Origin of the sequence: Pedobacter immunditicola (genome assembly GCF_037482985.1) — a bacterium.
GTDB classification, from domain to species: domain Bacteria; phylum Bacteroidota; class Bacteroidia; order Sphingobacteriales; family Sphingobacteriaceae; genus Pedobacter; species Pedobacter immunditicola.
Map to the genome: position 1 here is coordinate 57,672 of NZ_JBBHKC010000006.1, position 230,686 is coordinate 288,357.

The 230,686-nt window shown below is 40.6% G+C and carries 219 protein-coding genes and 1 tRNA gene (2 of these 220 only partly in view); 165 read left to right on the plus strand and 55 right to left on the minus strand.

Translation table 11 applies throughout. The annotated features are described in order from the left end of the window. The 15 genes from WG905_RS11650 to WG905_RS11720 form a co-directional block, all read left to right on the plus strand. On the plus strand, positions 1 to 205 hold the 3' portion of the coding sequence (locus WG905_RS11650) for a hypothetical protein (protein ID WP_339591896.1). Its footprint begins 74 nt before the window's first position; only the last 205 of its 279 coding nucleotides appear in the window; the start codon falls outside the window, past its left edge; it ends in the stop codon at positions 203 to 205. Between the two features lie 249 nt (positions 206 to 454). Further along, entirely contained in the window at positions 455 to 781 is a 327-nt protein-coding gene (locus WG905_RS11655) for a hypothetical protein (protein WP_339591897.1), read from the plus strand. 23 nt (positions 782 to 804) lie between these two features. Next, entirely contained in the window at positions 805 to 1,629 is an 825-nt protein-coding gene (locus tag WG905_RS11660) for a DUF8464 domain-containing protein (protein WP_339591898.1), read from the plus strand. A 17-nt stretch (positions 1,630 to 1,646) separates the two neighbouring features. Then, entirely contained in the window at positions 1,647 to 2,630 is a 984-nt protein-coding gene (locus WG905_RS11665) for a DUF8464 domain-containing protein (RefSeq protein WP_339591899.1), read from the plus strand. Between the two features lie 713 nt (positions 2,631 to 3,343). Next, entirely contained in the window at positions 3,344 to 3,745 is a 402-nt protein-coding gene (locus tag WG905_RS11670) for a ribbon-helix-helix domain-containing protein (protein WP_339591900.1), read from the plus strand. Positions 3,746 to 3,747: 2 nt separating this feature from the next. Further along, positions 3,748 to 4,902, plus strand: a complete 1,155-nt coding sequence (locus WG905_RS11675) for a relaxase/mobilization nuclease domain-containing protein (RefSeq protein WP_339591901.1) — start codon at positions 3,748 to 3,750, stop codon at positions 4,900 to 4,902. A gap of 19 nt (positions 4,903 to 4,921) precedes the next feature. Beyond that, entirely contained in the window at positions 4,922 to 5,557 is a 636-nt protein-coding gene (locus tag WG905_RS11680; protein WP_339591902.1) for a ParA family protein, read from the plus strand. Beyond that, entirely contained in the window at positions 5,539 to 5,919 is a 381-nt protein-coding gene (locus WG905_RS11685) for a hypothetical protein (protein ID WP_339591903.1), read from the plus strand. Before WG905_RS11680 ends, WG905_RS11685 begins: the two co-directional genes overlap by 19 nt. Next, positions 5,916 to 6,245, plus strand: a complete 330-nt coding sequence (locus WG905_RS11690) for a hypothetical protein (protein ID WP_339591904.1) — start codon at positions 5,916 to 5,918, stop codon at positions 6,243 to 6,245. Before WG905_RS11685 ends, WG905_RS11690 begins: the two co-directional genes overlap by 4 nt. A gap of 7 nt (positions 6,246 to 6,252) precedes the next feature. Continuing rightward, positions 6,253 to 6,573 (plus strand): DUF4134 domain-containing protein, encoded by a 321-nt coding sequence (locus tag WG905_RS11695; protein WP_339591905.1) that lies wholly within the window; start codon positions 6,253 to 6,255, stop codon positions 6,571 to 6,573. 41 nt (positions 6,574 to 6,614) lie between these two features. Then, complete coding sequence (locus WG905_RS11700; RefSeq protein WP_339591906.1) at positions 6,615 to 6,926, plus strand: DUF4134 domain-containing protein; 312 nt, start codon at positions 6,615 to 6,617, stop codon at positions 6,924 to 6,926. Further along, positions 6,926 to 7,234 (plus strand): DUF4133 domain-containing protein, encoded by a 309-nt coding sequence (locus WG905_RS11705; protein ID WP_339591907.1) that lies wholly within the window; start codon positions 6,926 to 6,928, stop codon positions 7,232 to 7,234. Before WG905_RS11700 ends, WG905_RS11705 begins: the two co-directional genes overlap by 1 nt. Position 7,235: 1 nt before the next feature. After that, complete coding sequence (locus tag WG905_RS11710; RefSeq protein ID WP_339592212.1) at positions 7,236 to 9,707, plus strand: TraG family conjugative transposon ATPase; 2,472 nt, start codon at positions 7,236 to 7,238, stop codon at positions 9,705 to 9,707. Further along, positions 9,704 to 10,366: a hypothetical protein gene (locus WG905_RS11715; RefSeq protein ID WP_339591908.1), complete on the plus strand. Its 663-nt coding sequence runs from the start codon at positions 9,704 to 9,706 to the stop codon at positions 10,364 to 10,366. The genes WG905_RS11710 and WG905_RS11715 overlap by 4 nt, the downstream gene beginning before the upstream one ends. Further along, the gene (locus tag WG905_RS11720) at positions 10,363 to 11,013 is read left to right on the plus strand and encodes a hypothetical protein (RefSeq protein ID WP_339591909.1); all 651 of its coding nucleotides are present in this window, start codon (positions 10,363 to 10,365) and stop codon (positions 11,011 to 11,013) included. The genes WG905_RS11715 and WG905_RS11720 overlap by 4 nt, the downstream gene beginning before the upstream one ends. Positions 11,014 to 11,022: 9 nt before the next feature. Here WG905_RS11720 and WG905_RS11725 read toward each other — a convergent pair whose 3' ends face one another. After that, positions 11,023 to 11,337 (minus strand): HigA family addiction module antitoxin, encoded by a 315-nt coding sequence (locus WG905_RS11725; RefSeq protein ID WP_339591910.1) that lies wholly within the window; start codon positions 11,335 to 11,337, stop codon positions 11,023 to 11,025. Between the two features lie 10 nt (positions 11,338 to 11,347). Further along, complete coding sequence (locus tag WG905_RS11730) at positions 11,348 to 11,626, minus strand: type II toxin-antitoxin system RelE/ParE family toxin (protein ID WP_339591911.1); 279 nt, start codon at positions 11,624 to 11,626, stop codon at positions 11,348 to 11,350. A 59-nt stretch (positions 11,627 to 11,685) separates the two neighbouring features. Between WG905_RS11730 and WG905_RS11735 the strand changes: the two genes are divergently transcribed. The 35 genes from WG905_RS11735 (at position 11,686) to WG905_RS11895 (ending at position 46,161) form a co-directional block, all read left to right on the plus strand. Then, a complete protein-coding gene (locus WG905_RS11735) occupies positions 11,686 to 12,351 on the plus strand; it encodes a hypothetical protein (RefSeq protein ID WP_339591912.1) in 666 nt (221 codons plus the stop codon). A 3-nt stretch (positions 12,352 to 12,354) separates the two neighbouring features. Then, on the plus strand, positions 12,355 to 13,134 hold the full coding sequence (locus WG905_RS11740; protein WP_339591913.1) for a hypothetical protein: 780 nt from the start codon (positions 12,355 to 12,357) through the stop codon (positions 13,132 to 13,134). Between the two features lie 5 nt (positions 13,135 to 13,139). After that, positions 13,140 to 14,291 carry a TraJ family protein gene (locus tag WG905_RS11745; protein WP_339591914.1) on the plus strand — a complete coding sequence of 384 codons (1,152 nt, stop codon included), beginning with the start codon at positions 13,140 to 13,142 and terminating at the stop codon, positions 14,289 to 14,291. Next, positions 14,291 to 14,911 (plus strand): conjugative transposon protein TraK, encoded by a 621-nt coding sequence (traK, locus tag WG905_RS11750; RefSeq protein WP_339591915.1) that lies wholly within the window; start codon positions 14,291 to 14,293, stop codon positions 14,909 to 14,911. Before WG905_RS11745 ends, traK begins: the two co-directional genes overlap by 1 nt. Next, a complete protein-coding gene (locus tag WG905_RS11755; RefSeq protein WP_339591916.1) occupies positions 14,889 to 15,314 on the plus strand; it encodes a hypothetical protein in 426 nt (141 codons plus the stop codon). The genes traK and WG905_RS11755 overlap by 23 nt, the downstream gene beginning before the upstream one ends. 2 nt (positions 15,315 to 15,316) lie before the next feature. Then, entirely contained in the window at positions 15,317 to 16,537 is a 1,221-nt protein-coding gene (gene traM / locus WG905_RS11760; RefSeq protein WP_339591917.1) for a conjugative transposon protein TraM, read from the plus strand. A gap of 12 nt (positions 16,538 to 16,549) precedes the next feature. Continuing rightward, positions 16,550 to 17,392 (plus strand): conjugative transposon protein TraN, encoded by an 843-nt coding sequence (gene traN, locus WG905_RS11765; RefSeq protein ID WP_339591918.1) that lies wholly within the window; start codon positions 16,550 to 16,552, stop codon positions 17,390 to 17,392. 9 nt (positions 17,393 to 17,401) lie between these two features. After that, positions 17,402 to 19,441 (plus strand): TraM recognition domain-containing protein, encoded by a 2,040-nt coding sequence (locus tag WG905_RS11770; protein ID WP_339591919.1) that lies wholly within the window; start codon positions 17,402 to 17,404, stop codon positions 19,439 to 19,441. Between the two features lie 52 nt (positions 19,442 to 19,493). Continuing rightward, on the plus strand, positions 19,494 to 19,922 hold the full coding sequence (locus tag WG905_RS11775; protein ID WP_339591920.1) for a hypothetical protein: 429 nt from the start codon (positions 19,494 to 19,496) through the stop codon (positions 19,920 to 19,922). Then, positions 19,900 to 20,403, plus strand: a complete 504-nt coding sequence (locus WG905_RS11780; protein ID WP_339591921.1) for a M23 family metallopeptidase — start codon at positions 19,900 to 19,902, stop codon at positions 20,401 to 20,403. The genes WG905_RS11775 and WG905_RS11780 overlap by 23 nt, the downstream gene beginning before the upstream one ends. Before the next feature lie 35 nt (positions 20,404 to 20,438). After that, the gene (locus tag WG905_RS11785) at positions 20,439 to 20,600 is read left to right on the plus strand and encodes a hypothetical protein (RefSeq protein WP_339591922.1); all 162 of its coding nucleotides are present in this window, start codon (positions 20,439 to 20,441) and stop codon (positions 20,598 to 20,600) included. Next, positions 20,563 to 21,813: an ArdC family protein gene (locus tag WG905_RS11790; RefSeq protein ID WP_339591923.1), complete on the plus strand. Its 1,251-nt coding sequence runs from the start codon at positions 20,563 to 20,565 to the stop codon at positions 21,811 to 21,813. Before WG905_RS11785 ends, WG905_RS11790 begins: the two co-directional genes overlap by 38 nt. 27 nt (positions 21,814 to 21,840) lie before the next feature. Continuing rightward, positions 21,841 to 22,647, plus strand: coding sequence for a DUF4099 domain-containing protein (locus WG905_RS11795; RefSeq protein ID WP_339591924.1), 807 nt, complete (start codon positions 21,841 to 21,843; stop codon positions 22,645 to 22,647). After that, positions 22,647 to 23,285: a hypothetical protein gene (locus WG905_RS11800; protein WP_339591925.1), complete on the plus strand. Its 639-nt coding sequence runs from the start codon at positions 22,647 to 22,649 to the stop codon at positions 23,283 to 23,285. The genes WG905_RS11795 and WG905_RS11800 overlap by 1 nt, the downstream gene beginning before the upstream one ends. Before the next feature lie 108 nt (positions 23,286 to 23,393). Continuing rightward, positions 23,394 to 23,726 (plus strand): hypothetical protein, encoded by a 333-nt coding sequence (locus WG905_RS11805; RefSeq protein WP_339591926.1) that lies wholly within the window; start codon positions 23,394 to 23,396, stop codon positions 23,724 to 23,726. Positions 23,727 to 23,984: 258 nt separating this feature from the next. Next, complete coding sequence (locus WG905_RS11810) at positions 23,985 to 26,663, plus strand: PD-(D/E)XK nuclease domain-containing protein (protein ID WP_339591927.1); 2,679 nt, start codon at positions 23,985 to 23,987, stop codon at positions 26,661 to 26,663. Then, a complete protein-coding gene (locus WG905_RS11815) occupies positions 26,660 to 27,703 on the plus strand; it encodes a nucleoid-associated protein (RefSeq protein WP_339591928.1) in 1,044 nt (347 codons plus the stop codon). The genes WG905_RS11810 and WG905_RS11815 overlap by 4 nt, the downstream gene beginning before the upstream one ends. 207 nt (positions 27,704 to 27,910) lie before the next feature. Beyond that, positions 27,911 to 29,356 (plus strand): SEFIR domain-containing protein, encoded by a 1,446-nt coding sequence (locus WG905_RS11820; RefSeq protein WP_339591929.1) that lies wholly within the window; start codon positions 27,911 to 27,913, stop codon positions 29,354 to 29,356. 136 nt (positions 29,357 to 29,492) lie between these two features. Continuing rightward, a complete protein-coding gene (locus WG905_RS11825; RefSeq protein ID WP_339591930.1) occupies positions 29,493 to 29,852 on the plus strand; it encodes a hypothetical protein in 360 nt (119 codons plus the stop codon). A 29-nt stretch (positions 29,853 to 29,881) separates the two neighbouring features. After that, a complete protein-coding gene (locus tag WG905_RS19530) occupies positions 29,882 to 30,109 on the plus strand; it encodes a putative phage abortive infection protein (RefSeq protein WP_431844515.1) in 228 nt (75 codons plus the stop codon). A gap of 978 nt (positions 30,110 to 31,087) precedes the next feature. Continuing rightward, on the plus strand, positions 31,088 to 31,390 hold the full coding sequence (locus tag WG905_RS19535; protein ID WP_431844516.1) for a DUF6660 family protein: 303 nt from the start codon (positions 31,088 to 31,090) through the stop codon (positions 31,388 to 31,390). A 60-nt stretch (positions 31,391 to 31,450) separates the two neighbouring features. After that, positions 31,451 to 35,827 (plus strand): CusA/CzcA family heavy metal efflux RND transporter, encoded by a 4,377-nt coding sequence (locus WG905_RS11830; protein WP_339591931.1) that lies wholly within the window; start codon positions 31,451 to 31,453, stop codon positions 35,825 to 35,827. Continuing rightward, positions 35,827 to 37,059 (plus strand): efflux RND transporter periplasmic adaptor subunit, encoded by a 1,233-nt coding sequence (locus tag WG905_RS11835; protein WP_339591932.1) that lies wholly within the window; start codon positions 35,827 to 35,829, stop codon positions 37,057 to 37,059. The genes WG905_RS11830 and WG905_RS11835 overlap by 1 nt, the downstream gene beginning before the upstream one ends. A 33-nt stretch (positions 37,060 to 37,092) precedes the next feature. Beyond that, positions 37,093 to 37,509: a Fur family transcriptional regulator gene (locus WG905_RS11840; RefSeq protein WP_339591933.1), complete on the plus strand. Its 417-nt coding sequence runs from the start codon at positions 37,093 to 37,095 to the stop codon at positions 37,507 to 37,509. Between the two features lie 56 nt (positions 37,510 to 37,565). Next, entirely contained in the window at positions 37,566 to 39,536 is a 1,971-nt protein-coding gene (locus WG905_RS11845) for a heavy metal translocating P-type ATPase (RefSeq protein WP_339591934.1), read from the plus strand. A 196-nt stretch (positions 39,537 to 39,732) separates the two neighbouring features. After that, positions 39,733 to 40,065 (plus strand): YnfA family protein, encoded by a 333-nt coding sequence (locus tag WG905_RS11850; RefSeq protein ID WP_339591935.1) that lies wholly within the window; start codon positions 39,733 to 39,735, stop codon positions 40,063 to 40,065. A gap of 189 nt (positions 40,066 to 40,254) precedes the next feature. Beyond that, positions 40,255 to 40,584 carry an ArsR/SmtB family transcription factor gene (locus tag WG905_RS11855; protein ID WP_339591936.1) on the plus strand — a complete coding sequence of 110 codons (330 nt, stop codon included), beginning with the start codon at positions 40,255 to 40,257 and terminating at the stop codon, positions 40,582 to 40,584. A gap of 61 nt (positions 40,585 to 40,645) precedes the next feature. Beyond that, the gene (locus tag WG905_RS11860) at positions 40,646 to 41,110 is read left to right on the plus strand and encodes a DUF6428 family protein (RefSeq protein ID WP_339591937.1); all 465 of its coding nucleotides are present in this window, start codon (positions 40,646 to 40,648) and stop codon (positions 41,108 to 41,110) included. Positions 41,111 to 41,120: 10 nt separating this feature from the next. Continuing rightward, positions 41,121 to 41,624, plus strand: coding sequence for a GNAT family N-acetyltransferase (locus WG905_RS11865; protein ID WP_339591938.1), 504 nt, complete (start codon positions 41,121 to 41,123; stop codon positions 41,622 to 41,624). 28 nt (positions 41,625 to 41,652) lie between these two features. After that, complete coding sequence (locus tag WG905_RS11870; RefSeq protein WP_339591939.1) at positions 41,653 to 42,501, plus strand: universal stress protein; 849 nt, start codon at positions 41,653 to 41,655, stop codon at positions 42,499 to 42,501. Positions 42,502 to 42,503: 2 nt separating this feature from the next. Then, the gene (gene arsB / locus WG905_RS11875; RefSeq protein WP_339591940.1) at positions 42,504 to 43,580 is read left to right on the plus strand and encodes an ACR3 family arsenite efflux transporter; all 1,077 of its coding nucleotides are present in this window, start codon (positions 42,504 to 42,506) and stop codon (positions 43,578 to 43,580) included. Between the two features lie 5 nt (positions 43,581 to 43,585). Further along, positions 43,586 to 44,155, plus strand: coding sequence for a hypothetical protein (locus WG905_RS11880; RefSeq protein WP_339591941.1), 570 nt, complete (start codon positions 43,586 to 43,588; stop codon positions 44,153 to 44,155). Between the two features lie 47 nt (positions 44,156 to 44,202). Next, a complete protein-coding gene (locus tag WG905_RS11885; protein ID WP_339591942.1) occupies positions 44,203 to 44,973 on the plus strand; it encodes a metallophosphoesterase family protein in 771 nt (256 codons plus the stop codon). 3 nt (positions 44,974 to 44,976) lie between these two features. Beyond that, a complete protein-coding gene (locus tag WG905_RS11890) occupies positions 44,977 to 45,210 on the plus strand; it encodes a metallophosphoesterase family protein (protein WP_339591943.1) in 234 nt (77 codons plus the stop codon). Positions 45,211 to 45,477: 267 nt separating this feature from the next. Further along, positions 45,478 to 46,161, plus strand: coding sequence for a cytochrome c biogenesis protein CcdA (locus WG905_RS11895; protein ID WP_339591944.1), 684 nt, complete (start codon positions 45,478 to 45,480; stop codon positions 46,159 to 46,161). Positions 46,162 to 46,551: 390 nt separating this feature from the next. Here the strand turns inward: WG905_RS11895 and WG905_RS11900 are convergent, their stop codons facing one another. From WG905_RS11900 to WG905_RS11935, 8 genes are all read right to left on the minus strand, one after another. Next, complete coding sequence (locus WG905_RS11900) at positions 46,552 to 46,767, minus strand: GDCCVxC domain-containing (seleno)protein (RefSeq protein ID WP_339591945.1); 216 nt, start codon at positions 46,765 to 46,767, stop codon at positions 46,552 to 46,554. A 1-nt stretch (position 46,768) separates the two neighbouring features. Then, on the minus strand, positions 46,769 to 47,371 hold the full coding sequence (merTP, locus tag WG905_RS11905) for a mercuric transport protein MerTP (RefSeq protein ID WP_339591946.1): 603 nt from the start codon (positions 47,369 to 47,371) through the stop codon (positions 46,769 to 46,771). Next, a complete protein-coding gene (locus WG905_RS11910; protein ID WP_339591947.1) occupies positions 47,368 to 47,748 on the minus strand; it encodes an ArsR/SmtB family transcription factor in 381 nt (126 codons plus the stop codon). The genes merTP and WG905_RS11910 overlap by 4 nt, the downstream gene beginning before the upstream one ends. Before the next feature lie 363 nt (positions 47,749 to 48,111). Then, a complete protein-coding gene (locus WG905_RS11915; RefSeq protein WP_339591948.1) occupies positions 48,112 to 49,287 on the minus strand; it encodes a TolC family protein in 1,176 nt (391 codons plus the stop codon). Further along, positions 49,284 to 52,394 (minus strand): efflux RND transporter permease subunit, encoded by a 3,111-nt coding sequence (locus WG905_RS11920; RefSeq protein ID WP_339591949.1) that lies wholly within the window; start codon positions 52,392 to 52,394, stop codon positions 49,284 to 49,286. The genes WG905_RS11915 and WG905_RS11920 overlap by 4 nt, the downstream gene beginning before the upstream one ends. Before the next feature lie 12 nt (positions 52,395 to 52,406). Further along, positions 52,407 to 53,885, minus strand: coding sequence for an efflux RND transporter periplasmic adaptor subunit (locus tag WG905_RS11925; RefSeq protein WP_339591950.1), 1,479 nt, complete (start codon positions 53,883 to 53,885; stop codon positions 52,407 to 52,409). A gap of 54 nt (positions 53,886 to 53,939) precedes the next feature. Next, on the minus strand, positions 53,940 to 54,161 hold the full coding sequence (locus tag WG905_RS11930; protein ID WP_339591951.1) for a hypothetical protein: 222 nt from the start codon (positions 54,159 to 54,161) through the stop codon (positions 53,940 to 53,942). Positions 54,162 to 54,195: 34 nt separating this feature from the next. Continuing rightward, complete coding sequence (locus tag WG905_RS11935) at positions 54,196 to 54,627, minus strand: hypothetical protein (RefSeq protein ID WP_339591952.1); 432 nt, start codon at positions 54,625 to 54,627, stop codon at positions 54,196 to 54,198. A 289-nt stretch (positions 54,628 to 54,916) separates the two neighbouring features. On the opposite strand from WG905_RS11935, the gene WG905_RS11940 reads away from it, so the two are divergent. From WG905_RS11940 to WG905_RS12155, 44 genes are all read left to right on the plus strand, one after another. After that, complete coding sequence (locus tag WG905_RS11940; RefSeq protein WP_339591953.1) at positions 54,917 to 55,315, plus strand: HYC_CC_PP family protein; 399 nt, start codon at positions 54,917 to 54,919, stop codon at positions 55,313 to 55,315. A 258-nt stretch (positions 55,316 to 55,573) separates the two neighbouring features. Further along, the gene (locus WG905_RS11945) at positions 55,574 to 56,872 is read left to right on the plus strand and encodes an efflux RND transporter permease subunit (RefSeq protein ID WP_339591954.1); all 1,299 of its coding nucleotides are present in this window, start codon (positions 55,574 to 55,576) and stop codon (positions 56,870 to 56,872) included. Beyond that, positions 56,869 to 58,806 carry an efflux RND transporter permease subunit gene (locus WG905_RS11950; protein ID WP_339591955.1) on the plus strand — a complete coding sequence of 646 codons (1,938 nt, stop codon included), beginning with the start codon at positions 56,869 to 56,871 and terminating at the stop codon, positions 58,804 to 58,806. Before WG905_RS11945 ends, WG905_RS11950 begins: the two co-directional genes overlap by 4 nt. After that, a complete protein-coding gene (locus tag WG905_RS11955; RefSeq protein WP_339591956.1) occupies positions 58,790 to 60,040 on the plus strand; it encodes a TolC family protein in 1,251 nt (416 codons plus the stop codon). The genes WG905_RS11950 and WG905_RS11955 overlap by 17 nt, the downstream gene beginning before the upstream one ends. Further along, positions 60,018 to 61,235 (plus strand): efflux RND transporter periplasmic adaptor subunit, encoded by a 1,218-nt coding sequence (locus tag WG905_RS11960; protein WP_339591957.1) that lies wholly within the window; start codon positions 60,018 to 60,020, stop codon positions 61,233 to 61,235. The genes WG905_RS11955 and WG905_RS11960 overlap by 23 nt, the downstream gene beginning before the upstream one ends. A 4-nt stretch (positions 61,236 to 61,239) precedes the next feature. Then, on the plus strand, positions 61,240 to 62,460 hold the full coding sequence (locus tag WG905_RS11965; RefSeq protein WP_339591958.1) for an efflux RND transporter periplasmic adaptor subunit: 1,221 nt from the start codon (positions 61,240 to 61,242) through the stop codon (positions 62,458 to 62,460). A 121-nt stretch (positions 62,461 to 62,581) separates the two neighbouring features. After that, the gene (locus WG905_RS11970) at positions 62,582 to 63,154 is read left to right on the plus strand and encodes a DUF3347 domain-containing protein (protein WP_339591959.1); all 573 of its coding nucleotides are present in this window, start codon (positions 62,582 to 62,584) and stop codon (positions 63,152 to 63,154) included. Positions 63,155 to 63,365: 211 nt separating this feature from the next. Then, entirely contained in the window at positions 63,366 to 65,609 is a 2,244-nt protein-coding gene (locus tag WG905_RS11975) for a heavy metal translocating P-type ATPase (protein WP_339591960.1), read from the plus strand. A gap of 6 nt (positions 65,610 to 65,615) precedes the next feature. Further along, positions 65,616 to 65,828 carry a heavy-metal-associated domain-containing protein gene (locus WG905_RS11980; RefSeq protein ID WP_339591961.1) on the plus strand — a complete coding sequence of 71 codons (213 nt, stop codon included), beginning with the start codon at positions 65,616 to 65,618 and terminating at the stop codon, positions 65,826 to 65,828. A gap of 108 nt (positions 65,829 to 65,936) precedes the next feature. Then, the gene (locus tag WG905_RS11985) at positions 65,937 to 66,356 is read left to right on the plus strand and encodes an HYC_CC_PP family protein (protein WP_339591962.1); all 420 of its coding nucleotides are present in this window, start codon (positions 65,937 to 65,939) and stop codon (positions 66,354 to 66,356) included. Between the two features lie 313 nt (positions 66,357 to 66,669). After that, a complete protein-coding gene (locus tag WG905_RS11990) occupies positions 66,670 to 67,287 on the plus strand; it encodes a DUF305 domain-containing protein (protein WP_339591963.1) in 618 nt (205 codons plus the stop codon). A 25-nt stretch (positions 67,288 to 67,312) separates the two neighbouring features. Further along, complete coding sequence (locus WG905_RS11995; protein WP_339591964.1) at positions 67,313 to 67,657, plus strand: four-helix bundle copper-binding protein; 345 nt, start codon at positions 67,313 to 67,315, stop codon at positions 67,655 to 67,657. A gap of 89 nt (positions 67,658 to 67,746) precedes the next feature. Next, positions 67,747 to 68,091: a four-helix bundle copper-binding protein gene (locus WG905_RS12000; protein WP_339591965.1), complete on the plus strand. Its 345-nt coding sequence runs from the start codon at positions 67,747 to 67,749 to the stop codon at positions 68,089 to 68,091. Between the two features lie 143 nt (positions 68,092 to 68,234). Further along, entirely contained in the window at positions 68,235 to 68,657 is a 423-nt protein-coding gene (locus WG905_RS12005; protein WP_339591966.1) for an HYC_CC_PP family protein, read from the plus strand. Positions 68,658 to 68,735: 78 nt separating this feature from the next. Then, positions 68,736 to 69,224 (plus strand): DUF3347 domain-containing protein, encoded by a 489-nt coding sequence (locus tag WG905_RS12010; protein WP_339591967.1) that lies wholly within the window; start codon positions 68,736 to 68,738, stop codon positions 69,222 to 69,224. A 63-nt stretch (positions 69,225 to 69,287) separates the two neighbouring features. Continuing rightward, positions 69,288 to 69,863: a DUF3347 domain-containing protein gene (locus tag WG905_RS12015; RefSeq protein WP_339591968.1), complete on the plus strand. Its 576-nt coding sequence runs from the start codon at positions 69,288 to 69,290 to the stop codon at positions 69,861 to 69,863. A 7-nt stretch (positions 69,864 to 69,870) separates the two neighbouring features. Then, complete coding sequence (locus tag WG905_RS12020; protein WP_339591969.1) at positions 69,871 to 70,332, plus strand: heme-binding domain-containing protein; 462 nt, start codon at positions 69,871 to 69,873, stop codon at positions 70,330 to 70,332. 187 nt (positions 70,333 to 70,519) lie between these two features. Beyond that, on the plus strand, positions 70,520 to 73,375 hold the full coding sequence (locus WG905_RS12025) for a multicopper oxidase domain-containing protein (protein WP_339591970.1): 2,856 nt from the start codon (positions 70,520 to 70,522) through the stop codon (positions 73,373 to 73,375). Positions 73,376 to 73,399: 24 nt separating this feature from the next. Then, positions 73,400 to 73,843, plus strand: coding sequence for a YybH family protein (locus tag WG905_RS12030; RefSeq protein WP_339591971.1), 444 nt, complete (start codon positions 73,400 to 73,402; stop codon positions 73,841 to 73,843). Between the two features lie 178 nt (positions 73,844 to 74,021). Continuing rightward, positions 74,022 to 74,867 (plus strand): prolipoprotein diacylglyceryl transferase, encoded by an 846-nt coding sequence (lgt, locus tag WG905_RS12035; protein WP_339591972.1) that lies wholly within the window; start codon positions 74,022 to 74,024, stop codon positions 74,865 to 74,867. A gap of 13 nt (positions 74,868 to 74,880) precedes the next feature. Next, positions 74,881 to 75,174 (plus strand): DUF6122 family protein, encoded by a 294-nt coding sequence (locus WG905_RS12040; RefSeq protein ID WP_339591973.1) that lies wholly within the window; start codon positions 74,881 to 74,883, stop codon positions 75,172 to 75,174. Between the two features lie 92 nt (positions 75,175 to 75,266). After that, positions 75,267 to 75,437: a hypothetical protein gene (locus WG905_RS12045; protein WP_339591974.1), complete on the plus strand. Its 171-nt coding sequence runs from the start codon at positions 75,267 to 75,269 to the stop codon at positions 75,435 to 75,437. A 621-nt stretch (positions 75,438 to 76,058) separates the two neighbouring features. Then, positions 76,059 to 76,553 carry an SRPBCC family protein gene (locus WG905_RS12050; RefSeq protein ID WP_339591975.1) on the plus strand — a complete coding sequence of 165 codons (495 nt, stop codon included), beginning with the start codon at positions 76,059 to 76,061 and terminating at the stop codon, positions 76,551 to 76,553. After that, complete coding sequence (locus tag WG905_RS12055) at positions 76,550 to 77,821, plus strand: family 1 glycosylhydrolase (RefSeq protein WP_339591976.1); 1,272 nt, start codon at positions 76,550 to 76,552, stop codon at positions 77,819 to 77,821. The genes WG905_RS12050 and WG905_RS12055 overlap by 4 nt, the downstream gene beginning before the upstream one ends. A gap of 174 nt (positions 77,822 to 77,995) precedes the next feature. Next, positions 77,996 to 78,343 (plus strand): DUF6799 domain-containing protein, encoded by a 348-nt coding sequence (locus WG905_RS12060; RefSeq protein ID WP_339591977.1) that lies wholly within the window; start codon positions 77,996 to 77,998, stop codon positions 78,341 to 78,343. 442 nt (positions 78,344 to 78,785) lie between these two features. After that, positions 78,786 to 79,889 (plus strand): hypothetical protein, encoded by a 1,104-nt coding sequence (locus WG905_RS12065; protein WP_339591978.1) that lies wholly within the window; start codon positions 78,786 to 78,788, stop codon positions 79,887 to 79,889. A gap of 27 nt (positions 79,890 to 79,916) precedes the next feature. Beyond that, complete coding sequence (locus WG905_RS12070; RefSeq protein ID WP_339591979.1) at positions 79,917 to 81,884, plus strand: 2Fe-2S iron-sulfur cluster-binding protein; 1,968 nt, start codon at positions 79,917 to 79,919, stop codon at positions 81,882 to 81,884. Between the two features lie 19 nt (positions 81,885 to 81,903). After that, complete coding sequence (locus WG905_RS12075; RefSeq protein WP_339591980.1) at positions 81,904 to 82,659, plus strand: hypothetical protein; 756 nt, start codon at positions 81,904 to 81,906, stop codon at positions 82,657 to 82,659. Next, positions 82,656 to 83,426 (plus strand): cytochrome c3 family protein, encoded by a 771-nt coding sequence (locus tag WG905_RS12080; RefSeq protein WP_339591981.1) that lies wholly within the window; start codon positions 82,656 to 82,658, stop codon positions 83,424 to 83,426. The genes WG905_RS12075 and WG905_RS12080 overlap by 4 nt, the downstream gene beginning before the upstream one ends. A 294-nt stretch (positions 83,427 to 83,720) precedes the next feature. Continuing rightward, positions 83,721 to 85,826, plus strand: coding sequence for a heavy metal translocating P-type ATPase (locus tag WG905_RS12085; RefSeq protein ID WP_339591982.1), 2,106 nt, complete (start codon positions 83,721 to 83,723; stop codon positions 85,824 to 85,826). A 133-nt stretch (positions 85,827 to 85,959) separates the two neighbouring features. Beyond that, positions 85,960 to 86,181 (plus strand): hypothetical protein, encoded by a 222-nt coding sequence (locus WG905_RS12090; protein WP_339591983.1) that lies wholly within the window; start codon positions 85,960 to 85,962, stop codon positions 86,179 to 86,181. Beyond that, the gene (locus WG905_RS12095) at positions 86,168 to 86,446 is read left to right on the plus strand and encodes a DUF5676 family membrane protein (protein WP_339591984.1); all 279 of its coding nucleotides are present in this window, start codon (positions 86,168 to 86,170) and stop codon (positions 86,444 to 86,446) included. The genes WG905_RS12090 and WG905_RS12095 overlap by 14 nt, the downstream gene beginning before the upstream one ends. A 2-nt stretch (positions 86,447 to 86,448) precedes the next feature. Further along, entirely contained in the window at positions 86,449 to 87,480 is a 1,032-nt protein-coding gene (locus WG905_RS12100; RefSeq protein ID WP_339591985.1) for a type II glyceraldehyde-3-phosphate dehydrogenase, read from the plus strand. Between the two features lie 126 nt (positions 87,481 to 87,606). Further along, the gene (locus WG905_RS12105) at positions 87,607 to 88,278 is read left to right on the plus strand and encodes a hypothetical protein (RefSeq protein ID WP_339591986.1); all 672 of its coding nucleotides are present in this window, start codon (positions 87,607 to 87,609) and stop codon (positions 88,276 to 88,278) included. 207 nt (positions 88,279 to 88,485) lie between these two features. Continuing rightward, positions 88,486 to 89,328 (plus strand): ATP cone domain-containing protein, encoded by an 843-nt coding sequence (locus WG905_RS12110; RefSeq protein WP_339591987.1) that lies wholly within the window; start codon positions 88,486 to 88,488, stop codon positions 89,326 to 89,328. 161 nt (positions 89,329 to 89,489) lie between these two features. Next, the gene (locus WG905_RS12115) at positions 89,490 to 89,936 is read left to right on the plus strand and encodes a 5-fold beta-flower protein (RefSeq protein WP_339591988.1); all 447 of its coding nucleotides are present in this window, start codon (positions 89,490 to 89,492) and stop codon (positions 89,934 to 89,936) included. A 213-nt stretch (positions 89,937 to 90,149) separates the two neighbouring features. Then, positions 90,150 to 91,190, plus strand: coding sequence for a glycoside hydrolase family 130 protein (locus WG905_RS12120; RefSeq protein WP_339591989.1), 1,041 nt, complete (start codon positions 90,150 to 90,152; stop codon positions 91,188 to 91,190). A gap of 212 nt (positions 91,191 to 91,402) precedes the next feature. Continuing rightward, complete coding sequence (locus tag WG905_RS12125; RefSeq protein WP_339591990.1) at positions 91,403 to 92,683, plus strand: efflux RND transporter permease subunit; 1,281 nt, start codon at positions 91,403 to 91,405, stop codon at positions 92,681 to 92,683. Position 92,684: 1 nt separating this feature from the next. Continuing rightward, positions 92,685 to 94,631, plus strand: a complete 1,947-nt coding sequence (locus WG905_RS12130; RefSeq protein ID WP_339591991.1) for an efflux RND transporter permease subunit — start codon at positions 92,685 to 92,687, stop codon at positions 94,629 to 94,631. Positions 94,632 to 94,645: 14 nt separating this feature from the next. Beyond that, positions 94,646 to 95,902, plus strand: a complete 1,257-nt coding sequence (locus WG905_RS12135) for a TolC family protein (protein WP_339591992.1) — start codon at positions 94,646 to 94,648, stop codon at positions 95,900 to 95,902. Positions 95,903 to 95,907: 5 nt separating this feature from the next. Further along, positions 95,908 to 97,179 (plus strand): efflux RND transporter periplasmic adaptor subunit, encoded by a 1,272-nt coding sequence (locus WG905_RS12140; protein WP_339591993.1) that lies wholly within the window; start codon positions 95,908 to 95,910, stop codon positions 97,177 to 97,179. Between the two features lie 3 nt (positions 97,180 to 97,182). Continuing rightward, entirely contained in the window at positions 97,183 to 98,334 is a 1,152-nt protein-coding gene (locus tag WG905_RS12145) for an efflux RND transporter periplasmic adaptor subunit (RefSeq protein WP_339591994.1), read from the plus strand. Between the two features lie 45 nt (positions 98,335 to 98,379). Beyond that, positions 98,380 to 101,061, plus strand: a complete 2,682-nt coding sequence (locus WG905_RS12150) for a cation-translocating P-type ATPase (protein ID WP_339591995.1) — start codon at positions 98,380 to 98,382, stop codon at positions 101,059 to 101,061. 181 nt (positions 101,062 to 101,242) lie between these two features. Continuing rightward, positions 101,243 to 101,306 (plus strand) — tRNA-Met (locus tag WG905_RS12155). Positions 101,307 to 101,382: 76 nt separating this feature from the next. Here WG905_RS12155 and WG905_RS12160 read toward each other — a convergent pair. Next, entirely contained in the window at positions 101,383 to 101,931 is a 549-nt protein-coding gene (locus WG905_RS12160) for a hypothetical protein (RefSeq protein WP_339591996.1), read from the minus strand. 491 nt (positions 101,932 to 102,422) lie between these two features. Between WG905_RS12160 and WG905_RS12165 the strand changes: the two genes are divergently transcribed. The 3 genes from WG905_RS12165 (at position 102,423) to chrA (ending at position 104,618) form a co-directional block, all read left to right on the plus strand. Beyond that, positions 102,423 to 102,923: a hypothetical protein gene (locus WG905_RS12165; protein WP_339591997.1), complete on the plus strand. Its 501-nt coding sequence runs from the start codon at positions 102,423 to 102,425 to the stop codon at positions 102,921 to 102,923. A 154-nt stretch (positions 102,924 to 103,077) separates the two neighbouring features. Further along, a complete protein-coding gene (locus WG905_RS12170) occupies positions 103,078 to 103,515 on the plus strand; it encodes a DoxX family protein (RefSeq protein WP_339591998.1) in 438 nt (145 codons plus the stop codon). Next, a complete protein-coding gene (gene chrA, locus WG905_RS12175) occupies positions 103,491 to 104,618 on the plus strand; it encodes a chromate efflux transporter (RefSeq protein WP_339591999.1) in 1,128 nt (375 codons plus the stop codon). The genes WG905_RS12170 and chrA overlap by 25 nt, the downstream gene beginning before the upstream one ends. A 328-nt stretch (positions 104,619 to 104,946) precedes the next feature. Here the strand turns inward: chrA and WG905_RS12180 are convergent, their stop codons facing one another. After that, on the minus strand, positions 104,947 to 105,306 hold the full coding sequence (locus tag WG905_RS12180) for a hypothetical protein (RefSeq protein WP_339592000.1): 360 nt from the start codon (positions 105,304 to 105,306) through the stop codon (positions 104,947 to 104,949). Between the two features lie 466 nt (positions 105,307 to 105,772). Between WG905_RS12180 and WG905_RS12185 the strand changes: the two genes are divergently transcribed. Then, positions 105,773 to 106,132 (plus strand): hypothetical protein, encoded by a 360-nt coding sequence (locus WG905_RS12185; RefSeq protein ID WP_339592001.1) that lies wholly within the window; start codon positions 105,773 to 105,775, stop codon positions 106,130 to 106,132. Positions 106,133 to 106,271: 139 nt separating this feature from the next. On the opposite strand, the gene WG905_RS12190 is transcribed toward WG905_RS12185, so the two are convergent. Together WG905_RS12190 and WG905_RS12195 are read right to left on the minus strand one after the other, a co-directional pair. Continuing rightward, on the minus strand, positions 106,272 to 107,135 hold the full coding sequence (locus WG905_RS12190; protein ID WP_339592002.1) for a universal stress protein: 864 nt from the start codon (positions 107,133 to 107,135) through the stop codon (positions 106,272 to 106,274). A gap of 197 nt (positions 107,136 to 107,332) precedes the next feature. After that, positions 107,333 to 108,385 carry a response regulator gene (locus WG905_RS12195; RefSeq protein WP_339592003.1) on the minus strand — a complete coding sequence of 351 codons (1,053 nt, stop codon included), beginning with the start codon at positions 108,383 to 108,385 and terminating at the stop codon, positions 107,333 to 107,335. Between the two features lie 248 nt (positions 108,386 to 108,633). Between WG905_RS12195 and WG905_RS12200 the strand changes: the two genes are divergently transcribed. The 8 genes from WG905_RS12200 to WG905_RS12235 all read left to right on the plus strand — a co-directional run bounded on the left by WG905_RS12200 (position 108,634) and on the right by WG905_RS12235 (position 115,139). Next, complete coding sequence (locus tag WG905_RS12200; RefSeq protein WP_339592004.1) at positions 108,634 to 109,677, plus strand: baeRF3 domain-containing protein; 1,044 nt, start codon at positions 108,634 to 108,636, stop codon at positions 109,675 to 109,677. A gap of 46 nt (positions 109,678 to 109,723) precedes the next feature. After that, positions 109,724 to 110,119, plus strand: coding sequence for a hypothetical protein (locus WG905_RS12205; protein WP_339592005.1), 396 nt, complete (start codon positions 109,724 to 109,726; stop codon positions 110,117 to 110,119). Positions 110,120 to 110,138: 19 nt separating this feature from the next. Further along, positions 110,139 to 111,224: an efflux RND transporter periplasmic adaptor subunit gene (locus tag WG905_RS12210; RefSeq protein ID WP_339592006.1), complete on the plus strand. Its 1,086-nt coding sequence runs from the start codon at positions 110,139 to 110,141 to the stop codon at positions 111,222 to 111,224. Continuing rightward, the gene (locus WG905_RS12215) at positions 111,221 to 112,480 is read left to right on the plus strand and encodes an ABC transporter permease (RefSeq protein WP_339592007.1); all 1,260 of its coding nucleotides are present in this window, start codon (positions 111,221 to 111,223) and stop codon (positions 112,478 to 112,480) included. The genes WG905_RS12210 and WG905_RS12215 overlap by 4 nt, the downstream gene beginning before the upstream one ends. After that, on the plus strand, positions 112,458 to 113,171 hold the full coding sequence (locus WG905_RS12220; RefSeq protein WP_339592008.1) for an ABC transporter ATP-binding protein: 714 nt from the start codon (positions 112,458 to 112,460) through the stop codon (positions 113,169 to 113,171). Before WG905_RS12215 ends, WG905_RS12220 begins: the two co-directional genes overlap by 23 nt. Before the next feature lie 118 nt (positions 113,172 to 113,289). After that, on the plus strand, positions 113,290 to 113,742 hold the full coding sequence (locus tag WG905_RS12225) for a hypothetical protein (protein ID WP_339592009.1): 453 nt from the start codon (positions 113,290 to 113,292) through the stop codon (positions 113,740 to 113,742). A 60-nt stretch (positions 113,743 to 113,802) separates the two neighbouring features. After that, complete coding sequence (locus WG905_RS12230; protein WP_339592010.1) at positions 113,803 to 114,879, plus strand: aminotransferase class V-fold PLP-dependent enzyme; 1,077 nt, start codon at positions 113,803 to 113,805, stop codon at positions 114,877 to 114,879. A 104-nt stretch (positions 114,880 to 114,983) separates the two neighbouring features. Further along, on the plus strand, positions 114,984 to 115,139 hold the full coding sequence (locus tag WG905_RS12235) for a hypothetical protein (protein WP_339592011.1): 156 nt from the start codon (positions 114,984 to 114,986) through the stop codon (positions 115,137 to 115,139). Positions 115,140 to 115,149: 10 nt separating this feature from the next. On the opposite strand, the gene WG905_RS12240 is transcribed toward WG905_RS12235, so the two are convergent. Then, positions 115,150 to 116,352: a porin gene (locus WG905_RS12240; RefSeq protein ID WP_339592012.1), complete on the minus strand. Its 1,203-nt coding sequence runs from the start codon at positions 116,350 to 116,352 to the stop codon at positions 115,150 to 115,152. Between the two features lie 249 nt (positions 116,353 to 116,601). On the opposite strand from WG905_RS12240, the gene WG905_RS12245 reads away from it, so the two are divergent. Together WG905_RS12245 and WG905_RS12250 are read left to right on the plus strand one after the other, a co-directional pair. After that, positions 116,602 to 117,648 (plus strand): sialidase family protein, encoded by a 1,047-nt coding sequence (locus WG905_RS12245; protein WP_339592013.1) that lies wholly within the window; start codon positions 116,602 to 116,604, stop codon positions 117,646 to 117,648. A gap of 400 nt (positions 117,649 to 118,048) precedes the next feature. Then, positions 118,049 to 119,251: a Gfo/Idh/MocA family protein gene (locus WG905_RS12250; protein WP_339592014.1), complete on the plus strand. Its 1,203-nt coding sequence runs from the start codon at positions 118,049 to 118,051 to the stop codon at positions 119,249 to 119,251. Between the two features lie 37 nt (positions 119,252 to 119,288). Here WG905_RS12250 and WG905_RS12255 read toward each other — a convergent pair whose 3' ends face one another. The 3 genes from WG905_RS12255 to WG905_RS12265 form a co-directional block, all read right to left on the minus strand. Next, positions 119,289 to 119,720, minus strand: coding sequence for a hypothetical protein (locus WG905_RS12255; RefSeq protein ID WP_339592015.1), 432 nt, complete (start codon positions 119,718 to 119,720; stop codon positions 119,289 to 119,291). Between the two features lie 133 nt (positions 119,721 to 119,853). Next, positions 119,854 to 121,344 carry an aldehyde dehydrogenase family protein gene (locus WG905_RS12260; protein ID WP_339592016.1) on the minus strand — a complete coding sequence of 497 codons (1,491 nt, stop codon included), beginning with the start codon at positions 121,342 to 121,344 and terminating at the stop codon, positions 119,854 to 119,856. A gap of 108 nt (positions 121,345 to 121,452) precedes the next feature. After that, on the minus strand, positions 121,453 to 122,304 hold the full coding sequence (locus WG905_RS12265) for a helix-turn-helix domain-containing protein (RefSeq protein ID WP_339592017.1): 852 nt from the start codon (positions 122,302 to 122,304) through the stop codon (positions 121,453 to 121,455). A gap of 282 nt (positions 122,305 to 122,586) precedes the next feature. Here WG905_RS12265 and WG905_RS12270 point away from each other — a divergent pair, with 282 nt between their 5' ends. Beyond that, positions 122,587 to 124,452 carry a glycoside hydrolase family 2 protein gene (locus WG905_RS12270; RefSeq protein WP_339592018.1) on the plus strand — a complete coding sequence of 622 codons (1,866 nt, stop codon included), beginning with the start codon at positions 122,587 to 122,589 and terminating at the stop codon, positions 124,450 to 124,452. A 245-nt stretch (positions 124,453 to 124,697) separates the two neighbouring features. Next, on the plus strand, positions 124,698 to 125,462 hold the full coding sequence (locus WG905_RS12275; RefSeq protein WP_339592019.1) for a tetratricopeptide repeat protein: 765 nt from the start codon (positions 124,698 to 124,700) through the stop codon (positions 125,460 to 125,462). Here the strand turns inward: WG905_RS12275 and WG905_RS12280 are convergent. Both WG905_RS12280 and WG905_RS12285 read right to left on the minus strand, forming a co-directional pair. Beyond that, complete coding sequence (locus tag WG905_RS12280; protein ID WP_339592020.1) at positions 125,452 to 127,614, minus strand: S9 family peptidase; 2,163 nt, start codon at positions 127,612 to 127,614, stop codon at positions 125,452 to 125,454. The two genes, WG905_RS12275 and WG905_RS12280, sit on opposite strands and share 11 nt — an antisense overlap. Before the next feature lie 209 nt (positions 127,615 to 127,823). Beyond that, positions 127,824 to 128,324 carry a DinB family protein gene (locus WG905_RS12285; protein WP_339592021.1) on the minus strand — a complete coding sequence of 167 codons (501 nt, stop codon included), beginning with the start codon at positions 128,322 to 128,324 and terminating at the stop codon, positions 127,824 to 127,826. A 264-nt stretch (positions 128,325 to 128,588) separates the two neighbouring features. Here WG905_RS12285 and WG905_RS12290 point away from each other — a divergent pair, with 264 nt between their 5' ends. Beyond that, entirely contained in the window at positions 128,589 to 129,407 is an 819-nt protein-coding gene (locus WG905_RS12290) for a universal stress protein (protein ID WP_339592022.1), read from the plus strand. A gap of 14 nt (positions 129,408 to 129,421) precedes the next feature. Here WG905_RS12290 and WG905_RS12295 read toward each other — a convergent pair whose 3' ends face one another. Next, the gene (locus WG905_RS12295) at positions 129,422 to 131,266 is read right to left on the minus strand and encodes a glycoside hydrolase family 2 protein (protein ID WP_339592023.1); all 1,845 of its coding nucleotides are present in this window, start codon (positions 131,264 to 131,266) and stop codon (positions 129,422 to 129,424) included. Positions 131,267 to 131,579: 313 nt separating this feature from the next. On the opposite strand from WG905_RS12295, the gene WG905_RS12300 reads away from it, so the two are divergent. Both WG905_RS12300 and WG905_RS12305 read left to right on the plus strand, forming a co-directional pair. Beyond that, positions 131,580 to 132,119, plus strand: a complete 540-nt coding sequence (locus WG905_RS12300) for a DUF4142 domain-containing protein (RefSeq protein ID WP_339592024.1) — start codon at positions 131,580 to 131,582, stop codon at positions 132,117 to 132,119. 89 nt (positions 132,120 to 132,208) lie between these two features. Beyond that, positions 132,209 to 133,219, plus strand: coding sequence for a Gfo/Idh/MocA family protein (locus WG905_RS12305; RefSeq protein ID WP_339592025.1), 1,011 nt, complete (start codon positions 132,209 to 132,211; stop codon positions 133,217 to 133,219). Here the strand turns inward: WG905_RS12305 and WG905_RS12310 are convergent. Together WG905_RS12310 and WG905_RS12315 are read right to left on the minus strand one after the other, a co-directional pair. Continuing rightward, complete coding sequence (locus tag WG905_RS12310) at positions 133,179 to 133,805, minus strand: gluconate 2-dehydrogenase subunit 3 family protein (RefSeq protein WP_339592026.1); 627 nt, start codon at positions 133,803 to 133,805, stop codon at positions 133,179 to 133,181. The two genes, WG905_RS12305 and WG905_RS12310, sit on opposite strands and share 41 nt — an antisense overlap. A gap of 15 nt (positions 133,806 to 133,820) precedes the next feature. Further along, positions 133,821 to 135,560 carry a GMC oxidoreductase gene (locus WG905_RS12315; protein ID WP_339592027.1) on the minus strand — a complete coding sequence of 580 codons (1,740 nt, stop codon included), beginning with the start codon at positions 135,558 to 135,560 and terminating at the stop codon, positions 133,821 to 133,823. A 174-nt stretch (positions 135,561 to 135,734) separates the two neighbouring features. On the opposite strand from WG905_RS12315, the gene WG905_RS12320 reads away from it, so the two are divergent. Continuing rightward, on the plus strand, positions 135,735 to 136,907 hold the full coding sequence (locus WG905_RS12320) for an aldose epimerase family protein (protein WP_339592028.1): 1,173 nt from the start codon (positions 135,735 to 135,737) through the stop codon (positions 136,905 to 136,907). A 19-nt stretch (positions 136,908 to 136,926) separates the two neighbouring features. Here WG905_RS12320 and WG905_RS12325 read toward each other — a convergent pair whose 3' ends face one another. After that, entirely contained in the window at positions 136,927 to 137,100 is a 174-nt protein-coding gene (locus WG905_RS12325; protein ID WP_339592029.1) for a quinol oxidase subunit 4, read from the minus strand. Positions 137,101 to 137,206: 106 nt separating this feature from the next. After that, positions 137,207 to 137,899, minus strand: a complete 693-nt coding sequence (locus WG905_RS12330) for a type 1 glutamine amidotransferase domain-containing protein (protein ID WP_339592030.1) — start codon at positions 137,897 to 137,899, stop codon at positions 137,207 to 137,209. A gap of 207 nt (positions 137,900 to 138,106) precedes the next feature. Here WG905_RS12330 and WG905_RS12335 point away from each other — a divergent pair, with 207 nt between their 5' ends. The 4 genes from WG905_RS12335 to WG905_RS12350 all read left to right on the plus strand — a co-directional run bounded on the left by WG905_RS12335 (position 138,107) and on the right by WG905_RS12350 (position 141,075). After that, positions 138,107 to 138,868: an NYN domain-containing protein gene (locus tag WG905_RS12335; RefSeq protein ID WP_339592031.1), complete on the plus strand. Its 762-nt coding sequence runs from the start codon at positions 138,107 to 138,109 to the stop codon at positions 138,866 to 138,868. 83 nt (positions 138,869 to 138,951) lie between these two features. Next, positions 138,952 to 139,539 carry a YceI family protein gene (locus WG905_RS12340; RefSeq protein ID WP_339592032.1) on the plus strand — a complete coding sequence of 196 codons (588 nt, stop codon included), beginning with the start codon at positions 138,952 to 138,954 and terminating at the stop codon, positions 139,537 to 139,539. A 61-nt stretch (positions 139,540 to 139,600) separates the two neighbouring features. Continuing rightward, complete coding sequence (locus WG905_RS12345; protein WP_339592033.1) at positions 139,601 to 140,173, plus strand: NADPH-dependent FMN reductase; 573 nt, start codon at positions 139,601 to 139,603, stop codon at positions 140,171 to 140,173. 47 nt (positions 140,174 to 140,220) lie between these two features. Beyond that, on the plus strand, positions 140,221 to 141,075 hold the full coding sequence (locus tag WG905_RS12350) for a pirin family protein (RefSeq protein ID WP_339592034.1): 855 nt from the start codon (positions 140,221 to 140,223) through the stop codon (positions 141,073 to 141,075). A 5-nt stretch (positions 141,076 to 141,080) separates the two neighbouring features. Here the strand turns inward: WG905_RS12350 and WG905_RS12355 are convergent, their stop codons facing one another. Continuing rightward, positions 141,081 to 141,866, minus strand: a complete 786-nt coding sequence (locus WG905_RS12355) for a helix-turn-helix domain-containing protein (RefSeq protein WP_339592035.1) — start codon at positions 141,864 to 141,866, stop codon at positions 141,081 to 141,083. Positions 141,867 to 141,980: 114 nt separating this feature from the next. Between WG905_RS12355 and WG905_RS12360 the strand changes: the two genes are divergently transcribed. The 6 genes from WG905_RS12360 (at position 141,981) to WG905_RS12385 (ending at position 148,506) form a co-directional block, all read left to right on the plus strand. Next, the gene (locus WG905_RS12360) at positions 141,981 to 143,483 is read left to right on the plus strand and encodes an aldehyde dehydrogenase family protein (RefSeq protein ID WP_339592036.1); all 1,503 of its coding nucleotides are present in this window, start codon (positions 141,981 to 141,983) and stop codon (positions 143,481 to 143,483) included. An 85-nt stretch (positions 143,484 to 143,568) separates the two neighbouring features. Beyond that, complete coding sequence (locus WG905_RS12365; protein ID WP_339592037.1) at positions 143,569 to 144,570, plus strand: SDR family NAD(P)-dependent oxidoreductase; 1,002 nt, start codon at positions 143,569 to 143,571, stop codon at positions 144,568 to 144,570. Between the two features lie 185 nt (positions 144,571 to 144,755). Continuing rightward, on the plus strand, positions 144,756 to 145,106 hold the full coding sequence (locus WG905_RS12370; RefSeq protein WP_339592038.1) for a DUF779 domain-containing protein: 351 nt from the start codon (positions 144,756 to 144,758) through the stop codon (positions 145,104 to 145,106). 74 nt (positions 145,107 to 145,180) lie between these two features. Then, a complete protein-coding gene (locus tag WG905_RS12375) occupies positions 145,181 to 146,635 on the plus strand; it encodes a phytoene desaturase family protein (protein ID WP_339592039.1) in 1,455 nt (484 codons plus the stop codon). A gap of 76 nt (positions 146,636 to 146,711) precedes the next feature. Further along, positions 146,712 to 147,971 carry a YeiH family protein gene (locus WG905_RS12380; protein ID WP_339592040.1) on the plus strand — a complete coding sequence of 420 codons (1,260 nt, stop codon included), beginning with the start codon at positions 146,712 to 146,714 and terminating at the stop codon, positions 147,969 to 147,971. Positions 147,972 to 148,203: 232 nt separating this feature from the next. Next, positions 148,204 to 148,506, plus strand: a complete 303-nt coding sequence (locus WG905_RS12385; protein WP_339592041.1) for a hypothetical protein — start codon at positions 148,204 to 148,206, stop codon at positions 148,504 to 148,506. 208 nt (positions 148,507 to 148,714) lie between these two features. Here the strand turns inward: WG905_RS12385 and WG905_RS12390 are convergent, their stop codons facing one another. Beyond that, entirely contained in the window at positions 148,715 to 149,005 is a 291-nt protein-coding gene (locus WG905_RS12390; protein WP_339592042.1) for a hypothetical protein, read from the minus strand. A 253-nt stretch (positions 149,006 to 149,258) separates the two neighbouring features. Between WG905_RS12390 and WG905_RS12395 the strand changes: the two genes are divergently transcribed. From WG905_RS12395 to WG905_RS12420, 6 genes are all read left to right on the plus strand, one after another. Next, positions 149,259 to 150,287, plus strand: coding sequence for a helix-turn-helix transcriptional regulator (locus WG905_RS12395; RefSeq protein WP_339592043.1), 1,029 nt, complete (start codon positions 149,259 to 149,261; stop codon positions 150,285 to 150,287). A 137-nt stretch (positions 150,288 to 150,424) separates the two neighbouring features. Further along, complete coding sequence (locus WG905_RS12400; protein WP_339592044.1) at positions 150,425 to 151,528, plus strand: serine hydrolase domain-containing protein; 1,104 nt, start codon at positions 150,425 to 150,427, stop codon at positions 151,526 to 151,528. A gap of 56 nt (positions 151,529 to 151,584) precedes the next feature. After that, positions 151,585 to 152,388, plus strand: coding sequence for an endonuclease/exonuclease/phosphatase family protein (locus WG905_RS12405; RefSeq protein ID WP_339592045.1), 804 nt, complete (start codon positions 151,585 to 151,587; stop codon positions 152,386 to 152,388). A 46-nt stretch (positions 152,389 to 152,434) separates the two neighbouring features. Next, complete coding sequence (locus WG905_RS12410; protein ID WP_339592046.1) at positions 152,435 to 153,427, plus strand: TonB family protein; 993 nt, start codon at positions 152,435 to 152,437, stop codon at positions 153,425 to 153,427. After that, complete coding sequence (locus tag WG905_RS12415; protein ID WP_339592047.1) at positions 153,427 to 156,168, plus strand: M14 family metallopeptidase; 2,742 nt, start codon at positions 153,427 to 153,429, stop codon at positions 156,166 to 156,168. The genes WG905_RS12410 and WG905_RS12415 overlap by 1 nt, the downstream gene beginning before the upstream one ends. 396 nt (positions 156,169 to 156,564) lie before the next feature. Next, complete coding sequence (locus WG905_RS12420) at positions 156,565 to 157,164, plus strand: GIN domain-containing protein (RefSeq protein ID WP_339592048.1); 600 nt, start codon at positions 156,565 to 156,567, stop codon at positions 157,162 to 157,164. 248 nt (positions 157,165 to 157,412) lie between these two features. On the opposite strand, the gene WG905_RS12425 is transcribed toward WG905_RS12420, so the two are convergent. Genes WG905_RS12425 through WG905_RS12445 form a run of 5 tightly spaced genes read right to left on the minus strand, consistent with a single transcriptional unit; the run spans position 157,413 to position 164,075 of the window. Further along, positions 157,413 to 157,784 carry a response regulator gene (locus WG905_RS12425; RefSeq protein WP_339592049.1) on the minus strand — a complete coding sequence of 124 codons (372 nt, stop codon included), beginning with the start codon at positions 157,782 to 157,784 and terminating at the stop codon, positions 157,413 to 157,415. 7 nt (positions 157,785 to 157,791) lie between these two features. Then, positions 157,792 to 158,886, minus strand: a complete 1,095-nt coding sequence (locus WG905_RS12430) for an ATP-binding protein (protein WP_339592050.1) — start codon at positions 158,884 to 158,886, stop codon at positions 157,792 to 157,794. Between the two features lie 9 nt (positions 158,887 to 158,895). Beyond that, positions 158,896 to 161,040: a sensor histidine kinase gene (locus tag WG905_RS12435; RefSeq protein WP_339592051.1), complete on the minus strand. Its 2,145-nt coding sequence runs from the start codon at positions 161,038 to 161,040 to the stop codon at positions 158,896 to 158,898. Then, positions 161,037 to 161,738, minus strand: a complete 702-nt coding sequence (locus WG905_RS12440; protein WP_339592052.1) for a hypothetical protein — start codon at positions 161,736 to 161,738, stop codon at positions 161,037 to 161,039. Before WG905_RS12440 ends, WG905_RS12435 begins: the two co-directional genes overlap by 4 nt. Further along, entirely contained in the window at positions 161,739 to 164,075 is a 2,337-nt protein-coding gene (locus WG905_RS12445) for an Rv1355c family protein (protein ID WP_339592053.1), read from the minus strand. A 284-nt stretch (positions 164,076 to 164,359) separates the two neighbouring features. Between WG905_RS12445 and WG905_RS12450 the strand changes: the two genes are divergently transcribed. Beyond that, positions 164,360 to 164,827, plus strand: a complete 468-nt coding sequence (locus WG905_RS12450; RefSeq protein WP_339592054.1) for a response regulator — start codon at positions 164,360 to 164,362, stop codon at positions 164,825 to 164,827. A 41-nt stretch (positions 164,828 to 164,868) separates the two neighbouring features. Here WG905_RS12450 and rpoN read toward each other — a convergent pair whose 3' ends face one another. Then, a complete protein-coding gene (gene rpoN / locus WG905_RS12455; RefSeq protein WP_339592213.1) occupies positions 164,869 to 166,329 on the minus strand; it encodes an RNA polymerase factor sigma-54 in 1,461 nt (486 codons plus the stop codon). A gap of 176 nt (positions 166,330 to 166,505) precedes the next feature. On the opposite strand from rpoN, the gene mscL reads away from it, so the two are divergent. The 8 genes from mscL to tsaB all read left to right on the plus strand — a co-directional run bounded on the left by mscL (position 166,506) and on the right by tsaB (position 171,342). Continuing rightward, positions 166,506 to 166,949: a large conductance mechanosensitive channel protein MscL gene (mscL, locus tag WG905_RS12460; RefSeq protein WP_339592055.1), complete on the plus strand. Its 444-nt coding sequence runs from the start codon at positions 166,506 to 166,508 to the stop codon at positions 166,947 to 166,949. A 187-nt stretch (positions 166,950 to 167,136) separates the two neighbouring features. After that, positions 167,137 to 167,895: a LiaF transmembrane domain-containing protein gene (locus WG905_RS12465; RefSeq protein ID WP_339592056.1), complete on the plus strand. Its 759-nt coding sequence runs from the start codon at positions 167,137 to 167,139 to the stop codon at positions 167,893 to 167,895. Positions 167,896 to 168,021: 126 nt separating this feature from the next. After that, the gene (locus tag WG905_RS12470; RefSeq protein WP_339592057.1) at positions 168,022 to 168,966 is read left to right on the plus strand and encodes a sensor histidine kinase; all 945 of its coding nucleotides are present in this window, start codon (positions 168,022 to 168,024) and stop codon (positions 168,964 to 168,966) included. Next, on the plus strand, positions 168,944 to 169,681 hold the full coding sequence (locus tag WG905_RS12475) for a LytR/AlgR family response regulator transcription factor (protein WP_339592058.1): 738 nt from the start codon (positions 168,944 to 168,946) through the stop codon (positions 169,679 to 169,681). Before WG905_RS12470 ends, WG905_RS12475 begins: the two co-directional genes overlap by 23 nt. Before the next feature lie 108 nt (positions 169,682 to 169,789). Further along, positions 169,790 to 169,948 (plus strand): 50S ribosomal protein L34, encoded by a 159-nt coding sequence (gene rpmH, locus WG905_RS12480; protein ID WP_083251894.1) that lies wholly within the window; start codon positions 169,790 to 169,792, stop codon positions 169,946 to 169,948. A gap of 63 nt (positions 169,949 to 170,011) precedes the next feature. Beyond that, complete coding sequence (locus WG905_RS12485) at positions 170,012 to 170,407, plus strand: ribonuclease P protein component (RefSeq protein ID WP_339592059.1); 396 nt, start codon at positions 170,012 to 170,014, stop codon at positions 170,405 to 170,407. Beyond that, positions 170,394 to 170,624 (plus strand): membrane protein insertion efficiency factor YidD, encoded by a 231-nt coding sequence (gene yidD, locus WG905_RS12490; protein WP_339592060.1) that lies wholly within the window; start codon positions 170,394 to 170,396, stop codon positions 170,622 to 170,624. Before WG905_RS12485 ends, yidD begins: the two co-directional genes overlap by 14 nt. A gap of 25 nt (positions 170,625 to 170,649) precedes the next feature. Further along, positions 170,650 to 171,342 carry a tRNA (adenosine(37)-N6)-threonylcarbamoyltransferase complex dimerization subunit type 1 TsaB gene (gene tsaB, locus WG905_RS12495; protein WP_339592061.1) on the plus strand — a complete coding sequence of 231 codons (693 nt, stop codon included), beginning with the start codon at positions 170,650 to 170,652 and terminating at the stop codon, positions 171,340 to 171,342. Between the two features lie 78 nt (positions 171,343 to 171,420). Here tsaB and WG905_RS12500 read toward each other — a convergent pair whose 3' ends face one another. Then, a complete protein-coding gene (locus WG905_RS12500; protein WP_339592062.1) occupies positions 171,421 to 173,013 on the minus strand; it encodes a hypothetical protein in 1,593 nt (530 codons plus the stop codon). Positions 173,014 to 173,105: 92 nt separating this feature from the next. Between WG905_RS12500 and WG905_RS12505 the strand changes: the two genes are divergently transcribed. From WG905_RS12505 to WG905_RS12515, 3 genes are all read left to right on the plus strand, one after another. Next, entirely contained in the window at positions 173,106 to 173,492 is a 387-nt protein-coding gene (locus WG905_RS12505; protein WP_339592063.1) for a DUF423 domain-containing protein, read from the plus strand. Then, positions 173,492 to 175,990 carry a replication restart helicase PriA gene (gene priA / locus WG905_RS12510; RefSeq protein ID WP_339592064.1) on the plus strand — a complete coding sequence of 833 codons (2,499 nt, stop codon included), beginning with the start codon at positions 173,492 to 173,494 and terminating at the stop codon, positions 175,988 to 175,990. Before WG905_RS12505 ends, priA begins: the two co-directional genes overlap by 1 nt. Positions 175,991 to 176,099: 109 nt before the next feature. After that, entirely contained in the window at positions 176,100 to 176,756 is a 657-nt protein-coding gene (locus tag WG905_RS12515) for a protein-L-isoaspartate(D-aspartate) O-methyltransferase (protein WP_339592065.1), read from the plus strand. On the opposite strand, the gene smpB is transcribed toward WG905_RS12515, so the two are convergent. The 3 genes from smpB to WG905_RS12530 form a co-directional block, all read right to left on the minus strand. Next, entirely contained in the window at positions 176,757 to 177,206 is a 450-nt protein-coding gene (gene smpB, locus WG905_RS12520; RefSeq protein ID WP_339592066.1) for an SsrA-binding protein SmpB, read from the minus strand. Between the two features lie 240 nt (positions 177,207 to 177,446). Beyond that, positions 177,447 to 179,309: an Nramp family divalent metal transporter gene (locus tag WG905_RS12525; RefSeq protein ID WP_339592067.1), complete on the minus strand. Its 1,863-nt coding sequence runs from the start codon at positions 179,307 to 179,309 to the stop codon at positions 177,447 to 177,449. Between the two features lie 14 nt (positions 179,310 to 179,323). Then, on the minus strand, positions 179,324 to 179,983 hold the full coding sequence (locus WG905_RS12530; RefSeq protein ID WP_339592068.1) for a metal-dependent transcriptional regulator: 660 nt from the start codon (positions 179,981 to 179,983) through the stop codon (positions 179,324 to 179,326). A gap of 227 nt (positions 179,984 to 180,210) precedes the next feature. Here WG905_RS12530 and WG905_RS12535 point away from each other — a divergent pair, with 227 nt between their 5' ends. Further along, positions 180,211 to 180,681, plus strand: a complete 471-nt coding sequence (locus WG905_RS12535) for an Lrp/AsnC family transcriptional regulator (RefSeq protein ID WP_339592069.1) — start codon at positions 180,211 to 180,213, stop codon at positions 180,679 to 180,681. Here the strand turns inward: WG905_RS12535 and ung are convergent. Continuing rightward, positions 180,678 to 181,358 carry a uracil-DNA glycosylase gene (gene ung / locus WG905_RS12540; RefSeq protein WP_339592070.1) on the minus strand — a complete coding sequence of 227 codons (681 nt, stop codon included), beginning with the start codon at positions 181,356 to 181,358 and terminating at the stop codon, positions 180,678 to 180,680. The genes WG905_RS12535 and ung overlap by 4 nt on opposite strands. Before the next feature lie 7 nt (positions 181,359 to 181,365). Then, positions 181,366 to 181,710, minus strand: a complete 345-nt coding sequence (locus WG905_RS12545) for a thioredoxin family protein (protein WP_339592071.1) — start codon at positions 181,708 to 181,710, stop codon at positions 181,366 to 181,368. A 123-nt stretch (positions 181,711 to 181,833) separates the two neighbouring features. Here WG905_RS12545 and WG905_RS12550 point away from each other — a divergent pair, with 123 nt between their 5' ends. Next, entirely contained in the window at positions 181,834 to 182,373 is a 540-nt protein-coding gene (locus WG905_RS12550; RefSeq protein WP_339592072.1) for a DUF2892 domain-containing protein, read from the plus strand. A gap of 47 nt (positions 182,374 to 182,420) precedes the next feature. Here WG905_RS12550 and WG905_RS12555 read toward each other — a convergent pair whose 3' ends face one another. From WG905_RS12555 to WG905_RS12580, 6 genes are all read right to left on the minus strand, one after another. Next, positions 182,421 to 182,630: a hypothetical protein gene (locus WG905_RS12555; RefSeq protein WP_339592073.1), complete on the minus strand. Its 210-nt coding sequence runs from the start codon at positions 182,628 to 182,630 to the stop codon at positions 182,421 to 182,423. An 86-nt stretch (positions 182,631 to 182,716) separates the two neighbouring features. Then, positions 182,717 to 184,438 (minus strand): lysine--tRNA ligase, encoded by a 1,722-nt coding sequence (gene lysS / locus WG905_RS12560; RefSeq protein ID WP_339592074.1) that lies wholly within the window; start codon positions 184,436 to 184,438, stop codon positions 182,717 to 182,719. Between the two features lie 78 nt (positions 184,439 to 184,516). After that, on the minus strand, positions 184,517 to 186,430 hold the full coding sequence (locus WG905_RS12565) for an AMP-dependent synthetase/ligase (protein WP_339592075.1): 1,914 nt from the start codon (positions 186,428 to 186,430) through the stop codon (positions 184,517 to 184,519). Positions 186,431 to 186,530: 100 nt separating this feature from the next. Beyond that, positions 186,531 to 186,857 (minus strand): HesB/IscA family protein, encoded by a 327-nt coding sequence (locus tag WG905_RS12570; RefSeq protein WP_339592076.1) that lies wholly within the window; start codon positions 186,855 to 186,857, stop codon positions 186,531 to 186,533. 33 nt (positions 186,858 to 186,890) lie between these two features. After that, entirely contained in the window at positions 186,891 to 187,304 is a 414-nt protein-coding gene (gene iscU / locus WG905_RS12575; RefSeq protein WP_339592077.1) for a Fe-S cluster assembly scaffold IscU, read from the minus strand. Positions 187,305 to 187,370: 66 nt separating this feature from the next. Next, the gene (locus WG905_RS12580) at positions 187,371 to 188,582 is read right to left on the minus strand and encodes an IscS subfamily cysteine desulfurase (protein ID WP_339592078.1); all 1,212 of its coding nucleotides are present in this window, start codon (positions 188,580 to 188,582) and stop codon (positions 187,371 to 187,373) included. A 120-nt stretch (positions 188,583 to 188,702) separates the two neighbouring features. On the opposite strand from WG905_RS12580, the gene mce reads away from it, so the two are divergent. The 13 genes from mce to WG905_RS12645 all read left to right on the plus strand — a co-directional run bounded on the left by mce (position 188,703) and on the right by WG905_RS12645 (position 201,633). Beyond that, entirely contained in the window at positions 188,703 to 189,104 is a 402-nt protein-coding gene (mce, locus tag WG905_RS12585; protein WP_339592079.1) for a methylmalonyl-CoA epimerase, read from the plus strand. A 48-nt stretch (positions 189,105 to 189,152) separates the two neighbouring features. Continuing rightward, entirely contained in the window at positions 189,153 to 190,172 is a 1,020-nt protein-coding gene (locus WG905_RS12590; RefSeq protein ID WP_339592080.1) for an alpha/beta fold hydrolase, read from the plus strand. Positions 190,173 to 190,535: 363 nt separating this feature from the next. Continuing rightward, positions 190,536 to 191,396 (plus strand): alpha/beta fold hydrolase, encoded by an 861-nt coding sequence (locus tag WG905_RS12595; protein ID WP_339592081.1) that lies wholly within the window; start codon positions 190,536 to 190,538, stop codon positions 191,394 to 191,396. 83 nt (positions 191,397 to 191,479) lie between these two features. After that, the gene (locus tag WG905_RS12600) at positions 191,480 to 191,884 is read left to right on the plus strand and encodes a hypothetical protein (RefSeq protein WP_339592082.1); all 405 of its coding nucleotides are present in this window, start codon (positions 191,480 to 191,482) and stop codon (positions 191,882 to 191,884) included. An 18-nt stretch (positions 191,885 to 191,902) separates the two neighbouring features. Continuing rightward, positions 191,903 to 192,553, plus strand: coding sequence for a hypothetical protein (locus WG905_RS12605; RefSeq protein ID WP_339592083.1), 651 nt, complete (start codon positions 191,903 to 191,905; stop codon positions 192,551 to 192,553). A gap of 148 nt (positions 192,554 to 192,701) precedes the next feature. Continuing rightward, a complete protein-coding gene (locus WG905_RS12610; protein WP_339592084.1) occupies positions 192,702 to 193,943 on the plus strand; it encodes a S41 family peptidase in 1,242 nt (413 codons plus the stop codon). A 165-nt stretch (positions 193,944 to 194,108) separates the two neighbouring features. Continuing rightward, a complete protein-coding gene (locus tag WG905_RS12615) occupies positions 194,109 to 196,529 on the plus strand; it encodes a TonB-dependent siderophore receptor (RefSeq protein ID WP_339592085.1) in 2,421 nt (806 codons plus the stop codon). Positions 196,530 to 196,690: 161 nt separating this feature from the next. Further along, on the plus strand, positions 196,691 to 196,939 hold the full coding sequence (locus WG905_RS12620) for a type B 50S ribosomal protein L31 (RefSeq protein ID WP_196858660.1): 249 nt from the start codon (positions 196,691 to 196,693) through the stop codon (positions 196,937 to 196,939). A gap of 156 nt (positions 196,940 to 197,095) precedes the next feature. Beyond that, a complete protein-coding gene (locus tag WG905_RS12625) occupies positions 197,096 to 198,271 on the plus strand; it encodes a GlmU family protein (protein WP_339592086.1) in 1,176 nt (391 codons plus the stop codon). A 29-nt stretch (positions 198,272 to 198,300) separates the two neighbouring features. Next, a complete protein-coding gene (tpiA, locus tag WG905_RS12630) occupies positions 198,301 to 199,062 on the plus strand; it encodes a triose-phosphate isomerase (protein WP_339592087.1) in 762 nt (253 codons plus the stop codon). After that, positions 199,062 to 199,898 carry a 50S ribosomal protein L11 methyltransferase gene (gene prmA / locus WG905_RS12635; RefSeq protein WP_339592088.1) on the plus strand — a complete coding sequence of 279 codons (837 nt, stop codon included), beginning with the start codon at positions 199,062 to 199,064 and terminating at the stop codon, positions 199,896 to 199,898. Before tpiA ends, prmA begins: the two co-directional genes overlap by 1 nt. Before the next feature lie 18 nt (positions 199,899 to 199,916). Next, on the plus strand, positions 199,917 to 201,269 hold the full coding sequence (locus WG905_RS12640) for a UDP-N-acetylmuramate--L-alanine ligase (RefSeq protein ID WP_339592089.1): 1,353 nt from the start codon (positions 199,917 to 199,919) through the stop codon (positions 201,267 to 201,269). A gap of 34 nt (positions 201,270 to 201,303) precedes the next feature. Continuing rightward, positions 201,304 to 201,633 carry a helix-turn-helix domain-containing protein gene (locus tag WG905_RS12645; protein WP_339592090.1) on the plus strand — a complete coding sequence of 110 codons (330 nt, stop codon included), beginning with the start codon at positions 201,304 to 201,306 and terminating at the stop codon, positions 201,631 to 201,633. 5 nt (positions 201,634 to 201,638) lie between these two features. Here the strand turns inward: WG905_RS12645 and WG905_RS12650 are convergent, their stop codons facing one another. From WG905_RS12650 to WG905_RS12675, 6 genes are all read right to left on the minus strand, one after another. Then, positions 201,639 to 202,757, minus strand: coding sequence for a GNAT family N-acetyltransferase (locus WG905_RS12650; RefSeq protein ID WP_339592091.1), 1,119 nt, complete (start codon positions 202,755 to 202,757; stop codon positions 201,639 to 201,641). 64 nt (positions 202,758 to 202,821) lie between these two features. Then, a complete protein-coding gene (locus tag WG905_RS12655) occupies positions 202,822 to 203,022 on the minus strand; it encodes a hypothetical protein (protein ID WP_339592092.1) in 201 nt (66 codons plus the stop codon). A gap of 143 nt (positions 203,023 to 203,165) precedes the next feature. After that, positions 203,166 to 203,774, minus strand: coding sequence for an alpha-ketoglutarate-dependent dioxygenase AlkB family protein (locus WG905_RS12660; RefSeq protein WP_339592093.1), 609 nt, complete (start codon positions 203,772 to 203,774; stop codon positions 203,166 to 203,168). 355 nt (positions 203,775 to 204,129) lie between these two features. Continuing rightward, entirely contained in the window at positions 204,130 to 207,084 is a 2,955-nt protein-coding gene (locus tag WG905_RS12665) for a ligand-binding sensor domain-containing protein (protein WP_339592094.1), read from the minus strand. Beyond that, positions 207,074 to 207,865, minus strand: coding sequence for a LytR/AlgR family response regulator transcription factor (locus WG905_RS12670; RefSeq protein ID WP_339592095.1), 792 nt, complete (start codon positions 207,863 to 207,865; stop codon positions 207,074 to 207,076). Before WG905_RS12670 ends, WG905_RS12665 begins: the two co-directional genes overlap by 11 nt. A gap of 20 nt (positions 207,866 to 207,885) precedes the next feature. Continuing rightward, positions 207,886 to 209,010 carry a CofH family radical SAM protein gene (locus WG905_RS12675; RefSeq protein ID WP_339592096.1) on the minus strand — a complete coding sequence of 375 codons (1,125 nt, stop codon included), beginning with the start codon at positions 209,008 to 209,010 and terminating at the stop codon, positions 207,886 to 207,888. A gap of 66 nt (positions 209,011 to 209,076) precedes the next feature. Between WG905_RS12675 and WG905_RS12680 the strand changes: the two genes are divergently transcribed. Further along, a complete protein-coding gene (locus WG905_RS12680) occupies positions 209,077 to 210,321 on the plus strand; it encodes a M16 family metallopeptidase (protein WP_339592097.1) in 1,245 nt (414 codons plus the stop codon). Further along, positions 210,314 to 211,588 carry a M16 family metallopeptidase gene (locus WG905_RS12685; RefSeq protein ID WP_339592098.1) on the plus strand — a complete coding sequence of 425 codons (1,275 nt, stop codon included), beginning with the start codon at positions 210,314 to 210,316 and terminating at the stop codon, positions 211,586 to 211,588. Before WG905_RS12680 ends, WG905_RS12685 begins: the two co-directional genes overlap by 8 nt. Positions 211,589 to 211,603: 15 nt before the next feature. Here WG905_RS12685 and WG905_RS12690 read toward each other — a convergent pair whose 3' ends face one another. The 3 genes from WG905_RS12690 to WG905_RS12700 all read right to left on the minus strand — a co-directional run bounded on the left by WG905_RS12690 (position 211,604) and on the right by WG905_RS12700 (position 217,438). After that, positions 211,604 to 213,496, minus strand: a complete 1,893-nt coding sequence (locus WG905_RS12690; RefSeq protein ID WP_339592099.1) for a DUF3858 domain-containing protein — start codon at positions 213,494 to 213,496, stop codon at positions 211,604 to 211,606. Between the two features lies 1 nt (position 213,497). Beyond that, entirely contained in the window at positions 213,498 to 215,522 is a 2,025-nt protein-coding gene (locus tag WG905_RS12695) for a DUF3858 domain-containing protein (RefSeq protein ID WP_339592100.1), read from the minus strand. 62 nt (positions 215,523 to 215,584) lie between these two features. Beyond that, positions 215,585 to 217,438 carry an outer membrane protein assembly factor BamB family protein gene (locus tag WG905_RS12700; protein ID WP_339592101.1) on the minus strand — a complete coding sequence of 618 codons (1,854 nt, stop codon included), beginning with the start codon at positions 217,436 to 217,438 and terminating at the stop codon, positions 215,585 to 215,587. A gap of 67 nt (positions 217,439 to 217,505) precedes the next feature. On the opposite strand from WG905_RS12700, the gene WG905_RS12705 reads away from it, so the two are divergent. The 6 genes from WG905_RS12705 (at position 217,506) to WG905_RS12730 (ending at position 230,439) form a co-directional block, all read left to right on the plus strand. Then, positions 217,506 to 218,000, plus strand: coding sequence for a GNAT family N-acetyltransferase (locus tag WG905_RS12705; protein WP_339592102.1), 495 nt, complete (start codon positions 217,506 to 217,508; stop codon positions 217,998 to 218,000). A 144-nt stretch (positions 218,001 to 218,144) separates the two neighbouring features. Beyond that, positions 218,145 to 220,892 carry an alpha-d-galacturonidase gene (locus WG905_RS12710; RefSeq protein WP_339592103.1) on the plus strand — a complete coding sequence of 916 codons (2,748 nt, stop codon included), beginning with the start codon at positions 218,145 to 218,147 and terminating at the stop codon, positions 220,890 to 220,892. 1 nt (position 220,893) lies between these two features. Continuing rightward, positions 220,894 to 222,444, plus strand: coding sequence for an MGH1-like glycoside hydrolase domain-containing protein (locus WG905_RS12715; protein WP_339592104.1), 1,551 nt, complete (start codon positions 220,894 to 220,896; stop codon positions 222,442 to 222,444). Positions 222,445 to 222,482: 38 nt separating this feature from the next. Next, positions 222,483 to 224,078, plus strand: coding sequence for a glycoside hydrolase family 28 protein (locus tag WG905_RS12720; RefSeq protein ID WP_339592105.1), 1,596 nt, complete (start codon positions 222,483 to 222,485; stop codon positions 224,076 to 224,078). Positions 224,079 to 224,095: 17 nt separating this feature from the next. After that, positions 224,096 to 226,909, plus strand: coding sequence for a glycoside hydrolase family 95 protein (locus WG905_RS12725; protein ID WP_339592106.1), 2,814 nt, complete (start codon positions 224,096 to 224,098; stop codon positions 226,907 to 226,909). Beyond that, the gene (locus WG905_RS12730; RefSeq protein ID WP_339592107.1) at positions 226,906 to 230,439 is read left to right on the plus strand and encodes a malectin domain-containing carbohydrate-binding protein; all 3,534 of its coding nucleotides are present in this window, start codon (positions 226,906 to 226,908) and stop codon (positions 230,437 to 230,439) included. The genes WG905_RS12725 and WG905_RS12730 overlap by 4 nt, the downstream gene beginning before the upstream one ends. A gap of 18 nt (positions 230,440 to 230,457) precedes the next feature. On the opposite strand, the gene WG905_RS12735 is transcribed toward WG905_RS12730, so the two are convergent. Further along, on the minus strand, positions 230,458 to 230,686 hold the 3' portion of the coding sequence (locus tag WG905_RS12735) for an AraC family transcriptional regulator (protein ID WP_339592108.1). Its footprint extends 644 nt past the window's final position; only the last 229 of its 873 coding nucleotides appear in the window; its start codon lies beyond the right edge, outside the window; its stop codon occupies positions 230,458 to 230,460.

Below are 230,686 nucleotides of genomic sequence, written 5' to 3' on the forward strand. Positions count from 1 at the left end.
CAGGCAGTTACAGGATCAGATCACCAAAGCGCAAGCCTACCGCCTGTATGGCCGGGGCAACGTGGACCGCTGGATCAGCGAAGGCTTAATCAGCCCTACCACACGCAAAGGCAAAATTTCCCGAAAATATTTGGACCGGACAAAACTGGAAGCTGTTGCAGCATCCAGCAACCGGATTACCTACCTGCCTGCGGCAGAAAGGTAAAATATATCGTTTCCATCAGGTCTTTGACGTATGGGGATGAGGCATTATCCTGTGAGGAGCAGGAAATTTTGCGAAGGTGAGGTTAGTATCGCGCCAGGTTCAGGCTGCTTATGCAGTCCTGTTCCGGTAAGATCGAGTACCAACAACTGAAAGCGCATTGGCAGGCGAAAGCCCGTATCGTAGGATACGACGCAGGTAGTCCCGAAATAATAAACCGGCAAAAGCGGATTGCACCGGGTTCGTTACCCGTTGCCGGTTCTGAAAACTACACTTGTTTTTCTACCCCTTAGCATTTTTACCATGAACATATTATTGACCAGCCACCAGCTCGGCCTGCTCTTAAGGGATGCCGCAGAAATGGGGGCGAAGTTAGCCCTTGCAAAGACCGGTAAGATCAGGCCGTACCTGAACAAGTCGGAAGCGTTCCGCCTTTACGGCCGGAAAAATATCGAAGACTGGATTGAATGGGGCTTGATTACATCCCGCAAGGACGGCGACCACTCGGCTACCTGGCGAATTGATCGCATAGAGGCCGAAGCCATTCAAAAATCCCTGGACGCTATCCTCCATTTCTAAAATTACTGCTAATAAATACGACTATGATAACAACATTCTTAAATGCCGTTTCCATTAAGGAACAGGTGCCATTAAGCACTCTCTTGTCGCGGCTGGGCTACCAGCCTGCCAAAAGCTCAGGCGATGAACAGTTATACCTCAACGTATTAAGGGATGCCGAAACCAGGCCAACCTTTGCCATCAATACCCAGCTGGATATGTGGTTTGACCGCTTTACAAAAAAAAGCGGTGACATCATTGATTTTGGAATGGCGTACTGGCCTGACCTCACTTCAGATCAGGTGCTGGAAAAGATCACCCAGCTTTGTACCAGCTCACAGGAAATTTCTGTCAGGAGTACCGATCACCGGGCGGGGAGAAAAAGAAGGGCGATCAAAATTCCCTATTATCATATCGCAGAAACCCGGCCGCTGGGCTGCAACCCTGAGATCACAACTTACCTGCAATCTCAGGGCCTCTGGGAGATTTCGGTCGGGCAGCTTAAAGAGGTCTATTATTATGTTGTCGATGAAAAGCACAGGCGTAAGGATTTTTTTGCTGCTGGTTGGCAAAATGAGAATGGCGGCTGGGAAGTCAAAGGCCGGAACTTTTCAGGATGCCTGGGCCGGAAAGGGATGTCCTTTATACCCGGTGATGAAAAGAAACTGGTCTTGTTTGAGGAATATATCGCTTACCTCAGCTGGAAATATGAACATCGGGCTTCAAATGCCAGCATCCTGGTCATGAACTCCCCCGAATTTTTGCCGGCAGCCAAAAGCAGGGCCACAAAATTCCGTGATGTGGCTGTTTTCTTAAGTAAAGACCTGGATGGACAGCTTCTGACCGCCGTAGAAAGAATCAATTCTTAACAAATTTTCATTTTGCTATGTCAGAATATGTAGATGTATCCAGCCTTGAAGATATTTCCATTGTGGACTTCCTGGCCCGCCTTGGCCACCATCCGGTCAGAAAGACCGGAAAAGAGCATTTTTACCATAGTATGCTGCGTGAAACTAAAAAGGAAACCCCATCATTTACGGTATGGGATACCGGTGGAAGGTGGCTGGACCGTGGTGGTGCCGGTGAAACCAATATTAAAGGAGGTGGTATTGTTCAGCTTGGAATGGCTTATTGGCCGCGCCTGTCATTTATAGAGGTGCTGCACAAAATCAAGGAGGTGAACAACCTGGATACCGCGCTGATCCCTGAATACGTGCCGCCGAAAAAGTATCCTGCTGAACGGGAGGAATCGGGCTTTAAATTTGAACTCGTGAAGACCCGGCCGCTGGGCTCTAACTTCATACTGACCCAGTACCTGGAATCCAGGGGCATTCTGGATATGGCAAAAGGCCACCTTAGCGAAATTTATTACCGCCACCGGAATAAACCGGACGACCAGCGTAATTTTTATGCTATAGGCTGGCAGAACGAGCACCAGAACTGGGAATTTTCCAATGCCAAAGGGTTTAAAAGCAGTACCGGTGCAAAAGGGATTTCCGTTATTTCCGGACACCCCGATCATACCGTCCTGTTCGAGGGCTACATGGATTATTTGAGCTGGCTGAAAGAAAATCGCCCTTCAGTATTACCGACTGCTATCGTGTTAAATTCCATTGTCTTTTTAGATCAGGCTATTGATCGGATCAGGAACGTACCTCGGGTTGATGTTTATTTCGATCATGATGATCCCGGCCGCAGAGCTACTCGGCAAGTATTGAAAGAAGTTCCTCAAGCAGTTGATCGTTCTTATGAGTATCTGGGCTATAAAGATTATAACGACAAATTAATGCAGGAAATGAGCCAGCAGAAACTCGCCGTATCTGATCCGTCACAGGAAACGCAAAATTATCATGCCGGCCCAAAACGATAGCTTCCACATCCTGCAGTTCAGTTATTCATCTATATAGCTATAAACTATCAGCTTAACGGATAGCTGTTTAATCAACTAAGTATTTATGCTTATATATAATGATATGGATATTCATTTATATTTACTGGCAACATACAATATATATCTGTTTATTCCTCTATATGGATAGCTGTATGCATAGCTAAACTACTATCCCTTTATAAATATGTCTGTTTATTTACTTATCTGTATATACGGTTAGTTATATAATCAGCTAATCGAATTTACGGATAGCTGTTTAAGCAGGCATATAGCTATCCTGATATTTACCTACGAGGATATTCATTAGGTGTCTAACTCAAATATAATAACACAGTGTAATACCTATAATATAGCTATCGCTGCGAAATTCAGGGCATTTATCCCATTTTTTACCCAAACGGCATAAGCACCTTTTTTGTTTTGTATTCTGCAAGTTGTGTTTTTGTCCGTACAGCCCGCCTCCGGCTGGTCTGACCGACAAAAACAGACTTGCCTCAGACATGCCTAACCCCGCTGGGGAAAGGCAAGACTGAGGAAGAAAAAAGGTCGCAACTCCCTTTTTTTCGGTAACGCGGTCAAACCACCGCCTTATAAAGCAGACCCGAAATTTTCCGGATTACGGCGATGCCATTGTTTTACAAGTCGCTCCTGGAAGTCTATCTTTCAACTGGTACCCTTAAATTCATCTGCTTATGCCAAACAGCCATCCTTCCAAAAACCGGTTTTCCGCCCCGAAAATACGCCGCTTTGAATTAAGGCTTAGTGAGCCAGAGTTGCAGCAGTTCCAGGAACTGGAAAAGTTCCTGGGTATCAGCCGGGCCGATATTGTGCGTATTCGGGTATTGAAAAACTCAGCTAAAATGCTGGTGAACGCTAAAGAGCTGATGAAACAGCTGGACGGTATCGGTGCTGAACTCGGCAGGTCTGGCAACAATATCAATCAGCTGGCAAAGCATGCCAACATACTCTACAAACAGGGCTTGCGGAACCAAAGTGTGGCCACTGAATTTAACAGCTTGCTGGGCCGGTATATTTCCGTGCAGCAGGAACTGGAAAAAATCATCCGGCAGATCATCCGCTTAATGAAGGGCTAGCCATGATTGTAAAGATATTGCCAAAGTCCGCCACATTTAAAGGTGTTCAATATAATACCAATAAAATAGAAAACGATAAAGGCGAGCTAATGAAGGTCGAGAATTTCGGCGTTTTGCAGGCCCTGGAACATTTGAAACCAAAGGATTACATCAATTACCTGGAAGCCCGTTCAGCGACAAGTGCCCGGACCAAATATCCGCAGTTCCATGCCGTGATCTCCTGTAAAGGAAAATCACACAGCAAAGAGCAGCTCACCGAAATAGCTGCCCAATGGCTTAAAGGTATGGGTTACGGAGAGCAGCCTTACTTAATGGTATTCCATAAGGACACAGGCAATAACCATATTCATATCGTATCGACCCGCGTGGATGAAAATGGTCAAAAGATCAATGACAGCTATGAAAAGATACGTGCCTACCAGGTATTGAATCAGGTTATGGGCATAGACGAAAAAAAGCAGGTCATCAAAGACCTGGATAAGGCGCTTAGCTATAATTTTTCAACCCGTGCCCAGTTTATGATGATCCTGGAATCACAGGGCTATACTCTGAAACTTACGGATGGGCAATACCAGGTTTTCAGGTACGGCAAGCAGCAAGGCAGCGTTGATACGGCCGAAGTTGACTCCCGAATCACCTTTTATAAGAAAGATATTGACCGTCTGGCACAGCTCCGTGCCATTACAGAAAAATACCGGGTAAGCCATAACCCTGCCATCATCCCAATAACAGTGCCTCTGCCCGGAGGGAAGGCAGCCAAACCTACCGGTTATACTTCGGAGCTGGCCGAACTGCTGGCCTCAAAATTCGGTGTACAGGTGCTCTTTCATGGCAACGCAGGGATGCCGCCTTATGGCTATACCCTGATAGACCATGCGCAAAAGACTGTTTATAAAGGCGGTGAGCTCATGCCGATTACAGAATTTATCAAGCCACCCCTCGGCCATCTGCCTGAACTTGAACAGCCCATTGGCGACAGTCTGAGGCCAACTCCCATTATAAGCCAGGCCGTTTTAGAAGCAGAGGAACAGTGGGAAACCATATCTACCGCATGGATGCCGGAGATCAACCTGGATATCGCCGATGACATAGACGATGAGGCCATACTCGGCCGCAACCGGCAGCGCAAGCGCAAAACCAGGACCAATACCCGATAAAAATTAAAAATCTACTATTATGGTTATACTCATTGGAAACCAAAAAGGCGGTGCCGGAAAAAGCACGCTTACCCTGCTTTTTGCCAATTACCTGACCCAGGTCAAAAAGCGAAAGGTCACCGTCCTGGATATGGACTATCAGCAGTCTCTGGCCTCGAAGGCTGAAAAAGCAAAGATCCTGGAAAACGAACCGCTTTATGAAGTGGTACCGGCCGACTTGAAACATTTTCCGTCACTGCACAGCGCACTTAGTAGCAGGTCGGGTGAGATCATACTGATCGATCTTCCGGGCAAGATGGATGATGACGGCCTGCTGCCGCTGTTCGCCGCTGCCGACATCGTGCTTTGCCCGTTTGCCTATGATGAATTTTCCGTGGATTCAACCCTGCTGTTTGCAATGGTGCTGCGAAAGATCAACGATAAGGCCCCGTTCATCTTTATTCCCAACCGCATCAAGAATACTGTCAAATATGAAACCAGGACAGAAATAGAAAAGGTGATGCAGCGTTTCGGGATGATCGCCCCCGGTCTGACTGATAGGGTGGACTTCCAGCGAATCAGCACCTTCCAGACACCGCTGATCCTGTATCCGGTTGTGCTGCCGTTGCTCGATCTGATTTACAGCCAGTACCTGGAATGGGAGGAACAAAAATGAACGAGATTAAATCACTGGCCGACGAACTAAGGGAGACTATTAAAAAAGACAGCCATGCGGGACAGGACAACCCGGCTGAAATATCACCGGTTAGAAAAAATATGGTATCAAGATCAGGTAAAAGACCAGCGGACGCCTCACTCGAAACCCTATTTGAAAGTATCCTGGCCTTTGAACTAGCCGGCAGGGAAAAACTGCTGATCCGCCTGGATGATCGTACGGTATTCCTGTTGAAGCAGCTGAAAGTCGCCAAAGCCATTGATATGAACAAGCTGATTGCCTACAGTCTGCAACATTTTCTACGTCAGCACCCTGAACTTATCCAATACATTAAAGAAAACATTAAAACCATAGAATTATGAACTGGACACAATTTTTACACAGCCTGGCTGCTGTTTATTCCCTGTATTACCTGCTCAATGTTTCTTTTGACCTGCTGAGGTCAAGGGGACAACCCACCGAGGACGGAAACCAGGATGAACTGGTCTTTTCTGAAGATCAGCAACCCCGGCAAGTCTATACCGACCAGCCAACGGCCGGCGCATCACAAAGCCCGGATACGGAGCCTAAAAGCAGGCAGGCCATTTCTTCCGGCCCCTTGCAAACAACGGGCGGGGTAAGCCTGAAACAGCTTTTTTCCCTGGCTCAGTCCGATCTGATCGAGTACACCAAAGCTATTCCTTATTAAGGTATCGATGAAATTCAAGCACCATCTTTTAAAGACAACTCTGGTTGTCTTTTTTTTTGCCCTGCCTTTTTTCGGCATGGCCCAGTCGCCGCCGGGCATCGGTGAATTTTACCAGGCCAGTGGTGAAATGAACCGCTGGTATTTTAGCCTTTCGGACATGGTGCTCGTGCTCGGTGCCATCAGCGGCATACTGGGCGGCCTGCGCGTGTATGCCAACTGGCAGTCCGGAAAACATCATATAGATGCCCAGATCATGGGCTGGTTCTTTTCCTGCGTGTTCCTTTCGGTCATCGGAGCGGTGCTCAAAGCCTTGTTCGCGGTCTATTAAACAGCCATTTCAATTTTTATTCACTTTTAATTTTTTAATCCATGACAGTAAAAACCAAAAAACTGTTTGCAATTGCTGCGCTTTCCATGCTGGCAGCTCAATCTTCATTTGCCCAGGGCGGTGGTTCTACCGGCATCAATGCCGCCACTTCTTCACTGACCAGTTATGTAGATCCCGTGTCTACGCTAATCCTGGCCATTGGAGCCGTGGTTGGTCTGATCGGTGGAGTCCGTGTGTATATCAAATGGAACTCTGGAGATCAGGATATTAACAAAGAGTTAATGTCATGGGGCGGTTCCTGCCTATTCCTGGTGCTGGTATCCGTGGTCATTAAAGCATTTTTCGGCGTATAATGACCGCTAAGTATCCAATTTATAAGGGGCTTCAAAAGCCCCTTATTTACCGCGGATTCAGAGGGAAATTCATTTACTGGGGCATCGGTTCCCTTGCCGGCGGACTGATCCTTGGTGGCCTGATCGGGGCACTCACCAGCATGTATCTGGGCGGTTTCCTGACCATTGCCTTGATCTCGGCCGGGCTCGGCTATACCTTTTTCCGCCAAAAGGACGGCCTGCATGCTAAAACCAGAAACACCGGGGTCATTATCCATCCAGTTCATTTAAAGATTAACCATGCAGCGAGAAAGAAAAACAGCATTTAAAATGCCCTACGCCGGGATCGACACCCATAACGGCCTGCACATACTGTACGGGGAGAAAGGTGATTTCTCTATGATCCTGCACATTGACAACCCGGTGCTGCAATACGGCGCCGACCCGGATGCCTATTCCGGCTATCAAAGTCTGCTGCTGAACATTATCAAAATATTGGGTGAAGGGCATATTATACAGAAGCAGGATGTATTTATCCGCAAGAAATATAAGGCTGTTCCTGCCGGGGAATTTCTACAGCAGAAATACCACGCACACTTTGAAGGTCGGGAATACACCGATATTAAAACCTATCTGGCCATCACCCGCCAGGTCAAACGAGGCGCTTTTTACACGTTTGACAAAAAGGTACTGGCCGATTTTTTCCAGAACATGGCCAAACTTTCCGACTTGCTGGCTAGCGCCGGACTTAACCCGCGTTTCCTGAACGAGGCTGAGATCAACCGCTATGTAAGCAAGGTGCTCAGCATGGAATTTGCTTCACCCTATATCGCGCTTAATAATATGCGCTGCGGGGATCAGCAGCTAAATATGGGTAACCTTGCTATCCAATGCATCAGCATGGTCAATACCGACTCCGTGGATCTGCCGGAAAAAGTAGGCGCTTATACCGAAAAACAGGACAACAAGGGCATGCGGGATTTTCCCGTAGATAATCTTTCCTTTCTGCACCAGGTTCCCGGGTACCGTGTCATCATCTATAACCAGCTGCTGGAAATACCGAACCAGCAGATGACACTCAATAAACTGGAACTTAAACGCAAGCGCCATTCTGGGGTGCCCGATCCGGCCAACTTGATCTGCGTGGAGGATATAGACCTATTACTAGTCGATGTAGCCAGGGACAATCAGTTACTGGTCAATGCCCATTATTCCATGATCGTCTGCGCGGAAGAAAAACAAATTGGAAAAGCGGTCAATTACATTGAGGCCGCACTTTTCCAACAGGGTATTATTCCCTCGCGCAATGCCTACAACCAGCTGGAACTGTTCCGCTGCGCCCTGCCAGGCAACGGCGTAGAGCTCAAAAAATACGACTGGTTTCTGACCACGGCCGATGCCGCGCTCTGCTTATTTTTTAAGGAGGCCTTATTAAAAGATGAACAGTCTGGTTTCTTGATCAGGTTCACCGACCGTCAAGGCATCCCGGTTGGGATTGACCCTGCAGATCTGCCCATGCGTAGTAACCGGATCAACAATCGCAATAAATTTGTGCTTGGCCCATCAGGCTCTGGCAAAAGTTTTTTTATGAATGCCCTGATTGAGCAGTATATGCTCTATAATATGGATGTGGTGATCGTGGATACCGGACATTCCTATTCAGGTATGAGTGATTATTTCAATGGCAAGTACATTACCTGGTCGGATAACAAACCAATCACTATGAATCCTTTTGCGATTTCTGAAGGTGAATATAATATTGAAAAAAAGGACTTCCTTGTTACCTTGATCAGCCTTTTATGGAAGGGCGCCGAAGGAACTGTAAGCGCCGTGGAGCGTGATGTGATTTCCAATGTCATCTCAGCCTACTACGGCCAGTACTTTAGCAGTAACGACGGAAAGGAAAACAAGATTCTGCAACTGGATTTTAATTCCTTTTATGAGTTTGCTATGGAAAAGGTACCTCAGATAAAAAGCGAAGAAAGGATACCTTTTGACCTGGACGAATTCAGATATGTGCTAAAGAAATTTTACCGTAACGGTGAATTTGAAAGCATCCTCAACGAACCTGCGGACACATCCCTTTTTTCTGAACGGTTTATTGTATTTGAAATTGATGCGGTGAAAGAGAACCGGATCCTGTTTCCCATTGTGACGCTGATTATTATGGATGTGTTCATCCAGAAGATGAGGCACCGCAAGGACCAGCGGAAAGCCCTGATCATCGAAGAAGCGTGGAAGGCTATCGCATCCCCGCTGATGGCCTCATACATTCTTTATCTGTACAAGACAGTCAGGAAATTCTGGGGCGAGGCCATCGTGGTCACCCAGGAACTGGGGGACATACTCGGCAATGCCGTGGTCAAGGATAGTATCCTTAATAATTCGGATACCATTTGTCTGCTCGACCAGAGTAAGTTCAAGGAGAATTATAAAGAGATCGCCAAACTCCTGGCCGTCACCGAAACCGAGCAGAAGAAGATATTTACCATCAACAAGCTGGACAACACCGATAACAGGGGGCGTTTTAAAGAGGTCTATATCCGTCGCGGCGCTTCGGGAGAGGTATACGGAGTAGAAGTTTCCATTTTTCAGTATCTGGCCTACACCACTGAAAAGCCGGAAAAAAGCGCAGTGGAGATTTATACGAACGCCTACGGGACTTACCAGACCGCACTGGAAGCCTTTGTCTCGGATCTTGAGAAAAGTGGCCTGTCCCTGGATACATTTGTCCGCAAGATCAACCGTGATGGGCTACCTGAACCAGGTTCCACTGAATTTTTTAAACCCGATTTTGTATGAAACGACTACTTTTATTAGCAGGACTATGCCTGGCAGGCTGCCCTGTTTTTGCCCAGATTTATGTGGACCCTACCACGGCGGGCGCGATGGCCTTCCATTCCGGCGTTATCAACGGGCAGCTCAATAAAACCAATGATAACCTGACATTGATCCAGCGGGGGCAGCTGGCCGTTACCGGGCAGCTGGTCATCGTGAACGATTTGCAGCAGCAGATCTACCGTGGTCTGAGCGAGGTGTCCGGTGCCGTCCGTTCCTTGCTGGCCATCCAGGATATTGCCGAGATCAGCGTGGATATTGTAACTGATGTAAACAAGGCTGTTTCGCTAGCCCAAAGTAATCCAGCACTGTTGCTGTTTGCCGAAGGGGGCGCCCGGGAGTTCAAGCGCAGGGGAACGGCCCTGGCCGCAGAAGTCAGCTCCTTTGTATTGCAAGGAGGCGTAAATAACCTGATGGATTCAGGCGAACGTGCCAAACTGCTGAACCGGATCAGGACCGAGCTTATGATCCTGCGTGGTGTGGCCTACGGTATGCAGCGCACGATGTTTTGGGCAAAACAGCGGGGCATCCTAAATTCCCTGAACCCATATGCGGGCTATATCAATATTGATATGCAGATCGCTGATGATATTATCAGAAACGCCAAATACTTGAAACAATGAAAGGAACGATCACCCTGATTTGCCTGCTTTTTGGGCTGCTGCAAAATGCCTTTTGCCAGCTGAATGTGCAACTGATCCACCAACTGGTAGCCGAAAGCAAAAGTGAACACAGCAGGCAGGACCAGGCAAAGAATAAACAGGCGGTTACCTCTGCCAATGAAGAGGTCAACAAAACACAAATGAGCAAACTGAAAACAAAGTACAGGGAATTGCAACGCCGTTTTCATACCGTAGGACTGGCCATTGATGCCGCCCAGATCGGACTGGAAGCCAGCCCTGTTATTTCGGAGATCATCCGGCAGCAAGATATCATTTACCAGCTGGCCAGTGATAATCCCGTTTTGATCGCACTTGCTTTTCAGACGGAAAAAGATCTGGCCGACCGGGCAAGGATGCTGGCGAATTATATCGCAGGCCTGGCCCTGAGCATCGGCGACATTAACCAGATGAAGGCCAGTGACCGTAAGATCCTATTTTTACATGCTTTAACGGAGCTCCGTCTGATCGAAGGTGCTAGTAAAGGACTGGTCCTTTCCATGGTGCAGGCGAATTATAAACGTTCACTAAACCCGTTTGCAGATTTTGTGAACCAAGATAAACAGCTTATCGATGACATAATACGGAATGCCGCCATCCTAAAAAACTGAAATTTTTTCTTAAAGAACAGCCGCCTTCCAAAAAACCCGGATGGACTTGGTATCTACCTTTTTTCTTGCCTGGAACAGGTTGTAATTATCCTGCACCTGCAACCAAAATTCAGGAGTTGTATTGCTGAAACCTGTCGCCAGTTTGATCGCCATTTCCGGTGTAACAGACTGCTTCCCATTAATGATAGCAGATAATGTTTTCCGGGTCGTGCCCAAACCTTTTGCGACTTCTTCCACACTTAACTTATTCCCGGTTTCTTCCGTGATTCCATCAATAGTTTCCCTGATTAATTCTCCGGGATGCGCTGGACTGAACATTGCCATAATTGTTTAATTAATGATAATCAATATAATCTACTTCCTGAGTATTTTCATTTTCAACTTTGAAAATAATCCTGTAATTCTTGTCAACCTTTACCGACCAAAAGTTTCTCAGGTCACCTTTCAGCTGATGAAGGCCATACCCCGGTACATTCAGTTCTTCAGGGGATTTAGCTGCATCAAGACGGGTTAAGATCAGCCTGATCTTGCTTACGTGCTGCGGTTGAAGTTTTGAAGCATCTCCCTTTTCGTAAAAGAGCTTAAGTCCTTTGTGTCTAAAGCTAACAATCATTTACAAATGTAACATGAAACGTGTCAGGTTACAAATGTTTAATCAATTAAAACATTTATATGAAAAAAAGTCTGATACTATCCTTGCTGTTTTTTAAGCTTTTAAACGTTTACTCCCAGACCATTATTTTCGATCCGGGCCATTTTGCAATTGTTAATGAAAACGGCGCAGTTCGCCTGGCAGCTGAAAATTCCCATAACAATTACCTGAACACCATCAGCAACCGGCTGGACGATATTAACCTGAATATCAGCTCCGTCGTCATGGTGCAAACTCTGATTCATAATTCGCTTACCCAGGTCAACCAGGCGCTGAAAAGCGGGATTGCTGCTGCCCAAGTCGCGCATATCAGTGCCGAGATCATCCGGGAAAGTAATGCTATGATCGTTATGGCAGGAACAGAACCGTACCTGCTGCTGTTCGCAGAAGACGTGGCCCGGCAGATGAAAACCCGTGGAATCAACCTGGTTAGTGAAGTATCCGCCTTTGTGTTTAAAGAAGGCAGTAATGTGCTGATGGATTACCAGAAAAGGGATGCTTTGTTGCGCAAGGTCATCTTAGAGCTGAAGGTCATGCGGGCACTGTGTTACAGCATGGGCAGGTCCATGTACTGGGCCAAAATGAACGGCATACTAAAAACGGCCAATCCTTATAGGGATTTCATCAACCAGGATATTCGTCTGGCCGGTGACATCATTCGCAATTATCAACTTTTAAAAGAATAACCGATGAAGAACTATTTTTTAACAACGTTATTGTCCCTGTTGATCGTCCAGGCCCTTGCCCAGCGGGTGATCCGTGACAGACATATTGTCAACCAGCAGGAACGCATGGTCTTTAAGCAATGGGATAAAAAGAAGTTTACCCCGACCAAGGGCTTTCTGGGTCTCAATCCTAACTACTGGCTCACCTGGGCCTGGCACCCGGACTATCCCAAAAAAGACCTGCGCCCATTGGGGCCCGCCGGCCCGCAGACCCAGAGACTTGCTTTTGTAGCCGCCATGCAGAACACTGAAAATGCTTATAAACTCCACGCGGATACATTAAGGAATACCGCAGTAACTGAAGCGGTCAATTATTCCGCTGTTTTTTCTGCCGGCGATCCATTGTGGCTGCTTTATTACCGGCACGAATTTGAACCGCTTTTAAACCAGCAGGACGCCGCCTTATTAACGGATATTCCTGTTAAGGAAAAGGATTACCTAATGCGCACAGGCGTCTATGACTGGTACCGTGAAGAATCCGCCGGCCTTCGGGAACGCCTAGACGGCGCCATGAATGCGACGCTGGATCGCGGATCACGCATACTGGCCTATCACCGGCTGTTTTTAGAGTACCGCAGGCTGAACACTTCCTGGGAAGCAAAGAAACAGTATGCCCGAAAATTCCTTTCCCTGAACGAATCCGCAAACAAAATGAAGACCAGGGAGCAGCCCATGGTGCAAAGGGATGGCTACCGCACCGATCAGCAGATTGCCGATGCCATTCTGAGCAAATCCAAACTCTAAATCACATGATGAACATAAACAATTTACTTACCGGCACCGCCGGTTTAGAGAACGTGCTCTTTATGCAATCAGGAACTGGAGACGTCCCGGATTCCTTTAAAAAGACCTTTAACTTTTTGCAGGGCAACGGGGTATACGAGGAAGGTATGATGCACTTTTTAAAGGCGATGAAAAGTACCATCTGGACACACTACGATGCCTTTATAGCCGATGCTCAGGCGCTATCAGCCATATTCATGCTCATTTTTTTTGCTATTAAATCCTATGAGATGATGTCGGGGGATAAAAAAATGGAGATCATGCCGCTCCTAAGACCGTTCGGCCTGGTCATGGTCATTCTCTGGTGGTCTACCTTTACCAGGGTAGTTGCCTATCCGACCGACCTGATCGCAAACAAGACCGAGCTCATGTTTAACGACAGCCAGATCCAGGTCAATAACCTGCGCCTGGAACGCGCTCAGCTCATGGTACAGGTCGCCGACCAGTTGCTTACCGTACAGGCGCAGACCGAGACGGCCAAACAGGAAGCGGATACCTGGTACGAAAATGCCTGGGAATCGGTTAAGTCGACGGTCAAGGAGGGGTTTTCCGAAGTCTGGAACCCGATAGTGGAGCTGCGTAACCGCATGCAGGTCGGCCTGCAGCTGCTGGCAAGCTCTATTTTGGAAACTCTGGCCCTGTGGATACTGCGTACCTGTGTGTACATCATCTTTATTATCCAGATCCTTTTTTCAACGATATTAATTATCCTGGGGCCATTCTCGGTTGCTATCAGCATCCTGCCGGCATTTCGTGACAGTTTCAGTACATGGATCGCCCGGTTCATTGCGGTTAATCTGTATACGGGCATCAGTTTCCTGGTTCTTTACGTGGCCTCACTATTCCAGCATTATGCAATGGAAGCAGAGATCAGCCGCTATAGGGAGCTGGTCGGTGCCTCCGGCGAAAGCCTCGAAAAACTGGGCTGGTTCGCCGGGAATGGCCTGCTCTCTTTTGGTATCGTAATCGTAACCTTTCTGATCGGTGGACTAACCATGCTGACCGTTCCGAGCATCAGCACCTGGATAGTGTCCACTTCCGGTATTAGCTCTGCTGCTTCAACAATGGGCCGAGGCGCTTCCAATATGTCCAGGATGTTTACCAAAATGATGAAATAATGATTATCAAAAACATAGAGGCCAAAGTTCGCCTTGCCACTTTTTTATCCGCAAGCAGTTTTATTGCGGCGGTCGTTATTGTCTTGATCGTTTCCTTTTTCGCCTACCGGCAGGTTGCCGATGCACGCAAAAGTGTGTACGTCCTGGATGCGAACAGCGTACCGCTGCTGGCCAGCCAAACGAACCTGCAAATGAACCGGGCTGCTGAATACCGTTCACACGTTAACCTGTTTCATAGCCTGTTTTTTTCGCTGACACCTGATGACAAATACATCGAATACCAGATGAAAAGGGCTATGTACCTGGTCGATGAAAGCGGAGCGCTTCAATATAATAACCTCAAAGAAAAAGGATTTTTTAATTCGATCCTTTCTTCCAGCGCGGTGCTGACCTTACAAACCGATTCCATTTTGATTGATGAGGGGCGCAAGTATTTCCGCTATTACGGCCGGCAGAAGATAGACCGCCGGAGCTCCACCATCATTCGCTCCCTGGTGACCGAAGGCTTTCTGAAAGACCTGGAAATCAGGTCTGATAACAATCCCCATGCGGTGCTCATTACCCGCTGGAAAACATTGGCAAACAAAGACCTTGAAAATGTACAGAAAAACTCATTTTAAACCCCGCCCTGATCTTTTTCAGGAACTCAGGAAAGAGTTCTCGACTTATTTTTTTCGCCTGAGTGCGCTCTGGAAGCGCGCTAGCGCCAAGTATCCCTGGCAGATTTTTATCCTGATGCTGGCCAGCATCCTGCTTTCGGGCGTACTTGCCTTTACGGTCATGAGAGTGCAAAAAGCTGAACCGCTGCCATCCCTTTCCAGTTCCAGCGCTGATGTAACCCAGGGTTTCGGCCAGATCATTGGCGCCGGGCAGGCCCTAAAAAAAGTACTCGACCTGCAAAACCAGATCAATACGGTGCTGCACAAGGACAGCCTGACCGCGATCGACAGCCTACTAGTCAAAAATGCGATCCGGCAGCTGGAAATCATCCATCACGAGCTTAATGCTAAATCAACTGAATAATTATGAAGATCAATTTCAAGCAACCACGTTACATGCTGCCGCTGATCCTGCTGCCTTTTTTATGCCTGTTCTTTTACGCATGGAAAAGCAGTTTTGGCAAGGAGGCACCTCTACAGCAAGAAGGGAATACGCTACAGGAAGATGTGGCAGACGTTTCCGAAAACGTTAAAAATAAGGGCCTGGAAGATAAACTTGACGCCTACCGGAAGCAGTACAAAGATGCGGATGGGTATACAGCGGTAGGTGAAATCGGCGAAGAACAAGCAAGTATGCATAAAGTGCCTGACCTGTACAACCAGGTGGAAAAGCGCATGTTGGATTCCATCGACCGGCAACTGAAACGGAAGTATGACGCCACGGCCGCAGAACCACGCAGGCTGCATCCTACATTTCCAGATGCCGGCCCTAAACCACGACCCGCAAGCAATTACGATCCAGACCGCGATCTGGCAACCGCACTTTCCAAATTAAAGCAGCAACCATACGCCGGTAACGCTTCAGGTTCGTCGGGCAACAGCGGACACACTGATCCGATGAAGATCTTTAGGGAACAAATGGCTCTGATAGACAGTATGGGCAAGGCCAATGACCCTGACTACAAAGCGGAACAGGTCAGGGAAAAAGCATTGGCCCTGGCCGAACAGGAACTAAAGAGCCATAAAAAACTCAGCGTTTCTAAAACTTCTGCCACCGCCGCACTTTTCAATACCATTTCAGCAGATCGTGAGGACAGTTTTATCCGCGCCATCGTAGACCAGGACGTCACCGGATATGCCGGTTCGCGTCTGCGTATCCGTTTGTTGGATGATATGAGCGCAGGCCGTTTCCTTGTTAAGAAGGGCACTTACCTGTATGCCCAGATCACCGGCTTTAGCGGCCAGCGGGTCAACCTTTCGGTCAGTTCCATTTTTCAGCATAATTATATCCTGCCCGTCCGACTTGAAATTTATGACAATGACGGCTTGCCGGGGCTTTATGTGCCCGCATCCGCCTTCAGGGAACTTTCTAAAGGTCTTGGTAGCGATGCCAGCCAGGGCATGACCATTCAGCAGCAGGCCGAAAATAATAATCAGCTGGTCATGAGTATGCTTCAAAAGATGTTCCAGTCAACCACTACAGCCGTAAGCAAGCTGATCCGCAGTAACAAGGCGAAATTGAAGTACAATACCCAGGTCTATCTCATTGATCCCGAAGAACTCAAAAACAATCAGAACAAGTATTAACCCGTATACATTATGAAGAAATCAATTGTTTTTTTTATGGCCTTCTTATGGTTGGCCCAAGCACTTTATGCGCAAGGCCCGGCAGGAATATATCGGAAAGACCTGCCCGATGTTATAGTCAGCCGGGATATTTCCTTGCATTTTATTTCACCAGAACCCATCCAGTATGTGGATATATCCACTCATGCCATTGCAGGAGATCTGCCCTTGAAAAATGTGCTGCGTTTAAAGGTTCTGCCCGATTCCGTTGGTCACTTTCAAGGATCAGGCAGCGGAGCAGGTATTGTGACCATTGTCGGGGAAAGTTTTATTGCTCAATATAACCTGCGGTATATGAACGGCCAGTCATTCACCAATCCTTCGCAGGTCAATATCCTGCCCGAACATATCCGACCGCTGGATGTTCCAGGCATTTCCCTTACGTCCAAAGAAATGCAGGATCTTGCCATGCGGATCTTACGTAAACCGGCCGGTAAGAATTTGCGCAAGGCTAAAGCTTTTAATTTGCAGGTCAGTCTAAACCATGTATATACAGCAGGAGATCACATTTTTCTGGACATCACCTATTTTAACCACAGCAACCTGCCTTACCTTATCGATGAACAGCGCTTTAAAATAGAAGATAAAAAGATCAACAAAGCGACCAATGTGCAATCCGTTGAAATTAAGCCGGTCTGGCAGATCTATCCGAACAGGTCCTTCAAAAAGCAATACCGCAATATCTATGTACTGAAAAAGGCCACCTTTCCCGGCAATAAGGTACTGAACATCGAACTGACCGAAAAACAGATCTCCGGAAGGGTGCTGATCCTGCAACTTAAATATGGCGATATATTAAAAGCTGATAGCCTTTAAATATCCAGTATGGAAGAAACTAAAGAACAGCAGAGCCTGCACCGGTTCCTGCAATTTGGTATCTATTTGTCCGTCCTGATTGAAATTTTCCTGTTTTTCTATGCCGAAATGCTGATGGCCCAGGATTATACGGACAAATACAGCCTGCGCTTATTTGCTGTCAAACTAGCCAGGATACCATTTTATAACCAGCTCCTTTATAGCAAACTATTCACCCTGCTGCTGATTTGCCTGGTTTCCGTAGGTACGCTCAGCCGAAAAAAGAAGGACCTCAATCCCAAAAACCAGATCGTTTATCCGCTATGTGCCGGACTATTAATCTTCTTTACCGGTATCTGGTTCCAGGGCAGGCAACAGCCTTCGGTCTGGATGGGGGCCGGCTGGTATGACCTGGCTTACGTTTTCAGTGCCATTCTTGGAACCCTTCTGATCCATGTCGCAATGGACAACGTATCTAAAATGATCAGTTCCAGGCTGGGCAAGGACAAATGGAATGTAGAGGGTGAATCCTTTATGCAGGCAACAAAAAGAATTGATACACCCAGCTCGGTAAACATTCCAATGCAGTTTTACTATAAAGGCAAGGTACGGGACGGCTGGCTTAATATAACGAATATTTACCGTGCCGTGCTCAATATTGGCGTACCCGGTTCGGGCAAAACTTTTGGGTTAATTAATCCGGCCATCCGCCAACTGATTGCCAAAGGATTTTGCGCTTGTGTTTATGATTACAAGTATCCTGATCTGGGCCAGATCACCTATTACCACTACCTGGTGGCTAAACAGCATGGCCAGTGCAAGGAACACCGTTTTCATGTGGTCAACCTAAACCAGGTGGAGAAAAGCCGACGGATTAATCCCTGGCGCAGCGATTACATGGAAACGCTGGCAGAAGCTTCTGAAAGTGCAGAAGGTCTGGTTGAGGCATTAAAAAAGGGCGATAAGTCCGGCGGCAGCGATCAGTTTTTTACCCAGTCCGCGATTAACTTTTTAGCAGCCTGCATTTACTTTTTCAGTAAATACGAAAACGGGAAGTATTCCAGCTTTCCGCACGTCCTTTCGTTCTTGAATTGTTCTTACGAGGAAATCTTTAGTACCCTTTTTTCAGAACCTGAATTGGCTTCGCTGCTTTCACCATTCCGGAGCGCTTACCAGGCCAAAGCCTTTGATCAGCTGGAAGGACAGGTAGGTACGCTGAAAATATTTATCAGCCGGCTGGCTACTAAAGAAACCTTTTGGGTATTCAGTGGAGACGATTTCAATCTGAAAATCTCAGATAAGGACAGCCCCGGTATCCTGGTACTGGCCAATGACCCCAACACCCAAAATATCAATTCCGCCTGTTATTCGATTGTGCTCAACCGCATCACCAAACTGATGAACCGCAAGGGCAACCTGCCATCGGTACTGATCATTGATGAAGTGCCGACGCTCTATATTCACAAGATTGAAAACCTGATTGCCGTGGCCCGGTCAAACCGTGTCGGCGTCATCCTGGGTTTACAGGAGCTACCTCAGTTCCGGCAGCAATATGGTAAGGATACCGCCGCCACTATCACCTCAGTAGTGGGCAATGTACTTGCCGGTTCGGTCCGTAACAAGGAAACCCTCGACTGGTTGGAAAGGCTTTTTGGAAAAGTAAAACAGGAAAGCGAGAGCCTGAGCATCGACCGGAACAAAACGTCGGTATCCCTAAGCGAAAAACTTGAACCACTGATACCTGCCGGAAAGATCGCTGCGCTAAGGGCCGGAGAAATGGTCGGTATACTTGCCGCGGAGGCTGTAACCGATTATACCGGGAAATTTGAGCCCTCGGCGGTGAACTGCCGGATCAACCTGGATATGGAGGCCATCAAAAAAGAAGAACAAGGCTTCCGGCCCCTTCCTGTTTATTACGATTTCCAAGGCAAAAAGGAGGAAATCCTTCGACAGAACTTTCATCGGATCAATCTGGAAGTGCAGCAGCTGGTAAAACTGTTTAGACACGCGCAGCCATCCGCTGCCACACTCCAGCCTAACGGGATGATGAAGCAGACCTTCAAAAAGTAAGCGAAATCCCTCAAGAAAAGACAATTTATTTTTTCACCTAAAATTTAACATTATGGAAGAATTAACTGGCAACCTGGTTATGGTACACCCTAAATTAACTAGTGATCCCGTGCAGCGCCAGGGACAGTTAGGGGTCATTACCAGTGCAGACCTGGCAAAGGACGAAATTTATGTAGGCTTTGGGAGCAGCCCGCTTGGCCTGTATTCCTCCGATGCATTACTGGTATTAAAACCCAACAATGAACTATATGAGGATATACTCACCCATATTAAGGAAATGAATACGCCGGACTTTAAAACGCTGATGGAAATTACCCTACTTCAGGAAAAGGACTCGGTAAACTTACTTCGAGAGGCAATGGAACTGGCAGCCACTAATGAAAGGACACTGGAATATAGTACGGTAACCTTAAAGAATAGTCTCCGCCTGGACAGGCAAGAAAACCAGGCACAACAGCATGCAGCGGGTAGTAGCCGCTAAACTCCGGTTGATGAACCGGCATTTTAACGGTGCGTATATTTTGTCCCTGCTGCTGCTTTCCATCAATACCCTGGGGCAACATAGGATGAATGTTAGCCTGCCTTTACCGCAGTTACGTGTCAATTCATCGTTCGGTAAGAGAATTCATCCCATTACCAGGCAGCCTGATCTGCACAAGGGTGTTGACCTTGCCGCCAGCTGCGATCCTGTTTTCAGTATTATGGACGGTACGATAAGCGACACTGGATTCAATTTCAAGCTGGGCAACTACATCCGTATAACGCACGGCGAATTTCAAAGTATTTACGGCCATCTTTCACAAATCCTTGTCGCGTCAGGCCAGCCGGTAACAGCAGGAGAGCCGATAGGTATTACCGGGGCAACTGGCAGGGTTACCGGTGAACACCTGCATTTCAGCATCCGGTTCAAGGACAAGTTCATCAATCCGCTTCATTTTTTAAGGTCGCTGCTATTGCCATAGCGGCCACCGTCACCTATCAATTAATTATTTTATTTATGGAACCACATTCAAGATCACTGGAAGATAAATTAAATACGCTTGCAGCCGGCCAGGCCATCGGCCTCACTGCCACAGAAGCAGCCGTTTACGGGGTGGATTACGCTGATGCACTGCCCGAAGATGACTACCTTCAGGAGGAGGCAGATCATGGCGAATGATAAAGTAAAGGCCCTGCACGTACAGGTCGCCGAAAAACTCATTGAACAGCTTAAAGCAGGAACAGCTCCCTGGCAAAAACCTTGGAACAGCGATAGCCTGCCGGCTTTCGAACTCCCTTATAATGCCGTTACCGGAAACCGTTATAAAGGCATCAATACCTTTTCTTTATTGCTCAACGGCTATGAAGACCCACGGTGGATGACTTTTAACCAGGCATCGGCCAACGACTGGCAAGTCAAAAAAGGCGAAAAGGCTTCGCTGATCCAGTTCGTCAAGACCACCGATCTGGTAGCCAAACGGGATGAAAGCGGTAAGCCGGTAATGAACGAGGAAGGCAAACCTGTTAAGGTTTCTGTAAAACTGAACCACCCCATAATTACCACCGCCTGGGTGTTCAATGCTGCACAGGTAAATGGTGTCCCGGCTTTGCAAAATCAGGATATCAAGGCACTGGGCTGGGACCCGGTAGACCGGGCAGAAAAACTGATTGCAGGCTCCGGCGCTGACATTAAGCACCTGGTCGGGGACCGCGCCTTTTACAGTCCATCGGGTGATAAGATCACCATGCCCCTTAAAGAACAGTTTGATGCGCCGGATAAATATTACGCTACCCTGCTGCATGAATTGGGGCACTGGACCGGGCATAAGGATCGGCTGGACCGTAGTATCATGAACAAATTCGGTACTGAGGCCTACGCTCGGGAGGAACTGCGTGCTGAGATCGCTTCGATGCTGATCGGACAGGAATTGCGGATCGGCCATGATCCGGGCCAGCATACGGCTTACGTGGACAGCTGGATCAAGGTTTTGCAGGATACGCCGTTTGAAATCCATGCCGCTGCCGCCGATGCCGAAAAGATATTCAATTACCTCACCGGACTGGAACAAAAAAGGGAGATCAAGGCGGCGGTGCAGCCTGTAGCCGAAGCTGAGCCCCCGACATATGTTACAGGATCCAAATACCTGTCAACAGGAGATGAAATAGCCTATAACAATACTGTGTACAAAGTGCAGGGCCATTTAAAACAAGGCCGGCTACGTATGGAAGATCTGGGCACCGGTCAAAACTTTGTCCTCTCCAAAAATGACGTGCTATACGGTTCCCTGCTCCATGCCAAACACCACCCGGAGCAACAGAGCATAGCTGCCGAAACACAGATACCCGTTTCCCAGGAAACAGAAACCGTGGCCGCTTACGGCATCAGACGCTAAAGAATTACGACTTACAACCTGTTAATTATGGAAACATTGATTAAGGAAAACGAGTTGCCAGTAAAAGAACTCGAAAAGCTCGGCCTGTACCAGGACGGCCAAATGAATTTGAGCAGTGAAGACCTTGATGCACTGCTAGCGGGGCGAAGAACGGATATGCGCAGCATGGTTCATTTAAAAATGGATGGGTTTTCAATCCGGCAACTCGATGCCAAACTTTCCCTCAGCCGCAATGAAGACGGCACCGTCGCACTAAACCTGCACCCGATTTATAAAGAAGTTAAACCGCATCCTTTGCTCAGCGAGGAAGAAGCCAAGGAACTCCAGGCAGGCAAACTGCAATCGGTAAAGAAAGTGTATGAACAGGCCGACAAAAAACTTGCGCAGCTTATCATCGAATTTGACGAGCAGACAAGGGAATTTGTAGCTTATCATCCCGATCAGGTCGAAGTGCCTGTAAAAGTTAACGGGGAAACGTTATCGGAAAAGCAAAAAAAAGTATTCCAGAGCGGAGAACTGGTAGAACTGGGTGACGGTACCCGTATTCAACATAGCGCAACTGATAGTAAGGGGATCAGATCAGATACCAAAAGACTGATTGTCTCCGTACTGTTGGACGGAGGCATCTCTTACTTGCTTTTCCGCGGCGTCCGTAACCTTGCCGGCCATAAGGATGTTCAAAAGGAAGGATATACCAAAGGGTATAACCAGGCTCTGGCTGATAGTATGGTAGGCAAGCCTAAAAGAGAAACGGAGATGACCGTTGGTGAGGATATCGATTATTCAAGAAACTCACAGCAGAGTAGGGGGTACGGTCGCACTGCATCCCGCTGATGTTTCCTTTAACCGATCCGGGCCCGCTAAGGCTTAATCCCATTGTAAAGGACTTTTTTTGGAAGTGGATACGAATTCAGGATGAAGTTTTTCAGTTTCCTTACCGAGATCATCGGGAGGAATCGGCAAGAGAATACTGGTCACCTGGCATGCACCTGGTTTCTGTAACTTCGGGTATATGGCTCGTGAATGAGGGATTTCCTGCGCAGGTCAGGCATTTGTATTTAAGCAACTCCGCCGCAGATATTCTTTGCTTCTGTCAGCTCAGGCCGGAGTGGCTAAGGATTCCCGGCAATGTGGCCTTTGCAGCTTTGGGCCTGCTGGCCTCTGCTAGCCAAGTGAGTTTTCTTACAGAAAGCTTTGCCAACGCCAAAATGCATACGCTTTTTGATGCAGGCCTTACCGGCCGGGTGACAGATTGTAAGGTTGCATTGTGGCTGGCCGGGAAAGATGCCGCTTTCAAAGTCGAAGATGACGTGGTGTTGATCAGTTACCGCAGGCATAAATTCAGTATTCCCGCTGCTGTCTTTTCCCTGCACCGATTTGAGAAAACGGTTGCCTTGCGCAGTAATATCCGTACGCATAAACCGAAAGGCGATTTTGGTTCATATCACGAGTTTTTTGTAAACACCCATTAGCTCAATTATCAAGCAGCACCCTGGTTCTGACAGACCAGGGTGCTTTGCTATGCGCAAAATTTAGGCCGGACAAATCAATATAACAAACAAAAAACAACAAAAATTACGATGAACATTAAACTAAAAGACATCAAGTATTACGAGTCCTTTAGTGAAAAAACACAGGCTTTCACTGTCAACCTGTACATCGAAGGCAAACCTGCGGGAATTGCTAAAAGCGATAGCCCCGGTGGTGTGACCTATCACCTGGGCGACAGTAGAAGGGACAGGAACTCACATAGCAGGCACAGACATATACCAAGGCCCTGCCTGATAAACTATCCCAAAGACGAATACATGGAGGCGTTTTCTATACTCATAAACCTTGAACACTACATTGATGATCTGCTTAACGATTACCTGCGCAAAAAGACATGGAGAAAATCCAAAGAAGGTAATTAAGGATATAGAGAAGGGTATCGTATTTGGCAAGACTAATGATAATGAATGGATTGTACATCTTTCAGTGTTCCACTAAAGATGTCTTGGCTCATCCCAAAGGCCCGGAAATGCCTTTGATTACCATAGATATCAACTATGATTTTTTATTACACTTTAGTTGGCCGGACCGGTCTTGTATGATTAAACTATTGGATGGTGTAATTAGTACGTTTATGTCATAAAAAGAAATTATATTAGTCCGATATGTAATTTAACATTATGGGAGGTAACGCTGGAATCAGAGGATATCTGATTCAAACAATAATTTGTGTTCTGGACGCATTAGAAAAAGATAATGAATGGACATCTGTGACCTTAGAGCCTTTAGATGGATCGGAAAAAGTTGATATAAAATGGAAATACCGTGAAGACGTAATAAAAGTTTGCCAGGTTAAGTCTTCTGAAAATATTATACGGTATTCCGCTGCTAAAAAGTGGTGCGAGGAACTTATTACTACAACATCTGATGCAACAGAACATGAATTGATCGTTGTTGGTCATCCAGATCAAAAACTATTAGATGCCGAAAGTATAGACAAAGTCAAGATTGTCGGTTTTAAAAGCCTTGATACAGATAGTCTTATCAATGAAGCCTCTGCTAAAATTGACTCTTACTACGAAAAAAAGGGGAAGCCCAAAATTTCTTCAAAAGTAAGAGAGATTCTGGTAAAGTCCCTAACGTTACACTTAGGTACAAGTTCCATTATGGGGACTGAAATAACCAGGGGCGATTTTGATAAGTCGTTACTGGAATGGATAAGTGCTATCGAGAAACAGATCGATACTAATCCTCTGGCAATTTTAGCAGCACCTGAGCAAAATGAGATAGTCCCTTTAAATCATAGGATTGCAAAGAAAATCATTGAACTTATAGGCTGGACAAACTTTAATGAAAATTTGTCGGTGGATGTTTACAATCAGCGTACCGAGCAGAACGATACTTATGAAGTAGATTTTTTTGGTGACTTTGAGAGTAAGCTAAAAGAAGGTGTTGATGATGTTATTTTGGTTACCTCCATTCACGACCTTGAATATCCTAACACTTCAAAAGCAGAGGTAACTAAATACTTATATGGTTCCGATGCCGTATTTAATGATTTAAAACAACAGAAAAAAATACCTGTTGCCCGAAATGCGAATTCAGAATATCACAATGTCTTGTTTTGGCTAACTACAGACAATTCTGAATTGCAAACTGATTTTATTCATCATGCAAAGGAAAATTATAAAAAGGAATTATTGCAAGATGATGTGAATTATTATCTTGTAGATAACAACAAGGCTAATTTCTTGATCAGCACCTTAGTTTCTGCAAAAAACTATAGAGACGACCTCACAGTCAAATTTCTCTATCCAATCACCGAAGCAAATCAAAATCCTGGGCATATAGGTAAACGGGGTACTAAGCTTCCTGCTCAATATATCAACAGTGCAGTGATCCCTATTATAAAGGAAAGTGCATCTAAGATTAGCATTTTAATTTTTTGCTCCGATCCATTTGAATCAGAAACACTCAGGAAGCTCATTTGGCTTACCATACGGCTTACCAGTGGGTTGGGTAATGAATATCTGATTTATTTCCCTGATTATTATGAAGTGAAACATAAGAATTTGGCAGTAGAGGTCATTCGTTCATTTAATGATGAGATATTAGAAGATAAAATAAAGATTCGGCAATATAACAGGATAGATGCAGAAGCATTAGACAGCATTAGTCATCCGAGTGCCGGATTGGTAAAAAATGAATCCTATGATGAAGGTAATGAAAATGCTAAACCTAAACATTTAAATGAAGCTTTTATAAACATCCTACCTTATGGTGATATTATAAAACCATTTTTAAAGACAGATGCAATCACGGCGACTGATATGAAAATATTCCTAGCAAAAAAGGGTATTTTCGTCAAAGGAGCTGATCGGAATAAATTGGTTGATCTGATGTCCACTCTTCTTTTTAGTCCTAAAGAGCTGGAAAATTTTAAATCGCTTATCGACGTTAAAGACAGACCGCTTAACACTACCAATGAGATTTTTCAGATTAAGGAAAATGACACCCTGGAAAATGTCTTTAAAAAAATCAATCCAAATCTGGACAACGTAACTGAAAATCTTAATACAAAACTGTTATCACAACCAGTATTTAAAGCCAATCCGAAAAACAACAATGAGTTTATATTGGATGTGCGGACTGAAAGAAAAGATCCAACCAGCCAGATTTCTGTAAATACCGTTTGGGGCCGGATCGAAATAGTTTGCACCAAAGAGGATGATAAAATAATCATCAACAGAATCAATACTGTATCGAAAGAAGATAAGCTTATTGCAAACCGCATAATGAAAAGTCTTGAATCTGAACTTAAACAGGCTGATTTTATCCAGGAAGAAACAGTACGGGTGATGTTTACAAGTTTTCAGAATAACACAGATCGAGTGAATTTTCTTTTAAGTTATACCGATATGTCCACTTCGTCAATATTCAGGGAGCCAGAAATTAAGTCAATCAAATTCACTTTCGATGATAGAGAGGAAGTTCCCGAAGCATTCAAGGATAAGAAAGATAAAGACCTGATTACTTACTTCAGTGGCAGAAACCTTGCCGGATTAAATGAGATTTCAGATGCGGATTTTAAGAAAATATTATTGCTTGAAGAGATTTACGTTACCTATAAGTTCGATTATCTAAATATAAAAAACGGATATTACAGCGTGAAATTTAATTTTTCCGATGCTATTAGGAACAAACCGGAAAAGGACGGTGTGTTCAAATCCGAGCCAAATCTATTTATGTCGAACAAAGTCAAAGAGCTAAGTAATGTTGACCATCTTAAAAAAGAATTGATGAAGGAAATTGAACGAATCAAATTAGAAAAGCTTAAACAATTTAATATTATAGAATGATAGATTTTACAAGTGTAGAATTACCAAAAATTTCAACACACCAAGTTGGAAATAAACTGAGAGATGAGGGTATAAAGATTTCCTCAGATGAAGTCTATATTGATAATGGAGATACCAAAGCCCTATTGTTGAAATATTTTTTGTCCCCCTTTACCGGGAATGAAACATTTAATTTTCATAACCCTACTGAGCTAGGTTTAAATGCTATTTACACATTTAGCAAAAGGATTTTTGATGATCCTAGTCAATTTCAGCAAAACTCAATTGAAATTGCAAAGCATCTTTACGAAGCATCTACACACCCGAAAGTAAGCGGTGGCGAATTAAGCGTTTGCTTGCTAAATAATTGTGTTTTAAATGGGGTTAGTGGCAATGCCATTGGCTTATTCAAATCCGAAGTTAAAGATGTGTTTCTAAAATTTGAGCCGACGACTAACAGCAATTTCAGAATAAAGCATGAAAATGGGGTAAATATTGGTAAGTTGGATAAAGGTTGCATAATATTTAATGCTGAAATGGAAACAGGATTTCAGGTCTTTATAATTGATTCAAATAAGGCAAATGATACACAGTATTGGAAAGAAGATTTTTTAAGCATCAGGCCAAGTTCTGATAACTATCACCAGACTAAAAGCTTTCTATCAATCACTAAAGATTATGTTACTAAACAACTTGCAGAAGAATTTGAGGTAAGTAAAGCTGATCAGATCGATTTACTGAACCGCTCTGTAGATTACTTTAAAACACATGAAACTTTTGACAAGGAAACTTTTGAAAATGAGGTTTTCACTCATCCAGAAATGATAAAATCATTTAGGAGCTATGATGAACAATTCAGAAGTGCCAGTGAAATGGAGTTATCTGATAATTTTGAAATATCTTCCCATGCAGTTAAAAAGCAGGCTAGAGTTTTCAAAAAGATTTTAAAGCTTGATAAGAACTTTGACATTTATATTCACGGCAGTAAGGATTTGATTGAGAAAGGTGTTGAAAATGATGGAAGGAAATTTTATAAAATATATTATACCGAAGAGGTTTAGATGTGAATAAGTGTGAAATTATACAGCAACTAATTAGGCTGATTTGATGCAGAAGTTAACGGCTTTCTAAAATGGCTATATTTAAATTAGGTTCGACGATAATCCGGCTTTGTTTTTTCAACCTTGCCCAAGGGACTTGGCACAACATGTTTCCTTTGCCTATCTTTATTAAAACTTAAAACTATCATCAATTTCAATGAACGTTTAATGAACGACTTTTATGATATAGCTCCGGAAGCGCATCAACCGGACAATTATTTTCAGTTAAAACACCTTGGCCCAAAGCAACATGTGGCGACATTTGGCATACCCAAACGCAATGATTATGGTGAGCGATCATATAGCAACCACACAATCAAACGTGATACCGTTGTCGGAGATTATGACAGGTTGTTTGCCAATATGATCTACAAAACCAATCCACCCTATGATGTTGAGCTGCTTTTGAATCATCACTATAATAAAATTATTGAAACAAATCCTAATGGACACAAGGTGTTTTTAAGACACATTAAATATGTGGTCTTACCTCTATTGGAGAAGCACAAACGACACAAAGTCTACGTTGACCTGATAAATGAATGGGTTGATGAAAAAAGAGAGTCCCAAAGTCTACTGAATAAAGTAGTAAATTTGGATATGGATCAAGTGAAGTCAGAAACCGTTTCAAATGACCACACCTTAAAAACAATTATAAATATGGATGATGCGTTTATTTCCTACAGTTGGGATAATGAAGAACACGAACAAAAGGTTTTAGAATTTACTGAACACCTTCGTAAGAAGGGTTATGATGCAAAAATTGACAAAATGATTAGCCAACAGGAAACTGCTACCAATTTCGTTAAGATGATGCATGTTGCGATGTTGAACCACCAAAAGATAATTGTTGTACTCTCCGAAGGATACAAAAAAAAGGCAGAGACTTTTACTGGTGGTGTTGGAGAAGAATACCAGTTGCTGTTATCCGATATTTCAAAAAATCCAAAAAAATATATTCTGGTTAGTTTTCAGGGGCGTTTTGAAGATATTATTCCATTTGGTTTACAGGGACGAGACATCATAGACCTTTCACTTCCTAATGGGCTCGAAGCATTATACCATAAACTGTCTGGAAAAGACAAATATGTTTTTTCTGAGGTTGCTGCTGAAAAACCGAATCTTGAAAGTGTTCAGATTGATGATTTTAAAGCTATTGATCCAACAAAAGTAATTAGTATCGAAAACCCCTCTGTGAAAATGGATAACTCGGGCAGCACGGGTGGCCTATATAGGGAAATTGAATTCAAAGTTGTATTTGGATTCAAGAACATTTTTGGCAAATCTATTGAAGGATTTGCTTATGAAATTAAAATCAAACAGGAACTTATCACAAAATCTTATTATGAAACTGTTCAGGATGGATATTATGTCATTAGCGGAAGTGTTTCTTCAAAACTGTTTCCAAATGCAACAGCAAAAACCGATTCAATAGATGTCAAAGTAATGGCTCATTCCATTAGCCAAATATTTGGTACTGTTGTGACCGTTTCGGTTCATACCGACTTCGGAACACATACAAGAGAGTTCCAGGTTATGGAGCTGTTTAAAGTCAGGCCGCCAAGTCAAAGTTGGGGCGATCCTACACCGTTATCACGTGATCTTTTCTTATAGTTGACATAAACTTATATAGCAATCATTTAAACAATTGTCTTTCGTTATATAGATAGTTCTTATTTTAGCTTTATTAGGACTGGGCTTAATCATTACATTCTCCTTAAATCCTCATTACAATGATGGCAGTGGAGTATTGGATGCTGATTTACCAAGTAAATATGGAAGTCTGGTGGGTGGGCTAATTGGTCCCTTATTTTCCCTGGCTGGATTTTTCTTGTTATATGAAACCATCATTGCACAAAAAAGAAGCTTTGAATCACAGCAATTAGAGACAAAATTCATTGAATTAATACGTTATCACCGAGAAAATGTTTCTTCAATGGAACACAGAGTTCCAGGGGAAACGGACACGTACGTTAGAGGGGCGGCGGGGTTTATTGAAATACACAGACAATTTAACAAAATCTATGCGATCCTAAAGCCACTTGTTGCGAATGAATCATCAATAGCGGAAGGTGACAAAGAAAAAGTAAGTATTGTGCTTATTCGCTAATATTTAATGGCGTCAGCCTGCAATCACAAATGACTGTTAAAGAAATTCTTAAGAATTACGGTGAGAAATTTGTGCAATCAATTATTAACAGCGTTTATTCTAAAAAGGCGAAGTATAACGGAAAACTCGTTTATTTCGCAGGGCATCAAGTTCGATTAGGACATTATTATAGACATCTATTTCAGACGGTTAAATTTATCGATAAAAGTTCTTTTTTGACACCTAAACAAAAATATGAATATGTAAAAACACTTTGAGCTCAATTAACCCAATATGAGCTGTCCATCTTTTTTATTTATTCTTCATCAATTGGTAAAGAATGGGAAAACAGTTATAAAACCAATTATAAATTTATTAAAATTCTTCCCACGAATTTTATTGCTGAAATTAATCCTAAAAACTACTATGACAAGTTTAAATATGAATGGGAAAAGAGACTAGTAGTTGAAAGTTGAACTTACCGAGCCAAGGCTGATTTATAGTAAATAAAATGAAATAGCATGACGATTTATGAGTTGCTTATTGATGATGGCATATATAATACTAACCGTTCAGCCTTTTACTTACAACTTGATTTCTCCAATAAACCGTAACAAATACGTAACGGAGCAAAATTTTGCAGTTTCAAAAAAAGCGATTAAATTGCCTCTGTAAGTCAGAAGTGAAGATTTTTGTCCCATATAGGACGGCCAGCCTAGAAGACTCACAAACTATGGTTGCGGTTTTCAACATTGGCAGCGGAAAGAGACGCAAGTTCGTTAAAATGATTTCAAGAGGGGAGGGATTTTAACAAACCTTAAAGGTGAAATCGTTAATTATTTGTAAACTGTAGTTGAAATTGATTCTTCAAACAATTGCCCAGTTTAGGCAGCCTCCCTCAAAGTTTCTCTAAATTCTTCTTCGTAATCTATCAAGATTTGTACTTGGCCTAGGAGGAGGAGATCTGGCTAGTATTATTCAAGCAAAGAAAGGAGTACCCAAAAGTATTGTATAGGCGAATCGCCTATGTGGTTACAAATTATATTATGGGATAAAGAAAAAGAAATGAAATTCATAATGCTGGTTTATCTCAGATACAGCAGTGTGGCCTCTTCCAGTTCATGCCTTCCCGGACACCGGGGTGTATAACATGCCTTTTTAACTATTAGGGGTCTGCCCATATGTTGTTGCTAAATATTGCAATTGGATTGCATGTAAAAGTATCGTAGGTTTGTCAACGTTATTATCTTTGCAATATGAAAATCTTTACACTTATCTTATCAATGTACGTAATGCTGCTTACCAGCGTGGCGTGTGCTGATGAATATAGATTTTCACAGAATGAAAATTTGGCAATAACCTCCTATGATATACATGTGGAATTTTGTGGAGATCAATGCTCTCCATTTTGTTCATGTGCTTGTTGTGTGGGTTTCACAAACTCTGCTCGCATAGTTGTTCAGCCGGTTACCAAACATGTTGTCAAAACTCCTTTCTTTTATTTGGATAAACACTTCCAGGCATCTAAACATTCTTTCCTCCAACCGCCTAGGGCTTAAGTAAACACATTACGTGCTTGCCATTGCAAGCCATCTTCTTGTTTACTTTATTCAAAATTTATGTTAGATAAAATTATTCTTTATTCTATTCGGAATAAGATAGTTATCGGCGTGGGTGTATTGCTTCTAGTTATTGTGGGGATATATTCAGCCGTTAAACTGCCTATTGATGCTGTTCCGGATATTACAAATAACCAGGTGCAGGTAATTACGCAAGCGCCTAATCTTGGGGCTCAGGAGGTTGAGCAGATTATTACAACTCCAATTGAACAATCATTAAGTAATATTGCCAATGTGGTGGAACAACGCTCTATTTCACGATCTGGAATATCTGTAATTACCGTTGTCTTTACAGATGGTACAGACATCTACTGGGCAAGGCAGCAAGTTTCGGAGCGCCTTAAGGAAGTAGAGTCGCAAATTCCTGAAGGGATGGGAGAAACTGCTTTAGGGCCGATAAGTACTGGTCTTGGAGAAATTTATCATTACGTTGTTCATACCAAGCCGGGGTATGAAGACAAATTTACTGCTACCGATTTACGAACTATACAGGACTGGATCATTCGCAGACAACTTACAAGTACTAAAGGTCTTGCCGAGGTAAGTGCCTGGGGCGGCTATGTAAAACAGTACGAAGTTGCTGTTGACAATGATAAACTGAACGCTTTTAAATTGTCCGTTACGGATATTTTTAATGCGCTGAAAAAAAACAACGCAAACACTGGTGGTTCTTATATAGAGCAACAGAACAGCGCGTATTTTATCAGGGGATTAGGGCAGGTAAAAACCCTTACCGATATAGAGAAAATTGTCATTACAAATACCAATGGTATTCCTGTACTAATCCGTGATGTTGCTAAAGTTCAATTTGGGAGTGCTACCCGTTATGGAGCGGTGACAAGAAACGGCGAGGGAGAAGTGGTAGCGGGAATCACTTTAATGCTTAAAGGTGAAAACTTCAACGAAGTGATCAATAATGTTAAAGAGCGAATGACGCAAATTCAGAAGTCATTGCCTGAAGGAGTAGTGATTGAACCTTTTATTGATCGTACTGAACTTGTTGGCCGCGCGATGGGAACGGTAAAGACTAACTTGATTGAGGGCGGGTTAATTGTCGTATTTATTCTGGTTTTACTTTTGGGAAATCTACGCGCTGGGCTTGTTGTCGCGTCAGTAATTCCTTTAAGCATGTTATTTGCGCTAGCCATGATGCGCCTGTTTGGCGTATCAGGAAATCTAATGAGCCTCGGGGCGATTGATTTCGGGTTAATTGTAGATGGTGCTGTAATTATTGTGGAGAGTATTGTTCATCGTATCACCACAGGTAATTCTCATATTAAGGGAATAAAGAAGCTCAACCAGAATCAAATGGACGAGGAAGTGTATACTGCTTCTTCAAAAATCAGGACCAGTGCCGCCTTTGGAGAAATTATTATCCTGATCGTCTATCTCCCCTTATTTACATTGGTGGGTATTGAAGGTAAAACTTTTATACCTATGGCACAGACCGTAGCGTTCGCTATACTTGGCGCTTTTATACTTTCCCTTACCTATGTGCCTATGGCCAGTGCTTTATTCTTAAGTAAGAAAACCCAGCATAAAAGCAATTTCTCAGACAGGATTATGGATTTCTTCCACCGGATTTATCAGCCCGTACTGGAGGCGACATTAAAAATGAAGCGCACTGTCGTCTTGATCTCCATAGGGATCTTAGCGGTTAGCATTTGGATTTTTAGCACTATGGGTGGAGAGTTTATCCCAACCCTGGAAGAAGGTGATTTAGCTGTTGAAATTAGCATGATACAGGGTACCTCTTTAAGTGAAGCCATTGAAACCTTTAGTAAGGCAGAAAAAATTTTAAAAGAAAAGTTTCCGGAGATAAAACAGGCTGTCACACGAATTGGTAGTGCAGAAATCCCCACAGATCCGATGCCCATGGAACGGGGAGATATGATGCTTTCGATGAAACCTGTAGAGGAATGGACAAGTGGAAAAAACCGGGCAGAAATTTCTGAAAAAATCGAGGATGCGTTAGCCATTATTCCAGGGATTAATGTCGAAGTAACCCAACCCATGCAAATGCGCTTTAATGAGTTAATGACTGGAATAAGGCAGGACGTGGCTATTAAAGTTTTTGGTGATGATATTGAAGTCCTTTCTGAAAAAGCTGGTGAAATTGCCGGATTAATAAAAGGAGTTGATGGGGTAAGTGAGCCTATAGTCGAAAAAGTTAACGGCTTACCACAAATTCTTGTTACTTATAACAGGGATATGATTGCCCAATACGGCCTTTCAATTGAAGATATCAATTTGGTACTACAAACTGCGTTTGCAGGCAATGTAGCGGGCGTTGTTTTTGAAGGAGATCAACGCTTTGAATTAGTTGTAAGGCTTCAGCGAGATCTCCGTCAGGATATAAAGAACATTGAGAATTTGTTCATTTCTATCCCTTCAGGTAATCAGGTTCCGCTAAGCCAGGTTGCAAAAATAGAGATCAAGGATGCTCCTGCGCAGATCTCTCATGAAGATGGCCGAAGGAGAATTTATGTTGGATTCAATGTAAGGGGAAGGGATGTCGAAAGCGTTGTTGAAGAAATAGAGCAAAGAATTCAAAGTCAATTGAAGTTGCCATCGGGATATTACACTACTTATGGAGGCCAATTTGAGAATTTAAATCAGGCGAAGGACAGACTTGCCATTGCTGTACCGGCGGCACTTCTACTTATTTTAGCCCTGCTGTATTTCACTTTTCGCTCCCTAAAGGAAACATTAATCGTATTTACGGCTATTCCCTTATCTGCTATTGGCGGCATACTTGCCTTAAACCTTAGGGGAATGCCATTTAGTATCTCGGCAGGCGTTGGCTTTATCGCCTTATTTGGTGTTGCCGTATTAAACGGAATCGTTTTAATCGGTTACTTTAATCAGTTAAAAGCTGAAGGGATAAGTGATATTTACGAAAGAGTTAGAAAAGGTACTTATGTTAGGCTCCGGCCAGTTATCATGACAGCAGCGGTTGCCTCCCTGGGTTTTCTGCCCATGGCGATTTCGAATTCAGCAGGAGCAGAGGTTCAAAAGCCCCTAGCAACTGTAGTTATTGGCGGATTGATTACTGCAACCCTGCTTACTTTGGTGATACTTCCAGCCTTATATGTATTGGTGTTTGAAAAAAAAGAAAGGAAATTAAATATGAATATCAAGCCAGGCAAATTATCAATCTTTCTATTGGTTTGTTTCTTTAGTCTTGCAGCAACTAGCTTATTTGGTCAAACGCCAAAAACGTTACAGCAAACCATTGAAATGGGACTTGCAAATAATCCTGGTTTAAAAGGAGGAAATCTGGCTATCGATCAGGCGCAGGCATTACAAAAAACGGCCTTTGATGCTGATAAAACTCAATTTAACTTAGCTCAGGACCCAACAGCAGGTGGAAGTAACGAAAATAGTTTAGGAGTGACTCAAACTTTTGCTTTTCCTTCCGTATATTCCGCTAATTCACATGTGCTTTCAGGGCAACGAAAACTCGCAGAGCGAACTTACGGTGTTTCCAAAATTACCTTGATAAGAGATATCAGCCTTGCCTATTATGAACTTGCTTATAGTCAGAAAAAGATTCTTTTATTAAAATCTTTAGATAGCATTTATAGCAATTTTGACCAACAGGCCGAACTGAGATATAAGGCAGGAGAAACATCTTATTTGGAAAAGCTTGCTGCGCAGACCCGACAAAAAGAAATCAGGATGCAGCAGCGGCAGGCAAATTCAGCACTTTTAATTAATCAAGCCGAAATACAAAAGCTTACCGGTACGAGCGAAAAAATAGTCGCCATTGAAGAATTAAAAGCAATAGTGCAGCCGTCGTCACTAATAGACTCTTTAACGGCTAATCCATTCTTATTGCAGCAACAGCAACAAATTGATTTAACAAATGATCGTATTTTGCTTGAACGAAGAAAGCTTCTGCCGGACATTACGATTGGTTATTCGCATCAATTTTTAATCAAAGGGTTCAATCCTGCAAATATTAACCGGGATTATTTTCCGGGTACACGGATCGCAGGCCTACAATTAGGTATAGGAATTCCATTAATTGGTGGGGCGCAAAAGGCCCGGATAAAAGCTGCGAATATTGAAAAACAAATTGAAGAGGCTAACCTTGTCAATCTTCAAAACACGCTACATAGCGATTACATCAAACAAGCTAATGAAATATTAAGGCAATATGAAGCGCTGCAATTTTACGAATCCTCAGCTTTAAATGAGGCTTCTGAAATGCTCCGTATCTCACAATTTGCCTATGAAAAAGGTGAAATCGGATATGTAGAGCATTTGCAAAATATAACGCAGGCCATAAACATTCGTATGGGTCATTTAGAAACTTTACGCCAGTATAACCATGCAATTGTTCAACAAAACTATTTAAAAGGAAACTTATAATGAATTTAGGAATCAACAGATATAAAAGTCGCATCCACTTACTTTTTTTACTCCCATTAGTGGTTTTCGCTTCATGCACTAATAGTAGCGCCCCTAACGAGGCCGAAGAAGAACATGAGGAAGGCGCACCGGAATTGGCCCTTTCAAAAGCCCAGATGGATGCAGTGGGCATTACGTTAGGAAAGATTGAATTAAAAAATTTGAAGGATGTGGTCAAAGCGAATGGGCAGTTGGAAGTTCCACCTCAAAACAAGGCCCAGGTACATCCGCTAATAGGTGGAGTAATTAGTAAAATCTTTGTTTTAGAGGGCAATTATGTTCGTAAGGGACAAACCCTAGTTACTTTGGAAAATCCGGATGTTGTACAGGTGCAGCAGGATTACCTTGCATCAAAAAGCAACCTTTCTTTTGCAACAAAGGAATACGAAAGACAAAAGGAATTAATGGCTGCCAAAGCAGGGACTGGTAAAGTATATCAACAGGCAGAAGCTAATTACTTCACCGAGCAATCCAGATTTAAAGCTTTGCAAAGTCAGCTTAAGCAAATCGGTATCAGCGTTGAATCATTAGACAAGGGTTCCCTGGTTACTAAAATAGCTGTACGGGCTCCAATTAACGGTGTAGTGGGACATATTCAAACCACCACAGGCAGTTATGCGGACACATCAAGCCCGCTGATGACCATCACTGACAATAGCCAGATTCACTGTGACTTGCTTGTTTATGAAAAAGACCTTTTTAAAGTAAAGAAGGGGCAAAAGGTTGATTTTATTTTAACGAACCAAAATAATCAACAAATTTCAGGCACTATATATGGCATCAATAAAACTTTTGAGAATGAAAGTAAAGCTGTTATCACTCACGCAAAAATCGACAACAGTTCGAATAAAAATCTAATTCCTGGCATGTATGTCTCTGCGCTTATTAATGTAGGGAACCAAACAACTAATGCTGTTCCAGTAGGAGCAGTTATAAATGGCGAAGGTAAAAGCTATATTTTTATAATTGATCATACGCCAGAAAAAGAGCAGCATCACAAAGAGGCTGAAAGTGAAAGGGAAGCTGGCGAACATTATCGTTTTAAAAAGATTGAAGTAGTAACAGGGGTATCTGACTTGGGCTATATAGAAATTAAACCATTAACGGAAATACCCAAGGATGCCGTAATTATCACAAAAGGAGCCTTTTATATCCAATCAATGGCCGCCGGAGGTGGAGGAGATCATCACTAATTAGGAATTGTTTTATATATCTATCAAATAAACATGGACACAGATATAGAAAAAAGGCTAAAAGCCAAAGGAATACAACCCACTGCTATGCGTATGCTGATTTTGGATTATTTTCTAAAGCAGCCATCTGCAATTACCTTGGCAGATGTAGAAACGGGCTTAGCCCCTTCAGACAGGATAACCATATACAGAACACTGAAGACTTTTGAAGAGAAAGGGATAATCCATTCCATTGAAGACGGAACCGGAGCAACCAAGTATGCCCTTTGTAAAGAAGATTGTAACATTGAAGGTCACCACGACCTTCATGTGCATTTCTACTGTCATTATTGCAAGGAAACCATATGCCTGCCTAGAACCCTGATTCCAGAAGTTAAGCTTCCTGATGGATTTTTATCGGAGGAACTGAATCTACTGGTAAAAGGAAAATGCCCAAAATGCTCACAATAAACTTTGCAATATTATTGCATGGATTATACTGCTAACTTTATAAAAAGAGAAAAGGGATGCAAGAAAATAAAAACATACAGCTGCAGGAGCTTAAAGAGATTGAGCCTGGCCAGCAAGAGGACTTGCAAGTTGATGTGCAAGTGCCGGCAAATAGCGAAAAAGAAGAAAATACTATTGTTGCGCATTGGGATTTGCTACTTGCCTTACTGCTTCTGGTCATAGAATTAGTTATGGAGTTTGGCTTCAATTACAAGCTTAACAATACTACAAGTTTTATCGTTAATTCGATTGCTTATATTCTTGCTGGAAGAGGTGTGTTGAACCTCGCCTATAGGAAGACAATACGGGGAGATATCTTCAATGAGTTTGTGTTAATGAGTGTGGCTACACTCGGCGCTTTTTATATTGGTGAATATAGTGAAGGTGTAGCGGTAATGGTTTTTTATCAAATTGGTGAATGGTTCCAGGATGCCGCTGTAAACCGTGCCAAACGGAACATTAAGGCCTTGCTAGATATCAGACCGGATACTGTGACTGTGTTAAGAAATGGTATAACACAGACGGTAAATCCATCAAGTGTTAATTTGGGTGAAACTATACAAATCAAACCCGGAGAAAAGGTTGCTCTTGATGGAGTTTTAAGGTCTAATTCTGCGTCTTTTAATACATCTGCTTTAACCGGAGAAAGTAAACCAGATACAAAGTATAAAGATGAGCCAATATTAGCAGGGATGGTTAATCTAAATACGGTTGCTGAGGTTCAGGTAAGTGCGCTGTTTAAGGACAGTAAGCTCAGTAAGATCTTAGAAATGGTACAGGATGCCACTGCACGTAAATCAAAAACACAGCTTTTTATTTCAAGATTTGCAAAGGTTTATACCCCTATTGTGTTTTTCCTGGCGTTAGCTTTAGTTCTCCTTCCATACTTTTTTGTAAATGATTATATTTTCAATGAGTGGCTTTACAGAGGTTTGGTATTCCTAGTCATAAGTTGTCCATGCGCCTTAGTGGTATCCATTCCTTTAGGGTATTTTGGAGGAATTGGCCTTGCTTCCAGAAATGGTATCCTTTTCAAAGGTGGGAACTTTCTTGATGTAATGACCAAAGTCAATACCGTTGTTATGGACAAAACGGGCACGCTAACTAAAGGCGTGTTTAAAGTCCAAAAGGTAGTAACCAATGAAATTGACGAAAAGGAGTTGATAAGAATCACCGCTGCGCTGGAAAAAAACTCCACTCATCCTGTTGGTAAGGCGGTCGTCGATTACGCCGGAGAACTTCTGGGTAAGACAACCGCTAGTGAAGTTGAAGAGATCCCCGGTCATGGCTTGAAGGGTATTGTTGAGGGAAAGAAAGTTCTTGCAGGTAATCTTAAGTTACTAAAGAAGTTTAATATAGCTTATCCTAAAGAGATTGAAAATATTGCGTACACCATTATTGTAGTAGCTATTAATAATGCCTATGTAGGGTATATTACCATCGCTGATGAGATTAAATCTGATGCAGCGAGGGCAATAAAAGAAATGCACAGCCTTAACATCAAGATTGTAATGTTGTCGGGCGATAAACAAGCTGTGGTGGACGAAGTGGCCAAAGAATTAGGTATTGATGCAGCTTATGGCGACTTACTTCCTGACGGTAAAGTTGATAAAGTACAGGCTTTAAAGGATCAGGGATTACATATCGCTTTCGTGGGTGATGGGGTGAATGATGCTCCGGTAATTGCTTTGGCTGATGTTGGGATAGCTATGGGTGGACTTGGTAGTGATGCTACTATCGAAACGGCAGATGTTGTCATTCAAAATGACCAGCCATCTAAAATTGTTTCTGCCATTAAAGTAGGGAGGATTACAAGGACTATCGTATGGCAAAATATAACAATGGCTATGGTGGTTAAGATTGCAGTATTGGCATTAGGTGCGGGTGGCATGGCTAACCTCTGGGAAGCTGTGATTGCAGATGTCGGAGTTGCTTTACTGGCCATCTTAAATGCGGTACGTATACAACGTATTAATTTGAATAAATAATTTTCAAAATACTTTGGGTATGACCACTCGGCAGACAACCACAATGAGCTGTAAATTCAAAAGTTTAGAACTACTGCAAAGAAAAGGCAACCGCAATGCCTTGAAGGCGAATAAAGCCTTAATCTTACTTCTACAAAAGTAATAGGCTGTACAAGAGCATGCTAAAGCGAAAATACAATAGAGGATCAGAAATTATATGGGAATTATTAAATCGGGATCGATATTTATTCTTGCAGGACTATGTGAGATAGGTGGGGGCTATTTAGTTTGGCTGTGGCTCAAAGAAGGCAAACCCCTTTGGTATGGATTAATAGGTGGAATTATTTTGGCTCTTTATGGTGTTGTGGCTACTTGGCAAACCGCTAATTTTGGGCGGGTATATGCTACTTATGGCGGTGTATTCATTGTTCTGGCATTATTATGGGCATGGAAAGTGGATGGGTTCAAACCTGATAAATATGATATTATTGGAGCTTCTATAGCGTTAATAGGCGCTTGTATTATTATTTATATGCCTCGAAATACCTAAGAAAGTCATGACTTTTTTACTCCAGGTTTAATTAGCAAGTACCTGCAACAGCGTATTTTATACGACGGCAATCATTTAATGCCGAATTTTATTGGGTATACTAATTTTTACTATTACAAAGACGCTATAAGTGAACAAATTTTCAGATAATATTTTAATTCTTGATTAACTATCGTAATATTGCAATATATGGGGCTTACAAAAACCGAAATGTTTACAGCTGAACAGAATCAGCTCGCACAATTGTTAAAAGCGATGGCTCATCCTGCGCGTATTGCTATTCTGCAAAGAATTCTTATTTCTAACACTTGTATCTGTGGTGATCTTGTGGAAGAATTGGGACTTGCCCAGGCTACCATATCGCAGCATCTTAAAGAATTAAAAAACGCCGGAATCATACAGGGTACTATTGAGGGAGTAAGCGTTTGCTACTGCATCAATCCTGTAACCTGGAAGTTGCTGGAAACAGAAATAGGTGCATTCCTTGGGTCGTATAAAGCAGGGGCGATCTGCTGTTAGCATTTTTTGCTTAGATCAATCGTTTAATTGCAATGTAACAAAACTTAAAATAATAAAAATCATGAGACTATCAGAAATAAAAAGCCATTTGGCACAAGCAGAAAGTGTAAACTTTCAATTAGAAGACGGCACACTGGTTCCTGAACATTTCCATGTGACCGAAGTTGGCATTATAACAAAAGACTTTATTGACTGCGGCGGCACTGTTCGCCATGAAAAAGTAGCTAATTTTCAACTTTGGGATGCTAATGATTACGAACATCGTTTAAAAGCAGGAAAGTTGCTAAACATCATATCACTTTCAGAACAAGTATTGGGAATGGAAGATTTAGAGATTGAAGTGGAGTATCAGGCGGAAACCATTGGTAAATATGATCTGGGTTATGATGGGGCAAATTTTCTTTTAATATCTAAAAAGACTGCTTGTCTTGCCATGGACAAATGTGGTGTGCCTGCTGAAAAACCAAAAATACAGTTGGTAAATTTAGCCACTTCTGCTTGTACTCCGGGTGGCGGTTGTTGTTAATTTTGCTTTGATGCAGATCGTTGAAATGTTGCCCAGTTATTGGGATGATGTCAAGTTAATCTATCAGCAAGGAATAGCCACAAAACAGGCGACCTTTCAAACTGAGGCGCCAAGTTGGGAAGAATGGGACAAAAGCCATATACCCGCTTTTCGATATATTGCGATCATAAATGATACCATTGCTGGCTGGGCAGCCCTGACACCTGTTTCCAGCAGATGTGTTTATGCGGGTGTCGCTGAAGTCAGCGTATATATTCATGAAGATTACAGGGGTAAAGGAGTTGGGAAATCCTTGCTTCAAAAGTTAATAACGGAAACAGAAAAAGCAAATATTTGGACACTTCAAGCAGGCATATTCCCTGAAAATCTGTCAAGCATAACCTTGCATGAAAAATTAGGATTTCGACAAGTTGGATACAGGGAAAAAATCGGAAAAATGGACGGGGTTTGGAGAGATACCATTTTGTTAGAAAGACGAAGTAAAATAGCTGGACAAGATTATTATAAGTCATAATTCACCGGTATACTAATTTCATCATCTTATGAAAACGATACTCATGCTAACGGATTTCTCGGAGACTGCAAACCACGCAGTTTCTTACCTGTCTTCCATTGTAGGACAATTGGGAACAGAACAAATCATTTTGTACCACTCTGTTCATGTCGGGCATCCGGATATGATCATGGTCACTGATGTTTTAGTGCCAGTTCCAAGCGAGCGTTATAAGCTTTATAAAGTGGCAAGAGTGGAGCTCGAGAGTATCAAAACCAGGTTAGACCTTTCAATTGCAAAGAATTTGTCTGTGGAAATCATAACAGACGATCGGCCTGTGACAAAGGCTGTTGAGGAAATCGTTAGTCTTCAACATGTTGATTTGGTTGTGCTTGGATTACGCGGGACACATGATGAGGGCAAAAATAGTGTAGGCAGAATTCCTGCACATTTAATGACCAGGCACGATTTTCCTTTACTTATTATTCCGTCATTAGCTCCTCTTGGTCAGGTGAATAGCATCATGCTAGCTTGTGAATTGAAAGATATTTCAGATAGGTTGCCAGCTGTTCAGTTGACAGCCATCGTTAAGGCGTTCCATGCGTCCTTTTACGTTGTTCACGTAGATCGACAAGAAATTACTGATTCGAATGGGCTGCTGAAAGAACAAAGCGATTTACATCGTCTTTTAGCTGAACTTCAGCCGGAATTTCATGACGTCCAAAATAAAGATGTGGTTTCAGGGCTGTTGGAATTTGCTGATCAGTATCAAATTGATTTAATGGTTGCCATCCCTAAACATAGAGGCCTTTTGGAAAGGCTTTTCCATGAAAGTGCCACTAAAAAACTAGCTATAAAAGCTACCAAGCCATTATTACTACTTCATAAAAATAACTAGAAATGTCAGCAACAAATTGCGCACCCGTCATTGAAAGAAAAAAGTTAAGCTTTCTAGACCGTTACCTCACCCTTTGGATCTTCCTGGCTATGGCTATCGGAGTATCCATCGGTTTTTTTATTCCCTCTTCTTCAGGTTTCATCAACTCGTTTTCCAGTGGAACGACGAATATTCCATTGGCAATAGGGTTAATTTTGATGATGTACCCGCCACTTGCTAAAGTTAAGTATGAGCACATGGGTAAAGTATTTAAAGATACTAAGGTATTAGGTGTATCATTAGTATTGAACTGGGTAATTGGCCCGCTACTGATGTTTTTCCTTGCCATTACCTTTTTACGGGACTATCCTGAATATATGGTTGGGTTGATCCTGATCGGCTTGGCCAGATGTATTGCGATGGTTGTGGTCTGGAATGAACTTGCCGAAGGAAATCGTGAATATGCCGCAGGATTAATTGCGCTTAATAGTATTTTTCAAGTGTTGTTATACAGTGTGTTTGCCTATGTTTTTATTACTGTTCTTCCACCGTATTTCGGTCTTCAAGGTTTAGCTGTTAATATCACTATTGCTGAAATTGCTAAAAGTGTCGGTATCTATTTAGGGATTCCCTTTGCCATGGGTGTGATCAGCAGGTATGCTTTAATTGCACTTAAAGGAGAAGAATGGTTTCAAAACAAATTTATACCACTGATCTCGCCAATTACTTTAATAGCATTGCTCTTTACCATAGTCGTAATGTTTTCTCTGAAAGGAGAACTGATCGTTCAAATACCTATGGACGTGGTAAGGATAGCCGTTCCGCTTGTAATCTATTTCTCTATCATGTTTGTAGTTAGTTTTTTTGCAGGGCGTTATTTTGGAGCTGATTACTCCAAGAGCACTTCGATCGCCTTTACTGCTACGGGAAACAACTTTGAATTGGCTATAGCTGTTGCCATTGGTGTATTTGGCATCAACTCCGGGCAGGCCTTCGCGGGGGTGATCGGACCTCTGGTTGAAGTTCCGGCATTGATTGCTCTGGTAAACCTTGCTTTCTGGTTCAAAAAAAAATATTATAAAACAGCACCAGCTGTTTAATCGTTATGGAAATCGCTTTTATCACAGCAACGGCCTTATTAGTAGTATTCGTTATACTGGCACTGTTTGATGGATTATATCTGCACCTCATTCGGTACAAACTTCATGTGCACAAGGAAAGCAGGAATGAACATATTTCTCATACCATTCGGGCAATCCTGTTTCCTATTATTCTTTATGTATTATATCTGGGGAGTTCTGATACAGCATTCTATTTAGGAATGGGGGTTGTAGTAATAGATATTTTGGTTTTAGGTGCAGATGCTTACATGGAAAAAGACAGTCGCGCTTTTATGGGTGGGCTGCCAAGATGGGAATATATACTGCATCTTATAGTCAATGGCTTTCATTTTGCATCAATAGCAGTGTTTATTGTAATCAAAGTACATCTGAATGAAAAAGGAGTTCAACTGGTTCATGAATTTCAAGATGTTAAACAATACCACTTGTTTATAACGATTGTTCAACAATTAATTCCCGGCGGAATCTTGATGGGCTTACTACATTTTGCCCTATTATCTCCCAAGCCCGCACTGTACTATTATCGTATCTCCAGGAAACTGAAATGCTGTTGATTTAAACCTAGGAAACACCAATATAAAAAGACTAAAAAACAAACAATATGAAAATTGCTCTATTCTCAGACATCCATGCCAATCTCCCGGCTCTGGAAGCTTTTTTTAAAGATGTGGAAACACGAAATACAGATGCCATTTATTGCCTGGGCGATTTAGTGGGATATAACATCTGGCCAAACGAAGTAATTGACGAAATCCGCAGACGTGGTATTCCCACCATTGCAGGAAATTATGACTGGGGCATTGGCAGATCAAGTGATGATTGCGGATGTGCCTATAAAACCGACGAAGAAAAGGCTATGGGCAAAGTTTCTATTTCCTACACCAATGAAATCGTTAAAGATGAGCAGCGTGCTTATTTAAGGACCCTTCCTGCCCACATCAGATTGGAATACCAGTTGAACCACGACAAACGTAACATCCTTTTTGTCCATGGTAGTCCGCGTAAAGTGAACGAATATTTATTTGAAGACCGTGACGAGAAAAGTATGCTTCGTATCATGGAGCAGGCTGATGCTGACATTATGTGTTTCGGGCATACCCATCAGCCTTATCACCGTATTTTAAATTCGGGTATAGATGGGAATGATCATTACCGTCATGCCATCAACATCGGATCTGTAGGCAAACCCAAGGATAAAGACCCAAGGGGAGGCTATGTGATTTTGACTATGAATCCTGATAGCACAGTAACCGAGAAAGACAGCATTAAAGTGGAGTTCATCCGCTTTGAATATGATATAGAAAAAGCGGCAAAAGCTGTTGAAGACAGTACTTTACCTAATGGATACGCTGATATGCTACGCAACGGATAGCATATGAAGATCGGACTATTTTCAGATATACACGCCAATCTTCCTGCCTTTGAGGCAATGTTGCAGGACATGGATAGCCAGAATCCGGATGCTGTTTATTGTCTTGGTGATTTGGTTGGTTATCACATTTACCCAAACGAAGTTATTAAAGAGATTCGTACTCGTGGTATAGCCACGCTCAAAGGCAACCATGATGAGAAGGTTGAGAAAGTTAACCACAACCGCAGAGAACCTTAAGGAGCCAGGCATGAAGCATGCGTATCATTGGAGCTACTCTTTTATCATTTGCTTCTTTATCTAAGAATAGGTATAGTTAAATGACGTTTCTAAATTAGAAAGACTGATAAAAGGAGGCAAAGTTGCCTTAAAAAAGCAAAAGGTAGAATAAAGAGATTTAGTCCCGGTCTATCTTTTAAGGCCTACCATTAAAAGAAAAGCCCCCCCTTGGGGGCTTTTTCGAGTTAGGTATAAGGCCGGCGAGCCCGTAGAAGATAAAAGAGACTAATGTCACTCGAACAGTTTTTTCAAAATTTTGGAGCTAGTCTATCAGAGGGTACTTTATGGTCCCCCTTAATCGTGCTAGTTGCCGGAATAATTGCTAGCGGGGTATGTCCTTGCACGTTACCTGTGGGCTTAGGAATGGCAGGCATTGTCAGTAGCAGCCCAGAGGAAAGCACATCAAAAAAAGGCATGCGAATAGCGATTGCCTTTTTTCTGAGAATTGTTGTAAATCTTACATTTCTTTGCGCTTTGCCCGGCAGGTTAGGAATAATTATTACTGAGTCCTTTGGAAGTTATTGGGCTTTGGCAATAGCTGTCATTTCTCTCGCAGCTGCTACCCTTGCTTTTTATGGCCCTCGTATGAAGGTTAGTCAGCTTTCCGCTATTCGTAGATTGGGACTTAGCGGGGCTTTTGCTTACGGGTTTATTTTTAGCTTAGGTACCTCAGCTGATCCTTTGCTACTGTTGCTAACAATGGCCGCTGTTCAAACAAACCCACTCTTTGGTTTATTATTGGCATTTCTATTTGGAATTGGAAGGGGACTACCCTTTCTGGTAGTAGGATTTTTTGCCGGATCGATTGCTAAGCTGAATCAGTTAACTTGGCTGCGCAAGAGCATTCAGGTATTTAGCGACTTTGCCCTCCTTTTTGTAAGTTTTTACTATGCACGGTTTTTTTTACTTTAATAGAATGAGGCATGTACTCAGCTTCAATGAAATATTCCAGATGAAACACAACAGTATATGTCATTATATCGATTATAGCAAGGTTACTGAAGGCAATAAATCCACAAGATACTTTTATTTCAAAAGTAGAAGCGCTTTCACATTTATATCCAGGAATCAACGTAGCCGATATGGGCTTCCCTGCCGACTGGAAGGAAAATCCTGCCTGGAAATAATCAAGTATAAGCATCTATTGACGCTACAGATAGTTCCTCAAAAAAACCAGCGATACTCATTGTTTTTAGCCTTATTATAGGCCTGGAAGTGGATGGGTTTAACCTGATAGAAATGATATTATTGTCGCCCGCATTGCTTTAATAGGTGCCTATATCAATATTTAGATGCTACGTATTAATTACAACAACTATTTCCTTCCTGAATAGGTGGACATGGGACAGTACCATAACTGCAAAAAACACAACAATCGCCTAAATGAGGTTTTAATTGCGTTTTACAGCTCTCGCATTCATAAAAGTACTGGCAAGCATCTGTTGGCATTACTTCTTCTTTTTTATGTCCGCATGAAGGACAGGTAATGGTAGAATTGAATTGAATATCTTTAGCCATCTTATTTTATTTTAAAGCCTGTTACTTGGTAACCTGTTCTGTTTATTTGTGATTTTAAACTATCTACTGAAACTTTTTTAGGGTCATAATTCACCCTCGTTTCAGCTTTTTCATAAGAGGTTGAGCTTTTTGCTACACCAAAAACCTTAGAAAGTGCCCCGTCAATGTGTGCGGTACAACTAATACAAGTCATCCCTGTAACCGAAAAATTGACTGATTTTAGATTACTTTGCTGTTGGACACTAGTAGATCTTGCAGGCGTCTCATATAAAGCAGATGCATAATAAGGAAAAGCAAGTAATAGTCCTGAAAACAAAGTAATTACGAGCAATGCTTTTGTAGATTTCATAAAAGAATTTCGCTCACACCTACAGTTCTCTTCCTCCTTTGATTTTCTAGATAATTGCTGATACCAGGCAAAAGCAAGAACGATCACCGTGATTGCGATTAAGTAAGGGCGAGCAGGTTCTACCCACGAAAAGGATGAGGCTATACCAAAAGTTCCTGTAATAAGAGCGAGTATGGGAGTGATACAACATAAAGATGCTGCAAATGCAGACAACAATCCTACGCCGAATAATCCTGACCTTTCTTTTGTTTTCATATTTGTACTGTTTGGTGATTAGAAGCTGTTATATGTATAAATAAAGGTTTCAATAATTCCATATGCCTAGGCTCTAGGGAATAAAAAATGGTTTGAGCCACTTTGCGAGCTTTAATAATTCCTCCATCCTTCATTTTACGTAAATGCTGAGAAATAGCAGGAATGCTCATACTTAAAATATCCGCCAAATCACAAGGGCATAATTCAAACTCTATTTCCAAAAGAAAGAGAATTTTAAGCCTTACTTCATTTCCTGCAAGAGCCAGAATGCTACTTAAGTCAGTAAAAGAGGGCTCATTAGCCTGCAAAAGCTCTCTACAGCCTTTTATCTGGTTGGAATCGGCTAATACCCGTATACAGGTTTCCTGATTTTTCATACAGCAAAGATATTGAATTGTTGTAATTTAAGCAAATACTTAAATACTACTTCTGTACCTTCCCAATAAAGAATTTATTATCAATAAGCGGTCCTTTCACACTTCCACTTTTTTAAAATGGACATTAATTAAAAACGGCCGTGGCTGTTGCAAAAGGAGATTATTTTCCTTAGTATAGCCCTCACAGCTCGCTTTGTGTAGCTTTTAGGGAAACCCTGAGATACTCTTCGTCATAAACTATCCTGGTGATTTTTCTGCATGGTATGTTTGGTACACAGCTGGATTCTTAATAAAAACCTTTCTGGTGATCCAAATAACAATCGCTATTCAGGCAGTTTAGCGCTCGAATAGCGATTGTTGTGGTTAAAGACTAAATTTAAGCAGTCTGGCAATGGCTTGTTGCTGCTGTAGACCATACTCCAGGTAAGCGTCCCGTGTTTTATATAAAGACAGGATCTCGTTGTAATACTGAATGACTGAAATCTCACCAAACTCTAGCGCCTTAGCCAATAACTGTTCAGATTTAAGCTGATCCAGCAAGGTCTTGTACTCCTTAAGAAGATAAGTAGCTTCTTCATATTGCTTATAGTAAACACTGTTTTCTTGTCTATGTTCTAACCTATGACCAATCAGGCGATTTTCGGCAGTGAGCTGTTCCAGTTTTTTCTGTTTCACCGTATTTTTCCTTTCCCACAAAGGAATACTTAAACCCAGATGAATTCCCTTGTACTTCTGGCCTAAAATAGACTGACTGCGATAGCCCGCTTGAAAACCGGGTAAGGTAAGCGCCTTGTTTAAACTGGTTTCCTTAGCTGCAATAGCCTGCTGTGTTTCATACACCTTAAGCAGGGGATCATTTGATTCAATTAAACTGTCAAGTTCTTCAAAATCGGGTAGTGGCTGAGTTACCGGATAGTCCAATGTATTGACTTCAAGCAATGTTCCCCCCGTATAATTCACAAACAATTGCTTCAATTGTTCTTGCTGCTGCTCACTACGCTTTAATTGTGTTTTGGTTTCTAAAATCAATAACTTCAATTTATTGAAATCAAGAATATTCCCATCGCCCGCATCCATTCTCTTTTGATAGGCAAAATGAATTTTTTCTACCGCTTTTACTCTTTCAGCGTAATTATCCGTTAGCTGATTTAAGTAAATCCATCGGAGAAAATCGAGCTTTACATTCAACAGCAATTCCTGCTGTTTTGCTTGTGCAATATGGTCAGCCTGTTTGATTTTTTCATTGGAAGCCTGCTTTTTGTAGGTGTAACTGCTCGGGAAGTCCAACCGCTGGATGATGGATAAATCTTGTTGATTTCCTGCACCTTTAGGCGTACCAAAAAGTACTTCATACTCAGCTGCCGGGTTTTGAGGTGTCAAACCAGTTTTGTAAGCCATTTTACTGACATCAGCTTCACCTTGATATACTTTCAGTGCTTTATTTTGTTTTCTAGCCAGGTTCAATACAGAATCCAGGTCTTGTGCTTTTGCAGCGGTGGTCCCTAACAGCAAAAGCAAAATGTATTTTAATTGTTTCATGCTATGCTTTCATTTAAGGTTTTGGATTTTCTTTTCTTCATTAGACTATTGTATACAATAGGCACAATGAACAGGTTTAACAGTGTAGAGCTGACCAAACCACCCAAAATGACGTGAGCCATTGGACTTTGAATCTCATTACCAGCAAGGTCGCTTGCCATAGCCAGCGGTATCAAAGCCAGCCCTGCAGTTAGTCCGGTCATCAAGATCGGACTCAAGCGGTCTATTGATCCTTTGATCACAATGTCAAGATCATAATAGCCTTTCTCCTCTTGCAGGTGCCTGTAATGTGAAACCAGTAAGATTCCATTTCTTGTCGCAATACCAAACAAAGTGATAAAACCAATAATTACCGGGATACTGACGATGCTACCGTTCAGCCAGACACTTACTATCCCGCCAATTAATGCCAAAGGCAAATTGAGCAAAATGATTAATGATAGTGCTGAATCTTTAAACTCATGGTACAGGACCAAAAAGATGGCCAACAAAGCAAAGATGGAAGTGAATAGTAAGGTTTGAGAAGCCTCAGCTTCTGACTCGAACTGCCCGCCATATTCTACTCTATAACTTGACGGGAGCTTAACGACTTTCATTTTCTCCTGTATCTCCTCAACGACTGAACGCTGATCTCTGCCTGAAACGTTGGCTGATACCACCAGTTTACGCTGTGCGTTTTCACGGTTAATGGTACTAGGTCCTTTGGTAGAAACAATGTCTGCTACCGTTCCCAAAGCCACTTTAGAACCGTCAGCTGCATCAATCAGCAAATTTTTCAGGTCTTCAATTTTACTTCGGGCAGATTCTTCATACCTCAGTACCAAATCAAAGCGTTTTCCTTGTTCATAAATATCACCGATTTTTTCTCCGCCGATGGATACTTCCACAAAACGGCTAAAATCTTCAAGACTGATCCCTTTAGCCGCAAGCAGGTCTCTTTTGGGTTTGATTTGAACCTGTGGAATCTGGATTTGCTGTTCCACAGAAATATCTACCAGACCCGGAATGCCTTCTATAGTGCTCTTGGTTTCATTACCAAGGCGATAAAGCTCCGCCAGATCTTCACCAAAAATTTTGATGGCAATATTTGCCCTGGTACCAGATAGCATATGATCTATCCGGTGACCGATGGGTTGACCGATTGTAATATTGGCCCCGGTAACGCCAGCCAGTTTTCCCCTGACTTCATCCATAAATTCTGCCCGTGAACGCTCTTCTAGGGTGAACGGTGCATCAATTTCAGACGCATTAACTCCCTGTGCATGTTCATCAAGTTCAGCCCTGCCGGTACGACGGGTAGTGGTTTTCACTTCGGGGATACTGAGCATAACCCGCTCAACCTGCTGGCCTATTTTATTGCTTTCCTCAAGGGAAATACCAGGCATAGACACTGCACTGATCACCAAAGAACCTTCGTTAAACTCTGGCAAAAAACTGCGTCCAAAAGTACTGAACAATAATAAGGAACCGATAAACAAACCTATGACTGCTGCTACCAACCATTTCCGGTAGGTGATTGCCTTTTGCAATGCGCCAAAGTACGAATGGTTCAGGCGTTTGACTAACCACGATTCTTTTTCTTGCTTCAATAAGGTTTTATCAGAGGTCAACAGGTAACTGCACAATACTGGCGTTAAGGTTATTGCCACAATTAGAGAGGCAAACAGTGCCACCACGAAGGCTATGCCCAGGGGTACTAATAATCGTCCTTCCATTCCCGTTAAAAAGAACAAAGGGGTAAAGGCTATGATGATAATAAAAGTCGCATGGATAATGGAAGAACGAATCTCAGTTGAGGCGTTGTAAATAACGGTAAGCTTATTTTCACGCTGATCGGGTGGAAGGTGTGCATTTTCCTTAAGCCGCTTGAGCACATTTTCTACATCAATGATAGCATCATCAACCAAATCTCCAATTGCGATGGCCATTCCACCTAAACTCATCGTATTAATGGTTAGGCCCATTAATTGCAGAACAATAATGGCTACAAGCAAAGATAACGGTATAGCTAACAAAGAAATAGCAGTTGCGCGCCAATTCATCAGGAAGATAGAAAGGATGATCACAACGAAAATTGAACCTTCTATTAACGTTTTCTGTATATTGCTAATAGAGGCATCAATAAAATCGGCCTGGCGGAATATCTTCGTGTTTACGACTACATCCTTTGGCAAGCTGGTCTTTAGCTGTCCAATGGTAAGATCAATTTTCTCTGTTAGTTCAAGCGTATTGGTATTGGGCTGCTTCATTACAGTCATGATCACCGAAGGTTCGGCATTCAGGGAGCCATCACCTAATTTAACTGCAGAACCGATAGTCACAGTGGCTACATCGGAAATTTTTACAGGTTTCTGGTTTACGGTTTTGATTAAGGTATTACCTATATCTTCGGGCTTATTGCTTCGTAAAATTCCCTTAACCAGGTATTCATTTCCATATTGGTTGATCAGTCCACCTGAAACATTTTGTCCTATTGCAGTTGTTGCTTTGAAAAGATCATTCATGGTGATGCCATACGCTTTGAGCATTGCAGGCTTTGCAAGGATCTGGTATTGTTTAAAATCACCTCCGATAACCACAACCTGGGAAACACCGCCAGTTGCCAATAGAACCGGACGGATGTTCCAGTCTGCAATAGTTCGCAACTCCATTAAACTGGTTTGTTTGGCCGTGATACTGATGAGCATGATTTCTCCCATAATGGAAGTATTGGGTGCCAAAACTGGCTGACTTACTCCTTGAGGGAATTTACCCGATAAGGTGGCTAACTTTTCCGCAACAATTTGACGGGCGCGGTAAATATCCGTGCCCCAATCAAACTCCACCCAAACGATGGAGATTCCTGCTGAGGCTGAAGACCTGACCCGTCTCACATCTGTTGATCCGTTTACAGTGGATTCAATAGGAAAACTGACTAATTGTTCTACCTCTTCCGGCGCTAGTCCGTGAGCTTCAGTAATGATTGCTACAGTAGGTGCGGTGAGGTCAGGGAAGACATCGACTTCCATTTTTACGGCAATATAGCTACCGCCGATCAGCAACAATACCGAGGCTAATAGAACCACAAGGCGATTCCCTAAAGCGAATTTAATAATATGATTTAGCATGATCTTTTAGATTTAATGTTCATGACCATGCGCCGGAGCAGAACCCTGGCTTGATGCAAGTTTCAAATAATAAGCGCCCTTAGTTACCAGGATATCACCATCCTTTAAACCGTTAGTTACCTCTACCATTTTACCGTTGCTTTGCCCGATTTGAATGCCGCGCCTTTCAAAATGCTCGCCATCATTTTGTACATACACAAAGTAGTTTCCCTGGTCTTCCATGATAGCTGTTTCGGGCACTTGTAATGCAGCGACACCGGAGCTTGATAAAAGAAAGGCCTCAACCGGAATGCCTGGAACGAACTCCCCACGGTTATCTAGTGAAAATACAACAGGAATTAATCCTGACGCTGACACTGAACGCCCATAGGACAGCAATTTTCCGTTTAAGGTGCTTAGCTCATAAAGCTGATCACCTATTTTAAAATTGGCAGATTTAATTTTACTTAACTGACTTGCATAAGCCGCTGGAACTTCTGCCGTTAACTGAATTTTTTTACTAGCTGAAACAGAAGCCAATTGTTGGCCCATTTGTACAAAGTCACCTTCCTTAACTAACAATTCTGTTAAATATCCGGATGTCGTTGGTTTAAGCATTACACCATTTCCCGAAAAGTTTCGGGACAGCTTTTGGTAATTCAATTGTTGTAGCTGGTAGTTATTTAAAGCAATTTGATAGTCTTTTTCCGAAATGATTTGATCAGGACGCAACAATTTCGCACGTTCATAATCGGCCTTAGCTTTATCCAGACTCAGCTTGGCCTCCCTAACTGCAGTATTTAAATTGTCACCCGTTATATTTCCTGCGGTTATAGAGAATAGCGTTTGTCCGGAGCGGACAGGGCTGCCAGTAGTCGATACTGAAAGAAACTTTACTACGCCTGCTGCAGGAGCAACAATACTTTCCTGGTCACCCACAGCCGCAGTAATGGTAGCCGGAGCTTTAATCACACCAGAAAAACTGCCTGAACCAATTTTTGTTACTCCAAAATCCAGTTTCCAGCTTTGTTCTTTTAAAAAAGCAATTTCATTGGCTGAAGTGGCTGGCGACTGGTGCTGTTTTTTAAACTCTTCGTAACTGGCAAATACTGTAGCGGGTACTTTAAACTGGTGCATAGTTCCATTAAGATTGATGTCAAATGTTAATACACCTTTTCCGAGCGTTTTCGGGCTAAGTGATATTTTGTAAATCCCGGGGACAGTAGCTGAGTCAAGAATTTTTCTAATACCGCTTTCACCAACTACAAGGCTAGTGGTGACTTTTGCATTCTTAACCGGTTTGTAGTCAGAAAGCGTCGTTAAGTGGATGGTAAAACTCGAGGCAGAATCCTTAATAAACGGGTCGTATTCTGCAAATATTTCTACCTGTTCATCCAGATCTGTAAGAGACAATTTGATGTTTTCTGCTTCAACAGCAGTATTTTCAGCGCTTTGCTGACAGCCAGCGAGCAGAAAAGCTGCACTGATTAATAATATATATATTCTTTTCATGGCCTTATTAAATGGTTTAACGATTACAAGCATTTTGCTTGCAATCGTTAATTGTTAATGCGTGTGCGGTTTGCTTTCGTCGTGCACAGCTGTTGAATCGGTTTTTGCAGAGTCAACTTTGAATTCTTCCTGTTTTGTGGTGTCAGTCACAGTCGAGGCGTGTTCCTCATGCACAGTTCCATCTTCATGTTCATGTGTTCCTTCAGAAGGTTTGTTACTGCATGAGACAGCAAATAATCCAACGGCAACAGCCATTGCAAGCATGGTTTTTTTCATGTTTGTAAATTTTAGAAAATAAAAAAGGATATAATTAGGCCATTACAGGCGGGCCACGCCTGTTTTTAAAAAGAATAAGGTGCTTGGTTGGTTTATCCTCTGGAGGAGAATAAATAGGAAGTATCAGGATGTAATCCTCTAAAGAAAGACTTTGCAATCTATTGAATCCTGGAAGGATAATAGGAATGATTTTACAAACATCTGTTTTTAATTGATTGCTCGATTGTATCGGGCTTTCTGTGTTTCCATGATTGATAAGGGAAAGTAATTCATCAAACCATTTCTTTTTTTTCTGTTCTGTTGGAAATGTAGAACTGTGATGATGGTGATGAGCATTGTGATGCTCATGATGATATGAAGCAATAAACCCCTGCTCGTGGTGATGGTGCGGAAACAACTGATGCCCCAGGTGCAGTGAAAATGCACCAATAAGCAGGAACAGCAGAAATTGTTTTTTCAGCATCATGGTGCAATATTAAAATTAAATTTTGGCATGATAAGAATAAAACTAAGGCATTGTCAATTATAAATTAATAATTACATTCGATACATATTAAGCCGCCTAAAAATAAATGTTAGTAGTTAAGCCTGTAGTTACCACCATATACATTATAGGAAGAAATATAACAAAAATTTTTTAATTGACCTCCAAATTTAAGCTGCATTCCTAAGTAATAAGCCATTATACAGGCCTTTCGAATAATATTTGTAACATTACAAAACAATTACAATCTTTTTTTTAGTTTTGTGCCCTGATGAAAAGGATACTATTGATTTTTCTTGCTGTATTTTACTTTGGGATATCCCAGGGGGCAATAGTATATTTTCATTACTGCATGGGAGAGTTAGTCCAAATGGGCATGACAGAATCCAAACCGTCTTTGTGTGAGTTTTGCGGCATGGACTCAAAAGAGTCAAGAGAGAAAACCTGTTGCAAACAAGAATCCAAGCTATTACAGGTAGACAACGTTCAGAAAATGGCCGCGAGTCATTTTCAATTTGAGCAAGCGCCGGTTATTGTTCTGAAAAATATAATTTGGGAGGCAAGAAATATTGCTGTTCCAATAGAATTGGGTAAAGCATCTTTAAGCAATGCACCCCCACAGGAGCAGGATGTCCCCGTCTTTATCCGTAACTGTACTTACAGAATCTGATCCCCTTCCTCTATACACTTTCGTGTACAAGTTATAGCATCGCTATAGCTTAAATTATGAATTATTCATTTATATTCTAGTAATTCTGTCTTTCAATTTACTGCTGTATTAGCATTCTCTATGTTCTTAGTTCCACCACATACACAATCATTTTTTCTTGTGGGGATTGGTAAGAATAGGGAAACCAGCTGTTAATTGCGATTGATCAGGATCAATAACATTCCGATACTAATTTAGTCATCGGCTGAACACAAACACATGGTACACAAATTAATAGAATGGTCACTTAAGAATAGGTGGATCGTACTGATGCTTGCTACAGGTATCTTTATCTGGGGCATCTTTGCCATCAAGAAGAACCCTATTGATGCGATCCCTGACCTGTCAGAAAATCAGGTCATCGTTTTTACAGAATGGATGGGCAGGTCTCCCCAGTTAATTGAAGACCAGGTAACTTATCCACTGGTTACTAATTTACAGGGTATTCCTAAAATTAAATACGTTCGGGGCTCTTCTATGTTTGGGATGAGCTTTATCTACGTCATTTTTGAAGATGATGTAGACGTTTACTGGGCAAGGGAGCGCGTGCTAGAGCGTTTAAGCACCATAACACGCTCTTTGCCAGAAGGTGTTTCGCCACAACTAGGCCCTGACGGGACAGGTGTAGGCCATATTTTATGGTATACCCTTGATGCACCAAGTATGGATCTGGGTGAACAGCGGGCCATTCAGGACTGGTACGTGAAATTCGCTTTACAGAATGTACCTGGCGTGAGTGAGATTGCCTCCTTTGGGGGATTTCAGAAGCAATACCAGATTGCGATAGATCCAAATAAATTACTTTATTACAAATTAACTGTGCCGGAGGTCATTGCGGCGGTGCGTGCCAATAACAATGAATCCGGAGGAAGAAAATTTGAAATGAGTGACATTGGTTATATCATAAAAACCTCTGGTTATCTGAAATCCCAGGAGGAGATCGCAAATATCCCTATAAAAAATCAAAAAGGGACACCGATCAAGGTGGCAGATGTAGCGGCCGTACAAATGACTGGGGAAACCAGGCTTGGTATTTTTGACCAGGATGGTGAAGGAGAACGGGTTGGTGGCATTGTGGTGATGCGCTATGGAGAAAATGCCGCTGAAGTCATTGAAGGGGTTAAAGCCAAAATGAAAGAAGTTTCTAAAGGCTTGCCTGAAGGGGTAAAATTTGATATTGTTTACGACAGAGGCGAACTGATCCAGGAATCTGTAGATTCCATTACAACCACCATTATTGAAGAAATGATTGTGGTATCCCTGGTTGTTATCGTCTTTTTATTTCACTGGCGCAGCGCCGTGAGTATCATTATCCAGATCCCGATAACCATCGCTGCCAGCTTTATATTATTAAATGCATTCGATATCTCCTCCAATATCATGTCTCTTACCGGAATTGCGCTTGCCATTGGGGTAATCGTTGATAACGGAATTGTGATGAGTGAAAATGCCTATAAACACTTGTCTGAACGCTATGAAATATGGCAAAAAGAACAACAAAAAACAAATGAGCTATGAGAACCTGGTTTAAAAATTTATTCAAAAAAAGTCCGGACTGGATTTCCGAAGAGGAAAGACTGAAGGTTATAGAAAAGTCCAGCAAACAGGTGTCCAGAGGGGTGTTTTTTGCCACTGTGATTATCATTACTTCTTTTCTTCCGGTGTTTATGCTTACCGGACAAGAAGGGAAAATGTTCCATCCGCTTGCCTACACGAAGACCTTCATTATGATTGTAGATGCCTTATTGGTATTAACCTTAGCACCGGTATTGATTTCCTTTTTTATGAAGGGAAAGTTCAAGCCAGACCATGCCAACCCGGTAAACAGGTTTCTGGAAAAATATTATGAACCTGTAATCAGAGGGGTATTGAATTGGCGTAAAACAACGATAGCTATTAATATCATCGCTTTATTAATCACCATTCCGCTGCTCAAAAACTTGGGCACTGAGTTTATGCCACCCCTGGATGAACAAAGTATTCTCTTTATGCCCGTGACGCTGCCGGATGTTTCAAATAATGAAGCCAAGCGCATTTTGCAGATCCAGGATAAGATCATTAAATCTGTGCCAGAAGTGGATAAAGTTTTAGGTAAGGCAGGCCGTGCCAGTACGGCCACCGATAATTCGCCAATCTCTATGATTGAGACTATAATCATGCTCAAACCAAAAGCACAGTGGCGCGAGGGCTTAACTAAAAAGGATATTATTAATGAGCTGGATAAAAAACTGCAGATTCCTGGTGTTGTAAATGGCTGGACGCAACCGATCATTAATCGTATTAATATGTTAGCTACCGGGATCCGTACTGATGTGGGCGTAAAAATATACGGTCAGAACCTAGATACCATCGCTTCGGTTTCCGAAAGGGTAAAAAAGGCCTTGGAAGGTACAAGCGGTGTGACAGACCTTTATGTAGATCCCATTACCGGGGGCAAATACTTGTCTGTTGATGTGAAGCGGGAAGAATTGTCTCGTTATGGTTTAACCGTAGATCAAGTTAACCAAACTGTCGAATCCGCTTTGGGTGGCGCTACAATTGGTAATACCATTGAAGGAAGACAGCGTTTTTCAATCAGTGTTCGCTTAGGGCAAGAGTTTAGAAACAGCGTAGAAAGCATTAAACGCATTCCGCTGCAATCTTCAACCATGGGAGAAATTCCTTTGTCTGCCGTAGCCGATATCCGCTTTGAGGATGGGCCTCCGATGATTAATTCTGAAAATGCCTTGTTACGAGGTGCGGTGATGTTTAATGTGCGCGACAGGGACTTGGGAAGTACAGTAAATGAAGCTATTGAAAAATTAAACAAAACCAACGGCATTTTACCTGAAGGCTATTTTCTGGAGTGGAGCGGCCAATACGAGAACATGATCCGTGGTCAGCAAACCTTATTGTGGATTGCCCCAATTGTACTGGTGATCATTTTCTTTTCGCTGTATTTCGCTTTTCACTCAATCAGAGAAGCGTTCTTAAGCCTGATCACTGTTCCATTTGCCCTCATTGGCGGTGCTTATATCATCTATTTTTGGGGGGTCAGTTTATCTGTTGGCGTGGCTGTAGGTTTTATTGCTCTTTTTGGGATTGCGGTGGAGACAGGTATTGTGATGGTCATTTACTTAAATGATGCCATGGATCAGTTGATTAAAGTCAAAGGCAATTCGGCTGAAACGATTAGCAAAGAAGATCTTCGGGAGTATGTGGTAAAAGGCGCGGCTAAACGTCTTCGTCCAAAACTGATGACAGTTTGCGTGTCCCTGTTTGGCTTGATCCCGGTGTTATGGGCAACCGGAGTGGGTATTGATGTCATGCAACCTATAGTACTTCCTATGATTGGCGGCGTACTGACTTCATCTACACATATTCTACTGGTGACGCCACTCATCTTTTTAATGTCAAAAGAATATGAATTAAAGAAATATGGAAAATTGGAGGTGCATGATGCTCAACATTAAAAAGTGGGTGCTGCTACTGGCCATTTTGCCAGTACAGCTATTTGCTCAGCAAAATACAGTGTCTTTGGACACGGTTTTAACACGAATAGAAAATAATAATTTGTTGCTGCAGACCTATGCGCTAAAAGCAGAAAGTTATAAACATAAGGCCAAAGCCAGTACGGCATGGATGGCACCCATGGTGGGCGTGGGAACTTTTATGACCCCTTACCCGGGCCAGCAGTTGATGGAAAACGGCGATAAAGGTTCGCTCATGCTGCAGCTGGAGCAGGACATTCCAAACATGGGAAAACTTAATGCGCAAAAACGCTATGTGGAATCCAAAGGCGATGTTGAACTGGCGGGACGTGCTGTTGCATTGAATGAGCTAAAAGCGCAGGCAAAATCGCTGTATTACACTTGGATAGTAGCTACTGAGCGCATCCGGGTGTTGAAGGAGAACGACAAGATCATGCAAATGATGAAAAAGATCGAGCAGATCCGTTATCCCTATAATCAGTCGCAATTGTCAGGGGTTTTCCGGGCAAATGCCAAAATTGAAGAAAACCAGAACATGATCAGGATGCAGCAAGGGGATATTTCCAAAGCAAAGGCCTGGCTCAACAGCCTGATGAACCTTCCGGGAAATCAGGATTTGGAGATTGATTCAACCTATGTGCCGCAGTATTCAGCAGAAGCTACAATTGACACCATGTTGCTTGCTGGCCAGCGAAAAGACATCCTTCAAATGGAAGAAAACATCCGTTCTATGAAGCTAGGTGTTGATGCCATGAAAGCGCAAAGCAAACCGGATTTTAAAATCCGGTTTGACCACATGGCTCCTTTAAGTAAGATGATGCCTAATTCCTATAGCGTGATGGGGATGATCAGTATTCCAATAGCACCATGGTCTTCAAAAATGTATAAATCTGAGGTCAAGGCGATGGATTATGAAATACAGGCCATGGAGAAGGAACGCGCAGGTATGTTGCAGGAAAGTCAGGGAATGTTAACCGGGATGCATTATGAAATATTGTCCATGAAGAAAAGGATCACTGCCATGGAACAGACGATCATTCCTGCGCTGAAAAAGACACTGGATGCAGACTTTGTCAATTACCAGGAAAATAAATTACAACTACCGGCAGTCATTAATTCCTGGGAAGCGCTGACCATGATGCAAATTGGCGTGCTGGATGAAAAAACAAAATTGTATAAAATGATCGTTGATTATGAAAAAGAATTATATCGTTAGGCTGTTATTGTTTTTAACGATCGGGGTGGCTGGGGCTGCCTGTCAAAATAAAGATAAGGAACAGGGTTCAGGCGCGCAGAAACATGCCCAAAGGGATACCAGTTTAAATTACTTACTGAAACCTGCTAATGAGCAGATTATTGCGCGTATTCCTTTAATCCGTGCCAGGCAAGGCTCAAGTATCTTCATTCGCGAGGTACAAGGCCGCGTGGCCTATGATACCCGTAACCAGATCAATCTGGCCAGCCGCGTTTCAGGTCGCATTGAAAAACTGTACATCAAGTACAATTATCAGCCGGTAAAAAAGGGGCAGCTGCTCATGGAAGTTTATTCTCCTGATCTTGCGGCAGCCCAGCGGGAACTGCTGTTGATTCATGGTTCTGGAAATCAGGATGGAATGCTGGAACCTGCAAAGCAAAGATTAATGCTTCTGGGTATGAATCAGGCACAAATTGGTAAAGTATTACGTACAGGTCAAATTTCTTATAGAATTCCAGTCTACAGTAATGCTACAGGTTTCATTTTGGAGAAACAGGCTGCAGCCATTACTGCTGAAGCGCCAGCCTCGATGCCTTCCGCTACGGCTAGTACAGGAATGGATGATATGGCTTCGGGTGGTGGTGGAAATGGGGCGGCCAGCCAAACTGCGGCAAGCCCAGTAAGTTCAGCGGTTTTGCTTCGCGAGGGCCAATACCTGAGTGCCGGACAGAATATATTTACCATTTACCGTACTGGTGACCTGGTCGCAGAATTTTCTTTAACCCCGGATGTTGCCGCTAAGGTAGATAAACAAGCCAAGGTGCTCATCCAAAGGACTGCTAATAAGGAACAAACGTTATCTGGTAAAATCGGATTAATTCAGCCGGTTTTTAATGCCGGTGAAAATTTTGTCCTGGCAAGGGTTTACCTTCAAAAAAGTGGACTGCAACCCGGAGAACTGGTCACAGGTCAAATTCCGTTTGTAGCTGAAAAGGGATTATGGTTACCAAAGGAGGCGGTGGTTTCAATCGGGAACCAATCGGTCGTCTTTAAAAAAGAAGGACGGGTATTTATTCCGAAGACAGTTAAGACCGGCATTACCCAAAATAACCAGATACAGGTTTTTGAAGAGCTTAGCGGATGGGATCTTGCTAAAAACGCGTATTATTTAATTGACAGTGAAAGTTTCATCAAAACAGCAAAACAGGGAGAGTAACACCATGGAAAGAAAAGAATTTATAAAAAGCCTGACTATAGGCTTATTCACCCCTGCATTGTTTCTTGCGGCCTGTAGCGATGATAAAAATAAAGGCGACAAGAATGCAACTACCAAATCACAAACCTTTACTTGTCCGATGCACCCTCAGGTGGTACAGGATAAAATGGGCACATGCCCTGTCTGTGGAATGGATTTAGTGCCTTTCGAAAAAAACTCAGCTGAGGCTGCCTTGCACCTTGACGAAAACCAAAGAGCACTAGCCAATGTCACCACAATGGCTGTAGGATTGAAGGGTTTTAATACTTATAAGCAATTGAACGGAAGACTGGTTGTTAACCCCGAAAAAACGGAGTACATTTCAAGCCGGGTAGCAGGCCGGCTAGATCGCCTGTATGTGCGCCAAACAGGCGAGAAGATTAGCAAAGGACAACCCTTATATCAAATCTACTCCGAGCAGTTGGCATCCTTACAACAGGAATATCTGCTGGCATTGGAACAGGCCGCACAATTCCCTGGTGACAAAACCTTCGGACAAATATTAAAATCTTCCAGGCAAAAATTGAGCCTGTACGGACAATCGGAAGGTCAAATCAATGCAATCAAAAAAAGCAAAAAGACTAGTCCGAATATCACCTTTATGGCCCCTGAAAATGGTACTGTTGCAGAATTATCAGTTACTGAAGGGCAATACGTTAGTGAGGGAGGTCCATTAATGCGCCTTGAAGGCTATCAGTCTTTATGGGTTGAAGCGGATATTTATCCTTCAGAAGCTGGGAGCATCAAGGAAGGTCAACAGGTCAAAGTTGTGATTCCAGGTTGGGAAGATCAGCCCCAACTGGTGACCATTAAGTTTATGAACCCTGCTTTACAGGCAGGTGGTCAACTGATACAACTAAGGGGGGCGATGCCCAATCCCAATAATCAATGGCAACCAGGTCAGCAGGCTAATGTATTTGTGCCTACTGAAAGCAAGGGAGATGTGATCAACCTTCCGCTGGATGCAGTGGTCCGTAATGGAAAAGGTGCACATGTCTGGATTGAAAAAGAAAAAGACAAGTTTGAGCCCCAGATTGTAAAAACCGGGATGGAAAGTTTTGATACAGTAGAAATCAAAGAAGGCCTGAAAGCAGGTGACCAGGTGGTTATCACCGGTGCTTACCTGCTTTACAGTGAGTACATCCTTAAAAAAGGAAAAGATCCGATGGCAAGTGCAAAAATGTAAAACAATAATTAAATATATAAACAATTAAACCACCATAAGCCTGCAGCTTATAAACAGCAAAGCATGTAGGCTTATGATAGCTTCATCACCATTAAAAAATAAATTATAAATAATGAAAATCATGAAAAGAACACTGAAAACTGTGTTAGCATTAAGCTTTGTAGTCCTATTAGCTGCTTGTGGCAGTAACCAACAACCAAAAGATAGTCATGAGGGTCATGACCATGGCGCGGCCACCCCAGCCGAAGCTTCCGCACCCGCCGTCGCTACAGGTTCTATGGCTTCTATGGCTTCCTTAAAGGACAGTAACCTGAACGCAGTATATCAGCAGTACCAGAATTTAACGAAAGTATTAACCGAAGGAGATGCAACAGCAGCAAAAGTGTCATCTTTAGCGCTTGAAGCCGGAGCTAAAGAGATTAAAGGAGGCGCTACTTTAGCTACTACAGCTGCACAAATTACTGGTGCCCAGGATATCGAAGCTCAAAGAACGCTGTATGCATCCTTAAGTGATGAGTTTATCTCATTGGTAAAAGAAAGTGGCCTTGAAAGCGGTGAACTGTATGTGGCACATTGCCCGATGGCACTTAATGATAAAGGTGCATCATGGGTAAGCAATTCTAAAGAAATCCGTAACCCATATTTCGGCGAAAGCATGTTGACTTGCGGTTCTGTGAAAGAAACATTAAAATAACATTTCCTACTGGAAGTGAAAAATACAATAAGATATAAGCCTGGAAAACCAGGCTTATATCTTATTTTTCCAAGTGTAAGTTGTGTAGCACTTTGTCTTAATTGTTATAATAAGATATCTTTTTTGCAAAATCATATAACATTTTCCCGGAATTCTGTAAGAAAACTCTTTTATGCGTGGCTTACCTTTGTATATAAGAATACAAAAGAAAATGACTCCATTAGAAAATATAGAAACTCTTTCCTTACCAGTTTTGGGTATGACCTGTGCGGGATGCGCAGTCAGTGTTGAAAGTATGATCGGTTCCCAGCCGGGAGTTGATAAAGCTGAGGTAAACTATGCCACCCAATCGGTTAAAGTTTTCTTTCATCCTGATCAGGTACAGCCCACAGCTTTTCAAAAAGCAGTACAATCTATCGGCTATGACCTGATATTAGATATTGAACACGGCAAGGAAAAGCAGGAAGCGGTGCAACGTAATAATTATGAAACATTAAAAAAACGGGTCATCGCAGCAGGGGCATTAACCCTTCCGGTAGTTGCCATAGGCATGTTCTTTATGGATATTCCTTATGCCAATTATTATATGCTGGCCTTAACAACGCCTGTACTATTCGTGTTTGGTAAGAATTTTTTCATCAATGCCTTTAAACAGGCTCGTCATGGCCGTGCCAATATGGACACCCTGGTTGCTTTAAGTACGGGTATTGCTTATCTGTTTAGTGTGTTTAATACTTTTTATCCTGAGTTTTGGCATAACCGTGGCTTACATCCGCATGTTTATTTTGAAGCGGCTGCAGTAGTGATCGTTTTTATCATGCTCGGAAAATTATTGGAAGAAAGCGCTAAATCAAACACCTCCTCTGCCATTAAAAAGCTGATCGGTTTACAGCCTAAGACTGTTTTAGTTGTTACTGATAAAGGGGAAAAAGAAATCTCCCTTTCAGATGTTCATATTGGCGATCAAATTTTGGTGCGTTCTGGTGAAAAGATCCCCGTTGATGGTGAGGTTTACCAGGGAAGCTCTTACGTCGATGAAAGTATGATCTCGGGAGAACCGGTGGCAGTAGCCAAAAATAAGGGAGACAAGGTTTTTGCAGGAACGATCAATCAAAAAGGCAGTTTTCGTTTTTATGCTGAAAAAGTGGGCGGAGAAACCATGCTTGCACAAATCATAAAAATGGTACAGGAGGCCCAGGGTTCTAAAGCCCCGGTACAAAAGTTAGTCGATAAGATAGCAGGAATATTTGTTCCGATAGTTATCGGAATTGCTTTATTTACCTTATTGATATGGGTCTTGGTTGGCGGACAGAATGCTTTCACGCAAGGAATGCTTGCTATGGTAACTGTGCTTGTGATTGCCTGCCCGTGTGCATTGGGTTTAGCTACCCCTACAGCAATTATGGTAGGTATCGGAAAGGGAGCAGAAAGCGGAATTCTGATCAAAGATGCAGAGGCTTTGGAACTGGGTTATAAAGTAAATGCCGTGGTCCTGGATAAAACCGGAACCCTTACCCAAGGTAAACCCGAAGTAACAGAGCTAATTTGGCAGGAAGGATTAAAACAAGATAAAGAAACCCTTACTAAGGTGTTTTTTTCTTTAGAACAGCAATCCGAACACCCTCTTGCGGAAGCTATTGTACGTTATTTGAAACCCGAAAACACAGGTTCAGTAGAAGTAAGTAAGTTTGAAAGTTTGACTGGGAAAGGCGTGAAAGCTGTTTTTGAAGGACAAACTTATTGGGCTGGAAGTCACAAGATTTTAAAAGATCAGCATATTTCCCTAACTGAAGCTTTGCAACAAGAGGTAAATGCCCTACAGCAACAGGCCAAAACAGTGATTTATTTTGCTGATCAAACCCAGGTACTTGCCATCGTGGCTATCGCTGACCAAATCAAAGAAAGTTCTGCAAGGGCAGTTAATGAATTAATGAACCAGGGCATAGACGTATACATGCTCACCGGAGATAATCACCAAACCGCTGCTGCCATTGCAGCTCTAGCAGGCATAACTGAATTTAGAGCAGAAGTTCTTCCTTCGGATAAAGCAGAATTCGTTAAGCGGCTACAAGCACAGGGCAAAGTAGTTGCCATGATAGGGGATGGCATCAATGACAGCCAGGCTTTAGCTCAGGCAGATGTTTCAATTGCGATGGGAAAAGGGTCAGATATTGCAATTGATGTCGCTAAAATTACGCTTGTCTCCTCTGATCTGATGCAGGTGCCAAAAGCCCTGCGTTTATCAAAGCTTACTGTCCGCACAATACGACAAAACCTTTTCTGGGCATTCATTTATAATATTATCGGTATCCCACTGGCCGCCGGTATATTATACCCAATGAACGGGTTTCTATTAAACCCGATGATTGCGGGGGCGGCTATGGCACTAAGCTCGGTATCGGTAGTTAGCAACAGTCTTCGCCTTAAATTTTCTCAATTAATTCATAATAACTAACAAATCATGGAAACATTAAAATTCAAAACCAATATTAAATGCGGTGGATGTATCGCTGCCGTAACCCCTCACTTGAATAAACTTTCAGATATTCAAAAGTGGGAAGTAGACACCCAAAGCCCGGATAAGGTATTAACCATCGAAGGAAAACAGGGAATAGATGATCAGGAAATAATTAACGTTCTTGAAAATGCAGGTTATAAAGCAGAAAAATTTTAACTGATCATAAACCTTTCAAAAAAGCATCAGGTCGGAAATTGACCTGATGCTTTTTGTTTTGGAATTTCCAAAACAAAATCGCAAATTTATAGTTAGGCTAGTTAACTAATGATGAAAAGAACCTGGGCCATAAGTTTTGCAGCATTCTACCTTTTGTTATCAACAGGTATGTATGTCTGTATTTTGCATTGTGCAGGTGAATACTTTTTTAAGCCCGTGGAAATTGTTGCCACTAACAATTCCGATAATTCTAACAAGGTTAGGCCTGCTGAACATGAACCCTGTTCTAAAGACAAAAATTGTGAATGTTGTAAAGAGCACGGTGAATATAACATTACCGAAAACGTGCAAACAGGAGGGAGTCTATGGTTTTCTCAAATTGCCATAGTAAACATTCCCCTCGCTTTTAACGATCTTTTAGTCCAATACAGCGAAGTAAAATCTACTAACTGGCCCCAAGCCAATGCGCCACCACCTGGCAAGCAAAAAATCCCCCTTTATATTTCCAATTGTACCATTCTGATCTGATCAAGCCAGACTATTTTTTAGTCTCAAGGACCCCCTATGTCCTATTATTTCATTTAGCTTGATCACCCATGTTTCTACACTTAAAAAATGTGGCTTTTAACCGTTGCAATACTGTTATGCGCCACCAACAACAACTGAAAAATTTACTGGTTTTTACCCCCTCTTCATAGCGGATATTGTCGTCATTGACTCTTTGAAATGTGAAATAAGTGAAATTACACCTTACTTAAAACTTAGGCTTCAAGTAAATAAATATCACAGACTTACACAGGTCGAAGTTTAGGTTCTAATAATTAATTTTAAACTTAAAACTATGAAAAACAAACTAAAAATCCTGGCACTTGTCGGCCTGTTGATATTTACCCAGGCTTGCAGCAAAGATGATGATAAGATCACTATTCAGGAACATGACAAAAACCAAATGATGACCATCATGCATCAGATGATGGATAAAATGAATGCTATGCAAATGACAAAAGACCCGGATAATGATTTTGCTATGATGATGATGATGCATCACCAAGGGGCTATTGAAATGGCCCAGGCAGAGTTAAAGGATGGAAAAGATGCGACCATTAAGGGAATGGCTCAAATGGTAATCACCGCCCAGACCGAAGAAATTGAACAACTTGAATCATTTCTACAAGGCCATGATCCCCATTTAAATGTTCCTGAATTTGGCGCCAAAATGATGATGGGAATGGAAAAAATGGGACGAAATGCTGACTTGCAAATTATCAATGGAAACACAGACCACGATTTTGCTATACTCCTGATAACGCATCACCAAAGTGCTATTGAAATGGCTCAGATGGAGTTGGATTATGGCACCCATGAGGAATTGAAAACGATGGCCTCCAAGATGATTGAGGATCAGGAAAAGGAAATTCAAGACTTACAGGAGTGGTTATTAGCAAATAACAATAAATAAGGTTTAACAATTTAAAAAAGAAATTATGTCACATCAAAGATTTCAAGAGTGTATCCAGGCTTGCGTAGCCTGCGCGGTAGCATGTAGCCACTGCGCTATAGAATGTTTAAAAGAGCAGGATGTAAAAATGCTTTCCCGCTGCATCCAGTTAGACCTGGAATGTGCGGCGATCTGCCGTTCTGCAGCAGAAGTAATGAGCTTGGGCAGTACTTACAGCGAAGCTTTATGCCGTATATGCGCTGATGTCTGTAACGCTTGCGCAGAGGAATGCGAAAAGCATGCTGAAATGGGTATGGAGCATTGTAGGGTATGTGCAGAGGCTTGCCGTGCATGTGCCAAGGCGTGTGAGCAAATGGCGACAGCTGCGTAATCAATCTGTCTGTTTTTACATGATAAGACATCATCAAAGTGCGATTTCAAATAACAATAAATAAGGTTTAACAACTTAAAATAATGATTATGTCACCTCAAAGATTTCAGGATTCTATCCAGGCTTGCGTAGCCTGCGTGGTAGCATGTAGCCACTGCGCTACAGAATGTTTAAAAGAGCAAGATGTAAGACTGCTTTCCCGCTTCATCCAGTTAGACCTCGAATGTGAGGCGATTTTCCGTTCTGCAGCAGAAGTAATGAGTTTGGGCGGAACTGGCAGCGAAGCTTTATGCCGTGTATGTGCTGATTTTTGTAACAATTGTGCTGAGGAATGCGGAAAGCACGCCGAAATGGGTACGGAGTATTGCAGAATGTGTGCAGAGGCTTGCCGTTCATGCGCCGAATCTTGTGAGCAAATGTCGATAGCTGCTTAATCAGTCTGATAGATTCTTACCTGCTAAAAATTGTGTAGGTAAGAATTTTGTATGTTTTTTACAAATTTTGGAAGTTTAAACAAAGAGTATGATTATCTTTGTTCATAGAACACGATTGGAAAATTAAAGTGTATTTATAATAAATGAAATTCTGCACCTCGATACAGTTTAAAGCAACCTTATTAACTTTTGTATTTCTTTTGAATACCATTGTAGGGTTTGCCTGTGCAGTAGGGGCAGAAAGAGGATTAAGCAGTGAACACTCCCATGAGCATGAGGAAAGTCACGTTCACCAACAGGCAGCTGAAGATCATCACTCCTCTGAAGATCACAAAGATAAGTGCTGTAAGGATGAGGTCGCTAAATTCATTAAAGCTGATAAGATAGACCTGCGGAACTTTGATTATAGCCTGTTGTCTTTATCCTTTTTCGTCTTACCTATTACAGTATTTCACATAGGTGATTTAAGTACCTTTCCAATAAACACTCCAAATGCGTATTTCGTCCGGCATTGCCGTTCACCGATACAAGATATACGTATTGCCATACAAAGTTTTCAGATTTGATTGAATGTTATTGCGTTTTTGCATGGCAATGATAATGCTATGCATTAAATTCTAGTATAAACATTAAAATCAAATAAAATGAAAAAGATATTTTTCTTTGTTGCTATCCTGGCAACTGCTTTTGCGCAAAACAGTGTTGCTCAGGAAAATGCAACCCAGGCACAAGCTCAACTTTCATCGCTGCTTAATTCCTACTACGATATCAAAGATGCTTTGGTATCAGGAAATGCAACCAAAGCCTCAATAAGTGCGGAACAATTTGTAAAAAATGCGAACGGCATTGATTACAAGGTAATCAAAGAAGGAAACATCCATGCTTTACTTAAAGATGCGGGCGCCATTTCAAATACCAAGGACATCAAAACACAGCGTGAACAGTTTGCTACGCTTTCTACCAACATGGTCACACTTGCTAAAGGGATCAAGCTAGGATCTGAACCCATTTATGAAGTCTTTTGCCCCATGAAAAAGGCTTCATGGCTTAGTGCCAGTAAGGCAATTAAAAACCCTTACTATGGCAGCGATATGCTCACTTGCGGCAAAGTGGTGGAAACTATTAATCAATAATTTATTATTAACGGCTAATTCAAGGGTAAACCCCCTTGCTTTTGGCATTTTAACTTAAAAAAGATGAAAATATTATTTATAACAGCAGTTGCTCTGATGACATTATCAGCCTGCAATAACAACGACAATCAGTCTAAAGAAGCTACGGCTACTACAGAAGAAAATGCTCAAACAACATTACCGGCAGCTAGCACAGAAACAAAAGGTAATACTTCTATAAACGAAGTGATTACTATTTATTTGGAACTCAAAAATGCATTGGCCAATGACAATAGTAAAGAGGCAGCCACTGCAGGGGAGAAGTTGCATAAGGCTCTGGGAAAAGCTGATATCGCTTCGTTTTCTGCCGAGCAAAAAACGGTCTTCGATGAAGTTAGTGAGGATGCGATAGAACATTCGGAACATATAGCTGCTAATGGCACTAATATAGTGCATCAAAGGGAACATTTTGAAATCCTGAGTAAGGATTTGTATGACTTGGTAAAGGTGTTTGGCAGCAGTCAAACCTTGTATCAAACCCACTGCCCTATGTATAATAAAAACAAAGGAGCTAATTGGTTAAGCGAAACAAAAGAAATCAAAAATCCTTATTACGGCGCTAAAATGTCATCTTGTGGCGAAGTGAAAGAAGAAATCTAACAATAATATGAGCCGGATAAAGAAAGTATTGTTAGTTATACTGATTGTATTTATCGGCATTCAATTGATACAGCCTGCCCGCAACGAAAGCGGGCAGGAATTGTCAACCGATATTTCTAAAACAGTTTCGATTCCTTCAAATGTTGGAGCGCTATTGAAGACTGCCTGTTATGATTGCCATAGCAACAACACCAATTATCCCTGGTATGCAAAGATTCAACCAGGGGAATGGTGGTTGGCGAGTCACATTAAAAATGGGAAAAAAGAGCTCAACTTTAGTGAATTTGGCGCTTATTCAAGCAGGCGGCAGCAGAGTAAATTAAAATCTATTGCAAGTCAGGTTGAAGATGGAAAAATGCCGTTAGCTTCTTATGAATTTCTACACAAAAACGCCAGACTAACTAATGAACAAAAGGGGTTAATTATTCATTGGGCGCTTCAAACAAAAGACAAGTTAGAGAACCAATAAAACTGTGCTGCATATAACAGTTCCAAACTAAAATATAATGTGATGAAAAGATTAAAGAAAGTTCTGCTTATCATCCTCAGGGCAATTTTCATTCGCAATAAAAAATGTTGTCAATAATCTTAGAACAAATAGGTCATAGGTCTTAAAACAACTTATGATGGTTTCTTACAGAATAAAAAATATACTGATGAAAAAATTGACATTGATAGCTGTATTCATTATTTGCTATACAGCATCCGCACAGGCTATGCTCGAAATGAAAATGCCGGAGCAAAAAAAAGAAACAAGCAAACAGACGCAAAAGGTAATATACACTTGTGTAATGCATCCTGAAGTAAAAATGGACAAACCTGGTAAGTGTCCAAAATGTGGGATGACATTGGTGGTTCAAAAGAAAAAAAGCGTTCAGCCCAAAAAAGCTGCCCCGGCAAAAAAAAGTCCGCCCGCAAAGATGGGCGATATGCGCGACATGAAAATGCCCCCTCAAAAGCAGGCTACGGATAAGCCCGCTCAGGCGTTAACCTACACCTGCCCCATGCATCCGGAAATACATGCTTCTAAACCAGGTAACTGCCCAAAATGCGGAATGAAATTAGTAAAGGAAAAGCCTAAAGTAACTCCTCAAAATCATACTGAAATGCAGATGCCCATGAAAGACACAACGGAAAAGGCGGAAAATATGGAAGGTATGCAAATGGACGGAATGAACATGGGCGATAACAATGCAACAATGGCCAATATAAAAATGGCAAAGGCAAACTTAGGGCCTATAAAAACAATTGCCAGCAACAGGCCGCCCCGTACCGTTCGCTACGATCTGTACATTGCCGATACCACGGTGACTTATGGAAAAAAATCAAAACGGGCCATTGCCGTAAACGGGCAGATACCCATGCCTACATTAACCTTTACCCAGGGCGATACGGCGGAAATTTATGTACACAATAATTTAAAGGAAAAAACGTCCCTGCACTGGCATGGCTTGTTTTTACCAAACAGGATGGACGGTGTGCCTTATCTGACCCAGATGCCTATCGAGCCTGGAGCTACCTACTTTTACAAATTCCCCATCATACAACACGGCACACACTGGTACCACAGCCATTCCGGGCTTCAGGAACAAATCGGCATGTATGGTGCCTTTGTTATGAATAAAAGAAAAGAATGGGACATTCCTACCATCCCTATAGTGTTAAGCGAATGGACGGATATGAAGCCTGAGGAAGTGCATCGCAGCCTGAAAAACGCCAACGATTGGTTTGCAATACAAAAAGGCACTACGCAAAGTTATTCGGAGGCAATCAAAGCCGGGCATTTTAAAACTAAAATAATCAATGAATGGAAACGCATGACCGCCATGGACGTGAGCGACGTTTATTATGATACCTTTCTGATAAACGGCAAAAACCAGAATGAACAGCCACAGTTTAAAGCAGGCGATAAGGTAAGACTGCGAATAGCAAATGCCGGTGCATCGGATTATTTCTGGCTGAAGTATGCAGGCGGTAAAATAACGGTTGTGGCAACCGATGGAAATGATGTGGAACCGGTGGAAGTGGACCGGTTAATCATTGCGGTATCCGAAACTTATGATGTGGTGGTAACTATTCCAGAAAACAAGAGCTATGAATTTCTGGTAACCCCCGAAGACCGGACAAAATCAGCTTCTTTATGGCTGGGAAGAGGAGAGAAAGTATCTGCAGGGAAGATGCCCAAGCTGAAATATTTTGCGGGGATGAAAATGATGAACGAGATGATGGATATGCAGGGTAACCTGATCGAAATGGAAGGCATGAACATGCAGAACCAGGTCATGGATATGAACACAGTGATGTACCCTGAAATAACAGGTGAGGAAAATGGTATGGACATGAAGAAAGATTCCAGCCAAGAAAAATCGGATATGAAAGGTCACGATATGCAGGGCATGGAAAAAATGAAGAAAGATAGAATGGCTAAAAAGACTGAAATGAAGGGGCATGATATGGCTCCCTCTCCTTCGGAGAGGGAGGGGGGTGAGCCCGCTGATATCGTAACCCTCAACTACAATATGCTCCGTGACCCTAAGAAAACAACGTTACCGGAAGGCCCCTGGAGAGAATTGAAGTTCGATCTGACCGGCAACATGAACCGCTATGTGTGGAGCCTGGATAATAAAGTGGTTTCCGAGAGTGATAGAATAATGATAAAAAAGGGCGAAAATTTACGGATTATTATGTTCAATAACAGCATGATGCGTCACCCTATGCACCTTCATGGACATGATTTCAGAGTTTTGAACGAACATGGTGAAAACGCCCCGATGAAAAACGTCCTTGACATCATGCCGATGGAGCGGGACACTATCGAATTTGCTGCTACAGAAGCTGGAGGCGATTGGTTTTTCCACTGCCACATCCTCTACCACATGATGAGCGGTATGGGCAGAGTGTTTAGTTACGACAATACTCTGATTGACAAAACCGATATTACCGACACGAAAGTAGCTAAGCGGGGATTAAATTCCGATGACCGGCAATTCCACCCAATGGCCACTGTAGGACTGGAAAGCAATGGCAGTGATGGAGAGTTTATGCTGGCCAATACCCGCTACCGTTTTTCTACAGAATGGCGTTTGGGTTTAAAGGCACATCATGGTGCCGAGAGCGAAACTTATTTTGGAAGGTATATAGGTAAAATGCAATGGTTGTTTCCGTTCATCGGGTTCGATTACCATTATAACGGCGTGAGGAACAATCGCGATAAAAATCTGTTCGGGCAATTGAGCAACCAAAAAAACAGGCAAGTCTTTGTCGCAGGTGTTCAGTACACCTTGCCCATGCTGGTGTTAGCGGAAGCAAGAGTAGATAGCAAGGGGAAATTTCGGGTTCAATTGACACGGGAAGATATACCTGTTACACCCCGGCTAAGGCTCAATTTAATGGGTAATACCGATAAAGAGTATATGGCCGGATTGAGGTATGTCGTCACCAAATACTTTGGTTTCTCTACCCATTACGACAGCGATATGGGTTATGGCGGGGGAATTACAGTAACCTATTAAAAAAACTCACAATCATTAAAAACCATGAAAAAAATAACTTCATTTCTATTTATTCTGTTTCTATCGGGTATCGCACTTGCGCAAAGTAAAGATGTTGAAGCGGTACGCTCTGTCCTCAAATCATACAAGAGCGCCGTTGAGAAATTAGATACTACCGGAACAATGAAACTATTTACCTCTGATTCTAAAATTTATGAATCAGGGGGTAACGAAGGAACTTATGCGCATTACTTAGAGCATCATCTTGCTCCTGAATTAAAGGAATTCAAAGCGTTTACTTTTAGTGATTACAAGGCGGAGGTGCAGGTTGACGGCAATTATGCTTTTGCTACCGAGACTTATGACTATACGATAACCGTTGCCAAAAATAATATGGAAATAAAGCGTAAGGGTATAGCTACTTCGGTATTGAGAAAAGTTAATGGCGAATGGAAAATTATGATCAGCCACAGCTCGTCACGGAAATAAAACCTTTTAAAAACAAAATTATGGAACATCAGCATCAACGAAGTAATTCATCCAGGATGGAAGACAAAATCCTACACGGCACAGAGGGGCACGGCAAAGCCTATCAAAAGTTGCATGCTATGATCGTGCTATCGTTTATCTCAATGTACCTACTTATGGATCTGTTACTCTTTGAACTATGTATTTAGGTCTTTTACAAATTTACTGGGATATAAATCCCGAGATTTTCAGGATTGGTGGTTTTGGGTTAAGATATTATTCTCTATTTTTTGGGTTGGCATTTTATTTAAGTTATCTCATACTGGCAAAAATTTATATAAAGGAGAATGTTTCAATTGATCTATTAAATAAGCTTACTGTTTATGTGTTTCTTGGAACTTTGATTGGTGCCAGGCTGGGACAAGTATTATTCTACGAATTAGGATATTATAAGAATCATGTACTTGAAATAATATTACCCTTTCGGATTGATGCAGATACTGGTTTCGAATTTACCGGTTATCAAGGACTGGCCAGTCATGGGGGAGCAATCGGAATCCTTACAGGTGTTTTTTTTTATTGTAGAAAATACAAACAGTCTTTCTTGGGGATATCTGATAAGTTAGCGATTGTTGTTCCATTAGCAGGTTTTTTTATACGCCTGGGAAATCTGTTCAATTCGGAGATAATTGGCAGGCCTTTTAATGGTGATTGGGCCTTTGTTTTTGTAAGAATAGATAAATTACCACGACATCCCTCGCAACTATATGAAGCAATAATCTATTTGATCATTTTCTTCGTTTTATGGACTATTTATAGCACCAGAAATCAACAACGGAATAAAGGTTTTCTTTTTGGACTTTTCCTGATTCTTGTTTTTACTGGCCGTTTCTTTATTGAATTTTTTAAAGAAAATCAGGAGGCTTTTGAAAAGACAATGCCCTTGAATATGGGTCAGCTTTTAAGCATACCACTTATCCTATTGGGATTATATTGCATTTTGAGAACGTCAGCAGCACCATACTTGGGTACTAAGAAAAATTAATTTAGCTTCATAAATGGTTCATATTACACTCCATTTCATAGTACCTGCGTTAATAGCTTTCCTGTTATATAGAGAGATAGCGATTAAAGCCTGGCTTATAATGATTGCAACGATGGTTGTTGATTTAGACCATTTGCTAGCCGTCCCGATTTACGACCCCAATCGCTGCAGTATTGGATTTCACCCTTTACATTCTTACGTTGCCATAGGCATTTATTTTGTATTGTTATTCTTTCCCAAACTTCGCATAATAGCTATAGGCTTAATCATTCACATGGCGCTTGATTTTATTGATTGCTATGTTTGATTATAGTTCTCCGTTTCGGGGAAACTGCCCAGCTAGATAAGTGGAGTATTTATTAAGAAAAGGCTTTCAAAGATTTTAAACGTAACGAAACAATGATTCATCATGTAGCATCTATTGGACTTGAAAGCAATGGTAGTGATGCCACATTTTTGCTGGCAGGTAACCGGTTTGAAGTACAGGGATTGTGGCACCTTGGTCTAAAACCTGAAAAAGGGTATGAAGCTGAAATAAATTTAGGCTGCTATATGGGGAAAATGCAATGACTTTTCCTTATGTAGGATTGGATTATCATTATAAAAAGGGTACACGATAGGCTATGGTGCCGGTGTATCCTTAAACTATTAATATGAATGTTTATTGAGTATACTGTAAATAAATCAAATAATTGCCTTAAAAGAGCTGAGGTGTTTGTTTTTCACCAATGTCAGCATGATGAAAACCAGGGTAAATGTGATGGGTATCATTATTCAACATGTTTAAAATCAGTGCTTTTCAAAGTTAAATATTGTATTTTTGGTAAATCAACCACAGAAATAATGAAAACAAAACATCTTTAATTTTCTTTAATATCAGTTCTTATAATGTTACTGTTAATGTGTATAGTCAAACTAAACGAGATACCACTAAGTCAAAGTTGATATTTATAAATAAAAATGGCGAAATGCATGATCATGGGTGAAATACACCAGGCCTTGCAGATGAGATCCTATAGATCATTCCCTTAGTACAGTTCATAAAGACTATATATAACTGCCTGTGCCGTCCACTGTTATTTCTTAACACAGCGAAAAAGGAATAGTGTTTTGAAATCTGTACGCCGTCGACTTCTTCCTTCTTTCAGTTTTAGGATTAACCCAAAGCGCCACACTTAACTCTTACCAGTTATGAAAACAAGAACAGCTTCCAGACACACCATCATCGCCGCTCCTGCAGACAAGGTGTTTGACTACATGGATCAATTGGATAAAACGGGAATGCATATGATGAAGAGTTCAACTATGATGATGGGGAGTAAATTAGCTTTGGTTCAGGTTTCTGAGAACAGTAGTGGCCTTAACTCAAGCTACAGATGGCATGGAAGTGTGATGGGATGGAATACAGACTTCACCGTGCGGGTTACCAAATGGATCCGGTATAAAGAAAAGGTCTGGGAAACGATTGGTGAGGCAAAAATGATCATTATGTCCTGGTACCGGATGAAATTGTTAGTTATGAGACAGAACCAGGCAAGCGAAGTAGAACTCAGTATAGATTACAAACTACCTAGGTCCGGCTTTTACCGAGTGTTAGGATACATTTTTGCACCCATATATAGCCATTGGTGTCTTAAGAATATGCTAAATGATAGCAAAAAACAGTTGGAAAGGGGCATCTGTTGAAACTCTACTCCTCGCCGCTGGAGCATAATAGTGGCTATAAACACACTAACGTTGAAAACGAGGTAATGGAAAACAACTTTATGTTTTGTACCGGTATTGAAAATAGCTATCCAACTATTCAATTGCCAGATGGAAAGATCAAGAGAGTTGATGAAATGGAAAAGACAGGCCATTACCATAGGTGGCAGGAGGATTTCCTGTTAGTTAAAGAAATGGGTATCGACTTTCTCCGCTATGGCCCTCCTTATTATAAGACACATTGTGGCCCTGGTAGATATGATTGGAACTTCACGGATGAAAGTTTTAGATACCTAAGACAGTTAAAAATCACACCAATTGTTGACCTATGTCACTTTGGAGTGCCAGACTGGCTCGAGAACTTTCAGAACCCGGACTGGCCTTCATATTTTGCAGAATATGCCAAAGCCATTGCTAATCGATTTCCGTATATTGAACTTTATACTCCTATCAACGAAATATTTATAGCAGCCACTTATTCAGCGCTAAATGGTTGGTGGAATGAAAGGATGGCTACCGAGGAAGCATTTGTTACCGCCCTTAAAAATCTTTGCAAAGCAAATGTGCTGGCTATGAAGGCGATTTTGAAAGTTCAGCCGAAAGCTACGTTTATCCAAAGTGAGTCTTCGGAATATTTTCATGCAGAACATCCCTGTTGCCTTGGGTACGTGCGGTTTCTAAATGAAAAAAGGTTCTTGTCTCTTGACTTAACTTATGGATTTCCCGTCAGTGTAGATATTTACGAATACTTGCTGGAAAATGGAATGACTAAACAGGAGTATTCGTGGTTTAGGAATAATGATGTAACCGGTAAGTGTATTATGGGGAATGATTATTATGCAACGAATGAACATTTGGTTCATATGGACTTTTCGGTAACTCCGGCGGGAGAAATCTTCGGCTATTACGTAATCACCCATCAATATTTTAGTCGGTATCGTCTTCCTGTTATGCACACCGAAACCAATATTGCCGAGCCGTATGCTGATGGATGGCTAAAAAAGGAATGGGCAAATGCTTACCGCCTAAAGCAGGATGGAGTTCCCCTTGTTGGATTTACCTGGTATAGCCTACTTGATCAGATGGATTGGGATTCGGCCTTAACACAGGATTCTGGCAACGTAAATCCCCTAGGGCTTTTTGATCTAAATAGAAAAATAAGACCTGTGGGAGTAACCTATAAAAATCTGATATGTGGCTGGAAGGATATGTTGAGAAAAGAGAGTTATGGACCACATATTAACTATTAAATATTCTTCTATTTTTCTGAAACAAAATGCAGGTTTCGACATTTATATATTAAAATATTTGATATAGAAATTATAAATGAAGCAAGGATAATTTTTTTTAAAAAAAGACATGTAAACGAGTCTTCTCTTACCCGGTAACCACAGCTTAGCTATGGAAGCCACAAAATTTTAATTATGAAAAAAATATCGATTTTGATGACAGCCCTTGCAATTAGTACGGCTGTGTTCGCCCAGGATCATAAAATGGACGATAAAATGAAAATGGACAAAAAGGAACATCAGATGGACATGAAAAAAGACCATCTAATGATGATGCATGGCAAGATGCAAATGATGAAGAATGGTAAGTCAATGCCGATGGAAAAAGACATGACGCTAAGCAATGGCACTGTGGTGAGGACTGACGGAATGTGTAAAATGAAAGATGGTAAAACAATGACCATGAAAGATGGCGATATGGTGGACATGAATGGAAAGATGAGTAAGATGCCTAAGAAGAAAATGGGTAAAATGAAAATGTAACGGCTGTGTAAAGCCAGGGGACACCATTGCAACTGTTGGCGCTGATCCCATAGTATAGCCGATTTACTTACTGCGCAATTCTATTATCCTGCAAAAATTTATATGATTGATGTGGCCGGAAGTCATCTCCAGTTGGCTAAACAATTTGGCGCAGCAGATACCTCAATTCTGCAATTCAAGATGAACTAAAAAGAGTAATATCAGAAACAAAGATGGCGTGGATGTATCCATCTAAGCGGTTGGTCTCCCCGTACTTCTAATATTTGTCAGAACATTGTTCGCCCTTGAACTCATAATATTTATGATCACGAATCACGTAACCTGGAAATAAAGAAGACTTAACGCGGACTTTCCGGTGAAGTTAAAGATATGCACAGCTTTAAACTGGATGAAATTATGTCTCTCTTACACCATTTATAATAATTCTTAACTTTAATAGGATATGGAAAAGCCAAGAAAAGGATCAAAGACAGGGCGTATACCAGTCTTTGATCCAAGCTTCAAAACTGCTGTAGTCAGGGTATATTCATCTGGTGAGTACAGCAAAACACAGATTAGTAAAAACCACAGTCTTTTGAGATATAGGATGAATTATATCGTTGATTGGCATCAAGCACATTTTCAGGATTCCAGCATGCCAGGTTTGGTTGGCAAAAGCTGGTTAATTGATACAATTAATATGCTTAAAAGGAAAATGGTTTTTATGAACTCTAAAATTAAGGTACTCAGCATTATTGTAGTTACTTCTTATTTTTTCGCTGCCTGCAATGGCAATAGCAATTCTGATACTGCTAAAACAACCGACTCTACAGTGCAAGTAAATTCGCAAAGGGATGACGACAGTAATGGTGAAGACAAAGTTTACCAGGGAATGGAAATGGTAAAAACCGGCAACGATATGATAAATAAAGGCGAAAGGAGTAATGACCGAAGAATGATTAATAATGGCGTAGCAATAATGGACAATGGAATGGAGATGATAAAAACCGGAAAAGAGATGATGGCTAATCGTAATGAAAATATGCACCGTTCAATGGATGATGATAATAGTACGAAGAAAAGCACAGACAGCATCCCCAATAAAGATATGGATATGCAGGATTACGGGATGAACATGATTCACCAGGGAATGGATGTGGCCAAATCAGGCAAAACAATTACGGAAAAAAGCCAAAAAAACAATGACAAAGCCATGATGCAAACAGGTATGGATATGATGGATAAAGGAATGGCGATGATAAAGATGGGAAAGGAAATAATGGGAAATGATGAAGCAGCAATGGCAGATAAAAGTATGAAGGACGACATGGAGATGATGGACAAGGGGATGGATATGGCGAGCATGGGAAAAGATACGGTAGCCAAAGCGATGGTTCCTGATAAACCCATGTTGGGTGATAAAATGATGGATAAGGGAATGGATATGATGGACATGGGTATGGATATGATGGATATGGGCGCAGGCAAAATGAAAGCCGATAAGATGAAAAAAGATAAAAAAACAATGCCAAAAAACGACTCGCCGATGATGGATGATGATATGTAAGACTTTAAAAGGCCAAAATTTTTTAAAATGAAATTATACGGTATTAGAATTTCGTTTCTTGTTATAGCCGCAATTTTAATTGCCGCTGCTCATTCTGCTATTGCTCAAACTCCTGATGAACATGCAAGCCACCATCCACAGCAAACACCTATAATATCAGACACCACTACAGCAATGAAGCCCGGTGCAATGACGAAAGATACAACCATTGGCGGTATGGGAGGAAAGAAATCTGGGGGCATGGGCGATATGATGAAAGAGATGGGCAACATGATGGGCAAGCCTACCAATAATGAAATGTATCCCACACTGATGCAGGTTACTGATTTAACCCCTGAAAAACGCAATGAAATAAACCTTTTAGCTAATAAGCTAATAAATGAAGGTAATGCAATACTAGCTAACGGTTTAAAGCAACTTTCCGACGCTAACCGACGGCGAAATATGGAAGACATGCAGAATGCTAATGAACAAATTCGCCGGGGACAGATAATGTTGGAAAGCGGTTTGGATGGCCGTCAGGCATTGGCCGAAAAGGACCCACGCCTTACCGCCTTACAATGGTTCAACCGGGAGATGAATCTTACCGCTATCGAAAATGAAAAGAAACACAGTTTTATGGGTCTATCCTGGTTCCATTACATGACCATGTTTTTGCTCACCGCATTCGCGATTGTTATGATTTGGATGTATTTCCATAAAATGAAACGTGCCAATGCACTCATTGAAAAATTAACAGGTAACACAAACGAAAATGTACCAGCCCCCGGAGATGCTAAAGCAGGAACACCACCGCCAGCAGCCGATGCTGAAAACGCTTCCGTCAAAGTCACTGCCCCGGCTGCTAATAGGGCCGGAGTAGCATCTGTAGTAAACCCTGATATTGCACCATCAAAACCAAATTCATGGACGGGCACTTTACTTGTGGCTGAAATTTTTGATGAAACACCAAATGTAAAAACCTTTCGCCTCACCGACCCGGAGGGAGGCAAAATTCCGTTTACTTATTTGCCCGGCCAATTTCTTACGGTAACAATTAATCCAACAGGCGTTCCTGTAAAGCGTTCGTATACCATTGCTTCGTCACCTACTCATCGGGATTATTGTGAAATCACTGTTAAGCACGAAGAGAAAGGAACTGTTTCGCATTATATGCATACGGAAGTACATGTTGGGGAGCTGATGCAGTTTACTGCTCCATCCGGGAAATTCACTTTTACTGAAACACATGCCAAGAGTGCCGTATTTATTGGTGGTGGCGTAGGGTTAACGCCGTTGATGAGTGCTATACGATACCTCACTGACCGTTCATGGAAAGGGGAAATTTATTTTTTCTTTAGTTGTAAAGATGAGAGTAGTATTATTTTCCGGGAAGAAATATTATACCTGCAAAAAAGATATTCAAACTTACACGTCTTTTTTGTGCTTAGTCAACAACAAGGCGAGGCCAATGTCGATTTTATCCCCGGTTATATCACGAAAGAGATAATAACTGAACGGGTACCGGATATTCTGTCCCGAATGATTCACATTTGCGGGCCAAAGCCGATGATGGATGCCGTAAAGCTAATGCTGGATGAGTTAAAAGTACCGAAGGAAAATGTAATGGTAGAAGTATTTGCAGGTCCGCCTTCGCCTGCTGCAAGGGCTCCTACGGCGGTACCATCTAATGAACTGGTAAAACCATCCGAGGGTAATGAAGCTAGAAAATTTACGAAATCTGAAGAAGATCAGGCTGGTGTTGTCACTTTTGTTAAATCAAACAAAACCGCTATGCTTACGCCTGATAAATCGGTGCTGGAAGCATCGGAAGAAGTGGGGGTAAATATTGATTATTCATGCAGGGTGGGAACTTGCGGAGTTTGTATAACAAAACTCATTTCAGGTAAGGTAACAATGGCTGTTGAAGATGCTTTAACTGAAGATGACAAGGCACAAAATATGATATTGGCCTGCCAGGCAAAAGCAACAGAAGCTATATCAGTTGACGCATGATTATAAAAAACAATAATTCTTGAAACAGGAACGCAACATAATTAGTGGAATGCTTATACTGCAACTTATTTTGTGGTTAGGCTTTTTAGTGCATCGTTCCCCACGGTTTGCCGGAAGCCTTACGGGGGTTATATTAGCAATTACCGCTGCTCTGCTGATGATTGTACCGCCGGTTTTATATTCTTTAACTAAACGTGTAAAATATTTTAAAGAAAAAGTAGGGAACCGTATTTCAATTGGCACGCTGTTAAGCTGGCATGTTTATACAGGTATCATCGGTGCTATACTTGCTATACTGCACACCGGCCACCGTTTTGAAAGCAACCTTGGGGTATGGCTCACTGCAATGATGATGCTCACGGTATTAAGCGGTTTTGTAGGCCGGTATTATCTTAGTTTTTCATCAAAAGAAATTAAAGAAAAAAAAATCGAATTAAACCTGCTGGCTACACAATACAACCAATTGATTGGCGAGATTTCAAAGCAACCAAAACTTGATACAACGTATATTATTTCAAATAATTTTATAAGCCGTGCCTTTAATAGTTTTGTAGGAAAAAAAGCTGTAGGTGCCAAATCTGCGAGATCGCTCCGTGCCATGCAATTGGCAGAATCCATCGCCGACCTTGAATATGCTGTCAAGACACATGAATTATTAAAACGTCGCACAGCAAGTTGGCTCAAAGTTCATATTGCCACCTCCTGTACATTTTATCTTTTACTCATACTACACATCTGGTCGGCAATTTATTTTGGGTTGAGATATTTAAAATGAAAAAATTTACCGTTATACTAATTCTCGTTTCGTTTGTGCTAATTTTCGCACATTACGGCAGTTTTGATTTTGCAAATAAAAATGACTGGCAAACGCAGACTGCACCGGGAAAATTATCTGCAGCCCATGCAATGCTTGCTTCCAATTGTGCCTCATGCCACACGGCTGCAAAAGGTGCAGATGACGCGAAATGTATTAGTTGTCATGCCGACAATAAGTTACTATTAGAGCGACAGCCCACTGCCTTTCATGGTATGATTGGCAACTGTTCCTCTTGCCATATAGAACACCAGGGCGTTGATGCAAATTTGCGGGTGATGGATCATGAGGCGTTGGCAAGTATCGCGGCAGGATTTATCGGCGATGGAAAAGATGCTTTCCAGTTAGAAAAATCCTTGATGCCTGCTGACCATCCACACGTTTCAGCCCAGGTAGCTAAACTTAACTGTGTCAGTTGCCACGGCACAAAAGACAAACACTTTGGGTTGATGGGGAGTAACTGTGCTTCCTGTCACGGCGCCACACAATGGACAATTCCGGAGTTTCAGCATCCATCAGTTCTTTCCATTAGTTGTGCTCAATGCCACCAGGCGCCACCAAGCCATTATATGATGCACTTTGAAATGGTCTCTAAAAAAATAGCCGCCCGAAGCAATGAAAACGGCAACGGTTGTTGTGATGGTGTAGTTGTCAGTCAATGCTATTCCTGTCATAAAACAACTTCGTGGAACGACATCCAAGGCCGGGGTTTTTATAAACATCATTAAAAAAATTGATAAAGCTGCAATGGGCGCTCCTTTTGTCATAAGGCTGCAGGTTTGATAAGAGAGAAAAAAGAGTAATTCTCAAAACCATTACTTCAAATAATGGATAACTTCTATATGCATTACATGAGGATGCTCGTTTGAATAAGGAGGATCCGCAATTGTTAGTTGATTACTTTAATTCATTAGCGGATAACAATTAAAATTACAATATTTGTTGAACAGGCGGAACCTTTGTGTGGTTCGTATGTTTAAAATCGCCACAAACACAATAATAATATAATCTTAAATCGTTGTATGAAAAAATACACCTGTCCAATGCATTCCCAGATACTTAAAGATGAGCCTGGAAAATGCCCATTATGCGGAATGGCTTTAGTTCCTTTTGGAAAAGCCAGTAAACATGATCATACACACCATGACCATGATGAACATCAGCATTCGGCACAACAACACGATAAACATGAAGGTCATCATACCCATGATTTCCTGAAAAGGTTCTGGATCAGTTTAATTATCACTATACCTATTCTTGCGCTTTCTCACATGATCCAGGACTGGTTGGGGTTCAGTTTAAATTTTATTGGAGACAAATACTTGCTGTTTGCCCTTGGGACTTCAATTTATCTGTACGGAGGAATGCCTTTCTTAAAGGGGATGGTTGGGGAAATTAGGGCGAAAGCTATCGGGATGATGACCTTGGTAGCCATAGCTATTTCAGTGGCCTATTTTTATTCTACGGCAGTTGTATTTGGCCTGCAGGGAATGGATTTCTTTTGGGAATTAGCAACGCTGATCGTAATTATGTTACTCGGACACTGGCTGGAAATGCGTTCGCAAATGGCTGCGTCCAAGGCCCTTCAGACATTGGTAGCACTTTTACCAAATGAAGTAACGGTAGAAAGAGGTGGTGAGGCCGCTAGGATAAAGCTGGATGAATTGACTAACAACGATATTGTCATTATAAAACCCGGTGAGAAGATACCAGCCGATGGAGAGGTCATTGAAGGGCTTTCCTATGTAAACGAAAGTATGCTGACAGGGGAAAGTGTTCCGGTAAAAAAGGAAACAAAATCAAAGGTTATAGCCGGAGCTATAAACGGAGATGGAGCGCTGAAAATAAAAGCGACAGGAGTCGGTAAAGACAGTTATTTAAACAAGGTTATCAACCTCGTACAAGATGCACAAGCTGCTAAATCAAACACGCAAAACCTTGCAGATAAAGTTGCCAAATGGCTTACTTTTATTGCAATAGGAGTCGGGGTCGCTACATTCACTTATTGGTATAACACAAATGGAGACTTAGCATTTGCATTGGAAAGAATGGTTACTGTTATGGTTACCGCTTGCCCCCATGCCTTGGGAGTAGCAATTCCCTTAGTAGTTGCTATTTCAACGACGTTGTCGGCAACCAATGGATTGCTTATTCGGAATCGGACCGCATTTGAGACCACCCGGAATTTAACAACCGTTATTTTCGATAAAACCGGCACATTAACCGAGGGTTCCCATGCAGTGCAAAGAGTTATTGCTTTAGACAGCTTCTCCGAAGATGAGATCATCCAATTTGCAGCCGCTATACAGCAACATTCTGAGCATCACATTGCGAAAGGCTTGATGAAACTTCTTAAAGAAAAGAGGCTTCAATTATGGAAATCCGTTAATTTCCAATATATGCAGGGAATTGGCGTAACAGGTAAGGTGAACGGAAAAGACGTAGTAGCAGCAGGTCCCAATTATTTTACAGTAAACAATATTGAAAAACCGGCCGTCCCTTCGGAAATCGATCAGGATACTGAAACTATAAATTATGTATTTATTGACGGCAAGGTAATAGGTATTATCACCCTCGCTGATAGAATAAGGGAAGGTTCTCAGGAGGCCATAAATGAACTTAAAGAGATGGGAATAAAATCATTCCTTTTAACGGGCGATAATGAAAAAATAGCTGCATCGGTCTCCAATAAATTAGGCATGTCCGGATTTTTGGCCAATGTCCTGCCACATAACAAGCAAGAAAAAATAAAGGAATATCAAGCGAAGGGTGAAATTGTTGCCATGACAGGCGATGGCGTAAATGATGCCCCTGCGTTGGCGCAGGCTGATGTCGGTATTGCCGTCGGCTCTGGAACGGACGTGGCAGCTGAAACAGCAGATATTATTCTGGTAAACAGTGACCCAAGGGATGTGGTAAAATTGATAGATTTTGGAAAGCGAACCTATCGTAAAATGATACAAAATCTGGTATGGGCAGTAGGTTATAATATAGTTGCGATTCCGTTGGCTGCAGGTATATTGTATCCAAATTTTGTGTTAAACCCAGCGATGGGGGCAGTCCTGATGAGTGTCAGTACCATCGTCGTTGCTTTGAATGCAACCTTACTGAAGCTGCATAGGAAATAGGATACCAAATTCATACCTCAAATTGAAAATCAGGACCTGAAATAGTGTAAACAAAGGATAGATTAAGGCGGAGACCCTAAATCTCTGTTTATTACCGTGTTGCACCCTAAATCGAAACTTTAAACTAAAAATTATGAAACATTTTTTATGGATGATTATTGGATGTATCCTTCCACTGTTATTGATTTTTTTGGCTCCCGCATTAGGGCTGAGCTCAAAAACTTCAATGTTTATTTTCATTGTATTCATGTTTGCCTGCCATTTATTGATGCCGATGCACTTTCATGGCAATCACACAAAAAAGCAACAAAATTCAGAAACTACTAAAGCAGAACAAAAACATGCACACCATTAATGTTAAAAGATTTGGCCTTGCAACAGGGCTTACTGCAACCCTGCTTTACGCTGGTTGTATTTTGGTAATGGCCACCGTGGGTCATAGTGGCACAGTAACATTTTTCAACAGCATATTTCATGGGATAGATACCACATCGCTTATCCGGATGAATGTGCCTTTTTGGGAAGTTTGTATGGGTATTATCCAAGTTTTTATTATCGGCTGGCTAGTGGGAGCCTGCATTGCAGCTATTTATAACATCACTTCAAAAACCAAATTATAGTTATGAAGAAAATCAAAGTAGCCATCAATGGATATGGCGTTATAGGCAAACGGGTAGCAGATGCGGTAACGCTTCAGGATGACATGGAGTTAATTGGTGTTTGTGATGTTGTTACTGACTGGCGCATCAAAATGGCAGTAAGTAAAAATTATCCTGTTTATGGCTTTGACCAAACTGTCAGTAACAAAATGAAAGAAGCTGGTATTCCAGTAGTGGGCATTTTGAATAATATGTTGCAGGCCGCGGATATTGTAATAGACTGTACGCCAAAAAAAATTGCGGAGCTAAACATTCCGAAATACAGGTTGATGGGTATAAAATTTATTGTACACGGAGGAGAAAAACATGAAACCACCGGACACTCTTTTAGCGCTGAAAACAATTATGAAACTGCCATCGGACGTGAAAGCACCCGTGTAGTTTCGTGCAATACGACTTCTATCGTGCGTACGCTTACGGCATTAAAAAATGCCGGACTGCTAAAGAAAGCTAGAGGCACATTGCTTAGGAGGGCAACCGACTCATGGGAAAGTCATTTAAATGGAATAATGAATACGCTGGTTCCCGAAAAAAACATCCCCAGCCACCAGGGGCCGGATGCACAAACTATTGATCCTTCCCTTGATGTAATTACCGTCGCAATTAAAGTACCCCAAACCCTAAGCCATCTTCATTACTGGAATGTGCAGCTTACCCGGCAGGCATCAAAAGAGGAAGTATTGCAGGCATTTGCGAATTCCACCAGAATAGCTATGATTAATTACAGCGATGGCCTGCCCGCCAACAATACGGTGAAGGAACTGATGCTGGAAATGGGTCGTCCGTACGGCGATATGTATGAAGTAGCAGTATGGAAAGATATGCTGAAGGTACAGGGCGATGAACTGTTTTATGCCTACATAGTGGACAATCAGGCAATTGTAATCCCAGAAACCATCGACGCTATCCGTGCATTGACGGGAATAGAACCAGACGCTGAAAAATCAATAATAAAGACGAACGCAAGCCTTGGCATAAAACAAAGTTTTTATTAGCCGGTACAAACTTGTTGGAATGGCAGATAAAGAAAATATAAGTGAATTGATTTTGGTGCAACAAGCCCTATCAAGGAAGTAAAAATTATTAAGCCTTTCTATCGGGCTTAAAAGAAAAAACGATATATGAATAAATTAAATTACGGCATATTATTTTTCACTCTGCTTCTAATTCCTTTTGTGTCAATGAAAGCTCAGGACAATGCAATGTTGATTGAGCAAATAGAAGGCAAAAAGATAACAAGAGAGAGCTTTGACAACAAAGGAAAACTTATAGGGAAGCAAATATTTACCGCCGGAAAAATGACCAAAAGGGAGGGGACTTTCTTTATAAATATCAAAACAGAACTTTATGACGAAGCACAGAAGTTAGAAGAAACTTTCACGACCGATTACGAGTGCCGCCCGGGAGAAGCCGATGTGCTTTTATCGGTCTTTGCAATCAATCCCAAAAAGAGGAAGGTCAGGGTCTCTGTAAAATCCGGGGATTTTAAAAAGTTATATGCTTTAACGGCTGATAATATGGTACGCAATATGAGCCTGACGATGTATGTGGAAACAGGCATTCTTAATTTCCTTGGGTCAAAAAACAATGTAGATGTCACCAATCGAGTGCTAACAAAAGAAAATAACAACCTGAAGATTACAGAAAAAATTTCCATTAAAGCTTATCTGATGGGCCTACGGGTAAGGACAATTAACTATAACGTAACAGAATATTTATCAATTACAGGCTTACTGCAAAAGCAAGTCTTTAGACAATCGAACGGTGATTATTTTACTGTTACCTATAAATAAAATCAACTTGAAATGGCAAATGAAGAAATATCAAACTTGAGAGAAAGTACTGGCATATCCAAATACCTATGACCAAGTATTATATGAAAGGTGACCATTCGCTGAAGGGATTTAATTAATCAATGCGGTCGAAAGTGTTTATTTGGACGGTAAATTACAATAGCGTGAAGTATCAATTAATTAATTGAAATTGTAAAGCATAGAAACATGAAACATGCAATCAACATAGTGAAGTATTCTGGCAACGTGGTAGCTTTTGATGTCAATAAGCTTATTAATTCCTTAAGACGTTCCCAAGCATGTGAAGAATTGATTCAGCAAATAGTAGCGAAAGTTGAAAATCAATTATATGATGGTATTTCCACCAAAAAAATTTATCAAATGGCGTTCAAGATGCTTAAGGGTAAATCAAGGGTGAGTGCTTCAAAGTACAACCTCAAAAAAGCCTTGATGGAATTGGGACCATCCGGTTTTCCTTTTGAAAAATTGGTAGGTAAATTATTGGCCCACGAAGGGTTTGTAACAAAAGTTGGTGTAATCGTAAAAGGTGTTTGTGTGCAACACGAAGTGGATGTAATAGCCCAGAAGGATAATTATCATTATATGATAGAATGCAAATACCACAGTGATCAGGGAAGGTTTTGTAATGTAAAGATTCCCTTATATATCCAATCAAGATTTTTGGATATAGAAAAACAATGGGTACAATTAAAAGGCCACGAGACTAAACTTCATAAAGGAGGTGTGTACACCAATACCCGATTTACAAGTGATGCCATTCAATATGGAGAATGTGTTGGACTATTGTTGACAAGTTGGGATTATCCAAGTGGAAATGGTTTAAAAGATAGAATAGACAAATCCGGGCTACATCCGTTAACCGCTTTAACTACACTCACAAAAGCTGAAAAAACAAAGTTACTGGATGAAGGCATTGTGCTTTGCAAAGAACTTCATGGAAACCCGGGTTTATTAGAGAAAATAGGGATCCCAAAAGCAAGACATCAAAATATTCTCGAAGATTCAGAACAATTATGCGAAACTTTTTAAATAAGTAAAAGTGTTATTCACTATGCAGACAAGAGCTTGAAGCCGAGGGAACGGTATTTAAAACTAGGATAAATGTGAGGAATATCATTTTTTAACGTGTTTAAAGTCAGTGATTTTTGGATATCAAATAGCGTATTTTTGGTGAAGTAATTACAGAAATCATGAGAAAAAAACATCTTTTATTTTCTTTATTGTCGGTTCTTATAATATTTACTGTTAATGTGTATAGTCAAACTAAACCTGACACCATTAAATCAACGCCAATTTTTATTAACAAAAAGGGCGAAATTCATGATCATGGGTGGAATAAATTAGGCTTTATCACCAAAGATAATATTGTTAAAAATAATAAAGGAAAGACAATCTATTTTATTGATGGTAAGGGTAACGTAATTGACGCAGATGGAAAAAATTTGGGTAAAGCTCGAAAGAACGGCAACTATTACAATATTAAAGGCGAAAATGTAATTACTGTAAAAGATATCAATGCTGAAAAATGCGAAATACTAGACCCAAAAGGTCATTTTCTTGGTACTGTTCATAAAAACTATAAATTACACGCCTGTGCTGCCCACTGTTATTTTTTAACACAGCAAAAAAAAGAATAGGGATTTAAAATCTACGCCGCCGACCTGCGATATGGTGCATCAATAATTTTTGGGATTAAGAAAAGCAAACGAAAACATACTGATGCTGATTCTGTTCAAATCTTAAGTGACTAATAAATAGGTAACTCAAAAAAAACATAACAATAAGTTAAAAACGTTTCTGATTTAAAGTGATTATTTTTTTTGGTATTTCATCTTTTGAAAATCCCGATTATGATTAAAGTAGAAAAATGTGGTATTATTCTAAGTCCTACAAAAAGGGAATTTGAAAATAATGGAGTATTAAACCCTGGCATTTATCAGAAAGGAAATGTTGTACACCTTTTCTATCGGGCAGTACAAGATGGGAATTATTCTACAATTGGATATGCCAAAATTGATGGGCCACTTAAAATCGTAGAAAGATATGAACAACCTTGTATCACCCGCGATTTCGATTATGAGAAGCATGGTGTTGAAGATGCAAGAATAGTGAAAATTGAAGACACTTATTATTTAACATACACCGCTTACGATGGCATCAACGCAAGGGGGGCACTTGCTACATCAAAAGACTTGTTACATTTTGAAAAACATGGAATAATTACTCCACAAGTAAATTACCCCGATTACGAATGTTTTGTGATCTGCTGTAATGGTAGCAAACTAAATCCAAAATACCATTATTATTATAACCTTTTTGCACAAATAGGTGTAGTAGCAGACGAATTCAGGTTCCTTAGGGATAAAGATGTAGTGTTATTCCCAAGAAAGATAAATGGAAAATTTGTCATGTTGCATCGGATATGGCCAGGTATCCAAATAGTTTATTTTCAAGATTGGAAAGATTTGAATAAATCATTTTGGGAAAATTATCTTAAAAACCTGACAGATTATATTGTTCTTGATCCAAAAAGCATTTATGAGGTAAAATATATCGGAGCGGGCGGCCCACCTATTGAAACTGACGACGGTTGGATTTTGATTTATCATGGCGTACAAGAAACTATAACCGGAAAAACTTACCATGTCATGGCAGCTTTGTTACAAATAGATAAACCGGAAATTGAATTGTCAAGATTGCTTCATCCCCTTTTTTCTCCAACTGAAGACTGGGAAAAGGGAGGGGTGGTTAATGATATTGTTTTCCCAACTGGCCATGCCTTGTTTGGAAATGATCTTTACATATACTACGGGGCAGCAGACAAACATATAGCAGTAGCAAAATTGGATATAAACGAATTGCTTTTTGAATTAAAAAAGCAATCCAAATGAAATTTTTTAAAACTGGAAAGAGAATTCTAGTGATCAGCCCATGCCCGTTTTTTGAGTCCGGATAGCGGACTTTATCCAACTACATTATATAATTCTGTTCAAAATATTGTTTGGAGAGTTATCACATCATTCAATATAAATAACCTGTCTGAATGAAGACTTATCATTGATGTCTATTAAAAAGTTTTATCTAAAAAAAATCACTTTCTGCGATGATTGAAAAAATTATTGACTGGTCCATAAATAACCGTTTTTTTGTTTGGTTAGGCATTGTTATGATCAGCATAGGGGGGGGGTATTCCATCATGAATATGCCTGTGGATGCCATACCTGATCTTTCCGAAAATCAAGTGATTATCTACACAGAATATATGGGACGAAATCCCACCATCATGGAAGATCAGATCACTTATCCGCTGGTATCAAACCTTCAAGGAATTCCAAAGATAAAATCTATTCGTGCGGCTTCTATGTTTGGTATGAGTTTCATTTTTGTAGTATTTGATGATGGGGTAGATGACTATTGGGCGCGTACAAGGGTATTAGAGCGACTGAATTATGCGCAACGATTTTTGCCACAAGGAGTTACCCCAACATTAGGTCCCGATGGAACAGGACTTGGTCATGTTTTTTGGTATACGCTTGAAGGTGATGGTTACAATCTAGGTGAGCTAAGAGCATTACAAGACTGGTATGTAAAATTTGCCTTACAAAATGTGGAAGGAGTAAGCGAAGTAGCCACATTTGGTGGATTCCAGAAGCTTTATCAGGTTACTATTGACCCACACAAATTAATTTATTATGGTATTCCTCTGATGGACATTACAAAGGCTGTTGCTGCAAATAACCGTGATGTTGGAGGTAGTCTGTTTGAAATGAATTCTACTGGTTACTTGATACGTGGTCAAGGCTATATTACAGGGCTGGAGGATATTAAGGATATCTCAGTTGGTACTTACAAATCTATTCCCGTATTTCTTAGTGATGTTGCAGAGGTGCAGATGTCACCGGATTTGCGTTTAGGAATAGTAGAAGAAAATGGCGAAGGTGAGGTTGTGGGTGGTATCGTAGTGCTACGATTTGGAGAAAATGCTAAAGATGTAATTGAACGGACGAAGGAAAAGATAAAGGAGGTTGAAAAAGGGTTGCCCCTTGGAGTGAAATTTAAAACAGCTTATGATCGAAGTGATCTAATTCTTGCGGCAATTAGTACGCTAACAGCATCGCTCTGGCAAATGATATTGATCGTATCGGTAGTTGTAATCATTTTCTTATTCAGTATCCGCAGTGGGCTAATTGCCATTGCCTGCATCCTCTTGTCAGTTCTTATCGGTTTTATTCTGATGCAACTATTTGGTGTGACTTCCAACATCATGTCACTTGGAGGAATCGCCCTAGCAATCGGTGATGTGGTAGATCCCGGAATTGTAATGGCTGAAAATGCCTATAGATCTTTAACAAACCGAGTATTAAAAAACCAAGGAACGAATTAATATGTCATTAGATAAACCAAAAAAGGAAATAGAACGCATCGGCAATACAGATGAAATTTCAGAAGAAGAGCGTGTTAAAATTATTAAAGAATCTTCTAAAATGATAGGACGTTCTGTCTTTTTCTCTGTTCTAATTATGATAATTTCATTTGCGCCAATTTTATTCCTCACCGGTCAAGAAAAAAAGATGTTTTCTCCCCTTGTGTTAACCAAAACATTTTCGCTGATCGGCGCTGCAATTCTTGCAATTACCGTCGCCCCAATGTTAACACGTACCTTTATGAAGGGAAAGCTTATACCTGAAAGTCGAAATCCGGTATCGAACTTTTTTGTCACTCTTTACAAACCTGTTGCAAGGTTTTGCCTTAACTGGCGCAAAACGGTTCTTGCGGCTTGCCTTGCACTATTGATTGGTAGTATTCCATTGGTCACCAACCTGGGAACAGAGTTTATGCCCCCACTAGATGAGGGCTCATTATTGCTCATGCCCGTTACATTACCTGATGTTTCCAACTCTGAAGCAAAAAGAATCCTACAATTGCAGGATAAGATCATCAAAGGTTTTCCTGAGGTAGAAAATGTATTGGGTAAAGCCGGGCGTGCCAACACGGCTACAGATAACTCACCTATCAGTATGATTGAGACCATGATTATTTTAAAGCCAAAAAAATTGTGGAGGAAAGGCTTGACTAAAGAAAAACTGATTGCTGAAATGAATGAGAAAATTCAGATACCCGGAGTTGTTATAGGATGGACCCAGCCTATCATCAACCGGATTAATATGTTGTCTACTGGCATTCGTACTGATGTAGGGATTAAAGTGTATGGCAAAAATCTGGATAGTATATACAAAATTGGCCGACAACTAGAAAACACCATTAAAGGTATTGAAGGTTTGGAGGATTTATATGTAGAGCAGCTTACCGGTGGTAAGTATTTGGACATTAAAATAAGGAGACGTGACATAGCACGCTATAAATTGAATGTCGATGATGTAAATATGGTAATTGAGAGTGCATTAGGTGGGATGGTGCTGACTACTACAGTAGAAGGCAGAGAGCGTTTTAATGTTAACCTGCGCTTAGCACAGGAATATCGGAATGACATTGATGAAATAAAAAGAATTCCGGTTCAAACAATGAATTATGGTGTAGTTCCGCTTTCGGCGGTGGCTGATATAAAAGTTACAGAAGGACCACCCATGATTAATTCAGAAAATGCCATGTTAAGAGGCACTGTGTTATTTAATGTTCGCGGAAGAGATATGGGAAGTGTCGTAAATGAAGCAAAGAAACGGGTTGATGAGGCTTTTAAAAAGCTTCCACAAGGTTATTATGTAGAATGGAGTGGTCAGTACGAAAACCAGGTTAGGGCAAATCAACGCCTAAGTATAATTATTCCTATAGTATTATTGATTATCGCCTTTATTCTCTTCATCACTTTTAACTCTTACAAGGCAGTGCTAATGGTTTTTGTCAGCGTTCCTGTAGCGCTTATAGGAGGAGTTTACTCTTTATATTTTTACAATGTAAACTTTTCAGTCGCTGTTGCTGTAGGTTTCATTGCGCTTTTCGGTGTTGCAGTAAGTACCGGCGTTTTAATGATTTCCTATATGAACGACACTGTTAAAAAACTGGCTGAGGAACATGGAAATAATTCGAAAACCATCAGCCCTTCTATGCTAAAAGAGGCTATTCTTTTTGGCGCTACACAAAGGGTACGGCCACTGCTGATGACCGTATTGGCGAACATCCTGGGTTTGATCCCGGTGCTGGCTTCAACCGGAACAGGAAGTGATGTAATGAAGCCCATTACTATTCCTTTTGTGTTCGGGCTAATAACTGCCACCCTTTTTGTGTTGATCGTACTGCCTGTTATCTATAACCTGATAAGGGAATGGGAATTAAAAAAGCACGGGAAAATGGAAGTGCTGGAAATTGGTGAATAATACGCGATATAATCATGAAAAAAATTACATCAATACTATTTGGCCTATTATTAATAGCCAGTTCAACCACAGCCCAGGATACTGCTCGTCTTTCTCTGCCGGATGTTTTCAAGGAGATTGATAAATCATACCCCTTTCTGCGCCTTTATGAAAATAGGATCAGTAGTATTAAAGCGCTTGCAGATGGCGCCAAAAGCTGGATGCCGCCAACAGTATCTGTTGCAATTGATAAGTTTCCCTATCAATTGGGGATGATCAAAGAAAGTTCACCCATGAACCAAGCCGGTATTATGTTTTCGATTGAACAAATGATACCAAATCCTTCTAAGTTAAAGGCAAAAAGAGAGTACATCTTGTCACAGCAGAAAATAGCTAGAAATGATGCTAATTGGGAAAAAAATGTTCTGCATTATGCAGCAAAGCTTTACTATTACCGTCGATATACTGCTGAAAAAAAATTGAAACTAGTCGGTGACTACGGAGATCTACTACAAATGCTAATCAAAACGGCAAGAGAAAAGTATGTATACAACCAGTCTGATTTGCCTACTATTTTTAAGGCAGAAGCCTCATATAGTGAATTGAAAAATATGGAAACCATGCTGCTTTCACAAATTGCTGAATCTAATATTGGGGTTAACACATTGATGAATAGGGATGTGGATATGCCTTTTTTAATTGATACGGCTTTTCAGCCGACAGACTATAAAGCTGATTTTTTGAATGCTTCCGATACTTCATTTCTCAATCGTAGTGATATTCTTGCAATGGGAAGCAAGATAGGCTCCATGAGAAGCAATCAACGTTTGGCCGCTACCAGCTCAAAACCGGATTTTGGTATCCAGATCAGTCATGGGCAAATGTTTGGCATGCCCAATCAATTTTCAATTATGGGAATGATCACCTTTCCAATAGTTCCCTGGTCATCTCGAATGTACAAATCTGAAGTACGTTCTATGAACTTTGATATTGAGGCTATGGAGAACGAACGGGCTACCATGCGGTTGATGACTAAGCAAATGATCCGCGAAAGAATTACAATGTTACACTATGAGCACCAACAGCTGAAAAATTTAGATACAAGTATCATACCTGCCTACCGGAAAAATCTGGAAAGTAATCTGATTGCCTATCGTCAAAACACCGGAACTTTTTTTGTGTTGCTAGATGCCTGGAACATGCTTTTGATGAAAGAAATTGAGCGAGTAGAAAAACTTGGGCAGGTACTCGCCCTTCATGCAGAATACGAATACCAAAGAGAGGAGAAATAAAAGCCATGAAAAAAAATAATCTGGGTTTCAGTAATGAATTAACCGCATGCTGTCTAGTCTTTTTTACAATGCTGTTGCTGGCTTCCTGTAGTTCGGGTTCCAATGAACAGGAACATCCGGGAAACCATGCAGATGAAAAAGATGCACCTATTGATAAGGTTCTAAAGACGTCACAGGGAAACGATTCGACTAACGAAACATTTTGGAATAGTTTACCCCCGAATCATATTGTTATTTCAAAACAAGCGACAGTAGTAGTAGGAGACAACAGCCAGCAATATACACTTAACGGAAATGGGTATATAACATTTGACCTGAGCCGAAACCGTAAGGTGCCTGTGCGTATCGGGGGACGAATTGAACGACTTTATACAAAGTACAATTATCAGTATGTCAAAAAAGGGGAGAAAATTCTGGACTTATACAGTCCAGAATTAAACACTTATGTTTCAGAGTACCTTTATTTAAAGCGAAGAACCAGTGACTCTGTAATGATAGATAAGGCCATACAAAAGTTATTGTTACTCGGATTATCCAGGGCCCAAATTTTAAAGATTAATCAAAGCGAGACAGTGCCATATACTATTTCTATTTACAGTCCTTTCGAAGGATATGTATTATTTAACCCATCGGCTGCAGGAAGTAGCATGGGTAATCAAAGTACTTCAGGCGCAATGCCGGATGAAATGAATGGTTCGGCCTCCGGTTCCTATATGGAGATCCCTGGGACCACTTTGCCTGATAATACCATAAGAGAAGGTATGTATGTTAGCAAAGGACAGACCCTATTTTGGATTAACGATTTCCAGCAGGCCTGGGGCATCCTTGCTTTTTCGCATAAAAACGAAAAGAAATTAGAACCGGGATTAACTGTGTTAGTGAAAAGTGAATTGTTTTCAGACCAAATATTACGTTCTGTCATCTCAACTATTGAGCCGGTTTACAGCAGCGAACAAAAATTTACCCAGGTAAGGCTACATCTGCCTAATACAGGTAATATGTTGAAACAAAATTCTCTTATTACAGGAACGGTGACTGTTAGTGCACAATCGATTATAGTACCAGCCAACAGTGTGTATTTTCTAGGTAATACAGCTATTGTTTGGGTACAAAAAGCCATTACCAAAGAAGGTAGCAATGTATTTCAGGCAAGATCGATAGAAATTGGCAGTCGGAATACCCAAAATATTGAAGTGTTAAAAGGTTTAAACCGGGGAGATATTATAGCAAAAGATGCGGGATATTTAGCTGATAGTGAAAGCATAATTCAATACTAAATCATGAAAATTAAATATTTATTTTTTGTAGCATTAGGGAGTATAGTAATGACATTGATGCAGTCATGCACTTCAAAAAAGAATGAAGATCCTGTGCAGCATGCAGAAACCCATGATAAGCTCGATTCTACTATTAAAGAAGAGGATAATGAGGAAATAATACTACTTACCCCTCGCGATGAACAGCATGCTAATCTACATATCGATACGATAAGAATAAAGGTAATGGCCCAATTTTCAACGGTATTGGGAACAGCGAATTTTGATCAACAAAAAATTAGTGTTATTACCTCTCGAATCCCCGGAAGGCTGGATGAATTATTTGTACGAAATCCACAGCAATATGTGAAGAAAGGTCAGCCCCTTTATGCGATTTATAGTGAAGAGCTTCAGGCTTATAAAGAAGAATTAATCACCGCCCATCAAGCCAGAGCAGAATCATCTGGATTGGAAGCGTCTTTTGATACACTTATTGCAGCGGCAAGAAGAAAGTTGATGTTATTGGGGCTAACGAATGTTCAAATTGCACAATTAGAAAAAAATAAATTAGCATCCCCATTAATTAACTTTTACAGTCCGGTTTCTGGAACCCTAACAGAGCTGGATGTAAGTGAAGGGCAATATGTTGAAGAAGGAACGGCATTGTTCCGTATAGCAGATATATCGCAATTATGGATAGAGGCCCAAATGTACCCCAGTGAATTAAGATGGCTTAATAGCAAAACGACCTTTATGGCGGAGTTTGACACTTTCCCTGGCGAGATGTTTAAAGTTGTTCCAGTATTTGACAACCCTGCTTTAGAAGCAGATAGTAAAATAAGCTTAGTTAGATTTAAAGTTGATAATTCTTCACTTAAATTAAAACCTGGAATGATGGCCTATATAAATATAAGGAGAGGAGAAAAAAAGACATTAGTAATTCCAAAGAGTTCGATCGTAGTGGGTGAAATGATCACAGCTTGGGTTAAGACAGGAAATGGAAAATTCGAGAATCGAATTATAAAATTGGGAATCCAGAATAAAAAAGAAGTTGAAGTCCTTAGCGGTTTAAAAGAAGGAGAACTGATCGTTACCAATGGGGCCTATCTACTTAATAGTGCGTTAGTATTGAAAAAGGGTAGCGGAATGTCTCCGATGGAAGGAATGGAGATGTAAGCTGTTAAAAGAAAACGTGTAAGAAGCATAAGTATATAGACACGCTTGAATAAGAAAACCAACACCATAAAAATGGAGCCTGCTAGTGTTAATTTAGATTTTTATGCAACTTCTGTTGACGAAGCTGTGACGCTATTAAATAGTAATTTGAACCAAGGTTTATCTGAAGAAGAAGCAAAAGAAAGATTTGGTCACTTTGGTCCGAATGCTATAGCTGAAGCAAAGTCAATTACTTCTTTTGAGATTTTGGTTAATCAATTTAAAAGTCCTATCGTTTTCCTGTTGCTTTTTGCAGCAGCATTATCTTTTTGGTTTAAAGAATGGCTAGATGGAATTGCCATAATTATTGTTCTTTTCATCAATGCCGCGATTGGTTTTTATATGGAAATTAATGCCAGGAAGTCGATGCTAGCATTGAAAAATCTTTCATATGTACCTGCAAAAGTTCTAAGAAACAAAAAGCTAAGCGAAATCAATTCTGAAAATATTGTGCCTGGAGATATCCTATTCGTCGAAGCGGGCGATATGATAACTGCAGATGGCAGGATTTGCCAATCCACACAATTGTTGATTGACGAGTCAGCCTTGACCGGGGAATCGGTTCCGGTCGAAAAAAACATAGTTGTTCTACCTGCCCAAACAGTACTTGCAGACCGTGTTAACATGGCATTTAAAGGTACTTTTGTTGCTAAAGGAAATGCTTATATACTTGTTAGTGCAACCGGTAAACAAACAGAATTAGGAAAGATTGCAACCATGATCTATACTTCGGAGCAGGCAGCAACACCTTTAGAAAGAAAACTGGAAGATTTCAGTAAAAAACTGATTAAAATAACGGTTGCATTGGTGGTTATAATATTTATTGCAGGGTTAATTAACGGACAACATGTAATTAAAATGCTGGAAACTGCTGTTGCTTTAGCTGTAGCAGCCATTCCCGAAGGTTTACCCATTGTGGCAACAATGTGTCTGGCTCAAGGTATGCTAAAAATGTCACGCTACAATGTTATCGTAAAAAAGCTTTCAGCCGTTGAAACTTTGGGAGGCACTAATGTCATCTGTACCGATAAAACTGGCACTCTTACGCAGAACAAAATGAAAGTGGTGTGTGTGAATACCTTTTCAGGCACATTTAAAGATAATATGTCTTTTCCTAGCAAGGGGACAGCTTTAAATCTTATTTTTAATGGTGCCGTTTTATGCAACACAGCCGACATCCAATTACCTGGGGTAGATGGTAAAGAAATAGGTGATCCTTTGGAAATAGCCTTGTTAAAGTTTGCTCAGGACAACGGGAAAGATATTAATAAAATCCGCAATGAGTTTCCAAAGAAAGGCGAAGAGCCATTTTCAAGCGAAACTAAGCTTATGGCTACATTACATGAACATGACGGTAAGTTCCTTGTTTTCGCAAAAGGAGCTGCAGAGGAATTATTGCTTAAGTGCACCATGATTTTTGAAGATGAAATTGTTCCCCTGAATAGCTTGAAGAAAGACCATTGGATGAGTATAGTCGAAGAATTCGCCGCATCCGGTCACAGGATGATTGCCATGGCTTATCGCGAAACTGCTAAGGTCCCACTTTTATTATATGACAACCTAGTTTTACTTGGGTTTGTAGGCATGATAGATCCGCCAAGGCCTGAGGTGTTTTCAGCAATTAACGATTGTAAAACAGCCGGGATTAAAGTAGTAATGATTACCGGCGATCACCCCTCTACCGCCCATTATATAGGTGCTCAACTAGGTGTTTCAAAGGAAGGAGAAGTACCAGTGATTGGAAAGGATATGAAAGACTATGAGAATTTAACTGAAGATGATAAGCAGCATTGGATAAATACCTCGGTATTTGCACGGGTTAATCCAAAGCATAAGTTAGACCTGGTAAAAGTTTTTCAAGAGAAAGGGTATGTCGTCGGAATGACAGGTGATGGAGTTAACGATGCTCCAGCTTTGAAAAAATCTGATATTGGTATTTCTATGGGTCTACGGGGAACACAGGTGGCTCAGGAAGTTTCAGATATGGTTTTAAAAGACGATTCCTTTTCGTCTATTGTAATTGCAATCAAACAAGGACGTGCTATTTTTGAAAACATTAGGAAATTTGTCACCTTTCTTCTTTCTTGTAACCTTAGCGAGTTGGTAGTCATTGCATCTGCGGCTGTCATGAACCTTCACTTCCAATTACTGCCTTTGCAAATACTTTTTATAAATCTAATTACAGATGTGTTGCCTGCTCTTGCTTTAGGCGTAACCAAAGCAAGTTCTGAAATCATGCAATTGCCCCCCCGGAAGTCAACAGAGCCTATTATTAACAATGACAGGTGGAAACTTATTTTCTTCTACGCTTCAGTTATAGCTGTTGCCAGTTTATCAGCCGTTTTTATAAATCATTATGCCTATCATAAAGGTGAGCCGTGGGATATTGTGATGTGTAACAATATCCTTTTCTTTACAATTATCTTTTCCCAGCTTTTCCATGTATTTAATATGGGTACGGGTCACTTTTTTAACAATGAGGTTATCAAAAATAAATATGTTTGGTATTCGCTGATAATAAGCATTCTCATTGTGATTGTAATGATACAAATTACTTATGTTCGAGAGGCTTTGAACATCATCCCCATGACAATAACCGAATGGACCCTAATTCTTTCTGCCTCCGTTTCTTCTGTCATGATTATTCAGCTAGGGAAACGTTCAAAGTTATTTCAAAAATATAAATGACAGTGGTAAAGTTTTAAATGGTGTACAGAGGAGATTGTGTTTATATATTCTAATTTGTGGGATCCCTATTTTCAGAAGCGATAAAAAACCGTTACAAATACGTAACGGAGCAAAATTTTGAGGTTTCAAAAAAAGTGATTAAATTGCTTTTGTAAGTCAGAAACGAGGATTTTTGCCCCATATAAAACGGTCAGACTAGAAGACTCATAATCTTTTGGTCGCTGGTTCGAGCCCAGCTGGGCCCACAAAAGCGAGCAAACACTTAAATAAGTCGTTTGCCCGCTTTTTTTACTCCCCATTTACCTTGACGCTCCCCGAAGTTTATTCTGACATCACCCTGCCTGCTGCCTTAGTTTTTCTCATAATAAATACGATACCAGATGTTCCACCAGAACCTGAATAGCTATAGTTATAATCAAGGGTCTGAACAAGTTCAAACTGGCTTTCAACCATATAGTTCAAAACTGCTGCATATGATTTCTTGTTTGTTAGCTTTTCAGAGTATTCCTTACCAGCTTTTAATTGTTCAGGGGTGTCTCCGAAATCGACATCTACCTTTAGCTTTTTAGAAAATAACTTACCCTCGATCAAGATATAAACGTAAGTGTAAGTCTTATCCTGTGTTTGGATTTCTGTTTTAGTTCTTCGGACGGTTTGCGAAAAACTTGATACGGAGAGTACTGTGATAAACGCTAGTGTTAGAATTATTCGCATACTAAATTCTTTCATCTGCCCTGCCGCAATCGTCTTGACCAGCGACCTCTTTATAGGAACAACCATTAGCGTTCCTATGAAGGGGTTTGTGGTTTGCCCTTTGAGATTATCATATACTGAGTTAAGTGTTTCTTTTACCATGGCGTTAACTTTCATAATGTGAAGATATAAAAAAGAGCAAATGTTCAGATTAATTGCCATATTATTGATGAAACGCAAATCGGTCAAGAATTGATTCGAGAAACGCCCAGTTGGGCGCACAAAGTCAAACACCACCTCAAAAGTAATTTTAAGGTGGTGTTATTCGTTTTTAGGAGCCGACCTCTGTTGGCAATACGCCCAATTGCTTCGTCTTTTGGGCAGGATTTACATAATTTTTGTTAAACTTAACGTGAAACCGTTACAAATACAATACAGAAATTTTGCGGTGCTAATTGAAAAAATTACGCAATTGTTAGTGCAAAGGGTATTCGTATTGCAAAATCATGCTCAAGGAAGTATTTGTTTTATTATATCTTGGCCTCAAGTTAGGAGGGGCTCTTGGACGACCTTCGATGTGACCAGGAATTATCCTGCGTTCAACATTAATTTAAAAGGCGGAATCAAACCTTACGAAATTATACATTGAATTTTAAATTTCCACAAGCATGAAAAACTTGATTATGTTAATCTCACTTGTATTTTTTCTTTGCTCATGTAAAAATCCAGGAAATGAAATCGCTTCCGAGAATTACATAGAATTAAGTGATGACCTCAAGAGGGTTGTAAGTAGATATATCGATTATCAACCCTGTAATGATTGTATGTATGAAATTTATTTCGATAAAATCGAACCTCATTACCATCAAGTAATTCTTTATAAGGGCGATAATTCGCTTACTGTTGACGAACATCAAAGGAGTGGAAGGTCTCCAATATTATACACTACGATAATTGGGAAGAAAATATACTTATTTACGGGAGGGGAACGGTATTTTAGGTCTTCAAAGAAAGTAATGAAGACCAAAAAAATATTGGGCAGTGCGAGTAAATCTTTCGATGTATGGGTTTTATCTGACAGTTTGAATGAACGAAGGATAGACACATTTGAACATGTTTATCCTTTCTTACCATTGCCAGCGAAACGTGAATTCCCCACTCCATTTTAACCTATTGTATATTGGCGTGGGATAGTTTTATGGAAGTGTAAATAAACATTAAGTTAATATTAATTCACCCGATTTCAGTTATATAAGGTGGGCAATAGGCGATTTTTTCAATAACCCCATATTATAGGGCATAATATCTCTTAATTTTGAAGTTATGATACAAAAACTTATTCAAATTGATAATGCAGGGGCTACTATCATCATCCGGACAATGGTAGGTTTTGTATTTCTATCTGAAGGTATTCAAAAATTTCTCTTTGCCGGCAAATTGGGAGCTGGCCGTTTTTCGAAAATAGGATTATCAAATCCTGAATTTTTAGGGCCGTTTGTTGGTAGCTTTGAAATCGCTTGCGGTATACTAGTTTTAATTGGTCTTTTAACCAGGATTTCCGCTCTTCCTTTACTGATCATCATGTTAGTCGCTATGGCTACCACCAAAACGCAGTTGTACATAGATAAGGGCTTCTGGTCAATGCTCCATGACAGCCGAACAGATTGGGCTATGTTCTTAGGTAGTATATTCTTAATTGTGAAAGGCGGGGGAAGATGGTCTCTGGATAAAAGTTTATGGAAGCAAAACAACAGCCATTAAAAGAGCTGGCAATACTATTTTTTAAATTAGGTTGCATTGGTTTCGGTGGCCCTGCAGTCCATATCGCCATGATGGAAGAGGAAGTAGTGAGAAAGCGTAAATGGTTCTCCACTGAATATTTCCTTGATCTTGTAAGTGCTACTAATTTGATACCAGGGCCTAATTCAACAGAAATGACCATGCATATTGGTCATGAAAGGGCTGGATGGAAAGGGTTAATAATAGCAGGTGTATGTTTTATCCTGCCTGCAGTAATTATTACCGCTGTATTTGCATGGGCTTATCAGCAATATGGTAAACTTCCTCAGGTAACCCCCTTTATCTACGGCATCAAACCAGCAATCATCGCTGTGATTGTTTCCATGATGATCTCATTAGGAAAGAAAACGTTAAAAACAGTTCAATTGGCTATGATTGGGGTTATTTCAGCAGCATTCGCTATATACGGGCTGAATGAAATATATATTCTTTTTGGTGGAGGTTTGATTGGTACCTTGACACATTTTGCAAAGTCACCCCCACAATCATTAAAAAGCATTACCCCAGTTGCGTTATTGCAGATAGGTGTATTGTCAGTTGATAAATTTGATTGGAAGCTTTTTTTGATTTTCCTTAAAATTGGTTCGATCCTATATGGAAGTGGATATGTATTGTTTGCCTTTCTAGATACAGAATTAGTTAAAACAGGCTTATTAAGTAAACAGGAATTGATTGATGCTATTGCCGTAGGCCAATTTACGCCTGGCCCTGTTTTTTCCGCTGCTACCTTCATTGGTTGGCAGATTGCTGGTTTGCCTGGTGCAATCGCAGCAACAATAGGGATATTCCTTCCATCATTTTTATTTGTTTCCTTTTTTAACCCATTGATACCTAAACTGCGGAAATCAAAAATGATGTCAGTCTTTTTAGATAACGTCAATGTTATTTCTATCGCTATCATTTTAGCCATTTGTATAGAAATGGCCCAAACATCAATAACAGACTGGAGAACAATTTTAATCGCAATTCTGGGATTTGCAGTTACCATAAAATTCAAAAGTCTAAATAGCGCTTTTGTTGTAATAGGGGGAGCCTTGCTTGGCTCTTTTTTATGGCTTATATAGACACAGAAAGGGCAATCCGTCAAATGATCCGGTGGTTTTTTTCAATTGCTAATGGATTAGCTGTGTTTATTTATTAACCCTGCTTATAATATTTTAAAACCCTCAATGCTCTTAATGTATTCCAGCTTCTTTTTCATATTTGACTTTGGCAAATTGGAAGTAGTCGACCAACCCTGCTGGTATTCCAAGGTGTCAAGTCTAGCTAAATAGTAATGAATGATGAAGTCATACGCCTAAGGTTCCTTAAGGTATACATAGGCAGCTTTCTTGATGAGTTCTGCATGCTCAACCGCAGCTTATAAATATTATAGATCGTAAAATCCTCCGTTTACTTGGCTTTTGCCTTACTTTTCACAAAAAGACTTTTAATAGGACAACTTCTTGTCATTGCAGTAACCGCAAAGTAAACGATGAATGGCGCAATGAAATACATTGTTTTCATATTTAAATACCAGTCAATTGAAACACTGACAATAGGAATGAATATTACCAATACACTCCTCACCAGTGCATCAATAGCGGTGACATTCTGTACCTCATCCTTATCGAATAAGGTAAATTTAGATTTTGCTTTTCCAGTCTTTTTGAGCAGGGGATCTGATTTTTTTAGTAGAGTTTCAGGTTCGGTTGCAGGGGTTTCACTTAAAATCGTCGTCTCAACATTGTCTTCAAATTGTTCTATTTTCATTTTCAAATATTTTAAAGTAATAATCTATTTTGGCTGCGGACATTCCATTCCAGGTGATTAATAATAATATCACTAAGTTCGGCATAATCATGTCGGTAAAAATGTATTAAACAGTTGAAAGCATGTCAATAATGGTTAAAAGAATCTAATTGCGGAAAAACGCAGGGAAGGGCAGTGGTTAAAGTATTACATGGCTAATTTGTAAACCATACCAGCCCAGCCAGGTCTACAATGGAAAGACAATCAGTGATTTGTATTTGTGTTGAGCGAAGTTTGCTTTTAACCTGAGCAATTTTTTATTCATAATTTTACAATTTACTGCCTTAACTTGCCTCAACAATTTCGTTATTTACAGATTATTTGGTAGAAGACGATACCTAACCACTGAGTTTGCATATTCAGCTTAATGGTTTATAATAGTTTTATACGAATACAAACACCTCATAAGAATAATAAAATGAATAAAATGTTAATGATAGGGCTAGTGGCCTTAGTGTTCTCGTCATGCCAGTCTGACTCAGGGAAAAAGGAAGTCGCACTTACACCAACTCTAAATGGAGCATCTAGTGAGCAAACACCTTCCGCACAAAGACCAGCAAATAATCCTGCACACGGTCAGCCATTCCATGATTGTGCATTACCTGTAGGTGCAGCATTTGCAGCTGAAAATCCAGCAGCGCAACCCGCAGCTTTGCCAGCTCCGGTAAATTTGCAACCAGAAGTTCAGCAACAAGCTGCACCTGCAACAAAAGAAGTGAAGCTTAATCCAGCTCACGGTGCTCCAGGGCATAAATGTGAGCTGCCTGTTGGTGCGCCTTTAAGTTAACATAAAGATAGTGTACGTTAGAAGACACATCATTTTTTGGCTGCTGGTTCGAGCTGTCACAAAAAAACCGCCTTACAAAGAAATTTGGAGACGGTTTTTTTGTTTTTTACGACAAATAACTAGTTGATGGTTTATTATCCTACAATAACTTTGACGGAAGCACCAGTAATGGAATGTTTTGATTCGATATTGCCGTTTTTGTGACACTTTTATAAATAAGCCTGCCAAAGAAATTACGTTGGTGATGCATCATGGCCAGGACATCTGAATTGTTTTCTTCACTATAATCTGTTAAGCGCTCTATAACATCTTTTCCGCTGACAATTTTATAACTTAAGTGCGGGTAATTAAACTTGTCTGCAAGTTCTGTAAATTCTGACGCTCTACGCTCCATTAATTTTTTATCTTCGTCAAATTGTCGGATATGAACAATTTCCAGCCGAAAATTAAGACGCTCACCAAGATGAAACAGGTAATTTAAAGAACTCATTTCTTCAAGATTGAAATCAGATGCGTAAGTGATTTTATCTATTTCATTCAAAGTAATTCCTTTTGGTATAATTAAAATGGGTCGCTCACATTCATTAATTACTGACTGGGTATCACTCCCCATTAATAAATGTTCAATGCTGTTGCTTGATTTTGAACCCATCACCACCATTTCAACTTCATTTTCCTGGATAAAATGTTTAACACTTGAACCCAAATTTCCTTCAGAAATATGTATTTGAATTGTTGGTTTATGCAGTTTGGTATCAAGTCCTTTAATTTCGGTATGAAGCCAATCTGATAATTTGTTCAACTTTTCTTTTGTATCCTGCTCCCAAAGGGTAATTCCCTCGTCGATCCAGGGTGTTCCTGCATAAACATCGGTAACTGGTATTAAAAGATAAGTGCTGAACAGAACGAGATTGGCAGGAAGTTTAGCGCCTAACATGATGCAAGATGCTGCTACATTATTGACGGGATTTTCAGGATCAATCAATATTAATATCTTTTTCATGGCTCTCCGTTTATTAATTTATCGCATGCATATTTTCTATTAAATTAGATCAAAATAATGTGAATTATAATGTTGATTGTCAGGTGTCTGTGTGATGTTTGTCATGATCTTGATTTGCAAGAAAAGCAGCCGTTGAATTATGAAAAATGCTCATTGTACACTCGTATTTTAGAGGTGGCAAACTGTAGAAAAACGAATCAATTCTTCATTTTTATGAGCTTTTCAGTATTCAACAGTTTAATCAAATCACCATTTTTTTCAAGGATCCCTTCGCATTTAAAATCCGTTAACGTCCTGCTCACTGTTTCAACTGCCATGCCGGCAATTGCTGCAAGTTCTTCTCTGGAAATAACAATTTCATGGACATCCTGTGATTTTTTACTCAAACGTAATAAAATACTTGCAAGGCGTTTCCTAACAGATTGGTAGGCGAGTTCAAGCATTTGTTCCTCCTTCTCCTGAATATGATTAGATAAGATTCTGATAAACGCGGAGCTTATATCAGGATGTTGATTTAACAGATTAATAATTTGATCTTTAGGTAGCAGGTATACTGAAGTATTTTCAATGGCCTCAGCAGTTTCAGTAAAATCGTCGTCGAGCAAAAGTGTATTCAGGTTGATGTAATCGTTTGCTTGATATAGGCCGGTGATCAGCTGTCGGCCATCTTCAGCTGTTTTAATCGTTTTTATGCTCCCTTCTGCTATCAGGTACAAACCGGCCGGAGTGTCACCTTCATAATATAGAATTTGTTTTTTTTTAATCCGTTTAATTTTATAACCTTTAACTAGTTCTTTTAATTCCAGGATCCCTTTATTTGTTCCTGCAAAAAGCTGTTTCTGGTTTTCCAAGGCAGGACTTTGATAAGACCTTTGGCGCAGGTGCTTATTAATCCTTGTTTCAATGGCATGTAGCAAATCAATATTGTCGAATGGTTTTGTGAGGTAATCGTCAGCACCCATTTCCATCCCCTTTCTAAAATCTATCATGTCGTTCTTTCCGGTAAGAAAGATAAAAGGGATATCGGCAGTGTTGTCATTCTTATTTAACAAATACAAGACACCATATCCGTCTATCTCGGGTATCATGATGTCACATAAAATTAAGTCCGGTTGATGCTTGACTGCGAGATTAAACCCTGATTTTCCATTGTCGGCTTGAAGAACGCTATAACCAGAGAGTTCAAGAATCTCCATACAGCTTTCTCGAATATCAATATTGTCTTCAATTATAAGAATAGTTTTCATCATTATATGATTTTCTTTAAGGGCGATTAAAGGCAATTTTTGACAACTATTTCAGTAGATGACTATAACATATTGAAAACCAATAATGTTTAATGAGCTTAAAAAGTATTCCTTCAATACCATAAATGGTTGGTTTACAACAGATTTAATTGCGATGATTAAGATCATGACGCTTGCTGATAGCGGTCATTTGAAAGTCCGGTGGAAGTGTTGAAATTCATTAATTGGATTCCTATTAAAAATCTAACATCATGAACAGGTTTTTAACACCAGAGATTAAAGAAATTATTGAAACGGTTCACTGCCGTCCTTCAATTTCTCTGATCATGCCTTTTGTAGCGAAGATAAACTTGGAAACTGAGTTGAGTCAGTCATTTAAAATTGCGGTCGATAAAGTGGAACGTGAGCTTAAAAACAATTATGCGGAAGAGATCTCCCAGCTCTTGATTCGGAAATTGAATGCAACTATAGATAAAGTTGATAAAAAAATTCCAAAAAAGGGGGTAGCTATTTATGTCTCTTCTGTATTTGAAAAAATGGTCTATCTGGATGTTATAGTCCAGGAACGTATTGTCATTGATGAATCGTTTGCAATCCGTGATCTTATTTACAGTAAGAAACAATGTCCCAAATATCTGTTGCTTTTATTGAGCGCAAAACGCTTTAGTATTTATATCGGTAACCTAAATCAACTTACTAAAATTGGAGCAAGCATTCCAGAATCCATTTATGCTTATATAAATGAATGGCCCGAAAAGGTAGCCAATTTCACCGATTCAAATGATCGCAAGCAGATTGTAATGCAAAAATTTTTACAGCATATCGATACAGATCTTGGTAGAGTCATTCAAGAATACCAATTACCAGTCTTTCTGATGGGAACAGAAAAATTATTAGGTCATTTTAAAAAAATAAGCAAACACATTGATGCTATTGCAGGGTACATCAATGGTAATTACGATAAAATGAGTTTTGCGGATTTGGAAGAAATATTAAAATCTAATCTGGAAGCATGGCAAGGTGAAAAAGATAAAATAGCAGTTAACATCCTGGATACTGCCGAAGGAAGAAACAAATTGGTTAAAGGAATAGAACCCGTATTAGCGGCTGTAACAAATAATATGGGCAAGAAGGTATTTGTTGAAAGTAGTTTTGTTGATGATAATGGAGTGTCTTATAAAAGGGATGCTGTTGATAAAATCATAGAAAAAGTGATGGTAAACGGTGGCGATGTTGATTTTGTCGACGCTGAGCGTTTAAAGAACTATGAACACATCGCGCTGGTTACCTATTAATTGAACACTTGGACATTATTTACCACCTTAAATTTAAGTATTTGCCATGAAAACACCTGTAAAATTATCGTCTAAATCCAGCCAGTATTATGTGATAGCCGAACGGTGGGCTTCTGATCTGGATTTTTTCAAGGTAGAAAGTGACTTTTTTCACCATTTGTTAAATAAGTATGTGAACAGTTCAGCTTCAACTACTTATTTTGAAAAACTAAAGAAGTTGGGCGGGGAATTAAAAGTCCTTGAGGAAGAAAGGCAGAAAATTGAAATATTAGTGGGTGAACTGCTCAGCCAGATTGCATTAGTGGCTAACGATAGAATTCCTGAAAATCTGAAAAAAATTGATACGAGCCGTACTACGCTTGAATTGTTAATGGTTGAAATTACCAAAAAGTATAGGGAACTGAAACGGGAACTGTTTAATACGGTGGAGAATATAAATTGACTAATGTGGATGAATAAAAATGCAGACGCCTGATTATTGTTTACTCGGTCTCTTTTTAACGCTTTGGTCCTGCGCTGAAAGGATGGAGCGTACTTCTCCTGTGATAAAGCCGATAACCGAATCAGTGTACGCTTCGGGGATTATTAAAAGCGCGGGACAGTATCAGGTGTTTTCTACGGTAAGTGGCCTGGTCCAGGAAATTTACGTGCAGGATGGAGATACTGTGGTTAAAGATAGCCCCATTTTAAAACTTTCTGCGCAAACCGCAGAGCTGAACCAGCAGAGTGCTCGTCTTGACCGGCAGTATAATCTAGAGAAAGCTATGGGTGAATCTTTAAGGGATTTGGAGATCCAGATCGCCTTGGCAAAAAGTAAGATGGAAAATGATGCATTGCTATTGGAACGGCAAAAAGATATGTGGAAGAATTCAGTTGGTTCATTAAATGACCTCGAACAACGCGAACTTACCAGTAAGAACTCGACTACAACCTATAACTCCCTTCTGCTGAGGTATAAAGACCTTAAAAAACAGCTTAAATATAACCTGGATCGGAGTTTAAAGAACTTAGAAATTACCAGTGCAGTGGCAAATGAATACCTCATTAAAAGTAAAATAAATGGCAGGGTCTATGATCTGCTTAAAGAACCTGGAGAATTGGTTACCCCACAGACCCTTATTGCGATCATAGGGGATGCACATGATTTTTTTGCCGAGCTACAGGTAGATGAAAATGATATCACCCGCATCAAATTAGGGCAGGAGGTGTTGATTACAATGGACAGCTATAAGGGAAGTATATTTAAAGCTACAGTTTATAAAATTGATCCTTTAATGAGTGAAACATCAAGGTCTTTTACTGTTGAGGCTATGTTTGTGTTGCAGCCGGCTGTACTTTACCCAAATTTGACAGCGGAGGCCAACATTGTCATCCAGACCAAGAAAAAGGCCCTAACAATCCCCAGGGATTTCCTTATCGACGACAAATATGTACTGATGCAAAATTATAAAATGAAAGAAGTAGTGTGTGGTTTGAAGGACTTTCAGGAAGTAGAGGTGTTAAGTGGACTGAAAGCCGATGATGTGATTTTAAAACCAGCAGAATGAACTTAGGTCTTATTTTCGATATTGCAAAATTGCTGCTGCTGGCTCGCTGGAGACAAACACTGGTAGCCGCTATCGGTGTAACCTTCGGAATTACGATGTTTATTGCATTGCTGGGTTTCATGAATGGCTTAAATGATCTTTTGGATAGTTTGGTCGTAAACAGGGTGCCACATGTCAGGCTGTATAATGAAATTAAAGTAAGTCCTGAACAGCCTGTAAATCTGGCTTTTAAAGACGGAGATCAGCATAATTTCATCTCATCAGTCAAGGCTGCTCACACAAGAGAAGATATTTATAACAATGCGTCGATAATGGCAAAAGTAAATAATGATCCCAGGGTACTGGGTGCTACCCCAAGATTGATTACACAGGTGTTCTTTAAATCCGGGACCATTAATATATCGGGCATTATCAATGGAATTGAAGCCGAAAAAGAGATCCGTTTATTTCATTTCAATCAATACGTTATAAATGGTAATCCTATGGATCTCAAGCAGAGCGCTAACAATATTGTTTTGGGCAAAGGACTTGCAGATCAGCTTTTGATTGAGGTTGGAGATGTGGTACATGTCACAACACCAGCAGGCAATCAATTCCCGTTAAAGGTTATCGGTTTTTACCAATCGGGCATAAATGATATTGATAAAGTTCATAGTTATGCTTCAGTATTTACAGTTCAGAAACTGATGGCAAAAGCAAGCAACTACATTACCGATATTCAAATCAAATTAAAGGACATTGATCAGGCTCCGCTGGTTGCCAAAGAATATGCGAGTCTTTTCCATGTTGATGCTGAGGATATTCAGAAAGCAAACTCCGAGTTTGAAACAGGAAATTATGTGCGCAGTTTGATTTCGTATGCAGTGGGCGTTACCCTATTAACAGTAGCTGGTTTCGGTATATTTAATATTTTGAATATGATGATTTACGAGAAAATGGATACCATTGCCATCCTTAAAGCAGTAGGTTTCTCCGGAAAAGACGTGAACAGGATTTTTTTGATCATTGCACTTTTCATAGGCATTGCCGGGGGTTTTGCGGGCCTGTTATTTGGGTTTTTATTGTCTTTGGTGATTGATCAGGTTCCATTCCGGACCACTACTTTCCCTACCGTGACTACCTATCCTGTCAACTATAATTTAATATTCTATGGCATTGCTGTTTGTTTTTCTCTGGTCACTACTTACTTTGCCGGATGGTTTCCTGCCAGAAAAGCAAGGAATGTTGATCCTGTTGTCATTATTAGAGGGAAATGATATGGATAGGGTGATTTTGGAATGCAGGGCCATCAACAAGAGTTTTTACGATCCGGTAGAGGTCCATGTGTTAAAAAACATTTCACTTAAGGTCAACGAAGGAGAGTTTATTTCTATCGTAGGAAGATCAGGCTGTGGTAAGTCTACCTTATTGTATATTTTGTCTACGATGGATACAGATTACCGGGGCGAGTTGTTGATCAATAATGAATTAGTCACTCATCAAACTGAAGCTGCACTTGCAAGTATCAGAAACCAGAAAATTGGTTTTGTATTTCAATTCCATTACCTGATCAATGAGTTTTCCGTATTGCGGAATGTGATGCTGCCAGCATTGAAACTAGCGAAGTTTAGTAAAGAGGAAATTGAATTTCGGGCAATGGAAAAGCTTAAATTAGTTGGAGTGGATCACCTGGCCTTTAAAGGTGCCAATTTAATATCCGGTGGTGAAAAACAACGGGTGGCTATTGCGAGGGCGATGGTCAATGATCCGGCAATTATTATGGGGGATGAGCCCACCGGAAACCTGGATAGCCGGAACGCACAATTGGTATTTGATATCTTTAAAGAGCTTGCAGAATCTTATCGTCAAACATTGCTGATCGTAACCCACAACCAGAGCTTTGCTGAGCACTCGGGACGAATCATCGAAATAGATGACGGGCAGATTGTTACAAAGGACATGTTTTGATAGATAATTTCGCATAAAGATGATGCGTGTCATTTTTTTAAATAACTATTACAGTTAACTTAACTAAATATCTGGAACCAGGATTAAAACCAAATATCTTCCCTTAACTTAAGAAATCATGGATTTAACGCACCTTCACCTCTTGACCACCCATTTACCCATTTTTGGCGCATTTTTGGGAGCCATTGTATTGGCTTATGGTCTTTATGCCAATAGTCATCACACCAAACTAGCGGCTTACTTAGTCCTCATCGTAGCCAGCATTGGCGGCGGAATTGCTTATCTGACAGGGGAGCCGGCGGAAGAGACGATGGAGCTGATTCAAGGGATTTCAGAAACGATGATTGAAGCTCATGAGGAATCTGCTCAATTGGCTATTATCACATTAGCCATCCTGGGTCTATGCTCCCTTGCTGCTTTTGCCTTCGATGGTAAATTGATCGCTTATAGAAGAACTATTGCTTTTGTCATTTTAATCGTCTCTCTGATATGCTTTGGATTTGTGGCAAGAACAGGTTACCTGGGCGGTCAGATCAGGCACACGGAAATTGAAAGCAATGTTGTCAAATAACTTTAGCAATTTTTTAAAATGATTGGATGACATTTTATGGGGCTAGCTTATATTTGCTTCATGAACTTCTCAAAAGAATTCCCTGTTCTGGCAAATTGCACCTATCTGAATACCGCTAACTCTGGCGTTTTATCGCAATCAGTACTCAACTGGAGGAGAGCACATGACGAAAAATTTATGCAAGCCGGAAGCCAGTTCCGTGCGCATCAGGTCGAATTTCTGCAGGGCATCAGGCAACAACTGGCAAGGTTTTTTAAGGGCAATTTAGATAACACCTTCCTGGTGCCGAATTTCTCCTTTGGCTTTAACACCTTTCTGGATGGCTTAGCTGCATCACATCGGTTTTTGCTGGTCAGAAGTGATTACCCATCAGTAAACTATCCTGTTGAAAGCAGGGGGTTCAGCTGCGGATATGTGGAGCAGAACGAGCTCCTGGAGGAGAATATTCTTGAAAAGGTGAAGACATTTAAGCCGACAGTACTGGCTTTAAGCCTTGTTCAATATACCAGCGGTATCAAGATCGACTTTGGCTTTATAAAAAAGTTAAAGGCCGATTACCCTGATCTAGTGATCATTGCAGACGGCACTCAATATTGCGGCACAGAAGACTTTAATTTTGAAGCTTCGGGACTGGATGCCCTGATCAGCAGCGGTTATAAATGGATGCTTGGTGGTTATGGAAATGGATTTGTGATGATCAATGATCGTGTAGCGGAATTTTTATACCAGGAAAGGAGGCGGTACCACTTACCCAAAGAACCTTTTTTAAAGGGTAAAACGCAGTTATCACTTTGCTTTGAACCTGGGCACCTCGATACGCTTAACTTTGGTACACTCGGGCAGTCTATGTTGTATTTGGAAAACCTCGGATTTGAATATATAGAAAATTGCATCAAAAGCATCAGTGAGGCTGCCAAAAATGCCTTTACGGAAAGAGGCTTGTTGTCAGGCGATGTGATCAGGCAGGCACAGCTTTCATCCATATTCAACATCAAGTCTGATGAAAAGCTGGCTAGAAGATTGCAGAAGGCTAGTATCATCTGCGTTCCGCGGGGTAAAGGACTGCGGGTATCCTTTCACTTTTATAATAGCGAACAAGATTTGCAGGAATTATTAAACGTAATTGATCATTTATAATGTGTTATCATACTTCCAGCACAAGTACAGCAAACGGGCTGAAGAAAAAGTTTAAACTAGCCATCGTCGACGAAACTAAGCGTACCACCACATAAAAAAAAAGGATGCCTTTAATCATTGAAGAGAAAAACCTTAAAACATGGATAGATGGGGATATGTCCGCCTACCCGGTTTCAAAAATACTCAGCGCGAAAAACGTAAATAGTGATATCCCGGAAATCACTAAACCGCTTGAAATATATCAGCCAAAGCTATTCTGACAACACTAGCTTAAAGTTTTACCTGCAGCTGCACCCTAAACCGGGCATTATCAGGTTGATTGTCGAAATTATTCAAAGTGGCATCGGCCTGTACTTTAAAGTTATGGCCTGCCATGTATTTTGATACTCCGAACGTGTACTGTTTTTCATCAATCAGGCCAGTAACGGTTGTCGGATTAAAATTGGTAAAACGACCGGCTATTTCCCAGTTATTTATAAACAGATAACCTGCCTGAACATTAAAGGCATTCCCGGTGATAAAAGTTTCTTCTACCCCGCCTAACCTGTTAGCGAGCACCACCGGACCATCTGGTGCTTTTTTATTGGCATACTCTGCCATGGCGGAGAAAGCTTTATACTTAAACATGGCATCAACAAAAAAGCTCCGTAAGTCACGTTGCTGACTCAAAAAATTCTCTGTCTGGCCCTGCGCCCTGGAAGCTCCATCGTTATAGTCAAAGGTTCCGGCAAGCGCAAGTTTCGGCGTTTGTTCCCGCTCGATATCGCTGCCAGCATAATCGCCACCGTTTTCAAATTCCCCAAAAGGCAATATTTCCAAACGTGCGGTATAATCATAGCCACCTGCATTATCTATTGTTATGTTTCGACCTTCGCCCATGCTTACAGATCCGGTTTCCCGTACGACAACGCTACCAATCTGGTGTTGGTTATGAATTTGCAGACCAATATCACGGTCTAGGTTAAACTGCGAATCTAAGATACTGCGGTCTACAAACTGCATTTTACTCGAAGACATCATTCGCTCGCGGTTACCCGGCAATTTCGTTTGCCCCGCCCAAAGTTCCAGGTTTGATATGATATTCCATTGAACCACTGCGTCCATTAAAATATTGTTGGCAGAACTGTCATCTTCCAGGGCCTCGCTGTCTGTTTCTTCATCGCTGAAGCCCAGTTGAAGCTCATACTTTAGTCTTGGAGAGTATGCAAAGCCTTCAAATTTCAGTCGCGCGCGGCGGATCATTATCCTGTCATCCCAATTTCCTGAAGCAGGATTGTCTTCGCCCTGGTAACGTACTTGAATAGTGGGGCTGAATTTAATGCTGAAGGATGAATCCGCAGCAACGTATGCTATGCCCTTCCCTAACTTTGAACTAGGCTCATTTTGTGCATTTGCAACATCTGCGCGTAAAAATACTACTGCAGTTACAATGAAGATGAGACAACAAGAGGTGGAACTTTTCTGGTTAGTCATAACCCAAAATTTTAACAATTACCCAGTGCTTTTATAGGAAGCGGTCAAAAGGAACATAAAGTATAATAAAAAAAAAAAGGCCTGGTGAAATTTAGAACAGCTATACATAAATAAAGTTCGGAAAATTTGATACATTTTATCGATGAAAGGATAGGATTGAATTCGTTCTATCCTAAGCTTATCATGCTATTTTTCAGTTGTAAGCTTGAAATGGTTTTTAAATTAGGGTGTAAAATAAAATTAAAACATATGATGTTAACTTTGAAATCAACTTTTGTTCTACTATTTGCAGCACTATCGGGAAATATGGTGAATGCGCAGTCTGAATGGAAAAAAGTGAAAGAGGAAATCGTTTTCCAGACCCCGCCGTTTAATAATTGCCACGCTTCAACTATGGTGGAAACTAAATCAGGAGCGCTTTTGCTTGCCTGTTTCGGCGGTAGCCAGGAAGGCAAAAAAGACGTTTCTATCTGGTTAACCTCGTTAAATAATGGAGGAAAACGGACAACAAGAATGGTGGCTGATGGGAATGTGAATGATAAGCTGCGATACCCTACATGGAATCCGGTTCTTTTTGAGGAATCAAAAGGAAGGTTGTTTTTGTTTTACAAGGTTGGTCCAAATCCAAGGGAATGGTGGGGGGTGTATAAAACCTCTAATGATCATGGCAAATCGTGGTCACCACCTGTTACTTTACCCAAAGGAATTTTAGGACCTATCAAAAACAAGCCAGTTCAGCTCTCAGAGGGGGTGATTTTATCTCCTTCAAGTATTGAGGAAGATAATGGTAGATGGAAGGCTCATATCGAAAAATCACTGGATGGAGGAACAACCTGGAGTAAAATTCCGCTGGATACCAATAAGAAGTTTGATATCATTCAGCCAAGTATTCTGGAATATGCTAAGGGAAGTCTTCAAATACTCTGTAGAAGTAAACAGGGCGAGATCGTTCAGGCATGGTCTTATGATAGGGGAAACACCTGGACGAAACCATCAGGAACCAAGTTACTGAATCCGAATTCTGGAACAGATGCAATAACTTTAAAAAGTGGAAAACAGCTCCTCGTTTACAATCCTGATGTGCCCGGAAAAGAATGGTTTGAGGGTCGAGGTAAACTAAGAGTTGCCTGTTCAATGGATGGCAAAAATTGGAAGGATATTGCTGTTCTGGAAAATGGGACAACCGAGGAATTCAGTTATCCGGCAATCATCCAAACCCGGGATGGCCTAATCCATATCAGTTACACCTTTAATAGAAAAAACATCAAACACGTAGTTTTACATGAAGGGAGTTAGTGTAGTATCTGTTGTGTAACAAGTAATAAAGAATCACTTTTTCTGCTCCTTGAGCGGAAGTAGCAGCTGGCTTTAACTGGCCGTTCTTTTAGTGATAGGTGATGGAATGCTAAAAGATGAGGCATGTATACGCAGGTAGGTCGCAGACCTGACTTAGGTTTATCGTATAACTTACCCATTGTTTAGCTTTGAATTAGTGTTGGGCAAACTTTCAGCTATCCTTTTATTGTGCAACATCCCATTCCTTGTATTCCTTCCGAATTTTCACATTTTCCTCTCATTATTCCTATTAAAATCACATATTAGCTAAAGCTAAATATAATTACTTGTCAGGGGAATCATTTTCCGTTCATGGAGTGAATCGTAGGACACAAACATTGCCATACTAGCATCAAACACAATGATCAGAAGAAATTTTATTAAAAAAGCCGGAATCACTACCGCCTCATTGCTTTTACACAATTCCATATTAAATGCCACTACACCGCTTTTTGCAGCGAAGAAATTAAACGTTGCCATCATTGGCTGCGGCGACCGTGGAAAAGGCTTAATGTATGTGCTTAAAGAACTTTCTGGCCAATTTCAAATAAAAGCGATCTGTGATGTGCTTGATTTCCGCCTGGAAGCAGCAAGAAAAGTAGAGCCTTCGGCCTTAGCGACAAAAGATTATCGAAAAGTGCTGGATAACAAGAATATTGACGCGGTGATTATTGCCGTACCTCTACACCTGCATTTTCAGATTGCCAAGGATGCTTTGCAGGCAGGTAAGCATATCTACCTGGAAAAAACGATGACTTATAACCTTGACCAGGCAACTGAATTAGTAAAGCTGGTTAAAGCAAAACCAAATCTTACCTTCCAGGTTGGTCATCAATATCGTTACACCCCCCTTTATTATAAAGTCAAGGACATGATCAACAATGGTCACCTGGGTAAGGTAACGCAGATTGATTGTCGCTGGGACAGAAATGGCACCTGGCGCCGGGCAGTACCTGAGCCTGCTCTCGAAAGACAAATCAATTGGCGCATGTACAAAGAATTTTCCGGTGGTTTGCCTGCAGAGTTGTTATCTCACCAGATAGATTTTGTGAACTGGGCATTTGATACCCATGTAGATGAGGTTTTCGCTACTGGGGGTGTTGATTTTTATAAAGATGGCCGCGAAACTTTTGATAACGTACAAGCGGTATTGCGCTATCAAAAGGATGGTATGATCGGGAACTTTGGCGCAACCTGTGCCAATAGTCATGACGGCTATTTATTCAAATTCAAAGGCTCCAAAGGGTCAATTTCCTTATTGGTGAATGACGCAGTATACTATCCTGAAAAACAAACTTTAAAAGACTTGAAAACAGTCGATGGCGTTACCGGTGCAACAAAAATTACCTGGAATAAGGACGGTGGCATCCCCATACTGGCAGGGCCATTAAAAGATGGATCCTGGTATGCACTCACTGATTTCCATAAATGTATCAGTGAAAAGCTGCAGCCTGCCTCCGATGTGTTTACCGGCGCTAAAACAGCCATCACCGTTCATATGATCAATGAATCCCTGTATAATAACACGATTGAAAAATGGAAACCTGGTTATGACCTAACCTAAGCGATAGTTTTTCATCGCTTTAATCCACCTCATCAGGTTAAAACTCAGAAGTCGTTAAAATGAGCTGTGAACTGGGGTATTGAATACTTGCATTGTCTTCCGCGGTCACAAAAAACCTGATCGGCTTAAATGGCGTCGATGTATTCAAGGTCGCTTTCCTTGCACTGGAAAAATAGCTTGTCTCACTGATCAGCTGACCTATATTTTTGATGCCATCGTTTTTGGTTTCCATCCAAACCACATAAGTCTTTTTTGGGGGACTCAGTCTTGCCGGATCCGCAAGGTTAGTTACTGTCATCTCAATGCGGTTATTCTTGTTATCATCCTTGCTCAAACTTACTGATGCATTAGCCCCGGGAACTACTGTGGAGTTCTGGAAACGGACAGTTTTTGAGCAGGAGATTAAGGCTAAGGCCATCGTTAAAACTAAGATGCCTTGAAGAAAAGGTCTTTTGATCGAGTGTCTCATAGTTTTTGCTGCTTTTAAAGGGCAGGTATCAATTACAAAACCTTTAGTACTTCATTTTGTTTGCGTGGACTTATCTTTAACATTAATTGGGTAGGTGTGTATGCTGGGAAAGGTATAGTAAACAGGAATTTAGCTATTCCTGATTAAAAGAAATATGTTTGTATTCCAGAAAGTCTTCCAATGCAGCTTCACCATTTAACCGCCCGATTCCACTTTTTTTATAGCCACCTTCCTCAAACTGAGGGAAAACTTGTGCATAAGTATTAATCCAGATCGTACCGGCTTGTATTTCTTTAGCCACCCACCATGACCGGTTAAAATCACGGGTCCAAATGCTTGCTGCAAGACCGTAGTCACTGTCGTTGGCTAAAACGATGGCTTCTGCTTCATCTTTAAAGATTTGTAATGTGGCAACCGGGCCGAAAATCTCCTGCTGCACAATAGGAAGTTTTGAATCTGTAACCTCAAGCAAAGTGGGGCTGTAAAAGGTGCCCTCGTTATACGCAGCTTCGGTTAAGGGGCCGCCACGAACAATGATTTTTGCACCTGCAGCTATGGCTTCTTCTACCATTTGGTTTACCCGGTCGCAACCCGATTTATTTATCAATGGCCCCATTTCGCTCTGCGGGTTAGACGGAGGACCCACTTTTATCGCAGCCAGTCGTTTACCAAGCATCATTCTTAAACTTTCGGCGATGTTACTTTGCACAAGTATGCGGCTTCCTGCCATACAAAATTGTCCGCTAAAAATCGTGATACCGCTTACAATAGCATCAATGGCTTTTTCCATATCTGCATCACCGAAAACTAACATTGGGGTTTTGCCGCCCAGTTCAAGGTTCAATCGTTTCAATTGTGTTGCTCCAGCAGCTAAAATGGCTTTTCCCGTCGCTGTGCTTCCGGTAAAGCTGATGACAGGTACATCAGGAGATTGAACCAGGTATTTTGCCACCTCAGCGCCACTTTCCGTAATGATATTGATCACCCCTTTAGGCAGGTGTGCTACCTCTGAAAACATTCCTGCCAGCATTGAATTAGTTTGCGCAGCAAGTCCGGGCATTTTGATTACAGTCGTCGTTCCCGCCGCCAGCGCCGGGGCAAGTGCACGCAGCAAAAGTGCCAGGGGCGCATTAAAAGGGATGATAAGGCCAGCTACACCCACAGCTTCACGAAGGGTAAAGGAAAAGCTCCCGAGCATAACTTCCCCGGAACGTCCTGCTGTAAATGTTTTGCCTGCCCAATAACGGAGAAATGCAGGCGCTGCCTGAACTTCCATGCCTGCTTCAGCAGCGATCTTTCCCCCTTCGGTGCCTAAAATCTGGATAAAGTCACTGCTTCGGTTTTCAATTCGATCTGCCATGTTAAGCAAAACTTTAGCACGTAAGGCATGGTCGTTTTTCCAGGGTGTTTCCCGGAAGCTCTTTAAAGCAGCGGCAATTGCCATTTTTGCTTCTTCAAGTCCACCATCGGCATACCTTCCTATGGTTTCACCAGTCGCAGGATTAAAACTTAACTGGTGATTTCCCGAATCAACCCAGTCACCGTTAATCCAGTTGAGTGCAGGCGGGTTTGTCACGCTATTGCTTACTTTGTTAACTTCAAATTCCTTTTCAATTGTCTTCATGATTCCAAATGTTAAACCAAACATTGTTGATTGTATCAACTCACGACAGGTTGATGAGTCAAAATTCTGAAGTATTTTAATAGAAATGGTGGTAAAAAAAGGACGTTTTTAAATTAGCGAGGGACAACGGCTCACATAAATATCCTGAGTTAAATTAAGAACCGATTCAGGTGCGTTTTTTTCTGCTGTATGAAATTCGGCAGGCGTTAAACCGGTAAAGTCCTTGAAATCTTTTACCAGATGCTGGTAATCATAAAAGGCGCAATCAATGGCAATACTAAACCAGTCTTTTTTGGGAAACTGGTTTTTCATGTTGATGGCTTTATTGAAGCGGATAATTCTCAAAAAGGTTTTTGGATTAATGCCTGTTCTTTCCTGAAAATTTCTTTTAAACTGTTTAGTGCATAAGCAGCTTTCGCCTGCAAGCCAGTCAATCATTGACATTTTTATAGCTTGGAGCATCAATCTGCTCACCGGATCCACTCGGGTGAAATCCTTTTTGGCAGCTGAGATCAGGTTTTGAGTAAAGTGTTCGATGATGCGCAGGAGTTCTGAATAATCTTTCGCTTCCTGCAGCTGTTCCAATGTAAACTGTATCTCTTTCGGAAATATACTTTTGGCATCTACATGTTGATCGGTTAAATGAGAAGGAGATATTCCCGTTAAACAAAAAATGGCAGTGGGCTGAAATACAATTTGAAGGTCTATGAAATTACTACCTGTAAATTGTTTAACCATATTGGTCCGTTGGCCGCTGAAAAGGATGGATGGTTGTTCCAATATTTCGGTGCCAGGTTGTTGTATGGCAAAAGAATCACGTAAAAAGAAGTGAAGGCAGCTTTCAGGTTTTGGAGGGTAACATTTGAATGGGATAGGCGCTTTATTTTCAAATTCGAAATGAACGATCCTGTAGCATTGTACAAAATCCCTCACCGCCAGACCAGGTTGAAAGTCACACAACAGCATTATTAACCCTCTTTTAATTACTTTAAGTTACAGTTTTTAGGGCTTTATTGCAAGATTAAAATAGGGAAATGTTTAGGCTTTGATCTCAAATTTAAATGATCTTCTAGCAAACGCATATGATCCAGATGACCTAAATAACGTTTCCGAAAATCATTAATGGTTTGAAAGTAAATCATTGATTGATGAGTCGGTATAATGGAGACAAATTTATTACCTTGAGGTCAGGTGATGTCATTACGGCTCATGATAGCTCATAACCAAATTAAACCAAATTAAATGATGAAACAACGTTTAAACTTTTTAACGGGTTTGATACCTGTCACGTTAATTTTACTGCTTAGTTTTACTTCTTTAAACGCTCAGCAAAAGCAGTGGTCTTATGTTAAAGATAGAATTGTTACGCCCTGGGCGGACAAAGTAGATCCTAAAGCACCACTGCCGGAATATCCTCGTCCTCAATTGGTTCGTGAAAACAACTGGAAAAACCTGAATGGTCTATGGAGTTATGCGATTGTTAAAAAAGGAGAAACGGAGCCTTCAAAATATAACGGTGATATCCTGGTGCCTTTTGCTGTAGAATCGGCCCTATCTGGCGTGGGTAAAACGGTAGGTGCCGACAGTGTTTTATGGTATAAAAATACCATTACCATTCCTACATCAATGAGGAATAAGGAAGTGCTGCTTCACTTTGGGGCGGTCGACTGGCAGGCGGAAGTTTTCGTCAACGGCAAAAGTGCTGGTAAACATGAAGGTGGTTTTGATCCTTTTACTTTTAACATCACTTCACTGCTTAAAAAAGGAGCTGCACAGGAAATAAAAGTGCGCGTTTGGGATCCTACAGATAAGGGCCCTCAGCCCAGAGGTAAACAAGTAGTGAAACCTGAGGGGATCTGGTATACACCTGTAACCGGGATCTGGCAAACGGTATGGATGGAAGCAGTTCCAAAAACTTATATTGAGGCAACGAAACATACACCTGATATTGATGCACATACCATCACCATCAGTGCAGCCGTAAAACATGCTCAAAGCGGCGATCAGCTAAAAATTGAAGTGCTGGATGGCAAAACCGTGATTGCCACGAAACTGGTTGACCCTGCGGCCACAGCAGTGATTTCTTTAAAAGACGAGAAATTATGGTCCCCTGATAGCCCTTTTTTATACGATCTTAAATTCAGCTTAGTCAGAAAAGGTAAAACTTTGGATGCTGTAAACAGCTATTTCGCCATGCGGAAAATTTCTATGGCGCCGGATGCTGCAGGTATCCAAAGGATGATGCTTAACAATAAATTCCTTTTTCAATACGGTCCTTTAGATCAGGGCTGGTGGCCTGATGGTTTATATACGCCGCCTACAGAAGAAGCGATGGTTTACGATATTGACGAGCTTAAAAAAATGGGCTTCAACATGATCCGTAAGCACATCAAAGTTGAGCCTGCCCGTTACTATAATTATTGCGATAAAAATGGTATGCTGGTTTGGCAGGATATGCCAAGCGGCGACCTGGGTAACAATTGGGAAACGCGTCCGGGAGTGCTTGATCGCGGTACTGAAAAAGACAGAACTCCAGAATCTGAAAGTTATTTCAGGAAAGAATGGGATGCCATTATGAACACCTTACACAACTTCCCATCTATTGTGGTATGGGTGCCGTTTAATGAGGCCTGGGGTCAGTTCAAAACAGTAGAAATCACAGAATGGACGATGAAAAAAGATCCGTCTAGATTGGTGAACAGCGCCAGTGGTGGTAATTTTTTCACAACAGGACATATGATAGATCTTCATAATTACCCGCATCCGGCGATGCCAAGGCCAGAGGTTTTTGGTCCGAAACTATTGCTTGTTCTGGGCGAGTTTGGCGGTTTGGGTTTACCCGTTAACGGTCACACCTGGCAGCAAAAAGACAACTGGGGCTACCAGTCTTTTAAAACTGCCGATGAACTTTTCGATAAATATTCATCCTATACCAACAGGCTGCAAGAGTTCATTCGCCTGGGTTTATCTGCAGCAGTTTATACGCAGACAACGGATGTGGAAGGGGAGGTTAACGGCTTTATGACTTACGACAGGAAAGTAATTAAAGTGCCTGTTGAAAAATTGAAAGCGGTAAATGATAGGTTGTACCTGGTGCCTGCACCATAGATTAGGTAAAATAAATCAATTGTGGCCCCAGGTAATCAATGTTTTTTGATTACCTGGGGCCACTCTTTTTAAGGCTTTGGAAGGGTTTACGATCATTAAAATAATTTTGGTTATATATATTATCTATTAGAATACTCAATTAAATATAATATCTAATAATTACTATTTATATTAAACAAATTGATTAAATTTATTATGCATTTATGGAATAGTAGAAAATTATTTTAATATTAAAATAAAAGGTTATGAAAAAGCTTTTATTATTATTGGTTTCTTTGTGCTGTAGCATACAGGTCCTTAAAGCACAAACTGTGGAAGAAGAGCGGCTTAAAAAGATAGTCCGCTTAGAAACGGAATCTTTTTTCAAAGGAGATACCGCTACCTGGAAGTCTCTCTTTATTCAGGACGACAAAACAATCCGTACCCAATCCGGAATTGGCTATTATATCAGCAATATAGGATGGAATAGTTTTGCCCCCACCTCCCTCGACTGGATTAAAGAACAAGGAAAGGCTTTACAGTTTACGATAGTAGATCATTCCAATTATATCATCAGACGCACCAATGACATGGCCTGGATTTCATTTAACCAGACGCTGACAGATCCCTCTAATGATTCCCTGGTGATCTCGGCTACGAGGGAATTTCGGACGCTGGTGAAAGAGAATTATCAGTGGAAAATCAGTTCCATTATTACTTTTGATACCTTGTCTTATAATTCTACAGACCCCCGGGTGGTTGAGGCTTTGTTTAATACCACTGGTCGTCATTTTCTAAATGAAAAGAAGATAGACCAGGCCTTGGAAATATTCAAGTTCAATGTAAAAATGTATCCTAATGTTTCGAATGCCTATTACAGCTTGGCTGAGGCTTATGAGATTTCGGGCAATAAAAAGCTTGCCATTGTCAATTATGAAAGAGCGGTTCAACTCGATCCTAAAAATGAAAATGGCAAGGCTAAACTTATGGAGTTGAAAAAAACGGCTGCAAAGGGAAAAGCTATTCGCTAATCCCCTCTAAGGCAAATAAAAAGGAGTAGTTCAATGCAATGTCCTTCAGGTAGTCAAACCTGCCTGAAGCACCGCCATGTCCAAAATCCATATCCGTTTTTAATAATAATACATTGTTGTCCGTCTTCGTAGCTCTTAATCTCGCTACCCACTTGGCAGGCTCAAAATACTGAACCTGACTATCATGCAGTCCGGTAGTGACCAGCATATTCGGATAAGCTTTTGCCGTTACATTTTCGTACGGTGAATAGCTTTTCATATATTCATATGCCGCTTTTTGTTTGGGATTTCCCCATTCATCAAACTCATTAGTGGTAAGAGGGATACTTTCGTCCAGCATGGTGTTTACCACATCTACAAAAGGAACATGAGCGAGTACGCCATTCCAAAGGTCTGGAGCAAGGTTCACAACGGCACCCATCAACAATCCGCCAGCACTTCCTCCCTGTGCATACAGATGACCTTTACTGGTGTATTTTTGCTCTGTAAGGTGCTCGCCACAGGTGATAAAATCTGTGAAAGTGTTCATCTTTTTAAGGAGCTTTCCATCTTCATACCATTGACGGCCCATTTCCTGTCCGCCACGGATATGAGCAATCGCATACACAAACCCCCTGTTTAGCAAGCTTAAAGTATTGCTTGAAAATGAAGGATCTATAGTTGACCCGTAAGAGCCGTATCCATATAACAATAACGGCGCGCTGCCATCTTTTTTGAAGCCATTTTTATAAACCAGTGAGATTGGAATCTTCGTGCCATCTTTCGCCGTGGCAAATAAACGCTCTGTGGTATATTCTTTTTTGTCGTAGCCGCCTAAGATTTCCTGTTGCTTCATGAGCTTTTTGTCCTTTGTCTCCATATTATAATCATAGGTAGAAGAAGGCGTAGTTAATGACGTATAAATATAGCGCAGGTTTTTAGTGTTGTATTCAGGGTTGGCACCTGTTTGTGCACGGTAGGATGGTTCTTCGAAAGCCACATAATGTTCAGTTCCGTTGTTATTTTTGATGCGCAATTGGGTAAGACCATCTTTACGTTCAGTGATGCTTACAAATTTTTTAAACTCTTCTACACTTTCCAGTAGCACATCCTTGCGGTGTGGAATGACATCTTTCCAGTTTTCTTTTCCTGGTTTATCCAAGGGGCACTCCATTAGCCTGAAGTTTTTAGCATTCCAGTTGGTTAAAATCAGGAACTTATCATCAAGGGCATACATTTCGTACAGCACTTCTTTCATTCGAGGCTGAAGGATACGGAAGGGCTTATCAGGTTGATCAGCTTCCAGTACCCTCGTTTCGGATGAAAGCGTTGCACCCGAATAAATGAAAATATATTTGCCTGATTTACTTTTGCTGACCCCGATATAATTGGTGTTATCTTTTTCATGATAAACTACCGCATCTTGTTTAGCATCTGTACCCAGTTTGTGTTTCTTTATTTTCTCGCTGAGTAACGTAACTTCATTTTTAGCAGTGTAAAACAGGGTTTTATTGTCGGCCGCCCACACCGGATCTGCCTGGGTGTTGGGTATCGCATCTTTGAGCAGCTCACCAGTTTCCAAGTTTTTGACATGGATGGTGTATTGTCTGCGGGAAACTTTATCTACACCGAAAGCCAGGAGTTTATTATCGGGACTAACTTTTACGCCTGAAACGGAGAAATAGGGAAGGCCTTTGGCCATTTCATCAACATCCAATAGCACTTCTTCTTTAGCATCCAGACTGCCTTTCTTTCTGCAATATTTAAAGTACTGTTTACCATCTTCAGTCCTGGTGTAATAATAATAGCCATTATTCAAGACAGGCACTGATTCATCTTTTTCCTTAATTCTGCCTTTCAGCTCTTTGAACAAATTTTCCTGAAAGCTTTTGGTACCGCTCATCATCGTGTCGAGGTACTTGTTTTCTGCATCCAGGTATGTTATAACTTCCGAGCTATCCTTTCCTTTTTTGAAGTAGTCAATCATCCAATAATAATTGTCAACAACCGTGTCTCCATGCAATGTCCTGGTAATCGGTTTCATCGCTGCTACAGGTGGCTTAGCATCGGGCCATTTATAGGTATCCATATTCTTTTCTGTGTTTTTGCAGGCTATTAATGTGCTGAACAGCACCAGCATAGGGAGTAATTTGCTTTTTAAGTTTGTTGTCATCTATGTTTATTTGCTGTAAGGGAAATTCCGGGATACTTTTCTAATCAGTGATTTCATACTGTGCTTTTGTCAATAAACTGCATGAAATGATTAAAAATAGGAGTAGCGTTTTCTTCATAAACTAAATAATTTGTTCAAGTATAATAAAACTTTTAGAAAGTATATAATGCTTTAATCCTAATTGACTACTCCTATTTTTAGCTGAGATTTTATTCGTATTTCATTGCTTCGTAATTTAACAACCTGCGCCATAAGCCAAGCTGACCGATGCAATAAGATTCCCTATCGAGACAGGCCGTTATGGTATCCAGAAATGTTAAATTCTCTCCGGGCATTTTAAAAGGGTCGGGGCCATTCAGCTGTTCGGGGCCAGCGGTTAATATCGCATTTCTTAAGGCCGGACTAATGTTGTCCCAGTCGGTTTTAAATTCAGCCAGGGTAGGATAAGTCGTGTTGTCTTGTATACCCTTAAAATCTTTAAAAAGGTCAAGGCTTTGTTGCTCAGGGTTGATATGGAAGAATTGAGCAAGCGAATATCTTCCATAAACCAAGCTCCCCGCAATCCAGGCCATGTGATTTGCCCTGGTATTTAAACGGTTTTGCGCATCTTCCTCAGTGATAGACTCAAGGACATTTTTAAAAAGTTTGGTGTGCCAGTCATACATGTTCAACAAGGTATGGATGGCTGTTTTTTCCAATGTTGTTTCCATTTTTTCTAAGATTAATGGTTACCAATGATGATACATTTCCATATAAATATACAAGTTGAAATTCAATTTCGGACAGTTCAAATACGCTAAACTTTATACTGTTTGGCACCACCCAAAGTTGTAATAAACGGTCGGGCATATACAAAATCAGCTTCGGTTGTCCGTTTTTGCTGTTCAGGCAATTTTAGCCGGGAAGCGCTGGTTAATACTTGTATATTTGAGGAGGAAGTTTTGAGTTTAAACTTGATTATAAAACAGTATCAAATGAAAGCCATCATTGTAGCGACAGATTTTTCGAAAGAAGCAGAGAATTCCCTTGAGTATGCTTGTGAGTTTGCTAATAAAATTAACGCAAAAATTGTTCTTTTTAATTCCTTTAGTTTGCCGGTAAGTGCTTCGAATGCCTTGTTGTCTGCAGCATCTTTCCAGGAGTTACTTGATCATAACACGACTATGCTTCATAAAAAGGCACGGAGTTTTTCAGCAACTTTTGGTACAGAAATTATTATCGAAACCGGATTTATGGATTTTTCCAGAGCGCTTGATGGCCTGTTTGAAAAGCATAAAGCTGTCCTGCTCATCATGGGCATGGCCCCGAAATCGATAGAGCAGGATTTGTTTGGAAATTCTACTACAGCAATGATCATGAAATTAAAGTATCCGGTATTGGCTGTACCGTACCAAACAAAATTTGAGGGCATCAAGAAGATCTTGTTTGCTTATGATGAGGTGGAAAATAAAGCGTTATTTGAGAAAATTAAAGACCTCGCTGTAGCCCTTGGTGCCGAAATAGAAGTTTTTCATGTTGCTAAACACGTCGAGCAGTTGATAGGTGAAATTAATGCGACTGATGCCACTCCAATGATAGCTGAAGTGTTGAAAGATGTTCCTCATTACTTTAAAAATGTGGAATCTGATAAAGTGGTTAAAGTAATTGAAGAGGAAGTGATCAATATGAATGCTGACTTACTCATAATGGTTCCGCAAAAATATGGCTTCCTCGAATCCATTATCCACCGTAGTAAAACACGGGTAATGGCATCCAACAACAAAGTTCCATTGCTTTCGATCCCTATTTTTTAGAATATTCTATGTTGCTATTCTTCGTTAAATAATCCTTCAGGTACTTTTAATTCACCAGTATTGAAGTCAATGATTCCGTTGCGTTCATCCTCAATATTGGTGGCCTGGGTATAAACATCACCTGCAAAACCGCGGCTTCTTAATTCCTTTTTATAGAGTTTGATCTGTTTGGCTCTTTCTTCATCGTCATTTGGTCCGCCATAATCTGCAAAACCAAAACCGCCCCATTCACTCACTAAAAGTGGGTTCTGATTCCTGTAAAAAAAAGGATCACCCACAATCATCGGAAAGGCCGCTACATCGTTCATCTGTCCATTTTCCAGTTTGTCCAGCAGTTCAGCCCACCGCGTTAAGTCGGGTGTGTATAAATGTGCAGTGAGTAAATCAGATTTTAACCTTCCTTCATAAGAGATATGATGCCAGCCATCATTGTCCACGACAAGAAATTGAGGATGTGCAATTTTCATGTAGTGGAACATCCTAATGATATATTCCCTGGTTCTAATATTAGTGGCGATATCCTGGGCACCCCAGTCTTCGTTGTATAAACTCCAGATGATGATTGAGGGATGGGTACCCATCAGGGCAAGCATTCTTAACAACTCCTGTTTATGGTTGTTACGGCTTCTATCTGTGGATCTGTGCGGACTAGGCACTTCGACCCACAAGAGTAAGCCCAGTTTGTCTGCAAGGTTATATATCCTGGGGTCAACACCTGCAATATGGATGCGCACTAAATTGCAGCCCAACTTTTTCATGGCGTGCATGTGTTGTTTAATTTCCTCATAATTAGCTATACCTGGCTGGTACAATATGCCATTCAGGTAAATTCGTTTATTGTTGAGGTAAATGGACGGGCCTTTGGCCTCAATTTTTCTTAATCCAAAATAGGCCTCAATTTCAGCAATGTAACCGTTAGCGTCGATCAACTGTGCAACCAGACGATACCTATGCGGAGTTTCGGGTGACCAGTGGATTGCATCTGGTATTTTCATGACTAATCTTTGATCCCTTTGACCGATTTCTAGTAACAATTTATATTCATCAACAGCAATCGGTTCTTCAGATGGTAGTTCCTTACTATAAATCTTATTATAAACTTTTAGCCTGATGGTGTAATGACCGGGGTTATGGATGCGGGTTGTCAAATGAAAACGCACCAGATTTTCTTCTATCAGGCTAATTACGCCAATGCGTGACCGCAAACGGTTTCTCTCCACCGTTTCCAACCATATACTGCGCACGCCACCGGTATAAGTTTGGTACCAGATTCCTCCTCTTTTATAAACTGCAGATTCCTGCTTTCCCCTCGCCGTATCAGCATCCATCGTTCCTGCTATACGCACTGTTAACCTGTTGTTTTCGACGAGTATGGCTTCATCTAACTCATAAGAAAAGGATGTGTTTCCACCTACGTGCACATCCTGCCCTTCTATGGTTTTTAGTGGTATCCCATTTAACCACACCTTCGTACTGTAACCACATGCACCGAACGTTAACTGAAACTGCAGGTGGGCGCATTTTTCATCGCCTGAAAGTTTTGGTAACGGAAATTCTCTCTCATACCACACAATAACTTTATCGTGCCATAACTTTTCATCCGGATAACTTTTCGACATGTGGTTTTCAACACTTCCTGGCCAATGTGCTTGTGCATTATATTGATGTGAAATATACCAGCGTTCATTGATTCCTTTATTCTCCGGATCCAGAGAAAAGTTCCAGATGCCATCCAGGAGTAAAAACGAATTGGGACGGATAACGGCACGCGGCAGGGGGTTAATGTATCCTTCTTCTTTGTCTTCTTGTTTTTTGGACTTTGTTAAACTATAGTTCGGATGGTTGACGTCTACACTCATGGTCTATGTGCTTGATTTTCATTGGTGTATAATTTGTTTTTTAACGGCGATGAAGCTATCATAAGCTTATTCATTGCTGTTTGTAAGCCGTAAGCTTATGATGGTTTCAAAAGTTCGATACTTGAAAACAATAACGTCTGGCTTTGGTTTTTCATTACTATATTATTTGTTTTCATAGGTGTTGAAGCGATCATCAGCGTATTTTACGCGATGAAAACGATGTTTTTATCCTGTAAATACGGTAAAAATTACCCGAACATAAAATCATCTCTATTGGTTTTTGTAAGCATGTATTTAATAAAATCTAAAGTTTATGAAAAATCTAAATCTATGCAGCGCACTACTGTTGTTTTTAAGTGTATCGCTGTTTCTGCAGTCCTGCGATGATGATGATGAGGTGGATTATAAAATGGACAACCAGGTGTTCGTTAACCAGGCCTCCAGCAGCAATAACTTTGAAATCGCTGCCGGAAATCTTGCCCAGACGAAAGGTGAGAGTGAGTTCGTGAAGCAATATGGTCAACACATGGTGTCGGACCATACTGTTGTCGGGGCTGAAATGGCAGCTCTGGCCACCCGAAAAGGATGGGTGGTTCCAGCACCAACGGATTTACAGTCTAAAGAAGAGGCACTGTTAAATACCCTGGACAGCGTCACCAATGAAACGTTTGATATGCAATTTGCCGAAATTATGATCGCTTCTCATCAGGATGCTGTGTCGTTGTTTGAGGAAGCTTCAGGTAGGGAAGGGGTGCGTGATGCAGAGCTAAGAGGTTTTGCCGGGAATAAATTGCCCGCTTTGAGAACTCACCTTGAAGAAGCAAGAACTTTGCAAACCCAACTGCAGGAATGATAAGGTGTAATAGATTTTGTATATTATTTCTTAATTTCATTTTTTAAATAAATAAATCCAATAGCGCCTACACCTTAAACAATTAACAAATGCCTGATACCATTAAATGGGGAATGATCGGTTGCGGAAATGTGACTGAAGTAAAAAGCGGACCAGCCTTCAACAAAGTACCCCATTCGATTTTATGGGCAGTGACAAGCCGGAGCCCGGAGAAGGCTGCAGATTATGCAAGGAGGCACCTGGTGCCAAAATGTTATGCCAGTGCAGAAGAACTTCTGGCAGATCCTGAAATTAATGCGGTTTACATTGCTACGCCACCGGATTCTCATGAATTTTATGCTATTGCCGCTATGAAAGCGGGCAAATCAGTTTATGTAGAAAAACCAATGGCTGTGGGTGCCGCCGCCTCAAAGAGAATGCTTGATGCTGCGCAACGCTATGGTGTAAAATTAACGGTAGCACATTACCGGAGAGAACAGCCGGTGTTCAGGAAAATCAAATCGCTGATTGACGAAAAAGCCATCGGAACTATTAAATTCATTACGCTGAATTATTTTCAACCAGCGCTTTCCGAAAAAGAAATGACTGAGCCTAAGAACCAATGGCGGGTCAATCCTGAGATTGCCGGAGGTGGTCTTTTTCATGATATTGCACCACATCAATTGGATATGATGCTTCATTTGTTTGGTCCGGTGGATGGGATCGCCGGAACTGCCCTGCAGCAAGCTGATCAATATGCTGCTGATGATATGGTTGCCGGCATTTTAAGGTTTGAAAATAAGGCTGTATTTACAGGTGCATGGTGCTTTTCAGCACCTCCAGTAGTCAGGAAAGACATTTGTGAAATAACAGGCACTGCGGGCCGGCTCTCTTTTTCATTTTTCGGGCAGCCGGTGATTGAAATAACTACTGGCGATACTACGCAGACCATCCGCTTTGATACGCTGCCACATGTGCAGCAACCCATGATCGAAGCTACTGTAAAGTATTTTTTAAATCAAAAACCCAATCCCTGCAGTGCAGAAATTGGGTTTCAGGTAATGAATATCATTGATAACTTTACACGTTCTCCAAGCCATATTGCTTCAGTACCTCTGTAGGTACTCCCGTCCACTTGTTTGGCGTGTTACCTACATAACCTAAGTCTTTTACCCCAATTTCACTGGTAAAAAAACCCGAAGCCGTAAGGTCTCTCATTTTATTAAAGAAGGCGACACCAGGTTCCATGCCTGGCTTCACCTTATTTGGATAGGCGATATCATCAATGATTTCAATCTGCTCCTTGGCTGAAGCATCTTTAAAGCTTTTTTTAAACCGGTTGAAACTATGAAGATCCAACCATTTTAAACCTCCACGCATAGGAACCTGGTGGGAAGGGATGTCTTTTACAATAAATTCTATAAAATCAGGTACTTTGGCATCTGAGGCGCTGCCCGATTGACCATCTTTGGGAATAATAATGTCTGCCAGTATGGTGATGGTGGCCATCTCATGGTCATTGAAAAATTTTGCCGCATGCAGACTTTTGTCACGTTCCACTTCAAACTTTTCTCTGCCAGCCTCAGGAACACCATCTTCTTTTACAGCTGTTTCATTTTTATCGGTGTCCGGTTTACAAGCCTGCAACAATACGCCGGTACTGATGGCGGTTAAACCAAGGGCCTTAAGCGATTCTCTTCTGTTCATGTCTATTCGGTTTAATTAGCTTAAGTTTAATTTTTTCTTTTGTGCAAGAATATATTCTGCTGTACGCATCGACAAGGCTAAAATAGTCCAAGTCGCATTTTTATCACCCTGCTGAACAAAAGGAGCTGCATCTACCACAAATAGATTTTTACAATCGTGCGCCTGGCAATATTTATTTAAAGCAGAGTTTTTCGGGTCATCACCCATCCTAACCGTACCCACTTCGTGGATGATCTTTCCTGGTGCTTCAAGTCCGTAATTGTTTTCAGCTCCATGAACCTTTGAAGTAACGATGCCACCCATGGCATGAAACAACTCCTGGAAGGTTTCCTGCATGTGTCTCGCCTGGTTAATTTCCTCTTTTGCCCACTTATAATGAAAACGTAACACTGGAATACCATATTTATCGACTACATCATTGTCAATTTCGCAATAATTAGTTTCTCTGGCAATAGCTGTACCCCGACCCGCCATTCCAATACCGGTACCGAAGAATCGTCTGTAATCATCTTTCAATCCGGCGCCATAACCTCCGGCTTCCTTCATATTACCATCTTTACCTGCTACCTTTCCGTTTCTGTTTTGGATGCCACCTCCAAAGCCATAAGAAGGCATTCCCATGCCACCTCCATATTCTATATGGTAACCCCTTGGGAAATCGAGGTTTTTATTGTCGAGCCACCATGGAGAATAAATATGTACACTACCCACGCCATCTTCATTATAACGTTTGCGATCCAATAGCTGTGGCAAGAAACCACTTAAGCTAGCACCAGTGGAGTCATGCAGGTATTTACCAACCACATTGCTGTTGTTAGCCAATCCGTTGGGATGGGCTGCAGATTTGGAATTGAGTAATAAGCGTGCAGATTCACAGGCGCTTGCACCAAGGATGACAACTTTACCACGGACCTGGTGTTCTTCAAGAGAATTTTTGTCAACGTAGGAGACCCCTGTTGCCAGGCCTGCTTTATCGGTTAAAACCTCTCTTACCATGGCATTGGTGATTACCGTTAAGTTACCTGTTTTTACTGCAGGAATTACCAGGCAGGAAGAGGCAGAGAAATCACCATACACTTTACAGCCTCTGCCACATTGCCCGCAATAGAAACACGGAGAACGGTCTTTATTGCCGGGTAAAGCTTCCGTAAGCACAGAACCCCTGCCAGGGATCACTTTTACGCCGGTTTTCTTCGCCGCTTTGGTGATAAACACTTCGTTTAGCCTGGGTTTCGGTGGTGCCATGAAAATGCCGTCAGGCTCATTTTCTATACCTTCAACAGTGCCATAGATACCTATTAGCCGGTCGACCTTATCGTAAAAAGGCTTTAGGTCCTGATAAGTGATTGGCCAGTCGTCGGTTAAACCATCCTTGCATTTAAAATCATCCGGGCCCATTCTTAGGGAAATACGACCCCAGTGATTTGTTCTTCCACCGAGCATCCGGGAACGGAACCATGCAAATTCAGTCCCAGCCTTTTGGGTGTAAGGCTCTCCATCAAGTTCCCAACCACCATAAGAGGCATCAAAATCACCAAAAGGGCGCACTGTACTGGCACCACGTCTGGGAGATTCCCATGGCCACTTGAGTTGATGGGCATCGACACGAGGGTCGAAATAAGCACCGGCCTCCAGCATCAACACCTTTTGACCCGCATTTGCCAGAACATAACCTGCCATACCACCTCCGGCACCCGAGCCTACAATGATGGCGTCATATTCTATATCTGAATTTTTTATTTGGAATTCGTTCATGTGATAAAACGGTTTATATAATATTTGCTAATGTAATTTACTATAAATAATAAATTACCGCTACTTTTTATTTAAATTGTTACTCAATAGTTCGCCCGATAAAAATTAGCGGCGACGGTATCAGCTAACCAAGATAGAAATCAAAATCAATTAATCACCATAATGATGATGGATATGCAATTAAAACGTGTACTCACCCCTTTCCTTTTTAACGGTTTAATACTTTTTGCCGCTTGTAATTCTTCAACGAAGCAAAGTAATGGTAAAGATAGTCTGCAACACGCAAGTGTTCCTGCAAACCTTAGTGCCAAAGCCTTTGAAAAGACAATTGACGGAAAGCAGGTGCAGCTGTATACCTTAACAAATAAAAATGGCGCAAAAGCAATGATCACCAACTATGGCGGCCGCCTGGTAAGTCTTCTTGTGCCCGACAGAAACCAGCAGTTAACTGATGTGGTCGCTGGTTTTAGTGATGTGCAAGGTTACCAGAAGTCTACTGAACCTTATTTTGGTGCAACCATCGGACGCTTTGGTAACCGGATTGCAAAAGGTAAATTCTCACTGGATGGAAAAAGCTATCAATTGTTCACCAACAATGGAAGTAATACGCTTCATGGTGGCAAGAAAGGCTTTCAGGATGTGGTTTGGGATGGGAAGAAAATTAACGAACAAACGTTGGAACTGTCTTATTTATCTAAAGACATGGAAGAAGGATTTCCTGGAAATCTACAGGTTAAAGTTGTTTATACTTTGGAAGATGATTACAGTTTGAAAATTACCTATGATGCCACAGTTGATGAAAATACGGTTGTAAATTTAACAAACCATGCCTTTTTTAACCTGAACGGTGCGGGCAGCGGTACAATTTTAAACCACCTGGTAAAAATTAATGCCAGTAGTTACACGCCGGTAGACAGCACCTTGATTCCTACGGGCAAAATAGAGCCGGTAAATGGAACGCCATTTGATTTTACAACTCCGAAAACCATAGGTGAACATATTGAGCGAGATGATGAACAATTGAAGTTCGGTAAAGGTTATGACCATAATTTTGTGCTCAACAAACATGCTGAGGATGAACCGGTAGCTATAGTGGCCGGCGATAAAACCGGTGTGGTGATGGAAGTTTTTACCGATCAGCCAGGTTTGCAGTTTTATAGCGGCAATTTTATGCAGGGTAAAAATAAGATGAAAGGAAACCGGACGGATGATTTCAGGACGGCCTTTGCGCTGGAAACACAACATTTCCCGGACTCGCCAAACCAACCCTCATTTCCTTCCACCGTATTAAAAGCGGGAGATACTTATCATACAGAAACGATATACAAATTTTCCGTAAAACCGTAAGGTAAGGTATGGTAAGAGGTTAATTTCTCTTCTTTTGCTGTCCAGGGGCAAAGGGTTTAGCAGATTTGGATCCTGTAGCTTTTTTTATTTGTCCGGGAGGTACTTTTCCGCTGTTACCTGCTGTTCTGGTCATGTAGCATGAACTGGTCATCATGACCAATGCCATTAATAGTATAGTATAAGTTCTCTTCATTAGGGTATATTTAATTCTAAGGGTATAAATTTAGTTAAAAGTATTCAAACCATCATGGCATCATGATGGTTTGAACGCTTATTGCTAATAACGTGCCAGCTTCTGCTTACTTCTCAATTGTTCCGTTTAATACTTTCAGCAGTTCTTCCGCAGCTTCTTCAGAGGAGCCTGGATTTTGACCAGTAATTAACAGACCATCTTTAATTACATAAGAGTGCCAGTCGGGTCCCTTACTATAAACGGCGCCTGATTTTTTCATTTCGTCTTCCAGTGAAAAGGGTACCACATCTGTTAATTTTACAGCCTCTTCTTCAGTGTTTGAAAAGCCTGTAATTAGTTTTCCTTTTGTCAAAGGATCACCATTTTCAGCTTTAACATTAATTAGTGCGCCAGGTGCATGGCACACCATGGTGACTGGTTTTCGCTGCTTGATAAATGCTTGTATCAATTGAATGGAATCGGTGTCAGTGGCCAGGTCCCATAGCGGCCCATGACCACCGGGATAAAATACGGCATCAAAAGCGCCGGCATCCACTTCGCTTAGTTGTACGGTTTGAGCCAGTTTTTCTTTCAAAGCCTGGTCATTGTCAAAACGCTGGGTAGCTGCTGTCTGGGCCTCCGGCGCCGTACTTTTTGGATCTATGGGCGGCTGTCCTCCTTTTGGGGATGCAATGGTGATTTCAACACCGGCATCAGCCAGTAAATAATAGGGCGCTGCAAATTCTTCTACCCAGAATCCCGTTTTTTCGCCGGTATCGCCAAGTTCACTATGCGAGGTTAAAACAAATAATACTTTCATGTGATTGTGGTTTGATTTTTAATAGTGATAAAGCCATCATAAGCTTATATTAATTCACCGCTTTATGTTGTTTGTTTAAAACAATGGGCTGCGCTGAAGGTTTCAATTATTCTGAAGCGGTCCGCCTTTTAAACTTGTACAACAGGTTTTAACTTTTACTTGTGTTATTTTGAACTGTACAACAGGTTCTTTACTTTTACTTGAATTATGGAAACTTCAAAAGATTTAAAGCTGGCTGTATTGATCGATGCAGACAATGTGCCTTATGCAAATGTGAAAGAGATGTTTGAAGAGATCGCTAAATACGGAACTCCGACTTTTAAAAGAATCTATGCGGACTGGACCAAACCAACAGTGTCGGGGTGGAAGAAGGTGCTTTTGGAGAATGCCATTACCCCAATTCAGCAATACAGTTATTCCACAGGTAAAAACGCTACGGATAGCGCACTCATCATTGATGCCATGGATATTTTATACACCGGCAAGGTCGATGGCTTTTGCATTGTTTCCAGCGACAGCGATTTTACCAGACTTGCCACGCGCCTCAGGGAAGCCGGAATGAAAGTCATTGGTATTGGGGAAAAGAAAACCTTGATCCCTTTTATTACGGCATGTGATAAATTTATTTACATGGAGATTTTAAAGTCCGATTCTGAAATTGAAGAAGAGGAGGATGTTAAAAAACCTTCCAGAAATAAACCGAAACAAGAAAAGAAGCCGCTTAACAAGATTGACCCTAAAGTGATCAGGTTGTTTACCGACAGTATTTCTGACCTGGCCGATGAAAATGGCTGGGCATTTTTAGGTGAACTAGGGAATTTACTGTTGAAAAAGAAACCTGACTTCGATCCCAGAAACTATGGCTTTACAAAAATGCTTCCCTTGTTAAAAAGTATTAACCGTTTTGAGATTGATGAGCGGGATACCGGTAAAAATAATATTAAACACATTTACGTGCGCAGGAAGTAAAGAATTCATTTTGATCTGATGGTATGGAACCTTAACTTTAATTAACAGAATTGTTTATTTAAAGGTTCTTTACATCCAATCAAATGAAAAAATCATTCGCATTCGTGATCGTTGCTTTAGCAACGAGCACATTATTTTCGCAATCAACAATTGCACAAACTACCTGGAATGCAGACCCGATGCATTCAAAATTAGCCTTCAGTACCACTCACCTCGGTATTTCTGATATTGATGGCTCGTTCAACAAGTTTACAGCTTCGGCCAAAACTAACAAGGCCGATTTTAGCGATGCTGTGTTTGACCTTTCTGTTGATGTTAGTACCATCAATACCTTGGTAGAAATGAGAGACAAGCATTTAAGAAGTGCCGACTTTTTTGAAGTTGAAAAGTTTCCGACGATGACTTACAAAAGTAATGGCATTAAGAAGATTGGAGAAAATAAGTACCAGCTTACAGGCGATCTTACCCTTCATGGGGTTACAAAGCCAGTTACCATGGATCTTTGGTACAGGGGAACAATTGTTAACCCTCAAACAAAAGCAAATACGGCTGGTTTCCAGTTAACAGGTACGATTAAACGTTCTGACTTCGGTATAGGACCTAAGTTTGCTCCGCCGATGATCAGCGATGAAGTGAAGATCAAAGCTGACGGAGAATTTAAACAAAAATAGCCGAACAAAATCTCATTTTTTAAGTTTGTATAGTATATTAATTAAGATCACTAATTTATATATGTACAAGCTTAAAATCATTTCTTCTTCTGTTCGTCCTGGTCGGAAAGGCCCGGTTGTTGCAGACTGGATCGCCGAGCAGGCCAGACAAAACGGTAATTTTGATGTTGAAATAGTAGATCTGGGCGAAGTTAATCTTCCTATGATGAATGAACCAAATCATCCGTCGTTAAGAAAGTATGAACATGAGCACACCAAACAATGGAGTGCTAAAATTGCTGATGCGGAGGCATTTATTTTTGTGACTGCAGAATATGACTTTAATTATCCTGCACCGTTAAGAAATGCGTTGGAATACCTCTACCAGGAATGGGGCTATAAAGCTGCAGGACTGGTGAGCTACGGTGGTATTTCCGGTGGTACCCGTGCCGCCAATAGTTTGAAGGCAGATTTATCTACCTTTAAAATTGTTCCCCTGTACGAGGCGGTTAACTTCCCTTTTTTTCAGCAGTATATCAACGACCAAAATGTATTTATGGGAAATGATAGTGCTGTAAAATCGGCTGGTAATATGTTGAAAGAACTTGTCAGGTGGACAAAGGGCTTAAAAAGTATAAGAGAAGATCAGGGCTGATTCCTGAAACAGAAATCCCTTGATCAATTGCTAAATAATAAATAATTATGAGAGTTATTAAGCGTATTCACAGTGCAGTAAGTGCTCCTATATCAGATTTAATAACCTATAGGGCTTTACCAACAAAATCTATCGAGCACATTGACCCATTTTTATTTCTTAACCACCACGGTTTCCAGGTATATCCTGAACACAACCGGGGTTTGCCATTCGGGCCACATCCGCACCGTGGTTTTGAAACAGTCACCTTTATCCTACAAGGTGATCTGGCCCATAAGGATAACAGTGGCGCTGAAAGCGTAATTAATGCCGGGGGCGTTCAATGGATGACTGCAGGAAAGGGTTTAATTCATGCAGAAGTGTCTTCCAAAACATTCATGGAAAAGGGCGGTAACCTGGAGATCCTGCAGCTGTGGGTAAACCTGCCTTCAAAACACAAAATGACAACACCTGCTTATAAGGGCATGCAAAAGAATGAAATCCCTACTTTTGAACTGGATGAGGGTAAGGTGACCCTGAACTTAGTGTCCGGAACATGGAATGGCATGAAAGGGGCCTTCCAAACCCTTACCGACATCACCTTGGGTACACTCGTTATGCGTAAAGGTGGTGTTTACCAAACTTCGATTTCGCCCGACAGGAATATTTTCTTTTATGTGGTTAAAGGTACAGTGAAAGTGAATGGACAGGAAGCAAGCATGCACGACCTGGTGGAGTTTAATGCGGAAGGTAAATTGTTGCAAATTGAAGCCATTGAAGACAGCTTTCTATTGCTCGGCCATGCTGTACCATTTAAGGAACCCATTTTAGCTCATGGTCCTTTTGTGATGAATACCATGGAGGAAATCCACCAGGCATATGATGATTATAATAAAGGCTTGTTTGGTGTTTGGAAGGTATAAAAAGCTTAATGATTAAAGATTTCTTCTTTAATTGTTTTCTTAAAACCCTGAGGGGTTTCTCCAGTCATTTTTTTGAAGAAACGGCTGAAATAGGAGTGTTCTTCGAAACCTAACTTATTGGCGATTTCTTTAACACTTAGTTTTCCAATATAGATTTCATGCTTCGCTTCTATAATCAGCCGTTCCTGGATGATCTGGTTGATCGTCTTGTTTAACTTTTGTTTTAAAATCTGGTTCAGCCGTTTAGCGGTGATATTTAGTTTTTCCGCATAAAAATCCACTCCTTTCTCCGTGTCATAATGCCCTTCTAAGATCAGGAAAAACTGATAGATTCTTTTCTCATTCAGGTCGGGATGGGTAAATTCCTGTTCATTCGACTGTATCAGCTTTAACAGGAAGCCTTTTAATAAGGTAGCCAGGAGCAAAAAATGCTGATCTTCTTTATGGTATTCCTTTAACAGCACTTCATAGATCCCTTGCAGGATTTCCATTGCTTCCTGGTTTACGTTTACAGTAGAAAATTCTCCTTCCCTGTTAAAAAGCTTAAAAACATCCAGTGAAAACTCATTGAGGTTATAATTCAGCATGGTCAGGTTAAAGGCAATTAACACTCCTTTTTCGTCAAACTTATTTAAACGGTAAGCTCTGAATGGCGGGATCAGGTACATGGTCTTTTCGTTGTTTATCCAAAGGATCTCAAAATATTCTTCCCGCTTCGGGCTCCTGAGGTAATTCTTAGGGCAGTTTCGAAGTTCGGTAATATATAAAGCATTTTTTTTCTTGATTTCCATTTTGTCCCAGCTTACTAGCCTTATGTGTATCGTTATAATGGCCTATCTATCTAACTTTGTAATCAGTTGCAATGCACAATTGCAGCATATATTATTAATTTAAATATAAGAATTATGAGTATAGTTAAAAAGCCATCTTTCAAAGCGAAGTACGATAATTTTATTGGAGGAAAATTTGTCCCACCTGTAAAAGGAGAATATTTTGACAACATATCACCAATTGACGGTAAGGTATTTGCGCAAGCAGCAAAATCTACCAAAGAAGATATAGAACTGGCATTGGATGCCGCACACCAGGCATTACCTGCCTGGAGCAAGACTTCTGCTAAAGATAGAAGTAATTTGTTGTTGAAAATTGCACAGACCATAGAGGATAATGCAGAGTACCTGGCTACCGTTGAAACTATTGATAATGGTAAGCCGATCAGAGAAAACCGTGCCGCTGATATCCCTTTAATCATTGATCACTTCCGTTATTTCGCGGGTGTAATCCGTGCTGAAGAAGGAAGTATTGCCGAGCATGATGAACACACGGTGAGTATTGTTCTTCATGAACCTATTGGTGTTGTCGGACAAATTATTCCGTGGAATTTCCCGTTGCTTATGGCAACCTGGAAAATTGCACCGGCATTGGCTGCAGGAAACTGTACCATTGTTAAACCTGCAGAACAAACACCCGTAAGTATTATCATCCTGATGGAATTAATCCAGGATATTTTGCCTGCAGGGGTATTAAACGTAGTTAACGGCTTTGGTGCAGAGGCTGGAAAAGCTTTGGCAACTTCCCCAAGGATCAATAAGCTTTCCTTTACAGGTTCTACAGCAACCGGCCGATTGATTATGCAATATGCAACGGAAAACGTTATTCCTTCTACGATGGAACTGGGTGGTAAATCTCCAAACATTTTCTTCCCTTCCATTTTAGATGCTGATGATGAGTTCTTTGATAAGGCTTTAGAAGGTGCTGTCATGTTCGCCCTCAACTCAGGAGAAATTTGTACCGCACCGACCAGAATTCTGGTTCACGAAAGTATATCGGATGAATTTACAGCAAGGGTAATTGAGCGTGTAAAAGCCATCAAATCTGGTAACCCACTGGATCCCGAAACAATGATTGGCGCACAGGTATCAAAAGCACAATATGACAAGATCCTTAACTACATCAAAATTGGTGTGGAAGAAGGCGCAGAAGTGCTGGTTGGCGGTGCTTTACAAACGCACGATGGTGACACAAAAGGCGGCTATTACATTCAGCCAACTATTTTAAAGGGCCACAATAAAATGCGTGTGTTCCAGGAAGAGATATTCGGACCGGTAGTTTGTTTAACCACTTTTAAAACGACTGAAGAAGCTATCGAAATAGCCAACGACACTATTTATGGCTTAGGTGCCGGGGTATGGACCCGTGATGCACATGAATTGTACCAGGTGCCAAGGGCAATTAAAGCCGGTCGTGTATGGGTAAATCAATACCACACTTATCCTGCTCACGCTCCGTTTGGTGGGTACAAACAATCTGGCTTTGGCAGGGAAAACCATAAAATGATGCTGGATCACTATCGTCAAACCAAGAACATGTTAATCTCCTACGATAAGAAAAAGCAGGGTTTCTTTTAGGTGTTATCTCTAAGTGTATAGTAATCACAAATTTCAAATTAAATAGAGATCTCTCAAATCTCTTTTAAACATAAACTTTAATACAATGGGAACTTCAAGAAGAAAATTCTTATCAAATGCCTCGATTTCAACATTAGGCGTCCTGACTGCTTCTTCAGCTATGGGTACATTAATTCCACAAGACAGTAAAGCAGCGACTATAATCGCAGATCCAATAGGAGCGGAAAATAAAAATACGGGTAATGCAGTACCAAGGCGACTGGCCGTAATCACCGGCGCCGCGAGAGGAATGGGGCGTGCTTTTAGCGTTACGTTAGCTAAAAATGGTATCGACATTTTTGGGATTGACATTTTAGGGGGAGTAACCCCCGGGTTAGATTATAAACTCGCTACAGCAGCGGATATTTTGGAAACCAAAAAGTTGGTGGAAGCACAAGGTGCAAAATTTTCCTATGCAAAGGCTGATGTTAGAAACCTGTCTGAGCTTGAAAAAATAGCCACACAGTTAAAAGCCAGCCACGGCTCTGTCGATATCATCGTGGCTAATGCCGGAATCCAGCAACTTAGTGCTTTTATGGAATCGACAACAGAAAACTGGAACGATATGCTAGATGTGAACGTATTGGGTGTGGCACATACCTTAAAAGCATTCCTGCCACTCATGATCCCTAAGAAGACTGGGAAAGTCGTTGTCGTATCTTCAACGCAAGGTATGCGTGGTATGTGGAATGGCGCAGCCTATTCCGCTTCAAAATGGGCGGTTATAGGCCTTGTGAAATCTGTTGCGATGGAAATGGGCGTGCATCGTATCAACGTGAATGCTGTTGTCCCAGGGTTGATCGACACCCCAATGTTCCGCAATCAGAAGCGTTGGCAGATAGCGATGGGGGGTGGTTATGAAAATAAAGAGGTTTCTGAAGAATTACTCAGTAAGACGCTTTCAGGAAAAGATACTTTGGGATTGCCATGGCTGACTCCTGAACATGTTGCTCCAGTAGTTGGGTTTTTAACCTCATCCGGGGCAGATGCGGTAACAGGTGCTGTTTATGATGCAGCTAGTGGAACTAGCACATCGTATAGCTCATAATTTAATTTTTTAAAACAAATAGCGTCTTAAACGTTGAAATAAGGGATTTTTTTACTTCAGAGTTTACCTTTGAAGTAAAAAAATCCCTTTCTCCATGGTAAATATAACGTCGATAAGGATTGAACGAAATTTATACACCATCGCTCATGGTAGCTTCATCACCGTTAAAAACAATTTATATACCGATGAAAAAGATTATTGCAACAGAAAAAGCAACCGCTGTGATCACGCAGCTTAAAGAAAAGAAAGGGGAACTGATGTTTTACATGAGTGGGGGATGCTGTGAAGGTTCTCAGCCCATGTGTTATGAAAAAGGGGAGTTCTACACAGGCTCAAACGCTGTTTTGTTTGGAGAAGTAGAAGGTTGTGAATTTTACCTCAGTGCAGATCAACATTCATATTACCAATATTCACAAATTATCCTGGATGCTGAACCCGGAATGGGAGGCGGTTTCTCCTTAGAAAGCCTGTTGGGTATGTGTTTTACCATCAGTTCAAAACTTATTGAAGCAGAAAAAAGCACATCATCACAGTAAAAATAGAACAAATAGCATGTAGAAGCTGGAAAATAGATGGTTTAATAATACATTTATGAAGTATTGAATCAGAAATGGATAAAAAAGATTATGATGCCATTGTGGTAGGTTCCGGACCCAACGGACTTTCAGCCGCCATCGCCATACAGCAGCAGGGCTTATCTGTATTGCTGTTAGAAGGCAAGAAAGAAATAGGCGGTGGCCTGCGCTCAGCAGAAATTACTTTGCCAGGCTTTGTCCACGATATCTGTTCAGCGGTTCACCCGATGGCGGCGGCTTCCCCGTTTTTCAAAACCTTGCCGCTAGCTGCCCACGGACTTGAGTATATTTATCCGGAAATTGCTGCGGCACATCCTTTTGATGACGGCACAGCAGCTATCCTCACCAAATCAGTTCAGGAAACAGCAGCTTCATTGGGTGCCGACCAATATGCCTATCTGAATTTCATGCTGCCGATTTTACAAGACTGGCCAAAAATAAGTCAGGATATACTAGGCCCTCTTTTAAGTATACCTGCACATCCTTTAGCGATGGCAAAATTTGGTATGAAAGCAATGACTTCTGCCTTATCGCTTGCCAACAGGTTCAGTACTAAAGAGGGGAAGGGCTTGTGGGCGGGCATGGCGGCACATTCCATGCAGCCGCTTTCCAATATGACCACCTCAGCCATTGGGATGGTACTCCTCGCAGCGGGACATATCGAAGGATGGCCAATACCAAAGGGAGGTTCCCAGCAAATTGCCAATGCCCTGGCTTCCTATTTCACCTCCCTCGGCGGAGAAATTCAAACTGACTTTTATGTTAAATCGCTCAAGGATCTCCCTTCAGCACGTGCGGTGTTGTTTGATGTGACTCCGCGACAGCTGCTGCAGATTGCCGGGCACCGTTTTTCCTCCATCTATAAATGGCAACTGGAGAAATACCGTTATGGAATGGGTGTATTTAAAATAGACTGGGCATTGGATGCCCCTGTGCCATTTACCGCCGCACAAGCAAGAAATGCGGGAACGGTACACCTGGGTAATTCCCTTGAAGAAATAGCTTCCGGTGAATATGCTTCCTCCATAGGGGCAGTGCCTGAAAAGCCTTTTGTATTGTTAGCTCAGCAAAGTTTGTTCGATGCTACCCGTGCTCCCGCAGGTAAACATTCCGCCTGGGCCTATTGTCATGTGCCTCATGGTTCTAAAGCGGATATGACCGATATCATCGAAAAACAGGTAGAGCGTTTTGCACCAGGTTTTAAACAGCGCATATTAGCGAAACATACTTTTAATCCGGCACAAATGGAAGCTTATAATCCAAATTACATAGGAGGTGATATCAACGGCGGAATCATTGATATTGGCCAGATTTTTAACAGGCCTGCCCTCGGACTTTCACCTTATGGGACGTCAGCAAAAGGTCTTTACATCTGTTCAGCCTCAACGCCGCCAGGTGGTGGTGTTCATGGTATGTGTGGTTATCATGCTGCAAAAAAAGCCCTTTCAGAAGTTTTTAATTTAAATATATCACCTTTAAGCACGCTTTGATATATTTACCTTTCTATTAATTTAATGCTAATCTTTCTATTAATTTAACTATTTTAAACAACCTCTTTATTCGAACATGTCATCAACCACGACTAAACTTACCCTGCACGAAGACTGGACTGTAGTCATCTTAGGTTTTACTACTATTCTTTTGGCCATTGTAGGCTTCATCGTTTTTATACCTGCTTTTAACTGGAGCAACAGCACTGATTTATATGCCAATGTATTCGCGACAGGAAACCTCCAAGCTGTAGGTTTGCAATTTTTGCTGGTGCTGCTCATCGCCGGTTTAGGTGCCCTGCTTACCGGAAAGCCCTTAAAGCATTTTATCATCGTTTTCCCGGTGGTGTATGTCATTACACTCTTTGCTTTATTATTGGCAGGGAATTCACAAATTAAAAACCTGAACCTGGAAGCCGTCATCTTTAGTCTTTCCCTTGGCCTGCTCATTGGTAACCTTTTTAAATTACCCGATTGGTTCCGTGCAACGCTGGCAACAGAATTGTACGTAAAAATAGGCCTGATTTTATTAGGTACCAGCATTATCTTTGCGGATGTGCTTAAAGCGGGTTCCTTAGGCTTGCTTCAGGCCCTCATTGTTGTGCTTTCTGTCTGGTATTTCGCTTTCTGGCTGTGCCGTAAGCTAAAAGTTGATGATGAGCTGACCATGATGATCTCCAGTGCAGTTTCCATCTGCGGGGTTTCAGCTGCAATTGCTACTTCAGGGGCGATCAAAGGAGATGCAAAAAAGCTTTCTACGGTTATTTCCATGGTGCTGATTACCGCCATTCCGATGATGATCTTTATGCCTTACATTGCCAATTATTTCAACTTCCCACAAGAAGTGACAGGTGCATGGCTGGGGGGCAGTATTGATACCACAGGTGCAGTGGTAGCTTCTGGGTCCCTGGTAGGGGAAACCGCCTTGAAGATCAGTACGATTGTTAAATTTTCCCAAAATGTGCTTTTAGGTATCGCCGCTTTTGCGATTTCTATTTACTGGACGTATACCAATCACCCGAATGGTGCGGATAAGGATAAAAAGCCAACATTGGGTATCATTTGGGAGCGTTTCCCCAAATTTGTATTGGGTTTTGTCGCCGCTTCTTTACTGTTCTCTTTTGTTTTATCTCCCGAAGTTACTGCCGGTGCAAAAAGCGGTCTGAAAAGCCTGCAGGGACTATGGTTTGCTTTAGCGTTTACGAGTATTGGTTTGGAAACCCGATTTTCGGAGCTTTTTAACAAGGACTCGAAAAAGCCACTTTATGCATTTCTAATTGCACAAGGATTTAATATCATCGTGACGTTGATTATCGCCTTTTTATTATTTGGATAATTTTTAGGGTTATGAGCAGCTCTCTTGACGTATTACTGATTATTTAAGAGTAATTAACATAGTGTGTGAATAAATAAATTAAAAGTATTGGTTTTAATGCTTTAGATTCAATTTTAATCACGGATGGAATTAATTGTTAACCTTTAAATAATACATTTTAAAATATAGAAGCGACAGTAATACAGGGAAGCCGAAAACTGTATAGAGTAGGCCCTAAAATAACCAGATAATTATGGAAATTTCAGAAGTACAACAATTAGGTAGTTATTACCGGGTATTTGATGCCCGAGGGAAAAAAGTCTCTGAATTAGGTAAATCTAATGGTGCATTACGTGGAATTGGTTCAGGATTTTTTGTTGTAGAAAAAGGGAGCTATTATATTACCTATGATGCAAAATGCAGGAAAATAGCCGAGGTAGGCGCATTCGAGGGTGAATTCCGAAATACATCGGGTGCGACGTTTAGTTTGAAAAATGGAAATAGCATCATTTCCTATGATGTGCGCTGCAGAAAGGTGGCTGAGCGAACGGCTTAAGCTACCCTGTTTTAATCTTCAGGCCGCTCTTTTGAGTCGGCCATCTTGACTATTTTGGGTATATAAATGCCCAAAACCCATGGCCCTTCTCCATATGAGCGAGCGCATTTTTAGCGATGTTTTCTTTCCGGTAAATGGGGAAAGAAGGAATATAACTCATGCTTGTAACTGCTGCATGTTAAACGTACAGCAGTTACAAGGTGTTTGCTTAGTTATTGACGACAGACAAGGTGGCCAGGATGAGCTTCTCCATCGCTGTGAACCTTTTCTTGTGTTGGAAAGAAGTGCTGATGACTGGCAATTTTTCCTTTACGACCGTTATCTTCTTGAGATTGGTTACCGTATCAAAAGGGACTATTAAACTTCGCCCCATGTCTGTAATCAAAATGATCCAGTGTTGTCCATGATGCCTGTAAGTCCTGCCCATGATTTCCCGATCCCTGTAAAGACCCGTGACCCATATCGCATTGATGAATTTTTTCTTCGGTTGTGCTCCCATAATAGTTTTTTATATGATACAATAGAAAAGTAAGTTACTGGGTGGATGTATATGGGCTCATTGCAATGTCAAACCGTTACACTGGTAACGGTTTGCTGTTCATTGCCGGGGGAGCGCTTAATGATCTGGGAAATTGCTTTTCCATACATTAAGTATATTTTTAATATAATTGTTAACTCATTGTTTTCACAATTATATTTAAAATTTTCCTTAGAGTTGCAAATGATTTTTTGCACTTTGCCATTAAATGGCAATGATGAAACAATTAGATCGGTTGAAGTATATTTATCTGGAACTTAACGTTGCTCCGCAAACCATTGAATCTCTGCAAGGTAGCTTAAAAAGTTTAGCCATTTCAGTTAGCAAAAGGCAATTATACCGTGATTTAAATGATGTTGGTATTTATTTTCTAAAGGATAGTGAACGTTTAGAGCAAAGAAATTTAGAACATAATAGGAAAGTCTGGCTTATCAATAAGTATACCGATGCAACACCCATAGACAATTTTGACATAGATACCTATCTGCTTGGAAAAGCAACCCTACCCATTGGAATTTCCAAAGGCCGGTTAGCATCTATTCAGAAGATCCAATCCTTGTTAGCCAGTCATTTAAGTAACAGTAAAATTGAACATAATGCCAACTGGGATGGTAACACACTGATGGGCACCAATTTTCATGAAATTACTTATGGAGAGGATTTTCAGGTTAAATTAAATGAATTCATCTGGGCAAGCTCTAACCGGCGAAGCATGGAAATCATTTCCTACGGCGGTGATTCGATATCCTTAAATCAATTACTGCAATTTCCCTTCAAATTTAATCCTGTTAAAATTATTTACCATAGGGGTTGTTTTTTTGTTGCCGGAACAATTGCCGCCACCAGGCAGTGTATCGTTTTTGATATTTATCAAATCCTTAGTCACAGGTTAACCAATGATAAATTCCCTGTTAAAGAACACTTGGCGATAGTTGAGGATAACCTGGAAAACCGGTTCGGACTGACGAACAATTCAGATGAAAAAAATTACATGGTTGTGCTTGAATTTAATGCCGTTAGGGGGAACTACATCCGGCACTTTTTCTGGCACCATTCTCAGAAATTCGAAGAATTACCAGGCGGAGACTGGAAACTCACACTACGTTGTGGCATCAACAGGGAATTGTTAGGCTGGATATATCAGTGGATGGCAGATGTGAAGATACTTGAGCCCAGGTTATTAAAAGATATTTATGCGCAGCAATTAAAACTGATCCGGAAAGCGCAGCAGCATGATAGATAGTCTCAATCAGTGTGCAATCATTGAGAAATCTCCACAATCTTGATGCACAATTTCTTTTTTCGCATTGCTTCAAAATGAAATATAATTAGCTTTAAACTATTAGAAAGATTTTGTCATGTCCATTAACCCACAATCACATGCCGAAAAAAATTACTTTATTTCTGTTATTAAGCTTTTTTATTTCTGTCAGCTGTACTAAAGAAACCAAAGAAAAGCAAGTCACAGCAGTGAACGAAGCACCGTTTCAGGCCATTTTAGATCAAAAGAGCAAATCTTACCAGACAAAGAGGTCAGGGAAGGAATATGGCTTCGGATTGTATATCAAAGGGGAGCACCTGGATTTATATGTTTCAGCAGGTCTGCCGGATGGGAATCCAGAAAATATTCATTTCCGGGGTGGCAGTTCCACCAAATCATTTATTTCGGCCGCTATCTTCAAACTTCAGCAATCAGGAAAACTTCATATTGATGACCGCCTTGTTGATTTAATTCCAGGCACCAACGAACCTTACTTGCCTAATACACCGTCATATGCGGTTCCTTATAAAGATTTGATTACCATCAGACAATTGCTCAACCACAGGGCCGGGATTTTCGATGTGACCAATACGCCGATTTTATCTACCGTTGATGCGCCATACGCAGGAGAGAATTATGTAAATTACCTGCAGGGGGTAAAAGGTCAGCTGCACACTTTTACTTTTGAGGAAATGATTTCGGTGGTGGCAAAGCACAAACTAAGTTATTTTGTGCCCAATACAGCCTTTCATTATTCAAATACGGGTTACAACCTGCTAGCGGTGATCATCAGGCGGGTATCGGGGGCACCACTTCACCAGTTTCTGCAGGAAGAATTTCATGCCCTTGGCATGAAAGATACTTTTTTCCCTCCATATAGTCTTGATAATGTTGCTTCTGCGATGTCGGAAGGCAATATTGTGACTACGCCAAAGGATTTAAGTACTTGGGCTTTCCATTTATACGCTTCCAAAAAAGTAGTCAATAAGCAGCACCTGAAAGAAATGATCGCAAACATACCAACAAATGAGCAGCATGTAATTTATGGATCTGGAGGTGCCGTTCCGGCATACATCAGCACCATGCATTATCATCAGCCTACTAAAAAGACCTATCTGGTTTTCAGTACTTTCTATAACGATGATGATTTTAAACAACAGGCGGATGATATGGATGCCATCATCAGCGCTGCGATAAAGGAAGTGGAAATGAAGTCCCTTTAGCCGATTGCCGATTATAATTTCTAATTTCGGCAATCTGACTAAAACACCAACCCATTTTGAGAAAATTATTGCTGTTCCTGCTGGTAATCGCCAGTTTCCATTGTTATGCACAAAAAGTTTCCGTTTGTTCCTGGAATATTAAAGACTTCGGTAAATCCAAAAGCAATGAAACCATTGAAATCATTGCGAAAACATTGAAATCATTTGATATCATCGCTATCCAGGAGGTCGTTGCAGGCTACGGTGGTCCGCAGGCTGTAGCAAAGCTGGCAGATGAGTTGAACAGAACCGGCGCGAAATGGGATTATGTCATCAGCAATGCCACATCAGGTTCGGCCTACAAATCTGAACGCTATGCTTTTATCTGGAAAACAAGTAAGGTTAAAAAAGTAGGAACGCCATGGCTCGAAAATAAATATGGCCTGCTCATCGATAGAGAACCCTTTTACTGCCGGTTTAAGGTCGCCAACAAAACTTTCACCCTGGTATCTTATCATGCCATCACCAAATCCAAACAGCCCGAAACAGAAATAAAGTATTTTAAATTCCTGCCGGCCTTGTATCCAATGGATAACCTCATTTTTTGCGGCGATTTTAACATTCCTCAATCGCATTCTGTGTTCTTCCCTTTACGCAAAATGGGCTATATTCCTTCGATGGTCAATCAAAAAACTTCTTTGCGACAAAAGTGCATCAATAACGATTGTCTGGCCTCAGAATACGACAATTTCTTCTTTAATCCCTCCAGCGTTAACCTGATCAGTGCCGGGATACTCCATTTTTATAAACAGTTTGATAATCTAAAGGTGGCAAGAACAGTATCTGATCATGTACCCGTGTTTTTTAACTTTTCGTTGTAACAATGAAGACAATATTCTACCTTGCAGTAAAAAAACATGCTCTCTTATGTATAAATACCTGCTGTTACTTTATATTTCAAGTATCGGTTTAACTGCTGCTGCACAACGACAAAACACTTACTTTTTTAATAAAAATAATGGACTGGTAAAGGAAAAGGATAGTGCTTTCTATGTACGTATTGTTCAGGAGCCTGCTCCGGAAAATCCTCAGGTTTATATTGTCAATGAATTCTATGTGTTGGATGGTGCTAAAAAGAGCACTGGATTTTCCAGTAAAACCGAACCCATATCATACGAAGGTAAATATGTATCCTATTTCCAAAATGGGAATAAGAGAAGCATCATAAATTTCAAGAATGGAGAGCGGGTGGATACATTGACCTACTTTTATCCGAATGGTCATATTTTTTACCAATTTGTACATCACTATAATCCCTCATCAAAGGAAACCCTCATTTATGTCAAAAGCGTTAAGGATTCAACCGGAAAAGATCTTGTAGTTGAAGGTAACGGAAAAGCGATCTTCTATGATGAGCAGTTTGATGTCATTACCGGCAGGGGGAATATAAAGAATGGTGCTTATGATGGAATTTGGACAGGTTATTTGCCTGACGAGAAATTGTCTTATAAAGATACTTATGTGGAGGGCCAACTCATTTCTGGCGAAAGTAAGGACGAGCAAAATAAGATTTATCTTTATACCAACATAAAAATTCTTCCAGAGTTTAAAGGTGGGATGAATGCATTTTATGAATTCCTTAATAAAAATCTAACTTATCCAAGATCTATGCTTGAGATGGGTATTTCGGGGAAAGTGGTCTTACAATTTACTGTAAAAACTGACGGAAAACTAAGTGATATAAAAGTTGTGAATAATGCGGAGCAAAATTTTGCAATAGAGGCTTTAAGAACTTTAAAACTATCGCCCGATTGGACGCCTGCTCAAGTAAGAGGTAAACTGGTTGATATGCTTTTTAATCTTCCTATAGTTTTTAACGTGCCGGAAGAAAAGCCTAAGCGTAAGAAAGGTCGTAATTGATGATGATGCACATAAAAACAATAAGCTTTGCGTTAGTTTTTCTTGTTGCAATGGGCGTTCATCCCATTGCTGCCCAGGTAATTCCAACACCAAAAGAACATTTCGGTTTCGATATTGGAGCTGATTACAGCCTCGCCAATTATACGCAGGCGGAGGCCTATTTTAAAAAACTGGCAAAAATCTCTGACCGGGTATTGCTGCGGGAAATTGGCAAAACAGAGGAAGGACGAAGCCAGTATATAATGGTCATTTCTGCTCCTGCCAATCTTAAAAAAATTGACCGCTTTAAAGAGATCTCACAGAAACTGGCAAGGGCAGAAAATCTGACTGACGCTGTGGCAGCTAAACTAGCTAAAGATGGTAAACCCGTGGTATGGATTGACGGTGGTTTACATGCCAATGAAACGGTTGCAACCCAGCAGCTGATCGAACTTTATTATCAATTGCTGAGCAGGAAAGATACAGAAACCATGCGCATTCTTGATGATGTGATCATTCTGCTGTCGCAGGTAAATCCCGACGGACAAGAGCTGATGTCGGATTGGTACATGAAGGATAAGGATCCTGCAAAACGCAATATGAATATTCCCCGCTTGTACCAGAAGTATATTGGTCATGATAACAACCGTGATTTCTACATGAACAACATGAAAGAAAGCACCAACATCTCCAGACAACAATATATCGAGTGGATGCCACAAATTGTCTATAACCATCACCAGACTTCTCCGGCAGGTGCAGTGGTGGCGGGCCCTCCGTACCGTGACCCCTTTAATTTTGTTTATGACCCACTATTGATCACCGGTATTGATGGTGTTGCCGCTTCCATGATCAACAGACTGAATGCAGAAGGCAAACCGGGCTATACCAGGTTGTCTGGTTCTGTCTATTCCACCTGGTGGAACGGGGGATTAAGGACAACGCCATACTTTCATAACATGATTGGCATCCTCACCGAAATTACCGGGAACCCGGCACCATCTGAAATCCCATTGGTACCGGAAAGACTGGTGCCTGATAATGCAACACCTTTTCCTGTAACGCCGCAGAAATGGAACTTCCGAAAGTCAATCGATTACTCCATTTCCTTGAGCTACGGCATACTTGACTATGCCAGTCGCCAGGGCGACCAGCTCTTGTATAATATCTATGTGATGGGAAGAAATGCCATTCAGAAAGGTAATCAGGATACCTGGACTTTGTCGCCGAAACATATCGCCAATATTCAGACTGCTTTTGATAACGATAAGCAAGCAGGACTGCTTAAAGACAGCACCGGAAGAAATGTAACCGTTATTCCTATGAAATACTATGATGCGGTTTTGAAAAATCGAGCTCACCTTGATGCCAGGGCCTATATCATTCCTGCCGATCAGGCTGATTTTCCAACGGCTGTGAAATTTATCAACGCCTTGATAAAATCAGGAATCTTAGTGCACCAGGCTACTGCAGACTTTGATGTGGAAGGGAAATCATACCCTGCAGGGTCTTATGTGGTGAAAACCAACCAGGCTTTCAGGCCACATGTGATGGATATGTTTGAGCCACAGGACCATCCCAATGATTTCCAGTATCCGGGTGGGCCGCCTGTGCGGCCTTATGATGCCGCAGGATGGACATTGGCTTTTCAGATGGGTGTTGCTTTCGACAGGATCGTTAAGGGTTTTGAAGGGCCATTTGAAGCCATCGGCTACGGTCAATTACAAATCCCGCCGGCGAAAAATGTAGCCTCCTCTGCTACTGGTTATTTATTAAATACCACGGTAAATAATTCTTTCATTGTGGTAAACGACCTGTTAAAGGCTGGAATTAATGTGCAGCGGTTAACAAAAGCTATTGGTGATCTACCTGCTGGCTCGTTTTATATCCCCGCCAAAGGCAGGGCGATTTTGCAAATGGCAGGGCTTGAATTTGGAACAGATGCCATGGCAACAAGTTCCTCACCTAAGGAGATGGTTAAAATTGCGCCGCGACGGATTGCTTTATTTGACCGGTATGGTGGTTCCATGCCATCTGGCTGGGTAAGGTGGATCATGGAGCAGTATCATTTCAATTTCCAGGTCATTTATCCGCAGGATATTGATAAAGGTAACCTGAATTCAAAATTTGATGTGATTTTGCTGATCAATGACGGCATTCCTGCTGTTGGGGTGAAGCCTTCCGTGCAAAGTAGAGAGCCTAAGGTAGAAGAAATTCCTGAAGCCTACCGTGCCTGGCTGGGCAGCATTACACCAGATAAATCCATCCCTGCGCTAAAGGCTTTTATGGAAAAAGGTGGGACTGTGGTAACTACCGGCAGCAATACCAACCTAGCTTATCATTTAAACCTACCTGTGAAGAATGCCCTGCAAGAAGTAAAAGCAGATGGTAAAGAAGGGGCGCTTTCACCTGATAAATTCTATATTCCGGGGAGTATATTAAAAGTACAAATAGACACCAATCAAGCGACTAACTATGGTATGCCGGCTGTAGTGGATATGGTTTTTAATAATAGTCCGGTTTTTATTTTAACAGCTGGATCAACAGCACAAAAGATTGTTCCATTGGCCTGGTTTGACCAGCATGATACCTTGAGAAGTGGGTGGGCATGGGGACAAAGCTACCTTAAAAATGGTGTTGCCGCATTTGCTGCTCCTGTTGGCAAAGGTAAGCTTTATGCCTTTGGACCAGAAATAACCTTCCGGGCACAGGCACATGGTACATTTAAAATGTTATTTAATGAATTGTATTTGAGCAAATAGTCATTTGCAGTGCTGCTGAATTTCTGCTTTCCTATCGAGGCTGTGTCAACATTTGATGCAGCCTTATTTTTTTGGCTGATCTCCATTAAACAATAAGCTATATACTGATGAAAATGGAAGTATATTTCATCTACCTTGCATCTACCCTATATCTACGTTTTCACAGGAAAAGGTAGATCCAACGTAGATCCATGGTAGATCCACCCTAGATCCATTATCAATTTACAACATGCAGTCCATTGTTCCTGCTTTAATTAATCCTGGTAGTATAACAATATTGACAGTTGGTCGATATTTTGTTTACCCTGGTATAAAACCCCGTTTCTGGCTGAAACGAATTTGAAACGGAGTCGTCTTATATCCAAAGAATTAAAAAAGAAATTAAAACTTAAGGATATGAAAACTTCAATCAAAACAGTATTCGCAGCCGCATTAACAGCGATATTTTTATCAACAACAGCATTTACCACTTTTGCTACTGACACCCCTAAGAAGGCTACCGTTAAAGCCAGTGCCATGAAAGTTAATATGGTGGTGGTAACCGGAGATGTTGATGTATACTTGATCCATTCAGATAAGGAAGATATTAGAGTTGTTCCATTCGGCGATAACGAAGCCAATGTTTCCTTCAAAAAACGTGGTGCCAAATTGTTTATCAGCAGTCCTGAAGCGGAGCGTGCCACCATTTATGTTTACCTGAAAGATTTGAAAAGAATTGATGTCTCCAATACAGCAATGGTAAAAACCCAAGGCGATTTTAACCTGGAAGCATTGCAGATCTTTTTAAAGGATCGTGCCAAGGCAAATGTCAATGTAAACACCAAGAGTTTGTATACTGTGATTAAAGATGAGTCCGATTTGAAACTGACTGGTGAATCAGCAGTGCATATCCTGGAAAAAGCGGAGTATGCCACTTTAAAAACACACAAATTTAATGCTGGCAAAACAGAAGCAAAAACATTAAAGCCAGGGTATGCGGCTATGAAGAAAAAATAATAAAGAACCTACGAAAATAAGTGGCCGCCTCCTAACTAGTTTACGAGGCGGTTTTTATTTGGTGTCTGGCTTTTCTATGACTTCTTCAATTAATATTTCATGAAATGACACAAAAAAACCGTCTCTCAGTTTTACCCAGGAGACGGTCTGTATTTTTATGAGGTATTTTATACCTGTTTTTATTGTTGATATACAGGGTTTTGCAGCATTGTCTTACCTCTGTTTGCGGTTGAAGATGATTAAAGTTTTTAGCCCAAAGTTTCCTTTAACTCCGCAGGATTCAGTGGCTTTTTAAGCATTTTCATCACAAAACGATTGGCCTCAGCTCTTTTGATATCGCCAAAGTCGAGCGTTGAGGAAAGTATAATCACAGCACAATGGTTTGTAATTACACTGGGAAAGTTTTTGAAAATCTCCAGAAAACCAAAACCATCCATATCAGGCATTTGAATGTCGAGTAAGATGAGATCTGGAAGCTTATCTGATTCATAGATATGCTTTTTCAAATAGGACAAACCTTTCTCGGCAGACAAGCAGGTGATGATCTCGCTATCTTTAAAATGTAGTGAGAGAATCTTTGTGTTAATTTTAAGATCAATTTCACTATCATCAATAAGCATTATTTTATTAAGCTTGGTGGTCCGGCTGAGCATTTGGTATGATAATTTTAAATGTGGTGCCCTCTAAATTATTTGAACTTACAGATATTTTTCCTTCAATTTTTGTGAGGGCTTCCTTCACAATAAATAAACCTAATCCACTTCCATGGTGATTTTTTCCTTTGAAAAATTGGGCAAATATTTTTTCAAGATGTTCATCAAGGATTCCAATTCCATTATCCTGCACAAGAATTTCAGCCACTTCCGTATTAACTACTACTTTGATGGCCACTCTTTTGTCTGGTTCGTTAACCTTTTGATAATTGATTGCGTTAGAAATGAGGTTGCCTAAAATAACTTCTATTCTAAAGGCATCGCCTATAAAAGCCGTCGGCTGATCAATGTCAACGGTGAAATTCGTATCCTTATCGGTATAAGCGTATAAGGTGATGAGCTCTGCTATAAGTTCCGAGAAATTTACAGCGGTCTGGTCGGTTGCAGTTTTATTATTTTTATAATATTGAAGTGTTTTTTGGATGTAATAGTCAAGTTTGTTAGAGCAGGTTTCAATCAACCCCCAGTACTCACCGCTGGAATGAAATAAATCTTCCATCTTCACCAGGTTAACGATACCGATAACAGAAACCAGGGGTGCCCTTAATTCATGTGAAATGCTATAAATAAAGCGATTCAACTCATCATTGGTCTTTTCAAGTTCGGCGACCTTCTTACGCAGGTCGATTTTTCCCTTGTAAGCATCATATGCATTTTTTATGCTGTTATGGAGCTCAAGTTCATTCCATGGTTTGGTGATGTAGCGATAAATATGACCATCGTTAATGGCATCTGCAAGGGCCTCAATGTCTGTATAACCGGTGAGCAGTATCCTGGTAGGGTCAGGATAAGTATCAACTATACTCCGGAAAAATTCGACGCCTGTTATTCCAGGCATTCTTTGATCTGCAATGATTACATGTACGGCAATATTTTCCAGAATTTTTAAGCCTTCAACAGCAGAGATTGCAGTATATATTTCATACTGTCTCCTGAATCCGGCTTTAAATGCATGTAAATTATGTTCTTCATCATCGATGTAAAGAATTTTTACCGTTGCAGCATTCATATTAAGGGGTTAATTTGTGTTTATAGGCAAGGTAATAATAAATTCTGTACCCTCATTTAAATTTGTTAAAACATCAATAGTTCCCTGGTGATTTTCTATAATTCTGAATACAATAGACAAGCCCAGGCCGGTACCTTCACCTACATCTTTTGTGGTAAAGAAAGGCTCAAAGATCTTTTGCTTCACATCTTCAGGCATGCCCGTGCCGGAGTCTTTGATGCTGATTTTTACATGGTGATCTTCCTGCCAAGTTTTAACCGTTAAAAACTCCTCTTCATTAGGTTGAGGTTTAGATTTTATAGCTTGTACCGCATTGGTAATCAAGTTCATAAATACCTGGTTCATCTTACCGGGTAAGCATTCTACTTCAGGAATGTTCTCATAATCCTTAATTACCTTCAGGTGAGAAGGGAAGGTGCTTCTGATCAGTACCAGGGTAGAGTTTAAACCTTCATTTAGATCTACAGGTTTGGTGTCGCTTTCATCCAGGCGGCTGAAGTTTTTTAGGCTTCTGATGATTTCAGCGGTTCTTCGGGCACCATCGCCAATTCCCGCAAGCAGGGATTTAATCTCTTCACGCACAAAGTTGATATCAATACGTCTTTTGAAGGCCTCTATTGCACTTAATTGTTGCTCCATATCCCCATTGCGATCCACGTTTTCATACATGGTGATCACTTCGTTAAGTTCGTTGATATCAAGCTCCAGGGGTTTAATGTTAGAGGTCACAAAATTGATAGGATTGTTGATCTCATGTGCAATGCCTGCCGTCAGTTGTCCTAAACCAGCCATTTTTTCTGCATCGACCAATTGTGACTGTGTTTCCTTTAAATTGATTAAGGCACTGTTCAGTGTTTCGTTAGCGGCTTCCAAAGCTTCAGTACGTTCTTTAACTTTGATTTCCAGCAGCACATTCTGCTCCCGTACAAGCCGTTCATTTTCTTTCGAGATGCTTAAAGCTTCGGCCTGCGAATCTTCTTTTTCTTTTTTGAAAATATTGATTTTATCTGCCAGGGCAAATGACAATAATACGGCTTCCAGACCTGAGCCTATTAAAATGGCATTATTGATGATAAATGTCGGCGGCAATACCCCTACATCTTTTAAAATAAAAATAAATACGCCTAAAAGGAAGCAAGACCATGAGATGGTAAAATACAATGCAGGACGGTAGTTTTTACGGTAAACAAGGAAACCTGTGGTAACGACCAGCAATGAGGCAATGATCGTTAAAACCTGGAGCATCATTTGTGCCTCCATAGGGTACCCGCAGATACTGATCAATAGGCCGATGACATAACAAATGATGACGGCATTCAGAATTGGTGAGAACCCTTTTAAAAAATGTTTGACATGCAAAAATTCTTTGGTGAAAAGGATGGAGGTAATTCCCACAAAAACAATGGAAAAAACAATTCCTTGGTTATTTAACCAAACATTGTCGCCCCAGAAAAACAAAAATGAATAACCCTTTAATGAAGTTTGAGTAAAGCCGACACTGAGGATATAGATGACATAAAAAAAATAACTCTGGTCCCGGACCGTGAAATAGATAAAGATGTTATAAACAAACATCGTTAAGATCAGCCCCAAATATAAACTAAAAACTACATTTCCAAGCTCAATGGAGTCAACAGTAGCTGCTAAACCGCCGATGTATACAGGTAGCGTCATCGGATTAGCGGAATTTATTCTCAAATAGTAAGTAACGGTATCTGTTGCCGCTGGAGGCAACTTAAAGATCACATTTTGGTGCTGTACATCGCGTTTGTAAAGTGCTGTACCCTGCCCGGAAAATTTTCGAATATAGCCACTATCTGTGGGTGAGTAAAGTATAACCTCATCAAATGTGGGGTTTTTAATTTCCAGGTAGGCATCCTCTTTCGACTTTGGCTTCAAAAGCTGGAGCTTTATCCACACTTTTGAATCAGTAAGGCCTACATTGGCGACTTTTTCTTTATTAGCCTCAAAATCGTTCTTAGCAATAATTGCGGCTAAAGACATTTTACCGGTTAGATCTTCATAAATGAATACCTTATTGCTAATGTTCTGTTGTTTTTTGTCCTTTAGGTTAACTTCTACCTGGGCGTTCGCATTCGTAAAATAAGCAGCGAAAAAGATGGTGATTAAAAGAAAGCGTTTTATTAATTTCACAAGCTAACGAGGTTAGATACTTTTAATTCATAGGTTATTTCTATATCGCCTCGGGGGCTGCTTTCTTTTCTTACCTGGTTAGGATTGTCAATTAAATCAAATACCAATTCGCGGATAGGAGGGTCTGCCTTTTCCAGGGTTCTGAGGTTATCTACAATAACCGCCGTGGCAATTAAATCCAGCTTAGGGTAGTAAAACTGGCCGTTGTTGCCCAGTTGAATGTTAATGTCAAAGCCGGTTTTTTTTCCTCCCCGCACTGTTGCAGGTGCACATAATGCAAACAGGCTATGTAAGTTGAGCGAATAAGCCAGGGCCACTGCTGCTCTGATTAGAAAAATACTCCCAACACCAAAACCTGCAATTTCCTTGGAATTCCAAAGTCCGCAAAGCTCACCTGTTTTTAACTTCTTTCTTTCCTCCAATTGCTTGAAGATGTTTACATCAAGCTTGCCAATTGCATCCTCAATAGGGAGGGGCAATAAATCATCAGCAATTTGGATACGCGCACCACCAAGTGCCCGACCATCTTCCAAAGATTCCACAATAATTACATAAGTATTTTCGTGAGTTACCCATTCATGCTTCGCAGAAGTAATCATGGTAATGCCGAAAATTTCTAAAACTTTTCTGTGGCCGTCAATGAACTTAAGGCAAGATGCCTCATCATCGGTAGCTTTAAATGCCCTGAACCGTACCATCTAATTATTATTGGACTTAAATATTTGATCAATTGACAGGCGTTCAGAGGGGTTAGTCTGCTGCTGCTCTGCATAAAATAACCTGCATAAAAATACAGGGACCTCATCTACATTTACCGCTGAAAAGCAGTCATTAAATACAGCATTTAATTGCTCGAACTTTTCCTTTAAATAAGGCTCAGTGTCTAGGCCCTTGCCATATTTTAATACATTAAAGTGTAATATACTTGCTGTCATAGGGTGTAAAGATAGATGATTTAAATTCGCGGTGATCCACATGCGTTCTGCCGCTTTTCCTCCTTCAATAAAGTCATGAGCAGTATATCCCGGCATGGTGATCAAGCCGATTGCCGAAGCAGCTAAACCTGATTTATAAGATAAGCGCTCCAGTCCTTTACCTTTTTTCCATTTTTTAATGAGGTTTAATACTTTTGGATCTTTAGCGATACGCATACCTACGGCCTCACCGGGGGTAAGTTCAAAAGATTCTAAATCTAAACCATCTCCTGTAGCAATGCTTTGCTCCCTCGTCCAGCGAAGTTCCATGTTAAACAATTCATGGTGTCCGGTAGGGGTATAGAGGCGCAATTTATCAGCCTCACCCATAATCTGGGCAATTTTGCTGATATCCTCCTCGTCTTGGAGGTAGTAAAATTTAGCACCTTCAATAGCTGTTGTGGCTTGCTGTAATTTGATCAGCTCATTTTTAGGAATGGCTTTTTTAACTTTCGGAATATTCCTGCTGGTATGCCTGATGCCTGTAAATGCTGCTAAAGGATCTTTTACTTCCGATCCTGTGGCCTGACTAAATTGAAGGATAGCAATCAATGTCGGGATTTCCGGGTCAGGGAATGTTTGTTCATGCAGGATCAGGTTGAGTGTCTGTGCTTTCAATCTTAAAGCTTCCAATGTTACGCCGAAGGCCAGAAGTGCTACACTGTTTTCCTGATTTGCAAATGAAAAGGAACGCTCGGTGTCATGGAACAAGAACAGTGAACCTTGGTCAAGATACCATTTCCAAGGCTGATTATTTCCTGCGGAGGACGATCTTTGTGCGGTAGTCATTAGTTCAGCTAACTGTTCTTCAGATAAAACTGCGGCTGCACTTATTTTTGAATAGTTTGTTTTCACTACAGCAGCAGCAATTTCGTCAAAGCTGATTCCTTTTTCAATTACTGGCGGCACGATATGATCTGATTCCTTTTTCGGGTCGGCAATCAGTTCTTCGATGTCAACAAAGAATCTACCGGAAACATGTAACTCGTCAAGAAGTATCCTGCGCGATAAGTCGGCCGTGATGCCACCTCCATAAGTTACTGCACTGGCGAGTTGTGGCCAGGAAGTGATGGTTTGCTGTATTTCGAGCATGGATGCCTTCATGCGTGTCGACAAGGTTTCTACGCCTGCGATTGGCAAAATATAAGGCACCTTTTCTTCATTTGTTTTTAAATATTTAACTTTTGAAATATCAAGGTGTTCAATGTTTCCATGTAATATAGGGCGTTCGGGCTCGAGGTCAAAACGTTCAATATCAATTGTTCCACGGTCACTGGCTTCCATCAATACTGGTATCTGGTGGGCCTTGGCTTTCATGCGGCAAAGTATTTTAATATCTATACCATCGCATTCATCTATCAATAAGTCGAGTTTACCATTCTCAGTTAAAAATGCCTCAATGTTATCTTCGGTAATACCGGAGTGAAAGCAAGTAACTTTCAGAAAAGGATCGATTTCTGCAATTTCACGGGCTACAATAACGGTCTTTTGTAAATCTATATTATGGACCCCTGAACGGATGCGGTTTAGGTTAGTCAGATCCAGTACATCGAAATCTGCAATGCGTAATTCTCCACAGCCTCGTTCAATAGCAAGGGTGAGGGAAACAGACTGCCCGACGGATAAACCAATTATGCCGATCTTCTTTTGCACCAGCAGGTCCTGTTCTTCCTGAGTGATTTTATGCTTATTACGGTTGGTTCGCACAAAAATAAAATCTTCTTCATCTAAAATATGTACCACCTTTTCAAGCCATGGATAATAAACCCATACGCCGTAGTGATAGGGGTCCACACCATTTAAATGAGTTACGATGGCCGTTTCCAGCTCGCTCGCCCCGAATATCTTGGTAGGGTTTAGTCCCTTAACCAAATCTTTCAGCTGGTTTGACAAGGTATCAAAAACCTGGATGAACGGCTTTTTCTGTAACAATTCAAATAACTTGGCTTGATCTTCAGCATGTTTAGTGCGGTAGAAAACAGGCGAATAGTTATCTTTATATAACTGCGTTTCAGAAATGAATTCTTCGATCAACTTATTAAATTCGTTACTTAAATACATTTTATTTTATCAGAATATCAGGTGTTTTGGCTTTACAAAAAAAAGATTTAGCACCGCAAAAATTTCGAATAAAATTATAGTTTTTTACCATGATAAAGAATGAAGAAGCTTATTTTATTTTTGTTAACGGAGTACCATTTCGTTAAATGCTGAATATCAGGTATTTTAGTGGAAGTTGATGCGATCAAATAAATTATTGGATATTGTCGGTTATTTTTTGCGTCAGCACATGTTTAAAAACTTATAAAAAGCAATACCTTTATCGGAAATTATTATTAGTTAAAATGAACCAGGATTCACAAATTAATGTATTGTATGTAGATGATGAAGTTCATAACCTGAACTCCTTCAAAGCCGGCTTTAGGCGGTTGTTTAACATATTTACTGCAGACTCTGCCCTGGAAGGCCGAAGAATTATAGAAACAGAGAACATTCATGTGATCATTACCGATCAAAGGATGCCTGTTACCACCGGAATCGAGTTCCTTGAATCCATTATACCGGATTATCCTGATCCCATCAGAATTTTACTGACAGGTTACGCGGATATAAATGCGGTTATCGATGCCATTAATAAAGGCCAGGTATATCGCTATATTCAAAAGCCATGGATGGAAGAGGACTTGAGGATTAACATCGAGAAAGCTTTTGAGATTTATACCCTCCGGAAAGAAAACCGGGAGCTGACAGAGAAGTTGCTAATTGCAAATCAGCAACTTGAGTTTTTGTTAAGACAAAACCTGTTATCTTAAAACTAAGCAGGCTGTATAAGAATACAGCCTGCTGAATTTATTTACAATTCCTTTCTTAATCTTGCGACAGGAATATTCATTTGTTCCCTGTATTTAGCTACCGTTCTGCGGGCAATATTATAACCTTGCTCTTTTAGTATTTCTGTTAGCTTTTCATCAGCCAAGGGCTTCTTTTTGTCTTCTCTGCCAATGCAGTCTTCTAATATTTTCTTCACTTCCTTATTGGAAACTTCTTCTCCGCTTTCTGTTTGAATCGCTTCTGAGAAAAAAGACTTCAAAAGAAAAGTGCCAAATTCTGTTTGTACGTATTTTGAATTAGCTACCCTGGAAACTGTAGATATATCCATGTCTATTTTGTCAGCAATATCTTTTAGAATCATTGGCCGCATTTTTCGCTCATCGCCGGTAAGCAAATATTCATACTGATATTGCATAATGGCGTTCATGGTTTTAAGCAAAGTTTGCTGACGCTGTTTAATGGCATCAATAAACCATTTCGCTGAATCAAGTTTCTGTTTTACAAACTGAACCGCCTCTTTTAGTTTTTTATCTTTAAGCGCGGCTTTGTCATAATGCTCAAACATGTCGATATAAGAACGGCTTACCCTTAATTCTGGTGCATTTTTAGAGTTTAAGGTGAGGATTAAGACACCGTCATTATTAGAAACATGGAAATCAGGGATGACCTGCATTTGTTTGGTGGTCACCTGGTTGGAATCTCCGGGTTTAGGATTTAAACGCAGTATTTCATTAATAATATCTTTGAGTTCCTCACTGTTAAGATTAAGGGATTTTTCAAGTTTATCGTAATGCTTGCGGGTAAATTCATCCAGATAATTTTCAACCACCTGGATTGCTTTAACGATAAGCGGCGTTTGTTCCTTACGTTTCAACTGCAATGTTAAACATTCCTGTAAATCCCTTGCAGCAATTCCAGCAGGGTCGAAGCCTTGAATAATTTTGAGCATTTCAATCACATCCTCCTCTTCAACCATTACGTTTTGAGAAAAGGCAAGGTCATCAATCATGGAAGTAATTGGCCGTCTTAAATAACCATCATCATCTAAGCTCCCTATAATTTGTTTTCCTATAATGAAGTCCTGGTCTGATAAGGGAACCAGATCTAATTGTTCTTGCAAACTTTCAAAGAAAGTGCTTTCTATGGCAATAGGAGTCTCTTTTTTCTCCTCATCGTCATCATTATTATTATAAGAAGTACTGTAGTCGTTTACATTGTCATCCTGTAAATAGTCATCTACATTAAACTCATCTGTATTTTCCTCTTTTGCAGCCGGATCAAAATCATCCGGACTATCATCATACTCATTTTTAGGTTCTTCTGCGATCATTAAACTGGGATCTTCCAGTGCAGGGTTTTCTTCCAGTTCCTCTTTGATGCGTGTGTCTAATGACATCGTAGGCACCTGTAGCAACTTGATAAACTGGATTTGCTGCGGTGATAATTTTTGTAGTAATTTTTGTTGTAAATGTTGTTTTAGCATGTCTAGAAATGGCATTAAACCCGTTTCAAAATTAAGCATTTCGTTTAGATATAAACTAACTACTTAGTGTAATATTGTAAGATAATGAATGTTTTCTTTAAAAAAAAGTGTGGATATACATAAAAAGGTTTATTTTTATTTAATGTATTTTAAATGGCTATTAAAGAAAAGAATCTATGGGATTTGTTAAGGAATTTAAAGAGTTTGCAGTTAAAGGAAATGTGATTGACCTTGCTGTGGGTGTAATCATTGGCAGTGCATTCGGTAGAATTGTTACCTCCATGGTTAACGATTTGATTATGCCTCCGATTAGTTTATTGATTGGCGATAAGGGCTTTACTAATTTTTACATTCCCTTAAGCCAAGAGGTACGGAACTTTGTAGCGGGCAATCCCACTGCTTCTCTGGAAGATGCCAGAAAGATTGGGCCGGTTTTTGCCTGGGGTAACTTTGTTACAGAGGTCATCAATTTCGTTATCCTGGCATTTATCATATTTCTAATGGTGAAAGCCATCAATAAAATGAAAAGAAAGCAGGAAGCCGCGCCAGCTGAAGTTTCTATTGCAACCAAAGAACAAATATTGCTTACTGAAATCAGGGATTTATTGAGAACAAAATAGTACGCATCGTTTTGATCTGATGATGGATCAGTTTCAGTAAGGAGGCTAACAGGTATTGTTGCCTCCTTTATTTTACAGGAAATATTCACCGCTTAAAATAAGCCTTTCACCGCTGTTTTGCTGGTATACAAGCCTTAGGGATTTAAATAACCAATAGGCATCTATACCTTTGATAAAAATAAAAATCATGAAATCTACAAGTATAAATAGCGGTAATTCAAATCGTCTTTGGGGCGGCCTGATCCTTTTAGCGATTGGTATTACATTCTTTTTGCAAAATTTCGGCATAGACATTCCTGACTGGGTGATTAGCTGGCACACGCTCCTGATCGCGATAGGACTTTACATAGGTTTTAAACGTAATTTTAAAGGCGCTGCCTGGTTGATATTTGTGTTGGTGGGCGCGTATTTTACCATTGAGGATATTGGCGATTTTGATTTCAGTAGGTATTACTTTGCCTTGATTTTCATTGCCTTAGGTCTTTACCTGATCTTGAAGCCCAAAGCAGATCCCTTGAAAAAATGGAATTTAAAGCATCAGGGTGAAACATCCGCTGAAGGTCCGCTTACGTTAAACCCAACCGAAGAAATTCCAGCTACTGATCAAAGTGATATCATCGATTCTGTAAATGTATTTGGCGGTGCCCATCAAAAGATCTACTCTAAAAACCTGCAGGGGGGCGACGTGGTTGCTATTTTTGGAGGCTGCGAACTTAATCTTAGTCATTCTGACTTCAAGGACATTATTACGCTGGAAGTAGTTGCTATTTTTGGCGGTATTAAAATTATTGTTCCGCCTAATTGGGAGATAAAATCCGAAGCAGCAGCAATTTTTGGCGGTATAGATGATAAAAGGGCAGTGCCCCCATTCGGAGAAGGGCCGAGGAAAATATTAGTCATAAAAGGTTTAGCCTTGTTTGGAGGAGTAGATATTAAAAACTATTAACAAATCGAGCTTGTGATCACCAGACCATTATCCGTCCCCAGAATTCAAAGAATTGCTTTGGGTGCATTCCTTGCTTATATGGCAGCTTTTGTGCTGCTGTATTATTACCTGTTAAATTTTACATGGATGGTTTCATTAGCTGACAGCGGCATCACCAATTTGCTGCTGGCCATTTGTTGCATCGTTTTTAGTAACCTTTTAGGTTATTATCAGCCTAAAAATGAACCTGTATTGTATGTTTTTATTATTACGCTCATCTTAACCTTATTTGTCACTTTTTCCAGTGGTTTCCTGTTAAAATTAATCATCAAAGAGTCGAAATATGATAGTTTTCTCCAGCTTACTTTGCCATTCCGGTTCATTGTCTTGTTCATTTTTATGGCTTGGTGGGCAATAGTGAATATATTATGGTACCGACTGGAAGAACAATCAGAAATGAAAGAAAGGCTGTTTGCAGCACAAAACCTGGCTAAAGAGGCTGAATTAAATAAATTAAGGCATCAGTTGCAACCCCATTTTCTGTTCAACAGCCTCAATTCTGTCTATGCCTTAACCATTGTTAATCCCAAAGAAGCTGGAGCGATGATCACCAAACTAGCTTCCTTTCTGAGGGGTACGCTTAAAAGAGATGATGAAGTGTGGGTGAGTGTTGCTGAAGAAATGGAATACATTCAACTCTACCTGGATATAGAAAAGGTCAGGTTTAGTCATCGCTTAACGCTCGATGTACAAATAGCAACCGAAACCCTGCCTTTCACCTTACCGGGGACACTCCTTCAGCCCATTGTAGAAAACGCCATTAAATTTGGACTTTACAACACTTCTGCAGCTATCACCATCGCAATTCGGGTGACCATGGAGCAACAATTACTGGTGATCACGGTGAAGAACCCCTTTGACCCGGAAATGAAAGCCTCGGGCGGTACTGGTTTTGGTTTAAGTGCCATAAAACGAAGACTATACTTATTATTTGCCGACCACAGTTTACTGCAGACTTTTACAGAAGAACCCAATATATTTGTAACACAGCTTAAAATACCACAACACTATGATAAAAACGATACTAATTGATGATGAATCCCTGGCAAGAGACATCGTGAAATTCTATTTGCAGAGTTATCCTAATATCGTTGTTGTGGCAGAATGCAGTGATGGATTTGAAGGCTTAAAAGCCATCAGCCAATTCAAACCTGATTTTATTTTTCTAGATATTCAGATGCCGAAAATCAGTGGTTTTGAAATGCTCGAATTAATAGACAGCCCTCCGGGAGTGATCTTTACCACTGCTTTTGATGAATACGCTATTAAGGCCTTCGAAGTGAACGCGGTGGACTACCTGCTGAAACCTATTGAAAGAGAACGTTTTGATATGGCCATGCAAAAGCTTTTGAGTAAGGTGAATAAAGGTGATGCGCTCCCTGCAGCGTTGCTTGATACGGCCGCTTTAAGTCCTGCACAACACAACAGGGTGGTTGTAAAAAAGAATGGTGTCATCAAAATACTTAACGTGATGGACATCCATTATATTGAGGCTGATGATGATGTAGTGAAATTAAGCACGATGGAAGGCGTTTTTTATAAGAACAAAACCATGAGCTTTTTTGAGAAAACGCTGGATTCTTCTCAATTCATTCGTATTCATCGTTCTTATATCATAAATTTGTCGCAAGTATCCAGAATTGAACTTAAAGAAAAAGATAGTTATATCGTTCTTTTAAAAACAGACATCTGGTTGCCAGTGAGTAAAACGGGTTATTTAAAGCTTAAAGCGTCATTAGGGATCTAGAAAATATTAATTGTACCATCCTTGATGAATGTACTTGCATTTAAAAAATAATCACGCTATATTTGCACCTCTTATTTAAAAAATATATAGTTAAGATATCATACAGTTATGAAAAGAACATTCCAACCTTCGCAAAGAAAGAGAAGAAACAAACACGGCTTCCGCGAAAGAATGGCTACAGCAAACGGTAGAAGAGTATTAGCTTCTCGTCGTGCAAAAGGAAGAAGAAAATTATCAGTTTCTGACGAACGTCGTCACAAAGCATAATTTTGATTGCAACACCCTAAGTGTTAGCAGATCAAAAGTCTGCAAAAAATTGCAATCAAAAACATGAAAACATTTATTAAAGAAGAACGGTTATGCAGCAGAAAGTTTCTGGACTTGCTGTTCAAAAACGGTTCTTCTTTTTTATTGTATCCTTTTCGCATCTCCTACCTTTTTGTCCCTGAAGCCACTGCAGTTCCGGTTCAAGTGGTGATTAACGTTCCAAAAAAACGCTATAAGCGGGCTGTAGACCGAAATTTGCTTAAGCGGCGAACCCGCGAAGCTTATCGCCTGCATAAACAAGATCATCTCTACCAGCATCTAAAGCCTTCAGATCAGGTATTACTTCTTTCTATTCAGTTCATTGGAAAGCAAAAGTATGAATATGCTTTTATGGAAAAAAAGATGGTCAATGTTTTTAAAAAACTTTGTGTAAACCTTTCTGTTCATGGGGCTGATTAAATCATTCTTAAGCTGGCTGTTCCTGCTGGTGATCAAAACCTATCAATTGTTACTTTCACCCTTACTGGGTGCCAACTGCAGGTTTACACCTACATGTTCACAGTACGGAGTCGAAGCAATAAAGAAGTATGGCCCGTTTAAAGGGGGCTGGTTAACCATCAAGCGAATTGGCCGCTGCCACCCCTGGGGCAAACATGGCCACGATCCTGTCCCATAAAAATAAATCAGCTATATTTGCAGCAATGGCCAAGATACTTCAAATTGAAACCGCTACGCAGACCTGCTCTGTAGCATTGGCGGTTGATGGTAAAAACATTGCGCTTAAGGAAGAAACAGCGCATAACATCCATGCAAGTAGTTTAACTTTATTTATTCAGGAAGTGATGCAAGCAGCATCCCTTTCTTTTCAGGACCTCGATGCAGTTGCTGTGAGCAAAGGGCCTGGCTCTTATACTGGTTTACGGATAGGGGTGTCTACTGCCAAAGGACTTTGCTATGCTTCGGATAAACCGTTGATTGCTGTGGATACTTTAGCCATGATGGCTCATGGTTTCCGCAAAGCAAACCCTGATTATACAGGCCTGGTATGCCCCATGATTGATGCTAGAAGAATGGAAGTATATACTTGTCTTTTTGACCACCAACTGAAGCCTATCGTGCCCGTTACGGCCAAAATTATCGATGGTGATTCCTTTAGTGCTGACCTGCAAGACCATAAAATTGCTTTTATAGGTGATGGCGCGCTGAAATGCAATGAAGTGTTGCAGGGGCCAAATGCTGACTTCTCTGACCAGCTGTTTAATTCTGCAGCGAACATGACCGTACTTGCAGAAGCCGCTTACAAAGCTGGAAAATTCGAGGACGTAGCCTATTTTGAGCCCTATTACCTCAAAGACTTCATGTTTACCACCCCTAAGAAAAAAGCACAGAAATAACCACTTAGATCTCGTTAGATCTCGCAAGGGATCACTTCTAGCTACTAAAGAATCCTGTCGGTTTTTGAAAGAATCTCTTTAATCTGGCAAAACAGTTCTTGGTTCCTGTGCGGCCTCCTTTGAAACCTGCAAAGAATCAATAACCGGGTCAGGCGTTTTGCTGATCAGTAAATTGGTTTGAAACTTTTTCTGATCGCTGCTGAGCTGGTAAATAAGGTTATTAAATCTACCGAGCTTATCTCCAGTATTATATAATCTAAAATAAGGCAGGTACAGGTTACTGGTGGCTATTTTCTCAGAATTCTGGTGGTTAATGTAATAAACAATATTTGACTCGGCCACTAGTTGGTTTGCTGTTTCAGTATAAGCTTTGTTTTCAATCAACTGGCGGTTATTTTTATAGCTATTTAGAAAAACCTGCAAACTGCTCGGATAAGTTGAAAACACCATGTAGTTATCAATAATCACGTAATAAGGTTTGTTAAATTTCTCAAAAGGTTCCCCAAAATAAGCATACAGCAGACCTGGTTCTTTCAACATTTTTATCTCCTGATTATATTCACTACTTACATCCAGTAACAGTTGACTGAGCTTATCTCCGTTACTGAGGTTAATGGCGCCAAATGTTTCCGTGCTTTTTAATTGAAACGTGACGAGTTGATTTTTAAAGTATTGAGGAAAAGTACTGTTTAAATCTAAGTTATACCTTGACTTAATGCGGTTAATGGTTTCCCCCACCTGTTCGATTTTCTTATTGGCGGCAAACCATCCCGCCAGGCCTTTACTCCATTCCGCATAGTTGTCCATTACATAGATGGTATAGTTAGCCGTGTTTTCCGGCAGAATCGCATCTATTGAAATTTTTCCTGCTTTAGTCGTCGAGAAAAGATTGAGGTAATCGGTTTCGTCGTTAATCGTAGTGTTGCCATTAAATAAAATCCGGTCTTTACTAAAGCTGTAGCTATAATTTGCAAAAGCATTTTTACGTTTAAACTTTTCAGGGCTTATCAATTGCTGCAGACCACCGAGATAATTGAAATTTACATAAACTACGGCAAGACTATTTTTACTGAGTTTGAAATTAGATTTGATGTATTCAATAAAATCTTGATTATCCTTCTTTTCAGGTGCATGTAAACCCTCCGCAACAACTTTAAACGATCCGGAGAGCAGTAAAAGATTATCCTTTTGCCCGAAGTAATAAGAACTGCTGTCTTTTAAGGTAATCTTAGCGAAGTCGGCTAATTCTTCAATTTTAATACCCCTCGCTTTAAATATGCTCAGGATAACCGCTGGATCTTGCTTTTCGTTGAGTTGTGTACTCAATAAAAAGTCAAGGTTTTTGTTTTCACCGGGTAAAAAGCTCAGGTAAATATTCTGATTACTAGTTTGCTGACCGATTTGCGGTATCGCCAGAATTTCTCTTTGTAAAGATTGCAGCGACTGCAATGTCTCCTCAGGGACCAGGCTTTGCAGGAGGTCCTGACTATTAAGCAGGTCCAGGACCCTTTTGTCGCTCTGGAAGCTAAAGATCAGTCCAGACTTAGCAGTAGCAGCATAAAGGCTGATTTCGTTGTCGTTGGTGTCATTCTTTAACTTAGAGAAATAAAGGTAGGCCAGGGATACCATGGCCGCTAACAATACAAATATGGTGATGTAGATTATTTTCATGGATCTCAGCAAATTTAATTTATATATACTTGTATTACTATTAAAATGACTTCATTTTGTTACTTTTAGCATTTACAGAAAAATTTATTTAAATGAATAAAAGAATAATATTAACTGCTGCTTTTTTTGGTGTACTGGCTGTCATACTAGGCGCATTTGGTGCCCATGGTTTAAAAAGCATCGTTAATAATGATGCATTAGGTATTTGGGCAAAAGGGGTAGAGTATCAATTTTACCATGTATTTGCCTTATTGTTCCTTTCCACTTTTGCACGATTTAGAAACAAGCTGATTGATTGGTCATACTATTGTTTTACTGCCGGAATTCTGCTGTTTTCAGGCTCCTTATACCTGTTGGCCACCCGCGATGTGTTAAACCTCTCATTTGTTCATATCCTTGGTCCCATTACCCCCGTAGGCGGTTTGTTTTTTATTGCGGGCTGGGTACTGTTATTCTTTGCGGCATTAAGACATAAATAATGCAGGAATTTGATGACATGCAGGACTTTGATAATTTAGAGTTTTCAGAAAGGGCAACCTTTTTTGTCGAAGTGATTCTACCGTTATCACTTGCCAAAAACTACCTCTACAGGATCCCTTTCCATTTAAACGACCAAATTGCCGTTGGTAAAAGGGTAATTGTCCAGTTTGGGAAAAATAAAATCTATACCGCATTAATTAAAAGTATCAGCACAACGGCACCCAAGGTTTACGAAGCCAAATATATCATTGACGTCGTAGACCAAGCTCCGGTGGTCAACGCCATGCAATTGCAGTTCTGGAACTGGATGACTGAATACTACGTATGTAATGAAGGGGAGGTCATGGCTGCTGCGCTGCCTTCAGGCCTTAAGCTGGCCAGTGAAACCATCATTGTATTTAATGAACAACAAAATCAAGAAGATCTACAGCTAACAGATCGCGAAACCTTGTTGTTGCAGGTTTTAATCTCCAAAAAGCGCTTAACCATTGATCATATTGTCAAGCTTTTGGGCCAGAAATCTGTCTTCCCCATCATCAGGTCGTTGATCGACAAAGAATTGGTTTATATTGAAGAAGAGGTAGTTGAGAAATACAAACCCCTGCTGAAATCTTTTCTTACTTTGAATCCTTTCTATAAAGAGGAAGGTAATTTGAAAGCGCTTTTCGGAGAGCTGGATAGGGCACCGAAGCAAATGGATGCCTTGCTGGCTTACATCAACCTGTCAAAAAAGTCTGCGGAAGTATCCAAACAGGACCTATTGGCCTATAGCAATGCAGGACAGGGAGCTGTTAAAGCAATGCTTGACAAAGAAATCTTCCTGTTGAAAAAGATGCCTGTCAGCCGTCTGAATGACGAACCTGATGACTTGATCACAAATTTCAAACTCAGTGATGCGCAGTTATTGGCCTATTCACAGATTCAGGAAGAGTTAACGCGCAAAGAAGTTGTTTTGCTACATGGCATCACAGCCTCCGGAAAGACACAGATTTATATTAAATTAATAGAAGAAGCCATTGCAGACGGTGGGCAAGCACTTTTCTTGTTACCGGAAATTGCTTTGACCACGCAGATTGTAGAACGGATTAAGAAATATTTTGGTGATGCCATTGGTGTTTATCACTCCAAATTTAATGATTTTGAAAGGGTTGAAATCTGGAATAAAGTGATCAATGGCACCTATAAAATTGTGCTGGGTGCCAGATCGGCTATTTTCCTCCCCTTTGAGAATTTAAAGTTCATTGTAGTGGATGAAGAACATGAGTCATCCTACAAACAACAAGATCCCGCACCAAGGTACCAGGCACGAGATGCTGCGGTTTACCTCGCTTATCAGCACCATGCAAAAATTGTTTTAGGCTCTGCAACTCCCTCTATAGAAAGCTATTATAATGCTTTAAATAACAAATACGGGCTTGTTACTTTAACGGAGCGTTTTGGTGGTGTGCAATTGCCTTCCCACCAAGTCATCAGCATTGCTGAAGAAACGAAAAGAAAGAAAATGGTATCTTACTTTTCAAGCGCATTGATAGATGATATCACCACATCCCTGGCCAATAAAGAGCAGGTGATCCTGTTTCAAAATCGCCGTGGTTATGCCACCATCATGATCTGCGCCACGTGTGGTTTCACACCCAGATGTGTGAATTGTGATGTGAGCCTTACCTTTCATAAAAGCAGTGGAAAGCTACATTGTCACTATTGTGGGCACCATGAACACCCCATTAAAATATGTCCTGCCTGTGGTTCAGTTCATATTGAACAAAAAGGATTTGGCACTGAAAGGGTAGAAGAAGAATTAAGCCTGATTTTTCCGGAAGCGAAAATTGCGCGCCTTGACGTGGACAGCACTCGTACAAAAAACAGTCTGCAGAAGATTATTGGTGATTTCCAGGATAACAAAACCAATATTTTAATTGGTACACAAATGGTCGCCAAAGGCCTGGATTTTGACAATGTGACTTTAATTGGCGTGATCAACGCAGATACCTTATTGAATTTCCCAGATTTCCGTGCTTTTGAGCGAAGTTATCAATTGTTGTCTCAAGTTTCCGGGCGTGCAGGCCGCAGGGTAAAACAGGGCAAAGTTTGTATACAGGCATATGACGATAAGCACCGCATCATTAAACAAGTGGTTGATAATAACTATGTTGAAATGTACCAGGACGAGATCAATGAGCGCAGTCAGTTCAACTATCCGCCCTTTTCAAGACTGATTTTCCTAAGCATGCGACACAAGGATGCTGATGTGCTCAATGCAGCTTCGCAACAATTTGCGCAGACCCTGAGGGCACGTTTAGGCTCAAGGGTGTTGGGACCCGAGCAACCACTGGTATCCAGGATCAGGAATTATTACATCCGGCAAATCATCATCAAATCCGATAAACATACCGCTGTTCACAAGGTGAAAGCACTGCTTAAAAGCGAGATAACTACATTTTATGCAGAGAAAGTTTTTAAGGGCGTATCGATACAGCTTGATGTGGATCCTTATTAAAAATTTCTTAAATTTATTAGGGTTGATCTTGTGGAGGTTACCCCTTCATACCAATTATTAAAGCGTTTTAATTACGCTGGATACTTTCAAACTGTTATTTTTGAATGCAATGGCATACAAATTTGTTGATAATTACCGCGAAAGAGGCGCAAGGAAAAAGTTAGTCGAACACTTAAAATCAAGAGGAATTTCAGATGCTAAATTGCTTGAGGCAATTGGCAAGGTGCCACGGCATTTCTTCTTTGATGAGACTTTCTGGAACCAGGCCTACCGGGATATCGCTTTCCCTATTGGGGATGGGCAAACGATATCTCAACCTTATACGGTGGCTTATCAAACAGAACTGCTGCATGTTAAAAAGGGCGACAAGGTTTTGGAAATCGGGACCGGATCAGGTTATCAAACCTGTGTGCTGATGGAACTTGGGGCAGAGGTGTATACCATTGAAAGACAGGAGAATATCTATAAACATACCATCAAGGTATTACCTGGGATGGGTTATCGAGCTCATTTCTTCTTTGGCGATGGCTCGAAGGGCATTCCTGAATATGCCCCTTATAACAAAATTATTGTCACTGCCGGAGCACCTTTTGTTCCAGAAACATTGTTAAAACAATTGAAAATCGGTGGTATTCTGGTCATCCCGGTGGGAGATGAGAAAAGCCAAAAGATGGTTACCGTATTTAGGATCAGTGAAACGGAATATGATAAAATAGAGCTGGATACTTTCAGGTTTGTGCCGCTTGTAGGTGACCAGGCCTGGTAATTAGTTCTTCATGGCCCTGTCCAGTTCGCGTTTTGATTCCCGGTCTTTGATACTGTCTCTCTTGTCATACTCTTTCTTACCCTGTGCCAGTGCGATTTCAATTTTAGCAAAACCTCGCTCATTGGTGTAAATTCTCAATGGAACAATGGTATAGCCTTTTTCTTCACTTTTTGCTTTTAGTTTTCTCAATTCCTTTTTATGTAACAGCAGTGCGCGGTCTCTCTTGATGTCGTGATGATAAAAGGAACTGTTGCTGTATTCAGAGATATGTAGATTTCTTACATAAAGAATATTGCCAATGAACATACAGAAGGCATCAGACATATTTGATTTTCCCTGCCTTATGGCTTTAATTTCAGTACCCAATAAAGCGATCCCAGCATTGAATTTCTCAACAATGTGGTAATCAAAATAGGCACGCTTATTCTTTATTTGAACGTCGTTTTTCATTATTAGATTGTTTGTTTTTTAACGGTAATGAAGCTATCATCAGCTTTTTCATCTGTTATTATAAGCAGCCAGCTGATAATGGTTTCATTAGTATTTATTGTTTTTTAACGGTGATGAAGCTATCAGCGATCATCAATTCCTGCTACCTGACTAAAAGGCATTTTACACTAAATTTATTACATTTCTAGTTTAGCGGAAAATTTAGTGGGTAACAGGCGAATATCCGAAAGAAAAGCCGGTTTACCTCACTACAAGTACAGGTATTTTTACTTTATGTCTTACTGAGTCAACAGTCGTACCAAAAATTAAATCTTTCAATCCTTTATGTCCGTGGGCACCCATCACGAGCAGTTGTAGGTTATTTCCATCGCTGATTTCTGCAATAGCCTCTGCTGTGCCCCCAAAACCAATCAAAGGAGTGGCATGGTAGCCCAAAGTAAAGAGGTTATCACAGTATTTCTGCAGGTTACTGGTATCACTCTGGGTTTCGTAATCCATGGCAGTTTTACCTAGGTAGCGTGCAGCGGCAGTTTCTACAATGTGGATCAGGAAGTATTCTGCATCTTTTCCTCCCTGTATCAACCCATGCCGAATGGTATTCCTGTCATTTTTGGAAAAGTCTACCGTTATACCGATCCTTAAATAACGGATGTTATCCACATTCTCAATGAGCAAGGCTTCGCCGTGTGGAACATGCGTTTTTCTTTCTTTCCTGGCTGTTACCAGCGGGTAAACGATGATATACACGAGCAACAAACCGATTAGGATAGCAATTGGGTAAACCAAGGTATAGAGGTACCATGGGTTGGCTGCTTTTCCCCATCCGCTAATTTCTTCTGTAACCAGTTTTACGTTCAGCGTTACAATAATCAGTGCACTTGACCAGGCCAGCACCTTCACCCAGGTTTTGATGGCAAACTCCTTCATTTGTTTTTTGTCTGAGGTAAAGTGAATCAATGGGATTACAGCGAAACCGAGCTGCAGACTTAAGACCACCTGGCTCAGGATTAGCAAGCCACCAATGGCATCTTCACCAAAATACAGTAGGGTAAAAAAAGCAGGTACGATGGCTAGCAAACGGGTAATCAACCTGCGCAGCCAAGGTTGTATCCTTAAATTCAAATGGCCTTCCATAATTATCTGACCTGCTAAAGTTCCTGTAACCGTAGAGCTTTGTCCGGCAGCAATCAGCGCAATCGCAAAGAGGGTAGGTGCAACACCACCAAAAATATGCTCCAGTAACTTATGGGCATCCTGTATTTCGGCCACTTCATGTAAACCATTTTTATAAAAAGCGGCAGCAGCTAAAATTAATATAGCTGCATTGACAAAAAATGCAAGGTTTAAAGCGACTGCAGTATCTATAAAATTGAATTTGATGGCTTCTTTAATTCCCGCATAATCTCTTTTAATTTGTCTGGTTTGAACGAGTGAGGAGTGCAGGTATAAATTATGCGGCATCACGGTAGCACCGATGATACCGATAGCGATATACAATGCGTCACCGGAAAGCATGCTTGGTTCAAAACCAGCAACAACTTCTTTTAAAGAAGGTTCTACAATGAACATTTCTACCAGGAAGGAGACGCCGACAATAAAAACCATGGAAACGATAAAACCCTCCAGCTTTCGCATGCCTTTATTCATTAGGAATAATAATAGGAAGGTGTCTAGCACACTCAGGCAGATGCCCCAGATCAACGGCAATCCAAATAATAACTGCAATCCAATGGCTACACCAATAATCTCCGCCAGGTCGCAGGCTATGATTGCGATCTGTGCAAGAAGGTACAAAGGCAGGTTCGCCCATCTGGGGTAACCATTTCTGGAAGCCTGCGCTAAATCCAGTCCCCTTACAATACCCAGCCTTGAACTAAGCGATTGCAACAGGAGGGCAATCAGGTTGGACATCAGTAAAACCCATAGCAGTTGATAACCAAATTGACTTCCACCCGCTAAATCTGTAGCCCAGTTTCCGGGGTCCATATAGCCAACACTCACTAAATAAGCTGGCCCCAGAAAAGACAAAATCCTTTTCCAGCCAACACGTTTGTGAGTTTCAATACTTTGATTTACTTCACTTAAGGATTCTGAATTCTTCATAGGTCATTATTTCATTATACCGCAGGTTTCATTAATATATGGTTGGCCACTTCCCTGCTGATGCTGATCTTTTGTTTGCCAAGGCGCAATTCCACAGAGCCGTCAAAGTCGTTCACTGAAAGCAGCTGCAAGGAGGTGCCTAAAGTGAGACTGGTTTTTTCCAGGTATTTTAGAAAGGAAGATGAATGTTCGCTTACGCCAACAATTAGTCCCTCTGCACCTGGCTGGAGTTTATTTAATTTTGTAACAGAACTAGTTTCAAAATTCCCTGCGCTGTCAGGGATGGGATCTCCATGCGGATCATGTTTCGGAAAACCCAAAAATTGATCAAGCTTTTCAATTAGTTTCGGGGAATTAACATGCTCCAGTTCTTCTGCAATTTCATGGATCTCATCCCATTTAAAATTCAGGATTTTCACCAGAAAACATTCCCATAAACGGTGCCTTCTTACAATATTGATAGCGGTCAACTTTCCTTTTTCTGTGAGCGTAACACCTTTGTATTTAATGTAGTTAACCAATTGCTTTTCAGCAAGTTTTTTAACCATATCAGACACAGACGCCGGCCGGGTCTGCATTCTTTCTGCAATGGCATTGGTCTGGACCATACCGCTATACTGCCTGGAAATATGATAAATGATTTTCAGGTAATTTTCTTCTGTATAAGACTCCATTTATAAGGGGCTAAATAAATGTTTAGACAAATCTAACTAAAAGTATGTAAAATTTATTGTATTATTTTAGGTGTTTTGTAGAATTTAATTTGGCAGTTTAATGCTTTTTGTTCTATCTTTGATGAAACCATCATAAGTTTTCAACTTACAAAAAAAATTGAATAAGCTTATGATAGCTTCATCACCGTTGAAAAACGAATTATATACCAATGAAAACAGAATAGAACATGGCTGCGGAAATAGATAAAATAGATTATAAAATTCTTAAACTATTACAGGAAAACGGAAGGATAACCAACTTGCTTTTATCACAAGAGATTGGGTTATCACCGGCGCCTACCTTAGAGCGGGTTAGGAAATTAGAATTATCAGGTTTCATCAAGAGCTACCATGCGCTGGTGGACGAGGAAAAGCTGGGCCTGGGTATTAAAACTTTTATACAGGTACAACTGGACTTCCATAAGAACAATACCATTCAGACTTTTCTCGACGAGGTTAACAAGATCAAAGAAATTACCGAATGTCACCATGTTACGGGACAAGCAGATTTTCTTTTAAAGGTTTACGTGAACGACATTAAAGCATATGAGCGTTTGATCATGGACAAGATCAGTAAAATATCTGTTTTGAAAACATTCCAGACTATGATGATCATGTCTACCACCAAAAAAGAACCTATCGTTCCTTTAGAGTATTAATCTGAAATCTGCCAGTCAATAGGTAGCTGCCCCTCCTGCACAAGTACAGTATTGGTTTTAGAAAAATGCCTGCATCCAAAAAAGCCGTTATAGGCAGAAAAAGGGGATGGATGTGCAGCTTTTAAAATGGTATGCCTGGAGTCATCAATTAAAACTGATTTATTCTGGGCATATTTTCCCCATAATAGGAAGATAATGCCTTCCTTTCGCCTCGATAACTCGGCAATTACGGTATCCGTAAAGATTTCCCAACCCTTGCCCTGGTGAGAACCTGGTTCCTTTGCCCGCACCGTCAATGTCGCATTTAACAACAAAATGCCTCTGTCGGCCCATTCGGTGAGGTTTCCATGCGCTGGGATAGTGAAATTCTCCAAATCAGTGCCTAATTCTTTATAGATGTTTTTTAAGGAAGGCGGAACTTTGATTCCCTTTTGAACGGAAAACGACAGTCCATGAGCCTGGTCTGGGCCATGATAAGGATCCTGCCCCAGTAAGACTACCTTTACCTTATCAAAAGGCGTATGCCTGAAGGCGTTGAAGATGTTGGCCCTTTCAGGATAAATGGTGTGACCATTTTCACGCTCTTCCAATAAAAAAGCCTTTAGCGACTTCATATACTCTTTATCAAATTCTTTTTCTAAAATCTTCAACCAACTCGGTTCCAATGTTACCGTCATATCCATTTTATTTAGCTAACAATTCCAGCAAGTCTTTTTCAAGGGTTTCCTCTGGGTGCTCAACAATTCTTCCCAGTTCTTTATCCGCTTCGAAAATAATAAAAGTAGGCACCCTTTCAATATTTAAATGATCAACTGTCCCATCTATTGCTTTTTTATCCCGGTTCACTTCAATCAGTGTAATTTCTTGTTCAGGAAAACCAGCATCCTCCAACACCTTTGTGAATTGAGGCACATGTCGTCGGCTGTCGCCACACCAGGTGGCCCAAACAATGGTGATGTGTTTACCCTTTAGCAATGGGCTTAAAGCCTGTACCACTGCCTTGTCGCTTACATAATCTGATGCTTCCATTTTTTAATGATTAGTATCCCGCATGATATTTAATAAGCGGGTAAATTTTTTGTTGAAATTATCATAATAAATCAAATCTTACGTATTTAAAGCCGATATTTGTACAAAATTTACAGAAGAATTATGCCAAACATCGTACGTCTAATTATAGGTTTTGCCATACTTGGCGCCTCCATCACATTAATGGTTTTTGGATTTTGGGGTTGGGGTATTTTAGTTTTATTGCTCAGTATATTAGTGATCGTTACCTATTTCTTTAATGAAAACATGTTGCTTGCGCAATGGTTTTTACGTAAGGATAACATGCCTAAAGCTGAACAGTTTCTAAACCGTATCACCAATTACGAAAAACAACTGATCAGGGTACAACATGGTTACTATCAATTGTTAATGGGATTGATTGAATCCAGAAAAGCACCTATGCAATCTGAGAAGTATTTTAAGAAAGCGTTAGCTTTGGGAATGCACATGGATCATAATGTAGCGCTTGCTAAATTAAGCCTTGCAGGTATTGCTATGGGAAAGCGGAATAAAAGAGAAGCCCAGATGTATTTAACTGAAGCTAAGAAAGCAGATAAAAATAAGTTACTAGCCGATCAGATTAAACAAATGAAAGATCAGTTAGGCATGCTTGATAAACAGCAGCAAATCAGATACAGATAACATCAAAATAGAATAAAGATAAAAAAAGCCACATCATGTGGCTTTTTTTATTTATCGCTTAACCGGTCAAAATTTTGATCTTCTGAAAAGTGTAATCCTCTGCTAATGATATCACCTTCATCATTAGCCCTGTTAAAGAACAGCTGTTCGGCCTGTATTCTTTTAATCAACTGTCGGATTAACGACAAGTCAAAAGCTGATTTGTCCAATTTAATACAGTATTCGTTTTCGGTTATTTCCAGACTTGAATTGTTCATTATCATATCATTTAATTCTTGTCTAAAATTAAAAAAGGCTTACCGTAATTTCTTACGGTAAGCCTTAAGTTTATGTTATCTTTTTGTTAAGCGAACCAAGCCATTACTTCTTCTTTGGTAGGCATCATTAACTCGAGTTTCATTTTCTTACGCATACCACCAAGGTCATTAAATACCTTGTTTGGATTGGCTATTTTCAATTCATCCAGGGTATTAATCCCCATTTTTCTGATGACCTGCACCCAGTCTGCCGGGATGCCAGCTTTTACAAAATCCTCATCAGTGGTTACCCTGATTTTTTTCTCCGGACGCATCTGCGGGAAGAACAACACTTCCTGAATGGTAGACTGATTAGTCATCAGCATCACCAGCCTGTCGATACCGAAACCTAAACCTGAAGTAGGGGGCATACCATATTCCAGGGCACGAATGAAGTCATCATCCATAGCCATCGCCTCAATGTCACCTCTTGCTGCTAGTTTCAGCTGGTCTTCGAAACGTTCTTTTTGATCAATAGGATCATTTAATTCCGAATAAGCATTGCCAATTTCCTTACCACAAACAAATAATTCAAACCTTTCTACGAGTCCTTCTTTACTGCGGTGTTTCTTCGCAAGCGGGGTCATTTCTAATGGATAGTCGGTAATATAAGTAGGCTGGATCAAGTTATCTTCCACTTTCTCACTGAAGATTTCGTCGATCAACTTACCGCGGCCCATGCTGGTATCAATTTCAATATTTAATTGCTTACAAACTTCCTGTAGTTGCACTTCTGTCATTTCTGAAACATCGATGCCTGTATATTTCTGAATAGATTCATACATGGTCAGTTTCTCGTACGGGCCTGCAAAGTTGATATCGCTTTCACCAACTCTTACTACTGGCGTACCATGAATGGCAACAGCAATTTCTTCCAGACATTCTTCTACCATGGCCATCATCCAGATATAATCTTTATAAGCCACATAGATTTCCATAGAGGTATATTCAGGATTATGCGTGCGGTCCATGCCTTCATTTCTGAACATTTTACCAAACTCATACACCCCATCGAAACCAGCTACAATCAGTCTTTTTAAATAAAGCTCGTTAGCGATACGCAGGTAAAGCGGCATATCCAGGGTATTGTGATGTGTAGCAAAAGGACGGGCCGCTGCACCACCATGAATGGGCTGCAATATTGGCGTCTCCACTTCAATCCAGCCTTGCTGATCAAAGTAATTGCGCATGGTATTGATTACCTTCGATCGGTTAAGAAAGATCTGCTTAAAGCCTGGGTTTACGGTCAAATCCACATAGCGCTGACGGTACCGCAATTCCGGATCAGTAAATCCATCATAGATATGTCCGTCATCATCACGTTTCACTACCGGAAGTGGGCGAAGGGATTTAGAAAGTAATTTAAATTCTGTCACATGCAGCGAAATTTCTCCTGTCTGCGTGGTGAAAACATAACCATGTACACCAATATAATCACCCAGATCAAGTAATTTCTTGAAAACGGTATTGTATAATGTTTTATCCTCATCCGGACAAAGGTCATCTCTTTTTAAATATAATTGAATTCTGCCCGTAGCATCCTGGAGCTCCACAAAGGAAGCGCTGCCCATGATGCGGCGGCTCATGATACGGCCAGCAACAGTGATATTTTTATAAGAAGTTTTATCTCTTTCGTAATTCTCTAATATATCTGCGGCGTGTGCATTGACCTCAAAGGTTTCTGCCGGATAAGGGTTGATGCCCAACTCACGTAATTGCGTAAGCGCATTTCTACGCAATACTTCTTGTTCTGATAATCCTGTACTCATATAAAATAGATATCTTTAGCCTAAGCCAGATCTTGTGTTTTTTTTAGAATTGTAAAAATAGCAAATGCCCTTTGAATTTTAGTCAGCCTCGACAGATTCTTTATACATTGCATTGATGCTCTCTGCATATTTATTTTCTACCACCTTCCGTTTCACCTTCAGGGTAGGGGTAATTTCTCCTTCATCCATGCTAAACGGTGTTCTCTTTACCTTGAAATTTTTGATGCGTTCAAATTTGGAAAGCTCGGCCGATAGTTTTTTGATGTCTTCCCCAATCCAGTCGATCATTTCTTTTTCTTCAATGAATACTTCCGGTTTAAGAAAAAACTCTTCCGTCAACTGGAATTTTTCCTTTAAACTTTCCATGTTAGGGATGATGATCGCTGTAAGGTATTCCCTTTTATCGCCGATTAAAAATACCTGGTCAATTTTAAGGCTCTTTAAGTAAATGTTTTCAACCGGGGTAGGGTATACATTTTTACCATAAGCGTTAACAATCATGTTTTTAATGCGGTCGGTAATTTGAAGGTTTCCTTTATAAAAGCGGCCCACATCACCAGTATGGAACCAGTTATCTTTGTCAATAACTTCTGCCGTTTCGGCAGGTTTGTTGAAATAGCCCTGCATTACACAGTGGCCCCGTACAATTATTTCCCCTTCTTCACAGTCAAAATCTTCTTTAAAAGTGTCGTGAGTTTGGATGGTGATCATTTCCTTGGTTTCCACATGCTGAATACCCACCTCAATGCCAGGTATCACGCGTCCAACGGTTCCATATACTTGTCTGTGGTATTCTGTAACCGACATCACCGGTGAGGTTTCGGTTAAACCAAAACCTTCCAAAATCTTAATCCCCAGGTTGCCGAAGAATTCACCTACGTTTTTGGGCAAGGCAGCACCACCGGAGATCATGAATTTTAATCTTCCGCCGGTTTTTTCTTTGATTTTACTAAAAACTAATTTTTCTGCAATAGTTTGTTGAGCCGTTAATATCAATCCCGGGTTTTTACCCTCTTCTTTTTTGTTCCTGTATTTTTGTCCCGTTTCCAAAGCCCATACAAATATTTTAGCTTTTAATCCACCTTCAGCGGTGCCACTTTTCATGGCTTTATCGTGTATCCTTTCCAATAAGCGGGGAACACAACTCATTACCGTTGGCTTGATTTCCTCCATGTTTTTTGCCAGTAATTCCAGGCTTTGTGCATAGGCAATTTTACAACCCTGGGCACAGCATACGTGGTAGCAAGCAGTGCGCTCAAAAACATGCGATAAAGGCAAAAAGGATAGAAAAGTTTCCGTTTCATCAATAACGGGAATCTGCTCTAAGCATACCTTAACGTTTTCTACGAAGTTACCATGAGAAAGCATGACACCTTTCGGTGTGCCTGTGGTACCTGAGGTATATATTAAAGAAGATATGTCTGCAGGACGCAGCGAAAGACGGATAGCCGTTATTTGTGCTTGTTCTTCTGCTGTAAGGGTTTCTTTAACCTTTAAAATATGCTCGAATGGAATTATTTCCGTTTTAAGGCCCTCGGGTAAGGCAATTTTGTCGTATTCGGGAAAAGCGGGGATGAGGTATTCCAATTTCCTGCAGTTACAGGCGATTTTAAGGATTTTTTTATAAAGAAAAGTATTGCCAATGAGGATGGCTTTGATGCCAGAGTCGTTAATGATGTATTCCACTTCCTGTTCAGACAAGGTAGGGTATACAGAAACGTTGATCGCTCCAATTTGCTGTATTCCCTGGTCATAATAGACGTACTCCGGAGAGTTTTCGATCATTAAGCCCATTCTGTCGCCTTTAACGATATTCTTTTCGAGGAAAAAGGCGGCCACAGCATCAGCACGCTGGAGGGTTTTTCCAAAAGAAATTTCTTCCCATTCTGCCTTCTTTTTATGAATCAGAAAAGTATCTTCAGGCTGGTGGATGTTTTCTACCACGTTTCTCAATAAACTTGGTACAGTAGAAAACTCATTAAATGATACCATATGATATAGGTTGTTTTATTTGCTGGGCAATGATAAACTTTTACATTTAAAAAAGCAAAAGGGCACAAAAAGTGCCCTTTACAAATATAACAAATGTTCTTTAAACGGAGAAACTCTCTCCACAGCCACAAGAGCGGCTGGCATTAGGGTTGTGGAAATTAAAACCTTTTCCATTTAAACCATCTGAGAAATCAAGTTCTGTACCAGCAAGGTATAAGAATGACTTCATGTCTAATGCGATTTTGATGCCTCTGTCTTCAAAAAACTGATCGCCGGTTTTCTCTTCGTTATCAAAATCCAAATTGTATGATAAACCTGAACAGCCGCCTCCTTTTACAGATACGCGAAGAAAATAATCGGCACCCAGCTGCGAACCTTGCATCAAGTGGTCTATTTTACTTTTTGCTTTATCGGTAATTGTGATCATCGTTTCCTATTATTCTTTTATTAAAAAAAACCTTTAGTGGTGTGATTTAGCCAGTTCAAATGGAGCTAAACCATTTTTCACTCTGTAATCATTGATTGCAGATTTAATAGCATCTTCCGCTAAAACTGAACAGTGGATTTTAACTGGAGGCAAAGCAAGCTCTTCAACAATATCCATATTGTCTATAGTTAACGCTTCGTCAACAGTTTTACCTTTTAACCATTCAGTGGCTAAAGAAGAGGAAGCAATGGCAGAACCACAACCGAAAGTTTTGAATTTAGCGTCAGTAATAACGTTATTTTCATCAACTTCAATTTGCAAACGCATAACGTCTCCGCATTCAGGTGCTCCAACTAAACCTGTACCAACTGATTTACTATCTTTATTTAAAGTACCAACATTACGCGGGTTGGTATAATGTTCCATTACTTTTTGTGAATATGCCATTTTTTTATCCTCCGGGCCTTTTGGGCCTCTTTAAAATATTTTATATTAATTAAACCAATGTGCAGCTTAGTGCTCTGCCCATTCAATTTTACTTAAGTCAATTCCTTCTTTAAACATTTCCCAAAGTGGAGAAAGATCTCTCAGGTGGTTAACTGCTTTTTTAGTGTTTTCTATTGCGTAGTCAATTTCTTCTTCCGTCGTAAAACGACCTAAGCCAAAACGTATCGAAGAGTGTGCCAAATCATCAGAAAGGCCTAAGCTTTTTAATACATAAGATGGCTCCAACGAAGCAGACGTACAGGCAGAACCTGAAGATACCGCAAGATCTTTCATTGCCATCATCAAACCTTCACCCTCAACATATTTGAAAGAGATGTTAGCCACATGTGGTAAGCGGTGTTCAATACTTCCGTTCACATAGCTTTCTTCCATTTGTGTTAAAGCGCTTTCCAGTTTATCTCTTAAAGCTGATAAACGTTTTGCTTCCTCATCCATTTCAAGTCTGGACAATTCACATGCTTTACCTAAACCAACAATTCCAGGTACGTTTAATGTTCCCGAACGCATACCGCGCTCATGACCACCACCATCCATTTGTGCAGTTACTTTAACCCTTGGGTTTTTACGACGTACATACAATGCACCAACACCTTTAGGGCCGTACATTTTATGTGCAGAAAAAGCCATGATATCAATACCATCTGCATTTACATCAACAGGAATCTTTCCTACTGCCTGTGTAGCATCTGACATGAATAAAGCACCATGTTTATGAGCGATTGCAGAAATTTCTTTGATCGGTTGAATCACGCCAATTTCGTTGTTACCATACATAATGGTGACAAGGATGGTTTGTGGAGTCATTGCAGCTTCTAATTCCTGTAGGTCAATTAACCCGTCAGCTTTAACCTGCAGGTAAGTTACCTGTGCACCCAGTTTTTCAAGGTGTTTACAAGTATCCAATACCGCTTTGTGCTCTGTAGTTGCCGTGATGATATGGTTACCTTTATCCTTGTACATTTCAAAGACACCTTTAATACCCAGGTTATCCGCTTCAGTAGCGCCAGAAGTAAAAATGATTTCTTTTTCAGTACAGCCGATCAGCTTACTCACTTGTTCACGTGCATAATCAACCGCTTCTTCAGCAACCCAACCAAAAGCGTGGTTACGGCTGGCAGCATTACCAAATTTGTTAGTGAAATAAGGCAACATAGCCTCTAAAACCCTTGGGTCAAGGGGTGTAGTTGCGTTATTATCTAGATAAATAGGAAGTTCCATGTTATTTTAAATTATTCTTAATACACAAAGATACTTAAAAGATTGCCAAAAAATATAATTAATAGCTATGAACCTATAGGCAAAACATGCATTTTTACAATTATCTAACGTTCCAGCCGCATGAATAAAATAGAACATATTGGTATTGCCGTAAATAACCTGGGGAGTGCCTGTACTATATATGAGAAATTATTGGGTACCACAGCCTATAAAACTGAAGAAGTAGCCAGCGAAGGGGTCAATACTGCCTTTTTTAAAACCGGTGAGAGTAAGATTGAACTGCTAGAGGCCACTGCTGCCGATAGTCCTATTGCTAAATTTCTGGCTAAAAAAGGGGAGGGGATCCACCATATTGCCTTCGAGGTGACAGATATCATAAAGGAGATGGAAAGGCTTAAAGCCGAAGGATTTGTATTGTTGAATGAGCAGCCTAAAAAGGGGGCAGACAATAAATTGGTTTGTTTTGTGCATCCGAAAGGTACAAATGGTGTGCTGGTTGAGTTGTGCCAGGAAATCGGGTAGTGATTGGCTTGGTTTTGGCTTGATTTGCAGTTAATTAAACTATTCAAGATGAAACCGAGGATTGTTAAGCTTTCACTAAAAGATGCGGCCTATATTTCAGTCGGCCTGTTGTTCATTTTAGGCCGCTATCCGATTTCGTGGCTGTTATCTTCCAAACGAAAAATCAAAGTGCCAGCTGGGGATCAATCTTCAACAGGGCAGTATATTCCTTGTCCCAGTGGTAATTCCTTGTATGTTGAAGCAGATGGCCCCGCACAAGCGCAGCCCATTGTAATTATCCATGGACTGAACAGCAGTATGCGGCAATGGTATGCCCAACGTGCTTATTTCCGAAATGCTTATCAACTGATTTTTATTGACCTTCCAGGGCATGGACGTTCCTTGAAAGCTGCTGATCTGTCTATCGATGCCATGGCAGCAGACCTGGCGGTGGTGCTGGAAACATTGGCGCTCAAAAATCCAATTTTATATGGTCATAGTTTAGGGGGCATGGTGATTATGCAATATTGTGTCACCATGCAGAAACCAGATGTTAAAGCAATCATTGTCCAACATTCCACTTATACCCACCCTTTTAAAACCTGCCAGTTTCCTGCAGTCATGCAGTTTCTTCAAGAGCCGGTGATCAGGCCGTACTTAAACTTTGCAAAGAAAAACGCCAATGTTTTCAGGGTGTTGGGCAGATTAAATTATTACACCGGCTTGAGCTTGATTTTATACAATTATCTTTTCTTTAAGGGAAAACAATCCCCAGCTCAATTAAGGCACATCTCCAAAATATCTGCACTTTGTCCGCCGGAAACTGTTGCCGAAGGCTTATTGAAATGCCTTGAATTTGATGTGGTGGGTTCCTTACCAAAAATTGAGGTTCCCTGCCTGGTCATCGCTGCCGCTGGTGACCGGATTGTGAAACCTGAAGCTGGTCAATACATTGTTGGGCAGGTGAAAAATGGAACGTTGCTCCAGGTTAATGGCGGACATTTAAGCCTGATTGAAAACGAGGCTGAAATTAATCATGGCGTCGAAATGTTTTTAAATCAAACGCTGCATTTAGCGCCTGCTCATTAAGAAGATTTTCAATGCCATATAATAGAGTCATTAAAGAGGAGTTATTGTGGCCTTACCAAGCAATTGCTGAAGCATGGTGGAAACCTGAGGGAACACTAGAAAATAAGGCTGTACAGACAGGGACCTGATACCGACCTGCTACCGCCATTGTACCGGAAAACCGGTAGCTGACCGGTGGTAGATCACTGCCGGGGATGCCATTGGTTTAAGCCAGTGTTTAGCGATGCTTAACTTTAGCTTAACTGATGTGTTAGGGTACTTTAATATAGCATTCAAAAACCTGCTCCTTTTCTTAAAGGATTAACTATATTGGTCTTTAGCGAAGAAAAACGTTATTTAACCGATCAACCTTAATTTCCTTCTTTGAAAACATATAAACAACGATTACTTCAGGTAAAACAAGCTCAGGATCCTCAGGAACTCTTATCCGCCTTGTGGAACTATATCTCATTTCCCATTAAATTACACAACAGGCCTCATCAAAAAGAGCTGCTGGAGCAAGCGATTTCCTTTAGTATGCAGGCTCCAGACCCCTATTTCTCAAAGAAGGAATTAACCTTTAACGGTTATATCTGGGGAACCGGTAGCAAGAAAATTTACCTTATCCATGGCTGGAGTTCTAAAGCGACCGACTTTACCGAAATCATTTCTGCTTTAAAAGAACTTGAGGATGTTCAAATCATTGCTTTTGATGCTTTAGGCAATGGAAGTTCAGAAGGCGAGCTGAGTAACCTTATGTTATATGCAAAGCCACTGGAAGCCATCATCAATACCTATGGCATGCCTGAAATACTGATCGGCCACTCTTTGGGTGCGATGGCAAATATTGTGGCGCTTAAAGAGTTTCAAGCGGAGCCGGAGCTGCTGATCAGCATTACACCTGTTGTTGAATTGGAGCAAAATTTTATGGGCATGATGAACTATGCTGAAGTATCACCAGAAAACCAGGCTATCTGGTTTAACTCTTTTCATGAATACTACAAACTGCCTGTAAGCTATTTCGACATGAAATCACTATACTCGCCGCCAGCATCGACAAAACATATTGTGTTTTACGACCAAAATGATGAGTTATTACCTTATGCACAGCTGGCAGAATTTCTGCAGCAACAACCTCATATTATAGCTGAAGAATTCAACGGTGCCGGACATTATAAGATTTTGAAAGAGCAAGCCTTAATTGATGCCATAAAGGAAGCGATTACGAATGTGATATTGGATTAAATCGGAGATGATCTCGGCGATGTTTCGACGGTTGTAATAATGGTTAATGTTTTTATATTTGTTTATATAAAAACGTCTCATTTATGGAAAAAAATTTACATCCAAATTTCCGCAAAGCTTCAAATTTGATGTTTGGTAGCGTAGTGCTGGGCATCGTTAATATGCTTTTAATTTCTAATACCTTCATGAGCGGTGTGAAGATTGTAGTAGCAATGATGGTGTTATTGTTTTATGCTTCAATTGGTTACGCGATTAGACTAGGAAAAAACTGGACTAAGTATCTGCTGCTCTTCTTAATGATATTTGGTTTACTTGTGTTGCCTTATATATTCAATACTTTTAAATCAAGTATATTACTTGGCAATAATTTAAAATTAGAGCTATTACTTGCCTTAATAAAAGTTACACAAATAGTTTTGCAGTTCTATGCGATGGTTTTAGTTTTTCAAAGTACCCAAACAAGGTCCCATCACGGTATAGAACTATAATCATTAAATCTATACTTCATGATCACACTTATAAGCCGACAAAGCGTATTTAGTAAATACAGTAAGATAACCGAAGAGATAGCTCAAATGCAACGTCTGTTTTATGATGGCGATCCGGAATATTTTGCAAGTGAAGTCGATAGGGCAGCCTACCAGGCATTATTTGATGCGAAAGACATTTTCAGGGAGAAGACTACAAAGTTCTGCAAGGTAATATCGATTGACCATGACGATATTGAAACCTTTACAGATGTTTTATCTCGAAAACTCCTTGATCTATTTGCTGAATTAAGAATAAAAGATTTGGTAATGATTAGTCATTGTAAAATGAACTTCGTAGGGAATATAAACAATACCTATCCACCGTTACTTTCAGCCTTTGAAAAATTTGAAAAGATTACTAAAGACATAAAATATGATGAAGCCGTCGAATTTGAAGTAGAGAATTTACCAGAGCTGATTGAAATTGTCTTTTGGATTGCACGTGGTGATGCAGCTGGTCCAGAATTTATTTTTCTCTTTGATAAGGATGAAAAACTTGCAATAAATTTATGTAAGGAAGGAAATGTTCACGCAATAGAATTTGAAAAAGAAATATTACCGAATACGATATTAAAAAGGTACGGCTGGGAGTTAGTAAAAGGAGGCTGTTATAATTCTCAATTATAACGAAGGAAAGAACCGCGTATTAAAATAAAAAACTCCAAGAGTAATGTTATACAGAAGCGAAAAGGGAACATAATTCCACTCTGATTTGCTATTTTTGATGTTGTCGTTGCTCGTTAGGCATTGATGTCCAAATCCAGATATGCGCGCTATGATGAAAACTTTGTTATTTGTCGGCCTTCTGATAATCACCCCATGTGGGCTTGCGCAAAAAATTACAAAGCAGCAGTATAAAGAAGATTTCAATTTTTTTTGGGATACCATGAATTCCAGCTACTGTTACTTTGACAAAAAGGAGGTTGACTGGAATCATGTAAAGACAATTTATGCAGCTAAAATTGAGAAAGTAAGTTCTCGGGCATCTTTTATCTCCTTAATGGAGAAGGTCATTTATGAGGTTTATGACCACCATTGTTCATTGGGTGCAAACATGCCCCTATCCAGACGACTAGTTCCTACCGGAACTGATATTTGGGCAGAATATATAAATGGTAAACCTGTGATTACCGAATTACGGAGGGGTTTCGGTGCACAAAAAGCGGGGATAATTGCTGGCATGCAAGTGATTTCCGTAAACGGCATACCAGTAGAGCAAGCCATACTTCCTTTTCTAAGCCACGTTAAAAATAGCGAATCAAAGAGCTTTGCACTGAGGCTAAGCTTAGCCGGTGATCACCTGACACCGCGAAAACTAACGCTTAAAAAAGATGGAATCATTCGAGACTATTATCCTGACCGCGAAAGCATGATGCTGGAAAGTATTGATTATGACCAGAAAGTGAAAGGTGTGACCTATGGTGAAATTGGTTACATCAGAATAAACAATTATTTAGGGGATAATACAATTATCTCGGACTTTGATAGTGTGCTAAACAACTTGATGCAAACAAAATCTTTAATTATTGACTTGCGTGAGACTCCAAGTGGGGGGAATACAACTGTAGCACGCGCCATACTAGGACGTTTCATCAATAAGGAACTGCCATATCAAAAACACGAATATTATGCCGAAGAGAAAGAAACTGGAATTAAACGAAGCTGGGTAGAAATTGTGTCGCCACGGGGACAGCACTATAACAAACCTGTGGTTATACTTTGCGATCGTTGGACGGGTAGTGTTGGCGAAGGTATTACTATAGGTTTTGATGGCATGAAACGAGCTAAAGTGATTGGAACACCAATGGCTGGATTAAATGGTGCTGTCTATAGTTTTGAAATGCCAAATACCAAAATTGGATTCAGCTTTCCTGCTGAACGACTTTATCACGTCAATGGCTTGCCAAGAGAACTGTACAAGCCTGCAATTCAAGTGAGGATGGAAATACAAAAACCAGCAGCGAGTGAAGATATAATCCTGAATGCTGGCTTAATTTACTTGAGAAAGCTAATGTAGGCGGTATATAAGGTAAATATCGCTAATATCTGGATTTCAATAGGCCGATTATTCAGAAAACAATACACCTCTCCTAAAATTGTTTGGAATAATTCTTAATAATATTTGGATTTCAAATTAAGCTTCCTATTTTTGCGCTAATTAGAATTAATCCAAATAAATTTCATGAAGTTTTTCCATAGTTTGCTCTTATTTAATTTTTTACTGCTCAACGTTGCATATGCCCAAACCACTTCTATTAAAGGAAGAGTAGTAAATGATAACGGCATTGCCTTATCATCTGTCAACATGACCATGGCACAATCGCCACAGTCTGACAGGACAGACGAAAAGGGGTACTTTGAGGTAAAAAATGTTCCGGCAGGAAAATATACTCTAAGGGCAAAACTAATAGGTTATCAAATGCAAACTGCAGAAGTAGAGATTGGCGCGGATACCAGGCTAATTAATTTTACACTTGTACCCCAGTTAAATTCATTGGCGGAAGTAGAGGTTTTCGGCGACAAAGGCAAACCAACTGAAAAACTGGATGCCATCACCAGGTTGCCTTTAAAGCCAAGTGATCAGATTCAGAGTATTTCCATCATCTCTAATAAATTGATTGAGCAGCAAGGTGCTTTAAGTGTCATTGAAGGGGTACGTAACGTACCTGGTGTTTATACTTATTCAACCTATGGTGGCGTAAGAGAAAGTATTTCTTCTCGTGGTTTCAGGGGCATACCGACACTAAAAAACGGTGTTAGGGTAATGAGTGATTTCAGGGGTCAGGGATTCTCTACAGATATGCAGGGGATAGAAAGTATTCAGGTATTGAAAGGTGCCAGTGCAATCACCATGGGGGCAGCAACAGATTTAGGAGGACCGGGTGGTATTGTAAATATTGTCACCAAAACGCCTAAGTTTCAAAATTCAGGTAATGTATCTTTACGTGCCGGCAGCTGGGGTTTAATCAGGCCTACATTTGATATACAGGGTGTAGTTAATGAGTCAAACACCCTTGCCTTTCGTTTAAACGGCTCTTATGAAAATGGAGGAAAATTCCGTGATTTTATGAGTAATGAGTCATTTTATATTAATCCATCTCTTGAATGGCGTCCGAATGAGAAAAGTACATTGACACTTGAAATGGATCATTTCAATGAAAAACAAGGAATTGATGCGGGTACTGTCAATCTTTCAGTAGGTAACAAACAAAATCAGATTTACGATTTAGCGTCTGAGCGTTTTTTAGGTTTTGAATCAGATAAAACGGATAACAAACACAGTACTTATACAGCAAGGTTTAAACAGGACCTGTCAGACAAGCTTTACCTTCGTGCTGCAGTATTTCATTCCAACTACGATTATGATGCCATCAAAAGTGGATTGGCAGCGGCAAAAGGTGCAGGCATCAATACTGACCAGGTAAATATTTATAACCGCTCCATCGCTCATAACTCGACCAGGGAAGATAAAAACACGGTGTTTCAGTTGGATCTTGTAGGACAAAAAGTTAAAACAGGCGCCCTGTCACATACTTTTCAGATCGGTGCAGATTACCGTTACCTGGATGTTTATCAGCCGACCTTTAATTCTATCGCAGTGGATCAGATTAATGTTCTAGATCCTTCAACTGTATCCAATACCATGCCTTCAGGCTTAGGTGGCTTTAGTTTAATCAACGAAACACAATCCTATGATTACCGTTTTGGCATCACTTTTCAGGATGTGATCCAGGTTACTGATTGGGCAAGAGCTTATGGGGGTGTTCGTTACAGTACCAATAAAACCAAAGATGATGGACTTGAAAGTGTAACCTCAAGTTTCTGGAACCCGATTGCGGGGGTAATGTTTACCCTTCAGCCAGGCTTCAATGTCTTTGGATCCTATACCAACAGTACCAATCCGCGTTCAGCATCCGTAATTGATATCAATGGTGATCCGCTGGGAGCAGAGCGAATTGATCAGTTAGAAGCAGGAATTAAATCCGAATGGTTTAACGACCGACTGCGTTTTAACCTGACTTTTTATAAAATTAATAATAAAGACATGAACCTGGAAGTGTTTAATGTGGATGCTAATGGAATTGTTCAGCCCACAGGCTACTATGCAAAAGGGGGTAACGATGAGCGTAAAGGGGTTGAAGTGGAATTAACAGGTAAAGTATTGCCAAATCTTGAAGTGGTAGCAGGCTACGCTTATATTGACGCACAATACCAGGATCACTCTACATTTGTTCCCGGTTCTTCGCCTAACAATACGCCAAAAAATACTTTTAACCTTTATGCAAACTATACTTTTCAAAACCATACGTTAAAAGGACTTAACATTGGGGCAGGGGTATATTATTTAGGCGAACGTCCTTACAACGACTGGACACAGGCTGGCGTTCAATACCATGCCATTGATCCGAATACTGCACCTTGGTTTAATAAAGCCTATACGCTTGTAAATGCACAAATTGCTTACCCTGTTACAAAAAATATAGGGATAAGGTTAATTGCAAATAATATTTTTGATAAGGTAGGCTATGATGCTTATCGCTCCAATTTTATTGACAGAATTGCGCCAAGGAACTTTTCTGGTGTGCTTACCTACAAGTTTTAAGTACTAAATTGACCACCATAATTCCAAAAATCTTAATTTTATCACAAATTTAAGGTTGCTTAGTTATAATTTTCAAATACGTTCTTGCTTATGAAGAATAAATTCGAGATATTTGCAACCTTAAAAATAATAGACAAATAAGTTATAATTATAATCATCATATGAAAAAAGATCTGCATCCGTCAAACTATAGATTTGTAGTATTTAAAGATATGTCTAACGAGTATTCTTTCTTAACCAAATCCTGTGTAGATACTAAAGAAACTACCACCTGGGAAGATGGAAATGAATATCCTCTTTACAAATTAGAGATTTCACACACTTCTCACCCTTTTTATACTGGTAAAATGAAATTGGTAGATACTGCTGGACGTATCGACAAATTTAAAACTCGCTACGCTAAGAAGTAATTCTACACATCAAAAGAAATTATTTTAAGTCCCGGTGCTTTTGCATCGGGACTTTTTTTATTTTTGTGGCTTATGAAGCTATCATCAGCTTACAGCATAAAGACATAGCTGTGAGCTGATGATAGCTTCATCACCGTTAAAAACAATAAAATACTGATGAAAATCAATTTATTTGATGACGCTGCATGGGCTTCCCTGCGGCCGCTTACTTTTACAAGGCCTGTTGCAGACCTTCGTGTCGGTATTCTAACAATTCGCGAAAAATGGGCAGCCAGCTTAAATGCTGCTGCGGGCTTTTCTACGCAAGCTTATCTTGCCGGGAAATACAACCCTCAACCTGATGCTTTGATCTTTATAAACGGCTCTATTTGTCCGGATGAAGGGCTAGTGGCGGCGGTGATGGAACTGAAGGAGGACGAGGCGTTAAAAAAAGGGGATCTCCTGATCGCTTATCATACAACACAATCAGTTCCATTTGACAGCAAGTTTGCGGATAGCTGCGACAGGAAGTCTTACGAGGGCGACTTTGTGAGGCTGTTGTACCCGGAGGATATATTTAAAAATAATGATGCGGAGTTAAGAAAAGACTATCGTCTTTTAACGCAGGGGCGCCAGTCGGCTGCCATAAGCAGTACCAATACCGTGCTCGGAGAGGATGTGTTTTTTGAGGAAGGTGCTGAGGCTGAGTGTTCTACTTTTAACAGTCTGAGTGGCCCTATCTATATAGGTAAAAAATCAGAGGTTTGGGAAGGGGCGCATATTCGTGGTTCTTTTGCTTTATGCGACAACTCCCAGGTGAAAATGGGTGCTAAAATTTACGGACAAACTACAATCGGTCCGTTTTGCAGGGTTGGTGGCGAGATTAATAATGCCGTTATTTGGGGATATTCTTCTAAAGGCCATGAGGGCTATTTAGGGAATTCTGTTATTGGGCAATGGTGTAATATTGGGGCCGATACCAATAACTCAAACTTAAAAAATAATTATGCAGAAGTAAAAGTCTGGGATTATGCCAGAGAAGGCTTCCGCAAAACCGGTTTGCAGTTTTGTGGTTTAGTCATGGCTGACCATGTCAAATGTGGCATCAACACCATGTTTAACACCGGAACGATAGCAGGGGTGGGAGCTAATATCTTTGGGCCAGGCTTTCCAAGGAACTTTGTGCCCGATTTTGCCTGGGGTGGCTCTCAGGGTTACGAAGTATATGCCCTGCAGAAAATGTTTGAAACAGCAGGGAAAGTCTTTGAAAGAAGGAACATTCCTTTTGATCAGCAGGAAAAAGATATATTAAATCATATTTTTGAAATAACACAAGTACACAGACGTTTTTAATTAAATACAGTATATAAACCAACATTAGAATGAGAAGACAAATTGTAGCAGGAAACTGGAAAATGAATTTAACTTACGAAGAAGGTGTTGCCCTTTTTTCAGAAATCGTAAACATGGTTAGGGACGAGAAAAAGGGCACACAGGAGGCCATCATTTGCGCCCCTTACATTCATTTAAACAGCCTGGCTAAATTAGGTGGAAACACGGTTAAAATTGGTGCTCAAAACTGTCATCAAAACGAAAGCGGTGCTTTCACAGGAGAAATATCTGCGAAAATGATAAAATCTGTTGGTTGCGAATATGTAATCATCGGTCATTCTGAACGCAGACAATATTTTGCAGAATCTGATGCTTTGTTATTAGAAAAAACCAATATCGCTTTGGCAAATAACCTGACGCCTATTTTTTGTATCGGTGAAACTTTGGATGAAAGAAACAATGGTAGCTATTTCGATGTGTTGAAATCTCAATTAACTCATGGCATATTTGCTTTAAGTGCAGCTGATTTTTCTAAAGTTGTGATTGCTTATGAACCTGTTTGGGCGATAGGCACGGGCTTAACCGCAAGTGCTGATCAGGCCCAGGAAGTGCATGCTTATATCCGCAAAGAAATAGCAGCTCAATATGGTGCTGATATCGCAGATAACACTAGTATCTTATATGGTGGCAGCTGTAATCCGAAAAATGCAGCCGAGCTTTTTGCTCAAATTGATATTGACGGCGGACTTATTGGTGGTGCTTCGTTAAAATCACGCGATTTTGCAGACCTGGTTAAAACTTTTAATTCTTAATGCAATATATACAAGTCACATTTACTTTTGATACGATAGCCGACTACCAGCAAGATCTGCTTGTTAATGATTTAGCTGAAATCGGTTACAATACTTTTGAGGATACAGAAAAGGGCTTTGCCGCTTTCATCGATTTCCAGGAATATAGCCAGGCAAATTTAGCTGTACTGCTTCAGCAGTATCAGGACATTGTCTATACTTATACCGTTACGGAAATTGCCGGTGAAAACTGGAATGAAGAATGGGAGAAGAATTTCGAGCCATTGATCATCAGTGATCAATGTTATGTGCGTGCTACTTTTCATCCCGCGCAGCCACAATATCCTTTTGAAATTGTGATTGATCCTAAAATGGCTTTTGGTACCGGTCACCATCAAACCACCACCATGATGATGCAATATATTTTATCTTTTGAGGTAAAAGATAAAGTGGTATTAGATATGGGCTGTGGCACAGGCATACTGGCTATACTGGCAGCTAAACGCGGCGCAAAAGAGCTCACAGCAATTGATAACGATGAGGTATGTTATGAAAGTACATTGGAAAATGCCGCTTTAAATCATATAAGTAATATTACGGCTTTATGTGGCGGCAAGGAAGTAATTCCTGCGGCCACATTTGATGTTATTTTAGCTAACATCAACCGTAACATTCTACTGGACCAGATTGCTGTTTATGCGACTGTCCTGGGACAGGGTGGTCGCATTTTCTTTAGTGGGTTTTATGAGTCGCCAGATTTGGAGATGATCAAAGCTGAATGTGAGCGGTTTAACATCAGTTATGTTGATCATCAGAAAATAGGTGATTGGGTAGCGGCTCATTTTACCAAGAATTAAACATTTATTCAATAGACGATGCGTATACATTTTATCGCCATGGGGGGAAGTGCAATGCATAATCTTGCCATTGCACTGCACAAAAAAGGTTATAAGGTAAGCGGATCAGATGATGTTATCGCAGAACCTTCCAAAAGCAGGTTAGATAAACATGGGCTTCTTCCGGCCAGTATGGGCTGGAATAAAGCCAATATTACACCTGATCTTGATGCAGTGATTTTGGGCATGCATGCTTTTGAGGATAACCCCGAATTGCTGCAAGCTAAAGCGCTTGGATTAAAAATTTATTCTTATCCCGAGTATATCTACGAACAAAGCAAAAACAAGCTGCGTGTGGTTATTGGTGGGAGTCATGGTAAAACCACCATTACTTCCATGATCCTGCATGTGCTTAATTATTACAACAGGGATATTGATTATTTAGTAGGGGCGCAGCTGGAAGGTTTTGATACCATGGTAAAGCTTACAGACGAAGCTCCTGTGATCATCATTGAAGGCGATGAGTATTTGGCTTCTGCCATTGACCGAAGGCCAAAGTTCCACCTTTATAAAGCCACTGTGGCTGTGATCAGTGGAATTGCCTGGGACCATATCAATGTATTTCCCACTTTTGAGGAATATATTCTACAATTTGATAAGTTTATCGACACTATCCAACCGGGCGGAAAATTATTTTACTGTCAAACAGATGAAATTTTGTCAGAAGTGGTTGAGAAATCATCAGCACCTGTAAAAAAGATTCCATATAGCATACCTTCACAGGAAATTCGGGAGGGAATAACTTACTTGTTGCCGGAAGAAACCCCTTTGAACATTTTTGGAGACCACAACCTGATGAATTTAAGTGCGGCGAAACTGGTTTGCGCTGAATTGGGTATTGCTGCTGAAGATTTCAACGCCGCGATCTCGACTTTCAAAGGAGCTGCAAAAAGGCTTGAATTACTGCGTAGTGATGCTAAAACGAACGTTTACAAGGATTTTGCCCATTCCCCTTCAAAGGTGAAAGCAACGATTGAGGCAGTGAAGTCCCAATTTGAGGGCAGAAAATTAGTTGCCTGTATAGAGTTGCATACATTCAGTAGTTTAAATAAAAAATTTTTACTTCAATATGAAAGTACTATGGATAAGGCTGATATAGCTATTGTTTATATTAATGATAACACTTTCAAACAGAAGAAAATTTTACCTTTTAGCAATTTAGATGTGAAAAGTGGCTTTAAAAACCCTAAATTGCAGTTTTTTAATGATGTTCTCGAATTACAACAGTATTTGCGAAAAATTGATTTCCATAATACAAATTTATTACTCATGAGTTCAGGAAATTTCGGAGGCTTAAATCTCGTTAAACTGGCACGTGAGTTGAGTACTTAATTTAATGCACATTTAAAATATCTAAAAACACAACATGAACGTAATTGGTAAAAACATCAGGCAACTGAGACAGAAAAACGGATGGAGCCAGGGAGAAGTTGCAAAACGCCTTAATATTTCTATTCCAGCCTTTTCTAAAATAGAAACAGGCATTACTGATATCAACATTTCCAGATTAGCACAAATAGCTAATTTATTTGAAGTATCCACTATGGACATTATCTCCAAAGAAGGAGAGAATCCACAATCTGTAAACTTTGAAGAGATCAACAGCCTCAAATCAAGATTATCACAAAGAGAAGAAGAGATCATCAAGCTTCAAAAGAAAGTGATCGAACTTTACGAAGAAATAAGACAAAAATAATTTCTTTAGAAAATGTTACGCAGGGTAAGGTGTCGCTTTCCGAAAGTGGCACCTGTCGCCTGGTGTATCGAAAGCATTTTATCATTAAAATCTCCTACCCAAGATAGCTCAAGTTCGTCATACTGATTTAAGGGCAATACATACTCTTTAAGTTTTATGAATAAGGCAGATTCAAGACCATGTTTCTGGTAGGTCGTTTTTGTGCCCATCACAATCGCCCGCATCCGGTTCACACCTTTCCAGCGGCGGTAAACGAATTTTATTTTCTCCATTAGCCCTAATTTTCCATTAAAGTCTTTGATCATCTGATTTGCATCGGGAATAATCACTACAAAAGATGCCGGTTCTCCATTCAGGTAGGCAAACCAGATGAGCTTTTCATCCATGATGGTTTCCATTTTCTTAAAACTTTCCAATAAAGTCTCCCTCTTTATAGGTACGAAACTTTCAAAGTCCTGCCAGCCATCGTTATAGATCTCCATCAAATCAGCCACATATTTTTCTGCATTTTTCTTGGAGAAATGTTCAAAAGTATAACCCGGTTTATTAGCCACCCAATTGGCAATTTTTGTAAAACGCTCTGGAAAGGGATTCCTCACTTGCAAGTGGTTGGTGATCTGCTCGTATTCCTTTATAAAGCCATAGTTGTCAAAGAACGCCTGGTAGTACGGGAAATTGTAATTCATGCCATAAGAAGGCGGGGTAAAGCCTTCTACCAGCAAGCCCCAGAATGAATCATTTTCACCGAAGTTGATCGGTCCATCCATTGCTTTCATACCCTGCTTTTGAAGCCATTCCTTAGCGGTATCAAACAGTTTAAAAGCTGCAGATTGATCGTTGATGCATTCAAAGAATCCCATTCCGCCGGTAGGTTGGTCGTATTGGAAAGCTTTTTTCTCATTCACAAAGGCAGCCACCCGGCCAATCAGTTGTCCATGGGCAGATTTCAAAATCCATCTCTCGCAAACGCCATGTTTAAAGAATGGATTTTTTTTAGGTTCAAAGATGGTATCGATATCCGTATCGAGCGGACAGATCCAATTTTCATCATTTATATAAAGTAGTCGGGCAACGTCTAAAAATTCTTTACGGGTTTTTGAATTACTAACCGGGTGGATTTGCATGTATACGGGCTTAAAATAAAAAACATCCTAAAAGGATGTTAAGGGATATTAATGTAACGTTATTTTAGAAATTATCGTCATCTTCATCATCAATAAAATCATCGAATGTATCCAGATCGTCCAGAGGAACATCAAAGTCCTCGTCCTCATCATCAATAAATGATTTTTTGTTTTTAGTTTCTTCAATTGAATTATCGTTGAGCATATCCCTATCATCAACTTCATTCGCTGGTCCTTTTTTAATGGATTTTTTCGGAGTTGTCATTACTAAAAAAATAAGTTTCTGAAAATGTTTGTTGGTTATAAAATTATAAAAATCAATTTGAAATGCACTTAATTTTTTAAATTTTGTCTACTTCAAAAATAAGACAAAAAGCAATTTTACAAGAATTTATTTTTAAATATAAATCATCGCTCTATGGTTCTGAAGGTTAGATTTACGCGGGGCCTGGTAACCAGCTTTGTTGGAGGCAGCCTGTGTAACCAATTTGATTGTGTGGCATCTTTCATGACCAATAAGCTGCCGTGTTGCAGCACAATAGATACGGTTGCCTTGGTTGATTTATGCTTGAAAGAGAATTTACGTTCTGCGCCGAAACTCAGGGATGCTATCGCTCCATTTCTTTTTAAGTCTTTTTCTCCGTCGCTATGCCATGCCATCCCTTCATCACCACTGTGGTATAAATTAAGCAGACAGGAATTAAACCTATCTCCGGTTCTGTGTTCTATTATATTCTTTAGTTCCATCAATTCCTTAGTCCAGGGCAATGCCTTTTTTGTGGTATTGGAATAGGTATATTCAAAATCAGCATCACCATACCAGGCCACTTTTCTTTTAGTCACCATACGCTTGCCAAATAGGATAGCTTCATCATTTTTCCAGTCAATGGTAGATGAAAGTTGCACGAGATAAGCATCAGCATCTTTCCCTGGCATGATCTGTCCGTAATAGTTTACCACACCGTCTTTCGGTAACAAATTTTGTTCTTCTATCCGGCTGGTATTGAATAAGTCCATATCACTAAGGTAATAGATCATTAAAAATTATCCAACTTTCATAAACTTATAACTTAAAATTTCGATGAATAGAAGTTGATGAAAGCTTCATTACAGGTAGGCTTTGAAGGAGATATCTTGCCCGATAAATCAGGACAAAAAAAAGTGGTAAAGATTTTGGCTTTACCACTTTTAACACACAAATGAAACCTGAATTGAGATGTTTTAGGTTAGGTTAAAATATCTTTATCAATCCTCTAAGAACGCTTTACAAACAACGTTTGCATTTAATATCTATGACAAGTATAGTGCAATTTCAGTTTGTATTTACACCTACTTAGTGTATGGTATTAATAATTGAGTAAACGGTCATAAACTAGGGTAAAGCTATATTTATTGATACAGATGTACCTGATCCACCATTCTGCTTAACGCTGATCTGTATAGGGTTTGCTTCAATCTCATTCAATAAATTGATTCTTTCCTGGGTTAAGCTCATGCCTTTACTGGAGTGGCTGTTCTTTTTATGTTTCAACGAGTTTTCAATACCGATACCGGTATCCATGATTTCGATGTTCAGCAGATGAGGCGCTATTAAATTGATCAGAATTTTTAGTTCTCCCCCTGTTTCTAATGGCATAATGCCATGCCAAATCGCATTTTCGATATATGGCTGCAAAAGCATCGAAGGAATAAAGGTTTCTTCTCTATCTAAGCGCTGATCTACCTGGATTTCGTAATTTAATTTATTGCCGAATCTTTTCTTTTCCAGGCTCAGGTAAAGTTCGAGGTATTCTAATTCTTCCTGCATGGAAATATAGCTTTTGGTGCAAATTTCCATGTTTTTCCTAATCAACCTGGCAAAACCGGTCAATACTTTATTGGCGGAGCCTGTGTCCTTTGTATTGATATAGTGCTGTATAGAGTTCATCACATTAAAAACGAAATGTGGATTCATCATTGCCTGCAGGGCTTTTTGTTCCAGCATTAAGATCTTATTCTTCAATAATAGTTTTTGCTGTTCCTTGTCTTTCTGTTTTCTGGTAACCATTACAGCAATTTCATAAAAAGAGATACCGGCGACGACAAACAGGAACAACATAAACCAGGTTGTTTGCCAGATTTTTGCTTTAAGTTCAAAACTAAATTTATCGGGTTCGCCCCAATTGCTATTGCTTGTTCTTGAGCTTACTTCGAAAGTGTACTTCCCTGGCTCAAGTGAGGAGGTTTCCATTCTCCGGGACCTGGTTTCGATCCATTGATCATCTGGATTTAAACGGTACCTGAATACCACATCCTGTCCCTGAAAGTCAATGGCACCAAAACGAAATGAGATTTTATTCCTTGTAGCATCTAATAAGATGCCTTGCTCTTTTAAACTCCTTTTTTTATCATTCACCTCAACAGATGAAATTAAAGTATGAAGTGGTTCATTGGGGCTTTGGTGGGGGGTATGGTTAAAATAAACCAAACCTGTGTTGGTAGCAAAATAAGAAGTATCTGCATCAACAAAAACATCGTTCACATCATTTCTTAATAGCGCATTGGTGTACTCAAAAGATTTTACCATGGGCTTACCATCGATTAAACAAACTCTGTTGATACCGTTATTGGTAACCACCCAAACATGGTTATTGCTTACGTATAGCTTCTTGCAAATGTTACTTGCGAGGCCCTCTTTTTGTGTAAACTGATACAGTATTGTATTTCCTTTAATCAAAAACAAGCCGTAGCCATCAGTGGCAACGACAAGCGTTCCATCTGCCAGCTCATCAATGTCATTGATCCGTTTGTTAGCCAATTGGTCTTTAAGCTGGAGGGTACGCTCCTGATGGCCGGTAAAGTAATTTAAACCATTGTAATTGGAAAACCACAATATGCCCTTGCCATCAAAAAAAACACTGTAAGCACGGTCATTAAAGAAGTTAACACCATTTTTTAAATGACTCATGTTAAATTCAAAATGTTTTTTTGTTTCTTTAAGCAGTACTACACCCGATGAAAGGGCTAAGGCAAGTTTGCCATCCTGATCAATGCTAAAATCTTTAACTACAAATAAAGAACGATTTGTTTCCTTTAAATAGTCGATGGTAGGATTGTTTTTGTCAATTCCATTTAGTCTGCCAAGACCGAAATCTGATGCAAAGTGAAGTGATTGACTGGACTCATCGAGCAATAGTTTTTTGATTCCGGTATTAAAAGTCTCTTTATCCTGAATTTCAATCTGATCAACCTTTAAAGTGAGGTGCTGTAGTTTATTGATGTTGCCATTGTCTAAGCCCAACCAGATATTATGCTTTTTATCCTTGGTAATACTTTTAACGGCATTGCTGCCAAGACCGTGTGACTTATCGATAACAAATAACCTGTTCTTCCTACCCGGTAGCATGTAGATACCATTTGAAGTAGTAAACCACATGTTTAGCTTTGAATCTTTAATTACCTGCACTGTTGGGGTTCCCTGCAGATAAGTATGTGTTTTTCCGCTTTCATCAACGTGGAGAATACCGCTTTTATGACTTAACCATAATTCTTTTTGATCAGCATAAAAATAACCCAGATTGTCATTGAGCAATGCGGCATCAATTTGATGTAAGACCACGTTATTATCGGCTTTATGATAGTTAAGCCCTCCTTTGCCTATATATAATAAAGAATTATCTGGTAAACTCGTTATGGTTTTGTAGGATACAGGCTTTACAGGGGTGTTTTCTGAAGATTTAAACTTTCCATTTTCATAAACCTTTACAGAATTGTTGCTATAGGCCCAAATCCGGCCCTGCGCATCTTCGTTGATATAAGTGAAAAAGAACTGATCTGCCTGGTGCCTTGCTTTAAAGGTAGTCAGCGATTTGCCGTCAAACAGGTAAAGCAAGTTTTTGTTGGTGCCAAACCATAACCTGTCCTTGCTGTCCTGAAACACAGAGATCACCACCGCCTTAAACTTTAATACCTGCAGACTTTTGTCGTTCGTGCTGTTGTAGATTATTCCATCAAGGAAATAGCTCATTTCGCCGTTAAAAGCGATAAACCATATCCTGCCTTTTTTATCTTCTTTAATCTGTATGACCTGGTTATCGGGTAAGCCGTCATCAATGGAGAAATTTTCGAACCGCTGACCATCAAAGCGACTCACGCCCGCATCAGTACCAAACCAGAGATAGCCTTTACTATCCTGTAAGGTAAAGAAACAATTGTTGCTCGGAAGACCGTCCTTTGTAGTATAATGATGAATGAAAGTTGATTGGGCAAAAGCTGCCGACCCAGTAGTGAGGCACAACAGGGTGAGGTAATAAGCAATTATACGAAAGGCTAATTTTCTATTTATCACCCTTGAAATTTGTATAAGTTTTGACTTTCTCGGCAAATTCGCTAGCTCTCCTGCGGGATACAGCAATTTTAACCCCATTTTTTAAGGCCACCTCAAGGCCATTTTTAGAGTTATATTCTTTTAAATAATCGAGGTTAATGATGGTTGACTTATGAATCCTCACAAATTTATTATCCGGCAGGATTTCTTCATATTCTTTCAGCACTTTCGCAACGGTAATTTTTTCTCGGTTGGCGAGGTAAAAAACTGAATAATTGCTGTCGGCTTCAATATTGATAATATCATCAAAATCCACCATGGTATAGCCGCCTTGTCCGTTGGGTAAACTTAATTTGCGAATTTCGGAACGCTCAGAAATATTTTCCGCCAGGTTGCTGAGTTGGCTGGCTAATTGTTGTTGGGTCAATTTGTCGAGGGAAATATATTTTGTGGCTTTAGAGACAGCTTCCTTCAGTTCTTCAATATCTATAGGCTTTAGCAGGTAATCCAAAGCATTTGCCTTAATTGCCCTAAGGGCATATTGGTCATAGGCTGTGGTAAAAACAACCTGAGCATTGTGTTGTACGGCATCAGGAATCAATTCAAAACCGTTCTCCCCGGGCATAGCAATGTCCAGGAAGATCAGGTTTGTTTTATTTCCTGCAAGCAAGGCCCTGGCTTCACTAACGGATTTCGCGATGCCTACAATATTTACATTCTCACAGTTTTCCTGTAAGAGGAAATACAGCGAAGAACGCGCATATTCTTCATCGTCAACAATAATTGCATTCAGGGTCAGCATATAAATTAATTTATGCCAATTTAGTAATTGATTACCTGTTCTTCAAGGTGATCGGGTAAATCCCGGTAATTATATTTCTGCCCACGAAGCTGAGGGTCGAATCCAGCTTCCCGGATTGCCTCCTGGATACCATTCGCTGTAAAGCGGTGTGGTGCACCTGCGGCTGAAACCACATTTTCCTCAATCATGATCGAGCCAAAATCATTTGCACCGGCATGTAAACATAATTGAGCGACAGATTTACCTACCGTTAACCAGGAAGCTTGTATATTTTTGATGTTTGGCAGCATAATTCTGCTTAAGGCCAGCATTCTCACATATTCGTCACCAGAAACATTGTTACTAATACCACGAAGTCTTTTTAATAAAGTGCCATCATCCTGGAACGGCCATGGAATGAAGGCAAGAAAACCATTTGCATCGGCTGGTTTCTCACTTTGTACTTCCCTGATCCAAACCAGGTGTTCAAAACGTTCGTCAATAGTTTCTACATGGCCGAACATCATGGTAGCCGATGTTGTAATATCCAGCTGGTGTGCCGCACGCATGACATCCAGCCACTCTTGTCCGCCACATTTACCTTTAGAGATCAGTCGCCTTACCCTGTCGTTAAGTATTTCTGCACCTGCACCCGGCAAGGAATCCATGCCTGCAGCTTTTAATGTAGCCAGTACCTCAGTATGTGATTTACCTTCTATCTTGGCCACATGAGCAATCTCCGGTGGGCCTAAGGCATGAAGCTTTAAATCTGGATACAGTTGTTTCAGTTCTTTAAACAAGTTCGCGTAAAAATCAAGGCCCAGATCAGGGTGGTGGCCACCCTGTAATAAAAGCTGATCACCGCCTAAACGGAAGGTCTCCTCAATTTTTAGCTTGTACGTTTCTATATCGGTAATGTAACTATCTTCGTGTCCTGGTCTTCTAAAAAAATTGCAGAATTTACAATTTGCTATACAAACGTTAGTGGTATTAACGTTACGATCAATCTGCCAGGTCACCTTTCCTGAAGGTACTTGTATTTTCCTTAATTCATTGGCTACATAGGCTAATTCAGCTGTGGCAGCGTGATGATATAAAAAAACACCCTCTTCTTTAGATAAAAAGTCGAATTGTAGTGCCCTGTGTAATAGTTCAGCAGTGTTCATATGGCAAATATACCATAAGTTCTGTTCTTTTTTAATTCCTATCTTTGCAACAATTATTTAAAAAATATGGTAAACTTTAACCGTTTTACATTAGCTAACGGATTGCGTGTGTTAGTGCACGAAGATGATACGACGCCGATGGCGGTCTTAAATATATTATACGATGTAGGTGCCCGTGACGAGGAAGCCGACAAAACTGGCTTTGCGCATCTTTTTGAACACCTGATGTTTGGTGGTTCTGTTAACATTCCTTCTTATGATGAACCCTTACAAAGGGTAGGGGGAGAGAATAATGCTTTTACCAGTAATGACATCACCAATTATTACATCACTTTACCTGCCGTTAACCTTGAAACTGCCTTTTGGTTGGAAAGTGACAGGATGTTAAGTCTTTCTTTTTCAGAGAAAAGCCTGGAGACACAACGGAATGTAGTTTGTGAAGAATTTAAACAAAGGTACCTGAATCAGCCTTACGGCGATGTCTGGTTAAAATTAAGGCCTTTGGCTTATAAAGAACACCCTTATCAGTGGGCAACAATTGGTCAGGATTTAAAGCAGATTGAGAATGCCCGCATGGATGATGTGAAGGCATTCTTCAAAAAACATTATAACCCACAGAATGCTATTATGGTAGTGGGTGGAAATGTTAAAACCGAAGATATCCGCAGGATGGCAGAGAAGTGGTTTGAACCCATTCCTGCCGGAGAAAAATACGTAAGAAACTTGCCTAAAGAACCATTGCAAACTGAAGCCCGTGAGGAAATAGTTAAGGCAAATGTTCCCTTGAATGCGATTTACATGGCTTTTAAAATGCCTGCAAGGAACGACGATTCCTACCAGTCGTTTGACTTATTGTCTGACGTGTTGTCGCAGGGGCAGTCTTCTCGTTTATACAATACTTTACTAAAGGAACAGCAGTTGTTTAGTGATGTGCATGCGTACATCACCAGCAGTATTGATGAAGGTTTATTTGTGATAGAAGGTAAGCTGGTTGAAGGTGTGAGTGTAGCAACTGCTGAAGCAGCGATCTGGAAAGAACTGGAAAAGACAAAAGAGGAGCTGGTTACCGTGGATGAGCTGACAAAAGTTCAAAACAAATCTGAATCTATTATGGTATTCTCAGAATTGAATTTGTTGGACAAAGCGATGAACCTGGCTTATTATGAGCTCTTAGGTGATGCTGCTTTGTTAAACACTGAAATCGATAGGTACCTTGCGGTAACTGCTGAACAAATACAACAGGCTGCTCAACAAATATTTGTAAAAGAACAATGTTCAATTTTATACTATTTAATTGCTAAAGATGCTTAATCGTACCCTCGTGCCTGATTCAATGCAGGTTAATGATATAAAATTTATTGCGCCGCAACAACAGCAACTTGACAATGGTATAAAAGTATATACTATTAATGCCGGCAAACAAGACCTTGTAAGGATTGAATTTATATTTGATAATGTAAATTTTGATGCTGCAAAACCCTTACAGGCTGTAGCTGTGAACCATTTGATCAATAATGGAACAGCCAGCCTTACTGCAAAAGATATTGCCGACAAGGTTGATTATTATGGTGCTTTTTTACAAACTGAATATGGTGCTGATCAAAGTAGCATCAAACTCTACTCACTTAATAAACACCTTAAAGCTGTTCTACCGATTTTAAAGTCCATCCTGGATGAAAGTGTCTTTCCACAACAGGAATTAGGCATCTTTATTCAGAACCAGAAGCAATCTTTACAGGTGAGCCTGGAAAAAAATGATTTCCTGGCCAGGAAAAACTTCGCACATGCTATTTTTGGAAATTCCAGCTATGGTTCTAATATTTCATATGCTGATTACGATGCTTTGCAGCAACGGGATCTGTTGGAATATTACGCTGCGGCCTATAAGCCTGAAAATTGCACGCTATTCATTGCCGGGAAGTTTGAACAGTCGGAGTTTGAGCTGGTAAACACTATTTTTGGTCAGGAATGGAATAATAACAACCCGTCTGTTAAAAATCAATTTTCATTTTCCGCTGCACCTAAGGGAGAAATCCTGATTGAAAGGCCAGAAGCCATTCAGTCTGCTATCAGAATGGGCACGATGAGTATTAACAGAAGGCATCCCGATTTTGCTGGCTTTCAGGTACTAAATTGTTTGCTTGGTGGCTATTTTGGTTCCCGGTTAATGACTAACATCAGGGAAGATAAGGGTTATACTTATGGTATAGGCTCGGCTGTAGTTTCGATGAAGGATGCCGGCTACTTTTTTATAGCGACAGAAGTAGGTGCCGAAGTTTGTGGCAATGCATTAATTGAAATTGAAAAAGAGATCACGCTTTTGAAAACTGATCTTGTACCAGCACATGAACTTGATCTGGTACGTAACTATATGTTAGGTTCTATGCTAGGCAGCCTGGAAAATGCCTTCTCCCATGCTGATAAGTTTAAAAATATATTCTTCTCCGGCCTGGATTATGAGTATTATGAAAAATACATTGACACCGTGAAAACAATTGATGGCGAGCAATTGCGTTCACTGGCTAATTTATATTTAAATACTGACGATTTTATAAAAGTTGTAGTAGGTAAGAAGTAAATAGAAGGGTATTGGCTAATTTACTTTAGCCAATACCCCTTTTAACTTGTCTGCCTGGTAAACCTTTTTATAAAATTCAATCAGTTCATTGTATTTTTCTGGTGGATATTGTTTATTGTTCATGGTTTGTGTCCGCTTGTAGATGAGGGTGTTGTCTTTCTGCAAGACTAGCATGGTATACTGGCCAAATTCTGATGTGATATTCACTTCTTTAGGCAGAAATTCTACTTTAAAACCTGTTGGAATAGTGTAGGTAATCTCATCTTGATCCTGATAACCATAAGGAACAGAGAAATAGGTTTTCCTGTCGGTCGCTTTTGCCGGCACACGCTCCCGGCGGTTCATTAGATTTAAAGTTAAAAATACCTTGTCAGCCCCATGCGTTAGAATTTGTGAAGATTTAACCGTAATCTTTTCATTGACCACCGGCCGATTTTTGTCTGCCTGCAGGTAACTGAAACTTACCAATTCCATGTTTGGTATATCCAATTGGTTCATCAACGATTTGCGTTGCTCCACAGGCTCTTTAAAGAGCATTCCGTAATTGCCTTCATATTGTGCATAACCATACTCCGAATCTATATCAATGGCTGCTGCTCCTTGCTCGTTTATAGCGATTTTGATTTTTCTTTGTTGAAAATTATCAACAGGCCGATATTGTGGTGTTTTTACAAGCTTTCCGCCCTCGGCTGTAACCAGCAACACATTTTTATCAGAACAATCATAAGACAGGTAACCCATGGGTATTTGCTGATTGGTGCATTCCAGCCAAAGGCTATCTTTTTCCAGAGGTACAAATAGGATCATGTGATTCGCCTGGTTTAGGCTTGCAAACTTTGGATTAAGAGAAGGCATACCTGATCCGATGACAACCAGGTTGGATGGGATTCCTACTTCATCCAACATCGCTTTCATGTAATTGGAAAGTGCTTTACAATCGCCGTAATTAACGGCAGCCACTTTATCAGCATTGATGGGTTTAAGACCGCCAATGCCTAATTGGACACTTACATAACGGGTGTTCGCTTGTAAGTATTTGTATAAGATGTTAATTTTCTCTTTCGGACTGTTTGCTGTAGCCGTCAGTGCTGCTATTTTAGCCTTTGTTGCTTCTGGTAATAGTTGTTTCTCACTATTCAGCTTGTACAGCCATTCGCCGACATTTTTCCAGTTTTCAAGGTTGCCTTTGGAGTTGTCGTATTCAAATTCATTCGGCGCCAGGTTCACCCATGGTCTTACGTTTCTTAGCCCCACACTTAAGGGTTCATGTTCCAGTGCAGCTAAGTTTTCACAAGACCATTTATAAACGGTTTTATCTTTAACTGTGGATGAATCTGTGGTTAAGCCTTTACTTTTTAGATACTTGAAAGACATGCTTGCAGGTATTTTAAACGTGTAATCTGATTTTTCGACGGCATAACCAAAGGAACTAACAGGATACCACGAAGGATAACTCGTTAAACCGGTATAATCTTTACTATAGCTATATTCAATTGTATAAGGGAATGTACTGTTCAAAAATTCAAGTTGCTTAACCCTGCTGTCCTCATAAATAGTTCCATCAGAAATGGCACTTCTGTCTTTGAAATCTGCACTTTTATATTCTTTGATTTTTACACCATTTGCATCATACATTGCGGCCTTCAGATTGTAAATACTGGAAAAACGATCATAGAAATCATAAAAGGATGAAGCACCTTCTCCATTTTTATTCAGAATGGTAATCGCTGTTTTATAGGTGTATGTGGCCTGACTGATGCTTTTCAGATCAAACACTTCTTGTTCCATCCGAATAACTACGGCGGCATTTTGTTTTAGTTCCGGGGCTATTTTAGCGACTGCATAGTCAGCTTGTCCTTTTGAGTATAAACTTAAAAAGACAAAAAAAGGTAGGATTAATTTTTTCAATTTACAGCTTTTTAAATACGATTTGTTGGGCCTGTTTATCTATGATGAGCCGGAATAATTCTTTTAAGTCATGATAGCCTTCAGCGGGGAAAACTGCCTTGGAAATAAGCACTCTGCTGCTTAAGACAACTTTATTGTCCTCTGTAGAAAACATGTATGTGAAAACACCTTCGTTGTTCGGTAACTGGATTTTACCATTTGCAGGTAATTTTTCTAGTTTGTAATTTTTCGGAAATTCGATAAGCACACGGTAATTTTCTTCTATAGGGTAAGCAAAATCTACCGGATAGTTTCTTTCCTCCAGTTTGAAAGGGTTCTCCTTGGTTTGCTCATATAATAAAGGACTCACCATTATCAAATCTCCTGCTTCTTCCACCTTGTCTTCAATAACTACTTCCATTGTGTTTGTGAGTAATTCTGAAGGGTTATCCAGGTTTGCAATTTTGAAACTCTTTACTTCTAATCCAGGTTTGTCGCTTTTATAATTTTTGATAAATTCGGCTTCGTTGATGGCCGCAGTAAATTTATTCCGCTGACTCACTCCTGTATAATTATTATAGGAGAGGTATAAATGGCCGGTTAGCGTATGATCTTCATTTAAAATAAGGTTATAATAAGTGTTGGTCTTACTTGTGCTATTTACTTCCAGCGGAATCCATGTTCCATTCTTTTCAGCCACGTTTATCTTTAGTCCTTGCTGATTCAGGTTTTGATAAGAAATAAGATCCTTAGTCAGGTATTTGTCTGCGGCATCTAACAAAACCGTATCACCTTCCAGCTCTACAGCTACGATGACATTGTTAAATTTTGAAAGCAAAGGATAGCCAGGGTGATAACCGTTTTCTCTTGTGCTAATCAACACAGGTGATGCATTAATCTTTGCTTCCCTTAATAGACTCAATAAGGAAAGATTAATATCTGCACTGTTACCGGATTTTTTTTCAAATACAGTTTTCACCTGATTAACAGTGGAATATTTGCTGTAGCTGTCATTCCATTTCAAATTATTTTTTACATAGTCAAAAATCAGCTGCATTTGAAGTGGCGGTTTGGTTTCCGTCTTTAAGATTTCAGGCAATAGTGACTTGCTGAAATTGCTTTTTGAAAAGAATTTCCCGAAGGTCTGTTCTTCCATCAATTCAGTGACTATTTTTGGCCAGTTTGAGCTGTAATCTTTATGAATACTTCCAGGGAATTTTGTGCTGCTTAGTTCAAATTCTATTTTGCTAATATAATCCTCCACAGTGGTGATAAAGCGCTCGTCCTTAATTGCGGGAACATGTTCTGCAATATATTTTAATGCAAGGGATTTCGCTTGCAGCGTCTGCGCTTGCTCATGGTTACTTCCTGCAATATAGAAGTTGTCGTTGACATCTTCCTGCTGAACCTGCTCTATTGGAAAATAACCCCTCGGGGTAACTTTATACCTGAAGTATTCAGGGATCTTTATACTATATTCTGAATACAATATCGGGAGTGAGCCCTGGAAGTACCAATCCCGTAAGGTGAAGATGAAATCTGATACGATCTTGTACTTGTATTCTACAATTGATCCCTCTTTGACATTTGGTAGGGTGAATTTTTTTATGGTCCAATTCTTATCATGCTTTTCTGAAAACCGGGCATCTTTGGTAATCTTACTCACTACGATCTTCCCGTTTTCTAAATTGTAAGTGCCAGCTTCCATAAAAGCCAAAGTTTCTGCCGAACCTCCTTCACCACGATAGAGTTGGATGTCAAAATCCGCAAGGTCATAACCTGCTTTGTTGGAAACTTTATACCTGATATGCCGTTCGTAAACAAAGACGAAACCACCGGTTTTAGGACTAACCTCAAACCAACCTTTGCCGATGTCAAATAACTTAATACCTCTTGCTGCAGAATCTGCTCCTGCTACTTTGGTTTCAAATTCCTGAAGATCTATTTTTCCATATTTGAAGATTTTCGGATTGCCGGTTTTTTGTTGCGCCTGAGTGATCAGGACAGAGAAAACCATTAAAAAGGTGAGTAAAAACTTTTTTTGCATAATGAGAGCGTTAAATTTCATGCAATTATAATAAAAAATAAATGCACTATAAATTAAATTAATTATTTAACAAGCAAGGTTATTACGCCGTCCATCGTTGCTACCAGGATTTTGTCCTTATTGATGACATTAACTGTATTTACCATAGAATTATCAATTTTATGGGCCCACAACTTTTTTTGTGCAACAGGGTCAAAAGCATAGACTACACCATTTTTGGTTCCAAAGAATACATGTCCATCTTTGGCGATCAGCATGGAGGGAACATGCTCATAACCGTAGTTCAGGTTTAAGCGCCACAAAATCCCGGGGTCCGTGCTTTGCGTTTTATAAGCCACCACTTCATCGTTCATGGTTTTCCCGAAAATGATAGACTTATCTTCAGAGATACCAATTGATTCTCTGACAGTTGCTTCTTTGTTTCGCCACATGGTTTCGCCATTTTTAGCATTTATCGCCGTAAGCACACGGTCGGGCGCAGCGATGTAAATAATGTCATTGGTTGCAACAGGGGTAACCATGGCAGGAGAGTACATCCTGTTGGCATGGCCGTTGTTCCATTTCCACACCAACTGACCATTGTTTTTATTCAAAGCGTAAAGGTGTCTTCCCCATGCGCCGAAGATGATTTTATCCTTATAAACCAAAGGAAGGCCAACTATAGCACCTTCGACTTCATTAAATTCCCAAACAAGCTTACCTGTTTTAACATGGAGTGCGCGGAAGGAATGGTCACTGGATCCTATATAAACCAAGCCTTTTTCTACCACGGGTGAACCTAATACGGCAGCTTTGGCTTCATATTTCCATACAAGTTTTCCGGTATTTAATTTGAGGGCATAAATATTTTTATCACCCGAACCGAATATCACGATGTCTTTAACGATTACCGGAGAGGAGTAAATTGCACCTTTGGTTTTAAAAGTCCACTTTTTGCTGCCATCTTTAAGCGAAAGGGCTTCAATTTCACCAATTGCATTACCAACCACTGCGATTTTATTATCGGTGGCAGGCGTTGAAATGACATTAGCCGCCGAATGATAAGTCCAGCTTTGTTTTACCTGTGGGTACTTTTCATTAATGGCATAGGAGGGGCGTTCATACTGCTTATTATCTGTTGAATTAAAAGTCTTTAATGCAAACTTTCTCCATGCATTTTCAATTGTTATCCCCGGTTTCTTTGTCGCGAAGAAAACCGAATCACTGCGCATGGTAACCACGTTATATCCTCCGACACTGTCTTTGGCTCTAAGGTTAGATCTGCCCATAGTCCCTTCAATTCCCTCAAAGTTTAAGGCTCTGTTACTATGGCCATGCCCACAAATGGCATACTGAATATTGTATTTTTTTATTCTGTCGGTGGCTTCGTACCAGTTGTCAAGACTATTGTCGATCGGGTAATGGTTAATAAATACCAGAGGCATTTCCTTTGGCGTATTTTGTAAAAGCTTTTCCAGCCAAACTGTTGCATCCCTTGGGATATGCCCGTCAGACATGCGTACATAAGGGCCCGAAGCACATGCGATGAAACGGTACCCCTTGTGGTCGAACGTAAATTTATCATCACCAAACTGATTCAGAAAATCTACGCCTCCTGACTCAGACCAACCGGTATCATGGTTGCCGGGAATAAGGTAAACGGGTTTGGAAAGTTTGGAAAGTATTTCTTTGGCGACTTTAATCTCTTCAAGTGTACCCATTTCGGTAATATCACCCGTAACGAGAACAAAGTCGAGGTCATTTTGTCGGTTGATGTCGGCAACAGTTCTGCGGAGATCTTCGTCTCCGGTTCCTATTCCAATATGGGTATCGGTTACAAATGCATACTTAAAAGTTTGCGCTCCGGCAGAATGGTGAAGGAGGAAAAACAGGGCAAGGCTAAGGTAAAAATGGAGCTTAATTTGGTTTAGTTTCATGTCAGTGAAATTATGAATTAAAAGTTTTCACAGTGAATAATTTGAATAAATATTTTATCATATTTGTATGAATAAAATGCTTTTATTTCTATTCCAGAAACATATGTTAGCAACCGCTGTCGATACCAACAAACCTGCTTTTAAAATTAATCCTGACCTTTCTGAAATCGATTGGGTATATGTATGTGAACTTTTCGATAAAGTAAATTGGAGAACCCGCTTGCCGGCGGAGATTGAAAAGGCATTTAAGTCAAGCACCTGGACCTTATTTGTATTTAAAGATGAGCAACTCATTGCTTTTGGACGTACCATTGATGATGGACGTTACTATGCCATGCTGGGGGATATTGTAGTTGATCCTGATTTTCAAGGCAAAGGTTTAGGTAAAAAAATCGTAAGTACCTTAAATACCCAATTGGAAAATTATCATTTTGTAACTTTAACTGCTGCTCCGGGCAAAGAGAATTTTTACAAAAGCATGGGCTGGAAGAAACAATCTACTGCATTTATTTGGCCCCAGGGACCAAAGCAGTTAAGGCAGCACACCGAATCGGAAGAATAAAGTGCCTAATGCTAATATCATATAGTAATTTGGGGAAATGTTATATTAATGCAGTTGAGGCTATAGCTATATTTGGGTTTTACAAATTTAACCAAATGTACCTGTAGCCTAATTTTTTAGGCTTAAAACCCTAAAGACGGACTGATGAGGAACTTCCAGATTTTTATATTTTTAGCATTTTTATTGCCAATATTTTCCCAGGCATCTATTGTCGATAAGTCAAAAGTTCAAACGATTTTAATCCCCGTTGGAAATAATCCCAGGATTAAGTTTGGCGCTGAACGGATCTCCAAAGCATTAAAGCTTTTAGGCTACACTTCTAAAATTATTCAGCAGAACACAGTGCCTTCAATAAAAGGATTGATTGTGATCACCACCACGGCAGATCAACTTTCGACAAATGCCCGTCTTTCGCCACAGCAAAAATCTCAAACGAAATCATTAGGAAAGGAAGCCTTTTCTATCGCTTATAATGACCGTAATAACCTGGTTATTGTTGGTTCCGATGCTTCTGGTGCTTTATATGGCTGTATGGAATTGCTGGACCAAATAAAAACGTCCGGAAAACTTCCTGAAAAAATAGCTATAACTGATCAACCCGAAATGGTCTTAAGAGGAACCGCTATTGGCCTTCAAAAACCAGATTATTTGCCCGGACACGATATTTATGAATATCCTTACACGCCTGAAAGCTTTCCATGGTTTTATGACAAAGACTTATGGTTAGATTACCTGGATTCGATGGTGGAGAATCGTTATAACTCTTTATACCTTTGGAACGGGCATCCATTCTCGTCCTTAGTAAAGCTTAAAGATTACCCTTACGCCCTTGAAGTAGATGAGGAAACTTTCAAGAAGAACGAAGAGATGTTTCGTTTCCTTACTACGGAGGCCGATAAAAGAGGGATATGGGTTATTCAGATGTTTTATAATATTCTTATCCCTAAACCTTTCGCAGAGAAACACAACCTTAAAACACAAGATAGAAATCGCCCTATCACTCCATTAATAGCCGATTACACGCGTAAATCTATCGCCGCTTTTGTAGAGAAATATCCGAATGTGGGTTTATTGATCACTTTAGGTGAAGCAATGGAAGGTACCGGACAGGACGATGTGGACTGGTTTACAAAAACCATTATTCCAGGTGTACAAGACGGATTAAAAGCCATCGGCATAACGACAGAGCCTCCATTGGTTTTAAGGGCGCATGATTCCGATGCACCCAGGGTAATGAAATCGGCTTTGCCTTTGTATAAAAACCTTTATACGATGGCTAAATATAATGGGGAAGCACTGACAACTTATACCCCGAGGGGAAGTTGGGCTGAGTTGCACAGAACTTTGAGCGCGATTGGTACTGTGCACATTGAAAACGTTCACATTTTAGCCAATTTGGAGCCTTTTAGATATGGGTCAGCAGATTTTATTCAGAAATCTGTTAAGGCCATGCATGAGGTATACGGTGCGCGAGGTTTACATTTATATCCACAAGCTTCCTATTGGGATTGGCCATATACTGCCGACAAAGTAGAAGGACGTTTACTGCAAGTTGACCGTGATTGGATTTGGTATAAGGCATGGGCACGTTATTCCTGGAATTCAAAAAGAGAAAGGCCGGCCGAAATAGATTATTGGGGAAATGAGCTTGCGTCTAAATATGGTACAGATTTAAATGGTGGTAAAGCCATTTTGAATGCTTATGAAGAATCCGGAGAAATTTCTCCAAAGCTACTTAGGCGCTATGGAATTACTGATGGCAACAGGCAGACGCTTACCCTGGGTATGTTGATGACACAGTTGATCAATCCATTTCGCTACGGATTATTTACCATGCTCTACGAATCTGAAGCGCCGGAAGGGGAAATGATCATCGAGTATGCAGAAAAGGAATGGAAAAAGCAGGGACATATTGGGGAAACTCCGGTTCAGGTTGCCAGAGAAGTTATTGAGCATGGTAAAAAAGCGGTGGAATCAATAAATCAGGCTGCTGCATCCGTTACAAAGGATAAGGAAGAATTTAGGATGCTTAAAAATGACATGTATTGTTATGATGCAATGGCGAACTCTTATGCTGAAAAAGTGAAAGCCGCCTTATGGATCCTGAGATATAAATACTCAAATGATATTGCTGACCTGGATAAAGCAGTTCCTTTCCTTCAAAATAGTCTGGACCATTATGCAAAATTGGTCAAACTAACCGAAAATGATTACCTGTATGCCAACAGCATGCAGACCAAACAGCGTAAAATTCCAATGCGTGGTGTGGACAAGACCTTTATTCATTGGAAAGAAATGCTCCCAGTATTTACCAAAGAATTAGCACATTTTAAAAGGAGCATCGATTCGCTGAAAGCTGCAGGTTCAACTAAAGCTGCCGTAATTAAACCTTTTAAAAATGTAGAAGTTACGATGCTTTCGCCTTATGATGGTTATTACAACCTGCAAAAAGGAATTAGTGTATTTAAGGATACCGTGAGCCAGGTAAAGGATATTACCGATCAGCTTGTTGGTCTCAAAGGAATTAAGTTTACCAAAAATGCGCAGGTAAAAGAAGGAACTACCTTGAGATTTAAAAACAAACAGCCTGTAAAATTATTAATAGGTTTTTTCAATCAGCAAAACCCAGGCTATCTGGCTGCACCAGTGCTTGAAATTGATGCCAGTGCAAATAATTATGGGCAGGCAGAAACAAAAATTTTAAACGCAATTATGGTGAATGATGTGCCTGTGAATGTTCATGCTTATTCTTTTGATGCAGGTACACATACTTTAAATCTTGGAAAAGGCGCTTGCATGCTATTGGGTTTCATAGATGACAAACAAGAGATGCGCATTTACAATGCAGGTTTGGACGGCCGTGGAAGGGACATTGATTGGTTATTTGAATAAGATGATGTATAGAAAGAAGTTAACAGTAACACTGTTGTTGCTGCTGATGACCTGTGCCGGGATAGCACAGGAAAATCTACAGGGAAAACAAAAGTTGAAGAAATACGTAGGCTATTTTAATTCTATAGATACGGAAGCGGTAAAGAATTATATTCCTAATGCAAACGCCTATGAATGGTTATCGGAAAATATTCCTTTACTGGAATGCCCGGATGAGGTAATTGAACAAAATTATTACTACCGTTGGTGGTCTTTCCGCAAACACCTCAAAAAGACGCCGGACGGTTTTATCTTTACTGAATTTATAGAACCTGTTAAACATGACGGAAAACACAACGCCATTAGTTGTGCCCTTGGACACCATATTTATGAAGGAAGATGGCTTAGGAATACCGCTTATTTACAGGATTACATTAAATTTTGGCTGTATCATTCCGATGTGGGTCAATCTAAACCACGCTTTCACCAGTTCAGCAGTTGGATAGATGATGCCGTTTATCAGAATTATTTAGTTAAGCCAGACCTGGCTTTTCTAAATGGTATTATGCCTGCTTTAGACCTTGATTACCAGAAATGGGAAGAACAACGGCAGCTAAGCTCTGGCTTATTCTGGCAGTTTGATGTACAAGATGGGATGGAAGAGTCCGTAAGCGGATCCAGAAAGGAACACAATATGCGGCCAACGATTAACAGTTATATGTACGGAAATGCAAAAGCATTGGTTCAGCTAGCTGGGATCACTAAAAATGATATACTGGCCCAGAAATATACACAGAAAGAAGCAACGCTGAAAAAGCTGGTTTTGGATAGTTTATGGGATCATACTGCAGGCTTTTTCAAAACAAGAATGTCTAAAGGCGGATTGGCGGAGGCCAGGGAGGCCATTGGATTTATTCCATGGAACTTCAACCTGCCTGCTGATGATAAAATGTATGCCAGGGCATGGGATCAGCTCTTAGATACCGCAGGTTTCAATGCCCCATGGGGATTAACAACAGCAGAAAGAAGAACGCCTACTTTTAGGACACGTGGGTCTGGGCATGGCTGTGAATGGGATGGTGCATTATGGCCTTTTGCCAGTACACAAACCCTAAAGGGCCTTTCTAACCTCCTTGTCCATTATAAAAATCACGGCAAGATGGATGCCGGTGTTTTTTATAAAGAAATGCATAAATATGCATTGTCACACCAGAAAAATGGCAAGCCATATCTCGGAGAATACCAGGACGAAAAAACTGGTGAATGGCTAAAAGGTGATCATCCAAGAAGCAGCTTCTACAACCATTCAACGTTTGGCGATTTAGTGATCAATGATTTGATTGGTGTTAAGCCAAGATTAGATCAAATCTTTGAATTATATCCACTCATTCCAAACGGAAAATGGGATTGGTTTCTTTTGGACCAGCTTTCCTACCAGGGCAAAATGATGACCATTCGCTGGGATAAAACCGGCAAAAAATACAACAAGGGCAAAGGTTTAAGAATTTATGCAGATGGCAAAGAGATTTACCATGGCAAAAAATTAAAACATGTGAAAGTGCCCTTCAATTAAATCATATACAAACCAATCTTCTACTTTAATTGCGTGAAATGAAACAATATTCCTTAATAAAATTTTATAAAGTTCTAACATTGAGTTGTGTACTCCTGGCGCTATCTATGGTTGCAGTAGCACAGCCCTATTATAATGTCTTAAAATATGGTGCCAAAAATGACAGCAGTAAACTGGCTACCACAGCCATTAAAAATGCTATAGATGCAGCATCCAAAAAAGGTGGCGGTACTGTATATTTTCCGGCAGGTAAATACCTTACCGGTCCGATCCATTTAAAAAGCAATATTACCATTTTCATCGATGCAGGTGCCGAACTTCATTTTAGCGATGATTTTGATAATTATCTGCCTATGGTTAAAAGCAGGTATGAAGGTGTGGATGTCACTAGTTTTTCGCCATTGTTTTATGCATATGAAGCGGAGAACATTGCAATCATCGGCAGGGGAATTATCGATGGGCATGGCAAGAAGTGGTGGGATTTCGTGGAAGGTTATAAAGAAGGCCAGCCGCGTTCAAAATGGCAACATATTTTTGACGGGTTAAATAAGGATATCCTGCTGCCAGATGAACCTAAACAAATGAAACGTGGCTTTCTGCGGCCTCCTTTTATCCAGTTTATGCATTGCGAAAACGTATTAATTGAAGGTATAACCATCAGGAACTCTCCATTCTGGACGATAAATCCTCAGTTTTGTAATAATGTAACCATTAATGCGGTGACGATTCTTAACCCGGATGCCCCAAATACAGATGGGATCAATCCTGAATCTTGTAGTAATGTCCGAATTGCAAATAGCCATATCAGTGTAGGTGATGATTGCATTACCATTAAATCCGGAAAAGACGCACCAGGTAGAAAAATGGCAAGACCAGCAGAGAACTATACTATCACCAATTGTACGATGCTATCAGGTCATGGTGGGGTAGTGATTGGCAGTGAGATGTCTGGCGACGTAAGAAAAATTACCATCTCAAATTGTATTTTCGATGGAACCGACAGGGGTATCAGGATTAAATCTGCCCGTGGTAGAGGAGGGATAGTAGAAGAAATCAGGGTAGATAATATCGTAATGAAGAATATCGGCCTGCAAGCCATTGTATTAGACATGCAATATGCAGAAACTGACCCAGAGCCAGTGTCAGAGCGTACCCCTCGTTTTAGAAATATTCATTTTAGCAATATTACAGGAGAGGTAAACCAGGCTGGTTATATCAACGGTCTGGAGGAACTGCCTATTGAGAACATTACTTTTAATAATATTAATTTAGATGCTAAAACCGGTTTTACCATCAAGAACGCCAATCGCATCGCATTTCATAATGTAGAAGTCAATACCCAAATCGGGCCATCGTTACATGCAAGCTTAGTTAACAACCTCATTGTAGACGGGTTCAAAACCTTTACTCCACTTGCCAATGCACCTGTTTTAGATCTGGTTAATGTGAAGAATGCATTTATTTACAATAGTTTCCCCATTGCAGGAACAACAAGCTTCCTGAATTTAAGTGGTGCACAAACCAAGAATATTACCATGGGAAATAACCATTTTGGAAATGTTAAAACAGCTGTTCATACAGCAGCTGATGTTTCAGCACTTGTAGAGGTGATTTCAGAGCGTAAAGGCCAGTAATATTTAAATAACGGGATATGATGATGTATAAAGTTTTAGGAGTAATCATAGGATTGATCAATTTCCAGGCTGCGGTTGCGCAAGAATCGCCAATGCAGCTTTGGTACACCAAACCTGCTGCTACCTGGACAGATGCATTGCCAATTGGTAATGGCCGTTTAGGAGCAATGATTTTTTCAGGAATTGCAAAAGACCATATCCAGTTCAACGAGGAAACACTCTGGAGTGGGAAACCCAGGAATTACGATCGTCCGGGTGCGGCAGCTCATTTGCCGGAAATCAGAAAACTGCTTTTTGAAGGCAAACAGCAGGAAGCGGAAAAACTTGCAGCAGATAAATTTATGGGCTTGCAGAGTGAACCCGGTGATCGTCAACAATGGGTAAATACGATAAAATCTGGCGAAGGAATCTCTGGAAGGCCGGAACTGGAATCTTTTAATGATCAATCCTGGAATACCATACAGGTGCCTGCTTATGGAGGATGGGAGACCGTCGGCCTGCCAAACTTCGATGGTGCCGTATGGTTAAGGACCACATTTGAAGTGAAGGAAAACCTGTTGGGTCAGGATTTGATATTGGACTTAAATCGTGTCCGTGATCAGGATTTTACTTATGTCAATGGCCAACTGGTAGGCAATACCGACGGTACGGAGCCAAGGAAATATACGATCCCTGCTCAATTAATTAAAAAGGGTAAAAATACAATCGCTATCCAGGTGCTCAATTATTTTGATAAGGGTGGAATTGTAGGATATAAAGATACAGCCCGGGCAATTGGGATTTACCCAATAGGTGCCAGCGTGAAAAGCGGGATCTCCCTGGTGAAACCATGGAAATATAAAGTTCAAGATCAGCAACCGCCTGCAGTTGCCCAATTCCAGGCCAGTTACCAGGCTTTTGGTGACCTGGTTTTAGATTTTAATCACCCTTCCGGGGCGACAAAGGATTACAAGAGAATCCTGGATATCAACACCGCTGTTTCCAGTACCACTTATACCCTCAACGGGGTAAAATATCTTCGGGAGTACTTCGCGAGTCAACCCAACCAGGTAATTGTCACCCACCTCACTGCAAGCCGTAAAGGTAGCATCAGTTTCGATGCGACTATCTCAAGCAGCCACCATAAATCGGTCGTCAGGAAAGTCAATGATCATACAATTGCCATTGCTGTTCAAGTAAAAGATGGTGCATTAAGAGGGGAAAGCCAACTAACCATCGTCCTAAAAAATGGTGCAATCCGTATCATCAACGGTAAGCTGAGCATCAGCAAAGCTGATGAGGCAACACTGTACCTTACCGCTGGAACTAATTTCATCAATGATCATGATGTAAGCGGGGACCCTGCAGAGGTCTGTAGAAAGGCTTTTTCAACCCTGAAAAATCAAAGTTATCAGCAGGTAAAACAGCGCCATATCCAGGAATACCAGCGCTATTACAAAACTTTTTCCGTTGATTTTGGAAAAGGGGAGAATGAAAATCTGCCAACAGATTTGCGCATAGAAAAATTTGCAGCCTCAAAAGATCCTTCTTTTGCAGCGCTTTATATGCAGTATGGGCGATACTTATTAATTTCCAGCTCAAGACCAGGTACACAGCCTGCAAACCTTCAGGGTATCTGGAATGATTTATTAACGCCACCATGGGGAAGTAAATACACGACAAACATTAACCTGGAAATGAATTACTGGCCGGCGGAGGTTTTAAACCTTTCGGCTATGAACGAGCCTTTGTTTAAAAAGATCGGTGCTTTGGCAGAAAAAGGGCGGCACACGGCGAAAACTTATTACAATGCAAATGGCTGGGTCCTACATCATAATACAGATCTATGGAATGCGACTGCACCAATAAATGCTTCGAACCATGGGATCTGGGTGGGCGGCTCAGGCTGGTTAAGCCAGCATCTGTGGGAGCATTACTTATTCACACAGGACCGTGACTTTCTTAAAAATGAAGGTTACCCGTTAATGAAGAAAGCAGCGGAGTTTTATGTTGACTTTTTAATTAAAGATCCCAGGAGCGGCTGGCTGATCAGCACACCAGGAAACTCACCAGAAAATGGTGGAATGGTGGCCGGAGCCACAATGGATCATCAAATCATCAGGACGTTGTTTAAAAACTGCGTAGCGGCGGCCGAGGTATTGGGTACTGATGATGTATTTAAAACGTCCTTAGAGGAAAAGATAAAACTCATCGCTCCCAATCAGATAGGTAAATATGGTCAGTTGCAAGAGTGGCTGGAAGACCTCGACGATACCACGAATAAACACCGGCATGTTTCGCACTTATGGGGTGTACATCCAGGCAATGATATTACTTGGGAACAAAATCCAGCATTAATGAAAGCTGCCAGGCAGTCGCTGCTGTACCGTGGAGATGAGGGTACAGGCTGGAGCCTGGCCTGGAAGATCAACTTTTGGGCAAGATTTAAAGAAGGTGACCATGCGATGAAAATGGTGAAGATGTTAATTAGTCCTGCTGCACAGGGTGGTGGCAGTTATACCAATCTTTTTGATGCACATCCACCTTTCCAGATTGATGGGAATTTTGGCGGGGCAGCAGGAATAGCAGAAATGATTTTACAAAGCCATACCAGTTATATAGAACTTTTACCTTCCTTACCTGCAGGCATCCCTTATGGAGCAGTTAAAGGCATTCTGGCGCGTGGTGGTTTTGAATTCCATATCAATTGGGATAAAGGAAAATTAGTATCCTTCACTGTTTTTTCCAAAGCCGGAGGCTTGTGTAACCTACTATACAAGGGCAAAAAAATAACCACGCCAACTGAAAAAGGTGGGCATTATAAATTTAATGGGAATTTAGAACGCATATGATCAAGAAGATAGCCATTCTTATAGGAATAACAAGTCTTTTATTTGTCGGAACTATATTGGCACAAAGCGACCTTCGCAAAAGCATTTCACTAAATGAAAACTGGCAAAGTATAGCTGCAGATAGTATAAATGCTTATCATGGTTTTGAGCATACCGGTTTTAAAGATAAAAACTGGAAAAAGGTAAATGTTCCTCATAACTGGGACCAATATGAAGGCTACCGCCGTATGGTTCATGGCAACCGGCATGGCTATGCCTGGTATCGTAAAACTTTTCAAACACCAGAAAAGGGTGCCGGTAAACGATTTTTTCTATATTTTGAAGGTGTCGGTTCTTACGCGACCATATGGCTGAATGGTAAGAAAGTGGGCTATCATGCTGGCGGGCGTACTACTTTCACTATCGATGTAACTGCTGCGATTAAGTTAAATAACCAACCCAATTTATTGGCCGTTCGTGCAGATCATCCCGCAAATATCCAGGATCTGCCCTGGGTTGATGGGGGGTGTTCAACGGAACGCGGTTTTTCAGAAGGCTCCCAGCCTATGGGTATTTTTAGGCCGGTACACCTGGTGGTGACTAATGAGGTAAGGATAGAACCGTTTGGCCTTCACATCTGGAATGATGCACAGGTATCTGAAAAGGCGGCTACCCTACAAATGGAAACTACTTTTAAAAACTACAGTATATATCCTAAAGAGATTACGGTGGTAAACCAACTCGTTGACAGGGACGGCAAAATGATTTCGGAAGTAAACAGCACCGTAAAAGTGCCGGCTGGTAAAACAATAAAAATTCCTCAGCGAACCGCCCAGTTAAATTATCCAAAGTTATGGTCTTTAGAAGATCCCTACTTATATACCGCCAAAACTTTGCTGTTGGAAAAAGGTAAATTGGTAGATGAACTGCGTACACCTTATGGGATCCGCTGGATCAGCTGGCCAATTGGAAAAACGGTGAATGACAAACAGTTTTTGCTGAATGGCAAACCTGTCTTTATCAATGGGATAGCAGAATATGAACACATGATGGGTCAAAGTCATGCTTTTAGCGCTGAACAGATAAAAACCCGGGTCATGCTCATTAAATCTGCTGGTTTTAATGCTTTTAGAGATGCACATCAGCCACATAACTTAGATTATCAAACTCATTGGGATAAATTGGGCATCCTTTCCTGGACACAAATGGCCGCACATATCTGGTATGATACGCCCGAATTCAGGGCTAATTTCAAATCCCTGCTTAAAGAGTGGGTAATTGAGCGCCGTAATAGTCCCTCCGTGGTTTTGTGGGGACTGGAAAATGAAAGTACCCTGCCTGAGGATTTTGCCAGGGAATGTACCGAATTGATTCGTGAACTGGATCCTACGGCCTCTTCACAACGTAAAGTGACCACCTGTAATGGAGGAAAGGGAACGGACTGGGATGTGCCTCAAAACTGGACCGGTACTTATGGTGGCAACCCGTTAACTTATGCAGAAGATGTGCAGCGACAGGTGCTGATCGGCGAATATGGTGCGTGGAGGACATTAGATCTACATACAGAAGGTGGTTTTGTTCAAAATGGTGTCACCAGTGAAAGTAACATGACACAGTTGATGGAGACTAAAGTTCGTTTGGCAGAATCTGTAAAAGATAAAACAGCAGGACATTATTTCTGGCTCTATAGCTCACATGACAATCCTGGAAGAATTCAGGGTGGTGAAGGTTTACGGGAGTTGGACAGGATAGGGCCTGTTAATTATAAAGGCTTATTTACCCCATGGGAAGAGCCATCTGATGTATACTATATGTTCAGGTCTAATTATGCACCGAAAGCTACAGAACCTATGGCTTATATCGTCTCCCATACCTGGCCAAACAGGTGGCTTTTTCCAGGGAAAAAAGATAGTATCACTGTTTATTCCAATTGTGACGAGGTGGAACTTTTTAATGATGTAAATGCCTTGTCTTTAGGTAAAAGAACTCGAAATGGCATTGGAACACATTTTCAATGGGATGGGGTGACGATCAAATATAATGTTTTGTATGCTGTAGGTTATGTAAATGGGAAAGAAGTTTCCAGAGATTACATTGTTTTAAATAACTTACCAGAAGCACCACATTTCAAAGATTTCAATGCGGAGGCAAAAAACCTGACGACAGCCAAAAAGGGATATCATTATTTGTACAGGTTGAATTGTGGAGGCCCTGCCTATGTAGATGAAAATGGTGCAGAATGGTCTTCAGACCGCCAACTGAGTGGCCCCGAGAATTTCGGTTCTAACTCCTGGACTGCAGCATTTCCCGGGCTTCCTTCCTTTTTTGCCAGTCAGCGCAGAACATTCGACCCTATTAAAGGGACCCGCGATTGGGGACTTTTTCAAACTTTTAGATACGGACGCGACCAGTTAAGTTTTCATTTCCCGGTACCTGATGGCGAATACTTAGTGGAACTTTATTTCAACGAACCCTGGCTTGGCACCGGCGGAGGGATAAACGCTGAAGGGATGCGTTTATTTGACGTAGCGATCAACGAAGAAACGATCATCAAAAATCTTGACATCTGGAAAGAGGCAGGTCATGATGGCGCATTAAAAAAGACAATCAAAGCCCGGGTAAAAGGTGGGAAACTGGTCATCTCTTTTCCGCAAGTTAAATCCGGACAAGCACTTATTTCAGCTATTGCCATTGCCACTGTCGATAAAAAAATTAAAGCTGCTCCGGAGAGTAGCTCCATTGTAAAGCTAACCGGAAAAAACAAACAAATGCTGACTGGCTGGATGGATATTGGTGATCAGCAATATGGTGATGATAGAAGTAGTATTACTGAACTTCCATCAAATTTATTTGGAGCAGAGTGGCTAAGAACTTCTAAAAAGGGAACATCTCCTTCAACAAATCTCGAATTTTTGGTGAATGAGGATGCAGATGTGTATGTGGCGACAGCGGAGAATATCAAAGCCAGGTTAGATTGGCTGGCGACTTTTGAGGATACGAAAACTTTCGTTCGTAACAGTACAGGGAAGAAATTTAATGTTTTCAAGAAACGATTTGCTAAAGGAGCACCGGTAAGTTTAGGGCAAAATGAAACAGGTGCAGAGATGTATACTGTAGCAGTTTTACCTGCTTCTAATCTCGAGCCGGCTTATGATCTTAAAGCAACTACAAACTACAAGGCAACCGATGCTACCCTAACTGGGCCAAACATCGTTAAAGAGGTGTTGATGGGGAAAGAACGGGTGTCCTTTAAAGCTTCCTCGGGAGATATTATAGAATTTAGCATTTCCGTTGGAGTGGCAGACACCTATTCATTGACTGTAAAATACCACAACCCCCTTCAAAGCTCTCTCAAAGGAAAATTAGAATTTTTAACCCTCGATGGTACGTTAATGAAAACCGAGCCTGTAGAATTTAAGTTCACTAAACAAGGAAAATGGAATTATTTCAACACCAGTACTGGCTCAATGATCAATGCTGGAACTTATAAATTGAGAATTATTGCTGAAGACGCCAAAGGGTTAAGTATCGACGGTGTAGAGGTGCAATAAATCCTGACCTGAAATTGACTATTCCACCAGGTATTTTCTTTTATAATCCAAAGGTGTCATTCCTGTAACTTTTTTGAAATGCCGGTAAAAATTCGAGATGTTGTTGAAACCACAGTCAAAACAGATCATTTCTGTGGGTAATTTATTTTCAATCAGAAAACGACAGGCATAACTGATGCGGATTTCAATAAGAAAATCATAATAGGTTTTCTTTGTCATCAGTTTAAAATAACGGCAGAAAGAGGTG

What these genes read in the sequence shown, in the direction of transcription:
- WG905_RS12475 (WP_339592058.1), top strand. Translation starts at nt 168,944, where the DNA reads ATGATAAAAACGATACTAATTGATGATGAATCCCTGGCAAGAGACATC.
- WG905_RS12340 (WP_339592032.1), top strand. Translation starts at nt 138,952, where the DNA reads ATGAAAAAATCATTCGCATTCGTGATCGTTGCTTTAGCAACGAGCACA.
- WG905_RS11845 (WP_339591934.1), top strand. Translation starts at nt 37,566, where the DNA reads ATGCAAGAAAATAAAAACATACAGCTGCAGGAGCTTAAAGAGATTGAG.
- WG905_RS12700 (WP_339592101.1), bottom strand. Translation starts at nt 217,438, where the DNA reads ATGAAACTAAACCAAATTAAGCTCCATTTTTACCTTAGCCTTGCCCTG.
- WG905_RS11850 (WP_339591935.1), top strand. Translation starts at nt 39,733, where the DNA reads ATGGGAATTATTAAATCGGGATCGATATTTATTCTTGCAGGACTATGT.
- WG905_RS11685 (WP_339591903.1), top strand. Translation starts at nt 5,539, where the DNA reads ATGGGAGGAACAAAAATGAACGAGATTAAATCACTGGCCGACGAACTA.
- WG905_RS12680 (WP_339592097.1), top strand. Translation starts at nt 209,077, where the DNA reads ATGGTAAACTTTAACCGTTTTACATTAGCTAACGGATTGCGTGTGTTA.
- WG905_RS12195 (WP_339592003.1), bottom strand. Translation starts at nt 108,385, where the DNA reads ATGATGAAAACTATTCTTATAATTGAAGACAATATTGATATTCGAGAA.
- WG905_RS11950 (WP_339591955.1), top strand. Translation starts at nt 56,869, where the DNA reads ATGAGAACCTGGTTTAAAAATTTATTCAAAAAAAGTCCGGACTGGATT.
- iscU (WP_339592077.1), bottom strand. Translation starts at nt 187,304, where the DNA reads ATGGCATATTCACAAAAAGTAATGGAACATTATACCAACCCGCGTAAT.
- WG905_RS12670 (WP_339592095.1), bottom strand. Translation starts at nt 207,865, where the DNA reads ATGCTGACCCTGAATGCAATTATTGTTGACGATGAAGAATATGCGCGT.
- WG905_RS11880 (WP_339591941.1), top strand. Translation starts at nt 43,586, where the DNA reads ATGGAAATCGCTTTTATCACAGCAACGGCCTTATTAGTAGTATTCGTT.
- WG905_RS12225 (WP_339592009.1), top strand. Translation starts at nt 113,290, where the DNA reads ATGGATTTAACGCACCTTCACCTCTTGACCACCCATTTACCCATTTTT.
- WG905_RS11795 (WP_339591924.1), top strand. Translation starts at nt 21,841, where the DNA reads ATGGAAACATTGATTAAGGAAAACGAGTTGCCAGTAAAAGAACTCGAA.
- WG905_RS11755 (WP_339591916.1), top strand. Translation starts at nt 14,889, where the DNA reads ATGTACAGAAAAACTCATTTTAAACCCCGCCCTGATCTTTTTCAGGAA.
- WG905_RS11735 (WP_339591912.1), top strand. Translation starts at nt 11,686, where the DNA reads ATGAAAAAAAGTCTGATACTATCCTTGCTGTTTTTTAAGCTTTTAAAC.
- tsaB (WP_339592061.1), top strand. Translation starts at nt 170,650, where the DNA reads ATGGCCAAGATACTTCAAATTGAAACCGCTACGCAGACCTGCTCTGTA.
- WG905_RS12245 (WP_339592013.1), top strand. Translation starts at nt 116,602, where the DNA reads ATGATGTTAACTTTGAAATCAACTTTTGTTCTACTATTTGCAGCACTA.
- WG905_RS12380 (WP_339592040.1), top strand. Translation starts at nt 146,712, where the DNA reads ATGTCATCAACCACGACTAAACTTACCCTGCACGAAGACTGGACTGTA.
- WG905_RS12045 (WP_339591974.1), top strand. Translation starts at nt 75,267, where the DNA reads ATGATTCATCATGTAGCATCTATTGGACTTGAAAGCAATGGTAGTGAT.
- WG905_RS12240 (WP_339592012.1), bottom strand. Translation starts at nt 116,352, where the DNA reads ATGACTAACCAGAAAAGTTCCACCTCTTGTTGTCTCATCTTCATTGTA.
- WG905_RS12030 (WP_339591971.1), top strand. Translation starts at nt 73,400, where the DNA reads ATGAAAAAAATAACTTCATTTCTATTTATTCTGTTTCTATCGGGTATC.
- WG905_RS12645 (WP_339592090.1), top strand. Translation starts at nt 201,304, where the DNA reads ATGAACGTAATTGGTAAAAACATCAGGCAACTGAGACAGAAAAACGGA.
- lysS (WP_339592074.1), bottom strand. Translation starts at nt 184,438, where the DNA reads ATGAGTACAGGATTATCAGAACAAGAAGTATTGCGTAGAAATGCGCTT.
- yidD (WP_339592060.1), top strand. Translation starts at nt 170,394, where the DNA reads ATGGGGCTGATTAAATCATTCTTAAGCTGGCTGTTCCTGCTGGTGATC.
- WG905_RS11815 (WP_339591928.1), top strand. Translation starts at nt 26,660, where the DNA reads ATGATAGATTTTACAAGTGTAGAATTACCAAAAATTTCAACACACCAA.
- WG905_RS12615 (WP_339592085.1), top strand. Translation starts at nt 194,109, where the DNA reads ATGAAGTTTTTCCATAGTTTGCTCTTATTTAATTTTTTACTGCTCAAC.
- WG905_RS12545 (WP_339592071.1), bottom strand. Translation starts at nt 181,710, where the DNA reads ATGGAAGCATCAGATTATGTAAGCGACAAGGCAGTGGTACAGGCTTTA.
- WG905_RS12040 (WP_339591973.1), top strand. Translation starts at nt 74,881, where the DNA reads ATGGTTCATATTACACTCCATTTCATAGTACCTGCGTTAATAGCTTTC.
- WG905_RS12185 (WP_339592001.1), top strand. Translation starts at nt 105,773, where the DNA reads ATGTTAATGATAGGGCTAGTGGCCTTAGTGTTCTCGTCATGCCAGTCT.
- WG905_RS12590 (WP_339592080.1), top strand. Translation starts at nt 189,153, where the DNA reads ATGAAACCGAGGATTGTTAAGCTTTCACTAAAAGATGCGGCCTATATT.
- WG905_RS12580 (WP_339592078.1), bottom strand. Translation starts at nt 188,582, where the DNA reads ATGGAACTTCCTATTTATCTAGATAATAACGCAACTACACCCCTTGAC.
- WG905_RS12525 (WP_339592067.1), bottom strand. Translation starts at nt 179,309, where the DNA reads ATGAAGAATTCAGAATCCTTAAGTGAAGTAAATCAAAGTATTGAAACT.
- WG905_RS19535 (WP_431844516.1), top strand. Translation starts at nt 31,088, where the DNA reads ATGAAAATCTTTACACTTATCTTATCAATGTACGTAATGCTGCTTACC.
- WG905_RS12165 (WP_339591997.1), top strand. Translation starts at nt 102,423, where the DNA reads ATGAAAAACTTGATTATGTTAATCTCACTTGTATTTTTTCTTTGCTCA.
- WG905_RS12100 (WP_339591985.1), top strand. Translation starts at nt 86,449, where the DNA reads ATGAAGAAAATCAAAGTAGCCATCAATGGATATGGCGTTATAGGCAAA.
- WG905_RS11775 (WP_339591920.1), top strand. Translation starts at nt 19,494, where the DNA reads ATGGAAGAATTAACTGGCAACCTGGTTATGGTACACCCTAAATTAACT.
- WG905_RS11700 (WP_339591906.1), top strand. Translation starts at nt 6,615, where the DNA reads ATGACAGTAAAAACCAAAAAACTGTTTGCAATTGCTGCGCTTTCCATG.
- WG905_RS12425 (WP_339592049.1), bottom strand. Translation starts at nt 157,784, where the DNA reads ATGCTTATTGATGATAGTGAAATTGATCTTAAAATTAACACAAAGATT.
- WG905_RS12385 (WP_339592041.1), top strand. Translation starts at nt 148,204, where the DNA reads ATGGAAATTTCAGAAGTACAACAATTAGGTAGTTATTACCGGGTATTT.
- WG905_RS12705 (WP_339592102.1), top strand. Translation starts at nt 217,506, where the DNA reads ATGAATAAAATGCTTTTATTTCTATTCCAGAAACATATGTTAGCAACC.
- WG905_RS12710 (WP_339592103.1), top strand. Translation starts at nt 218,145, where the DNA reads ATGAGGAACTTCCAGATTTTTATATTTTTAGCATTTTTATTGCCAATA.
- WG905_RS12695 (WP_339592100.1), bottom strand. Translation starts at nt 215,522, where the DNA reads ATGCAAAAAAAGTTTTTACTCACCTTTTTAATGGTTTTCTCTGTCCTG.
- rpoN (WP_339592213.1), bottom strand. Translation starts at nt 166,329, where the DNA reads ATGCTAAAACAACATTTACAACAAAAATTACTACAAAAATTATCACCG.
- WG905_RS11665 (WP_339591899.1), top strand. Translation starts at nt 1,647, where the DNA reads ATGTCAGAATATGTAGATGTATCCAGCCTTGAAGATATTTCCATTGTG.
- WG905_RS11910 (WP_339591947.1), bottom strand. Translation starts at nt 47,748, where the DNA reads ATGAAAAATCAGGAAACCTGTATACGGGTATTAGCCGATTCCAACCAG.
- WG905_RS12530 (WP_339592068.1), bottom strand. Translation starts at nt 179,983, where the DNA reads ATGGAGTCTTATACAGAAGAAAATTACCTGAAAATCATTTATCATATT.
- WG905_RS11705 (WP_339591907.1), top strand. Translation starts at nt 6,926, where the DNA reads ATGACCGCTAAGTATCCAATTTATAAGGGGCTTCAAAAGCCCCTTATT.
- WG905_RS12650 (WP_339592091.1), bottom strand. Translation starts at nt 202,757, where the DNA reads ATGCAAATCCACCCGGTTAGTAATTCAAAAACCCGTAAAGAATTTTTA.
- WG905_RS11740 (WP_339591913.1), top strand. Translation starts at nt 12,355, where the DNA reads ATGAAGAACTATTTTTTAACAACGTTATTGTCCCTGTTGATCGTCCAG.
- WG905_RS12660 (WP_339592093.1), bottom strand. Translation starts at nt 203,774, where the DNA reads ATGGACTTATTCAATACCAGCCGGATAGAAGAACAAAATTTGTTACCG.
- WG905_RS12485 (WP_339592059.1), top strand. Translation starts at nt 170,012, where the DNA reads ATGAAAACATTTATTAAAGAAGAACGGTTATGCAGCAGAAAGTTTCTG.
- WG905_RS12565 (WP_339592075.1), bottom strand. Translation starts at nt 186,430, where the DNA reads ATGGTATCATTTAATGAGTTTTCTACTGTACCAAGTTTATTGAGAAAC.
- WG905_RS11805 (WP_339591926.1), top strand. Translation starts at nt 23,394, where the DNA reads ATGAACATTAAACTAAAAGACATCAAGTATTACGAGTCCTTTAGTGAA.
- merTP (WP_339591946.1), bottom strand. Translation starts at nt 47,371, where the DNA reads ATGAAAACAAAAGAAAGGTCAGGATTATTCGGCGTAGGATTGTTGTCT.
- WG905_RS12430 (WP_339592050.1), bottom strand. Translation starts at nt 158,886, where the DNA reads ATGAATGCTGCAACGGTAAAAATTCTTTACATCGATGATGAAGAACAT.
- WG905_RS12610 (WP_339592084.1), top strand. Translation starts at nt 192,702, where the DNA reads ATGATGAAAACTTTGTTATTTGTCGGCCTTCTGATAATCACCCCATGT.
- WG905_RS12070 (WP_339591979.1), top strand. Translation starts at nt 79,917, where the DNA reads ATGAAATTATACGGTATTAGAATTTCGTTTCTTGTTATAGCCGCAATT.
- WG905_RS11870 (WP_339591939.1), top strand. Translation starts at nt 41,653, where the DNA reads ATGAAAACGATACTCATGCTAACGGATTTCTCGGAGACTGCAAACCAC.
- WG905_RS12325 (WP_339592029.1), bottom strand. Translation starts at nt 137,100, where the DNA reads ATGAAGAGAACTTATACTATACTATTAATGGCATTGGTCATGATGACC.
- WG905_RS12410 (WP_339592046.1), top strand. Translation starts at nt 152,435, where the DNA reads ATGTATAAATACCTGCTGTTACTTTATATTTCAAGTATCGGTTTAACT.
- WG905_RS12095 (WP_339591984.1), top strand. Translation starts at nt 86,168, where the DNA reads ATGCACACCATTAATGTTAAAAGATTTGGCCTTGCAACAGGGCTTACT.
- WG905_RS12010 (WP_339591967.1), top strand. Translation starts at nt 68,736, where the DNA reads ATGAAAAAGATATTTTTCTTTGTTGCTATCCTGGCAACTGCTTTTGCG.
- ung (WP_339592070.1), bottom strand. Translation starts at nt 181,358, where the DNA reads ATGACGGTAACATTGGAACCGAGTTGGTTGAAGATTTTAGAAAAAGAA.
- WG905_RS12470 (WP_339592057.1), top strand. Translation starts at nt 168,022, where the DNA reads ATGGTTTCATTAGCTGACAGCGGCATCACCAATTTGCTGCTGGCCATT.
- WG905_RS11660 (WP_339591898.1), top strand. Translation starts at nt 805, where the DNA reads ATGATAACAACATTCTTAAATGCCGTTTCCATTAAGGAACAGGTGCCA.
- WG905_RS11695 (WP_339591905.1), top strand. Translation starts at nt 6,253, where the DNA reads ATGAAATTCAAGCACCATCTTTTAAAGACAACTCTGGTTGTCTTTTTT.
- WG905_RS11720 (WP_339591909.1), top strand. Translation starts at nt 10,363, where the DNA reads ATGAAAGGAACGATCACCCTGATTTGCCTGCTTTTTGGGCTGCTGCAA.
- WG905_RS11840 (WP_339591933.1), top strand. Translation starts at nt 37,093, where the DNA reads ATGGACACAGATATAGAAAAAAGGCTAAAAGCCAAAGGAATACAACCC.
- WG905_RS12440 (WP_339592052.1), bottom strand. Translation starts at nt 161,738, where the DNA reads ATGGTACGGTTCAGGGCATTTAAAGCTACCGATGATGAGGCATCTTGC.
- WG905_RS11715 (WP_339591908.1), top strand. Translation starts at nt 9,704, where the DNA reads ATGAAACGACTACTTTTATTAGCAGGACTATGCCTGGCAGGCTGCCCT.
- WG905_RS12625 (WP_339592086.1), top strand. Translation starts at nt 197,096, where the DNA reads ATGAAAATCAATTTATTTGATGACGCTGCATGGGCTTCCCTGCGGCCG.
- WG905_RS12465 (WP_339592056.1), top strand. Translation starts at nt 167,137, where the DNA reads ATGAAATCTACAAGTATAAATAGCGGTAATTCAAATCGTCTTTGGGGC.
- WG905_RS11970 (WP_339591959.1), top strand. Translation starts at nt 62,582, where the DNA reads ATGAAAAGAACACTGAAAACTGTGTTAGCATTAAGCTTTGTAGTCCTA.
- WG905_RS11995 (WP_339591964.1), top strand. Translation starts at nt 67,313, where the DNA reads ATGTCACATCAAAGATTTCAAGAGTGTATCCAGGCTTGCGTAGCCTGC.
- WG905_RS12360 (WP_339592036.1), top strand. Translation starts at nt 141,981, where the DNA reads ATGAGTATAGTTAAAAAGCCATCTTTCAAAGCGAAGTACGATAATTTT.
- WG905_RS11770 (WP_339591919.1), top strand. Translation starts at nt 17,402, where the DNA reads ATGGAAGAAACTAAAGAACAGCAGAGCCTGCACCGGTTCCTGCAATTT.
- WG905_RS12450 (WP_339592054.1), top strand. Translation starts at nt 164,360, where the DNA reads ATGAACCAGGATTCACAAATTAATGTATTGTATGTAGATGATGAAGTT.
- WG905_RS11865 (WP_339591938.1), top strand. Translation starts at nt 41,121, where the DNA reads ATGCAGATCGTTGAAATGTTGCCCAGTTATTGGGATGATGTCAAGTTA.
- WG905_RS12500 (WP_339592062.1), bottom strand. Translation starts at nt 173,013, where the DNA reads ATGAAAATAATCTACATCACCATATTTGTATTGTTAGCGGCCATGGTA.
- WG905_RS12230 (WP_339592010.1), top strand. Translation starts at nt 113,803, where the DNA reads ATGAACTTCTCAAAAGAATTCCCTGTTCTGGCAAATTGCACCTATCTG.
- WG905_RS12685 (WP_339592098.1), top strand. Translation starts at nt 210,314, where the DNA reads ATGCTTAATCGTACCCTCGTGCCTGATTCAATGCAGGTTAATGATATA.
- WG905_RS12020 (WP_339591969.1), top strand. Translation starts at nt 69,871, where the DNA reads ATGAGCCGGATAAAGAAAGTATTGTTAGTTATACTGATTGTATTTATC.
- WG905_RS12110 (WP_339591987.1), top strand. Translation starts at nt 88,486, where the DNA reads ATGAAACATGCAATCAACATAGTGAAGTATTCTGGCAACGTGGTAGCT.
- WG905_RS12170 (WP_339591998.1), top strand. Translation starts at nt 103,078, where the DNA reads ATGATACAAAAACTTATTCAAATTGATAATGCAGGGGCTACTATCATC.
- prmA (WP_339592088.1), top strand. Translation starts at nt 199,062, where the DNA reads ATGCAATATATACAAGTCACATTTACTTTTGATACGATAGCCGACTAC.
- WG905_RS12255 (WP_339592015.1), bottom strand. Translation starts at nt 119,720, where the DNA reads ATGAGACACTCGATCAAAAGACCTTTTCTTCAAGGCATCTTAGTTTTA.
- WG905_RS11835 (WP_339591932.1), top strand. Translation starts at nt 35,827, where the DNA reads ATGAATTTAGGAATCAACAGATATAAAAGTCGCATCCACTTACTTTTT.
- WG905_RS11830 (WP_339591931.1), top strand. Translation starts at nt 31,451, where the DNA reads ATGTTAGATAAAATTATTCTTTATTCTATTCGGAATAAGATAGTTATC.
- WG905_RS12120 (WP_339591989.1), top strand. Translation starts at nt 90,150, where the DNA reads ATGATTAAAGTAGAAAAATGTGGTATTATTCTAAGTCCTACAAAAAGG.
- WG905_RS12620 (WP_196858660.1), top strand. Translation starts at nt 196,691, where the DNA reads ATGAAAAAAGATCTGCATCCGTCAAACTATAGATTTGTAGTATTTAAA.
- WG905_RS11790 (WP_339591923.1), top strand. Translation starts at nt 20,563, where the DNA reads ATGACTACCTTCAGGAGGAGGCAGATCATGGCGAATGATAAAGTAAAG.
- traK (WP_339591915.1), top strand. Translation starts at nt 14,291, where the DNA reads ATGATTATCAAAAACATAGAGGCCAAAGTTCGCCTTGCCACTTTTTTA.
- WG905_RS12350 (WP_339592034.1), top strand. Translation starts at nt 140,221, where the DNA reads ATGAGAGTTATTAAGCGTATTCACAGTGCAGTAAGTGCTCCTATATCA.
- WG905_RS12190 (WP_339592002.1), bottom strand. Translation starts at nt 107,135, where the DNA reads ATGAAAAAGATATTAATATTGATTGATCCTGAAAATCCCGTCAATAAT.
- WG905_RS12025 (WP_339591970.1), top strand. Translation starts at nt 70,520, where the DNA reads ATGAAAAAATTGACATTGATAGCTGTATTCATTATTTGCTATACAGCA.
- WG905_RS12200 (WP_339592004.1), top strand. Translation starts at nt 108,634, where the DNA reads ATGAACAGGTTTTTAACACCAGAGATTAAAGAAATTATTGAAACGGTT.
- traN (WP_339591918.1), top strand. Translation starts at nt 16,550, where the DNA reads ATGAAGAAATCAATTGTTTTTTTTATGGCCTTCTTATGGTTGGCCCAA.
- WG905_RS12605 (WP_339592083.1), top strand. Translation starts at nt 191,903, where the DNA reads ATGATCACACTTATAAGCCGACAAAGCGTATTTAGTAAATACAGTAAG.
- lgt (WP_339591972.1), top strand. Translation starts at nt 74,022, where the DNA reads ATGTATTTAGGTCTTTTACAAATTTACTGGGATATAAATCCCGAGATT.
- WG905_RS11980 (WP_339591961.1), top strand. Translation starts at nt 65,616, where the DNA reads ATGGAAACATTAAAATTCAAAACCAATATTAAATGCGGTGGATGTATC.
- arsB (WP_339591940.1), top strand. Translation starts at nt 42,504, where the DNA reads ATGTCAGCAACAAATTGCGCACCCGTCATTGAAAGAAAAAAGTTAAGC.
- WG905_RS12250 (WP_339592014.1), top strand. Translation starts at nt 118,049, where the DNA reads ATGATCAGAAGAAATTTTATTAAAAAAGCCGGAATCACTACCGCCTCA.
- WG905_RS11955 (WP_339591956.1), top strand. Translation starts at nt 58,790, where the DNA reads ATGATGCTCAACATTAAAAAGTGGGTGCTGCTACTGGCCATTTTGCCA.
- WG905_RS12320 (WP_339592028.1), top strand. Translation starts at nt 135,735, where the DNA reads ATGCAATTAAAACGTGTACTCACCCCTTTCCTTTTTAACGGTTTAATA.
- WG905_RS12365 (WP_339592037.1), top strand. Translation starts at nt 143,569, where the DNA reads ATGGGAACTTCAAGAAGAAAATTCTTATCAAATGCCTCGATTTCAACA.
- WG905_RS12145 (WP_339591994.1), top strand. Translation starts at nt 97,183, where the DNA reads ATGAAAATTAAATATTTATTTTTTGTAGCATTAGGGAGTATAGTAATG.
- WG905_RS11780 (WP_339591921.1), top strand. Translation starts at nt 19,900, where the DNA reads ATGCAGCGGGTAGTAGCCGCTAAACTCCGGTTGATGAACCGGCATTTT.
- WG905_RS12105 (WP_339591986.1), top strand. Translation starts at nt 87,607, where the DNA reads ATGAATAAATTAAATTACGGCATATTATTTTTCACTCTGCTTCTAATT.
- WG905_RS11725 (WP_339591910.1), bottom strand. Translation starts at nt 11,337, where the DNA reads ATGGCAATGTTCAGTCCAGCGCATCCCGGAGAATTAATCAGGGAAACT.
- traM (WP_339591917.1), top strand. Translation starts at nt 15,317, where the DNA reads ATGAAGATCAATTTCAAGCAACCACGTTACATGCTGCCGCTGATCCTG.
- priA (WP_339592064.1), top strand. Translation starts at nt 173,492, where the DNA reads ATGCAGGAATTTGATGACATGCAGGACTTTGATAATTTAGAGTTTTCA.
- WG905_RS12555 (WP_339592073.1), bottom strand. Translation starts at nt 182,630, where the DNA reads ATGAACAATTCAAGTCTGGAAATAACCGAAAACGAATACTGTATTAAA.
- WG905_RS12275 (WP_339592019.1), top strand. Translation starts at nt 124,698, where the DNA reads ATGAAAAAGCTTTTATTATTATTGGTTTCTTTGTGCTGTAGCATACAG.
- WG905_RS12115 (WP_339591988.1), top strand. Translation starts at nt 89,490, where the DNA reads ATGAGAAAAAAACATCTTTTATTTTCTTTATTGTCGGTTCTTATAATA.
- WG905_RS11820 (WP_339591929.1), top strand. Translation starts at nt 27,911, where the DNA reads ATGAACGACTTTTATGATATAGCTCCGGAAGCGCATCAACCGGACAAT.
- WG905_RS12295 (WP_339592023.1), bottom strand. Translation starts at nt 131,266, where the DNA reads ATGAGTGTAGACGTCAACCATCCGAACTATAGTTTAACAAAGTCCAAA.
- WG905_RS11900 (WP_339591945.1), bottom strand. Translation starts at nt 46,767, where the DNA reads ATGGCTAAAGATATTCAATTCAATTCTACCATTACCTGTCCTTCATGC.
- WG905_RS12180 (WP_339592000.1), bottom strand. Translation starts at nt 105,306, where the DNA reads ATGAAAATAGAACAATTTGAAGACAATGTTGAGACGACGATTTTAAGT.
- WG905_RS12370 (WP_339592038.1), top strand. Translation starts at nt 144,756, where the DNA reads ATGAAAAAGATTATTGCAACAGAAAAAGCAACCGCTGTGATCACGCAG.
- WG905_RS12125 (WP_339591990.1), top strand. Translation starts at nt 91,403, where the DNA reads ATGATTGAAAAAATTATTGACTGGTCCATAAATAACCGTTTTTTTGTT.
- rpmH (WP_083251894.1), top strand. Translation starts at nt 169,790, where the DNA reads ATGAAAAGAACATTCCAACCTTCGCAAAGAAAGAGAAGAAACAAACAC.
- WG905_RS12305 (WP_339592025.1), top strand. Translation starts at nt 132,209, where the DNA reads ATGCCTGATACCATTAAATGGGGAATGATCGGTTGCGGAAATGTGACT.
- chrA (WP_339591999.1), top strand. Translation starts at nt 103,491, where the DNA reads ATGGAAGCAAAACAACAGCCATTAAAAGAGCTGGCAATACTATTTTTT.
- WG905_RS12550 (WP_339592072.1), top strand. Translation starts at nt 181,834, where the DNA reads ATGCCAAACATCGTACGTCTAATTATAGGTTTTGCCATACTTGGCGCC.
- WG905_RS12445 (WP_339592053.1), bottom strand. Translation starts at nt 164,075, where the DNA reads ATGTATTTAAGTAACGAATTTAATAAGTTGATCGAAGAATTCATTTCT.
- WG905_RS11675 (WP_339591901.1), top strand. Translation starts at nt 3,748, where the DNA reads ATGATTGTAAAGATATTGCCAAAGTCCGCCACATTTAAAGGTGTTCAA.
- WG905_RS11885 (WP_339591942.1), top strand. Translation starts at nt 44,203, where the DNA reads ATGAAAATTGCTCTATTCTCAGACATCCATGCCAATCTCCCGGCTCTG.
- WG905_RS12215 (WP_339592007.1), top strand. Translation starts at nt 111,221, where the DNA reads ATGAACTTAGGTCTTATTTTCGATATTGCAAAATTGCTGCTGCTGGCT.
- WG905_RS12000 (WP_339591965.1), top strand. Translation starts at nt 67,747, where the DNA reads ATGTCACCTCAAAGATTTCAGGATTCTATCCAGGCTTGCGTAGCCTGC.
- WG905_RS12130 (WP_339591991.1), top strand. Translation starts at nt 92,685, where the DNA reads ATGTCATTAGATAAACCAAAAAAGGAAATAGAACGCATCGGCAATACA.
- WG905_RS11860 (WP_339591937.1), top strand. Translation starts at nt 40,646, where the DNA reads ATGAGACTATCAGAAATAAAAAGCCATTTGGCACAAGCAGAAAGTGTA.
- WG905_RS12135 (WP_339591992.1), top strand. Translation starts at nt 94,646, where the DNA reads ATGAAAAAAATTACATCAATACTATTTGGCCTATTATTAATAGCCAGT.
- WG905_RS11710 (WP_339592212.1), top strand. Translation starts at nt 7,236, where the DNA reads ATGCCCTACGCCGGGATCGACACCCATAACGGCCTGCACATACTGTAC.
- mscL (WP_339592055.1), top strand. Translation starts at nt 166,506, where the DNA reads ATGGGATTTGTTAAGGAATTTAAAGAGTTTGCAGTTAAAGGAAATGTG.
- WG905_RS11680 (WP_339591902.1), top strand. Translation starts at nt 4,922, where the DNA reads ATGGTTATACTCATTGGAAACCAAAAAGGCGGTGCCGGAAAAAGCACG.
- WG905_RS12505 (WP_339592063.1), top strand. Translation starts at nt 173,106, where the DNA reads ATGAATAAAAGAATAATATTAACTGCTGCTTTTTTTGGTGTACTGGCT.
- WG905_RS12345 (WP_339592033.1), top strand. Translation starts at nt 139,601, where the DNA reads ATGTACAAGCTTAAAATCATTTCTTCTTCTGTTCGTCCTGGTCGGAAA.
- WG905_RS12375 (WP_339592039.1), top strand. Translation starts at nt 145,181, where the DNA reads ATGGATAAAAAAGATTATGATGCCATTGTGGTAGGTTCCGGACCCAAC.
- WG905_RS11800 (WP_339591925.1), top strand. Translation starts at nt 22,647, where the DNA reads ATGTTTCCTTTAACCGATCCGGGCCCGCTAAGGCTTAATCCCATTGTA.
- WG905_RS12270 (WP_339592018.1), top strand. Translation starts at nt 122,587, where the DNA reads ATGATGAAACAACGTTTAAACTTTTTAACGGGTTTGATACCTGTCACG.
- WG905_RS12720 (WP_339592105.1), top strand. Translation starts at nt 222,483, where the DNA reads ATGAAACAATATTCCTTAATAAAATTTTATAAAGTTCTAACATTGAGT.
- WG905_RS11935 (WP_339591952.1), bottom strand. Translation starts at nt 54,627, where the DNA reads ATGATGCTGAAAAAACAATTTCTGCTGTTCCTGCTTATTGGTGCATTT.
- WG905_RS12160 (WP_339591996.1), bottom strand. Translation starts at nt 101,931, where the DNA reads ATGAAAGTTAACGCCATGGTAAAAGAAACACTTAACTCAGTATATGAT.
- WG905_RS12210 (WP_339592006.1), top strand. Translation starts at nt 110,139, where the DNA reads ATGCAGACGCCTGATTATTGTTTACTCGGTCTCTTTTTAACGCTTTGG.
- WG905_RS11855 (WP_339591936.1), top strand. Translation starts at nt 40,255, where the DNA reads ATGGGGCTTACAAAAACCGAAATGTTTACAGCTGAACAGAATCAGCTC.
- WG905_RS12015 (WP_339591968.1), top strand. Translation starts at nt 69,288, where the DNA reads ATGAAAATATTATTTATAACAGCAGTTGCTCTGATGACATTATCAGCC.
- WG905_RS12085 (WP_339591982.1), top strand. Translation starts at nt 83,721, where the DNA reads ATGAAAAAATACACCTGTCCAATGCATTCCCAGATACTTAAAGATGAG.
- WG905_RS11960 (WP_339591957.1), top strand. Translation starts at nt 60,018, where the DNA reads ATGAAAAAGAATTATATCGTTAGGCTGTTATTGTTTTTAACGATCGGG.
- WG905_RS11745 (WP_339591914.1), top strand. Translation starts at nt 13,140, where the DNA reads ATGATGAACATAAACAATTTACTTACCGGCACCGCCGGTTTAGAGAAC.
- WG905_RS11965 (WP_339591958.1), top strand. Translation starts at nt 61,240, where the DNA reads ATGGAAAGAAAAGAATTTATAAAAAGCCTGACTATAGGCTTATTCACC.
- WG905_RS12600 (WP_339592082.1), top strand. Translation starts at nt 191,480, where the DNA reads ATGGAAAAAAATTTACATCCAAATTTCCGCAAAGCTTCAAATTTGATG.
- WG905_RS12235 (WP_339592011.1), top strand. Translation starts at nt 114,984, where the DNA reads ATGCCTTTAATCATTGAAGAGAAAAACCTTAAAACATGGATAGATGGG.
- mce (WP_339592079.1), top strand. Translation starts at nt 188,703, where the DNA reads ATGAATAAAATAGAACATATTGGTATTGCCGTAAATAACCTGGGGAGT.
- WG905_RS12675 (WP_339592096.1), bottom strand. Translation starts at nt 209,010, where the DNA reads ATGAACACTGCTGAACTATTACACAGGGCACTACAATTCGACTTTTTA.
- WG905_RS12515 (WP_339592065.1), top strand. Translation starts at nt 176,100, where the DNA reads ATGGCATACAAATTTGTTGATAATTACCGCGAAAGAGGCGCAAGGAAA.
- WG905_RS12080 (WP_339591981.1), top strand. Translation starts at nt 82,656, where the DNA reads ATGAAAAAATTTACCGTTATACTAATTCTCGTTTCGTTTGTGCTAATT.
- WG905_RS12570 (WP_339592076.1), bottom strand. Translation starts at nt 186,857, where the DNA reads ATGATCACAATTACCGATAAAGCAAAAAGTAAAATAGACCACTTGATG.
- WG905_RS11940 (WP_339591953.1), top strand. Translation starts at nt 54,917, where the DNA reads ATGAAAAGGATACTATTGATTTTTCTTGCTGTATTTTACTTTGGGATA.
- WG905_RS12310 (WP_339592026.1), bottom strand. Translation starts at nt 133,805, where the DNA reads ATGAACAGAAGAGAATCGCTTAAGGCCCTTGGTTTAACCGCCATCAGT.
- WG905_RS12400 (WP_339592044.1), top strand. Translation starts at nt 150,425, where the DNA reads ATGCCGAAAAAAATTACTTTATTTCTGTTATTAAGCTTTTTTATTTCT.
- WG905_RS11890 (WP_339591943.1), top strand. Translation starts at nt 44,977, where the DNA reads ATGAAGATCGGACTATTTTCAGATATACACGCCAATCTTCCTGCCTTT.
- WG905_RS12395 (WP_339592043.1), top strand. Translation starts at nt 149,259, where the DNA reads ATGATGAAACAATTAGATCGGTTGAAGTATATTTATCTGGAACTTAAC.
- WG905_RS12285 (WP_339592021.1), bottom strand. Translation starts at nt 128,324, where the DNA reads ATGGAAACAACATTGGAAAAAACAGCCATCCATACCTTGTTGAACATG.
- WG905_RS12065 (WP_339591978.1), top strand. Translation starts at nt 78,786, where the DNA reads ATGGAAAAGCCAAGAAAAGGATCAAAGACAGGGCGTATACCAGTCTTT.
- WG905_RS11945 (WP_339591954.1), top strand. Translation starts at nt 55,574, where the DNA reads ATGGTACACAAATTAATAGAATGGTCACTTAAGAATAGGTGGATCGTA.
- WG905_RS12290 (WP_339592022.1), top strand. Translation starts at nt 128,589, where the DNA reads ATGAAAGCCATCATTGTAGCGACAGATTTTTCGAAAGAAGCAGAGAAT.
- WG905_RS19530 (WP_431844515.1), top strand. Translation starts at nt 29,882, where the DNA reads ATGACTGTTAAAGAAATTCTTAAGAATTACGGTGAGAAATTTGTGCAA.
- WG905_RS12005 (WP_339591966.1), top strand. Translation starts at nt 68,235, where the DNA reads ATGAAATTCTGCACCTCGATACAGTTTAAAGCAACCTTATTAACTTTT.
- WG905_RS12280 (WP_339592020.1), bottom strand. Translation starts at nt 127,614, where the DNA reads ATGACAACAAACTTAAAAAGCAAATTACTCCCTATGCTGGTGCTGTTC.
- WG905_RS11990 (WP_339591963.1), top strand. Translation starts at nt 66,670, where the DNA reads ATGAAAAACAAACTAAAAATCCTGGCACTTGTCGGCCTGTTGATATTT.
- WG905_RS11810 (WP_339591927.1), top strand. Translation starts at nt 23,985, where the DNA reads ATGGGAGGTAACGCTGGAATCAGAGGATATCTGATTCAAACAATAATT.
- WG905_RS12140 (WP_339591993.1), top strand. Translation starts at nt 95,908, where the DNA reads ATGAAAAAAAATAATCTGGGTTTCAGTAATGAATTAACCGCATGCTGT.
- WG905_RS12260 (WP_339592016.1), bottom strand. Translation starts at nt 121,344, where the DNA reads ATGAAGACAATTGAAAAGGAATTTGAAGTTAACAAAGTAAGCAATAGC.
- WG905_RS12050 (WP_339591975.1), top strand. Translation starts at nt 76,059, where the DNA reads ATGAAAACAAGAACAGCTTCCAGACACACCATCATCGCCGCTCCTGCA.
- smpB (WP_339592066.1), bottom strand. Translation starts at nt 177,206, where the DNA reads ATGAAAAACGACGTTCAAATAAAGAATAAGCGTGCCTATTTTGATTAC.
- WG905_RS12655 (WP_339592092.1), bottom strand. Translation starts at nt 203,022, where the DNA reads ATGACAACTCCGAAAAAATCCATTAAAAAAGGACCAGCGAATGAAGTT.
- WG905_RS11920 (WP_339591949.1), bottom strand. Translation starts at nt 52,394, where the DNA reads ATGCTAAATCATATTATTAAATTCGCTTTAGGGAATCGCCTTGTGGTT.
- tpiA (WP_339592087.1), top strand. Translation starts at nt 198,301, where the DNA reads ATGAGAAGACAAATTGTAGCAGGAAACTGGAAAATGAATTTAACTTAC.
- WG905_RS12715 (WP_339592104.1), top strand. Translation starts at nt 220,894, where the DNA reads ATGATGTATAGAAAGAAGTTAACAGTAACACTGTTGTTGCTGCTGATG.
- WG905_RS11670 (WP_339591900.1), top strand. Translation starts at nt 3,344, where the DNA reads ATGCCAAACAGCCATCCTTCCAAAAACCGGTTTTCCGCCCCGAAAATA.
- WG905_RS12725 (WP_339592106.1), top strand. Translation starts at nt 224,096, where the DNA reads ATGATGATGTATAAAGTTTTAGGAGTAATCATAGGATTGATCAATTTC.
- WG905_RS12420 (WP_339592048.1), top strand. Translation starts at nt 156,565, where the DNA reads ATGAAAACTTCAATCAAAACAGTATTCGCAGCCGCATTAACAGCGATA.
- WG905_RS11690 (WP_339591904.1), top strand. Translation starts at nt 5,916, where the DNA reads ATGAACTGGACACAATTTTTACACAGCCTGGCTGCTGTTTATTCCCTG.
- WG905_RS12330 (WP_339592030.1), bottom strand. Translation starts at nt 137,899, where the DNA reads ATGAAAGTATTATTTGTTTTAACCTCGCATAGTGAACTTGGCGATACC.
- WG905_RS12640 (WP_339592089.1), top strand. Translation starts at nt 199,917, where the DNA reads ATGCGTATACATTTTATCGCCATGGGGGGAAGTGCAATGCATAATCTT.
- WG905_RS12335 (WP_339592031.1), top strand. Translation starts at nt 138,107, where the DNA reads ATGGAAACTTCAAAAGATTTAAAGCTGGCTGTATTGATCGATGCAGAC.
- WG905_RS12205 (WP_339592005.1), top strand. Translation starts at nt 109,724, where the DNA reads ATGAAAACACCTGTAAAATTATCGTCTAAATCCAGCCAGTATTATGTG.
- WG905_RS12730 (WP_339592107.1), top strand. Translation starts at nt 226,906, where the DNA reads ATGATCAAGAAGATAGCCATTCTTATAGGAATAACAAGTCTTTTATTT.
- WG905_RS12415 (WP_339592047.1), top strand. Translation starts at nt 153,427, where the DNA reads ATGATGATGCACATAAAAACAATAAGCTTTGCGTTAGTTTTTCTTGTT.
- WG905_RS11975 (WP_339591960.1), top strand. Translation starts at nt 63,366, where the DNA reads ATGACTCCATTAGAAAATATAGAAACTCTTTCCTTACCAGTTTTGGGT.
- WG905_RS12535 (WP_339592069.1), top strand. Translation starts at nt 180,211, where the DNA reads ATGGCTGCGGAAATAGATAAAATAGATTATAAAATTCTTAAACTATTA.
- WG905_RS11785 (WP_339591922.1), top strand. Translation starts at nt 20,439, where the DNA reads ATGGAACCACATTCAAGATCACTGGAAGATAAATTAAATACGCTTGCA.
- WG905_RS12355 (WP_339592035.1), bottom strand. Translation starts at nt 141,866, where the DNA reads ATGGAAATCAAGAAAAAAAATGCTTTATATATTACCGAACTTCGAAAC.
- WG905_RS11730 (WP_339591911.1), bottom strand. Translation starts at nt 11,626, where the DNA reads ATGATTGTTAGCTTTAGACACAAAGGACTTAAGCTCTTTTACGAAAAG.
- WG905_RS12060 (WP_339591977.1), top strand. Translation starts at nt 77,996, where the DNA reads ATGAAAAAAATATCGATTTTGATGACAGCCCTTGCAATTAGTACGGCT.
- WG905_RS11895 (WP_339591944.1), top strand. Translation starts at nt 45,478, where the DNA reads ATGTCACTCGAACAGTTTTTTCAAAATTTTGGAGCTAGTCTATCAGAG.
- WG905_RS12300 (WP_339592024.1), top strand. Translation starts at nt 131,580, where the DNA reads ATGAAAAATCTAAATCTATGCAGCGCACTACTGTTGTTTTTAAGTGTA.
- WG905_RS12090 (WP_339591983.1), top strand. Translation starts at nt 85,960, where the DNA reads ATGAAACATTTTTTATGGATGATTATTGGATGTATCCTTCCACTGTTA.
- WG905_RS11915 (WP_339591948.1), bottom strand. Translation starts at nt 49,287, where the DNA reads ATGAAACAATTAAAATACATTTTGCTTTTGCTGTTAGGGACCACCGCT.
- WG905_RS11930 (WP_339591951.1), bottom strand. Translation starts at nt 54,161, where the DNA reads ATGAAAAAAACCATGCTTGCAATGGCTGTTGCCGTTGGATTATTTGCT.
- WG905_RS11985 (WP_339591962.1), top strand. Translation starts at nt 65,937, where the DNA reads ATGATGAAAAGAACCTGGGCCATAAGTTTTGCAGCATTCTACCTTTTG.
- WG905_RS11925 (WP_339591950.1), bottom strand. Translation starts at nt 53,885, where the DNA reads ATGAAAAGAATATATATATTATTAATCAGTGCAGCTTTTCTGCTCGCT.
- WG905_RS12390 (WP_339592042.1), bottom strand. Translation starts at nt 149,005, where the DNA reads ATGGGAGCACAACCGAAGAAAAAATTCATCAATGCGATATGGGTCACG.
- WG905_RS12315 (WP_339592027.1), bottom strand. Translation starts at nt 135,560, where the DNA reads ATGAACGAATTCCAAATAAAAAATTCAGATATAGAATATGACGCCATC.